The sequence below is a fragment of the Nonomuraea sp. NPDC049486 genome (genome assembly GCF_040676925.1).
In the GTDB taxonomy this organism is placed as follows: Bacteria; Actinomycetota; Actinomycetes; order Streptosporangiales; family Streptosporangiaceae; genus Nonomuraea; species Nonomuraea ferruginea.
The window spans coordinates 337,872-568,557 of sequence record NZ_JBFAPV010000001.1; the positions used below are offsets into that span (position 1 = coordinate 337,872).

Annotated in this window: 198 protein-coding genes, 1 tRNA gene, 1 other RNA gene and 3 pseudogenes (2 of these 203 only partly in view); 126 read left to right on the forward strand and 77 right to left on the reverse strand. The window is 71.5% G+C overall.

Annotated features, from left to right (window positions below):
* Positions 1-367, reverse strand: the beginning of a protein-coding gene (locus AB0K05_RS01655; protein ID WP_271276919.1) for an LCP family protein. The gene continues 1,076 nt to the left of window position 1, outside the view; only the first 367 of its 1,443 coding nucleotides appear in the window; it begins with the start codon at positions 365-367; its stop codon lies off the left edge, out of view.
* Positions 368-448: 81 nt separating this feature from the next.
* On the opposite strand from AB0K05_RS01655, the gene AB0K05_RS01660 reads away from it, so the two are divergent.
* Entirely contained in the window at positions 449-1,465 is a 1,017-nt protein-coding gene (locus AB0K05_RS01660; protein WP_364225627.1) for a glycosyltransferase family 2 protein, read from the forward strand.
* Positions 1,466-1,502: 37 nt separating this feature from the next.
* Here AB0K05_RS01660 and AB0K05_RS01665 read toward each other — a convergent pair whose 3' ends face one another.
* Entirely contained in the window at positions 1,503-2,750 is a 1,248-nt protein-coding gene (locus AB0K05_RS01665) for an SDR family oxidoreductase (RefSeq protein ID WP_364225630.1), read from the reverse strand.
* A gap of 95 nt (positions 2,751-2,845) precedes the next feature.
* On the opposite strand from AB0K05_RS01665, the gene AB0K05_RS01670 reads away from it, so the two are divergent.
* The 8 genes from AB0K05_RS01670 to AB0K05_RS01705 all read left to right on the forward strand — a co-directional run bounded on the left by AB0K05_RS01670 (position 2,846) and on the right by AB0K05_RS01705 (position 9,548).
* Positions 2,846-4,282, forward strand: coding sequence for a CDP-alcohol phosphatidyltransferase family protein (locus tag AB0K05_RS01670; RefSeq protein WP_271276916.1), 1,437 nt, complete (start codon positions 2,846-2,848; stop codon positions 4,280-4,282).
* Positions 4,279-4,902: a DUF5941 domain-containing protein gene (locus tag AB0K05_RS01675; protein WP_219543593.1), complete on the forward strand. Its 624-nt coding sequence runs from the start codon at positions 4,279-4,281 to the stop codon at positions 4,900-4,902. Before AB0K05_RS01670 ends, AB0K05_RS01675 begins: the two co-directional genes overlap by 4 nt.
* A gap of 77 nt (positions 4,903-4,979) precedes the next feature.
* Positions 4,980-5,714, forward strand: coding sequence for a phosphocholine cytidylyltransferase family protein (locus AB0K05_RS01680; RefSeq protein WP_219543592.1), 735 nt, complete (start codon positions 4,980-4,982; stop codon positions 5,712-5,714).
* A gap of 9 nt (positions 5,715-5,723) precedes the next feature.
* On the forward strand, positions 5,724-6,782 hold the full coding sequence (locus tag AB0K05_RS01685; protein ID WP_271276915.1) for an iron-containing alcohol dehydrogenase family protein: 1,059 nt from the start codon (positions 5,724-5,726) through the stop codon (positions 6,780-6,782).
* Positions 6,760-7,527 carry a CDP-alcohol phosphatidyltransferase family protein gene (locus AB0K05_RS01690; protein ID WP_364225636.1) on the forward strand — a complete coding sequence of 256 codons (768 nt, stop codon included), beginning with the start codon at positions 6,760-6,762 and terminating at the stop codon, positions 7,525-7,527. Before AB0K05_RS01685 ends, AB0K05_RS01690 begins: the two co-directional genes overlap by 23 nt.
* Positions 7,528-7,715: 188 nt before the next feature.
* Entirely contained in the window at positions 7,716-8,600 is an 885-nt protein-coding gene (locus AB0K05_RS01695) for a glycosyltransferase (RefSeq protein ID WP_219543591.1), read from the forward strand.
* Between the two features lie 98 nt (positions 8,601-8,698).
* A complete protein-coding gene (locus AB0K05_RS01700) occupies positions 8,699-9,079 on the forward strand; it encodes a DUF4260 family protein (protein ID WP_364225639.1) in 381 nt (126 codons plus the stop codon).
* Positions 9,051-9,548, forward strand: coding sequence for a TetR/AcrR family transcriptional regulator (locus AB0K05_RS01705; RefSeq protein WP_271276913.1), 498 nt, complete (start codon positions 9,051-9,053; stop codon positions 9,546-9,548). The genes AB0K05_RS01700 and AB0K05_RS01705 overlap by 29 nt, the downstream gene beginning before the upstream one ends.
* Here AB0K05_RS01705 and AB0K05_RS01710 read toward each other — a convergent pair.
* The 5 genes from AB0K05_RS01710 to AB0K05_RS01730 form a co-directional block, all read right to left on the reverse strand.
* The gene (locus AB0K05_RS01710) at positions 9,545-10,261 is read right to left on the reverse strand and encodes an acetoacetate decarboxylase family protein (protein ID WP_148037064.1); all 717 of its coding nucleotides are present in this window, start codon (positions 10,259-10,261) and stop codon (positions 9,545-9,547) included. The genes AB0K05_RS01705 and AB0K05_RS01710 overlap by 4 nt on opposite strands.
* Before the next feature lie 36 nt (positions 10,262-10,297).
* Positions 10,298-11,284 (reverse strand): glycosyltransferase, encoded by a 987-nt coding sequence (locus AB0K05_RS01715; RefSeq protein WP_364225644.1) that lies wholly within the window; start codon positions 11,282-11,284, stop codon positions 10,298-10,300.
* Between the two features lie 56 nt (positions 11,285-11,340).
* A complete protein-coding gene (locus AB0K05_RS01720; protein WP_364225647.1) occupies positions 11,341-12,507 on the reverse strand; it encodes an acyltransferase family protein in 1,167 nt (388 codons plus the stop codon).
* A 151-nt stretch (positions 12,508-12,658) separates the two neighbouring features.
* Positions 12,659-14,281, reverse strand: coding sequence for an LCP family protein (locus AB0K05_RS01725; RefSeq protein WP_364225650.1), 1,623 nt, complete (start codon positions 14,279-14,281; stop codon positions 12,659-12,661).
* A gap of 143 nt (positions 14,282-14,424) precedes the next feature.
* Complete coding sequence (locus tag AB0K05_RS01730; RefSeq protein ID WP_364225653.1) at positions 14,425-15,876, reverse strand: hypothetical protein; 1,452 nt, start codon at positions 15,874-15,876, stop codon at positions 14,425-14,427.
* A 510-nt stretch (positions 15,877-16,386) separates the two neighbouring features.
* Between AB0K05_RS01730 and AB0K05_RS01735 the strand changes: the two genes are divergently transcribed.
* The 3 genes from AB0K05_RS01735 (at position 16,387) to AB0K05_RS01745 (ending at position 20,464) form a co-directional block, all read left to right on the forward strand.
* On the forward strand, positions 16,387-18,417 hold the full coding sequence (locus AB0K05_RS01735; RefSeq protein ID WP_364225656.1) for a hypothetical protein: 2,031 nt from the start codon (positions 16,387-16,389) through the stop codon (positions 18,415-18,417).
* A gap of 89 nt (positions 18,418-18,506) precedes the next feature.
* Positions 18,507-19,403, forward strand: coding sequence for a glycosyltransferase family 2 protein (locus tag AB0K05_RS01740; protein ID WP_148037069.1), 897 nt, complete (start codon positions 18,507-18,509; stop codon positions 19,401-19,403).
* Between the two features lie 2 nt (positions 19,404-19,405).
* Positions 19,406-20,464 (forward strand): glycosyltransferase family 4 protein, encoded by a 1,059-nt coding sequence (locus AB0K05_RS01745; protein ID WP_364225659.1) that lies wholly within the window; start codon positions 19,406-19,408, stop codon positions 20,462-20,464.
* Here AB0K05_RS01745 and AB0K05_RS01750 read toward each other — a convergent pair.
* From AB0K05_RS01750 to AB0K05_RS01760, 3 genes are read right to left on the reverse strand one after another with little or no spacing between them, the layout of a single operon-like run.
* A complete protein-coding gene (locus AB0K05_RS01750) occupies positions 20,368-21,324 on the reverse strand; it encodes a lysylphosphatidylglycerol synthase transmembrane domain-containing protein (protein WP_148037071.1) in 957 nt (318 codons plus the stop codon). The genes AB0K05_RS01745 and AB0K05_RS01750 overlap by 97 nt on opposite strands.
* Before the next feature lie 37 nt (positions 21,325-21,361).
* Positions 21,362-22,423, reverse strand: coding sequence for a hypothetical protein (locus AB0K05_RS01755; RefSeq protein WP_271276906.1), 1,062 nt, complete (start codon positions 22,421-22,423; stop codon positions 21,362-21,364).
* Between the two features lie 50 nt (positions 22,424-22,473).
* On the reverse strand, positions 22,474-23,520 hold the full coding sequence (locus AB0K05_RS01760; RefSeq protein ID WP_271276905.1) for an SPFH domain-containing protein: 1,047 nt from the start codon (positions 23,518-23,520) through the stop codon (positions 22,474-22,476).
* A gap of 109 nt (positions 23,521-23,629) precedes the next feature.
* Here AB0K05_RS01760 and AB0K05_RS01765 point away from each other — a divergent pair, with 109 nt between their 5' ends.
* The 7 genes from AB0K05_RS01765 (at position 23,630) to AB0K05_RS01795 (ending at position 33,168) form a co-directional block, all read left to right on the forward strand.
* On the forward strand, positions 23,630-24,457 hold the full coding sequence (locus AB0K05_RS01765) for a class I SAM-dependent methyltransferase (RefSeq protein WP_219543579.1): 828 nt from the start codon (positions 23,630-23,632) through the stop codon (positions 24,455-24,457).
* Complete coding sequence (locus tag AB0K05_RS01770; RefSeq protein ID WP_364225666.1) at positions 24,454-25,395, forward strand: lysylphosphatidylglycerol synthase transmembrane domain-containing protein; 942 nt, start codon at positions 24,454-24,456, stop codon at positions 25,393-25,395. The genes AB0K05_RS01765 and AB0K05_RS01770 overlap by 4 nt, the downstream gene beginning before the upstream one ends.
* Positions 25,396-25,488: 93 nt before the next feature.
* Entirely contained in the window at positions 25,489-26,607 is a 1,119-nt protein-coding gene (locus AB0K05_RS01775) for a glycosyltransferase family 1 protein (protein WP_148037076.1), read from the forward strand.
* Positions 26,608-26,627: 20 nt separating this feature from the next.
* Positions 26,628-27,722 (forward strand): NDP-sugar synthase, encoded by a 1,095-nt coding sequence (locus AB0K05_RS01780; RefSeq protein ID WP_364225669.1) that lies wholly within the window; start codon positions 26,628-26,630, stop codon positions 27,720-27,722.
* Positions 27,723-27,822: 100 nt separating this feature from the next.
* Positions 27,823-28,719, forward strand: a complete 897-nt coding sequence (locus AB0K05_RS01785) for a DNA-3-methyladenine glycosylase 2 family protein (RefSeq protein ID WP_364225672.1) — start codon at positions 27,823-27,825, stop codon at positions 28,717-28,719.
* Positions 28,720-28,778: 59 nt separating this feature from the next.
* On the forward strand, positions 28,779-31,337 hold the full coding sequence (locus AB0K05_RS01790; protein ID WP_364225675.1) for a bifunctional FO biosynthesis protein CofGH: 2,559 nt from the start codon (positions 28,779-28,781) through the stop codon (positions 31,335-31,337).
* Positions 31,338-31,419: 82 nt separating this feature from the next.
* The gene (locus AB0K05_RS01795) at positions 31,420-33,168 is read left to right on the forward strand and encodes a substrate-binding and VWA domain-containing protein (protein WP_364225678.1); all 1,749 of its coding nucleotides are present in this window, start codon (positions 31,420-31,422) and stop codon (positions 33,166-33,168) included.
* Positions 33,169-33,213: 45 nt separating this feature from the next.
* Here AB0K05_RS01795 and AB0K05_RS01800 read toward each other — a convergent pair whose 3' ends face one another.
* The 3 genes from AB0K05_RS01800 to cofD all read right to left on the reverse strand — a co-directional run bounded on the left by AB0K05_RS01800 (position 33,214) and on the right by cofD (position 36,307).
* Positions 33,214-33,954, reverse strand: coding sequence for a lytic polysaccharide monooxygenase (locus tag AB0K05_RS01800; protein ID WP_364225681.1), 741 nt, complete (start codon positions 33,952-33,954; stop codon positions 33,214-33,216).
* Positions 33,955-34,079: 125 nt separating this feature from the next.
* Complete coding sequence (locus AB0K05_RS01805; protein WP_364225684.1) at positions 34,080-35,372, reverse strand: coenzyme F420-0:L-glutamate ligase; 1,293 nt, start codon at positions 35,370-35,372, stop codon at positions 34,080-34,082.
* A complete protein-coding gene (gene cofD / locus AB0K05_RS01810; RefSeq protein WP_271276897.1) occupies positions 35,369-36,307 on the reverse strand; it encodes a 2-phospho-L-lactate transferase in 939 nt (312 codons plus the stop codon). Before cofD ends, AB0K05_RS01805 begins: the two co-directional genes overlap by 4 nt.
* A gap of 159 nt (positions 36,308-36,466) precedes the next feature.
* Here cofD and AB0K05_RS01815 point away from each other — a divergent pair, with 159 nt between their 5' ends.
* The 4 genes from AB0K05_RS01815 (at position 36,467) to AB0K05_RS01830 (ending at position 44,219) form a co-directional block, all read left to right on the forward strand.
* Positions 36,467-38,626: a hypothetical protein gene (locus AB0K05_RS01815; protein ID WP_364225687.1), complete on the forward strand. Its 2,160-nt coding sequence runs from the start codon at positions 36,467-36,469 to the stop codon at positions 38,624-38,626.
* A gap of 318 nt (positions 38,627-38,944) precedes the next feature.
* Entirely contained in the window at positions 38,945-39,205 is a 261-nt protein-coding gene (locus AB0K05_RS01820; RefSeq protein ID WP_185088496.1) for a WhiB family transcriptional regulator, read from the forward strand.
* 114 nt (positions 39,206-39,319) lie between these two features.
* On the forward strand, positions 39,320-42,856 hold the full coding sequence (locus tag AB0K05_RS01825; protein WP_364225692.1) for a glycosyltransferase: 3,537 nt from the start codon (positions 39,320-39,322) through the stop codon (positions 42,854-42,856).
* Positions 42,857-42,914: 58 nt separating this feature from the next.
* Complete coding sequence (locus AB0K05_RS01830) at positions 42,915-44,219, forward strand: DUF5719 family protein (RefSeq protein ID WP_364225695.1); 1,305 nt, start codon at positions 42,915-42,917, stop codon at positions 44,217-44,219.
* Between the two features lie 13 nt (positions 44,220-44,232).
* Here AB0K05_RS01830 and AB0K05_RS01835 read toward each other — a convergent pair whose 3' ends face one another.
* A complete protein-coding gene (locus AB0K05_RS01835) occupies positions 44,233-44,673 on the reverse strand; it encodes a metallopeptidase family protein (RefSeq protein WP_261808834.1) in 441 nt (146 codons plus the stop codon).
* 149 nt (positions 44,674-44,822) lie between these two features.
* On the opposite strand from AB0K05_RS01835, the gene AB0K05_RS01840 reads away from it, so the two are divergent.
* From AB0K05_RS01840 to AB0K05_RS01860, 5 genes are read left to right on the forward strand one after another with little or no spacing between them, the layout of a single operon-like run.
* Positions 44,823-45,191 (forward strand): DUF3499 domain-containing protein, encoded by a 369-nt coding sequence (locus AB0K05_RS01840; protein ID WP_148034239.1) that lies wholly within the window; start codon positions 44,823-44,825, stop codon positions 45,189-45,191.
* Between the two features lie 41 nt (positions 45,192-45,232).
* Complete coding sequence (locus AB0K05_RS01845) at positions 45,233-46,582, forward strand: phosphomannomutase/phosphoglucomutase (protein WP_148034238.1); 1,350 nt, start codon at positions 45,233-45,235, stop codon at positions 46,580-46,582.
* Positions 46,579-46,746: a Trm112 family protein gene (locus AB0K05_RS01850; protein ID WP_219543568.1), complete on the forward strand. Its 168-nt coding sequence runs from the start codon at positions 46,579-46,581 to the stop codon at positions 46,744-46,746. The genes AB0K05_RS01845 and AB0K05_RS01850 overlap by 4 nt, the downstream gene beginning before the upstream one ends.
* Positions 46,743-47,849 carry an SIS domain-containing protein gene (locus tag AB0K05_RS01855; protein ID WP_364225701.1) on the forward strand — a complete coding sequence of 369 codons (1,107 nt, stop codon included), beginning with the start codon at positions 46,743-46,745 and terminating at the stop codon, positions 47,847-47,849. Before AB0K05_RS01850 ends, AB0K05_RS01855 begins: the two co-directional genes overlap by 4 nt.
* A gap of 46 nt (positions 47,850-47,895) precedes the next feature.
* A complete protein-coding gene (locus AB0K05_RS01860) occupies positions 47,896-48,822 on the forward strand; it encodes a cation diffusion facilitator family transporter (protein WP_364225704.1) in 927 nt (308 codons plus the stop codon).
* A gap of 4 nt (positions 48,823-48,826) precedes the next feature.
* Here AB0K05_RS01860 and AB0K05_RS01865 read toward each other — a convergent pair whose 3' ends face one another.
* Together AB0K05_RS01865 and AB0K05_RS01870 are read right to left on the reverse strand one after the other, a co-directional pair.
* Entirely contained in the window at positions 48,827-49,297 is a 471-nt protein-coding gene (locus AB0K05_RS01865; protein WP_271276689.1) for a GerMN domain-containing protein, read from the reverse strand.
* The gene (locus AB0K05_RS01870) at positions 49,294-49,653 is read right to left on the reverse strand and encodes a MerR family transcriptional regulator (protein ID WP_271276690.1); all 360 of its coding nucleotides are present in this window, start codon (positions 49,651-49,653) and stop codon (positions 49,294-49,296) included. The genes AB0K05_RS01865 and AB0K05_RS01870 overlap by 4 nt, the downstream gene beginning before the upstream one ends.
* 102 nt (positions 49,654-49,755) lie before the next feature.
* Here AB0K05_RS01870 and ahcY point away from each other — a divergent pair, with 102 nt between their 5' ends.
* Positions 49,756-51,183 (forward strand): adenosylhomocysteinase, encoded by a 1,428-nt coding sequence (gene ahcY / locus AB0K05_RS01875; RefSeq protein ID WP_364225709.1) that lies wholly within the window; start codon positions 49,756-49,758, stop codon positions 51,181-51,183.
* A gap of 67 nt (positions 51,184-51,250) precedes the next feature.
* A complete protein-coding gene (locus AB0K05_RS01880; protein WP_364225712.1) occupies positions 51,251-52,486 on the forward strand; it encodes an adenosylhomocysteinase in 1,236 nt (411 codons plus the stop codon).
* Positions 52,487-52,488: 2 nt separating this feature from the next.
* Here the strand turns inward: AB0K05_RS01880 and AB0K05_RS01885 are convergent, their stop codons facing one another.
* Complete coding sequence (locus AB0K05_RS01885; RefSeq protein WP_148034230.1) at positions 52,489-53,124, reverse strand: DUF305 domain-containing protein; 636 nt, start codon at positions 53,122-53,124, stop codon at positions 52,489-52,491.
* A 221-nt stretch (positions 53,125-53,345) separates the two neighbouring features.
* Here AB0K05_RS01885 and AB0K05_RS01890 point away from each other — a divergent pair, with 221 nt between their 5' ends.
* Both AB0K05_RS01890 and AB0K05_RS01895 read left to right on the forward strand, forming a co-directional pair.
* Positions 53,346-54,686 carry a hypothetical protein gene (locus AB0K05_RS01890; protein ID WP_364226709.1) on the forward strand — a complete coding sequence of 447 codons (1,341 nt, stop codon included), beginning with the start codon at positions 53,346-53,348 and terminating at the stop codon, positions 54,684-54,686.
* A gap of 79 nt (positions 54,687-54,765) precedes the next feature.
* Positions 54,766-56,154, forward strand: a complete 1,389-nt coding sequence (locus AB0K05_RS01895; RefSeq protein WP_148034228.1) for a hypothetical protein — start codon at positions 54,766-54,768, stop codon at positions 56,152-56,154.
* Positions 56,155-56,205: 51 nt separating this feature from the next.
* Here AB0K05_RS01895 and AB0K05_RS01900 read toward each other — a convergent pair whose 3' ends face one another.
* Complete coding sequence (locus AB0K05_RS01900; protein ID WP_271276691.1) at positions 56,206-57,111, reverse strand: RDD family protein; 906 nt, start codon at positions 57,109-57,111, stop codon at positions 56,206-56,208.
* 51 nt (positions 57,112-57,162) lie between these two features.
* Here AB0K05_RS01900 and AB0K05_RS01905 point away from each other — a divergent pair, with 51 nt between their 5' ends.
* Positions 57,163-58,155 (forward strand): stage II sporulation protein M, encoded by a 993-nt coding sequence (locus AB0K05_RS01905; protein ID WP_364225717.1) that lies wholly within the window; start codon positions 57,163-57,165, stop codon positions 58,153-58,155.
* On the opposite strand, the gene AB0K05_RS01910 is transcribed toward AB0K05_RS01905, so the two are convergent.
* The 5 genes from AB0K05_RS01910 to AB0K05_RS01930 all read right to left on the reverse strand — a co-directional run bounded on the left by AB0K05_RS01910 (position 58,152) and on the right by AB0K05_RS01930 (position 63,703).
* Complete coding sequence (locus AB0K05_RS01910) at positions 58,152-59,528, reverse strand: DUF58 domain-containing protein (protein ID WP_364225720.1); 1,377 nt, start codon at positions 59,526-59,528, stop codon at positions 58,152-58,154. The two genes, AB0K05_RS01905 and AB0K05_RS01910, sit on opposite strands and share 4 nt — an antisense overlap.
* Entirely contained in the window at positions 59,528-60,508 is a 981-nt protein-coding gene (locus AB0K05_RS01915) for a MoxR family ATPase (protein ID WP_148034225.1), read from the reverse strand. The genes AB0K05_RS01910 and AB0K05_RS01915 overlap by 1 nt, the downstream gene beginning before the upstream one ends.
* A complete protein-coding gene (locus AB0K05_RS01920; RefSeq protein WP_364225723.1) occupies positions 60,498-61,712 on the reverse strand; it encodes a DUF4350 domain-containing protein in 1,215 nt (404 codons plus the stop codon). The genes AB0K05_RS01915 and AB0K05_RS01920 overlap by 11 nt, the downstream gene beginning before the upstream one ends.
* A gap of 114 nt (positions 61,713-61,826) precedes the next feature.
* The gene (locus AB0K05_RS01925; protein ID WP_148034223.1) at positions 61,827-62,444 is read right to left on the reverse strand and encodes a DUF4129 domain-containing protein; all 618 of its coding nucleotides are present in this window, start codon (positions 62,442-62,444) and stop codon (positions 61,827-61,829) included.
* On the reverse strand, positions 62,441-63,703 hold the full coding sequence (locus AB0K05_RS01930) for a glycerophosphoryl diester phosphodiesterase membrane domain-containing protein (protein WP_364225727.1): 1,263 nt from the start codon (positions 63,701-63,703) through the stop codon (positions 62,441-62,443). The genes AB0K05_RS01925 and AB0K05_RS01930 overlap by 4 nt, the downstream gene beginning before the upstream one ends.
* Positions 63,704-63,970: 267 nt before the next feature.
* Between AB0K05_RS01930 and mtrA the strand changes: the two genes are divergently transcribed.
* From mtrA to AB0K05_RS01960, 6 genes are all read left to right on the forward strand, one after another.
* Positions 63,971-64,648 carry an MtrAB system response regulator MtrA gene (mtrA, locus tag AB0K05_RS01935; RefSeq protein ID WP_090763607.1) on the forward strand — a complete coding sequence of 226 codons (678 nt, stop codon included), beginning with the start codon at positions 63,971-63,973 and terminating at the stop codon, positions 64,646-64,648.
* Positions 64,649-64,667: 19 nt separating this feature from the next.
* Positions 64,668-66,404, forward strand: coding sequence for an MtrAB system histidine kinase MtrB (mtrB, locus tag AB0K05_RS01940; RefSeq protein ID WP_364225730.1), 1,737 nt, complete (start codon positions 64,668-64,670; stop codon positions 66,402-66,404).
* Positions 66,391-68,154: an LpqB family beta-propeller domain-containing protein gene (locus tag AB0K05_RS01945; protein WP_148034220.1), complete on the forward strand. Its 1,764-nt coding sequence runs from the start codon at positions 66,391-66,393 to the stop codon at positions 68,152-68,154. Before mtrB ends, AB0K05_RS01945 begins: the two co-directional genes overlap by 14 nt.
* An 897-nt stretch (positions 68,155-69,051) precedes the next feature.
* The gene (locus AB0K05_RS01950; protein ID WP_271276697.1) at positions 69,052-69,876 is read left to right on the forward strand and encodes a phosphoribosyltransferase family protein; all 825 of its coding nucleotides are present in this window, start codon (positions 69,052-69,054) and stop codon (positions 69,874-69,876) included.
* A 608-nt stretch (positions 69,877-70,484) separates the two neighbouring features.
* Positions 70,485-71,147 carry a ribosome-associated translation inhibitor RaiA gene (gene raiA / locus AB0K05_RS01955; RefSeq protein ID WP_148034219.1) on the forward strand — a complete coding sequence of 221 codons (663 nt, stop codon included), beginning with the start codon at positions 70,485-70,487 and terminating at the stop codon, positions 71,145-71,147.
* Between the two features lie 171 nt (positions 71,148-71,318).
* Positions 71,319-72,017, forward strand: a complete 699-nt coding sequence (locus AB0K05_RS01960) for a response regulator transcription factor (RefSeq protein WP_148034218.1) — start codon at positions 71,319-71,321, stop codon at positions 72,015-72,017.
* Positions 72,018-72,288: 271 nt separating this feature from the next.
* Here the strand turns inward: AB0K05_RS01960 and AB0K05_RS01965 are convergent, their stop codons facing one another.
* Together AB0K05_RS01965 and AB0K05_RS01970 are read right to left on the reverse strand one after the other, a co-directional pair.
* Entirely contained in the window at positions 72,289-73,503 is a 1,215-nt protein-coding gene (locus AB0K05_RS01965; RefSeq protein ID WP_364225736.1) for a crosslink repair DNA glycosylase YcaQ family protein, read from the reverse strand.
* Between the two features lie 173 nt (positions 73,504-73,676).
* Complete coding sequence (locus tag AB0K05_RS01970; protein WP_148034216.1) at positions 73,677-73,937, reverse strand: HGxxPAAW family protein; 261 nt, start codon at positions 73,935-73,937, stop codon at positions 73,677-73,679.
* Positions 73,938-74,161: 224 nt separating this feature from the next.
* On the opposite strand from AB0K05_RS01970, the gene secA reads away from it, so the two are divergent.
* The gene (secA, locus tag AB0K05_RS01975) at positions 74,162-76,957 is read left to right on the forward strand and encodes a preprotein translocase subunit SecA (protein WP_219543558.1); all 2,796 of its coding nucleotides are present in this window, start codon (positions 74,162-74,164) and stop codon (positions 76,955-76,957) included.
* Positions 76,958-77,284: 327 nt separating this feature from the next.
* Here the strand turns inward: secA and AB0K05_RS01980 are convergent, their stop codons facing one another.
* The 3 genes from AB0K05_RS01980 to AB0K05_RS01990 all read right to left on the reverse strand — a co-directional run bounded on the left by AB0K05_RS01980 (position 77,285) and on the right by AB0K05_RS01990 (position 79,937).
* Positions 77,285-77,662 (reverse strand): Rv3235 family protein, encoded by a 378-nt coding sequence (locus AB0K05_RS01980; RefSeq protein WP_364225741.1) that lies wholly within the window; start codon positions 77,660-77,662, stop codon positions 77,285-77,287.
* Positions 77,663-77,843: 181 nt separating this feature from the next.
* Positions 77,844-79,172, reverse strand: coding sequence for a PTS transporter subunit EIIC (locus AB0K05_RS01985; RefSeq protein ID WP_308248799.1), 1,329 nt, complete (start codon positions 79,170-79,172; stop codon positions 77,844-77,846).
* 24 nt (positions 79,173-79,196) lie between these two features.
* Positions 79,197-79,937, reverse strand: coding sequence for a GntR family transcriptional regulator (locus AB0K05_RS01990; RefSeq protein ID WP_364225744.1), 741 nt, complete (start codon positions 79,935-79,937; stop codon positions 79,197-79,199).
* Between the two features lie 115 nt (positions 79,938-80,052).
* On the opposite strand from AB0K05_RS01990, the gene AB0K05_RS01995 reads away from it, so the two are divergent.
* From AB0K05_RS01995 to AB0K05_RS02035, 9 genes are all read left to right on the forward strand, one after another.
* Entirely contained in the window at positions 80,053-81,096 is a 1,044-nt protein-coding gene (locus AB0K05_RS01995) for an SIS domain-containing protein (RefSeq protein ID WP_271276702.1), read from the forward strand.
* 50 nt (positions 81,097-81,146) lie between these two features.
* Complete coding sequence (locus tag AB0K05_RS02000; RefSeq protein WP_148034210.1) at positions 81,147-81,383, forward strand: PTS glucose/sucrose transporter subunit IIB; 237 nt, start codon at positions 81,147-81,149, stop codon at positions 81,381-81,383.
* Positions 81,384-81,394: 11 nt separating this feature from the next.
* Positions 81,395-81,841, forward strand: coding sequence for a PTS glucose transporter subunit IIA (locus AB0K05_RS02005; protein WP_148034209.1), 447 nt, complete (start codon positions 81,395-81,397; stop codon positions 81,839-81,841).
* Between the two features lie 47 nt (positions 81,842-81,888).
* Positions 81,889-82,149, forward strand: a complete 261-nt coding sequence (locus AB0K05_RS02010; protein WP_148034208.1) for an HPr family phosphocarrier protein — start codon at positions 81,889-81,891, stop codon at positions 82,147-82,149.
* 69 nt (positions 82,150-82,218) lie between these two features.
* Positions 82,219-83,541 carry a beta-N-acetylhexosaminidase gene (gene nagZ / locus AB0K05_RS02015; RefSeq protein ID WP_364225750.1) on the forward strand — a complete coding sequence of 441 codons (1,323 nt, stop codon included), beginning with the start codon at positions 82,219-82,221 and terminating at the stop codon, positions 83,539-83,541.
* Between the two features lie 54 nt (positions 83,542-83,595).
* Positions 83,596-84,243, forward strand: a complete 648-nt coding sequence (locus AB0K05_RS02020) for an HAD family phosphatase (RefSeq protein WP_271276704.1) — start codon at positions 83,596-83,598, stop codon at positions 84,241-84,243.
* Positions 84,244-84,274: 31 nt separating this feature from the next.
* On the forward strand, positions 84,275-84,799 hold the full coding sequence (locus tag AB0K05_RS02025; RefSeq protein ID WP_148034206.1) for a hypothetical protein: 525 nt from the start codon (positions 84,275-84,277) through the stop codon (positions 84,797-84,799).
* A gap of 1 nt (position 84,800) precedes the next feature.
* Positions 84,801-85,427 (forward strand): HAD hydrolase-like protein, encoded by a 627-nt coding sequence (locus AB0K05_RS02030; RefSeq protein ID WP_148034205.1) that lies wholly within the window; start codon positions 84,801-84,803, stop codon positions 85,425-85,427.
* 83 nt (positions 85,428-85,510) lie between these two features.
* Positions 85,511-86,218, forward strand: coding sequence for a haloacid dehalogenase-like hydrolase (locus tag AB0K05_RS02035; RefSeq protein ID WP_364226712.1), 708 nt, complete (start codon positions 85,511-85,513; stop codon positions 86,216-86,218).
* Between the two features lie 37 nt (positions 86,219-86,255).
* Here the strand turns inward: AB0K05_RS02035 and AB0K05_RS02040 are convergent, their stop codons facing one another.
* Entirely contained in the window at positions 86,256-87,842 is a 1,587-nt protein-coding gene (locus AB0K05_RS02040; RefSeq protein ID WP_271276705.1) for a penicillin-binding transpeptidase domain-containing protein, read from the reverse strand.
* A 107-nt stretch (positions 87,843-87,949) separates the two neighbouring features.
* On the opposite strand from AB0K05_RS02040, the gene AB0K05_RS02045 reads away from it, so the two are divergent.
* The 3 genes from AB0K05_RS02045 to AB0K05_RS02055 are packed head-to-tail and all read left to right on the forward strand — an operon-like array spanning position 87,950 to position 91,741.
* Entirely contained in the window at positions 87,950-88,867 is a 918-nt protein-coding gene (locus tag AB0K05_RS02045; RefSeq protein ID WP_219543552.1) for a LysR substrate-binding domain-containing protein, read from the forward strand.
* Positions 88,864-89,721 (forward strand): serine hydrolase, encoded by an 858-nt coding sequence (locus AB0K05_RS02050; protein WP_148034202.1) that lies wholly within the window; start codon positions 88,864-88,866, stop codon positions 89,719-89,721. The genes AB0K05_RS02045 and AB0K05_RS02050 overlap by 4 nt, the downstream gene beginning before the upstream one ends.
* Positions 89,722-89,779: 58 nt before the next feature.
* Positions 89,780-91,741: an acetoacetate--CoA ligase gene (locus AB0K05_RS02055; protein WP_364225757.1), complete on the forward strand. Its 1,962-nt coding sequence runs from the start codon at positions 89,780-89,782 to the stop codon at positions 91,739-91,741.
* Here the strand turns inward: AB0K05_RS02055 and AB0K05_RS02060 are convergent.
* The gene (locus AB0K05_RS02060) at positions 91,731-92,288 is read right to left on the reverse strand and encodes an NAD(P)H-dependent oxidoreductase (protein ID WP_364225760.1); all 558 of its coding nucleotides are present in this window, start codon (positions 92,286-92,288) and stop codon (positions 91,731-91,733) included. The two genes, AB0K05_RS02055 and AB0K05_RS02060, sit on opposite strands and share 11 nt — an antisense overlap.
* 10 nt (positions 92,289-92,298) lie before the next feature.
* Complete coding sequence (locus AB0K05_RS02065; RefSeq protein ID WP_364225763.1) at positions 92,299-93,195, reverse strand: NADP-dependent oxidoreductase; 897 nt, start codon at positions 93,193-93,195, stop codon at positions 92,299-92,301.
* A gap of 105 nt (positions 93,196-93,300) precedes the next feature.
* Here AB0K05_RS02065 and AB0K05_RS02070 point away from each other — a divergent pair, with 105 nt between their 5' ends.
* Entirely contained in the window at positions 93,301-94,248 is a 948-nt protein-coding gene (locus AB0K05_RS02070) for an AraC family transcriptional regulator (protein WP_148034199.1), read from the forward strand.
* Between the two features lie 108 nt (positions 94,249-94,356).
* A complete protein-coding gene (locus AB0K05_RS02075; protein WP_148034198.1) occupies positions 94,357-94,986 on the forward strand; it encodes a GNAT family protein in 630 nt (209 codons plus the stop codon).
* 3 nt (positions 94,987-94,989) lie between these two features.
* On the opposite strand, the gene AB0K05_RS02080 is transcribed toward AB0K05_RS02075, so the two are convergent.
* The 4 genes from AB0K05_RS02080 to AB0K05_RS02095 all read right to left on the reverse strand — a co-directional run bounded on the left by AB0K05_RS02080 (position 94,990) and on the right by AB0K05_RS02095 (position 99,425).
* Positions 94,990-96,471: an NADH-quinone oxidoreductase subunit NuoF family protein gene (locus AB0K05_RS02080; RefSeq protein ID WP_148034197.1), complete on the reverse strand. Its 1,482-nt coding sequence runs from the start codon at positions 96,469-96,471 to the stop codon at positions 94,990-94,992.
* A 28-nt stretch (positions 96,472-96,499) separates the two neighbouring features.
* A complete protein-coding gene (locus AB0K05_RS02085; RefSeq protein ID WP_148034196.1) occupies positions 96,500-97,279 on the reverse strand; it encodes a hypothetical protein in 780 nt (259 codons plus the stop codon).
* A gap of 77 nt (positions 97,280-97,356) precedes the next feature.
* Complete coding sequence (locus AB0K05_RS02090) at positions 97,357-98,796, reverse strand: DUF1996 domain-containing protein (RefSeq protein ID WP_364225769.1); 1,440 nt, start codon at positions 98,794-98,796, stop codon at positions 97,357-97,359.
* Entirely contained in the window at positions 98,793-99,425 is a 633-nt protein-coding gene (locus AB0K05_RS02095; protein ID WP_364225772.1) for a DUF4142 domain-containing protein, read from the reverse strand. The genes AB0K05_RS02090 and AB0K05_RS02095 overlap by 4 nt, the downstream gene beginning before the upstream one ends.
* Positions 99,426-99,545: 120 nt before the next feature.
* Between AB0K05_RS02095 and AB0K05_RS02100 the strand changes: the two genes are divergently transcribed.
* The 14 genes and pseudogenes from AB0K05_RS02100 to AB0K05_RS02165 all read left to right on the forward strand — a co-directional run bounded on the left by AB0K05_RS02100 (position 99,546) and on the right by AB0K05_RS02165 (position 111,300).
* Entirely contained in the window at positions 99,546-100,100 is a 555-nt protein-coding gene (locus tag AB0K05_RS02100) for a sigma-70 family RNA polymerase sigma factor (protein WP_246639336.1), read from the forward strand.
* Entirely contained in the window at positions 100,100-100,297 is a 198-nt protein-coding gene (locus AB0K05_RS02105) for a zf-HC2 domain-containing protein (protein WP_148034194.1), read from the forward strand. Before AB0K05_RS02100 ends, AB0K05_RS02105 begins: the two co-directional genes overlap by 1 nt.
* 83 nt (positions 100,298-100,380) lie before the next feature.
* Positions 100,381-100,644 (forward strand): hypothetical protein, encoded by a 264-nt coding sequence (locus AB0K05_RS02110; protein ID WP_364225777.1) that lies wholly within the window; start codon positions 100,381-100,383, stop codon positions 100,642-100,644.
* 24 nt (positions 100,645-100,668) lie between these two features.
* Positions 100,669-105,540: an NAD-glutamate dehydrogenase gene (locus AB0K05_RS02115; protein WP_364225780.1), complete on the forward strand. Its 4,872-nt coding sequence runs from the start codon at positions 100,669-100,671 to the stop codon at positions 105,538-105,540.
* A gap of 240 nt (positions 105,541-105,780) precedes the next feature.
* Positions 105,781-106,341: a hypothetical protein gene (locus tag AB0K05_RS02120; RefSeq protein WP_364225783.1), complete on the forward strand. Its 561-nt coding sequence runs from the start codon at positions 105,781-105,783 to the stop codon at positions 106,339-106,341.
* 56 nt (positions 106,342-106,397) lie between these two features.
* Positions 106,398-107,753: an SRPBCC family protein gene (locus tag AB0K05_RS02125; RefSeq protein ID WP_364225786.1), complete on the forward strand. Its 1,356-nt coding sequence runs from the start codon at positions 106,398-106,400 to the stop codon at positions 107,751-107,753.
* Between the two features lie 39 nt (positions 107,754-107,792).
* Positions 107,793-108,002 (forward strand): annotated as a pseudogene (gene gvpJ / locus AB0K05_RS02130) (gas vesicle protein GvpJ); the annotation flags it as partial.
* A gap of 175 nt (positions 108,003-108,177) precedes the next feature.
* The gene (locus tag AB0K05_RS02135) at positions 108,178-108,972 is read left to right on the forward strand and encodes a GvpL/GvpF family gas vesicle protein (protein WP_271279092.1); all 795 of its coding nucleotides are present in this window, start codon (positions 108,178-108,180) and stop codon (positions 108,970-108,972) included.
* Between the two features lie 34 nt (positions 108,973-109,006).
* Positions 109,007-109,231, forward strand: a complete 225-nt coding sequence (locus AB0K05_RS02140; RefSeq protein ID WP_148034189.1) for a gas vesicle protein GvpG — start codon at positions 109,007-109,009, stop codon at positions 109,229-109,231.
* Positions 109,232-109,267: 36 nt separating this feature from the next.
* Entirely contained in the window at positions 109,268-109,630 is a 363-nt protein-coding gene (locus AB0K05_RS02145) for a gas vesicle protein (protein WP_308248795.1), read from the forward strand.
* Positions 109,631-109,668: 38 nt separating this feature from the next.
* A complete protein-coding gene (gene gvpJ / locus AB0K05_RS02150) occupies positions 109,669-110,007 on the forward strand; it encodes a gas vesicle protein GvpJ (protein WP_271279105.1) in 339 nt (112 codons plus the stop codon).
* A complete protein-coding gene (locus AB0K05_RS02155) occupies positions 109,997-110,779 on the forward strand; it encodes a GvpL/GvpF family gas vesicle protein (protein ID WP_364225791.1) in 783 nt (260 codons plus the stop codon). Before gvpJ (AB0K05_RS02150) ends, AB0K05_RS02155 begins: the two co-directional genes overlap by 11 nt.
* Positions 110,766-111,005, forward strand: coding sequence for a gas vesicle protein GvpJ (gvpJ, locus tag AB0K05_RS02160; protein WP_148034187.1), 240 nt, complete (start codon positions 110,766-110,768; stop codon positions 111,003-111,005). The genes AB0K05_RS02155 and gvpJ (AB0K05_RS02160) overlap by 14 nt, the downstream gene beginning before the upstream one ends.
* On the forward strand, positions 110,989-111,300 hold the full coding sequence (locus AB0K05_RS02165) for a gas vesicle protein K (protein WP_271279095.1): 312 nt from the start codon (positions 110,989-110,991) through the stop codon (positions 111,298-111,300). Before gvpJ (AB0K05_RS02160) ends, AB0K05_RS02165 begins: the two co-directional genes overlap by 17 nt.
* Positions 111,301-111,306: 6 nt before the next feature.
* Here the strand turns inward: AB0K05_RS02165 and AB0K05_RS02170 are convergent, their stop codons facing one another.
* Complete coding sequence (locus AB0K05_RS02170) at positions 111,307-112,314, reverse strand: hypothetical protein (RefSeq protein ID WP_364225796.1); 1,008 nt, start codon at positions 112,312-112,314, stop codon at positions 111,307-111,309.
* A gap of 48 nt (positions 112,315-112,362) precedes the next feature.
* Here AB0K05_RS02170 and prfB point away from each other — a divergent pair, with 48 nt between their 5' ends.
* Positions 112,363-113,478 carry a peptide chain release factor 2 gene (gene prfB / locus AB0K05_RS02175; protein WP_271279097.1) on the forward strand — a complete coding sequence of 372 codons (1,116 nt, stop codon included), beginning with the start codon at positions 112,363-112,365 and terminating at the stop codon, positions 113,476-113,478.
* On the opposite strand, the gene AB0K05_RS02180 is transcribed toward prfB, so the two are convergent.
* Positions 113,464-113,655 (reverse strand): hypothetical protein, encoded by a 192-nt coding sequence (locus AB0K05_RS02180; RefSeq protein WP_219543539.1) that lies wholly within the window; start codon positions 113,653-113,655, stop codon positions 113,464-113,466. The two genes, prfB and AB0K05_RS02180, sit on opposite strands and share 15 nt — an antisense overlap.
* Positions 113,656-113,858: 203 nt before the next feature.
* Here AB0K05_RS02180 and ftsE point away from each other — a divergent pair, with 203 nt between their 5' ends.
* The 5 genes from ftsE (at position 113,859) to ssrA (ending at position 118,502) form a co-directional block, all read left to right on the forward strand.
* Positions 113,859-114,548 carry a cell division ATP-binding protein FtsE gene (gene ftsE, locus AB0K05_RS02185; protein WP_091079803.1) on the forward strand — a complete coding sequence of 230 codons (690 nt, stop codon included), beginning with the start codon at positions 113,859-113,861 and terminating at the stop codon, positions 114,546-114,548.
* A 21-nt stretch (positions 114,549-114,569) separates the two neighbouring features.
* Positions 114,570-115,478 carry a permease-like cell division protein FtsX gene (ftsX, locus tag AB0K05_RS02190; protein WP_148034182.1) on the forward strand — a complete coding sequence of 303 codons (909 nt, stop codon included), beginning with the start codon at positions 114,570-114,572 and terminating at the stop codon, positions 115,476-115,478.
* A 23-nt stretch (positions 115,479-115,501) separates the two neighbouring features.
* On the forward strand, positions 115,502-115,969 hold the full coding sequence (gene smpB, locus AB0K05_RS02195) for an SsrA-binding protein SmpB (protein ID WP_148034181.1): 468 nt from the start codon (positions 115,502-115,504) through the stop codon (positions 115,967-115,969).
* Entirely contained in the window at positions 115,966-117,822 is a 1,857-nt protein-coding gene (locus AB0K05_RS02200; RefSeq protein WP_364225802.1) for a penicillin-binding transpeptidase domain-containing protein, read from the forward strand. The genes smpB and AB0K05_RS02200 overlap by 4 nt, the downstream gene beginning before the upstream one ends.
* 296 nt (positions 117,823-118,118) lie before the next feature.
* Positions 118,119-118,502, forward strand: a transfer-messenger RNA (tmRNA) gene (gene ssrA / locus AB0K05_RS02205).
* 52 nt (positions 118,503-118,554) lie between these two features.
* Here ssrA and AB0K05_RS02210 read toward each other — a convergent pair.
* From AB0K05_RS02210 to AB0K05_RS02220, 3 genes are read right to left on the reverse strand one after another with little or no spacing between them, the layout of a single operon-like run.
* A complete protein-coding gene (locus AB0K05_RS02210) occupies positions 118,555-120,129 on the reverse strand; it encodes a long-chain-fatty-acid--CoA ligase (protein WP_271279098.1) in 1,575 nt (524 codons plus the stop codon).
* 53 nt (positions 120,130-120,182) lie between these two features.
* Positions 120,183-122,030 (reverse strand): RiPP maturation radical SAM C-methyltransferase, encoded by a 1,848-nt coding sequence (locus AB0K05_RS02215; RefSeq protein ID WP_364225805.1) that lies wholly within the window; start codon positions 122,028-122,030, stop codon positions 120,183-120,185.
* Positions 122,031-122,038: 8 nt separating this feature from the next.
* Positions 122,039-122,458 carry a S8 family serine peptidase gene (locus AB0K05_RS02220; protein WP_364225808.1) on the reverse strand — a complete coding sequence of 140 codons (420 nt, stop codon included), beginning with the start codon at positions 122,456-122,458 and terminating at the stop codon, positions 122,039-122,041.
* A 407-nt stretch (positions 122,459-122,865) separates the two neighbouring features.
* On the opposite strand from AB0K05_RS02220, the gene AB0K05_RS02225 reads away from it, so the two are divergent.
* The gene (locus AB0K05_RS02225) at positions 122,866-124,230 is read left to right on the forward strand and encodes a hypothetical protein (RefSeq protein ID WP_364225811.1); all 1,365 of its coding nucleotides are present in this window, start codon (positions 122,866-122,868) and stop codon (positions 124,228-124,230) included.
* Entirely contained in the window at positions 124,227-125,375 is a 1,149-nt protein-coding gene (locus AB0K05_RS02230; RefSeq protein ID WP_148034169.1) for a hypothetical protein, read from the forward strand. Before AB0K05_RS02225 ends, AB0K05_RS02230 begins: the two co-directional genes overlap by 4 nt.
* Here the strand turns inward: AB0K05_RS02230 and AB0K05_RS02235 are convergent.
* On the reverse strand, positions 125,332-125,742 hold the full coding sequence (locus AB0K05_RS02235; protein ID WP_148034168.1) for a hypothetical protein: 411 nt from the start codon (positions 125,740-125,742) through the stop codon (positions 125,332-125,334). The two genes, AB0K05_RS02230 and AB0K05_RS02235, sit on opposite strands and share 44 nt — an antisense overlap.
* 137 nt (positions 125,743-125,879) lie before the next feature.
* Here AB0K05_RS02235 and AB0K05_RS02240 point away from each other — a divergent pair, with 137 nt between their 5' ends.
* From AB0K05_RS02240 to AB0K05_RS02255, 4 genes are all read left to right on the forward strand, one after another.
* Entirely contained in the window at positions 125,880-128,240 is a 2,361-nt protein-coding gene (locus AB0K05_RS02240; protein WP_364225816.1) for a protein kinase, read from the forward strand.
* Between the two features lie 6 nt (positions 128,241-128,246).
* Entirely contained in the window at positions 128,247-131,180 is a 2,934-nt protein-coding gene (locus tag AB0K05_RS02245; RefSeq protein ID WP_364225819.1) for a BTAD domain-containing putative transcriptional regulator, read from the forward strand.
* Positions 131,181-131,259: 79 nt separating this feature from the next.
* On the forward strand, positions 131,260-131,853 hold the full coding sequence (locus tag AB0K05_RS02250; RefSeq protein ID WP_364225822.1) for a lipoprotein: 594 nt from the start codon (positions 131,260-131,262) through the stop codon (positions 131,851-131,853).
* Complete coding sequence (locus AB0K05_RS02255) at positions 131,837-132,373, forward strand: OmpA family protein (RefSeq protein ID WP_219543530.1); 537 nt, start codon at positions 131,837-131,839, stop codon at positions 132,371-132,373. The genes AB0K05_RS02250 and AB0K05_RS02255 overlap by 17 nt, the downstream gene beginning before the upstream one ends.
* A 17-nt stretch (positions 132,374-132,390) precedes the next feature.
* On the opposite strand, the gene AB0K05_RS02260 is transcribed toward AB0K05_RS02255, so the two are convergent.
* Entirely contained in the window at positions 132,391-133,467 is a 1,077-nt protein-coding gene (locus AB0K05_RS02260; RefSeq protein WP_364225826.1) for a trypsin-like peptidase domain-containing protein, read from the reverse strand.
* Positions 133,468-134,407: 940 nt separating this feature from the next.
* On the opposite strand from AB0K05_RS02260, the gene AB0K05_RS02265 reads away from it, so the two are divergent.
* Positions 134,408-135,166 carry a hypothetical protein gene (locus AB0K05_RS02265; RefSeq protein WP_364225829.1) on the forward strand — a complete coding sequence of 253 codons (759 nt, stop codon included), beginning with the start codon at positions 134,408-134,410 and terminating at the stop codon, positions 135,164-135,166.
* A gap of 60 nt (positions 135,167-135,226) precedes the next feature.
* Positions 135,227-137,404 (forward strand): acyl-CoA dehydrogenase, encoded by a 2,178-nt coding sequence (locus AB0K05_RS02270; RefSeq protein WP_271278234.1) that lies wholly within the window; start codon positions 135,227-135,229, stop codon positions 137,402-137,404.
* Between the two features lie 18 nt (positions 137,405-137,422).
* On the opposite strand, the gene AB0K05_RS02275 is transcribed toward AB0K05_RS02270, so the two are convergent.
* The gene (locus AB0K05_RS02275) at positions 137,423-139,279 is read right to left on the reverse strand and encodes a hypothetical protein (protein ID WP_364225833.1); all 1,857 of its coding nucleotides are present in this window, start codon (positions 139,277-139,279) and stop codon (positions 137,423-137,425) included.
* Positions 139,280-139,347: 68 nt separating this feature from the next.
* Between AB0K05_RS02275 and AB0K05_RS02280 the strand changes: the two genes are divergently transcribed.
* The 5 genes from AB0K05_RS02280 to AB0K05_RS02300 all read left to right on the forward strand — a co-directional run bounded on the left by AB0K05_RS02280 (position 139,348) and on the right by AB0K05_RS02300 (position 147,212).
* Positions 139,348-140,967 (forward strand): hypothetical protein, encoded by a 1,620-nt coding sequence (locus AB0K05_RS02280; RefSeq protein ID WP_271278236.1) that lies wholly within the window; start codon positions 139,348-139,350, stop codon positions 140,965-140,967.
* Between the two features lie 113 nt (positions 140,968-141,080).
* Positions 141,081-141,215, forward strand: a complete 135-nt coding sequence (locus tag AB0K05_RS02285) for a hypothetical protein (protein ID WP_261808826.1) — start codon at positions 141,081-141,083, stop codon at positions 141,213-141,215.
* 12 nt (positions 141,216-141,227) lie between these two features.
* Positions 141,228-142,022, forward strand: coding sequence for a glycosyltransferase (locus AB0K05_RS02290; protein WP_148034157.1), 795 nt, complete (start codon positions 141,228-141,230; stop codon positions 142,020-142,022).
* Positions 142,023-142,029: 7 nt separating this feature from the next.
* A complete protein-coding gene (locus AB0K05_RS02295; protein ID WP_271278237.1) occupies positions 142,030-143,151 on the forward strand; it encodes a glycosyltransferase family 4 protein in 1,122 nt (373 codons plus the stop codon).
* A complete protein-coding gene (locus AB0K05_RS02300; protein ID WP_364225839.1) occupies positions 143,148-147,212 on the forward strand; it encodes an alpha-(1->3)-arabinofuranosyltransferase family protein in 4,065 nt (1,354 codons plus the stop codon). The genes AB0K05_RS02295 and AB0K05_RS02300 overlap by 4 nt, the downstream gene beginning before the upstream one ends.
* Here the strand turns inward: AB0K05_RS02300 and AB0K05_RS02305 are convergent.
* Complete coding sequence (locus AB0K05_RS02305) at positions 147,133-148,323, reverse strand: acyltransferase (RefSeq protein ID WP_187281373.1); 1,191 nt, start codon at positions 148,321-148,323, stop codon at positions 147,133-147,135. The two genes, AB0K05_RS02300 and AB0K05_RS02305, sit on opposite strands and share 80 nt — an antisense overlap.
* Before the next feature lie 119 nt (positions 148,324-148,442).
* On the opposite strand from AB0K05_RS02305, the gene AB0K05_RS02310 reads away from it, so the two are divergent.
* On the forward strand, positions 148,443-149,357 hold the full coding sequence (locus AB0K05_RS02310) for a DUF3068 domain-containing protein (protein WP_148034153.1): 915 nt from the start codon (positions 148,443-148,445) through the stop codon (positions 149,355-149,357).
* A 168-nt stretch (positions 149,358-149,525) separates the two neighbouring features.
* On the forward strand, positions 149,526-150,632 hold the full coding sequence (locus AB0K05_RS02315) for a nitronate monooxygenase family protein (protein WP_219543520.1): 1,107 nt from the start codon (positions 149,526-149,528) through the stop codon (positions 150,630-150,632).
* Here AB0K05_RS02315 and AB0K05_RS02320 read toward each other — a convergent pair.
* A complete protein-coding gene (locus AB0K05_RS02320) occupies positions 150,629-151,438 on the reverse strand; it encodes a crotonase/enoyl-CoA hydratase family protein (RefSeq protein ID WP_364225844.1) in 810 nt (269 codons plus the stop codon). The genes AB0K05_RS02315 and AB0K05_RS02320 overlap by 4 nt on opposite strands.
* Before the next feature lie 124 nt (positions 151,439-151,562).
* On the opposite strand from AB0K05_RS02320, the gene AB0K05_RS02325 reads away from it, so the two are divergent.
* From AB0K05_RS02325 to AB0K05_RS02345, 5 genes are read left to right on the forward strand one after another with little or no spacing between them, the layout of a single operon-like run.
* Positions 151,563-153,107: an acyl-CoA synthetase gene (locus tag AB0K05_RS02325; protein WP_364225847.1), complete on the forward strand. Its 1,545-nt coding sequence runs from the start codon at positions 151,563-151,565 to the stop codon at positions 153,105-153,107.
* 16 nt (positions 153,108-153,123) lie between these two features.
* On the forward strand, positions 153,124-154,017 hold the full coding sequence (locus tag AB0K05_RS02330; RefSeq protein WP_364225850.1) for an OB-fold domain-containing protein: 894 nt from the start codon (positions 153,124-153,126) through the stop codon (positions 154,015-154,017).
* Positions 154,018-155,037, forward strand: a complete 1,020-nt coding sequence (locus tag AB0K05_RS02335) for a thiolase domain-containing protein (protein WP_271278242.1) — start codon at positions 154,018-154,020, stop codon at positions 155,035-155,037.
* A complete protein-coding gene (locus tag AB0K05_RS02340; RefSeq protein WP_364225853.1) occupies positions 155,037-156,185 on the forward strand; it encodes a thiolase domain-containing protein in 1,149 nt (382 codons plus the stop codon). The genes AB0K05_RS02335 and AB0K05_RS02340 overlap by 1 nt, the downstream gene beginning before the upstream one ends.
* On the forward strand, positions 156,185-157,771 hold the full coding sequence (locus tag AB0K05_RS02345) for an acyl-CoA synthetase (protein WP_148034146.1): 1,587 nt from the start codon (positions 156,185-156,187) through the stop codon (positions 157,769-157,771). The genes AB0K05_RS02340 and AB0K05_RS02345 overlap by 1 nt, the downstream gene beginning before the upstream one ends.
* Positions 157,772-157,814: 43 nt before the next feature.
* Here AB0K05_RS02345 and AB0K05_RS02350 read toward each other — a convergent pair whose 3' ends face one another.
* The 3 genes from AB0K05_RS02350 to AB0K05_RS02360 all read right to left on the reverse strand — a co-directional run bounded on the left by AB0K05_RS02350 (position 157,815) and on the right by AB0K05_RS02360 (position 166,561).
* Positions 157,815-164,273 carry a hypothetical protein gene (locus AB0K05_RS02350; protein ID WP_364225856.1) on the reverse strand — a complete coding sequence of 2,153 codons (6,459 nt, stop codon included), beginning with the start codon at positions 164,271-164,273 and terminating at the stop codon, positions 157,815-157,817.
* Between the two features lie 737 nt (positions 164,274-165,010).
* The gene (locus AB0K05_RS02355) at positions 165,011-165,637 is read right to left on the reverse strand and encodes a LysE family translocator (RefSeq protein ID WP_271279121.1); all 627 of its coding nucleotides are present in this window, start codon (positions 165,635-165,637) and stop codon (positions 165,011-165,013) included.
* Positions 165,638-165,667: 30 nt separating this feature from the next.
* A complete protein-coding gene (locus AB0K05_RS02360) occupies positions 165,668-166,561 on the reverse strand; it encodes a LysR family transcriptional regulator (protein ID WP_364225860.1) in 894 nt (297 codons plus the stop codon).
* Positions 166,562-166,664: 103 nt separating this feature from the next.
* Here AB0K05_RS02360 and AB0K05_RS02365 point away from each other — a divergent pair, with 103 nt between their 5' ends.
* Entirely contained in the window at positions 166,665-167,195 is a 531-nt protein-coding gene (locus tag AB0K05_RS02365) for a cysteine dioxygenase family protein (protein WP_364225863.1), read from the forward strand.
* On the opposite strand, the gene AB0K05_RS02370 is transcribed toward AB0K05_RS02365, so the two are convergent.
* Both AB0K05_RS02370 and AB0K05_RS02375 read right to left on the reverse strand, forming a co-directional pair.
* Positions 167,186-167,836, reverse strand: coding sequence for an alpha/beta hydrolase (locus AB0K05_RS02370; RefSeq protein WP_364226716.1), 651 nt, complete (start codon positions 167,834-167,836; stop codon positions 167,186-167,188). The two genes, AB0K05_RS02365 and AB0K05_RS02370, sit on opposite strands and share 10 nt — an antisense overlap.
* A complete protein-coding gene (locus AB0K05_RS02375; protein WP_364225866.1) occupies positions 167,836-168,321 on the reverse strand; it encodes a pyridoxamine 5'-phosphate oxidase family protein in 486 nt (161 codons plus the stop codon). The genes AB0K05_RS02370 and AB0K05_RS02375 overlap by 1 nt, the downstream gene beginning before the upstream one ends.
* A gap of 67 nt (positions 168,322-168,388) precedes the next feature.
* On the opposite strand from AB0K05_RS02375, the gene AB0K05_RS02380 reads away from it, so the two are divergent.
* Together AB0K05_RS02380 and AB0K05_RS02385 are read left to right on the forward strand one after the other, a co-directional pair.
* Complete coding sequence (locus AB0K05_RS02380) at positions 168,389-169,015, forward strand: helix-turn-helix domain-containing protein (RefSeq protein ID WP_364225869.1); 627 nt, start codon at positions 168,389-168,391, stop codon at positions 169,013-169,015.
* Positions 169,016-169,053: 38 nt separating this feature from the next.
* Complete coding sequence (locus AB0K05_RS02385; protein ID WP_364225872.1) at positions 169,054-169,554, forward strand: pyridoxamine 5'-phosphate oxidase family protein; 501 nt, start codon at positions 169,054-169,056, stop codon at positions 169,552-169,554.
* Here the strand turns inward: AB0K05_RS02385 and AB0K05_RS02390 are convergent, their stop codons facing one another.
* The gene (locus AB0K05_RS02390) at positions 169,555-170,895 is read right to left on the reverse strand and encodes a M20/M25/M40 family metallo-hydrolase (RefSeq protein ID WP_148034138.1); all 1,341 of its coding nucleotides are present in this window, start codon (positions 170,893-170,895) and stop codon (positions 169,555-169,557) included.
* Positions 170,896-171,128: 233 nt separating this feature from the next.
* On the opposite strand from AB0K05_RS02390, the gene AB0K05_RS02395 reads away from it, so the two are divergent.
* Positions 171,129-172,514: an aspartate aminotransferase family protein gene (locus tag AB0K05_RS02395; protein WP_271279115.1), complete on the forward strand. Its 1,386-nt coding sequence runs from the start codon at positions 171,129-171,131 to the stop codon at positions 172,512-172,514.
* A 65-nt stretch (positions 172,515-172,579) separates the two neighbouring features.
* Positions 172,580-173,695, forward strand: coding sequence for an alanine dehydrogenase (gene ald, locus AB0K05_RS02400; RefSeq protein ID WP_364225877.1), 1,116 nt, complete (start codon positions 172,580-172,582; stop codon positions 173,693-173,695).
* Here the strand turns inward: ald and AB0K05_RS02405 are convergent.
* Both AB0K05_RS02405 and AB0K05_RS02410 read right to left on the reverse strand, forming a co-directional pair.
* Complete coding sequence (locus AB0K05_RS02405) at positions 173,692-175,119, reverse strand: tetratricopeptide repeat protein (RefSeq protein ID WP_271279113.1); 1,428 nt, start codon at positions 175,117-175,119, stop codon at positions 173,692-173,694. The genes ald and AB0K05_RS02405 overlap by 4 nt on opposite strands.
* Before the next feature lie 53 nt (positions 175,120-175,172).
* Positions 175,173-176,039, reverse strand: coding sequence for a sulfite exporter TauE/SafE family protein (locus tag AB0K05_RS02410; RefSeq protein WP_271279112.1), 867 nt, complete (start codon positions 176,037-176,039; stop codon positions 175,173-175,175).
* Between the two features lie 135 nt (positions 176,040-176,174).
* On the opposite strand from AB0K05_RS02410, the gene AB0K05_RS02415 reads away from it, so the two are divergent.
* A complete protein-coding gene (locus AB0K05_RS02415; protein ID WP_271279111.1) occupies positions 176,175-176,798 on the forward strand; it encodes a methyltransferase domain-containing protein in 624 nt (207 codons plus the stop codon).
* Positions 176,799-176,802: 4 nt separating this feature from the next.
* On the opposite strand, the gene AB0K05_RS02420 is transcribed toward AB0K05_RS02415, so the two are convergent.
* From AB0K05_RS02420 to AB0K05_RS02440, 5 genes are all read right to left on the reverse strand, one after another.
* Positions 176,803-177,174 carry a VOC family protein gene (locus AB0K05_RS02420; protein ID WP_271279110.1) on the reverse strand — a complete coding sequence of 124 codons (372 nt, stop codon included), beginning with the start codon at positions 177,172-177,174 and terminating at the stop codon, positions 176,803-176,805.
* Positions 177,174-177,647 carry a Clp protease N-terminal domain-containing protein gene (locus tag AB0K05_RS02425; protein WP_271279109.1) on the reverse strand — a complete coding sequence of 158 codons (474 nt, stop codon included), beginning with the start codon at positions 177,645-177,647 and terminating at the stop codon, positions 177,174-177,176. Before AB0K05_RS02425 ends, AB0K05_RS02420 begins: the two co-directional genes overlap by 1 nt.
* A gap of 8 nt (positions 177,648-177,655) precedes the next feature.
* Positions 177,656-177,853: a helix-turn-helix domain-containing protein gene (locus AB0K05_RS02430; protein WP_271279122.1), complete on the reverse strand. Its 198-nt coding sequence runs from the start codon at positions 177,851-177,853 to the stop codon at positions 177,656-177,658.
* Between the two features lie 111 nt (positions 177,854-177,964).
* Positions 177,965-178,612, reverse strand: a complete 648-nt coding sequence (locus AB0K05_RS02435; RefSeq protein ID WP_148034132.1) for a response regulator transcription factor — start codon at positions 178,610-178,612, stop codon at positions 177,965-177,967.
* Entirely contained in the window at positions 178,609-179,721 is a 1,113-nt protein-coding gene (locus tag AB0K05_RS02440; RefSeq protein WP_364225884.1) for a histidine kinase, read from the reverse strand. Before AB0K05_RS02440 ends, AB0K05_RS02435 begins: the two co-directional genes overlap by 4 nt.
* 95 nt (positions 179,722-179,816) lie before the next feature.
* Between AB0K05_RS02440 and ggt the strand changes: the two genes are divergently transcribed.
* Positions 179,817-181,553: a gamma-glutamyltransferase gene (gene ggt, locus AB0K05_RS02445; RefSeq protein WP_364225887.1), complete on the forward strand. Its 1,737-nt coding sequence runs from the start codon at positions 179,817-179,819 to the stop codon at positions 181,551-181,553.
* Positions 181,554-181,626: 73 nt separating this feature from the next.
* Here the strand turns inward: ggt and AB0K05_RS02450 are convergent, their stop codons facing one another.
* Entirely contained in the window at positions 181,627-181,803 is a 177-nt protein-coding gene (locus tag AB0K05_RS02450) for a hypothetical protein (protein ID WP_187281371.1), read from the reverse strand.
* 104 nt (positions 181,804-181,907) lie between these two features.
* Here AB0K05_RS02450 and AB0K05_RS02455 point away from each other — a divergent pair, with 104 nt between their 5' ends.
* On the forward strand, positions 181,908-182,690 hold the full coding sequence (locus AB0K05_RS02455; RefSeq protein ID WP_364225891.1) for an SURF1 family protein: 783 nt from the start codon (positions 181,908-181,910) through the stop codon (positions 182,688-182,690).
* A gap of 2 nt (positions 182,691-182,692) precedes the next feature.
* Complete coding sequence (locus AB0K05_RS02460; RefSeq protein ID WP_187281369.1) at positions 182,693-182,995, forward strand: DUF3817 domain-containing protein; 303 nt, start codon at positions 182,693-182,695, stop codon at positions 182,993-182,995.
* Between the two features lie 19 nt (positions 182,996-183,014).
* Here the strand turns inward: AB0K05_RS02460 and AB0K05_RS02465 are convergent, their stop codons facing one another.
* The 3 genes from AB0K05_RS02465 to AB0K05_RS02475 form a co-directional block, all read right to left on the reverse strand.
* Positions 183,015-183,206, reverse strand: coding sequence for a hypothetical protein (locus AB0K05_RS02465; protein ID WP_148034129.1), 192 nt, complete (start codon positions 183,204-183,206; stop codon positions 183,015-183,017).
* Positions 183,207-183,300: 94 nt separating this feature from the next.
* Positions 183,301-184,380 carry a protein kinase gene (locus tag AB0K05_RS02470; protein WP_364225896.1) on the reverse strand — a complete coding sequence of 360 codons (1,080 nt, stop codon included), beginning with the start codon at positions 184,378-184,380 and terminating at the stop codon, positions 183,301-183,303.
* A gap of 46 nt (positions 184,381-184,426) precedes the next feature.
* On the reverse strand, positions 184,427-185,269 hold the full coding sequence (locus tag AB0K05_RS02475; protein WP_364225899.1) for an arylamine N-acetyltransferase: 843 nt from the start codon (positions 185,267-185,269) through the stop codon (positions 184,427-184,429).
* Between the two features lie 72 nt (positions 185,270-185,341).
* Between AB0K05_RS02475 and AB0K05_RS02480 the strand changes: the two genes are divergently transcribed.
* From AB0K05_RS02480 to AB0K05_RS02505, 6 genes are read left to right on the forward strand one after another with little or no spacing between them, the layout of a single operon-like run.
* Complete coding sequence (locus tag AB0K05_RS02480; RefSeq protein WP_271280024.1) at positions 185,342-186,025, forward strand: response regulator transcription factor; 684 nt, start codon at positions 185,342-185,344, stop codon at positions 186,023-186,025.
* A complete protein-coding gene (locus AB0K05_RS02485; protein ID WP_364225903.1) occupies positions 186,022-190,167 on the forward strand; it encodes a DUF4153 domain-containing protein in 4,146 nt (1,381 codons plus the stop codon). Before AB0K05_RS02480 ends, AB0K05_RS02485 begins: the two co-directional genes overlap by 4 nt.
* An 11-nt stretch (positions 190,168-190,178) precedes the next feature.
* A complete protein-coding gene (locus tag AB0K05_RS02490; RefSeq protein ID WP_364225906.1) occupies positions 190,179-191,714 on the forward strand; it encodes an amidohydrolase family protein in 1,536 nt (511 codons plus the stop codon).
* 36 nt (positions 191,715-191,750) lie between these two features.
* A complete protein-coding gene (locus tag AB0K05_RS02495) occupies positions 191,751-192,830 on the forward strand; it encodes an alanine racemase (protein ID WP_364226720.1) in 1,080 nt (359 codons plus the stop codon).
* Positions 192,827-193,207 carry a Rid family detoxifying hydrolase gene (locus AB0K05_RS02500; protein WP_148034124.1) on the forward strand — a complete coding sequence of 127 codons (381 nt, stop codon included), beginning with the start codon at positions 192,827-192,829 and terminating at the stop codon, positions 193,205-193,207. The genes AB0K05_RS02495 and AB0K05_RS02500 overlap by 4 nt, the downstream gene beginning before the upstream one ends.
* Before the next feature lie 12 nt (positions 193,208-193,219).
* The gene (locus tag AB0K05_RS02505) at positions 193,220-194,416 is read left to right on the forward strand and encodes a hypothetical protein (RefSeq protein ID WP_271280026.1); all 1,197 of its coding nucleotides are present in this window, start codon (positions 193,220-193,222) and stop codon (positions 194,414-194,416) included.
* Between the two features lie 35 nt (positions 194,417-194,451).
* Here the strand turns inward: AB0K05_RS02505 and AB0K05_RS02510 are convergent, their stop codons facing one another.
* Positions 194,452-194,994 (reverse strand): TetR/AcrR family transcriptional regulator, encoded by a 543-nt coding sequence (locus AB0K05_RS02510; RefSeq protein ID WP_148034122.1) that lies wholly within the window; start codon positions 194,992-194,994, stop codon positions 194,452-194,454.
* Positions 194,995-194,998: 4 nt separating this feature from the next.
* On the reverse strand, positions 194,999-195,616 hold the full coding sequence (locus AB0K05_RS02515; protein WP_148034121.1) for a LysE family translocator: 618 nt from the start codon (positions 195,614-195,616) through the stop codon (positions 194,999-195,001).
* Between the two features lie 100 nt (positions 195,617-195,716).
* On the opposite strand from AB0K05_RS02515, the gene AB0K05_RS02520 reads away from it, so the two are divergent.
* A complete protein-coding gene (locus tag AB0K05_RS02520; RefSeq protein WP_364225912.1) occupies positions 195,717-198,452 on the forward strand; it encodes an AAA family ATPase in 2,736 nt (911 codons plus the stop codon).
* Here the strand turns inward: AB0K05_RS02520 and AB0K05_RS02525 are convergent.
* Positions 198,442-198,819, reverse strand: coding sequence for a response regulator (locus tag AB0K05_RS02525; protein ID WP_364226723.1), 378 nt, complete (start codon positions 198,817-198,819; stop codon positions 198,442-198,444). The genes AB0K05_RS02520 and AB0K05_RS02525 overlap by 11 nt on opposite strands.
* A 115-nt stretch (positions 198,820-198,934) precedes the next feature.
* Here AB0K05_RS02525 and AB0K05_RS02530 point away from each other — a divergent pair.
* Positions 198,935-199,006: transfer RNA gene (locus AB0K05_RS02530), tRNA-Arg, on the forward strand.
* 337 nt (positions 199,007-199,343) lie between these two features.
* Here the strand turns inward: AB0K05_RS02530 and AB0K05_RS02535 are convergent.
* The 5 genes and pseudogenes from AB0K05_RS02535 to AB0K05_RS02555 form a co-directional block, all read right to left on the reverse strand.
* A pseudogene (locus AB0K05_RS02535) lies at positions 199,344-199,514 on the reverse strand (IS256 family transposase); the annotation flags it as partial.
* 373 nt (positions 199,515-199,887) lie between these two features.
* Complete coding sequence (locus AB0K05_RS02540; protein WP_364225915.1) at positions 199,888-201,741, reverse strand: CocE/NonD family hydrolase; 1,854 nt, start codon at positions 201,739-201,741, stop codon at positions 199,888-199,890.
* Positions 201,742-201,797: 56 nt separating this feature from the next.
* Positions 201,798-202,205 (reverse strand): hypothetical protein, encoded by a 408-nt coding sequence (locus AB0K05_RS02545; protein WP_364225918.1) that lies wholly within the window; start codon positions 202,203-202,205, stop codon positions 201,798-201,800.
* An 80-nt stretch (positions 202,206-202,285) separates the two neighbouring features.
* Positions 202,286-203,509 (reverse strand): serine hydrolase domain-containing protein, encoded by a 1,224-nt coding sequence (locus AB0K05_RS02550; RefSeq protein WP_364225921.1) that lies wholly within the window; start codon positions 203,507-203,509, stop codon positions 202,286-202,288.
* Between the two features lie 240 nt (positions 203,510-203,749).
* Positions 203,750-204,868, reverse strand: coding sequence for an FAD-dependent monooxygenase (locus AB0K05_RS02555; protein WP_364225924.1), 1,119 nt, complete (start codon positions 204,866-204,868; stop codon positions 203,750-203,752).
* A 128-nt stretch (positions 204,869-204,996) separates the two neighbouring features.
* Here AB0K05_RS02555 and AB0K05_RS02560 point away from each other — a divergent pair, with 128 nt between their 5' ends.
* Entirely contained in the window at positions 204,997-205,890 is an 894-nt protein-coding gene (locus AB0K05_RS02560) for a LysR family transcriptional regulator (protein WP_364225927.1), read from the forward strand.
* A 372-nt stretch (positions 205,891-206,262) separates the two neighbouring features.
* Here the strand turns inward: AB0K05_RS02560 and AB0K05_RS02565 are convergent, their stop codons facing one another.
* Positions 206,263-206,946, reverse strand: a complete 684-nt coding sequence (locus AB0K05_RS02565) for a hypothetical protein (RefSeq protein ID WP_364225930.1) — start codon at positions 206,944-206,946, stop codon at positions 206,263-206,265.
* Positions 206,947-207,311: 365 nt separating this feature from the next.
* Here AB0K05_RS02565 and AB0K05_RS02570 point away from each other — a divergent pair, with 365 nt between their 5' ends.
* From AB0K05_RS02570 to AB0K05_RS02615, 10 genes are all read left to right on the forward strand, one after another.
* Positions 207,312-207,971: a DUF433 domain-containing protein gene (locus tag AB0K05_RS02570; protein WP_364225933.1), complete on the forward strand. Its 660-nt coding sequence runs from the start codon at positions 207,312-207,314 to the stop codon at positions 207,969-207,971.
* The gene (locus AB0K05_RS02575; protein WP_364225936.1) at positions 207,952-208,305 is read left to right on the forward strand and encodes a hypothetical protein; all 354 of its coding nucleotides are present in this window, start codon (positions 207,952-207,954) and stop codon (positions 208,303-208,305) included. The genes AB0K05_RS02570 and AB0K05_RS02575 overlap by 20 nt, the downstream gene beginning before the upstream one ends.
* A 283-nt stretch (positions 208,306-208,588) precedes the next feature.
* Complete coding sequence (locus tag AB0K05_RS02580) at positions 208,589-209,203, forward strand: RNA polymerase sigma factor (RefSeq protein WP_364225939.1); 615 nt, start codon at positions 208,589-208,591, stop codon at positions 209,201-209,203.
* Positions 209,200-209,856 (forward strand): hypothetical protein, encoded by a 657-nt coding sequence (locus AB0K05_RS02585; protein ID WP_364225942.1) that lies wholly within the window; start codon positions 209,200-209,202, stop codon positions 209,854-209,856. The genes AB0K05_RS02580 and AB0K05_RS02585 overlap by 4 nt, the downstream gene beginning before the upstream one ends.
* 243 nt (positions 209,857-210,099) lie before the next feature.
* Positions 210,100-211,533, forward strand: a complete 1,434-nt coding sequence (locus AB0K05_RS02590; protein ID WP_364225945.1) for an aminotransferase class V-fold PLP-dependent enzyme — start codon at positions 210,100-210,102, stop codon at positions 211,531-211,533.
* Between the two features lie 135 nt (positions 211,534-211,668).
* Positions 211,669-212,232 carry a dihydrofolate reductase family protein gene (locus AB0K05_RS02595; protein ID WP_364225948.1) on the forward strand — a complete coding sequence of 188 codons (564 nt, stop codon included), beginning with the start codon at positions 211,669-211,671 and terminating at the stop codon, positions 212,230-212,232.
* Between the two features lie 166 nt (positions 212,233-212,398).
* A complete protein-coding gene (locus AB0K05_RS02600; RefSeq protein ID WP_364225951.1) occupies positions 212,399-214,369 on the forward strand; it encodes a hypothetical protein in 1,971 nt (656 codons plus the stop codon).
* 14 nt (positions 214,370-214,383) lie between these two features.
* Positions 214,384-214,926: a hypothetical protein gene (locus AB0K05_RS02605; RefSeq protein ID WP_364225954.1), complete on the forward strand. Its 543-nt coding sequence runs from the start codon at positions 214,384-214,386 to the stop codon at positions 214,924-214,926.
* Between the two features lie 4 nt (positions 214,927-214,930).
* Positions 214,931-215,233, forward strand: coding sequence for a hypothetical protein (locus AB0K05_RS02610; protein ID WP_364225957.1), 303 nt, complete (start codon positions 214,931-214,933; stop codon positions 215,231-215,233).
* Between the two features lie 150 nt (positions 215,234-215,383).
* A complete protein-coding gene (locus tag AB0K05_RS02615; protein WP_364225960.1) occupies positions 215,384-216,334 on the forward strand; it encodes an NAD(P)-dependent oxidoreductase in 951 nt (316 codons plus the stop codon).
* 279 nt (positions 216,335-216,613) lie between these two features.
* Here AB0K05_RS02615 and AB0K05_RS02620 read toward each other — a convergent pair whose 3' ends face one another.
* On the reverse strand, positions 216,614-217,852 hold the full coding sequence (locus AB0K05_RS02620; RefSeq protein WP_364225963.1) for a hypothetical protein: 1,239 nt from the start codon (positions 217,850-217,852) through the stop codon (positions 216,614-216,616).
* Positions 217,853-218,140: 288 nt separating this feature from the next.
* On the opposite strand from AB0K05_RS02620, the pseudogene AB0K05_RS02625 reads away from it, so the two are divergent.
* Positions 218,141-218,242, forward strand: a pseudogene (locus AB0K05_RS02625) (DUF397 domain-containing protein); the annotation flags it as partial.
* A gap of 156 nt (positions 218,243-218,398) precedes the next feature.
* On the opposite strand, the gene AB0K05_RS02630 reads toward AB0K05_RS02625, so the two are convergent.
* Positions 218,399-219,142: an MBL fold metallo-hydrolase gene (locus tag AB0K05_RS02630; protein WP_364225967.1), complete on the reverse strand. Its 744-nt coding sequence runs from the start codon at positions 219,140-219,142 to the stop codon at positions 218,399-218,401.
* Positions 219,143-219,466: 324 nt separating this feature from the next.
* On the opposite strand from AB0K05_RS02630, the gene AB0K05_RS02635 reads away from it, so the two are divergent.
* Genes AB0K05_RS02635 through AB0K05_RS02645 form a run of 3 tightly spaced genes read left to right on the forward strand, consistent with a single transcriptional unit; the run spans position 219,467 to position 222,623 of the window.
* Positions 219,467-220,591: an acyl-CoA dehydrogenase family protein gene (locus AB0K05_RS02635; protein ID WP_364225970.1), complete on the forward strand. Its 1,125-nt coding sequence runs from the start codon at positions 219,467-219,469 to the stop codon at positions 220,589-220,591.
* Positions 220,588-221,427, forward strand: coding sequence for a PhnD/SsuA/transferrin family substrate-binding protein (locus AB0K05_RS02640; protein WP_364225973.1), 840 nt, complete (start codon positions 220,588-220,590; stop codon positions 221,425-221,427). Before AB0K05_RS02635 ends, AB0K05_RS02640 begins: the two co-directional genes overlap by 4 nt.
* Positions 221,424-222,623: a ferritin-like domain-containing protein gene (locus AB0K05_RS02645; protein ID WP_364225976.1), complete on the forward strand. Its 1,200-nt coding sequence runs from the start codon at positions 221,424-221,426 to the stop codon at positions 222,621-222,623. Before AB0K05_RS02640 ends, AB0K05_RS02645 begins: the two co-directional genes overlap by 4 nt.
* A 110-nt stretch (positions 222,624-222,733) precedes the next feature.
* On the opposite strand, the gene AB0K05_RS02650 is transcribed toward AB0K05_RS02645, so the two are convergent.
* The 4 genes from AB0K05_RS02650 to drmA all read right to left on the reverse strand — a co-directional run.
* Positions 222,734-224,230, reverse strand: coding sequence for a protein kinase (locus AB0K05_RS02650; protein ID WP_364225979.1), 1,497 nt, complete (start codon positions 224,228-224,230; stop codon positions 222,734-222,736).
* Positions 224,231-224,349: 119 nt separating this feature from the next.
* The gene (drmC, locus tag AB0K05_RS02655; protein WP_364225982.1) at positions 224,350-225,117 is read right to left on the reverse strand and encodes a DISARM system phospholipase D-like protein DrmC; all 768 of its coding nucleotides are present in this window, start codon (positions 225,115-225,117) and stop codon (positions 224,350-224,352) included.
* Positions 225,114-227,027 carry a DUF1998 domain-containing protein gene (locus tag AB0K05_RS02660; RefSeq protein WP_364225985.1) on the reverse strand — a complete coding sequence of 638 codons (1,914 nt, stop codon included), beginning with the start codon at positions 227,025-227,027 and terminating at the stop codon, positions 225,114-225,116. Before AB0K05_RS02660 ends, drmC begins: the two co-directional genes overlap by 4 nt.
* Positions 227,027-230,686: the 3' portion of a DISARM system helicase DrmA gene (drmA, locus tag AB0K05_RS02665; protein ID WP_364225988.1), read on the reverse strand. The gene runs 120 nt beyond the window's last position; 3,660 of the gene's 3,780 nt are visible here — the last part of the coding sequence; the start codon falls outside the window, past its right edge; its stop codon occupies positions 227,027-227,029. Before drmA ends, AB0K05_RS02660 begins: the two co-directional genes overlap by 1 nt.

Sequence of the window (230,686 nt, forward strand, 5' to 3'; positions counted from 1 at the left end):
CCTCCGACAGGTGGATCACCATCATGGTGTCGGTGCGCTGGCCCGACTCGCGGCCGAGCTTGAGCTCGTTCTGCTTCTTGCGGGTGAGGTCGTCGCGCTTGTCGACGCCCACCAGCAGGATGTTCTCCGCCCCGCGCGGCGCGGTCTCCTCGACCCCCGCGTCGACCGTGCCGATCTGGCGCGGCGTCGCCCACACCACGCCGGTGCCGATCAGGACGCCCGTGGACAGCAGGCCCGCGAGGACCGCGTTGCGCCGCCGCACCCTGGCGCTCCTGCGCGGCCTGCGCCGCCCGCCGGCGAGCTTGACGCCGCCGTAGGCGTCGCCGCCCACGATCACCCCGGCGTCCTCCTCGCCTGGGTCGCGCATGACCGTCCCCCTCCGTGCCGCCGGAGGATTGCGCTCTCGATTGCCGTCCTCCCGTGGTCGTACAGTAGCGTGAGCCCCGCCATGAAGCAGTTCCCCGACTCGCCGCACGCGCCAGCGGAGACGCGTGGCTGGCCCCCCATCTCCGTCGTCATGCCGGTCCTCAACGAGGAACGCCATCTCCGCGAAGCCGTCGACCAGGTGCTCGCCCAGCACTACCCGGGTGAGATCGAGGTCGTCCTCGCCGTCGGTCCGTCACACGACCGCACGCAAGAGGTCGCCGACGCCATCGCCGCCGCCGACCGCCGGGTGACCGTCGTGCCCAACCCCACGGGCCGCACACCCAACGCGCTCAACGCCGCCATCGCCGCCTCCCGCAACGGCATCATCGCCAGGGTCGACGGCCACGCCATGCTCCCGCTCGACTACCTGCGGGTGGCGGTCGAGACCCTGTACGAGACAGGAGCCGACAACGTCGGCGGCGTGATGGCGGCCGAGGGCGTCAGCCCGTTCGAGCAGGCCGTCGCGTGCGCGATGACCTCCAAGATCGGCGTGGGCGCGGCGGCCTTCCACGTCGGCGGCACGGCCGGGCCCGCCGACACGGTCTACCTCGGCGTGTTCAGGCGCTCCGCGCTGGCCCGGGTGGGCGGCTACGACGAGCACTTCCAGCGCGCCCAGGACTGGGAGATGAACCACCGCATCCGCCAGACCGGCGGCCTGGTGTGGTTCCAGCCGCGGATGCGGGTCTCCTACCGGCCTCGGCCCAACGTCAAGGCGCTCGCCAAGCAGTACTTCCACTACGGCAGATGGCGCCGGGTGGTGGCGCGCACCCACGAGGGCACGATCAACCTGCGCTACCTCGCGCCGCCTGCCGCCGTGCTGGCCATCCTGCTCGGGCTGGTGGTCGCGCCGTTCTTCCCCCTGGGGTTGGTCGTCCCGGGCGGATACGCCGCGGCCATCGTGGCGGGTTCGGCGCTGACCGGAAGCGGGCTGCCCTGGTCGGCCAGGCTGCGGCTGCCGGTGGTGTACGCGACCATGCACATGTCATGGGGCTGGGGCTTCCTCACCAGCCCCCGCAAACTGGCCCGCCCATCCCGCTGACGCCACGCACCGTTCCGTACGGTGCGTGAGCGTGGGATCAGCCTTCCATGACCTGTCCGGTCAGGCCGGAGGCGAGCGCGTCCAGGCAGGTCCGCGCCGTCCGGTGGGGGTCGGTCGTGAGGACCGCGTTGACGCGGATGTCGTCGGCTGCCCATTCGGAGGCGAGGGCTCGGGCCAGCTCGGCGGTCGCCGCACGGGCCGGGGCGGCGACGCTGCCGTCGCCGCCGTCTGCCTGGAGGACGAGGGTGCCGCCGGTCTCGCGCAGGAGCGGGTACGCGGCCCTGGCGACGTTCGACGCCCCGAGGCAGGCCAGGGCCAGGGCTTCCGCGTCGGCCGCCGCGAGCGAACCGGGGCGCGGCCCCGCGAGGTGGATGACGTGGTGCACCGGGCCCGCCTCGGCCAGGGCCTTGGCCGCCTGCTCCTCCGTACGGGCCAGGTCCGCGGGGAAGCACCGCACCACCGCGCCGTATCCGGACGCCAGGACGGCGAGGACGGCGCCGTCGCCGAACACCGCGACCGTGCGGCCGGAGAGGACCCGCCGGTAGTCGGGCGGGGCGGGCGCGGGCGTGCCGGCGGCGGCCAGGCGCAGTAGCTGGTCGGCGATGGACAGGTCGATCGGGTGGGTGACCTTCATGTTGCGCTCGCTGCCCGGCACCAGGTAGATCGGCACCTCCGGCAGGTAACGCAGCACCACGCCGCAGTCGTCGGTCGCCTGCCGGGTGGCGAAGCCGGGATCGGCCATCGCCCGCCGGTACGCCTCGCGGATCACCGACAGCCGGAACGCCTGCGGCGTCTGCGCCCGCCGCAGCCGCGACCGGTCCAGCACCTCGCGCACGATGTCGTCCTCGGCCACCAGCACCGTGTCGGAGCTGGGGATCGCCACCTCGACGGCTTCGTACGTCTCCAGGGCGCGGACACAGTCGGTGATGATCCGGGGCTCCAGCAAGGGCCGCACGGCGTCGTGCAGGAGCACGTTGCACTCCCGCTCGCCCACCGCCTGAAGGGCCCGCCAGGTGCTCTCGGTCCGGCTCGCCCCGCCCTCGACGATCGCGGTCACCTTGCCGAAACCGCACCGCCGCACCAGCTCGCGCACCGGCTCCACGAACCCCGGCGTCATCAGCACGACCACCTCGTCGACGTCGGGAGAGGCGTCGAACAGCTCGATCGTGTGCTCCAGGATCGTCCGCCCGGCCAGCTTGATGAGCTGCTTCGGCTCACTGTGGCCGACACGCCGGCCTGTGCCGCCCGCGAGCACCACGCCGATGGAGGGCAGCCGAGAAATCATAGTTCGAGGGTAACGGTACTGGTCCGTGCTATCGCGTGGCCCGATCGCTACGCTGTGTGCCACGCGCTCCCTCATCAAACGGGAGGACCCGCGCCTTGACCGACTCGCTCACCGAGAGCGGCACGATCGTGCTGCTCGCCACGACACCGGCGGCCCGGCTCGGCTGCCGCGAGGGCACGCTCACCGACCGGCTCGCGGACCAGCTCGCGACCCTGCCCACCCGCGAGGTCCAGGTGCTGACGTCGGCCGGCGGGCTCGCCGCCGACCTGCGCGTGGTGGCCAAGCTGGCGCGCGTGGCGTCGGGGCCGGTCGCCCTGCTGCCCGGCGACCTGGTGGCCCACACGGAGGCGCTGGCCGTACTGCTGGAGCACCCGGCGCGCGACACGCGGGCGCTGGTCGACGGCGAGGCCGCGGCGGGGCCGACCCGGCCGCCGCTCCGCGTCGAGGGCGGGCGGATCACCGCGGCGGGCAGCTCGTTCCACACCGTGCCGGAGGCCAACACCGCGTTCGCCGGCGGGCTGCAGGCCGGCGAGGCCGACCTGGGCGTGCTCGCCGAGGTCGCGGAGGAGCTGGCGGAGCTGGCGGAGTCGGGCAGGCTCGGCCCCGTCACCCCTGTCGAGACCGTCGACCTGCTGCTGGTCGGGCTGGTCAGATCCGGGGTGCCGGTGCGCACGGCGGCGCTCGGGCCGCTCCACTGCGTGCGGCCCACCGGCCAGGCCTCCGCCGACGCCGCGATCGAGCGGCTCGCGGAGGTGGACGAGGACCAGGTCCGCCTCGACGGCGCGGTGAAGTCCGACGACGGCTTCTTCACCTCATACCTCGTCTCGCCCTTGACCCGCCATCTGATCAGGCCCGCGCACGCGCTCAAGCTCACCCCGAACGCCGTCACCGGCGTCTCGGTCGCCGTGGCCGTGCTGGCGGCGGTCTGGTTCTCCCAGGGCGGCAGGGTCGCGCTGGTGGCCGGGGCCCTGCTCTTCTACCTGTCGTTCGCGCTCGACTGCCTCGACGGCCAGCTCGCCCGCTACACGCGCGGGTACACGCCGCTCGGCGCGTGGGCCGACGGGATGGCCGACCGGTTCAAGGAGTACGCGGTCTACGTGGGGCTGGCCTACGGCTACGCGGCCACGCACGGCGGCGGCAACCCCGACGGCATCTGGTTCCTCGCCGTCGCCGCCATGATGCTGCAGGCCGTCCGCCACTCGCTCCAGTTCGCGTACGCCGGGTCCGTGTGGGACGCCGGCCAGACCGGCGCGCTGCCTGCCAGGCCATCGCGCTCGCTGCTGGAGCCGTCCGACGCCGGGCGCCGCCGCCCTCGGCAGGGGCTGCTCAGGATCGCCCAGCGGGTGCGTCACGGCTCCGCGGTCCACTGGCTGCGCAGGATGGTCGTGCTGCCCATCGGGGAGCGTACGGCGCTGATCGCGGTCACGGCCGCGGTGTCCGACGCCCGGGTCACGTTCGTGGCGCTGCTCGGCTGGGGCGCGGTGGCCGCCGCCTACCAGCTCGTCGGCCGGATGATGAGGTCTGCTGAATGAGCTCTGTCCACATGGTGCCGGTGCCCCGGGGCAAGGTCGTGGCCTACCGCGACGACGGGCCGCTCTCACGCGGCATGGGCATGCTCGTGGCCGGGCAGCTCCCGCCGCTGCCGCCGCTCGTCGCCGCCGCCTTCGTCATCGGGATCCTGCTGCTGATGGGGGTCGCGGGGGCCGGCGGGCTGGCGGTGTTCGCGCCGCTCGTCACGCTGCTGCTGGCCGGGCCGGGCAGCTCCCATCCGCACGACGGCCGGCTCGACTGGATGGCGCCGCCGATCCTGCGCGGGATCGAGTACGCCTTCATCGCCGCCTGCGGCTTCGCCCACGGTGTGCCCCCGGTGCTGATCTTCCTGCTGCTCGGGGCGGCCGCCTTCCACCATTACGACCTGGTCTACCGGCTGCGCCAGCAGGTCTACCCGCCGCCCTGGCTGGCCGCGCTCGGCCTCGGCTGGGAGGGGCGGATGCTGGTGCTCGGCCTGTTCGCCCTCGTGGGCTGGGTGACCGGTGGGTTCGTGCTGCTGGCGGTGTATCTGTGGGGCGCTTTCGGGTGGGAGAGCCTCACATGCTGGCTCGCCGCGCCCAGGACCGGGGTGCGCACGGCGGACACGGGAACGCAAGACTAACGGCGGATTACCCTCACGAGGCCGAAAGCCAACTAACCTTTGGGCCTACGTAGTCATGCTCGACTGAGGAGTGCACGTTGCTGGGAATGGTGCTGGCCGCTGGAGCCGGACGACGCCTGCGGCCGTACACCGACACGCTGCCTAAGGCGCTCGTGCCGGTCGACGGCGAGACCACGATCATGGACATCTCGCTGCGCAACCTGGCCGCCGTGGGCCTGCGCGAGGTCGTGGTCGTCGTCGGTTACGCGGCGCAGGCCGTACACGAGCGCAAGCGCGAGCTGGAGGAGCGTCACGGCGTCGAGCTCACCCTCGTGCACAACGACAAGGCCGAGGAGTGGAACAACGCCTACTCCCTGTGGTGCGCGCGTGACTACTTCGGCCGCGGCGCGCTGCTGGTCAACGGCGACACCGTGCACCCCGTCTCGGTCGAGAAGACGCTGCTCGCCGCGCCCGAGACCAGCGACATCCTGCTCGCCGTCGACGACGTGAAGAAGCTGGCCGACGAGGAGATGAAGGTCACGCTCTCCGAGGAGGGGGCGCTGCGCCGCATCACCAAGCTGATGGACCCGTCCGACGCGTACGGCGAGTACATCGGCGCCACGCTCATCCGGCCGGGCGCCGCCGAGCGGCTGGCCGACGCGCTCAAGGCCACCTTCGAGCGCGACCCGCAGCTCTACTACGAAGACGGCTACCAGGAGATGGTCGAGCGAGGCGAGGCCATCCACGTCGCCCCCATCGGCGAGGTCGACTGGGTCGAAGTGGACAACCACGACGACCTGGCCAAGGCCCGCACCATCGCCGTCCACTACTGAGGGGGCCGGATGCCGCTTCTTGCGAGGATGCTGCCCGCGCCGATCCAGATGGAGGTCAGGCGCGGTGCCGTCGCGGAGCTCGGCGCGCTGCTCGCCGACAGCAGGGTCGCCACCTCCGGCCGGGTCGCGGTGGCCGTCGGCCCCGGCCAGGGCGACCACATAGAGAGCCTGATCGCGCCGACGCTGGACGAGGCCCAGGTGTTCCGCGTCTCCGACGGGAGCGTGGAAGCCGCCGTCTCGCTCGGCGCCGACCTGCGGAAGGGCGCCTACGAGGTGGTGGTGGGCGTGGGCGGCGGCAAGACCATCGACACGACCAAGTACGCCGCCTCGCTGGCCGGCATCCCCATGGTCGCGGTGGCCACCAACCTGTCCCACGACGGCATCTGCTCGCCGACGGCCTCCCTGCTGTACGAGGGCGGCAAGGGCACGTTCGGTGTGCCGATGCCGCTGGCCGTCCTGGTCGACCTCGACTTCGTGCACAAGGCCCCGCAGTCGCTGGTCCGCTCGGGCGTCGGCGACGTGCTCGCCAACCTGTCGGCGTGCGAGGACTGGCAGCTCAGCCACGTCGAGCGCGGCGAGCCGATAGACGGGCTGGCCTGTTCGATGGCGCGCACGGCCGCCGAGGCGCTGCTCGGCAGGGCCGACTCCGTCGAGTCCGACGCGTTCCTGACCGTTCTGGCCGAGTCGCTGATCCTGTCGGGCATGTCGATGGTGGTCGCCGGCTCATCGCGGCCCGCGAGCGGTGGCGACCATGAGATCATGCATGCCGTGGACCAGCTCTTCCCCGGCACCTCCAACCACGGCGAGCTCGCCGGGGTCGGCACCGCCTTCTGCTACTTCCTGAGGGAGGACGAGGCCCGGCTCAAGCAGGTGGTCGGCTGCCTGCGGCAGCACCAGCTGCCGGTGACCCCCGGCGACATCGGGCTGAGCAGCGAGCAGTTCACCGCCGCGGTCTCGCTCGCGCCCGCCACCCGTCCCGGCCGTTACACGATCCTGGAGCACCTGCGCCTGCAGGACTCCGAGATCCGCGATCGGGTGGAGGACTATGTCCGGGCCTTCGGTCGCTGAGCTGCGCGGGGTCGCCCAGCCCGCCGGTCACCTGGAGCGCCGCAACGGCGAGCACTGGGCGGGCGTGCTCTACATGCGCAGGCTGTCGATCTACGTCACCTGGTTGATGACCAGGACGAGCGTCACGCCCAACCAGCTCACCTGGGTGATGACGGTGGCGGGGGTCGCGGCCGGGGTGGTGATCGCGCTGCCGGGGTTGTGGGCGGCCGTGGCCGCCGCCCTGCTGATCCAGGTCTACCTGCTGCTCGACTGCTCCGACGGCGAGCTGGCCCGGTGGACCGGCAAGACCTCGCTGACCGGCGTCTACCTCGACCGGGTCGGCGCCTACTTCGCCGAGGCGGCGCTGCTGGCCGGGCTGGGCTGGCGGGCGTCGGCCGTGCTGCCCGACTGGTACACCGTGCTGGGCTTCGCGGCGGCGCTCGGCGCGATCCTCATCAAGGCGGAGTCCGACCTGGTGGAGGTGGCGCGGGCCAAGGGCGGCCTGCCCGCCGCGACCGAGTCCGCCGCCGTGCAGTTCCGCTCAGGGCTGCTGGGGCTCGGCAGGCGGGTCCTGGCGGCGACCGGGTTCCACCGGATCGTGCAGCCGATCGAGCTGTCGCTGCTCGCGCTCGCGACGGCGGTGATCGACGTGGTGCGGGGCGATTTGGCGGCCACCCGGGTGCTCGTCGTGGCCTGTGTGTTCGCGGCAGGGCTACAGGTTGTCCTGCATTTGGTCAGCATTCTCGCGTCGAGGCGGCTGGCGTGATGCGATTCTCGGAACCGGCAGGGCTTCTCGTCCGTCGTATTGATCGGACATCCCCGGTTCGGTGGGGGTTCACTACCGGTTCCGATACGCTTAGCTCCACCAATATCAGGAAATAAGCCACCCAGCAGACTCGGTGATCATGAAAGATTGCTCCGCCCGTGCTCTCAACGCGTCAGGACGATGATTCGTTGAAGATCTCGTGCGTCATCCTCACCATGGGAAACCGGGTCGCGGAGCTGGACCGGGCGGTCGAGTCCGCGCTCAACCAGATCGACGGTGACGTCGAGGTGGTGATCGTGGGCAACGGCGCAGACGTGCCCGAGCTGTCCGCGACGCCCCCCGCTGGCTCGTCGGCGACCGTGAAGACGATCCGGCTCGACCACAATACGGGCATACCCGCGGGCCGCAACCGCGGGGTCGAGGAGTGCTCCGGTGACGTGGTGCTGTTCCTCGACGACGACGGCTGGTACGCCAACCAGAAAGTGGCCGCGCACGTCCGCGACCGCTTCGCCACCGAGCCCGACCTGGCCGTCATCTCCTTCCGGGTGATGGACCCCGACGGCGGCATCGGCCAGCGACGTCACGTCCCGCGCCTGCGCGCCGGCGACCCGGAGCGCAGCTCACCGGTCACCACGTTCCTGGGCGGCGCCTCCGCCGTCCGCCGCTCGGCCTTCCTCCAGGTGGGCGGGCTGCCGGAGCGGTTCTTCTACGCGCACGAGGAGACCGACCTGGCCTGGCGGCTGCTCGGCGAGGGCTACCGGATCGAGTACGACGCCGAGACCGTGATGTACCACCCCCAGGTGCCGCCGACCCGCCACGCCGAGTTCTACCGGCTCAACGCGCGCAACCGGGTGTGGCTGGCCCGCCGCAACCTGCCGTGGCCGCTGGCGGCGCTCTACTTGCTCGACTGGGTGGTGCTGACCCTGATCAGGGAGCGCGGCTCCAAAGACTCGCTGAAGGCATGGTTCACCGGGTTCTTCGAGGGCCTGCGCACACCCGCGGGCGAGCGCCGCCCGATGGCCTGGAAGACGGCCTGGCGCATGGTGAAGCTCGGCCGCCCGCCCATCGTCTGAAAGCCCTCGCCGTCACGGCGAGGGCTTTTCCCCGCTTGACGGCTAACGCTGTTAGCCTTAGCCTTTGGCTAACAGTGTTAGCCGACGTGGGAGCAGTCATGAGAAGAGCGGCGTGGGGTGGTCTGGCGATCTTCTGCCTGGCCTTCATCGTCTTCGAGGTGGCCAAGCACGGGGGGATGTCCTGGGTCACAGCGGTGGTCTTCGCGATCCTGCCGGACCTGGCCATGCTCGTGGGGGCGAGGAAGGCCGGCGGTGGACGGCTGTCACCGCGGGCGGTGCCGTTCTACAACGCGGCACACCGGGCGTGGGCGCCCCTCCTGCTGCTGGTTGGATACGTATTCTGGCCGATCGGCGGAGTGCCGACGTGGACCGCCGGGCTCGCCTGGCTGATGCACATCGCCGCCGATCGCGCGTTCGGTTACGGACTACGGGAACGGGATGGGAGCCGGCGTGTCCGAGCGGTCACGGCAGATCGTTGAGGCGGCCCTGCGCCTCGTCGAGGAGGGCGGCGCGGAGGCGCTCACCATGCGGGCGCTGGCCGGGCGGCTGGGCATCCGGGCCCCTTCGCTCTACAAGCACTTCCCCGACAAGAGCGCCGTCGAGGCCGAGGTGATCGCGATCGCCATGCAGGACCTGGCGCGGGCCCTGGAAGCGTCGCAGGGCGGCCTGGGAGTGCTGGCGCGGGCCTACCGCGCCTACGCGCTGGCCCACCCCCATCTCTACCGGCTGATGAGCACCGGGCCGCTGCCGCGCGGACTTCTGCCCGCCGGACTGGAGGACCGGACGGCTCTGCCCCTGGTCAAGGCCGTCGACGGTGACCCGCTGCTGGCGCGGGCCGTGTGGGCCTTCGCGCACGGCATGGTGATGCTGGAGCTCGACGGTCGTTTCCCGCCAGGTGCCGACCTCGACGGCGCCTGGCGGGCAGGGCTGGCCGCGTTCGCCCGCTAGCGGACGAGCTCGGCCTCTTCCAGGGCCATGGTGGCGTGCGCGACCGTGCCGGCCAGCAGGGGGCGCTTGGGCAGGCCCAGCTCGCTCAGCTCCTTGGCGATGGGATGGTTGCCCAGCCGGATCAGCGCGCCGCCGGGGCGCACGCGGAGGCCGCGGGTCTGGACGGTCCACGGGATGCGCCGGGTGAGCCCGTCGCGGTGCGTGTAGGCGTCCAGGGCGATCACCGGGCCCGGTCCGGGCAGCGGAGCGCCGGGCTTGACCAGCATGTCGAGCACGAGCCTGCCGTCCCTGCTCAGGACACACCGTTTGTACGGGGAGCCGAGCCGCAGGTCGATGTCGGCCAGCTCCTTCGGCACGCCCCACAGCGAGCGCCCCGCCTCCAGCGTGAAGCCCTGGTCGACCGGCATCCAGTGGACGAACGCGGCCGCGTTCCGCAGGTCGGCGAGCCCCACCGAGCCCGTCGCCCCCGGCCGACGGATCAGGAACGCCATGCCGAACTCGTGGTAGGAGTCGAGATCGCCGTCGCGGTAGTCGGCGAACACCAGCACGCAGACGGCCTTGCCGGGCAGCACCTCGGCCACGTCCAGCCCCGAATACGCGAGCACGGCCCGTGCGGCGTCGGCCCGGACCAGGTAGAGAGCGCCACACACCATGACGTCCCGTACCCGGACGGGCATGCTCACCGTCCGGCCCTGGATCAGATGCGATGCCATGGCGTCTAGTACATCAACCGCCGGACGCCGTGACCATCACCCCGCGGACCTGCTCTGTACCGCGAACGACGGGGCGCGGGCGGGAATCCCGGCCCAGCCTTCCATCCGGGCCACGAACGCCGGCGCGTGGTCCGGCCAGTGGTGGTGCGTGCGGGCGTGCGCGTGCCCGCGCGCGGCGAGCGACCGGCGCAGCTCGGGGCTCTCCTTCAGGTCGAGCACGGCGTCGAGCGCCGCGTCCACGTCCAGCGGGACCACGAAGCCGCAGCCCGCCCGCTCCACCACCCCGGCGCCCTGCGAGGTGGTCACGACGGGGAGGCCCCGGCCCAGGTAGTCGAGGATCTTGGTGGGCGGCCCGGTCACCGCTGGACCGGCCAGCGACAGGCCGGCCAGCGCGCCCTCGGCCATCCGCAGCGCGTGCCTGAGCGGCACGTGGCCGAACCAGTCCAGCAGGCCGACCCGCTGGGCGTCGCGCAGCAGCGGGCGCGCCGCCGGGTCGGCCTGGCCGATGAGGTCCATCCGGATGCCGTGCGGGGCCAGCCGCCGGGCCAGGCCGATGAGTTCGTTCACGCCCCTGGCGGCCGACAGCCGGCCGATGTGGACCACTCTCGTCTCCCCGGGAGGGGGCGGCTCCGGCGCCACGAGAGTGGCCTCGGGCACCACGTCCGGTGTGATCACGTGGCACCTGCGTGCGGCCCGCGCCAGCCTGGCCTCGGAGACGTCCTCGCGTACGTCCCAGACGACCGGAGGGCGGCGGTACGGCAGCGCGCGGAGGAGACGGGCGTCGTGCACGAGCAGGAGGTCGGCGCCCCGCACGCCGCGCCTGAGAGCCGACCGGGCCCGGCCCGGGCCCGCCTCGCGCGCCACGTCGACGGCGGTGAGCCGTGGGGTGGGCGTCACGTTGTGGTAGGTGAACGGCGCGACGTAGGTCACCTCGTGGCCGGCGTCGAGCAGCGCCCTGATCTGCCGATGCATGATCCGGGCGTCCTCGGGATGATGGACGACGGTGGCAACGCATACCCGCATGCGTCGATGCTCCGCGCCGACCGGGTCAAGGGCGTGAATGCGGGGGGAACTACCGCTTAACTTCTGGAAGGACGGCGATAGAGCCAGGTCAGGCGCGGCTCCAGCACCCACTTGAAGACCGTCCGGGTCTCCGGCAGGCACAGCACGATCGCCAGCGCGAAGCAGCTGAAGCTGATTGCCAGCGCCCCGAGCGGGCCGTGCAGCCACGGCAGGTTGAGCCAGCCCTGCTCCTTGGCGATGAGCACCGGGATGCCGTGGAGCAGGTAGCAATAGAGGGTGCGGGTGCCGAGATCGGAGTACCACGTCTCGCCCCGCGGCACCAGCGCCAGCACCGCGAAGCAGAGCGCCAGGGCGCAGACCAGCAGCCCGACGCGCACGCCCAGCCCCATGTACCAGGACAGGTCCATCTTCTCGTAGCTGTTCTTGAAGTAGAACGGCGCGAGCTTGGCCCTGGGCGCGATGAGGATGGCCACGGTGGCCGCGGCGACGATGGTGAACACCGAGACAATCTTGATCCACAGCCGGTTGAGCAGCTCGAAGTGCTCCGGCTGCATGACCAGCCCGATCACGAAGAACGGCAGCAGGCCGAAGAACCGGTCCATGCTGAAGTCACCGGAGATCTCGGAGAACCCGGCGAACAGGTAGATCGCGATCGCCACCGGGATCGGGAACTTCATCCGCTTCCACACCGGCGTCGACAGCCGCCAGAACAGCAGCGCCAGCAGATACCAGTTGAGCCACGCCGGGTCGATGATCGTCAGGCTCCACTTCTGCCCGAGGGAGAAGCGCAGCGCCGCGTAGCCGACCTCGACGATCACGTACGGCACGAGGAACGTGTCGACGAGCTTGTTGGTCTTGGCGTTGGAGTTCCAGAAGTTTCTGGACAGGTAGCCGCTGATCAGCACGAACAGCGGCATGTGGAAGGTGTAGATGAAGATGTAGAGCGCCCGGTTGGAGTCGGCGTCGAGCGTCGGCACCAGCGAGTGGCCCACCACGACGAGCGCGATGAGCACGAACTTGACGTTGTCGAGGTACGGGTCGCGCCTGCGCTTCGGCGGCCCGGCCTCGGGCTCGGGCTTCTGGGCGGGCTCGGCCTGCTCCTGGCCAGGGCGCTCGAAGAGGCCGCCGCCGCCGGGGAGCGGCCAGCGGGCCCCTGTGTTCGCCGGCCCCGCACTCTCTTCGCCGGGAACCTGGACCGGAGGGGAGTACTTGGTGTCAGACACAGGGAAGTCGCTCAGCTTCGCTCGGGGCCGGGGTACGCGACAGGCGGCGACGCCCGCGAGGGCGAGCCGCGTCGCCGACCCGAACCACCCTAGCGGGCGCCGGAGGTCCTGTCTCACGGCCTGAGGGTTACACAGACAACTTGCAGGAGCCTTACACGCAGACGTTCTTCTGCTGGGACGCGGTGATGGTGTTCTTCTCCACGGCCTCCGACAGCTTGGTGACCTTGACGGCCTTGAAGTCGGTGCCGATGACGAGCTGGAGCACCGGCCCCTTCGGCCCGTCGGCGGCCGGCGCGGTGGTGGGGGCCACCGTCGGCGTGTAGGGCTCGGTGTTGGTGGGCCTGACCTTGCCGGCCGTCGCGTCGGGCGCGGGGTTGAGCTTCTTGGTCAGCACGTCGGCGTGGTCGGCGCCGGTCTCGGCCGTCTTCGGGTAGCGGACCTCGGTGGCGGCGACCGGCTGGCCGCCGGCGTCGGCGTAGTTGCCCAGCCCGGTGACCTGGAAGCCCTCCTTGGCGAGCTGGTCGGCGACCTCGCGCGCCCTGCCCGGTTCGCCGGTGGCGTTGAGCACCTGGATCCGCACCTGGCCGGGCTTGACGGCGACCTTCGGCTTGTCGGCGGTCGCGCTCGGCGTGGGCTCGGGGAGCTCGGTGTCGTTGATGATGGAGTCGAACAGCTCGCCCGCCGCCGGCTGCTGCCAGACGACGCGGTTCTCGTCCTCGGGGTCGGGGATCCACGGGACCGTGGTGAGCTTGACGCCCTTGGCGGTGAGGTCCTTGGCGCTCATGCCGATGTCGATGAGCTTCTGCGGGTTGTTGGCCAGGTCGGGGTCCATGGTCACCGACTGGGCGGCCGACTTGATGAACCCGGTCAGCTTGATCGGGTCGGTGAGCAGGTCACTGCTGGTGGCCTTGGCGATGACCTTGCTGAGGAAGATCTGCTGGCGCTTGATGCGCTGGATGTCGCTGCCGTCGCCGTAGCTGCGCAGCCGCACGTAGCCCAGCGCCTTCTCGCCGTCGAGCAGGCTCTTGCCGGGCGGGAGGACCAGCTTGGCCTTCTTGTCGTTGACGCCGGACTTCAGGCAGATCTCGATGCCGCCGAGCGAGTCGACGATGTTCTTGAAGCCGCTGAAGTCGACCTCGACGAAGTGGTTGATGCGGATGCCCGTCAGCGTCTCCAGGGTGGACATCGTGCAGGCGACGCCGCCGTCGTTGTAGGCGGAGTTGATCATCGCGCGGCGGGGCGGCATCTCCTGTTTGGTCGTCTCGTTCTTGCACTTGGGGATGTCCACCATCGAGTCGCGCGGGAAGCTGACGAGCCTCGCCTGATCGCGGTTGGGGGAGATGTGCAGGACGATGATCGTGTCGGTGCGCTTGCCGCCCGCGTCGGCCAGCCGGGCCGTCTCCTGGCCGTACTGGGCGTTGCCGTCGCCCGCGCGGGTGTCGGAGCCGACCAGCAGCACGTTGAGCGCGCCGGTGTCGCGGGGGCGGGGGTTGATGATGTCGTCCTTGACGTTCTTCTGGTCGATCGCGCCGAACGCGTCGCGGTAGGCGACGTAGCCGGTCAGCGAGCCGGCGACCATGAGGGACGTGGCCGCGATGCTGACCCAGGCCAGCACGCGCATCTTGCCGCCGCCGCCGTCTCCGGCCCGCCGGCCGCGCTCGGGCTCCTTCGGCGGAGGCGGCGCCGAGGCGGCCATCCTGCGTGCCATCCTGCTGCCGGGCTGGGTCGGGGCGGACCTGCTGTCCTCTACGGACATGCCTCTGTAGTCACTCATGCGCCCCCTAGCCTCGTCGCTGCGCCTCACGCGCTGGCTCGGTCGTTCTGCGCCACGAGACTAGGTCACCGGCGGCGTCGCCGCAGCCATGACTGGAGGAATCGACCGTGACCCAGCGGTGATGATACCGGGGCAAAGCATACTCAGAGTTGGACATTTCGTGGAATAAGATCAGTAAATTCTCTACCGTTCCCGCAGGCCAGCGCCGCCGCCAGGCAGGCGAGCGGCACCGCCGGCAGCACGTACCGGTAGTCGAACTCGGCCACGGCCGCCGGAGTGATCAACAACACCACGGCCACCGACCAGGGCAGCAGCCACAGGGCACGAGGGGAACCCGGGCCTCGCCCGTACCGGAATGCCCGCCACGCCACGGCGGCGGGCGGCACGAGCAGGATCACCAGCAGGACCGTGCCGGGGATCCGCGCCACGTCCTGGTAGGCGCGCATCCACCCGGCGTACGGCTCCACGATCGAGGTGCCGATCGGGCCCTGCTCGTAGCGCTTGGCGAACTCGGTGCCGACCTGCGCCGGGTAGCGGCCCGGCGGCCCCGGCGGGGTCTCGGGGAACTGGTAGTAGCCGTAGATCTCCTGGTCGGGGTAGACCGGGCGGCCCCACACGAACGAGCGGCCCAGCTCCGCCAGCACCGAGCCGGCGTAGTCGAGCGGCTGCGTGCGGATCGCCAGCAGCGCGAAGCGCATGGCCAGGTCGTCGGTCTCCTTCGTGAACGTGATGCCGGGCAGGGCCACGATCGGCGCGTCCCTGGCCCAGATGTACTCCTGCGACGGCGGCCGCTGGTCGGCGGGGCGCGGGTCGCACAGCACCCGCAGGTCGGGCGGCGGGTCCATCTCGGCGCAGTCGGCGAACGACATCGTGCGGGCGTAGAGGAAGACGCCGTTCGCGCCGATGACGCCGACCCGCTGGTAGGTGGCGTAGAACCAGCCCCCGTACGCGAGGATCGGGACCACCGCGGCCACCAGCATGATCCAGGCCGGCCTGATCTGACGGCGCAGCAAGAACCAGGCCACCAGCACCACGATCAACGGCTGCCCGACGGTCCTGGTGAGCGAGGCGGCGGCCAGCAGCAGCCCGATCGTGACCGCCTTGGGCCGTCCGGCGAGCGCGAGCGCGACGGCGGCGACGACCAGGAACATGAACAGCGTGTCGGAGACGAGCAGGTGCTCCAGCTCGATCTGGTACGGCTCCACCAGCACGGGGGCGGCGGCCAGCGTCGCGATCCACCTCCGGGTGTGCCGCGCCGCGGCCCAGTAGACCAGCACCCCGGTGGCCAGCCCCAGCAGGTGCTGGGCGGCGGTGACCGCGCCGAAGGAGTGCAGCGGCTCCAGCAGCTTCATGAACATCGAGTAGCCCGCCGGGCGCACCAGATCGGGCCGGGGGCGCAGGACGGTGACCACGTAGGTGTAGGAGTCGGGGAACCACAGCGCCGGCCGGTAACCGAGCATCGTGACCACCCGCAGCGCGGCGCCGATCGCCAGGACCGCCAGAAACCACCCGTGCCGCCCGAACCCGGCCCGCTCATCCACCACGCCGCGCACGCGAGCGGCTGCTCGCCGCGCGCCCTCCCGATCTCCCCCCACGCCGCGTACGCTACCGGCCCCCGCCCGCGGTGCCGTCATCTCAAACCGGTTCCTTGTCTCCCGTCACGTCGCGGCGCTGGGTCTTCTTCCGTCCCGCCGCGTTCGCTACCGGCCCCCGCGCCCTCCCGATCTTCCCCCCCCCCGTCACGTACGTGACCGGCCCCGCCCGCCCTGCCGGTATCCCAAGCCGGCCACGTCGTGTGCTGCCGTGGTCACCTGCTCGGGCTGGGGTCTCCTTCTTCTGTTTTCCGCCGTAGGTGGGGTGGACACTCAAAAGCCTTTTGGGAAACCCCTCGGGCTGGGCGCCGATAGCAAGCCTTCGGCCTGCCCGACCCGCCGTAGGTGGGGTGGACCCGTGACTCGTCCCTTTGGTCTTGGCTTTCGTCATCGTGTGCTGGGGGCGGGGGTTTGGTGTGATCATGATTGGTGGGTTCTCGGCGCTGCCTGGCGTGCCGTCGGCTTGAGGTTGGATACGCTCGCTCACCGATGGGAATCGCCTGGTTGGACCCGATGCGGAGGCCGCCGGCGGGCCGGGTGCTCGCGGCGCTCTCGGTGCTGCCCGCGCTGGCCGTGGCCGGGTGGCTGCTGGCGGCGCTGCCGCTGCTCGCGTTCGGCGTCTACCGGCCGGTGGTGGCGATCCCGCTCGGGCTGGCCATGGCGGGGCTGCTGTGCTGGGCGGGCACGCGCGGGCTGGTCAGCGTGGCGGAGGACGCCGACGGACACGGGCCGGTCGACACCGTGCGGGCCACGGTGGGGCAGGTGGCCGCTGCTGTGGCGGTCGCGGCGGGGGCCGGGGTGTTCAACGGGGTCATGCACGGTGAGCAGCTCGCCGTCCGGCGTGACCCGTCCACCTACGCGCAGTACGCCATCTGGCTGGCGCGGGAGGGATCGCTGCCGATCCCCGCGCGGCCGGAGGCGTTCGGCGGGGCCGACCCGTCGCTGATCTTCGAGAGTGTCGGCTTCTACGCCGTCGGCGACTCCGTGGTGCCGCAGTTCATGCCGGGCGCGCCGATGCTGTTCGCGCTCGGGGAGTGGCTGGGCGGGCTGTTCCTGGCCCCGGTCGTGCTGGGGGCGCTGGCGGTGCTCGCCGTGGCCGGGCTGGCGGCCCGGCTGGCCGGCGGGCGCTGGGCCCCGGTGGCGGCGCTGGCGTTCGCCTGCTGCATGCCGATCATCTACACCTCGCGCGCCACCTTCAGCGAGATCCCGTCGATGCTCCTGCTGCTCGGCGGGCTGGCGCTGGTGCACGACGCCCTGTACGGGCACGGGCGGCGGATCGGGGCCGCGCTGGGCGGGCTGACGCTCGGGCTGGCCGTGCTGGTGCGGGTGGACGGCCTGCGTGACGTGCTGCCCGTGCTGGCGTTCGCCGGCCTGCTCGTCGCGATGGGCCGCCGGTCGCCCGGCCGCCACGGAGGGCTGGGGCCGCCGCTGCTGGCCGGGCTCGCCGCCGGGGCGGGCCTCGGCCTGGCCGCCGGTTACGGACTGTCGCGGCCCTACCTGACGTACCTGTCCAGCTCGATGCGGCCGCTGCTGCTGATCTGCGCCGCCGTCCTGGTGCTGACGCTCGCCGGTACGGTGGCCGCCCCGCTGCTGGCCAGGCTCAGACCGCCGGGCTGGCTGCCGGCGGCTGGGGCGACGCTGGTGGCCCTGACCATGGCCGGGCTGGCGGTGCGGCCCTGGCTGGTGACCGTGCGCCGGGTCCCCGACAACGTCGACGACCGGCTCACCGCCACCTTCATCGAGCAGATCCAGAAGGCCAACGGCCTGCCGATCGACGGCACCCGCCTGTACTTCGAGCACACCCTGCACTGGGTGGCGTGGTACGTGGGCGTCCCGGCGCTCGTGCTCGCCACGCTGGCCGCGGCCGTGCTGACGCACCGGCTGCTGCGCGGCCGCGGCCTGCCATGGCTGCTGCCGCTGGCGGTCATCGGCTGGGCCACGCTCACCACGCTGCTCCGCCCGGCGATCACCCCCGACCACCCGTGGGCCGCGCGCCGCCTGGTGCCGGTGGTGATCCCCGGCGTGATCCTGCTGGCCGTGTGGGGGGCGGAGCGGCTGCGCGAGCGGGCGGGAGAGGGCAGGTGGCGCGGCTGGGTCGTGCCGGTCTGCGCGCTGCTCCTGGTCGTGCCGCCGGCCGTGACCTCGATCGGCACCGCGTTCACGCCCGTCGGGCGGGGCGAGGCGGCCGCGGTCGCCGCCATGTGCGCGCGCATCCCGCCGGACGCCTCGGTGCTCATCGCCGAACGGGTCACCGCCGACCGGTACACGCAGGTCGTCCGCGGCGCCTGCGGCGTCCCGGCCGCGGAGGTGCGCCAGGTGGAGGGCGACACCGCGCCGGAGTCCGACGTGCGCCGCCTGGTCGAGCGGGTGCGGGCCGCCGGGCGCACCCCGGTCGTGCTGGCCGCCGAGGAGGGGCAGGTGGCCCCGTACGGTCCGGCCACGCAGCTGATCGGGCTGGTCACCCGGCAGGACGAGCGGTCGCTCACCGAGGCGCCCGACGGCACCTGGTCACTGCGGATCAACGTGTGGATGGCCCTGCCTTGACCTGTGATGTGCACTCGGCCACGGACCGGGCAGAGTACCCTCGTCCCACGTGAGAACGCTCAGAGCCCCCGCAGCAAGGTGGACCCGCCGTGGATGAGGAAACCCCGTACGTCACCATCGTCCTGCCCTGTTACAACGAGCAGGACCATGTCATCGACGAGGTCGACCGCATCACCAAGGCGATGGACTCGAGCGGCTACACCTACGAGCTGGTCGCCGTCGACGACTGCTCGACCGACGAGACGCTGGCCAGGCTCAAGGAGGCCGCGCCGCTCTACCCCCACCTGCGCATCCGGGCCTTCCACCGCAACGGCGGCTCCGGCACCGTGCGCAGGATCGGCACGCAGGAGGCCAGGGGCGAGATCGTCGTCTGGACCGACGCCGACATGACCTACCCCAACGAGCGCATCCCCGAGCTGGTGCAGATCCTCGACAAGGACCCGACGATCGACCAGGTCGTCGGGGCGCGCACCAGCGAGGAGGGGTCCCACAAGCTGCTGCGGGTGCCCGCCAAGTGGGTGATCCGCAAGGTCGCCGAGATGCTCGCCGGGCAGAAGATCCCCGACCTCAACTCGGGGCTGCGGGCCTTCCGCAAGTCGGTGGCCAAGCCCTACCTGCGCCTGCTGCCGCCCGGGTTCTCCTGCGTCACGACGATCACGCTGTCGTTCCTGTCCAACCAGCACGACGTCTACTACCTGCCGATCGGCTACGCCAAGCGGGCGGGGAAGTCGAAGTTCAGCTTCGTCTCCGACGCCTACCGCTACATCCTGCAGGTGCTGCGGATGATCATGTACTTCAACCCGCTCAAGGTGCTCATGCCGCCGGCGCTCTGGCTGGTCGGCATCGGGCTCGTGAAGGGCGCGTGGGACATGATCCAGCACCCGTTCTACTTCCCGGCAAACACCGTCATGATCTTCCTGTCCGGGATGCTGATCGGTTCGGTGGCGCTGCTGGCCGACCTGATCGTGCGGTCGCGGGGAGACTGAGCGTGCGCGTCGCGATCGTCGGCCCCACCTACCCGTACAAGGGCGGCGGGGCGCAGCACACCACCGAGCTGGCGCACCGGCTGGCCGCGCTCGGCCACGACGTGGTCATCGAGTCCTGGCGGGCGCAGTACCCGTCGTTCCTCTACCCGGGGCAGCAGACGATCGACGCGCCGGAAGGCGTCCCGTACCCGAAGGTGCTGCGCGAGCTCGACTGGCGCAGGCCCGATGGGTGGGTGGCCGCCGGGCGGCGGCTGCGCGCCGCCGACCTGGTGGTCCTGGCCGTGCTCAGCCCGGTGCAGGTGCCGCCCTACCTGGCGATCCTGGCCGGGCTGCGGGGCCGGGCCCGGACGGTCGCGCTCTGCCACAACGTGCTGCCGCACGAGCGCAAGCCGTACGACCGGCCGCTGATGAAGGCGTTGCTCAGGCGGGCGGGGGTGGTGCTCACCCACTCCGAGCAGCAGGCGGGGGTGGCCCGCGAGCTGACCACCAGGCCGGTGCGGGTGGCCGCGCTGCCGCCGCACCTGCCGTCCACCCACGGCGCCCGGTCCGACCGGGTGCACCGGCGGCTGCTGTTCTTCGGCATCGTGCGCCCGTACAAGGGGCTTGACCTGCTGCTGCGGGCGCTGCCCGCGGGGGTGTCGCTGACCGTGGCCGGGGAGTTCTGGGGCGGGCTCGACGAGACGAAGGCGCTGGTCGGCGAGCTGGGCCTGGCCGACCGGGTGGACCTGCGGCCCGGCTACGTCGCGGCCGAGGACGTGCCGGCGCTGTTCGCCGGGGCCGACGCGCTGGTGCTGCCCTACCGCAGCGCCACCGCCAGCCAGAACGTGTGGCTCGCGCACGAGCACGGCGTGCCGGTGATCGCCACCCGGGTGGGGGCGCTCGCCGACCATGTCACCGACGGCGTCGACGGGCTGCTCGTGGAGCCGGGCAGCGCCGGCGCGCTCCGTGACGCGATCGAGCGGTTCTACGCCTCGGGGGAGCCCGAGAGGTTGCGGTCGGGGGTCAAGGCCGTCGACCCCGACCCGTTCTGGGCCTCGTACACCGCCACCCTGCTCGGCTGACGGCCCAGCAGGAACGCCAGCCCGGCGGCCGTCACGTCGGCGAGCGTGAACACCAGCCGCGACACCACCGCCACCGCGAGCGCAGGGCCGGTGCCGAGGATCGGGTGGAGCACCAGCACGAGCGCGCCCTCCCGCACGCCCACCCCGGCCGGCACCAGGAACGCGAGCAGCCCGGTCGACCAGGCGAACGCGTAGGCGCCGGTCGCGATCACGTACAGGTCCCAGCGGCCCGCGAGCATCCACGTGTGGAGCCCGTACACGAGCCAGCCGAGCACCGTCCAGGCGGCCGCGACCAGGACTGTGCGGCCGGGCAGCACGGAGTCGAGCGTGTCGCGGCGGGCCAGCCGCAGCGCCAGGTTGAGCCCCCAGGTGAGGATCTTCGGATGCATGCAGACGGCGATCACCGGCAGCAGGAGCAGCAGGTACCACGCCTGCCGCACCACCTCCTGGGTGGCCAGCGTGGCGGCGGCGATCGCGATGCCGACGCCCAGGTTGATCACCAGCGCCAGCGAGATGCACGCGAACGTGCGGCGCGGCGGGCTGCCGTGGTCGCGGCCCAGGTCCATCATCGCCGCGTACGCCCAGATCGCGCCGGGGATGTACTTGCCCATCTGGCCCACGAACATGATGCGCCCCGCGGTCCGCACCGGCAGCGGCGAGCCCAGCCCGGCCAGCACCTGCCGCCAGGCGAGCAGCATGCAGAACTGGCCGAGCAGCACGGCGGCGAACGCGCCGGCGACCGCCCACAGCGGGATCTCGGCGACCGCCGCCGTGGTGTCGGCCCAGTTGGCCGCCAGGCCGTAGCCCAGGAACCCGAGCGCGACCAGCGCGAGGACGATGCGCAGCAGGCGGCGGAACATCACGCAAGGGTACGGTGTCCGCCCAGGTGAAAGCCAGTTACCGCATCACGAACAGCGAGACGACGAGCGCGACCAGCGCCACCGCCGCCAGCACCGCCAGGGTGATCTTCACGGCGCTGTACGGGCGATCGCCCTGCACCTCGCCGCCCACCCCGTTGACCAGCACCTGGTACGGCCTGCCTCCATACAGGTAGGAGCCGACCCAGACCGGCAGCAGCACCAGCTTGAACGTGACGTCCGCGTAGCGGGTGTCGACGCTGTGCAGGCGCTGCACGTCGCCGCCGATGTCGCGCTTGCAGTCGGCGGCGATCACCTCGGCCATCTTGCCCTTGGCGTTCTCCAGGCCCGCCTCGGGTCCGGCGTCGTAGCGCAGGCTGTGGTGGCCGGCGACGAAGCCGGGCTCGAACGCCACCGCGCGCTCCAGCGGCCACGGCTCCAGCGCGTCCAGCCGCTCCATGGGCACCCGGGCGGTGGCCGAGACCAGCACGTCGTCGAACGCCCTGGTCACCGAGCCGCTGGCCGGGTACCAGCGGGTCTTGCGCACCCGGCGGGTCTTGGTCTGGCCGTTGTCCGTATAGGTCTCGGTGACCCAGTAGTGGACGCCGCGCTGGCCGGAGTAGTGGGAGAAGGTGCTCGCGTCGAACGTCCAGTGGGGCAGGTAGGTGCTCTTCATCGACTCCGCCTCGGTGACCTTCTTGAGGCGGTTCGGGGCGAACCAGCGGGACCTGGTCCACGTGCGGAGCGCGTCGCGGGCGGCTCCCTTGTCGAGCGCGAACGGCAGCACGGCCTCCGGCGCGATCTCGTCGCCGGTGCTGCCCGCGACCAGCGCGGTGCCGCAGAACTGGCAGTCCTTGGAGATCGCGTCGCTCTCGGTGCGGGCGCCGCAGCCCGGGCAGGTGAACTGGTTCGGCGCGATGGCCTGGACGCGGGGCTTGGCCAGGAACGCGTCGTAGGAGTGCTCGCGTACGTGCCGGGTGGGGGCGGCGATCGGCTGCTCGTGGCCGCAGTACGGGCAGCGCAGCACGCTGGTGCCGGGCGCGTACTGGACGCTCGCGCCGCAGCCCCCGCAGGGGTGGGTGGTGGGGGTGAGCGAGGTCATCGCGGGTCTTTCCGTACGGGGCGCCGGGGCGGTGAGGACGAGGGAGCCGGTCAGGACGGCGGGAGCGGCGGCGGGGTGTTGTGCAGCAGGGCGGCCAGTTCGGGGACGTCGCGGGCGGGCGCCCACTGGGCCATGCCGGCCCGCCACACCAGCGCGTCGGGGGTGAGCCCGGCGGCGGCCAGTCCGGCCTCGTCGAACGGGCCGCGCCGCTCGCCGCCGACGCCGAGGAACCACTGGTGCCGCTGGGGGAGCGGCGGCGGCTGCTGGGCGGGCTGGCTCAGAGAGGCCGCCATCTGCTGGCCGGCCGCGATGCCCATGCCGAGGCCCATGCCCTCGCCGGCGCCGCCCGCGTTCTCCAGCGCGTTGGCCGCCTGGAACCTCGTGTACTGGCCCAGGTCGCCGGCCAGGCCCATCTGGGTGCGCTTGTCCAGCGCCTTCTCCACCTCGGGCGGGAACGAGATGTTCTCGAAGGAGAAGTTCGGGATCGACAGCCCCACGGTGGACAGGTCGGCGGAGAGGATGTCGGCCAGCTTCTGTCCCATGGCGTGCTGGTCGGCGGCCAGGTCCAGCACCGGCACCTGCGCCGCGCCGAGCGCGCCCGCCAGCCGGCCGACGATCGTCTGCCGCAGGTAGCCCTCGACCTCCTCGGTGCGGAAGCGCTGGTCGGTGCCTGCCAGTTCGCGCAGCAGGCTCATCGGCTCGGTGACCTGGACCGAGTAGGAGCCGAACGCCCGCAGCCGCACCGGGCCGAACTCCGGGTCGCGCAGCATGATCGGGTTCTGCGTGCCCCACTTGAAGTCGGTGAACCGCCGGGTGCTGACGAAGTACACCTCGGCCTTGAACGGCGAGTCGAAGCCGTACTTCCAGCCCTTGAGCGTGGACAGGACGGGCAGGTTGCGCGTCTGCAGCGTGAACGTGCCGGGCGGGAACGCGTCGGCGATGTGGCCCTCGTTGACGAACACCGCCACCTGGGACTCCCGGACCACCAGCTTGGCGCCCATCTTGATCTCGTTGTCGTGCCGGGGGAAGCGCCACACGATCGTGTCACGGCTGTCGTCGAGCCATTCGATGATGTCGATGAATTCGCCGCGGATCATGTCCAGAAAAGCCATAGAGCACCCGCTTAATGGTGGTTCGCACTGGCGGGCACCGTACCAAAGCCGGATCGACTGATGGTCGCGGCGGGCGCGGGTACTGTTGGGCGTCGTGGGGAAGCAACGGGTCGCGCAGCTGGCCTACTCCGAGTTCCAGGCGGCGATGCTCGACGAGGAGAAGCGCCGGCGCAAGGCCGCGAAGATCATCGCGGTGCTGGAGCACTTCCACGGGCCGCTCGGCGGGCTGACCGTGGGCGACGTCGGCTGCTCGGCCGGGTTCATCGCCGACGAGCTGGCCGCGGCGGGGGCCAAGCACACGCTCGGCGTCGACATCGACGTGCCCGGGCTGCGCAGGGCGGCCGACCGGTTCGGCGAGCGGGTGGCGTTCGTCTGCGGCGACGGCACGGCGCTGCCGTTCCCCGACGGGTCGATCGACGTGCTGGTGTTCAACCACATCTACGAGCACGTGGTCGACCCCGACGCGGTGGTGGCCGAGATGCGCCGGGTGCTCTCCGACGAGGGCGTGCTCTACCTCGGGCTGGGCAACCGGCTGGGCGTCATGGAGCCGCACTACAAGCTGCCGTTCCTGTCCTACCTGCCGCCCTCGCTCGCCGACCGCTACGTGCGCGCGTCCGGGCGGGCCGACCACTACTACGAGCGGTTCCGCACCCGGCGCGGGCTGCGCAGGATGCTACGCGCCTTCCACGTGTGGGACTACACGTTCCCCGTGCTCGCGACGCCGGAGCGGTTCGCGGGCGGCGAGCTGTTCTCCGGCGTCCCGGGCCGCGTGGCGCGCGCTCTCCTGGCCCGCACCCCCCGGGCGGCGCTCCGGCTGCTGCTTCCCCTCGTTCCCACGTACCTCTGGGTCGCGACCAAGACCCCACGCCCGCCCGCGGGCCCCGCGCTCCCGCAGCCCCCCGAACGGGTCCGGCCGCTGTGACGGACGTCCCCCGGTCCGAGGCGTCGCCGTCCATACCGTCCGGCGGAGAGCCGCGTGCCGTGCCCGCCAGGCGGCGGGGGTGGCGGACGGCCGTGCGGGGCGGGTTCCTCGTCGTGGCGCTCGGGTTCGGGGCCTGGGCGGTGGCGTCGCGGTGGGAGGAGGTCGCCGCCGGGTTCCGGCAGCTGACGCCGGGCATGGTCGGAGCCTCGCTGGCCGCCGTGGTGGCGGCGCTGCTGGGCGCGATGCTGACGTGGCGGACGCTGCTGGCCGACCTGGGGTCGCGGCTTCCCGTACGGAGTGCGGCCAAGGTGTTCTTCGTGGGCCAGCTCGGCAAGTACATCCCGGGGGCCGTCTGGCCGATGCTCGCGCAGATGGAGATGGGCCGCGACCTCGGGGTGCCGCGGGCCAGGAGCGCGGCGGCGTTCTTCCTGATGATGCCGGTCCAGCTCGCCAGCGGGCTGCTGGTGGCGTTCGCCACGCTGGGCTGGGACCGGTTCGGGTGGCTGCTGCTCCTGGTGCCGGCGCTGCTCGTGCTGCTGGAGCCCAAGGTGATCAACGCGGTGATCGGCTACGGGCTGCGCAGGCTGAAGCGGCCGCCGCTGGAGCGGCCACTCACCCGTAAGGGGATGCTCGCCGCGCTCGGCTGGGCGTTCGCGGGCTGGGCCTGTTACGGGATCCACCTCTACTTCGTCGCCCCGCAGGGCGGGGTGGTCTTCGCCGTCGGGGCGTTCGCGCTGTCGTGGTGCCTGGGCATCATGACGTTCGTGGTGCCCGCAGGGGCGGGAGTCAGGGAGGTGGCCATGGTGGCGGCGCTGGCGCCGGTGATGCCGGCCGGACCGGCCATCGCGGTCGCGCTCAGCTCCCGCGTGGTGATCGTGTTGGGTGACCTGATCTGCGCCGGTGTGGCCGGATTGTCAGCGCGGCGTTCCTCCGTGTGATTTGGCGCACGTTTTGGGGGACGCTGGTCATAAGGTGGAAGAAGAGGGGGGCCGCCGGGTCCCACGTTGATCTTGAGGGGAGAAGATCACGTAATGCCTCGAGTGCTCGTCGACGCGGCGGCGGTTCCCGCCGACCGCGGCGCACTGATCAGATATGTCGACGGCTTGGTGGCGGCGCTCGACCGGGCGGGCGCCGACCTGGCGGTGGTCTGCCAGCGGGCCGACGCCGCCCGTTACAGACGCCTCGCCCCGTCCGCGCGCGTCCTCCCCGGTCCCGTCTCGATCACGAATCGCGCGGCCAGGCTCACCTGGGAGCAGACCGGCCTGCCGCTGCTCGCCCGCCAGGCCGGGGCCGACGTGATCCACGCCCCCTACTACTCCATCCCGCTCCGCTCGGGCCTGCCGACCGTGGTGACGGTGCACGACGTCACCTGGTTCACCGAGCCCGAGCAGTACAGCCCGGCCAAGGCCTCGTTCTTCCGCTCCGCGACCCGCACCGCCGTGCGCCACGCCAACCGGGTGATCGTGCCGTCCAAGGCGACCAGGGACGAGCTCGTGCGCGTCCTCCACGCCGACCCGACCCGCATCGACGTCGCCTACCACGGGGTCGACCAGAGCCAGTTCCACCCGCCCTCCGAGGAGGAGACCCGGCGGGCGGCCAGCCGGTGCGGGCTGCACGGGCAGCCGTACGTCGCGTTCCTGGGCGCGCTGGAGCCGCGCAAGAACGTGCCCAACCTGATCCGCGGCTTCGCCACGGCGGTCAAGGACCTGGAGACGCCGCCGGCCCTGGTGCTCGGCGGCGGGGTGCACGAGGACGACGTCGACGCGGCCTGCCGCGAGGTGGAGGCCACGGTCAAGGTGGTGCGGCCGGGCTTCCTGGGCGCGCCGGACCTGGCGGGGTTCCTCGGCGGCGCGCTCGTGGTGGCGTTCCCGTCGCGGGGCGAGGGGTTCGGGCTCCCGGTGCTGGAGGCGATGGCCTGCGGGGCCCCGGTGCTCACCACCCACCGCACGTCACTGCCGGAGGTCGGCGGCGACGCCGTCGCCTACACCGAGCCCGACGCCGGCAGCATCGCCGCAGGGCTCGCCGACCTGCTGGCCTCGCCCGAGAGGAGGAGGCGGCTCAGCGAGGCGGGGCTGCGGAGGGCACGCGAGTTCACCTGGGAAGCTTCGGCCGAGGCACACCTGTGCGCCTTCCAACGCGCGACGGAATAGTTCGGTAACCTCCCACAACTATGGAGAGCAGCTCTTTGCCAGACCTCGAGGCGATACTCCTGGTCGGAGGCCGTGGCACGCGCCTGCACCCGTTGACTCTCGGCACGCCGAAGCCGCTGCTGCCGACGGCGGGGGTGCCGTTCCTGGCCCACCAGCTGGCGCGCGCCCGCGCGTTCGGGGTGCGCCGGATCGTCTTCGCGACGTCTTACAAGGCGGCGATGTTCGAGCCGGTCTTCGGCGACGGGTCGGCGCTGGGGCTCTCCCTGGAGTACATGACGGAGGAGACCCCGCTCGGCACCGGCGGCGCGATCCGCAACGCGGCCCAGGCGCTCGGCTCGGGGCCATCGGATCCGGTCCTGGTGCTCAACGGCGACATTCTGTCGGGTCACGACATCGGCGAGCAGGTGCGCCTCCACCTGGCGCGCCAGGCCGCTGTAACGCTCCATTTGACGGAGGTGGAAGATCCGGCCCGGTTCGGTTGCGTGCCCACCGACGACGAGGGGCGGGTGACGGCGTTCCTGGAGAAGACGCCTAACCCGGTGACGAACCGGATCAACGCCGGCTGTTACGTGTTCACCCGGTCGGTCATCGACGAGATCCCGCGCGACGAGGTGGTGTCGGTGGAGCGCGAGACGTTCCCCGCCCTGATCGAGTCGGGGCGGCCCGTGCTCGGTTACGCCACCCGCACCTACTGGCTGGACGTCGGCACGCCGGCCGCGTTCGTGCAGGGCTCGCGTGACCTGGTGCTCGGCCGGCTGGAGTCGCCCGCGATGCCGGGGGCCACGGGCGAGTTCCTGGCGCTGCCGGGCTCGTCGGTCTCGCCGGAGGCCAAGGTGCAGGGCGGCACGTCCGTCTGCGAAGGCGCGGTGGTCGGAGCGGGCGCCACGGTGACCGGCTCCGTGCTGTGCGAGGAGTCCGTGGTGGAGCCCGGCGCCGTCGTCACCGACTCGGTCCTGGGCCGGTGCGCGCGGGTCCGCGGCGGCGCGGTGGTGCGCGACGCGGTGATCGGCGACGGCGCCGTCGTGGGGCCGGGCAACGAGCTGCTGGCCGGGGTGCGCGTCTGGCCCGGGGTGGAGCTGCCGGAGCGCGCGATCCGCTACTCCAGCGACGAGTGACCGGCCGTGCGCCTTCGTACGGATGAGCTGGTGCGGGAGTGACGGGCCGTGCGCCTTCGTGATGGTGCGCTGAGCTGCGGGGGCACGGCAGACTGGACGGGTGAGGGAGCGTAGCTGGGTTCCGGACGGGCCGCTGGACGTGGGCCTGGCGCTGGCGCCGCACAAGCGGGGCGGCGGCGACCCGGCCTGGCGGCAGACGCCCGACGGCGCGATCTGGCGCACCTGCCGCACCCCCGGAGGGATCGCCACGCTGCGGGTGTCGGTGGCGGGCGGGCAGGTGCGCGGGCAGGCCTGGGGGCCGGGGGCCGAGTGGATGCTCGACGGGCTGCCGGCGCTGCTCGGCGCCGACGACGACGTCTCCGGGTTCGAGGCCAGGCACGAGATCCTGCGCGAGGCGGTGCGCAGGCACGCGGGGTTGCGGATCGGCAGGACGGGCCGGGTCATGGAGGCCCTGGTGCCCGCGGTGCTGGAGCAGAAGGTCGTCGGCCAGGAGGCCTGGCGGGCGTGGCGGTGGCTGCTGGGTCGCTACGGCGAGTCCGCGCCGGGGCCGGCCCCGGAGGGCATGCGGGTGGCGCCGGAGCCGTCGGTGTGGCGCGAGATCCCGGCCTGGCACTGGCACCGGTCGGGCGCGGAGACCGTGCGCGCGAAGACGATCGCGACCGCCGCCTGGCACGCCGCCAAGCTGGAGGCGGCGGCCACCAGCGAGGAGCTCGACCGGCTGCTGCGGGCGTTGCCGGGCATCGGGGTGTGGACGTCGGCGGAGGTGCGCCAGCGGGTCTTCGGCGACCCCGACGCGATCAGCGTCGGCGACTTCCACCTTGCCAAGATCGTGGGGTACGCGCTGACGGGGGAGAAGACCGACGACCCGGGCATGCTGCGCCTACTGGAGCCGTATCTCGGCCATCGCCACCGGGCCGGTCTGTTCATCACGCTGACCGGCCGCCGCCCGCCGGCCCGCGGCCCCCGGATGGCCGCCAGGGACTACCGGTCGTTCTGACCGCGGTTCTGCGGTACCGGGCGTCCGCTTTGCGAAGTTCCCCTGAGTAAGGTCTGCCTATGACCGTTGTCAGTGATTCGGCCCTTCGCCGCGCTCTCGCCCGCGCCCGTGACGGCAAGGCGCTCGACCTCACCGAGGCCGTCGTGCTGCTGCACGCGCGGGGTGAGCATCTCGACGCCCTGCTCGGGCACGCCTCCCGGGTACGGGACGCGGGCCTGGAGGCCGTCGGCCGTGCCGGGACCATCACCTACAGCCGTAAGGTGTTCATCCCCCTGACCAGGTTGTGCCGGGATCGCTGCGGCTACTGCACGTTCGCGACCGCCCCGCACAAGCTGCCGTCGCCGTTCCTGTCCCCCGACGAGGTGCTGGAGATCGCCCGGCAGGGTGCCGCGCTGGGTTGCAAGGAGGCGCTGTTCACGCTGGGCGACCGGCCGGAGGACCGCTGGCACCAGGCCCGCGAGTGGCTCGACGCGCACGGCTACGACGACACGCTCTCGTACGTGCGCGCGATGGCGATCAGGGTGCTGGAGGAGACCGGGCTGCTGCCGCACCTCAACCCGGGCGTGCTGAGCTGGCGTGACCTGCAGCGACTCAAGCCGGTGTCCCCGTCCATGGGCATGATGCTGGAGACCACGTCGCGGCGCCTGTTCGAGGAGAAGGGGCAGCCCCACTACGGGTCGCCGGACAAGGACCCGGCGGTGCGGCTGCGGGTGCTGGAGGACGCGGGGCGCAGCAACGTGCCGTTCACCACCGGCATCCTCATCGGCATCGGGGAGACGATCGAGGACCGGGCCGAGTCGATCTTCGCGATCCGCCGGGTGGCCCGCGAGTACGGCGGCGTCCAGGAGGTCATCGTGCAGAACTTCCGCGCCAAGCCGGACACGGCGATGCGCGGGCTGCCGGACGCCGACCTGGAGGAGCTGGCCGCCACCATCGCCGTCACCCGGCTCGTCCTCGGGCCGAAGGCACGCGTCCAGGCGCCGCCGAACCTGGTCGACGCCGAGTACGCGCTCATGATCCGGGCCGGGATCGACGACTGGGGCGGCGTGTCGCCGCTGACCCCGGACCACGTGAACCCGGAGCGGCCGTGGCCGCAGATCGACGAGCTGGCGACGCGTACCGCCGAGTCGGGGTTCCGGCTCAGGGAGAGGCTGACGATCTATCCCGAGTACGTCCGGGCGGGCGAGCCGTGGCTGGACCCGCGGCTGGCGGCGCACGTGGCCGCGCTGGCGGAGCCGGAGACCGGGCTGGCCAGGGAGGGCGCGATCCCGGAGGGACTGCCCTGGCAGGAGCCCGACGGCGGGTTCGCCCCAGGCGGGCGGGTGGACCTGCACGTCGAGGTCGACACCACGGGCCGCACCCACGACCGGCGGGACGACTTCGACCACGTGTACGGCGACTGGGAGGCCCTGCGCGACCGCCTCCCCGCCGCGACCGGCGGCGGCGGGACGCCCGCCGAGATCAGGAAGGCGCTGGGCAGGGCCGCGAGCGACCCCGCCGGGCTCACCGACGACGAGGCCGTGGCCCTGCTGTCGGCCGACGGCGAGGCGCTGGAGGAGCTGGCCGGGATCGCCGACGCGCTGCGCAGGGAGGCGGCCGGCGACGACGTGACCTACGTGGTCAACAGGAACATCAACTTCACCAACGTCTGCTACACCGGCTGCCGGTTCTGCGCCTTCGCCCAGCGCAGGACGGACGCCGACGCGTACACGCTCAGCCTGGAGCAGGTGGCAGACCGGGCGGAGGAGGGCTGGCAGGCGGGCGCCACCGAGGTGTGCATGCAGGGCGGCATCCACCCCGACCTGCCCGGCACCGCGTACTTCGACATCGCCAGGGCGGTCAAGGCGCGCACACCGGACATGCACGTGCACGCCTTCTCTCCGATGGAAGTGATCAACGGCGCCAGCCGGGCGAACCTGTCCGTCGAGGAGTGGCTGCACGGCGCCCGCGAGGCCGGGGTCGACTCGCTGCCCGGGACCGCCGCCGAGATCCTCGACGACGACGTGCGCTGGGTGCTCACCAAGGGCAAGCTGCCCGCCGCCGAGTGGATCGACGTCGTCACGACGGCCCACCGGGTCGGCATCCCGACCACCGCCACGATGATGTACGGGCACGTGGACAACCACCTGCACTGGGTGCGGCACATCAAGCTGATCAGGCGGCTGCAGGAGGAGACCGGCGGCTTCTCCGAGTTCGTGCTGCTGCCGTTCGTGCACACCAGCGCGCCCATCTATCTGGCGGGCGTGGCCAGGCCCGGCCCCACCGCGCAGGAGAACCGCGCCGTGCACGCGCTGGCCAGGATCCTGCTGCACGGCGCGATCCGCAACATCCAGTGCTCCTGGGTCAAGCTCAGGGACGACCTGTGCCGCCAGGTGCTCCAGGGCGGCGTGAACGACCTGGGCGGCACCCTCATGGAGGAGACCATCAGCCGGATGGCCGGGTCGGAGAACGGCTCGTACAAGACCATCAGCGAGCTGCGGGCCATGGTGGAGGTGACCGGGCGGCCGGTCCGCCAGCGCACCACCGAGTACGGCGTGCCCAGCGCGGAGCGGCTGGCCGCCGCCGCGGCCAGCGACGGCGTGTGCCAGAGCGTGCGCAGGGTGCTGCCCCTGGCGTAGATATAACCAGTTCTAGTTAGACTGGCGTCCGCTCTGGGAGGCACTGGGAGCATCGGCACCCCCTTCGGAGAGAGGTTTCACCGTGCGTTTGGGCCGACACCGCGCCGCGCTGTCCCCCCAGCAGAGGCGGAGCCGGGCGCTGTGGCGCGGCGTGCTGGCGGGCACGACCGTGGTGGCCGTGCTCGCGGCGGCGATCGTCCTGGTGTTCGGCGGCGGCGCGGCCGTGTGCGCCACGCGAGAGCCTGTTCTGGTCGACGTGGCGGCCGCGGTGGACGTGGCCCCCGCCGTCATGGAGGCGGCCGGGCGGTTCAACGAGACGAAGACCACGGCCGGCGGCCGGTGCGTGCTCGTCCAGGTGACCGAGCAGCCTCCGGCCACGGTCTTACGCACGCTCATCGGCGACAAGGTGGGCGTGCTGCGCGAGCGGCCGGACGGGTGGGTGGCCGACTCGTCCGCCTGGATCCGGCTCGCTCGCGACCAGGGGGCCGGCGCGCTGCCGGGCGGCGAGACCGTGGTGGCCACCTCGCCGCTGGTGTTCGCCACCCGCTCGTCGCTGGCCGAGCGGTTCGCCATCGGCAAGACGGAGATGAACTGGCGGATGGTGTTCCCGGCCACCGTCCGGGGCCGGCTCGCGCCCACGGAGAACGAGCCCGACGTCGTCCGCGTGCCCGACCCGTCGCTGGCGGGCGCCGGCATCGCCACCGTCGCCGCCGCCCGCGACGTGGTCGGTACGGGCCCGGAGGCGGACAAGGCGCTGACCGCGTTCGTCCGGTGGGCGCAGGCCGGGTCGGCGCCCGACTACCGGAGCATGCTGACCGCCGTGGACGACCGCACGTTCTGGCAGCGGCCGGTCGTCATCGTGCCCGAGCAGTCGGTGTGGCACCACAACCGCGCCCCGTCGGACGACCCGGTGGTCGCGCTGCACCCGCGCGAGGGCACGATCACGCTCGACTACCCGTACGTGGTGACCGCCACCGACCCGGTCGTGGCCGAGGCGTCCAAGGCGTTCGCCGGCTGGCTGGCGGACGCCGAGGCGCAGGAGATCGTGCGCCGGGCGGGTTTCCGGTCGGGGGACGGCGCGCACGGGCCGATCTCGCCGGGCCCGGAGATCCCGCAGGCGACCCCGAAGCTGCGCCCGTCGGTGTCGCCCGAGGACATCGACGAGGCGCTGCGGGCGTGGAGCAGGCTCGCCCCGCCGACGAACATCCTCGTGCTGACCGACACCTCCAGGCACATGGCGGAGAAGCTGAAGGGCACAACCAAGGCCGAGGTCGCGCTGGAGGCGGCCAGGATCGGGCTCCAGCTCTTCCCCGAGTCCACGCACATGGGGCTGTGGGAGTTCGCGCACCGGGCCGGCGGCCTGCACGGCTACCGCGAGCGGGTCGGCCTGGGGCCGATCAACGAGCCGGAGTCCGGCCAGCTCGTCCGGCGCGGCGAGCTGAACCGGCTGACCACCACGATGAAGGCCGACCCGGACCGCGACAGCTCGCTCTACGACGCGATACTCGGCGGCTTCCGCGAGGTCGGCGGCGAGTACCGCGAGGAGATGAACAACACGCTCCTGGTGATCACCGCCGGGAAGGACGACGGCCGCGGCGTCAAGCGGCAGGCCCTGCTGGACCGGCTGCGCGGGGAGTGGAAGCCGGACCGGCCGGTGCAGATCATCGTCATCGCCTTCGGCGACGACGTGGACCGCGACGGCCTGACGGCCATCACCGCCGCCACCAACGGCTCGCTGCACGTGGCCCAGCAGCCCGGCGAGATCATCGACGTCTTCCTCGCAGCCCTGGCCCGCCGCCTCTGCCACCCCACCTGCAAGCCGGGGGCGTGAAGAAGGGGGCGCCGTGCGGGGCGCCCCCTTCGGCTCACGGGATCGTCAGACGCGCTGCCAGAGGGCGGGCACGTTCGGCGGCTCCCAGCCGGTGAGGGCGGTGTGCGCCTGGATGCAGCGGTAGGTGGCGCCGCCGTAGGTCACGGTGGAGCCGACCGCGTACGCGGTGCCGGCCTTCCAGGTGCCGCCCGGGTTCGAGGTGGGCGTCGGGGTCGGGGTCGGAGTGGTGGGCGTGGGGGTGGGTGTCGGGGTCGGGGTGGGGTTCGGGTTGCCGCCGCCGCCGATCTGCAGGTCGATGCAGGCGTAGAAGGCCATGGGGGTGTCGGCGATGTTCCAGATGGCCAGGACCTTCTGCTTGCCGCTGTAGCCCGACAGGTTCACGGTGTGGCTGACCTGGGCGGCGGGCTGCCGGCCGCCGTCGTTGAACACGGCGACGCGGTTGGCGCCGATGTAGTACTCCCAGGTGCTGGTGGCGTGGCGGGCGGTCAGCGTCCAGTTGAAGTTGACCGTGGTGCCGACCGAGGTGACGGGCCAGTTCTTGCTCTCGTCGCTGAGCTGGGCGAACCGGGCGACGCCGCCGTGGCAGTTGCGCTGGCCCTTCTGGCCTTCCACGCTCTGCGGCTCGTAGATGATGTCGCCGCAGCCGGAGACCCGGCCCTGCGCGCAGTGGGCCTGCCGGCTGGGCGGCGCGTTCACGTACCCGTGGGCCAGGGCGGGGGCGGCGGAGACGACCGTGGTGGCGGAGGCGAGCGCCGCCACCGACAGTACTGTGAGCATCCTTCGCATCGAGTGGCTCCTTTACCTTGGGGGGTGCGCCCAATGTAAAGGAAAGTTTCCTAACAGTGAACCGATTCGTGACTATTCATGAGAAAGCCAGTCAGTGAGAGATACGTGACCCCTGCCGCGCCGGATCAACGCGTCACCGTGAAGTCCGCGGCGTCGCGCGGCGCCCGGTCGCGCGGGGGAGCGGCGGCGTGGCCCACCGCGACGCATCCCATCGGGTCCCACGCCTCCGGCAGGTCGAGCACCTCACGCACCACCGGGCGGCAGAACATGGTCGACGACACCCACGCCGAGCCCAGCCCCTCGACGGCGAGCTGGACCAGGAAGTTCTGCACCCCGGCGCCCGTCGCCACCACGAACATCTCCCGCTCCGCCGCGTTGCGCCGCTCGTCGCGGTACGTGTGCGAGCCCTCCATCACCAGGCACGGGACCACCAGGTAGGGCGCGTCGCGCAGCACGTCGCCGCGCCTGATCCGCTTGGCGATCGACTCCTCGGTGAACCCGTCGCCGCGCAGGTCGGCGATCCACGCCTCCCGCATGGCGTCGAGCAGCCGCACCCGGGTCTCCGCCGACTCCACCAGCACGAACCGCCACGGCGTCGTGTGGTGCGGCGCGGGGGCGGCGATGCCCGCCGCCACGGCCCGCCGCACCGCCTGCGGATCCACCGGCCGGTCGGCGAACGCCCTGATCGTCCGGCGGGCGAAGACCACGTCGCGTGACCCGTACCGGAACATGTCCTCGTCGGCGGGCCGCACCAGCGGCCGGACCCCTGGGCCGTCGTCCTCGGTCACCAGGTGCGACAGCCCGCGCACGATCGCCACGGGGACCCCGTCGAGCTTGCCCTTGACCAGCTCGGCCGCGGCGGCGATCTCGTCGGCCAGGGCCGTCACGGTGGCGCTGAGCGGGTTGCCGTGGGTGTCGGCGCCGCCGCGGAAGTCGGCCAGCGGGAGCATCCCTGCCACGCCGATGGCCACGTCGGTCAGTCCGTTCCGCCACGGCCGGCCGAACGTGTCGGAGACGATCACTCCGACGCGGCGGCCCAGACCGGACCTGATCCGGCGCGCCGAGGCGTCGGGATCCTCGGGGAGCAGCAGGACGGTGCCGGCGGCGGTGTTGGACGCGTCGACCCCGGCGGCGGCCATGACGAAGCCGTGGCGGGTCTGCGAGATCACCGTGTCGCCGCGCCTGGCGACCACCCGGACGGTCTCGTCCTCGATGGCCTTGGCCCGGTCGGGGGCCTCGCGGACGCGGCCCTCCGCCTTGCTCACGATCTTGGACGTGACGACGACGATGTCGCCGTCACGCACGTCCGCGTCCGCCAGCAGGGCGGCCAGGTCGTCTCCGGGGCGCACCTCGCCGAGGCCGGGCACGCCGAACACCTCCAGCCGCTCGGCCGCGGAGAGGGTGGGGTCAGCGGTCATCGGGAGAGCTCCTGCGCGAGGTCGAGGGCGGCGCGGGCGATGGCGGCCGCCGCGTCCTGGTCGGTCATGAGAAGGGGCCGGGCCGCCACCCGGACGCCTTCCAGCTCCACCCCGGAGTCCTCGGGCGCCACCAGCCAGCCGTCGACCAGCTCGGCGCCGTACAGCTCCAGCACCGCCTGGGCGCTGGTCTCCACCCCGATCGCCGTCAGGCAGGCGTCGGCCATGCCGCGCACCGGGGCGCCGCCGATGATGGGCGAGACGCCCACCACGGTCTTCGCCAGCAGCGCCTCGCGGATGCCCGGGACCTGGAGGATCGTCCCGATGCTGACCACCGGGTTGGACGGCGGCAGGATCACCAGGTCGGCCTCGGCGATGGCCTCCAGCACGCCCGGCGCGGGCTTGGCGGCGTCGACGCCGACCAGCGCGAACGACTCCGCCGGGACCGAGGCGCGCAGCCGGACCCACCACTCCTGGAAGTGGACGGCGCGCCTGCCCCGCTCGTCGGAGATGACCACGTGCGTCTCGCACCGGTCGTCGGTCATCGGCAGCAGCCGCACCCCCGGCTGCCAGCGGGTGCAGAGGGCCTGGGTGATCTGGGAAAGCGGGAAGCCGGCCTCCAGCATCTGGGAGCGCACGATGTGGGTGGCGAAGTCGCGGTCGCCCAGCCCGAACCACTGCGGTTCGACCCCGTACGCGGCCAGCTCCTCCTTGACCACGTGGGTCTCGTCCAGGCGGCCCCAGCCCTGTTCCTCGTTGATGCCGCCGCCCAGGGTGTACATGACGGTGTCGAGATCGGGGCAGACCCGCAGGCCGAACAGGGTGATGTCGTCACCGGTGTTGCCGATCACGGTGATCTGGTCGTCCGGGGCGGTGGCGCGCAGCCCGCGCAGGAAACGGGCGCCGCCGATGCCGCCGGCGAGGGACACGATGTGCATGCGGTCAGTCTTGCATCGTGCCCTTTTGTCCCTTCCCCTGAGCCGGGGCAAGCGGGAGGAAGGGCGCGCATTGAGACCAACGCGCGACCTGTGATCGAAGCGGTCTTTGCCACGATATGGCAAACTCCCTTCGGGCTAAAGGGTCTGATGGGGGTAGTTGTGAACAAGCTTGACGTCGCCCGGTTGAGAGAGCCGGCCGCCTGGATCATGCTGGCCGCCGGCGGTCTGGACATCCTGGTCACGCTCGGCCGGATCTTCATCGGCTCGTCCGACAGCTTCACGATCACCGAGCGCGCCGCCACGTACTTCGGGGGCCTGACCAGCCCCGTGGTGACCGCGCTGCTGCTCGGCGCGGTGCTGCTGCTCACCAAGGTCGGCCCGCCCTCGCCCAAGGCCAAGATCGCGGCGTACGGCGCCGCGGCGTTCCTGGGGCTGGCCACCCTGTTCGGCGCGCTGTCGCTGCTGCTGGGGCTGTTCGCGGACCGGGGCGCGCGCTCCACCGTGGAGTTCGTGCTCGGCGGCGCGCCCCAGCTCGCGCTGACCGTCATCGCGCTGGTCTACCTGCTGCCCCAGGTCCTGCCCGAGCGCAAGCCCACCGGCTACCCGCAGGGCTTCCCGCCGGGGTACGGCCCGCAGGGCTTCGGCCAGCAGGGGTACGGGCAGCAGCCCGACTTCGGCCAGCAGCAGGGGTACGGCCAGCAGCCTCCGTCCCAGGGCCAGCCGATGCCGGGCTACGGCCAGCAGCCGCCTTCGCAGGGCCAGCCGATGCCGGGGTTCGCCCAGCAGCCGCCGCCCCAGGAGTACGCCCCCCAGCCGCCGCCCCAGGAATACGCTCCCCAGCCTCCGTCGCAGGAGTACGCCCAGCAGCCTCCGTCCCAGGGCGTTCCCGGATTCGCGCAGCAGGGGCAGGAGGCCTACCAGCCGCAGCCCCCGTCCCAGCAGCCGAGGGCCGCGCTCCCGGCCGCCCCCGCGGACCGCGACCAGAACCACGAGCCGGCCTTCCCCCAACAGGCCCCGGCCCAGGACCAGTACGCCGCGCCCGTCCAGGACCAGTACGCTCCGCCCGCTCAGGACGCCTACGTCCCGCCCGTCCAGGACCAGTACGCTCCGCCCGCTCAGGACGCCTACGTCCCGCCCGTCCAGGACCAGTACGCTCCGCCCGCTCAGGACGCCTACGCCCCCTCCGCCCAGGACCAGTACGCCGCGCCCGCCCAGGGCGCGTACGCGACTCCGCCCGCGCAGGAGTTCGCGCCGCCCGCGCAGGACCAATACGCCCCGCCCCCTCAGGGCGCGTACGCGACTCCGCCCGTCCAGGACCAGTACGCGCCGCCCGCGCAGGCACCGGACCAGTTCGCGCCGCAGGCCCAGGACCCGTACGCGGCGCCGCCCGTGCGGTCGCAGGAGCAGTACGTGCCGCCCGGCCAGGGACAGGACCCGTACGCCACGCCCGCCCACGCCCAGGACCCCTACGCCCCCCAGGCCCAGCAGGCCGCGTACACCTCCGGTGAGACCTCGCCGGACGCCGGGTTCAAGCCCCAGGAGTACCAGCCCGCCCCGTACGTGCCCGCCGACAGCCTGCCCAACACGTACCCCCCGCCCAACCCGTACGCCCCGGCCGAGAGCCAGCCCGACGTCTACGCCCAGCCGAACCCGTACGCCCCCGCCGACAGCCAGCCCAACGCGTACGCCCCGTACACGCCGCAGGCGGACAGCCAGCCCCAGGCGGGCCAGTCCGGAGGGTTCGGCCAGCCCTACTCCTCGGGCGAGACCGCGCCGAGCGTCCCCTACCCCCAGGCCGACCAGGCCCAGCAGCCCTACTACGACCAGCCGCCGGCGTTCGACCAGCAGTCCCCGCAGCAGGGCGGCCAGCCGTTCACGGGGTACTCCGGCCACGAGTTCGGGTCCCCCCAGGAGCCCGACCCGCCCGTGGACCCGCGCTCGCAGCAGCTGCTCGACGCCTACCAGCAGGCGGAGACGTACCAGTCAGGCATCATCGGCACCCAGCCCGACCTGCGCGTGCCGGACTACACCAGCCAGCCGAACCCGTACGACGACCCGTTCGGCCACCCGCAGCAGCCGCCCCAGCAGCAGGCCCACCAGCCCCAGCCCCAGCACCAGGCGCCGCAGCAGGGCCAGCACCAGCCCGGCCAGCCGAACCCGTACGAGCCGCAGGCCTACCAGCCGACCCACCAGGCGCCCGCGGGCTGGAGCGGCGGCCAGCCGGCGGACTCGACGGTCAGGCTCGACCCGAACTCCTACCGCGGGGACGACCCGATCGACCCGACGGCGATATACACCCCCAACGAGCCCCGCAGGTAAGGGACCCGCAAAGGACTGCTAGAGAAGAGGTGGCTGAAGGGCGGAGCTCTATCCCGCCCTGATACGGTTCCGACCGCTGACAGCGTTGAACACGCCCGTCCACGCCGCATCAGAACGGCGCAATTCGGGCGCGAACCACACACGCGAGCTGGACCGGGGCGAGACCAGGTCTTTCCCCGGATACCGGCATGCCGCTTGACGTCACGTACAGCACACGCGTGTAATTACAACCATGTTGTTACGCCTTCCAGTGGGTGGGTAATAAGGAAGGCGTTCCATGGGGGGCTCCATTGCGGGCGGGCGGCAGGGAGGTGTGCAGTGACCGACTTGGTCATCGCACAAGATCAGCTTGACGCTGAAGAACTGGGCTGGCAGGAGCGCGCGCTCTGCGCGCAGACTGATCCGGAGGCGTTCTTCCCGGAAAAGGGCGGCTCCACCAGAGAAGCCAAGAAGGTGTGCCGATCGTGCGAGGTTCGTGCCGAGTGCTTGGAATACGCACTTGAGCACGACGAGCGCTTCGGCATCTGGGGTGGGTTGTCCGAGCGGGAGCGCAGAAGGATCAAGCGCGAGGCCGTTTAGCGATATGTGGACGGAGGGGTCACACGGGAGTTCCCGTGTGGCCCCTTTTTCATGTGGATGACCCGGTTCGGCCTGTAGGGTAAGCGCCGCCGATCATCCGCCCCTTGGAGCCTGATGTCCCGTCCCTACGTCACCGTGGTCGTCGTCTCCCACGACGGGGCCCGCTGGCTCGGGGAGACCCTGCGTGGCCTGCTGGGCCAGAGCCGGCGCCCGGACCGCGTGGTCGGTGTCGACAACGGCAGCCGCGACGGCTCGGCCGACCTGCTGACGGAGGCGCTCGGCCCCGGCAACGTGCGCAGGCTGCCCCGGTCCACGGGCTTCGGCGAGGCCGTGGCCGAGGCGCTGAGCGACCTGCCCGCCGTCGAGGACGAGTGGGTCTGGCTGCTGCACGACGACTGCGCCCCCGACTGGCGGGCTCTGGAGGCGCTGCTGTACGCCGCCGGCCAGGACCGCAAGGCCGCCGTGCTGGGTCCGAAGCTGCGCGACTGGCTGGACCGGCGGCGGCTGCTGGAGATCGGCGTGACCGTCGGGCTCACCGGCCGCAGGGACACCGGCCTGGAGCCGCACGAGTTCGACCAGGGGCAGCACGACGGCACCCGCGAGGCGCTGTCGGTGTCCACCGCCGGGATGCTGATCCGCCGCGACGTGTGGGAGGCGGCCGGCGGGCTCGACCCGTTCTTCCCGCTCTTCCGCGACGACCTCGACCTGTGCTGGCGGGTACGGAACGCGGGCCACCGCGTGCTGGCCGTCACCGACGCCGTCGCCTGGCACGCCGAGGCGGCGGCACGCAGGCGGCGGCGCATCACGGTCAGCGGCGACCACCCGCGCCGCCTGGACCGGCGCAACGCGATCTTCGTCGTCATGGCGAACCTGCCGTTCCGCACCATGCTGTGGGCGCTGGTCAGGAACGTGCTCGGCTCGTTCGTACGGACGTCGCTGTTCCTGGTGGGCAAGCAGCCCGCGAACGCGCTGGACGAGCTGGTCGCGCTCGGGTCCATCCTCATCCACCCGCTGCGGCTGCTGCGGGCGCGGCGGGCCAGGCGGGCGGGGCGCAAGAAGGGGTACGCGCGAGTCCGGTTGCTGCTCACGCCCAGAGGGTCGGGGCTGCGGCGGCTGGTCGACATGGTGCGCGGCTTCCTGAGCGGCGACCGGCCGGTCGAGTCCGCCGGCCGGCACCACCACGCCGCCGCCCCCGGCAAGCCGGAGGACCCCGACGAGCTCCCGCCGGAGGACCGCGGCGCGGTCAAGCGCTTCCTCGGCCGGCCGGGGGTGCTGCTCGTGCTGGCGCTCACCCTGGTCACGCTGGTGGCCTCGCGCTCCCTGCTGGGCGGAGACCGGCTCGGCGGCGGGGCGCTCGTCCCGGTGACCGGGAGCGCGGCCGACCTCTGGGCCTTCTACACCGGCGGCTCCGCCGGCTGGGCGCCGCCGTACGTGGCGGTGCTGGCGGCGCTGTCCCTGCCTGCCTTCGGGCAGACGGGTCCGGTGGTGTCGGCGCTGCTCCTCGGCGCGGTGCCCCTGGCGGGGGCGTCCGCGTACCTCGCCACCCGCCGCCTGACCACCCTCCCCGACCTCCCCCCATTCCTCCGCCGCCCGAACCACCCAACCGGCCGCCCCCCGTTCCTCCGCCGCTCAAAACACCCCCCGTCCGACCGCTCTCCGGCCGCGGACGGTCCTTCAGGTCGTGATCCCTTCTCGTCCTCGGGTCGCTCGGCGGTCGCGGATGCTTTCTCGGGTCGTGATCCCCTCTCGTCCTCGGGTCGGTCCCCGGTCGCGGACGGTTCTTCGGGTCGTGATCCCGTCTCGCCCTGGGGTCGTTCCCCGGTCGGGGACGGTTCTTCGGGTCCGGATTTCGCCTCGTCCTCGGGTCGCTCTCCGGCTGGGGACGGTTCTTCGGGTCCGGATTTCGCCTCGTCCTCGGGTCGCTCTCCGGCTGGGGACGGTTCTTCGGGTCCGGATTTCATCTCATCCTCTGGCCGCTCCCCGGCTGCGGAGGGTTCTTCGGGTTTTGATCTCGCCTCGCCTTCCGACCGGGCTCTGGCCGCGAGTGCTTCTTCGCGCCGGGGTCTCTCCTCGACCCTGGACGTCACTTCGGCCGCTGGCCGCCCTGCGGGTGCCGAGCCGGGCAGGCGGCGGCGGGGGCGGCGTGGAGCTGCCGTCGATACCGGGTCGGGGGCTCAGGATGAGGGTTCGGCTGCCGCTTCTCCGGCGGGGCGGCGTGCGGGCCGGGCCACCGCTACCGGGGCGGCCGGCCGGGCCGCCGATTCCGCGGCCGGGTGGGGAGAAGGGGCGGTCACTCGTACCGGGGTGGCGGTTCGGGTGTGGGTTGCGGCGACGTACGCGTTGCTGCCTGTCGTGACCGGTGCGGTCGCGGCCGGGCGGCTGGGGACGGCGGTGGTGCATGTGCTGTTGCCCGCTTACGCGGTGCTCGGCGGGCACCTGCTGTTCGGGGACCCGCGCCGGTCGCGCCGCGCCGCCTGGGGGCTCGGTCTGCTGCTGGCCGTCGGGACCGCGTTCGTGCCGCTCGTCTACGTGCTGGTCGCCGTGCTGGGCGGGGCGGCGGCCTGGCTGCTGCGCGGGGCGCGGCCCGGCGTCCTGACCTCGGCGGGCATCGCGCTGGCCGTGCCGGTCGCCCTGCTGCTGCCGTGGCTGGTGGACCAGGCGCTGGACCCGGGCCGGCTCCTGCTGGAGGCCGGGCTGCACGGCCCGGCGCTGAGCGACGCCCGGCTCGGGCCGGAGTCCCTGCTGGCGCTCAACCCGGGCGGGCCCGGCGTGCCGCCGTTCTGGGTGACCGCCGGGCTGGTCGCCGCGGGGCTCGCCGCCCTGCTCGCCCGCAGGCGGCGGCGGGCGGTGGCCGCCGGGTGGGCGGCCGCCCTGTTCGCGATGCTGGTGGCGGTCGTGATCGCCCGGATCACCGTGTCGGGCGCGACGGCCTGGCCCGGCGTGCCGCTGGCACTGGCCGCCGCCGCGCTGATCGTGCTCGCGGGCCTGAGCGCGCCGGGCCTCGCCGCGCTGGGTGCGGCAGGCGGGGTGCGCCGGATGGCGGCGGTGCTGGTGGCCGCCGTGGCGATCAGCGCGCCGCTGCTCGCCGCCGGTCACTGGGTCGTCCAGGGGGTACGCGGGCCGCTCCGATCGGACGTGCCCGACCCGACGCCCCCGCTGGCCGCGATCCACGCGCGGCCCGGAGAGCGGATCCTGCTCGTCAACGGTTCGGAGTTCACCTTGCTGCCCGGCCGGGCCCCGCTCCTCGGCGAGGCGGAACTGCCCGCCGACCCCGAGGCCCGCGCACGTGTCCGCACCGCCGCGGAAGGGCTCGTCGGCGGGCGCGGCGGCACGGACGCCGCCACGCTCGCCCAGCAGGGCGTGGCCATGGTCGCCATCGCCCCGCCGGTGCCGGCCGGACTGGCCGAGACGCTGGACTCGCAGCCGTCGCTGCAGCGGATGAGCCTGTCGGAAGCGGGCGGGCTGTGGCGGGTGGCCGAGACGGTCACCCCCGTCCAGCCTCCGCCCGCGCACTTCCTGCACACCCCGTGGCTGTGGCTCCAGGGCGCGATGGTCCTCGCCGTGCTGCTGCTGGCCGCACCCGGCCGCCGCGACCCCGCCACCGACCCCGAGCCCTCCCACCCGTCCCCGGCCTTGGCAGGCGCCCGATGAGAGCGCGCGTCGTGGGCCCCCGGTGGGTGGTCGGTCGGTCTCGGCTGGGGGGTGGGGTGTGAGGAGGTTCGCGGCCGGGCGGTTCGGGCTGATCTTGCTGGTGGTGGGGGTGCTCGCCGGTCTGTACGGGGTCGCGTACGTGACCAGGCCGGCGGCGGAGCGGCCGGTGGAGGCGCAGCCGAGGAAGGTGGCGGTGGAGGCGGCGACCGCGGCCTGTCCCGCCACACGAGGTGAGGACGTCAGCGTCTACCTGCCCGGGACGCTGTCACGGGAGCCGATGAGGGACGCGGAACCGTACACGGTGAGCGGGCCGGGCGGACTGGAGGCCGGCTACATCACGCGGACGACCAGCGGCACCGGGCGCGGGCTGGCCGGGGTGCGGTGCGCCGAGCCCGCCGCCGAGAGCTGGCTCGTCGGGCCGGGACCCGCCCGCGCCCGCGTCACGTTGCACCTGGTCAACGCCGACAAGGCGCCCGCCTTCGCCGACGTCGAGGTGTACGCGGCGGAGGGGCCCGTCTCCGGCGAAAGGGGCCTCGGGCTGGAGATCAAGCCCGGCGAGCACCGCCAGATCGACCTCCGCACGCTGGCCGACGCGGCCGACGTGATGGCGGTCAGCGTGAAGACGTTCACCGGGAGGCTGGCGGTCTCTGCCAGGGCGGTGCTGGAGACCGGCGGCGTCGACTGGCTGCCCCCGGCCGCGGCCCCGGCCACCGAGGTCGTGGTGCCCGCGGTCCCCGGCGGCGGCGGGCGTCGTGAGCTGCTGGTCGCCGCGCCCGGCGAGACCGACGCGACCGTGACGATCAAGGCCGTGACCGAGGGCGCCGCGTACGCGATGCGCGGCAGGGAGTCCGTCGACGTGCCGGCGGGCAGCGTGCTGCCGCTCGACGTGACCACCGGCATCGGCGGCGAGTCGGCCGCCCTGGTGCTCACCTCGACGGCGCCGGTGGTGGCGGGCGTGGTGATCACGGGTACGGGGCGGCAGCCGGACGTGGCGTTCACCGCCGGCACGCCCTCTCTCGACCTGGGCAGCGCGGTGGCCGCCAACGGCGCCGGCTCCCGGCTGGTGCTGACCGCGCCGGGCGCCGCGGGGGAGGTGCGGGTGCAGGTGGTGCCGGAGAGCGGCGAACCGCCCGCGCCGATCGACGTGGCGGTGCCGGCGGACCGGACCAGGAACGTGCGGCTGAAGGGCGAGGGCGCGTACGCGGTGGTGGTCACGCCGGTGTCGGGACGGGTGTACGGGGGGCGGGTGATGGAGGAGCGGCTCAGGAGCGGTCTCCTGATCACGGCTCAGCCCCTGGCCCCCGCCCGGCTCTGGACCGTGCTCCGGCCGCTCACCGACACTCCCCGTGCGGTCCTCCCCTGACCTGCCGCGGCTGTCAGCGGCGTTCGTCGTAGCCCGGGTCGACGGTCTCGGGGGACAGGCCGAGGAGGGAGGCGACCTGCTCCACCACGGTGTCGTGGACGAGGGCGCCCAGCGTGTCGCGGTCGCGGGCGCGGGCCTCCAGCGGGCGCCGGTAGAGGACGATGGACGCCGGGTCCTGCCCCCTGGCCGTGTCGGCGCGGCCGAGCGGGATCGGGTCGGCGCCGAAGCCGGGCCCGTCGCCCAGCTCGCTGAGCGGCGGCACCTCCTCCACCGCGAACTCCACCGACGACAGCTGCCTGCCCCACTTCGGCCTGAGCCGGTCGACCGCGTCGAGCACCAGGTCGTCGAAGCGCTCGCTGCGGGCACGGGCCATGGGAACGTAGGAAGGGGCGATCGGGCCGCGCAGGCCGCGGCCGTGCCTGTCGCGCCGTCGAGGACCGCGCTTGCTAGTCACACGGCAAGTGTAAGCCGCCCCCGGCGAAGAACACCGGCATCGGTGCATGTAGGTGGAAAGGCTGCGACAGCTGTCCGAATTGTGGCGACACGCCTTTTAAGAGCGCTCAGATAGTGGCGTCCCGCCCCCTTACCAGATACGGTCCCTCCGTGAGCCCCGTCCGCCGCTGTTCCCGCACCGCCTGCAGTCAGCCTGCCGTCTTCACGCTCACGTACGTATACGCCGATTCGACCGCAGTTCTCGGCCCTCTGGCGACGTACGCCGAGCCGCACTGTTATGACCTGTGCGCCGAACACGCCGAGCGGCTCACCGCACCCCGCGGCTGGGAGGTGGTGCGTCTGCCCACCGACGGCGCCACACCGAGCACCGACGATCTCGAAGCGCTGGCCAACGCGGTCAGGGAGGCGGCCAGGCCCAGCGGATCCGGCGTGGGGGAGCCCGTCGGCCAGGGAGTCGAGGTCGGGCGGCGCGGACACCTGCGTGTTCTGAGGTCGGCCCAGCAGCACCGCGACCGGTAGGCTCGGCTCTAGCCGGAGTGACGACCTAGGGGCGGAGCTGGATGGGCGATCTCGCCAGGATCTTCAAGGCGTATGACGTTCGTGGCCTGGTGCCCGACGAGTTCGACGAGCCGGTGGCCGAGGCCGTGGGGGCGGCGTTCGTCGAGGTGACCGGCGCCCGGTCGATGGTCCTCGCCCACGACATGCGCGAGTCGTCCCCGGTGCTGGCCGACGCGTTCGTCCGGGGCGCCCGTTCCCGCGGCGCCGACGTGGTGCACGCCGGGCTGGGCTCCACCGACCTGCTCTACTACGCCAGCGGCAGCCTGGGGTTGCCGGGCGTGATGTTCACGGCCAGCCACAATCCCGCGCAGTACAACGGGATGAAGATGTGCCGCGCGGGCGCGGTGCCGATCGGCGGCGACACCGGGCTCACCGAGATCCGCGACCGGGCGGCCGAGCTGGTCGGCGTCACGGCCACGCCCACCGGGTCGCTGATCGAGAAGGACCTGCTGCCGGGCTACGCCGACCACCTGCGCACGCTCGTCGACCTGTCGGGCATCAGGCGGCTCAAGGTCGTGGTCGACGCCGGCAACGGCATGGGCGGCCACACCGTCCCCGAGGTCCTCGCCGGGCTGCCGATCGACCTCACCCCGCTCTACTTCGAGCTCGACGGCTCCTTCCCCAACCACGACGCCAACCCGCTGGAGGCGGCCAACCTGGTCGATCTGCAGCGGGCCGTGGTGGCGGAAGGCGCCGACATCGGCCTGGCCTTCGACGGCGACGCCGACCGGTGCTGGGTGGTCGACGAGCGCGGCGAGTCCGTCTCGCCGTCCGCGATCACGGCCCTGGTGGCGGTGCGTGAGCTGGCCAAACACCCCGGCGCGACGGTCATCCACAACCTGATCACCTCGCGCGGCGTGCCGGAGATCGTCCGCGAGCACGGCGGCGACCCGGTCCGCACCCGCGTCGGCCACTCCTTCATCAAGGCCGAGATGGCCCGCACCGGTGCCGTCTTCGGCGGCGAACACTCCGCTCATTACTACTTCCGCGACTTCTGGTTCGCCGACTCCGGCATGCTGGCCGCGCTGCACGTGCTGGCGGCGCTCGGCGAGCAGCCCGACCCGTTGTCGCGGGTGGTGTCCGCCTACTCCCGCTACCACGCCTCGGGCGAGATCAACAGCACGGTCGCCGACCAGGACGCGGCCGTGCGCCGCGTGCGCTCGGCGTTCGGCGGCCGGGGCGAGGCCGACGAGCTCGACGGGCTCACCGTGAGCGGCGACGGCTGGTGGTTCAACCTGCGCGCGTCCAACACCGAGCCGCTGCTCAGGCTCAACGCCGAAGCGGCCGACGAGACCACGATGACGGCGGTCCGGGACGAGGTCCTCGACCTGCTGAGAGAGGTTCAACAGTGAAGATCGACGACTGGCTGCTGGAGATCCTGGCGTGCCCGGCGTGCAAGGCGCCGCTCCGCGCCGAAGGCGAGGCCGAGGAGCTGGCCTGCACCGGCTGCGGCCTGGTCTATCCCGTCCGTGACGACATCCCCGTCCTGCTCGTCGACGAGGCCAGGAAGCCGTGACCTGGGAGCCCGAGCGGCTCGACGACACGCATCACCTCACCGAGGGCGACCCCGGCGGCATGCTCCGCGCGGTCGCCGACTCCGCCGCCCAGGTCCGCACCGGCTATCGGTGCGCGGTCGAGTCCGGCGTCGACCGCCTCTCCGCGAACGTGCGGCCGAGAGCGGTCGTGGTCGCGGGCATGGGGGGCTCCGCCCTCGCGGGAGACATCCTGGCCGCGGTGTGCGGGCCCGGCGCTCCGATCCCCGTGGTCACGGTGCGCTCCTACCAGCTCCCCGGCTGGGTGGGCGCGACCGACCTGGTGATCGCCGTCTCCTGGTCGGGAGAGACCGGAGAGACGCTCGCCATGGCGGCCGAGGCGGTGCGGCGCGGCTGCACACTCCTCGCGGTCGGGCCCGCGGGGTCTGCCCTGGAGGCGGTGGCGGTCCAGTCGTCCTCGCTCCATGTGGCGATCCCCACCGGCCGCCGGCCCAGGGCCGACCTGTGGCTCGTGACGACCCCGCTGGTGGTGGCCGCCGCCTCGCTGAGGCTGGTGCGGGCCGAGCCGACGGTCTACGAGCGGGTGGCCAGGACGCTCGAAGACATCGCGCACCGCTGCCGGCCGTCCAGCGACTCGTTCATCAACCCCGGCAAGGCGCTGGCGATGGACCTGGCCGAATCCGTGCCGATGATCTGGGGCTCGTCCCCGCTGGCCACCGCGGCGGCCACCCGTTTCGCCCACCGGCTGAACGAGAACGCCAAATATCCCGCGATGGCCGGCGAGCTGCCCGAGGCCGGCCACAACCAGGTGGCGGTGCTCGACGGGCCGCTGGCCGAGCGCGACATCTTCGCCGACACCTCCTCACGGACGCTCCGGCTGGTGCTGCTGCGCGACATGGAGGAGCACCCCCGGGTGACCAGCACGAGGGAGGCGGTCCTACGGGTCGCGCAGGATCGCGACGTGCGGGTCACCGAGCTGGCGTCCGACGGCGACCATCCGCTGGAGCGGCTGGCCTCGCTGATCGGGCTGACGGATTTCGCCAGCACCTATCTCGCGCTGGGTTACGGCGTCGACCCGACCCCGGTGCGGCCGATCACGGAGTTGAGGGCTCGGATTTCCCACTAGGATCCATCCGTCCAGGACTTTGTGATCGTATGACTGGAGACGACCGGTGAGTGCGAGCGGCGGAACCAAAGCAATCATCGCGGCTCTGGCCGCGAACATGTCCATCGCGGTCGCGAAGTTCGTGGCGGCGGCCTTCACCGGGTCGTCGTCGATGCTGGCCGAGGGCATCCACTCCGTCGCCGACTCGGGCAACCAGGCGTTGCTGCTGCTGGGCGGCAAGCGGGCCAAGCGGGCCAGCACCCGCGAGCACCCGTTCGGCTACGGGCGCGAGCGCTACTTCTACGCGTTCGTGGTGGCCGTGGTGCTGTTCGCGATCGGCGCGCTGTTCTCGCTGTACGAGGGCTATCACAAGCTGACCCACGCGGAGCCGCTCACCTCGCCCGGCTGGGCGTTCGGCGTGCTGATCTTCGCGATCATCGCCGAGATCTTCTCGTTCCGCACGGCCATCATCGAGGCCAACGCGGTCCGCGGCGACCAGGGGTGGATGGCGTTCATCCGCCGGTCCAAGGCGCCCGAGCTGCCCGTCATCCTGCTGGAGGACCTCGGCGCGCTGCTCGGCCTGATCTTCGCGCTGTTCGGCGTGACGATGGCCGTGGTGACGGGCAACCCGATCTGGGACGCCGTCGGCACCCTCATGATCGGCGCCCTGCTCGCCGTCATCTCGGTGATCCTGGCCGTGGAGACCAAGTCGCTGCTGCTCGGCGAGAGCGCCGCCCCCGAGATGGAGGGCCGCATCCGCGCCGCGCTCGAAGCCTCCTCGCAGGTCGACCGCGTCATCCACATGAAGACGCTGCACATCGGCCCGGAGGAGCTGCTGGTGGCCGCCAAGATCGCGGTGACGCGGTCCGACACCGCGCCGGAGATCGCCCAGGGCATCGACGAGGCCGAGCGGCGCATCCGCGAGGCGGTGCCGATCGCCCGCGTCATCTACCTGGAGCCCGACCTCGACCGTGAGGTGTCGCCCACGGTCTGACCGGTCACTCGTGGCCGGTGACGCACGACCTGCCCGAGTCGGTCTGGTCGAACAGGCACCGGCCGTCTCTGGCCAGCGTCACGACCTTCTTGACGGTGGCGAACTGCTTGAGCGTCGCCTCGATCGTACGCAGCGCCCGGGCGTCGGAGCCGACTCCTGAGCCCCAGACCGTGCGGCAGAAGCGGAGCGTGGCGGTGCCCTTGCGGATCTTCAGCGTGAAGTCGGCGCCGCAGTCGGAGCGGCCGCGGAGCTTGCCGGTCAGCTCGGAGTGCAGGCCGCGGCGCCGCTCGGCGGCGGTGGGGCCCTTGAGGAGCTGTTCGACGGCGAACCTGGCGACGCCGGCGTGCGGGGAGGTCCTGGTGACCGGCACGACCTTGCCGGGCACCCCGTGCCCCTTGGAGAAGTAGACCTGGACGTCGGCGGCGGTCTGCGCGGGGGTGAGGGCCAGCACGGTGGCCAGCAGCAGCTCCTTCATGCCCTGTTCGACGTATCGCCGGCACCCGGGGTTCGCAGCAGGCGCAGCGCCTTCTCCTTCTCGAAGTCCAGCGCCCTGCGCGGCACCTGTATGCGGCCGATGCGCACGCCCAGCTCGCGCACGCTCGCGGCGACGGCCGGCTCGCTGAGCGCGCGCAGCGCGAACGCCAGCTCGGCCGGTGAGACGTCGAACCGCTTCTCCAGCTCCACCGCGTGGGCGACGGCGGCGAGCTCCTCAGGGCCGAAACGCCGGTGCGCGCCGCGACCGCGCACCGGTGGCAGCAGCCCGAGAGCTTCCCGGTAGCGGAGCATCCTGGGGGACATGCCGAGCCGCTTGGCCGCTTCCGTGATTCGCATTCTTACATTCTTACGTCAACTTCCGGGGTCTCGGGGTGCGACCTTGCCGGACTGCCGCCTAGACTCGTCCGCGACCACACGATGACGCGAGGGGTAACGCAGATGGACTTCAAGGTCGCCGACCTTTCACTGGCCGAGTTCGGCCGCAAGGAGATCCGGCTCGCCGAGCACGAGATGCCCGGCCTCATGGCGATCCGCCGTGAATACGCGGCCTCCCAGCCCCTCCGCGGCGCGAAGATCATGGGCTCCCTGCACATGACCATCCAGACCGCCGTCCTCATCGAGACGCTGGTCGCGCTCGGCGCCGAGGTGCGCTGGGTGAGCTGCAACATCTTCTCCACCCAGGACCACGCCGCCGCCGCGGTCGTCGTCGGCCCCGACGGCACCGCCGACGACCCCAAGGGCGTGCCCGTGTTCGCCTGGAAGGGCGAGACGCTCGAGGAATACTGGTGGTGCACCGAGCAGGCGCTCACCTGGCCCGGCGCCGACGGCCCCAACATGATCCTCGACGACGGCGGCGACGCCACGCTCCTGGTCCACAAGGGCGCCGAGTACGAGAAGGCCGGTTTCGTGCCGGACGCCACCGACGCGGACCCCGAGGAGTGGCACGTCATCATCGGCCTCCTCAAGCGCACCGTCACCGACGAGAAGCGCTGGACCCGGATCGCCGAGGGCATCAAGGGCGTCACCGAGGAGACCACCACCGGCGTGCACCGTCTCTACGAGATGCACAAGAACGGCCAGCTGCTGTTCCCGGCGATCAACGTCAACGACTCGGTCACCAAGTCCAAGTTCGACAACAAGTACGGCTGCCGCCACTCCGTCATCGACGGCCTCAACCGCGCCACCGACGTGCTCATCGGCGGCAAGGTGGCCGTGGTGTGCGGCTACGGCGACGTCGGCAAGGGCTGCGCCGACGCGCTGCGCGGCCAGGGCGCCCGGGTCATCGTCACCGAGATCGACCCGATCTGCGCGCTCCAGGCCGCCATGGACGGCTTCCAGGTCACCACGCTGGACGACGTCGTCGGCATCGCCGACATCTTCGTCACCACCACCGGCAACTTCAACATCATCACCGCCGACCACATGGCGCGGATGAAGCACCAGGCGATCGTGTCCAACATCGGCCACTTCGACAACGAGATCGACATGGCCGGCCTGGCCAAGACCCCCGGCATCGAGCGGCGCAACATCAAGCCGCAGGTCGACGAGTGGGTGTTCGCCGACGGTCACTCCATCCTCGTGCTCGCCGAGGGCCGGCTGATGAACCTCGGCTGCGCCACCGGCCACCCGTCGTTCGTCATGTCCAACTCGTTCACCAACCAGGTGATCGCGCAGATCGAGCTGTTCACCAAGACGGAGGACTACCCGATCGACGTCTACGTGCTGCCCAAGCACCTCGACGAGAAGGTCGCCAGGCTGCACCTCGACGCCCTCGGCGTCAAGCTCACCCAGCTGACCAAGGAGCAGGCGGCCTACATCGGCGTCCACGTCGAGGGCCCGTACAAGCCCGACCACTACCGCTACTGATCTCCGGCGTGTTCGATGCTCCGGAGGGGCGGGCGCCCCTCCGGAGCCTTGGTGTCTGAAGGCTTGCATGGATCTGTGGGAGAGCGGGGAGCGGCACATCTCGTGGGCCGCCCGTTCGATGCCGGTGCTGACCGCGCTCGGGGAGCGGTTCGCCGCCGCGCGGCCGCTCGACGGGCTGCGGGTGGCCGCGTGCCTGCACGTCACGGCCGAGACCGCGGTGCTGATGGGCACGCTCAAGGCGGGCGGCGCGGAGATCGCGCTGGCCGCCTCCAACCCGCTGTCGACGCAGGACGACGTGGCGGAGGCGCTGCGCGGCTACGGCGTGGCCGTGCACGCCAGGGCGGGCGTCGACCGGGCCACCTACTACCGCCACATCCACCAGGCCCTCGACGTGCGGCCCGACCTGGTGCTCGACGACGGCTGCGACCTGGTCAACATCCTCCACACCGAGCGCACCGACCTGCTCGACGGGGTGTCGGGCGGGTGCGAGGAGACCACCACCGGCGTCATCAGGCTCCGGCAGATGGCCGCCGAGGGGGCGCTGCGCTTCCCGATGGTGGCGGTCAACGACACCCGGACCAAGCGGATGTTCGACAACCGCTACGGCACCGGCCAGTCGACGCTCGACGGCATCATGCGGGCTACCAACACCATGCTGGCCGGGAGCACGGTCGTGGTCGCCGGGTTCGGCTACTGCGGGCGCGGCGTGGCCGAGCGGGCCAAGGGGCTGGGCGCGCGGGTGATCGTGACGGAGATCGACGCGGTTAAGGCACTCGACGCCACCCTCCAGGGGTACGAGGTGCGCCCGATGGAGCAGGCGGCCCCGGCGGGCGACCTGTTCATCACCGTCACCGGCAACCGCGACGTGATCACGGCCGCGCACGTGGCGGCCATGAAGGACGGGGCGATCCTGGCCAACGCCGGCCACTTCGACGTGGAGATCGACGTGCGGGCGCTGGACGAGCTGGCGAGCGAGGTGCACCGCGGGATCCGGCCCAACACCGACGAGTACGTCCTGCCCGACGGCCGCCGCCTGCTGCTGCTCGCCGAGGGCCGGGTGGTCAACCTCACCGCCGCCGAGGGCCATCCGGCCGCGGTGATGGACATGTCGTTCTCCGCGCAGGCGCTCGCCGTCGCCTGGCTCGCCCGCGAGCGGGCGGGGATGGCGCCCGGCGTGTACGACGTACCCCAGGAGATCGACCAGGAGGTGGCCAGGCTCAAGCTGGTGGCCGCCGGCATCGGCATCGACGTGCTCACCGGCGACCAGGAGTCCTACCTCCACTCCTGGCGCAGCGGCTCCTAGCGCTAACCGGCCGCCTGCATCTCGCGCATCCGCCGGATCTCCGAGAGCTGGGTGACGCCCACGTCGTTGGCCAGCTCCTCGATCCGCAGGTGCGAGCCGCCCTTGAGCACCTCGGTCGACATCTCGATCGCGCCCTCGTGGTGCTTGATCATCAGCTCCAGGAACAGCCGGTCGAACGCCTGGCCCGACGCCGCTTTCAGCTGCTCCATCTGCTCGGGCGTGGCCATGCCGGCCATGCCGTCGTGCGCGGCGTGGTGGTCGGGCACCCGCTGGCCCTGCTGCTGCAGCCAGGTGCGCATCCACTGGATCTCCGGGCCCTGGGAGTCCTTGATCCGCGAGGCGAGGCTCTTGAGCTTGGCCGACTCCGCCCTGTTCGGCGCCAGGATGGCCATGTCGAGCGCCTGCTGGTGATGGACGATCATGTCCTGGACGTACGCGACGTCGGCCGCGTTCGCGCTCGCCTGGGGCACGGCGGTGACCGCCTCACCCGGAGCGAGCGTCCTGGCCTCCTCGCCGGGCTTGCCGGGGGCGATGACCGGCGCCGTCGAGTCGGCGCGCGGGGCCTGAGTCTCTGAGGTGCAGCCGGAAACGGCGAATATCGTGAGGGCACCGGTGACGACGACGAGCGCAGCGCGCACTCAGCCTCCTGACGGTTTCGGTCGGAACGTCGCATTCTAAGAGGGAATGGTGATCATTAATAGAGGGCAACCTGCTCTAATGTTTGACATATTGCGTGCTGGTCGTGAGCGGAGTTGAAGGGTGAAAATTTCACCATTTATGCCCCCTTTATAGGAGGACACCTCCCGTGCCGTCCACCCGCAGGTTCCTCGTCCTCGCTGGGGCCGCCCTCACCTTGGTGATGGCCGGCCTTCCCGCGCAGGCTGCGGACATCCCGGCTCCCGGCGAGATCGTCAAGAGCCAGAACATCACGCACGTCACCAACGTGCCCAAGCCCGAGGCCCTGGCCGACATCAACACGGACATGGCCTTCCAGGGTGACTACGCCTACGTCGGCAACTACTACGGCTTCTCGATCTACGACATCAAGAACCCCAAGAAGACCAAGGTAGTCAGCTCCGTGGTCTGCCCCGGCGGCCAGATGGACATCAGCGTCTACGGTGACCTGGTGTTCGGGTCCGTCGACTCCTCCCGCAACGACGACTCCTGCAACAGCACCGGCCAGAGCGCGGCCGTGAAGGAGTCGTGGGAGGGCATCCGGATCTTCGACGTCCGCGACAAGAAGAACCCGCGGTACATCAAGTCCGTCGAGACCAACTGCGGCTCCCACACGCACACGCTCGTCCCCGACCGCCGCGGCAAGAACGTCTACCTCTACATCTCCTCGTACAGCCCGAACGCGGCCTTCCCCGACTGCCAGCCGCCGCACGACCTGATCTCCATCGTCAAGGTCCCGCTGCGGGACCCGGGCTCGGCCTCGGTCATCGCCACGCCGAACCTGTTCCCCGACGGCGGCTTCCCCGGCGTGCCCGGCTCGTACCCCAACGGCAAGTCGGCCACCACCGGCTGCCACGACATCACCGCCTACCCGGAGAAGGGCATCGCCGCCGGCGCCTGCATGGGCGAGGGCATCCTCATGGACATCCGTGACCCGGAGAACCCGAGGGTGACCGCGACCGTCCGCGACGAGACCAACTTCGCCTTCTGGCACTCCGCCACCTTCAACAACAGCGGCTCGCGGGTGATCTTCACCGACGAACTCGGCGGCGGCACCAGGGCGACCTGCAACGAGGCCATCGGGCCGGACCGCGGCGCCAACGCGTACTACGACATCGGCGCCGACGGCCAGATGACCTTCCGCGGCTACTTCAAGATCCCGCGGCACCAGGCCGACACCGAGAACTGCGTGGCGCACAACGGCTCGCTGATCCCGGTCAAGGGCAAGGACATCATGGTCCAGGCCTGGTACCAGGGCGGCATCTCGGTCGTCGACTTCACCGACCCGGCCAACGCCCAGGAGATCGCCTTCTTCGAGCGCGGGCCCGACGCGCCCAACCCGCTCAGCGGCGGCCACTGGTCGGCCTACTACTACAACGGCTACATCTACGGCTCGGACTTCAACCTGGGACTCGACGTCCTCAAGATCAACGACCCGCGGACCAACAAGGCCAACGGCGTGAAGTTCGACATCCTCAACGCCCAGACCCAGCAGTCCTATCGGGACCACGGGCACCACCACTGATCGTCCGTCGGCGGCGGGACCTCACCGGGGCCCCGCCGCCTTCGGCATGAGGAAACACGAGACCAAGGAGGCTCTCTGCATGTCCCGTATGTTCCGAACGCTGCTCGCGGCAGGCGCAGCCGTCGCCCTGAGCCTTACGGCGTTACCCGCCACCGCGGGTGACATCCCGCCCGCGGACACGATCGTCCACAGCCCGAACGTGAGCCACGTGCTCAACATCCCCAAGCCGGCGCCGCTCGCCGGCACCATCAACACCGACATCGCCTTCCAGGGCGACTACGCCTACGTCGGCAACTACGGCGGATTCTCGATCTACGACATCAAGAACCCGAAGCGGGCCAAGGTCGTCAGCTCGGTCGTCTGCCCCGGCGCCCAGATGGACCTCAGCGTCTACGGCGACCTGCTGTTCGCCGCCGTCGACAGCTCCCGCAGCGACGACTCGTGCAACAGCACCGGGCAGAGCGCCGCGATCAAGGAGTCGTGGGAGGGCGTCCGGATCTTCGACATCCGCGACAAGCGCAACCCGCGCTACATCAAGTCGGTCGAGACCGACTGCGGCTCCCACACCCTGACCCTGGTGCCCGGCAAGGGCCGGGACCGGAACAAGAACGTCTACGTCTACGTCTCGTCGTACCTGCCGGCGGCCAACCTGCCCGACTGCCAGCCCCCGCACGACAAGATCTCCATCATCAAGGTGCCGCTGCGCAACCCGACGCAGGCGCACGTGGCCGCCACGCCGGTCGTCTTCCCCGACGGCGGCAACGAGACCCAGCCGGGGCTGCTCGTGCCCACCACCGGCTGCCACGACATCACCGTCTACGCGGAGAAGGACATCGCGGCCGGCGCCTGCATGGGTGACGGCGTGCTGTTCGACATCCGCGACCGGCTCAACCCGCAGGTGACCGCCAGGACCACGGACGAGAACTTCGCCTTCTGGCACTCGGCGACCTTCACCAACGACGCCAGGACGGTGCTGTTCACCGACGAGCTCGGCGGCGGCGGCGCGGCCACCTGCAACGAGACCGTCGGGCCGAACCGTGGCGCGGACGCCATCTACCGCATCCACCGCGGCGAGCTCGTCTTCCAGGGCTACTTCAAGATCCCGCGGCACCAGGCCGACACCGAGAACTGCGTGGCGCACAACGGCTCGCTGATCCCGGTCAAGGGCAAGAACATCATGGTCCAGGCCTGGTACATGGGCGGCGTCTCGTTCATCGACTTCACCGACCCGGCCAACCCGCGCGAGTTCGGCTACTTCGAGCGCGGCCCGAAGGCCGACGGCAGCGGCGGCGGTGTCTGGTCGGCGTACTACTACAACGGGTACGTGTACGCGGCCGACTTCGACAACGGCCTCGACGTGCTGAAGATCGACGACCCGCTGGTCAAGGGAGCGTCGCACGTCCGCAGCGACATCCTCAACGTCCAGACCCAGGAGTCCTACCCCGGTGGAGGCTCGGGCCGCCACTAGGCCACGACCCGACCATCAGCGCCGGTCCCGGTTCACCGGGGCCGGCGCCCCTCACTGCGGCGGCGCGAACCCGCCGGTCCCCTCCGAAGCGGGCGGCGGTGGTCCGTACGGATTCGGCCCGCCTTGAGGACCGGCAGCGGGCCCGTACGGGGCCGGCTGGACGGGAGGGGGCCCGTACGGGCCGGTCTGCGGCGCGTACGGGGAAGGCGCGGCCTGGCGCATCAGGCGGGCCTGCTCGCGGCGGCGGCGCTCGGCGAGCACGGCGCTGAGGTAGGCGTGCGGCGGCACCCCCGGCGGCGCGGCCGGGGACACGAACGACGCCATCTGCGTGGCGATCCGCACCCCCATCTCGTACTGGATCCGCGGCGACAGGTCATGCCAGCGCAGGATGTAGTGACGGGCGGCCGTCGCCACCTCGTCCGGCACCTGTGACAGCTCCAGGGACGCCGCCCAGGACGCCAGCTGCGGCGGCATCACGATGGCGTCGGAGTTGTCGCGCGGCCCCCGCTCCGAGATCACCATCGTCCCGGCGAACAGGTCGCCCAGCCGCTTGCCCTTCTGCGAGACGAGCGAGGAGATCAGCGCCGGCGCCCCGAAGAAGGCCCAGAACTCCACGAGCCCGGCGAGCCCGCGGAACAGCGCCTGCCGGAACCGCTCGGGGCTGCCGTCGTCGCTCACCACCCGCAGCCCGAGCGCCAGCTTGCCGAGGCTGCGCCCGCGCGTGGCCGTCTCGAAGATCACCGGATAGCCGACCATGACCAGGAACAGGAACAGGGTCACCACGGCCGCGAACATCGCCGGATCGGTGAACGCCGCGAGGTACGGCAGCGTGCTCAGCCCTCCGATCAGGAGCAGGATCTGGATGGCGTAGTCGATGAAGAAGGCCAGGGCGCGCGAGGGGAACTGCGCTACCCGTACCTCCAGGACGACGGCGTCACCGGTCACAACCTCTGACATATGTGGAGCCTAACGGCAATGACCGCCCGCGTGAGCGGCCAGAATGGTCACGTGGACATCGACGCGTTCGTCTCGGCCCACCGCCCGACATGGGATCGGCTGGAGCACCTGGTCAAGCACCGCTCCTCCCTGACGGGGGCCGAGGTGGACGAGCTCGTCGACCTCTACCAGCGGGTGTCGACCCACCTGTCGATCGTCCGCTCCTCCTCGTCGGACGCGATGCTGGCCGGCCGGCTGTCGGCGCTGGTCGCCCGCGCCCGCTCGGCCGTCACCGGCTCCCGCAACCCGGCCTGGCGGGAGGTCGTCCGCTTCTTCACGGTCTCGTTTCCGGTGGTGGCCTACCGGACGCGCTGGTGGTGGCTCGCCACGTCGCTGGCGTTCGTGGCGGTGGCCTGGGCGCTCGGCGCGTGGGTGGCCGGCGACCCGAGGGTGCAGACCTCGATCGCCACCGAGGAGGCGATCACCCAGCTGGTCGAGCACGACTTCGCAGACTACTACTCGGAGAACCCCGCGGCGTCCTTCGCCAACCGCGTGTGGATCAACAACGCGCTGGTGTCGCTCCAGGTCATCGCCTACGCCGTCCTCCTGGGCCTGCCGATTCCGTACGTGCTCTGGCAGAACGCCGCCAACGTCGGCATCTCGGGCGGACTCATGGCCTCCAGGGACAAGCTCGACATCTTCTTCGGCCTCATCACCCCGCACGGCCTGCTGGAGCTCACGGCCGTGTTCCTCGCCGCCGCCGTCGGCATGCGGCTCGGCTGGACCGTCATCGCGCCAGGTCCGCGCAGACGCGTCGAGGTGCTGGCCGAGCACGGCAGAGCGGTGATGGCGGTCGCGCTCGGGCTGGTCGTGGTGCTGTTCGTGTCGGGCCTGATCGAGGCGTTCGTGACGCCGTCCGGGCTCCCCACCGCCGCCCGCGTCGGCATCGGGGTGCTCGCCGAGGTGGTCTTCCTCGGGTACGTGATCGCGTTCGGACGCCGCGCGGCCCGCGACGACCAGACCGGTGACCTGGAGGACGCCCCCGACGTGGCCCCGAGCGGCTAGAGCCGGCCCGCGGCCTTCAGCGCCAGGTAGTGGTCGGCCAGCGCGGGCGCGATGTCGTCGGGCGGCGCGTCGACCACCTCGACGCCGTGGCGGCGCAGCCTGGCCGTGATCCGCCGGCGTTCCAGCCGGGCGTGCTCGGCCGCCGCCGCGTCGTACACCTCCTCGGCCGTGCCCCGTCCGGAGGCCATCGCCGCCACCCGCGGATCCGACACGCCCGCCACCAGCACCAGGTGGCGCGAGGAGAGCTGGGGCAGCACGGGCATCAGACCCTCGTCCATCGCGGCCCCGTTCAGGTCGGTGAGCAGCACCACCAGGCAGCGGCGCTTGGCCCGGGACAGGATCGCGGCCACCATGCCCTGCGCGTCGGCCTCGACCAGCTCGGCCTCGATCGGCGCCATCACGTTGACCAGCGACGACAGCAGCTCGGTGCGGGAGGCGCCGCTCAGCCAGGCGCGCACCGACCGGTCGTAGGCCAGGAAGTCCACCCGGTCGCCGGCCCTGGCGGCGAGCGCGGCCAGCAGCAGGGCCGCGTCCATCGACCAGTCCAGCCGCGGCCACCCGGGCTCGGGACGCGGTGCGGGACGCACCAGCAGCCCGCCCTGGCCGTCCGCGACCGCCCCGGCCAGCGGGATCGGCGCCGCGCCGACCCGGCCCGCCGAGGTGCGGCCGGTGTCGAGCACGATCAGCACCCGCCGGTCGCGCTCCGGCCGCCAGGTGCGCACGACCACGTCGTGCCGCCGCGCGGTGGCCCGCCAGTCGATCGAGCGCACGTCGTCGCCGATCACGTACTCGCGCAGAGAGTCGAACTCGGTGCCCTGCCCGCGCACCAGCGCCGGATGCTGACCTTCCAGCTCGCGCAGTCTGGCCAGCCGGGACGGCAGGTGCTTGCGCGACAGGAACGGCGGCAGCACCCGCACGGACCAGGGGGAGTAGTGGTTGCCCTGGCGGGCGGCCAGCCCCAGCGGCCCGCGCGAGCGCACGGTCACCGCCACGGACTCGCGGTCGCCGCGCCTGGTCGGGGTGAGCGTCACCACCAGCTTGCGGCGCTCGCCGGCCGGCACGTCCAGCGCCAGCTCGCGCGGCGCCGCCCCGGCCGACGGCGGCCACGCGTCGCGCAGCACCCCGCGCACCCGCCTGCTCCCCGGGTTCTCGACCGTCAGCTCCACCGTCGCCCGCTGCCCGAGCCGCACCAGCCGCTCGCCCGACCGGTGGAAGCGCAGCGGCCGCACCGCGCCCGCGAACACCAGGTCCACGAGGATCCCGGCGGCCAGCAGCAGGCACACCCCGGCCAGCGCGGGGCCGGGCTGCGGGGCGAACAGCACCACCACGATCCCGAGCGCCGCGACCAGCCCGGCGCGTCCCGTCAGCGCCATCAGCGCGGGACCGGGACCGAGGCGAGGATGCCGTCGAGCAGGCCGTCGGCGGTCGCGCCCTCCAGCTCCGCCTCCGGCCGCAGCTGCACCCGGTGCCGGAGCGCGGGCCTGGCCAGCGCCTTGACGTCATCCGGAGTCACGTACGCGCGGCCCGACAGCCACGCCCACGCCCGTGAGGCCGCCAGCAGCGCGGTCGCCCCGCGCGGCGAGACGCCGAGCTGGAGCGACGGCGAGTTCCTGGTGGCGCGGGCGACGTCCACGATGTAGCCGAGCACCTCGGGGGCGACGTGCACCTGCGCCGCCGCCTGGCGGCCCGCCTCCAGGTCGGCGGCCGTCGCCACCGGCTTGATCTCCGACAGGTCGCGCGGGTCGAAGCCGAGCGCGTGCCGCTCCAGCACCGCGATCTCCTGGTCACGCGGCGGCAGCGGCACCGTCAGCTTCACCATGAACCGGTCCAGCTGGGCCTCGGGGAGCTGGTAGGTGCCCTCGTACTCGACGGGGTTCTGCGTCGCGCACACCACGAACGGGTCGGGCAGCGGGCGGGCCGCGCCCTCCACGCTCACCTGCCGCTCCTCCATCGCCTCCAGCAGCGCCGCCTGGGTCTTCGGCGGGGTGCGGTTGATCTCGTCGGCGAGCAGCAGGTTCGTGAACACCGGGCCCTCGCGGAACTCGAACTCCGCCGTCTTCGCGTCGTAGATGAGCGAGCCGGTCACGTCGCCCGGCATCAGGTCGGGGGTGAACTGCACCCGCTTGAAATCCAGCGACAGCGCCGCGGCGAGGGTGCGGACCATCAGCGTCTTGGCCACGCCCGGCACGCCCTCCAGCAGCACGTGTCCCCGGCACAGCAGGGCGATGACCAGCCCGGTCACCACCGCGTCCTGCCCGACCACGGCCTTGGACACCTCGGCCCGGAGCGCGCTCAGCGCCTCCCTGGCCGCGTCCGCGGGGGCCGCCGTCCGGGCGAAATGCTCAGAGCTCACTGACCTTCCTTTCGATGTGGTCCACGTATCCGGCCAGGGCGACCAGCTCGTCGTCCGTCTCCGGCGAAGGCCCGTACAGCGCGGCGCCGACCCGCTGCGCGTCCTCACCCGTCCGTACGGCGATCGCCGCCACCACTTCCCGGCTGTCCGCGCCCTGGCCCAGCCCGAGCCGGGGCGTCAGCCGGTCGATCGCGCCCGCCCGCAGCGCGTCGGCGGCCCTGGCCCTGGCCTTCCTGGCGCGGTAGAGCCTGCCGCGGCCCTCCACCGTCTCGGCGGCCCGCACCACCACCGGCAGCCGCTCCACCACGACAGGGCCGAGCCGCCTGCCCCGCCAGAACGCCACCAGCGCCACCGCCACGCACGCCATCACCAGCGACCAGCCGACGCCCGCGGGCATGAGGTCGTACATGGACCGGCCCTCGGTGCCCGCCAGGTCGCCGGCGGGCGGGGTGTCAGGGGACACCAGCCAGGTCACGGGCTTGCCGGTGTCGAGCAGGTTGAGCGCCAGCGCGGCGTTGCCGTCCTCGGCCAGGCGCAGGTTCGTCATGAACGAGGCGCTGCCGACGACCGTGGTCGTGCCGGACCCGTTCGGGAAGCTGACGAGCGTCGAGCCCTCATGCGACGGGTAGCAGCCGGTGCCGCCGTCGGGGACCTCGAACGCGACCCCGCCGATGTAGGCGCTCCCCGCGGCGGTCGCGGCGGGCAGCGCGCACTCGGGGTCGCGCGAGCGCTCCCGCACCGCCTCCGGCACCGGGTCGACGTTCGGGGCGAGCGTCGGCAGGTCGTAGAAGCCCACGATCAGCCGGTCGCCGGGGAGTGAGGCGAGGGCGGACGTGTCCACGTACGTCGTGTCGGCGGCGAGCAGCAGCCGGTCGCCGCCCAGGGCCCTGGCCGCCTCCGCCGAGTCCACCCGGTCCACCGTGACGCCTCTGGCCCGCAGCAGCTCGGCCAGCGCCTTGGAGCCCTGCAGCGAGGTGTCCTCCGGATCGAGGAAGCGCTGGGCGCCCCGGTCGGGGCCGAGCAGCACCACGGCCGTGGCGACCGCCACGACGATCAGGCCGAGCAGCGCGATCAGCCGGCCGCCCCGCCACACGGACCGCACGGTCGGCGACGTCGGCACCGACCCGCCCCCGGCCGCCGGCGCCAGGCCGCCCGACGCCGGAACGCTTTCCTCCGGCGTCACCCGCACGCCTTCACCGGCCATCAGAACCTCCGAACCGCACCCCACCCGGCCTCCCGGCCCGGCGTCCTTCCAGGGGGTGGTGTCCTGCTGGGGTGGTCTGGACGGGGCGGTCGTGCGGGGGCGATGGGGGAAGGGTCATGGGGTGGCTCCCAGGGCGGCCGGGCGGGCGGTCGCGAGGCGGGTGTCCAGCGTGCTCATGGACTCGTAGGCCGCGGGGGTGCCGCGGACGTCGCCGTAGGTGACGTCGTCGAAGGAGCGGGCCGCCGCCGCCAGGTCGGCGGCGAACGGCGGGAGCGCCCGGCCGGCCTCGGCGGCGAGCTCGGCGGCGGTGCGGCCCGGCATGCCGTCGACCAGGGCGCGCTCCTCCAGGTCGCGGGCGATGGCGCGCAGCCGCTCCTGGATCGCCTCCGTCCACCGGCCTTCTGCGGCGAGCCGCTCGGCGGCCTCACGGTGCTCGGCCGCCGTCAGCCGCCGAGTGTCGAACAGCTCGCCGGGAGCGGCGGCCCTGCGCCGGCCGGCGCGGCGGACCTGCCAGACGACCAGCGCCGCGACGCCCACGAGCAGCAGCAGGATGACGATCGCCGCCAGCACGCCGCCCGCGGTGCCGCCACCGGCCACCGTGTCGAGCAGGTCGTTGACGAACTGGAAGAACCAGCGCTGCAGCCGGTCGAACAGCGGCTCCCGAGCGTACTGAGGGTCGAGGAGCTCGCGCGCCGCACGCCCGGCCGCCTCGTCCCTGCCGATCGGGCTCACGACTTGGCGGAGTTGGACGGGTGCCACAGCTCGTCGGCCGTCGAATGCACCCAGCCCTGCCGTTGCTGCTCGATGGCCGCCGTCTGCAGGACGAGGTCGAAGGCCTCGCCCCGCATGCGGCGGTCCGCGTACAGGAGCCCGGCGACGCCCGCCTCGAACGGGTAGGTGATCATGGCGCCGAGCGTGCCGCCGACGGCGACCAGGATGGAACCGATCACGATCGTCGCCACCGACCCGCTGCCCACCAGCCCGATCACCATCCCGACGATCATGAACGGCACCTGGAGGATGCTGGCGATCAGCCCGACCACCAGCGTGGTCAGGAACAGGATGCCGAGGACGCGCCAGAAGTCGCCGGTCACCAGGTTCCACGAGCGGCGCATCGCGTCGACAGGCCCCCTGCCCTCCAGCACCACGGCCGCGGGCGCGAAGGCGAAGCGCGTGCGGAAGAAGAACACGTAGCCGATGTAGAGCACGATCATCAGCAGGAACAGCAGGAGCAGCCCGCCGGCCGCCTCGGGCGAGCCCCCGGCGACGGTGCCGAAGGCGACCACGAGCACCGCGGCCATGACGGCCACCGGGGCCAGCATGATGAGGGCCAGCAGCCCGACGACGCCGAACAGGGCGGGCAGCCGCCTCCTGGTCGTCTGCCACGCCTCCTGAGTGGTGATCTTGCCGCCGAACACGGCCCGGCCGAGGATGCGCGTCAGCACCCCGGTCAGCACCGTCACCGCGACGAAGCTGATCGCGTACGAGACGAAGGCGCTGACGTACTGGGCCCCGAGCATGCCGTAGGTGCCGGCCGGGTCCTCGGCCTGGAGGGCGGCGGGGTCGTTCATCAACGGGGCCACGGCGCCGAACACGAAGCCCTGGCCGACGGCCAGCGGGATGGCGGCGAGCAGCGCCGCGACCGCCGACAGCCCGAGCACGGCCTTCGGGTTGGAGCGGATGAGCTTGATGGTGCCGTCGTAGATGTCGCCCAGAGCGAGCGGGCGCAGGGGGATGATGCCGGGCCGCAGCGCGGGCGGGTGGGGACCGTACCCGTAGGGCTGGCCCTGCGGGTAGGGGCCGTGGGGCGGCCCGTAAGACTGCTGCCCGCTGGACTGAGGGCCGGCTTCGTAGGGAGGAGGACCGGAAGGCGGCGGCTGCTCGCTGCCGGGGGCGGTCCACGGCGACGCCGGAGGCGCGCCGTAGGGCGGGGGCTGCTCCGCTGCCCAGCCCGAAGGCCTCTCTGACGCGGAACCGTGACCGTCTGACATATCCCAATCCTGGCACGCTGGGCGGCTGGGTGGCGTCGCGCCGTCGAGAAGACCGCATCTTGGCTCGCATTCCACGCGTTTCGGCGCGGCGGATCTCGTCCAGGGTGGCCGAAAGACCTTCCGTTACCGCAGACTGAAGAAAGCGGTCGCGGCGCGAGCCTGATACGGACCTTTCGCGGGACTCATGTCACACTCATGGGCCGAGCGGGGGTAACCTTCACCGACCGTGCAGGTATGTCCCAGAATGCGTAGAACGAATGAGGGGCCATGAAAGGTCGCGTGCTGGTCGTCGATGACGATGCCGCTCTCGCCGAGATGCTCGGCATCGTGTTGCGCGGAGAGGGCTTCGAACCATCCTTTGTCAGTGACGGCGACAAGGCGCTGGACGCGTTCCGCGACACGCGCCCCGATCTCGTCCTGCTCGACCTGATGCTGCCCGGCGCCGACGGCATCGACGTCGCCCGCCGCATCAGGGCGGAGTCCGGCGTGCCGATCGTCATGCTCACGGCCAAGAGCGACACCATCGACGTGGTGCTGGGGCTGGAGTCGGGCGCCGACGACTACATCGTCAAGCCCTTCAAGCCGAAGGAGCTGGTGGCCCGGGTGCGGGCCAGGCTGCGCCGCACCGACGAGCCGACCCCCGAGATCCTGCAGATCGGCGACATCACCATCGACGTGGCCGGACACTCGGTCAAGCGCGGCGACGAGACCATCAACCTCACCCCGCTCGAGTTCGACCTGCTCGTCGCCCTGGCCCGCAAGCCGCGCCAGGTCTTCACCCGCGAGGTCCTGCTGGAGCAGGTCTGGGGCTACCGCCACGCGGCCGACACCCGCCTGGTCAACGTGCACGTGCAGCGCCTCCGCGCCAAGATCGAGAAGGACCCCGAGCACCCCGAGATCGTGGTGACGGTCCGCGGCGTGGGCTACAAGGCCGGTCCCGCTTAGGGACCCGGCTCTCCCCGCCATGCCCCCGGCCAAGACGAGACGCACACGCCGCCGGACCCTCCGCCAGATACTCGGCGGGATCCGGCGGCGGGCTCGTCGTGCGGCGGGCAGGGCGCGCCGGCTGTGGCGGCGCTCGCTCCAGCTCCAGGTCGTGACCAGCACCCTGGTCATCTCGCTGATCGTCGTGGTGGTGCTCGGCATCTTCCTGTCCGACCAGATCAACAACTCGGTCATCGAGCGGCGGCAGCAGTCCGCCGCCAGCGAGGCCGCCGCCGACCGGCTGCAGATCGCCGACGCCCTCACCCGGCGCGAGGACGACCAGGCCAAGTCCTCCGATCCCGGCAAGAGCGTGCCGCCCGACCCGCTCGACGAGGTGATGGACAACATCATCGGCACCGGCAGGGACGGCTGGAAGAAGCGCTACGAGGTGCTGATCCTCAACGTCGACGAGCCCGGCCGGTCCCGCGCGTCGGGCAACGTCAACCAGCAGAACATCCCCGAGGCGCTGCAGCAGATGCTGCGCCGCCAGGCCGAGAAGTTCATCGACAGGCCGCAGCGCTACACCGAGCCGATCAGGCTGCCCGGCGAGAGCCAGCACAGGCAGACCCTCGTCATCGGCGCCATCATCCACGTCAACGGCAGCTACGAGGTCTACCACTTCTTCCCGTTCGACGAGGAAGAGCAGATGCTGTCGAACGTCCGGCTGGCCATCGTCGTGGTCGGCTTCGGGCTGGTGCTGCTGCTCGCCGCCATCGCGTACCTCGTGGCCCGCCAGGTCGTCACGCCGGTCAGGCTCGCCCGCCAGGCCGCCGAGCGGCTGGCCGCCGGGAAGCTCGACGAGCGGCTCAAGGTGCGCGGCGAGGACGACCTGGCGAGGCTCGCGACCTCGTTCAACGAGATGGCCGCCAACCTGGCGCTCAAGATCCACCAGCTGGAGGAGCTGTCGCAGGTGCAGCGGCAGTTCGTCTCCGACGTCTCGCACGAGCTGCGCACCCCGCTCACCACCGTCCGCATGGCCGCCGACCTGCTGTACGACGCGCGCGAGGACTTCGAGCCGATGGCCTCGCGCTCGGCCGAGCTGATGCAGGCCCAGCTCGAACGGTTCGAGTCGATGCTGGCCGACCTGCTGGAGATCAGCCGGTACGACGCCGGCGCCGCCGACCTGGACCTCGACTCCGTCGACATCCGCGACGTGGTGCTGCGCGCCATCGCCGACTCCGAGGCGCTGGCCGAGCGCCACAGCACCCGCTTCGAGCTGCGGTTGCCCAACGAGCCGTGCATGGCCGAGGTCGACAACCGCCGGGTCGAGCGCATCCTGCGCAACCTGCTGTTCAACGCCATAGAGCACGGCGAGGGCCGCGACGTCGTGGTCACCGTCGGCGCCGACAGGGACGCGGTCGCGGTCGCGGTGCGCGACCACGGCATAGGGCTCAAACCCGGCGAGGACACGCTGGTGTTCGACCGGTTCTGGCGGGCCGACCCGTCGCGGGCCAGGACCATCGGCGGCACCGGGCTCGGCCTGGCGATCTCCCGCGAGGACGCCGGCCTGCACGGCGGCTGGCTGCAGGCGTGGGGCCAGCCGGGCGAGGGCTCGCAGTTCCGGCTCACCCTGCCCAGGAAGGCCGGCACCGACCTCAAGGGCTCCCCGCTGTCGCTGGTCCCGCCCGAGATCGAGATGCGCCGCACCTGGCGCGGCCAGATGACGCCGGTCCTGCTGCCGGCCACCGGAGACGGGGGCGGCCATGACGAGGATTAGGCGGCTGGGCGGCGCCGCCGCCTTCGCGTTCACCATGCTCCTGGCCGGCACCGGCTGCGCGGTCATCCCCGTGGGCGGGCCGTTCCCGGTGGACGACGCGGGCAGCGGCGACTCCGTCACCGTGCCGTTCCAGCGCATGCTCGCCGTCGCGCCGCAGCCCGACTGGGGGCCGCAGCAGGTCGTGGAGGGCCTGCTGGCCGCCATGGCCGCCTACGACGACGACCCCTCCGTGCTGCCCAAGTACCTGACCGAGGAGGCCAGGCGGGTCTGGAAGCCCGACGGCGCCATCACGGTGATCGACAACTCGTTCCGGTTCGGCGAGCTCGTCGAGAACAAGGAGAAGAACGAGACCGTCCTCTCCATCCAGGGCAACAAGATCGCGCAGATCAACGAGGACGACACGTACGTGCCGGTCGGCTCGTCGGACGACCCCAAGATCAACCGGCCGATCACCCTGGTCAAGGACGCCAACGGGGCCTTCAAGGTCAACGGGTTGCAGCAGGGCCTGCTGCTCACCGACGCCGACGTGCGGCGCGCGTACCGTCCCACCAACCTCTACTACCTCAACGGCAGCTCCGGCGCCGACCCGCAGCCCGACCGGCTGGTCGTCGACCGGCTGCGGCTGCGCGTCGACCCCGACAAGAGCTTCGCCCAGACCATCGTCGAGCGCCTCGCCGAAGGGCCGACCAGCGGGCTGCAGGGCGCGGTCGGCAACGAGTTCCCGGAGGGCGCCAGAGTGCGGTGGATCCGGTCCACCGAGGACCGGGTGGTGATCAACATGGGCGGCCCGTTCAACCCGCTCGACACCTACACACAGGGCCTGCAGGCCCAGCTCAGGGCCAGCCTGAGCAGCAACAACCTGGCCAACGGCCGCACCCTGGAGGTGCTGCTCGACGGCGAGCAGTTCTTCTCCTCCGGCCCGCTCACCGTGCCGGCCAACCTGCCGGAAAGCTGGCTGGGCAGCGAGGACAAGCAGGTGTTCTACAGCAGCGGCGGCGCGGTCTTCGTGCTGGGCAGCGACGGCGAGGGCCACCCCGTGACCGGCCCCGCCGGGCAGCCCAGCCAGGGCTACACCGGCTTCGCCGTCTCCAAGGACCGCGACCGGATCGCCGCCAGGTCCGCGGCGGGCGGCATCTGGGTGACCCGGCACTCGCCCGACGGCCGCTGGCAGGAGTCCATCCCCGGCGCCGACCTCACCGACCCGTCCTGGCACCGCGACGGCAGCCTGTGGACGTTCGACCGGCAGAACGGCGAGGTCATCCGCTCCCACCCGGTCGTCGGCCGGGGGCCCGAACGCGTCGCCGCGCCCGCCCTCCAGGGACTGAACGTCACCTCGCTGCGGATGGCGCGCAACGGGGTCCGCGTCGCGGTCGAGATCGGCGACAACCGGGTCCAGGTCGGCGCGCTCACGGGCGGCGGCGGGAACGCCATGCTGAGCAACTTCGAGACGCTGACCACGGTCTCGGGCGGCGACGAGATCGTGGACATCGCCTGGAGCGACGGCGGCCACCTCCTGGTCCTCGTCCAGACCAAGGCGGGCCAGGTCGTCAAGGAGATCAACGTCGGCGACGGGGAGACCACCCAGCTCCCGACCACCAGCAAGCGGCTGGAGCGCCTGGCCGCCCTGGGCGACGCGATCCTGGCGACCACCGAGGACAGCAACGAGATCCTCGAATACAGCCGCGACAAACAAACCTGGACCCCGAAGCCCGCCACCGCCGTCGACCAGCCGATCTTCGCCCTGGGCTGACTTCGGGGGATCGCTCCGGCGGCTCTCGATTGGTTTGGCCGCCTCAACCACGAGCCGGAAGGTGCTTGGGGCGCGAGCCGGAGGTTTCTTGGGGCGCGGGCGTGAAGTTTCCTGGAGCGTGAGCGGAAGTCCTTTGGTGCGGCGCGAAGCTTCTTGCGGCGCGAGCCGGGCGTCTCTTGCGGGCGCGGATGCGAAGCTTTGTGGGGCGCCAGCTGGACGTCTCTCGCGGGCGCGGGCGCGATGCTTTGTGGGGCGTTAGCGGGAAGTCTTTCGGGGGCGCGGGCGTGAAGCTTCCTGGGGCGCAGCTGGACGTCTCTCGCGGGCGCGGGTGCGAAGCCTTGTGGGGCGTGAGCCGGATGTCTTTTGGGGCGTGGGCGTGAAGCTTCTTGGGGCGTGCGCCGGGCGTCTCTTGCGGGCGCGGGTGCGAAGCTTCCTGGGGCGCGAGCCCGAATTTCTCGCGGCGCGAGCGCAGAGGCACGCGCCTCTCTTGATCTTTTCTGTGCGGGCCCGAGGGACGCACGCTCGGTCAGCGTCTTGGGTTCAAACGAAAGATCCAAAAGCGAAAATCCTTTTGGGAACCCCCTCGGGCTGGGCGCCGATAGGCGTGCCTGACGGCCCGCTCAGCTCGCCGTAGTTCCGTAGAGAGTCTCGTGACAGGTGGCGTCTCTGGGTGCTTGTTCGGCTACCGAAAGTGTCGGTGGGCGACGGCATGCTGGGGCCGTGTTCGCCGGTCTGCTTGATGTCGTGCTGCCGCAGCCCTGTCTTGGCTGTGGCGCTCCGGGGGTGCGTCTGTGCGAGGAGTGTCTGGCGGGTGTGGTGGTGCCCTCTCGCCGGATGCCCGCGCCGTGTCCCGATGGGCTTCCCGTGTGCTGGTCCGCTTCTCCGTACGGGGGCGTGGTGCGCAAGGCCGTCATCGCCTACAAGGAACGGGGTGAGGCGGCCCTGGCGGCGGCCCTCGCCGACCTTCTGGCCTTCGCCCTCGTGGCGGCCCTCCGGTCGCCGCAGGAGGGCGCTGAGGGCGCTGTGGAGAGGTTTCGTGGACGGGGGAGCGCTCGGTCGTCGGTGGGGCTTCGTGGGGTGGGGGAGTGCGGGCTTCTTCTGGGAGGGGAGGGGGTGATCGTGGTGCCGGTGCCCAGTGGGCGGGCGGCCGTCAAGGGGCGGGGTCACGACCACGTGGGCGCGCTGGCGGAGCGGGTGGTGCGCCGGCTGCGCGGACGGGGGATGGCCGTCACGCTCTGGCCCGCGCTGCGGCAGCGCCGGAAGGTGGCCGACCAGTCGGGCCTGAGCTCCGCCGACCGGGTGTCGAACCTGGCCGGGTCCTTCTCCGTATCTGAGAGCGCTGTCCGCGATCTCGAAGTCGCAGGGAGAGGAGGGGTCCACGATCTGTGGGCCGCAGGGAGAGGAGGTGCCCTCGATCTGTCGGTCGCAGGAGGAGGACGTGCCCACGATCTGTCGGTCGCAGAGAGAGGAGGTGTCCATGATCTGCGGGTCGCAGGGAGGGGTGGTGTCCGCGTACGTGGGAGTTCCGCAGGCTTCGTGCGGAGGGCCGGGGGTGTGTTCGATCGTGCCCGGGTGGTCGTCGTGGATGATGTCGTCACGACGGGAGCCACGCTCGCGGACGCCGCGAGGGCGCTGCGGGCGGTGGGGGCGACGGTGCCGCTGGCCGTCACCGTCGCCGCGACACGCCGGATCTCACGAAATGGTCACGGTGACAGTCAGTAAAGAAAGGCCCAGGTGTGTTGCCTTCCGGAGGGCCACATGTCCGTAGCGGGAAGCGCCAGGTGAGGCAGCTCAGAAGGCTTGCCGCCCTGTCCTGTAAGGGGTGCCGTGGGACCAAACGGGGCATTCAGCCGGCCCGTAACCCCGCGCGAAAATCACGGAAAGTGATCCTTTGGAGCTTCCTCCGGCTGACATTCGCCGCCGATCCGGATAGCGTTCTGAACATGGCACCCGTTCGGGTCCGTGGTTGCGCAGAGCCGGGGCTCCCGGCTCCGCTAGCCGATGCCAGCCGCAGGCGAAACGGCCCACGTAAGGCGACTTTTCGTCGTCCGATCACGGTGCGGCTTAGGGGTAAGTCCTGCCTCCCCGGGGGTCCAGATGTCCCCCGCCAGGAGAGAAGGGCGGTAGTGGCATCAGAGCTGCGAAACCCTCAGCAGGCGGATGTGGGGTCGAAGACCAGGTCGGCCGGACGGGTGCCACCCGCGTTCCCGGTGACGAGGCGTCGGAGGAGGGTAACCCTGAAGGACAGGCGGACAGCAGAAAACCCTGCCCGGCACCACGCGAGTCGTCGGGCGCTCTATCTCAGTCGTTAGACGAAGGGGGGCTGTTGCATGGACATCATCGTCAAGGGCCGGCACACGGGAGTGAGTGATCGGTTCCGAGACCAGGTGACAACCAAGCTGGCCAGGATCGAGCGTCTGGACAACAAACTCATCCGAGTCGATGTGGAGGTGTCGAAGGAGCGCAACGTGCGCGCGGCCGATCAGCGAGAGCGGGTCGAGCTGACCATTCACACCCGCGGCCCCGCCATCCGCGCGGAGGCCAGCGCCGACGATCGTTTCGCCGCTCTGGACATCGCGATGGACAAGCTGGAGGGCCGCCTCAGGCGGCTGGCCGACCGGCGCAAGATCCATCACGGCAACCACAAGCAGCCGTCCATGGCGGAGATCACCGCCACGATGCCCGACCTGGCCGCGCCCGCGCCGTCCAAGGTCGAGCCCGCCCGCGAGGAGGCCGAGCCCGAGGAGGATCGGCTGCCGGAAGACAAGCAGTACGACGACATCGTCCCCATCCAGATGGACGGCGAAGGCCCTCTGATCGTCCGGGAGAAGCACCACAAAGCAGAGCCCATGACCATCGACCAGGCCCTCCTCGAGATGGAGCTGGTCGGACACGACTTCTATCTGTTCCGTGACAAGGAGAGCGGCCTGCCATCCGTCGTCTACAACCGGCGTGGGTACAACTACGGTGTGCTGCGGCTCGTAGAGCCCTGACGGCCGCCGGAAAGATCTTCTCGACCACCCGAGAACCGCGGCACACGTGCGATCATGGCGGTTCGACGGCTCTGGCCCCCGACGAGGAGGAGACGTGAGCGAGCTCAGTCAGGCGAGGACGAGCGAGCGAACCGGAGACACGACGGTCGCGAGGCGCATCAAGGAGGCCTTGTGACGGAGTCCGGCGAGGCGCGCCCCTCCGGCGGCGAGCCGATCCGCGTGCTGATCGTGGACGATCACGAGCTGATCAGGCGCAGCCTGGCCCTGGCGCTGGCCGCGGAGCCTGACATCGAGGTGGTCGGGGAAGCGAGCGACGGTCAGGAGGCGGTCGAGCTGGCCGATCGCCTCATGCCCGACGTGGCGTTGATGGATGTGCGCATGCCGCGGCAGGACGGCATCGAGGCGACCAAGGGCATCAAGGCCTCGGTGCCGAGCACCCGCATCATCATGCTGACGGTGAGCGACGAGGAAGAAGACCTCTTCGAGGCCATCAAGGCCGGCGCGACCGGCTACCTCCTCAAGGACGTCCAGATCAACGACGTGCCCGCGGCGGTCCGCGGCGTCCACGAGGGGCAGTCGCTGATCAACCCGGCCATGGCGGCCAAGCTCATCAACGAGTTCGCCAGCATGAGCCGCAAGGAGACCGAACGCCCGCCGCAGGTGCCGGTCCCGCGGCTGACGGAGCGCGAGATGGAGGTCCTGCGGCTCGTCGCCAAGGGCATGAACAACCGGGAGATCGCCAAGCAGCTGTTCATCTCCGAGAACACGGTGAAGAACCACGTCCGCAACATCCTGGACAAGCTGCAACTGCACTCGCGCATGGAGGCCGTGGTGTACGCGGTCCGCGAGCGCATGCTGGAGATCACCTGATCCGCCCTAGCCCCGCCCGCCCCTTCCCCTGAGGGAGGGCGGGCCAAGGCGGGTTCGGGCCCGGCGGCTCGCCGGTCCGGGAAACTCAGCGGGCCAGGGTCCCGGGAGGGGCGGCTCGCCGGCCGGGGAACCTCAGTGGGCCAAGGTCCCGCGAAGGGCGGCTCGCCGACCTGGGCAAGTCAGCGGGCTAGGGTCCTGGGACGGACGGCTCGCCGGTCCGGGAACCTCAGCGGGCCACGGTCCCGCGAGGGGTGGCTCGCCGACCTGGGAATCAGCGGGCCAGGGTCGTGTTGAGTGCCTCGGCGAGCTCGGGTGGGTCGGCGCGTTCGACGCGTACGGTGTCGCAGCCGACCCAGGTGGCGGCCGATCGGAGCGCGTCGCCCATCGCCTCGACCCAGCGGGCGCTGGTCAGGCCCGGCTCCAGGCTGACCTTCCTGGCCACCAGCGTGGTGCCCTCGCGCGCCGGGTCCACCCTGCCGATCAGGCGGCCGCCGGCCAGCACCGGCATCGTGAAGTAGCCGTGGACCCGCTTGTGCTTCGGCACGTACAGCTCAAGCTGGTAGGCGAAGCCGAAGACGCGCTCGGTGCGGCCGCGGTGCCAGATCAGCGAGTCGAACGGCGAGACCAGGGTCGTGCGGTGGCGTCCGCGCGGCTCCGACTCCAGCGCGGCCGGGTCGGCCCAGGCGTTGGGCACGGCTCCGGGCGCCGAGCCGTTGCGGCCGGCCCTGACGGCGGGCCAGCCGGCGACGCGCACCGGCGTCAGCCCGGCGGCGCCGCTCGCGAGGGCCTCGTCGAGGATCGCGGCGGAACGCCCCTTGAGGCGGAGGAAGTCGATCAGGTCGGCCCGCGTGGCGACCCCGAGTGACCGGCCCGCGATGCCCGCGAGCCGCACGACGCACTCCTCGTCGGTGAGGTCCTCGGCCAGCAGGCCGGCGGGCACCACGCGCTCGGCCAGGTCGTAGACCCTGCGCCAGCCCACCCGGCGGGTGCAGACCACCTCGCCGATGTCGAGCAGCCACTCCAGGCCGATCTTGGAGTCGGACCAGTCCCACCACGGGCCGCCGTTCTTGGCCCCGCCGACGTCGGCGGTGGTGAGCGGGCCGTGGTCGCGCACCTGCTGGAGCAGCTTGTCGACGCTGTCGGGCACCTCGTGCCAGCGGAAGCGGCGCTCGCGGTAGGCGCGCCGCCGGAACGCGAAAAGGGGCCAGTTCTCGATCGGCAGGATGCAGGCGGCGTGGCACCAGTATTCGAAGCTGCGGGCAGGGGCGTCCCAGTAGGCCTGCTCGACGGCGGGCCTGCCCACGGCGCCGAGCCGGGCGTAGGCGACGAGCTCGTGGGAGCGGGCGAGCACCGAGATGGTGTCGAGCTGGACGGCGCCGAGCCTGCGGAGCATGCCCTGCACCCCGCCCTGACGGCCGTCGGAGCCGAGCAGCCCCTGGGCGCGCAGGATGAGCCGGCGCGCCTCGTCGGCGGTCAGTTCGGTCATGTTCGCGATTCCGTACGGGGGAGCATGGCCGGAATGCTAGCCGCGGCCACTGACAGAACGGGGCCCGGGAATTACCGTCAGCGGGCCCGCGTTCATCATGGGACGAACCCGTCGCCGTCGGGGGTGCTTCTCGGAGGGGCCGCCTCGACGGTGCCCGCTCCGAGGGGGAAACGTCAGCGGTGGTCTTCGGCGTTCAGCCCCACCCGGGGTGCGTCGATCACCACATCGGTGAAGATGTCGAACACGAGGGCGAGGATGCCGCCCACCACGAACAGGCCGACGCCGATCCAGACGACCATCCAGTTCTCCATGGTCAGGCCGAATCCGGCGACGACGCTGCCGAGCAGCATCACCGTCACGGCCAGCCATGAGGACGCGCGGCCGCCGTGGCTACCGAGATTCTCGGTCTGCTCCGACTTCTGTCCCTCAACCATGACAAATCCCTCCTTGCCCGGATATCCCGGTTATCGGGGCGAACCGGCCTTTGACCGGCGTACTATCAGCCCGCCTGACATTCTCCCAGACATGTCCTGCGCCCTTGTCGGCACGGTGGCTGTGTCTGGTTGGAGAACCGCCTACGATGGCAGCGGGGAAGTTTGTCTCGGCCTCTCCTCCTGGCGGCGCCGCCGGGGTAGACCTGCGAGGAGCTTTACATAAAGTGGCAGCCATTCTCGACAAGATCCTACGTGCCGGCGAGGGCAAGACTCTGCGTAAGCTCAAGCGGATCGCAGACCAGGTCAACTCCATCGAGGACGACTTCACGAGCCTGTCCGACGCGGAGTTGCGCGCCCTGACGGACGAGTTCAAGCAGCGCCATGCCGATGGCGAGTCGCTCGACGACCTGCTTCCCGAAGCGTTCGCCACCGTACGCGAGGCCGCGCGCCGCGTGCTCGGTCAGCGCCACTTCGACGTGCAGATCATGGGCGGCGCCAATCTCCACATGGGCAACATCTCGGAGATGAAGACCGGTGAGGGCAAGACCCTCACCTGCACCCTCCCCGCCTATCTCAACGCGCTGTCCGGCAAGGGCGTCCACGTCGTCACGGTCAACGACTACCTGGCCAAGCGCGACGCCGAGAACATGGGCCGCGTCCACCGCTTCCTCGGTCTCGAGGTCGGGGTGATCCTGTCCGGCCAGGCGCCCGACGAGCGCCGCAAGCAGTACTTCGCCGACATCACCTACGGCACCAACAACGAGTTCGGCTTCGACTACCTGCGCGACAACATGGCGTGGGGGCTCGACGAGTGCGTGCAGCGCGGCCACAACTACGCCGTCGTCGACGAGGTCGACTCGATCCTCATCGACGAGGCCAGGACCCCGCTGATCATCTCCGGCCCGGGCGAGCAGTCCGGGAAGTGGTACCAGGAGTTCGCCAAGATCGTCCCGCGCCTCCGCCGCGGCGTCGAGGCGAAGAACCCCGGCGAGGAGAGCACCGGCGACTACATCGTCGACGAGAAGAAGCGCACGGTCGGCATCCTCGAGTCCGGCGTCGAGAAGGTCGAGGACTGGCTCGGCATCGACAACCTCTACAAGGCCGAGCACACCCACCTGGTCGGCTTCCTGAACAACGCCCTGAAGGCCAAGGAGCTGTTCAAGAAGGACAAGGACTACATCGTCACCGACGGCGAGGTCCTCATCGTCGACGAGTTCACCGGCCGCGTCCTCCACGGTCGCCGCTACAACGAGGGCATGCACCAGGCCATCGAGGCCAAAGAAGGCGTGAAGATCAAGGACGAGAACCAGACTCTCGCCACGATCACCCTGCAGAACTACTTCCGCCTCTACACCAAGCTCGCCGGCATGACCGGCACGGCGACCACCGAGGCCAACGAGTTCCACCAGACCTACAAACTCGGCGTGGTCCCCATCCCGACCAACCGGCCGATGGTCCGCAAGGACCAGGCCGACGTCGTCTACAAGACCGAGGACGCCAAGTTCAACGCGGTGGTCGACGACATCAAGGAGCGCCACGAGCACGGCCAGCCCGTCCTCGTCGGCACCACCTCGGTCGAGAAGTCGGAGCGGCTGTCCAAGGCGCTCAGGCGCCGAGGCGTCACGCACGAGGTCCTCAACGCGAAGAACCACGCGCGTGAGGCGTCGATCATCGCCGAGGCGGGCCGCAAGGGCGCCGTCACCGTCGCCACCAACATGGCCGGTCGAGGCACCGACATCATGCTCGGCGGCAACCCCGAGTTCCGCGCCGACCAGGAGCTGCGCCAGCGCGGTCTCGACCCGGTCGAGACGCCCGAGGAATACGAGAAGGCCTACCCCGAGGCGCTGGAGAAGGCCAAGGCCGCGGTGAAGGCCGAGCACGACGAGGTCACCGAGCTGGGCGGCCTCTACGTGCTGGGCACCGAGCGCCACGAGTCGCGCCGCATCGACAACCAGCTCCGCGGTCGCTCCGGCCGCCAGGGCGACCCGGGCGAGTCCCGCTTCTACCTGTCGCTCGGCGACGACCTGATGCGCCTGTTCAACTCGGTCAGGGTCGAGGCGATCATGACGCGCCTCAACATCCCCGACGAGCAGCCGATCGAGTCCGGCATCGTCTCCAAGGCCATCGCCTCCGCCCAGCACCAGGTCGAGCAGCAGAACTTCGAGATCCGCAAGGAAGTTCTCAAGTACGACGAGGTGATGAACCGCCAGCGCAAGGTGATCTACGCCGAGCGCCGGCGCGTGCTGGAGGGCGCCGACCTGCACGAGCAGGTGCGCGGCTTCATCGGCAACGTCGTCGACGGCTACGTCGACGGCGCCACCTCCGACGGGTTCTCCGAGGAGTGGGACCTCGAGAAGCTGTGGAAGGCGTTCGCCGGCCTCTACCCGATCTCCGTCAAGCTTGAGGACCTCCTGGAGGAGGCCGGTGGTCAGGAGAACGTCACCGACGACCTGATCAGGGAGCGGGTCAAGGCCGACGCGCTGGAGGCGTACGCCAGGCGCGAGGAGGAGTGGGGCGCCGAGGCGACCCGCGACCTCGAGCGGCGCGTCATCCTGTCCGTCCTCGACCGCAAGTGGCGCGAGCACCTCTACGAGATGGACTACCTGCGCGAGGGCATCGGCATGCGGGCCTACGCGCAGAAGGATCCGCAGATCGAGTACCAGCGCGAGGGCTTCGAGATGTTCAACGCGATGCTCGAGGGCATCAAGGAGGACTCCGTAGGCTTCCTGTTCAACCTGGAGGTGGAGGTTCAGGAGAACCCCATCGTCGAGGAGCAGGAAGACCCGGTGCTGGCCGAGACGCGCTCCATCATCGCGCGCGGCCTCCGCGGTCCCGACCGCCCGGCGGAGCTGGAGTACACCGCTCCCGGCGAGCAGGGCGACGTGGAGCACACCCGCGTCCGCACCACCTCGGCCGAGCGCGCCGCCTACGGCAACGTCGAGCGCAACGCCCCCTGCCCGTGCGGCTCGGGCAAGAAGTACAAGCGCTGCCACGGCGACCCGAAGAACGCCGGCAACTGACGCGTGACACAAGGACCCCTCGCCCGGCGGACGGGCGGGGGGTCCTCGTGCGTCCGGCTCAGAGGTGGGTGGTGGCGGATTCCGAAACCCGCCGCACGATCAGGGTGGAGCAGCCGGTCTTCAGCGTGAGGAACGTCCGGTGGCTGTCGGAGGCGTCGGGCCGCCCATCCCCGGAACACCCTGCTCACCCTGAGGTCCGGCGGGACCCGTCGCACCCTGGGGCCCCGTCTTGTTCCAGGTGAGCTCCGTCTCGCGGGTCACGAACCGCGCATCCCCCGCGACACGATCTCCTGGGCGACTGGGATCTCGGTTGGAGCCGGCTTGCCGTCAGGCGGTCTCGAAGTCCGTGCAGAGCCACTGCACGCCCCTGCGTTCCAGGCGCAGGGCCAGGACGCGGTCGCGCTCGCCGCAGTGGACCAGGAGGCACATCTCCACCACGCCGTCGCTGGGCTCCTTGACGTGGGGGACGCCGACGAAGGGCGGGCGACGGGTGTCGAGCATGCGACCGGCCCGTACGAGCTCGCGGTAGGCCTGGTCGGTGAGGCGGTCGGCGACCGTCTCCGGGGGCCGGCGGCCGGAGAGGACCTCGGCGAGCGCCTGGCCGAGGTGGCGCAGCCGGCGCTCGTCCGGGAGCGCGCCGGGCGGGCCCCAGACGAGGGGTGTGTCGAGCGCGAGCGAGCCGTGGACCTGGGGAGAGGGCGACATCGGGAGCCTCCGGGGGGCGTTCCTGGTGAGAGACGGTACTAAGAGGTTCCGGCCGGGCCCCGGGATACACGGCACGCCAACTTCCCCGATCCATGCCCTGGTTCGCGGAGGATGGCGAAGAAGGTCAGTGCGAGTTGGGGTGGCCGCGTCCGGGTTGCGGACCCTCGGCCACGCCGCGATGTCACGACCGAATAGGGGTGGCCTCGCCCGAGTCCACGTCCGGTTCCGGCTCGCGGCCCGGGGTCATGATGTTCAGCCGTCTGATGAGGAAGCTGAACACCACGTAGTAGACCGCCCCGTACGCCACCCCGAGCAGGAGGATGCCCGGCAGGTTCTGGGTGTTGGACTTGCTGGCGTTGAGCAGCATGTCGAGCAGCCCGGCCGAGAAGCCGAAGCCGAGCTGCCCGCCGATCAGCGTGGTCAGCGCCATGGCCAGCCCGGTGAGCACGGCGTGCACGGCCAGCAGCAGCGGCGCGACGAAGATGAACGCGAACTCGATCGGCTCGGTGATGCCGGTGACGAACGAGGCCAGCGCCGCCGACAGCATGATGCCGCCCACCGTGGCCCGCCGGTGCGGGGGCGCGGCCCGCCACATGGCCAGCGCGGCGGCCGGCAGCGCGAACATCATGACGGGGAAGAACCCGGCCATGAACTGCCCCGACTCCGGGGCGCCGCCGAAGTAGCAGTTCCAGTCGCCGCCGAGCACCCGCCCGTCCACCTCGCAGGTGGGCACCACGTGCCAGACGATCGAGTTGACGAAGTGGTGCAGCCCGAGCGGGATGAGCAGCCGGTTGATCAGCCCGTACAGGCCGGTGCCGAGCGGCCCGAGGGTGGTCAGCGCCTCCCCGGCGTGGCCGATCCACTCGCCGAGAATCGGCCACACCCAGCCGATGAGCACGCCGAGCCCGAGCGCCACGAAGGCGGTGAGAATGGGCACGAACCGCCGCCCGCCGAAGAACGCCAGCCACGACGGCAGCTTGATCCGGTGGAAGCGCTGCCAGAGCAGCGCGGTGACCAGCCCTATCAGGATGCCGCCGAGCACCTTGGTGGGGTTCTGCATGCCGTGGTTGATGATCTCGATGACGCCCTGGTCCGCGGCCTGCCGCAGGGTCACGGTCTCGCGGATGGCCGAACCGGCGAACATCACCTTGCTCACCCGGTCGAACACCAGGTAGCCGACCACGGCGGCGAGCGCCGTCGTGCCGTCGGACTTGCGCGCGAAGCCGATGGCCACGCCCACCGCGAACAGCAGCGGGAGGTTCTCGAACAGCGCCTCGCCGGCCGCCGCCAGCACGGCCGCGACCTCGGTCATCCAGGCGAAGCCCGCCACGTCGGCGAGCCCGCCGGGCTCGGCGCCGTTGGCGCCCAGCATGTCGGGCTGGCCGAAGCGGAGCAGCAGGGCGGCCGCGGGGAGGGCGGCGATGGGCAGCATGAGCGAGCGGCCCAGCCTCTGCAGCACGTTCATCAGGCGTGAGAACGGCGAAGGCCGGGCGGCGGTGGTCTCGTTCACCGGGTGTTCCTCCGGGTCGGGCCCTCAACCCCGTCTTGCGGGCATTTCGAGTAGGGTGCGCAGCTGGTAGCGGTCCGCCCGGTAGGTGGACACGCCCAGCTCGGCGCAGACGCCTCCGGAGAACGACCTGCGCTGGAGCAGCAGCACGGCGCCGCCGCGGGGAAGTTTGAGCAGGTCGGCGTCGCTCGGATCGGCTATCCCCCCGTCTATGGTCAGTTCGCCCGCGTCCATGACCAGCCCGTAGCGGCTCTCCAGGAGCTCGTACAGCGATCTGCCGGTCAGGTCGTGGTCGGCCAGGTCGGGGGCGAGCTTGACCGGGATGTGCGCGCGCTCGATCGACAGCGGTTCGCTGTCGGCGGTGCGCAGCCGTTCGATGAAGTGGACCTCCTCGCCCGGCTGGATGCCCAGCTCCTTGGCCAGGTGGGCGCTGGCGCGCATGGTGCGCCGGTCGAGGTCGCGCGAGCCGGGCGCCATGCCCCTGGCACGCATGTCCTCGGTGAACGACGTGAGCTGCAGGGCCAGCTCGATCTTGGGCCGGGCGACGAACGTGCCCTTGCCCGGCACCCGGTGCAGGCGGCCCTCGGAGACCAGATGGTCGACCGCCTGCCGCACGGTCATCCGCGACAGGCCGAAGCGCTGGCAGAGCTCGCGCTCGGACGGGATCGCGGCGCCGATGCTCAGCTCGTCGCTGTCGATGAGGTCGAGCAGGATCTCGCGGAGCTGGAAGTACTTGGGCACCGGGCTGTCCGGGTCGATGTGGGCCACGGGATCCTCCCTTCGCTCGGGCCAGTCTGATGGGTTATGGTTCTCACTGGTCTAGTCCGGACTAGACCACATGTCTTGAAACAGGGTCAAGTCCGGAACGCTAACTCCCCGAGGAATGAGCCCCCAGATGACCAAGATGCGCAGCGAGATCGCCGAGCAGCCCGAGGCGCTGCGGGCCACGATCGACTCCCTGCTGCCCAGGATCGACGAGGTGCGGGCGCTGGGTGAGCGGACCCGGCAGTTGTTGTTCGTCGCACGTGGCACCTCCGACAACGCCGCAGTCTACGGCCGCTATCTGGTGGAATCCCACGCCGGGCGGCTGTCCGCGCTCGCCGCGCCGTCCATCGCCACCACCTACCGCCGCAAGCTCGACCTGGAGGGCGTGCTGGCCGTCGCGATCTCCCAGTCGGGCCGTACGGAAGAGATCGTGGAGACGCTGGCCTGGGCGAAGGACTGCGGGGCCGCCACCGTCGGGGTCACCAACGGCGGCCCGGACAGCCCGCTCGCCCAGGCCGCCGACCTGGCGCTGTGCACGGTCGCGGGGACGGAGGAGGCGGTTCCCGCCACCAAGACCTACACCACCCAGCTCGCCGCGCTGGCCGTGCTGGCGATCGGGCTCGGCGCCGACGTGGACCGGGCCGACCTGCTGCGGGTGCCCGAGGCCGTGGAGAAGCTGATCGCCGAGCCCGGTGACGTGGACGCCGTCGTGGACGGGCTCGCGGACAAGCACGGCGTGGTCGTCTCCGGCCGCGGCCTGGCCTTCTCCACCGCGCTGGAGACCGCGCTGAAGCTCAAGGAGGCGTGCTACCTGCACGCCATGGGCCTGTCGTACGCCGACCTGCTGCACGGCCCGATCGCCGTGGTCGACCACGCCACCCCGGCGCTGCTCGTCGCCGCCGAGAGCGGCCCCACGCTCCAGGGCACGGTGGCGCTGGCCGAGCGGGTCGTCTCTGCGGGCGCGGCGGCGTACACGATCGGCGGCGGCAGGGCGCTCGCCGCGGCCGGCACGGCCGCGATGAACGGCCCCGACCTGCCCGAATGGGTGGCCCCGATGGGCCTCATCGTGCCGGGGCAGCTGCTCACCGAGGCGCTCGCCCGGCGGCTGGGCATCGACCCTGACGCGCCGCGCGGCCTGAACAAGGTCACCCAGACCGACTGAACCCGGCGCCTGAGTAGCCTGGTCGCACAGCCACGGACGAGGAGGGCCTGATGGCGGCGGACGTGAACGCGCTCATCGCCGGCCTGGGCGGAGCCGGCAACATCATCGACATCGAACCCTGCATCACCCGCCTGCGCACGGAGGTGCACGACACGTCCAAGGTCGACCAGGCCGCGCTCAGGGCCGCGGGCGCCCACGGCGTGATGGCGGCGGGCAACGTGATCCAGGTCGTCGTCGGCCCGGAGGCGGACACGATCGCGAGCGACATCGAGGACATCATCGGCTAGAGGGCGGGGCCATGACGACTGTTCTCGCCCCGGTGGAGGGCGCGGCGGTGGGGCTGGCCGCCGTGCCCGACCCGGTGTTCTCGGCCGGCATGGTGGGGCCGGGGACGGCGATCGACCCCAGCAGGGGGCCGGGCGAGGCAGTCGCCCCCATCACTGGAAAAATCATGAAACTGCATCCGCACGCGTACGTCATCGTGGGCGATGACGGCAGGGGCGTGCTGGTGCATCTGGGCATCGACACGGTGCAGCTCAAGGGGAGGGGGTTCCGGTTGCTCGCGGCGGAAGGCGACCGGGTGAGCGCCGGCCAGCCCGTCGTGGCCTGGGATCCCACCGAGATCGAGGCGGGCGGGCGCTCGCCTGTCTGCCCCGTGGTGGCGCTGGACGCGCTCGACTCGGCGGTGACGGCTCTGGCCGAAGGCACGGTACGGGCCGGCGACGAGCTGTTCCAATGGACGTGACGCGACAGGGGTCCGGCTGGTCCGGACCGGAGAAGAAGGAGGAGCCCATGGGCGAACGGAAGGCGACCGTGGCCGCGGAGGTGGGGTTGCATGCCCGCCCGGCGGCCACGTTCGTGCAGATGGCGATGAAGGCACCGATGGACGTCACGGTGGCGCGGTCGTCGGGCGGCGATCCGATCAACGGCAAGAGCATCCTGCAGATCATGGCGCTCGACGTCCGCAAGGGCGAAGAGATCGTCATCAGGGCGGAGGGCGACGGGTCGGAGGAGATCCTCGACCGGCTCGCGGACATCGCCTCGACCCCCTGACCCCCGTCCCTGGCGGTCCAGTGGAAAAAGGGGACGGCGCATCCGCCGGTCATGGATAGCGTGGGATCCATGTTGCGACGGATCGGTACGGCGAGTCTCCTGGCGGTGGCACTCACGGCATGCGGCGGCGGGGCGGCGGACGTCGCCCCCGCCGCGAAGCCGCCCGCGTCCGAGGCGAGTCCCGCCACCGAAGCCACCGGCCGGCCCGCCGAGCCCACCGCCACCGAGCCCACCGCCACCGGGTCCAGAGCCGCCCCGGCCGCCGACCCCGTCAAGCGGGCGCTGGCCGGGATGAGCGTGCGGGAGAAGGTCGGCCAGCTGTTCATGCCGGTCGTCTACGGCACCGCCGCCGACACCGTCTCCGGCGAGAACCAGGCCCGCTACGGCGCCCAGACCCCGGAGAAGGTCGTCGCCAAATACCATCTGGGCGGCGTCATCCTGTTCCCGGCCAACGTCAAGAGCGTCGGCCAGGTGGTCGGGCTGACCAACGGGCTGCAGAAGTCCGCCGACCTCCCGCTGCTGATCGGCACCGACCAGGAGAACGGCCTGGTGTCGCGGATGTCCGCGGTGATGACCCGCTTCCCCGGCGCCGCCAGGATCGGCGCCACCGGCAAGCCCTCGGTGGCGCGGGAGGTGGCCCAGGCCACCGGCGAGGAGCTGCGGGCTCTCGGCGTCAACCTCGACTTCGCGCCGGTGGCCGACGTCAACATCGATCCGAAGAACCCGGTGATCGGCGAGCGCGCGTACGGGAACCGGCCCGGCGAGGTGGCCAAGATGGTCGGGGCCGCCGTCAAGGGCTTCGAGGCCGCCGGGGTGGCCGCCACCGCCAAGCACTTCCCCGGCCACGGCGACACCCGCATCGACAGCCACACCGGCCTGCCGGTGATCAAGCACACCAGGGCCCAGTGGGAGCGCCTGGACGCGCCGCCGTTCAAGGCCGCCATCGCCGCCGGGGTCGACGCGATCATGACCGCGCACATCGTGTTCCCCAAGCTGGACCCGTCGGGCGACCCGGCCACGCTGTCCAAGCCGATCCTGACCGGGCTGCTGAGGAAGGAGCTCGGCTTCAAGGGCGTCATCTCCACCGACGCGCTCAACATGGCCGGAGCCCGGGTGAAGTACGACGACGGCGAGGTCGCGGTCCGCGCCGTGCTGGCCGGCGCCGACCTGCTGCTGATGCCGAACGACCTGCCGAAGCAGTATCAGGCGGTGCTGAAGGCGGTCGAGTCGGGCCGCGTCTCCAAGGCCCGGCTGGACGAGTCGGTCACCAGGCTCCTCACGCTCAAGAAGGAGCGCGGCCTGCTCGGCGAGCCGCCCGTCGTCTCGGCGGAGAAGGCGGCCGAGGTGGTGCGCTCGGCCGAGCACCGCAGGCTGGCCGCCCGCGTGCGCTGACGGCGGCGCCGGACCCTTTACTCTTTAACCTGATTTCCGTGAGGAGGAGGCAGTGTGGTCACCGGGGTGCTGATCGACTGGGGTGGTGTGCTGACCACCAGCATGGCCGACTCCATCGCCAAGTGGATCGACGCCGACCGCATCGACGGTGAGCACTACCGTGCGGTCATGCGCGAGCTGGTCGAGGTCGCCTACAGCGGGGAGGACGAGGAGAACGCGATCCACGCCCTGGAGCGCGGTGAGCTCGACGGGGCCGCCTTCGAGCGCGACCTGGCGGCCCGCCTGCTGACGCTCGACGGCATGCCGCCCGTGGCCGAGGGCCTGCTGACGCGCATGTTCGCCGGGTTCGAACGGGCCGAGGCCATGTACGACATGCTGCGCGAGGTGCGCGGGCACGGCGTCAAGACGTGCCTGCTGTCCAACTCCTGGTCCAACACCTACGAGCGCGACGGCTGGGACGAGGTCTTCGACGCGGTCGTCATCTCCGGCGAGGTGGGCATGCGCAAGCCCGAGCCGCGCATCTTCCACCACGCGCTGGACCTGATCGGGCAGCCGGGCGAGTCGTGCGTGTTCATCGACGACATCGAGGCCAACATCGTGGCCGCCCGCGCGCTCGGCATCGCCGGCATCCACCACCGCGAACCGGACACCACCATCCTGGAACTCGAGTCTCTCCTCCGGCTCCCGCTGCGGCGGGCATGATGGTGCCCGTGCAAGCTGCGAAAGGTTCCTGATGCGCGTCTACCTGCCGTGCACCCTGCCGGCGCTGGCCAGGGCGGTCGAGACCGGTGAGCTCGGCCCCGCCCCGCTGACCGGCTACGCGGTGACGCCCGCGCTGGTCGAGTGGTACGCCTCGGGCGACACCGAGGAGCTCGAGTACGTCGCCCTCACCGAGGCCGCCCGCGCCTCGCTGCGCATGCTCGCCGCCGATCTGGCCGACGGCGTGCACGCCGCGCCCCGCCGCGTCGTGGTGGCCGCCGAGGTGGCCGACGGCGCCATCCAGGCGAACGCCGACGTGGAGGAGAAGGGCAGGGTACGGGTCGCCGAGCCGGTCCCGCTGGCCAAGGTGGCGGCCGTGCACGTCGACGACGAGTACGCGGTAGCCGACGTCAAGGCGGCCGTCGCCGCGCTCCCCGACGCCGACGGGGGCGACGACGACGCCCGGTTCGTCGTCGACGGCGCCGAGGCCCACGAGCTGATGTGGTACGCGACGCAGGAGATCCCCGACCTCCTGACCCTCGACCAGGCAGGCGGGTGACATGACGAAGCACATCGTGTGGGACTGGAACGGCACCCTCTTCCACGACATCGACGCCGTGGTCGGAGCCACCAACGAGGTCTTCAAGGCGTACGAGCTGCCCCCGCTCACCGCCGACGGGTTCCGCGCCGTCTACACCAGGCCCATCTGGGTCGCGTACGAGCGGATGCTGGGCAGGCCGCTGACCGAGGGGGAGTGGGAGCTGCTCGACGACGGCTTCCACGACGCCTACTACCGCCTGAGCGGCGTCTGCGGGCTGGCCGCCGACGCCGAGGTGACGCTGACCACGTGGACGGGCACGCAGTCGCTCTGCTCCATGGCGCCGCACTCCCATCTCGTGCCGAAGGTCGACTCGTTCGGCATCACCCGCCACTTCAACCGGGTCGACGGGCTGCTCGGCGTGACGGGCGGGGAGAAGGCGGCCCACATGGAGGCCCACATCGCCTCGGTCGGCGTGCGCCCGCGCGACGTGCTGGTGATCGGCGACAGCGTCGACGACGGGGTGGCGGCCCGCCATGTCGGCGCCCGCGCGGTGCTCTACACCGGGGGCATGTCGACCAGGGAGGAGCTGGAGTCGACCGGCTTCCCGGTCGTCGACACGCTCGCCGAGGCGCTCGACCATACCTGAAACCGGCGGAGGGCGGCCCCGGCGGCGGAGTTGGCCGTAACCTGGCAAGGGTTCGCTTTCAGGAGGCTGCCATCAACCGCTTGGTGCTGTGGAACGTCGACCTCACGCTGGTCGACGTGGCGATCGTGACCAGAGACGCCTACGTCGAGGCGTTCCGCGCCGTGACCGGGCGGCCGCTGGTCAAGCTGGTGCCGCCGATGGGCCGGCCCGACTCCGAGATCATCTTCGAGACGCTGGCCGTCAACGGCGTCGTCGCCGACGACGACCACCTGCCGCGCTTCCTCGACGCGCTGTCCGCGGCCTTCGCCGACCGGCGCAAGCGGCTGGCCAAGGAGGGCCGGATGATGGCCGGGGCCAAGGACGCGCTCAGGTCCGTGGCCCGGCTCGACGGCGCGATCCAGGCCGTGCTGACCGGCACGATCAAGAGCAACGCGGTGCTCAAGCTCAAGGCGTTCGGGCTCGACAAGTACGTCGACTTCGAGCTCGGCGGCTACGGCGAGGAGCCCTACCCGAAGGCGAGCCTGCTGCAGGTCGCCCAGGGCCGGGCCAAGGAACGCCTGGGCGTCCCGTTCACCTCGGCCAACACGGTGATGATCGGCGACTCGGCGCGTGACGTGCAGGCGGCCCGCATCGGCGGGGCCGGGATGGTCGCGGTGGCCTCGGGGCGCGCGACGGCGGCCGAGCTGCGCGAGGCGGGGGCCGACATCGTGCTGCCCGACCTGTCGAACGCCGCCGAGGTGGTGGCGGCGGTCGCCGCGCTGACCAGCCCGATGGACCGCAAGGCGGGCTGATCAGGGCGACCAGGCCGGTTCCGAAGGCGCGGGATGATCAGCTCAGCTCACGCAGGAAACGGGCCGCGACCGGGGCCGCCACCGCGGAGCCCGCGCCCCCGCCTTCCACCACGACGGCGAAGGCCAGGTCGCCCCGGTAGCCGATGAACCACGCGTGCGAGGGCGGCTCCTTGCCCGAGCCGTACTCGGCGGTGCCGGTCTTGCCCGCGGTGCCGGGCGGGAAGCGTACGGCGTGCGCGGTGCCGTCGGTGACGACGGCGGGCATGAGGTCGCGCAGCGCGGCCACCACGTCGTCCTCCAGCGGCCGCGGCCGCAGCGTGCGGTCGGGCACCGCCTCCTCGGCCACGAGCCGGGGCGGGCGCCAGGCGCCGTCGGCGATCGCGGCGGCCACCGACGCCATGTTGAGCGGGCTGGCCAGCACCCTGCCCTGCCCGATGGAGGCCGAGGCGAGGTCGGTGGCGTCCTTCGGGGCGGGGAAGTCGGCCTTGACCGCCGGCACCCCCGGGGTGATCTTCTCGCCGAAGCCGAAGCTCCGCGCCACCTCCGCCAGGCGCTCGGCGCCCAGGCCCGACACCGTCATGTCGCCGAACGTCGTGTTGCACGAGTGCGCGAACGCGTCACGGAACGACAGCGTGCCGAAGTCCTTGAACCCGGCGTTGTGGAAGGGGAAGCCGCCGATGTTCTGCTCGGCCGGGCAGGACACGTCCGCGTCCGGCTCGGCCCCGCCGGCGACCAGCGCGGCGGCGGTCACCACCTTGAACGTCGAGCCCGGCGGGTACTTGCCGAGCAGCGCCCGGTTGAACCCGCCGGGTTTGTTCACCGCGGCCAGGATCTCCCCGGTGGAGGGCCGCAGCGCCACGAGCGCGGCCGGCTTGTCCACGTCCTCCAGCGCCGCGGCGCCGGCCGCGTGCACCTTCAGGTCGACCGTGATGCGCACGGGCTCCTTCTCCCGCGTCCCCGACAGGGTCTTGACCGGTTTGCCGCCCTCGTACAGCCGCACGAGGTTGCTCTTGGTCTCGGCGAACCGGTCGGGGTAGGTCTCGCGCAGCCCCGCGACGAGTTGCTGCACCGAGCCGGGGGAGCCGGGGGCGTCGACCCGGGTGCCGTCGGCGGCGAGCACCGGGGTGGCCTCGTCCTCGACCCGGATGAGCCTGATCGACCGGTTCCCGGTCAGCTCCGGGTGGAGCGCGGCCGGGCTCCAGTCGATCTTCCAGGTGCGGTCCCGCTCGACGACCTTCAGCTCCCCGCCGTACCTCCAGTCGCCCGCGCCCTGCACGGCGGCGGTGAAGCTGACCGAGCCGGTGTCCTCGGCGCTCGCGGCGAAGACGCCGTTGGGCACGTGCCGCCGCAGCGTGATGTGCTCGGCCTTCAGGTCGGCGAGGAAGCGGCGGTGGCGGCGCTCGAAGTCGGCGGGCGGGTCGGCGACCAGCTCCCGCATCGCCGCGTAGTCGCCCCCGCTCCACGCCGTCAGGTAGGCGTCGGCCACCTCTTCCGGTGAGCCCGTGGTGCGCAGCGCCCATACGGTCCCCGCGGCGACCACCGGCACCATGATCGCGGCCCCGATCCACGGCCACCTGCGTCTCCTGCGCCGGGGAGCGGCCTCCGGCTGCAGATATGCGTACATTTCCCCCATTTGCGAAGCCATGCGACGAGGACAGCAGAGCCCGACACAGCCTGTCCAATACTGATATATGGCCCTCATCGATATATATCTAGATATAGTGGCTGGCCATGGACCTGGTCCGCCACCTCCGCTACTTCACCGTCGTCGCGGAGGAGCTCCACTTCGGCAACGCCGCGATCCGGCTCGGCATGGCCCAGCCGCCCCTCAGCCAGCGCATCAAGCGCCTGGAGGAGGAGCTGGGCGTGCGGCTGTTCGACCGGGGCGGCCGCCAGGTCCGGCTCACCGAGGCGGGCAGGCTGCTGCTCGGCGAGGCGAGGGAGATCGTGGCCAGGGTCGACAGGCTGCACGAGCTGGCCCGCCACGGCGAGGGCGCCGTGCTGAAGGTCGGCGTGCCGCCCGACCTGGCCGCCGCCGCGATCGCCGCCCTGGTCGAGGGCTTCCGCGAGACCAGTCCGGGCGTACGGCTCGCGCCGGCGGAGATCTGGACGGCCGACCAGGTGACGGCGCTGGCCGGCGGCACGATCGACGTGGGCCTGGTGCGCCACCCGGTGAACGCCCCCGGGCTCGGCTTCGGCCCGCTGCTGGTGCAGCCGCAGGGCGTGCTGCTGGCCGAGAGCGACCCGCTGGCCCGCGCGGGCGAGCTGCACCTGGCCGACCTCGGCGGGCGCGAGCTGCTGATGCCGCCCAGAGAGGGGGAGCCCGGCATGCACGCCGAGACGCTGGCCGAGTGCCGCCGTCACGGCTACGTGCCCGGCCAGGTCCACCAGGGCGCCGGGCTGGGCTTGGTGCTGGCCGGGATGGCGGTGGCGTTCGCGCCCAGGGCGGAGGTGCCGGGCCTGGCCTGGCGGCCGCTGCTAGGCTCCCCCATCGCCTATAAGGTCTCCACGGCCTGGCGGGCGGAGACGGAGGCGGTCAAGGGCTTCTCCGCGCTGGCCGTACGGATTCTTAAGGAGCGGGCCGGGATGACGGACGAGGCGGCGGCCCCCGTGCGGCGGGTCAGCCGGAGGCCGGGGATGCTGGCATGACCGGGCCGGCGTTCGCGGAGCTGTTCCGGGTGGCGGGCGTGACCGGCTGGCTGTTCGCCGCCGACCTCGACTCCGGGCGGGAGGTCGGCCACGACCCCGACGAGTGGCTGCCGATGGCCTCGATGTTCAAGGTGGCGCTGATGGTCGAGCTCTGCCGGCAGGCCGACGCCGGGCTGCTCGACCTGACCGGCCGGGTGACCGTCACCGCCGCCGACCGGGCCGCCGGCCCAACGGGGCTGTCGGCCATGCACGACGACGTCACCATGTCGCTGCGGGACCTGGCCTACCTGATGATCGCGGTGAGCGACAACACCGCCGCCGACGCGCTGCTGTCCAGGGTCGGCATGGACGCGGTCAACGCCATGCTGGAAGGGTTCGGGTTCGAGGCCACCCGCGTGCTGATGACCGCGGGGGAGACCAACGGGAGCATGGCGGTCGACACCGGGCACGGCTGGCCGTACCTCGACCCGGAGGACCTGGCCAGGATGCGGGCGCTCGACCCCGCCCGCACCAACCGCAGCACCCCGCGCGAGCTGGCCCGCCTGTTCGGGCTGATCTGGCACGACGAGGCCGCCTCGCCCGAGTCCTGCGCGTGGATGCGCACCGTGCTCAACCTCCAGGTCTGGCCGCACCGGCTGGCCGCCGGCTTCCCGTACGACGACGTGGCGGTCAGCGGGAAGACCGGCACGCTGCCGACGATGCGCGGCGAGGCGGGCGTGGTCGAGTATCCCGACGGCGGCCGCTACGCCGTGGCGGTCATCACCCGCGCCTTCAGCGCCGCACTCAACCATCCGCGCGCCGACGCGGTGATCGGCACGGCCGCGCGTATGGCGGTGGACCACCTGAGGCGCTAGCAAGTTATGTGGGAACGCGGGTATGAATCCCGCCCGGCCTGCCGACAGGATGGGGCACATGGTTGCTGAAGGTGCACTTCTCTGGGAACCGACCGACGAGATCGTGGCCCGCGCCGAGCTGACACGCTATCTGGCGTGGCTGGGCCGCCCCGGCGAGGCGTACGAGGACGTGTGGCAGTGGTCGGTCGACCACCCGGCGGAGTTCTGGTCGTCGATCTGGGACTACTTCCAGGTGGTCGGAGAGCGTGGCGACGGGCCCGTCATCTCTGGGACGATGCCCGGCACCGAATGGTTCACCGGGTCCGCCGTCAACTACGCGGAGAACGCCCTGCGGCGCACCGAGGGCACCGCGGTCGTGTTCGTCTCGGAAGACGGCGCCCGCCAGGAGATCTCGTACGCCGAGCTGCGTGACGAGGTCGCCCGGGTGCGGGCCGGCCTGGTGCGGCTCGGGGTCGGGCGCGGCGACCGGGTGGCCGGCTACCTGCCGAACATCCCGCAGGCGCTGATCGCGTTCCTGGCGACCGCGTCGCTCGGCGCGATCTGGTCGGCCGGCTCGCCCGACTTCGGGGTGCCGAGCGTGGTCGACCGGTTCACGCAGATCGAGCCCAAGGTGCTCATCGCGGTCGACGGCTACCGCTACAACGGCAAGAGCTTCGACCGCTCGGACGCGGTCAACGAGATCGCCGCCGCGCTGCCCAGCCTGCGCGCCACCGTGTGGATCCCGTACCTCGCCGCCGCCGAGGACGGGCGGCCGCCGCAGCACGCCGAGCCCGCGCGGCCGGACACCGCCGAGGTGCCGCACGGCGAGGTGATCGGCTGGGAGGGGCTGCGCGCGGTGGCGGGGCCGCTGGAGTTCGAGCGGGTGCCGTTCGGCCACCCGCTGTGGATCCTCTACTCCAGCGGCACGACCGGGCTGCCCAAGCCGATCGTGCACGGTCACGGCGGCGTGGTGCTGGAACACCTCAAGTCGCTCTCCTTCCACCAGGACCTGGGTGAGGGCGATGTGTTCTTCTGGTACACCACGACCGGCTGGATGATGTGGAACTACCTCATCGGCGCCCTGCTGGTGGGGGCCACCCCGGTGCTCTACGACGGCTCGGCCGCCCATCCGTCGCCCGCGGCGCTGTGGCGGATCGCCGCCTCCGAGAGGGTGACCTACTTCGGGGTGGGGGCGCCGTACCTCATGGCCTCGATGAAGGCCGGGGTCGTCCCCGAAGGGCTGGAGCGGCTGCGCGGGGTCGGCTCGACCGGGTCGCCGCTGCCGCCGGAGGGGTTCGCCTGGGTGAGCGAGCGGTTGCCTGGGGTGCCGATCGGGTCGTTCTCCGGCGGCACCGACGTCTGCACCGGGTTCGTCGGGGCCACCATGCTCCATCCGATCAGGGCCGGGGTCATCCCGTGCCGGTCGCTGGGGGCGAAGGTGGAGTCCTTCGACCCCAGCGGCAAGGCGGTCGTCGGCGAGGTCGGCGAGCTGGTCATCACGGCGCCGATGCCCTCGATGCCGGTCGGGTTCTGGAACGACCCCGACGGCGAGCGCTACCGGGAGAGCTACTTCGACGTCTACCCGGGCGTGTGGCGCCACGGCGACTGGATCAAGCTGAACGACGACGGCAGCTGCGTCATCTACGGCCGCTCCGACTCGACGCTGAACCGGGGCGGCGTCCGGATGGGCACCAGCGAGTTCTACCGGGTCGTGGAGCGGTTCGGCGAGGTGGCCGACAGCCTCGTCATCGACACCGGTCAGCTCGGGCAGGAAGGGCGGCTGCTGCTGTACGTGACGCTCGCCGACGGGGCCGACATGACCCCCGAGGTGGAGCGGGCGATCCGCACGGCGCTGCGCAAGGAGCTGTCGCCCCGCCACGTGCCCGACGAGATCCACGCGGTGCCCGGCATCCCGCGCACGCTGTCGGGCAAGAAGCTCGAGGTGCCGGTGCGCAAGATCCTGCTCGGCACGCCCGTCGAGCAGGCGGCCAACCCCGACGCCATGGCCAACCCCGAGGTGCTGCGCTACTTCACACCCTGAGCGGGCGCAGCGCCTTCGCCCACGAGCCGACCTGGTCGAGCATGACCGTGACCCGTTCCTCCTGGTGCGGACCGGGGGTCAGCACGCTCATGTTCTCGAAGTCGGTGTAGAGCGAGAGCGTGACCTGGGCCGGCACGTCGGCGATCTTGACCTGGCCGAGCACCTGCCGCAGGTGCTCGGCCGCCCGCGCCCCGCCGTCGACGCCGTAGCTGACCAGGCCCGCGGACTTGTCGCCCCACTCGTGGAAGAGGAAGTCGATGGCGTTCTTCAGCGCCCCCGTGTACGAGTGGTTGTACTCGGGGGTGACGAACACGAAGCCGTCGAGCCCGGAGATCCGCTCCGACCACGCCTTCGTGTGTTCACGCGCGTACTGGCCCATGGCGGCGGGCACCGCCTCGTCCAGGTGCGGCAGCGCGAAGTCCTGCAGGTCGACCAGCTCGTAGTCCGCGTCGCCGCGCTTGACCGCCAGGTCGTGCACCCAGCGGGCGACGGTCTCGGCCGCCCGTCCGGGCCTGGTGCTGCCGATGACGATGCCAATCCTGATCACGAAGTGCTCCTCAGAAAGTGATGATGATCTTGCCGCGGATCTCGCCGGCCTCGGCCCTGCGGTGCAGCTCGGCCGACGCGGTGAGCGGGTGGGTCTCGGCGATCTCGACGACGAGCTCGCCCTTGTCGATCAGCGCCGCCATCTCGGCGAGCTGGCCCGGGTCGGCGCGGCTGACGAAGTGGCGGGCGTTCGGGGCCTCGACCGGTGTGGCCACGGTGATGACCAGGTCGCCGAGCGAGGCCAGCGCCGCCGCGTCCGCGGGGGCCACGGCCGCCAGGTTGAGCACCACGTCCATGCCGCCGGGCAGCGGCTCCGCCGTGTAGTCGACGATCTCGTCAGGGCACAGCCGGGCCACCGCCTCCCGGCTGCGCGGGCTCGCCGTGGCGGTGACGGTCGCCCCCGCCCGCTTGGCGAGCTGCACGGCGAACAGGCCGATCCCGCCGCCCGCGCCGTTGACGAGCACCCGCTGCCCGGCCCGGATCCCCGCCTCCTCGTACACCGCCTGCCAGGCCGTCAGCCCGGCGACGGGGATCGCGGCGGCGTGGGCCAGCGGGATGCCCTCCGGCGCGGCCGCCAGCTCGGTCTCGGACGCGACCGCGTACTCGGCGGCGCTCCCGCTCACCAGGCCGAACACCCGGTCGCCCGGCGACCAGCGGGTGACGCCCCGGCCGGTCTCGGCGACGGTGCCCGCCAGGTCCCAGCCCAGCGTGAGCGGCAGCGTCAGGTCGAGTACGTCCTTCAGGTAGCCCGCCCGCAGCCCCACCTCCGAAGGGTTGAACGAGGTGGCCGCCATCCGGACGAGCACCTCGCCCGGCCCGGGAGACGGTCTCGGCACGGCCTCGTGACGGATCACGCCGGCGTCGCCGTACTCATGGATGCGCGCGGCGCGCATCAGGGTCCTGGTCACGGAATCCTCCTCTGCCGCAAGCAACGGTAGGGGGGATGGGTGCGCCTTCCAATGCGTGAATGTCTGTCGTTTATACGCGATCGTCTTCCGGGCTAGACTCACCCTGTGGACGTACTCAGCGATGTGATCGCCGGCATGCGGGTCGGGCTGCCCCACTCCGTGCGCGTCGCCTGGCACGCGCCGTGGGGTCAGCGGTTCCCCGCGATGCCCGGCTCCGCCGGTTTCCAGGTGATCCTGCAAGGGTCCTGCTGGCTGCTCCCCGACTCGGGCGAGCCGATCCAGCTCCACGTCGGCGACGTGCTCTTCTTCCCGCACGGCCATGGCTACGTGCTGGCCGACTCGCCGGCCACCGAGATCGCCGACAGCCACTGCGGTCCCGACGGGGAGATCGAGCTGTTCGCCTCCGCCTCGGCGGGCGGGTCCGGCGCGGTCACGGTGACGCTCTGCGGCGGCTACCGGCTCGACCAGACGCTCGGCCACCCGATCCTGCGCGATCTGCCCGACCTGATCCACCTGCCCGCGCGCCTGGGCGAGCAGCGGGAGCTCCGCGCGGCCGTCGACCTGCTCGCCGCCGAGATCGCCGACCCGCGGCTGGGCGCGGACACCATCGTGGCGTCCCTGCTCGACACCCTGCTCCTCTACATCATGCGCGCCTACCTGGACTTCGACGTCGAGCGCTGCACGGTCGGCCGCTGGGCCGCCGCCCTGGCCGACCCCGGCATCAGCGCCGCCCTGGAGGCCGTCCACGGCGACCCCGCCCGCCCGTGGACGGTCGCCTCGCTCGCCGAGCTGGCCGGGCTCTCCCGGGCCGCCTTCGCCCGCCGCTTCGCCACGCTGGTGGGGCAGCCGCCGCTGGGCTACCTGACCTGGTGGCGGCTCGCCACCGCCGCGCGGCTGCTGCGCTCGACCGACGCGCCGCTGAGCGAGGTCGCGCGCCGCGTGGGCTACGGCTCGGAGTTCGCGTTCGCCAACGCGTTCAAGCGCGCGCACGGGGTCGCTCCGGGCAGGTACCGGCGGGAGTCCTGCCCGCTGACACCGGCCCTTGCCGAGTGAAGTCCATCATGTACGGACGATGGGCCGCTTTTCAGCGTTTCGCGGGTTTTTGACAGTCGAGAGAAAAGCGTTCGCTGACGCGGCCTTTCGGTGGAAATATACGGAACTATGCGTAGTTGGCCGTTTTTTCGACTTTCCATCACGACGCCGCGTCTCGAACTCCGCTATCCCTCACTTGAGGACCTGGACGAGCTCGCGGAACGGGCGGCCGAAGGCGTGCACGAAGCCGGCGTGATGCCGTTCCTGTTCCCCTGGTCCGAGGCGGCCCCGGCCGAACGGGCCCACAGCACGATCCAGTACCACTTCCGGCAGTGGGGCGAGCTGTCGCCGGCCAAGTGGTCGCTGGACTTCGTGGTGGTCTTCGAGGGCCGGATCGTCGGCACGCAGGCGCTGGCCGGCCGCGACTTCACGCTCCTGCGCGAGGTGTCGTCGGGGTCCTGGCTGGGCCGCCGGTTCCAGGGCATGGGCATCGGCACCGAGATGCGCGGCGCGGTGCTCCACCTGGCCTTCGCCGGCCTGGGCGCCGAGTACGCGACCACCGAGGCGTTCGAGGACAACCACTCCTCGATCGCGGTGACCAGGAAGTTCGGCTACCACGATGACGGCATCACCCTGCACAGGCGGCAGGGCAGGCCGGTCGTCACCCGCAACTTCCGCCTGCCCCGCGCCGATTGGACCCCGGTGGAGGGGATCGAGATCCACCACCTGGGCCCGTGTCTCCCGCTGCTCGGCCTGTAGCGGTCAACCCGCCTCCGCCAGCCGCAGGGCGAGCGCCGGGCACATGTCCACGGCCCGGTTCGCCTCCTTCAGCATCCAGCCGGGCACCGTCTTGAACGACGGGAACCCGTAGTCGTCCAGCGTCACGAACTCCGGCAGCAGGTGCGCGCAGAGCCCGTGCCCCTGGCAGCGGGTCCAGTCGACGTCCAGGCGGTACTCCGGCTCGTCCTCGCGCTCCGGCAGCGGCAGCACGCCGCGCACCGGCCGCCCGCAGGAGCCGTGCTCCAGGTGGAGCGCGATGTCCTCCTCGAACGCGTCCAGCGACGACAGCACGAACCTGGCCGTGCCGTCCGGGTGGAAGCAGGCCCCCCGCCGCTCCACCGCGCGCACCGAGCGGCGCACCGCGTCGATCGAGCCCGTACCGTCCGCCAGCGCCGTCAGGCCCCTGGCCACGTCGGGCAGGCCCAGCCGGCACGGGCCGCACTGCCCCGACGACTGGGCGGCGAGGTACGCGGCCACCCGGGCCGCCTCGCCGACCGGGCAGGTCGACTCGCCGAGAGGCACCACGATGCCGGCGCCCAGGCTGCCGCCCGCCTGCTTCATGCCCTCACGCGAGACGATCGCCGACATCGCGGTGCGGGAGTCCAGCCAGGCGCCGTGGTAGCCGCCGATGAGCACGCCGTCGCCGATCTCCGACTCGCACACGTCGAGCACGTCGATCAGCCTGGTGCCCGTCGGGGCCTCCACCACCGCCGGGTTCGCGGCCCCGCCGCTCACCGTCAGCAGCACGGTCCCGGGCTCCCTGCTGGTGCCCACCTTCGCGTACTGCTCGGCGCCGAGCTCGGCCAGCACCGCGAGCTGCGCGTACGTCTCGGTGTTCGACAGCAGGGTGGGCAGTCCGTCCACGCCGCTCGTGCTGGCCCGCCGCTTCCGGCCGGGCGGCACCGGCTCCAGGCCGTTGACGGCGCGCACCAGCGCGCCGCCCTCGCCGGAGATGAACCGCTCCTGCAGGCCGACGACGCGGATCCCGATGCGGCTCTCGGCGGCGCCCGCCACGTTGGCGGCGCGCCGCTCGGCCACGGCGGCGGTGATGGACGACTCGGCCACCTCGCCCGCCACGGTGGCGACCACCACCTCACGGGCGTTGAGCGCCTCCGCGGCCAGCACGGCGCCGTCCAGCACCAGGTGCGGGTTGCGGACGAGCAGCATCGCGTCCTTGGAGCTGGCGGGCTCCCCCTCGGCCCCGTTCACCAGGACCACGCACTCGCCCGAGCCGGCGGCGTCGGAGACCGCCCGCAGCTTGCGCGCGAACGGGAACGCCGCGCCGCCGCGCCCGCGCATGTCCACCTCCTCCACCTGGGCGATGATGTCGTCCAGCGTGCGGGGCACCTGGTCGCCGTGGAGCGTTCGATGCGCCGGCAGGTCCAGCCGCCTGGTGTGGTCGAGTCCGGCGGTGAGCCGGGCCGGTCCCAGCCGCAGCACGCGCGGCACCGAATGGGGGATCACGGCTTCTCCTGGTCGATCATGGGCGGGGTCATCCCGCCTCCCGGTACTTCCGCCGGGCCTCGGCGAGGCTCACCGGCGCGTTGACCCCCGCGGGCACCTCGACGGGTGCGTCACTGGCCTCGGGCGCGTCGACCCACTCCGCGGTCTGCGGCGGCCGCAGCATCGTCGCGAGCAGGCGGACGAGCAGCGCCGAGGCGACGGCGGCCAGGCAGGCGATGTACGACCAGGAGACCCAGCTCGCCGCCCACCGGCCCGCGGTGAGTCCGTGCAGGATGGAGACCGGCCAGGCCACGTAGGCGGAGGCGTGCATCAGCCGCCACACCCACGGCCTGCCGGTCACCGCGAACCTTCCCCGTACGATCCCCGTGATCACGACCACGACCATCGCGTCGAAGGCGATCGTCCCGAACCCGACGTAGATCCCCTCGACGGGGATCACGGCGGCGGCCGGCGAGACGTGCTCCAGCGAGATCATGAGCGCGACGTGCGTGAGCAGGAACGCCGTCCCGGCGAACGCGGCGGCCCGGTGCGCGAGCTGCGCGCGGACCCGGTTCGCCGGGGACAGGAAAACGCGTTCGGTGGTGAGCAACCCCAGGGCCACCGTCGCTGTCAGGGACACCAGCGCCAGCACGCCCGCGTAGTACTCGAGGAAGCTCACCCCTCGGCCGAGCATCTCCATGCCGCGATCCGTCAGTGTCAGTGCGAAGACCGACAGAAGGACCGCGGCGATCGACGCGCTCGCCCCGAGCCGGATGTTCCTGGTATCCAGCTGAGTGGGGGCGTGCCGGGGGTGTCGTCTGTGGAGCATCCATTCCCTCCAAGGTCGGATGAGGGTGCGACTCGGGAGGGCCTACTCGGCCTCGTTGCTGTTCCCGGGGACGGAGGTCAGCAACGACGGCCTCGGTTGATGCAGTTCACGACGTTGGACATGAGCCGCTCCGGCATCACGTTCACGAAGTCACCGTGGTCGGTGACCGGGTTGTGCAACTGCTCGGGGAAGGCGTCGAGGGCGAACGAGGGGCCCCTCGGCACCGAGTAGGCCAGAGTCATCCGCAGCTGCGGGACCGGCTGCGTGCCCTGCGGGCAGGCGCCGCTCTGGTCCGGGAAGACGATGTGCGTGCGGTGGTTGGCGCTGTCGTTGTTCTGGCCGTCCCAGCAGCTCGGGAAGTCCATGATCCGGAGGACCTGGCTGCCGCGCGGGCACAGGGGGTACTTGTCGGAGCTGATCCGGTTGGTGAAGCCGCTGCAGGACCAGCCGGCGCGGGCGTTGGCCGGGCCGTTGGTGGCCGCCTTGGCGTCGCCGGTGATGATCCGCAGGAAGCGCGGCATCGCCACGACCCGGGCACGCGCGTTGCCGCGGAACTGCAGGGTCACCGACCGCGGACGGAGCACCTGGCCGACGTTGCGGTCGGGGTCGTCGACGTTCTCGTCGACCGTGCGGTCGCGCAGCACCGGCCAGAAGTACGTGGACTTGTCGCCCAGGCGGCACGTGGTGCCCGCGGCTTCCAGGCTCTCGTCGGTCGAGAAGGCGTCTGCCGACAGGTTGCCCACGTAGTCGTGCAGGTGGTGTGCCCCATTGCGCACTCCGGGAGCGACGATGAAGTTGTCGGGGTTGAAGTGGCCCTCACCGTTGGTGCCGCAGCGGGACACGAACGTGCCGCGCGAGCCGCCTCGGCCGATGCGGGCGTCCTGCCGGCTGCGCGGGATCTGCCTGATGTCCACGAAGTCGGTCACGAACGGGCCGATGTTCAGGCAGTCCGACTCCTGGCCTCCGGTGGGCGACGGTGAGGCGGTGCTGGACGGCTGCTGACTGGGCCTGGGCCTGTTCCGGCGGCGGTCGCGGTCCTGGTCCCGGTTCCGCTGCCCGAAGGTCTCGGCGGACGCCTCAGGGTCCGCCGGCGGGTCGACGAGGGCCCCGCCTCCGTTCTGGTCCTGCTGGGCCCCCTGGTCCTGGCCCTGCTGGTCGTTCTGGTTCTGGTTCTCCTGGTTCTGTTGCCCGTCGCCGTTCTGGTCCTGCTGGGCTCCCTGATCCTGGCCCTGCTGGTCGTCGTCCCGGCCCTGGTTCTCCTGATCCTGCTCCTGCGGAGCCTGGCTCTGCTGCGGCTGGTCCTGAGGCTGGTCCTGTGGCTGGTCCTGCTGCTGGTCTTCAGGCTGGTCCTGAGGTTGGTCCTGCGGTTGGTTCTGCTGCTGACCAGGAGGCCGCTGTTCGGTGATCTCACAGTCGGCGAAGGCCGGTTGAGCGCCGCCGACGACCACTGCGGACACCAGCCCGCCGGCCACCACCGCTAAGGCGGATATGGCCGCGGCCATGCGTCTGGATCTCATGGTTGTCTCCTCGGGTCGACCGCCGCTGGGGCGGGTGCTGCCTGTGAGGGCAACGGGGGCTCCGGAAGCTCGTCGTAATTGACCAGGCCGGTGGACTCCAGCAGCATCATGTGCCGCATGACCACGGTCACGGCCGTCCCGGCGAACTTCCTGATCTCGGCGTTGCGGGTGCCCGCCCTCACGTTCGCCACGACGGCGAACACCTTGCCATGTGCCGCACGCAGCAGGCGGGCGAAGTCCCTGTCGAATGCCGGACCGGTCTCGGACGCCAGCTGCGCCATCCACCGTTGCTGGTCAGGGCTCGGCCGATCGGGAAGCGGGACGTTGAGCTTCGCCGCCACCCGGCGTACCTGCGCGTCCAGCTTCGTGTGGTCCTCCACGAGATGTTGCCCGACGTCCTTGACCCGCGCGGAGTCAGCGCGCTTCTGGGCCCATTGGCCGACGGGGATCTCCCAGAGGCCGGCTTGCCGCACCTTGACGAGGAAGTCGCGGTCCGCGGGCCCGAGCGGGCCCGTGGACGTCTGCGTCACCTCTGTCAGCACGGCCGTGTTCGCCTGCGGCATGACCAGGAGGATCGTGACCGCTGCCGCGAGGGCGAAGCCGCCGAACATCACTACTTCGCCACGCAAAAGCCTGTGCATGGTGGGAGGTACGCGGCCTTATCACGGCCGGTTCACCCATCCTGAGGAATAGTTAGAAATAACTGGAGTTATCGGAGTGGCTACCGGACTGATAACGAAGGTGTAAAGATGTGCCCCGTGCTGAGTCACCTCGACGGCAGGTTCGAGAGTGCTGATGCCGAGGCGGAGCACCGCATCGCGGTGCTGTACCAGGAGTTCGGCGGCCCTCTACTGCGCCATGTACGTAAGTCGACCGGTAACGATCTGCAATGGGCTGAGGATGTGGTGCAGGAGACGCTCGTCCGGGCCTGGCGCAACTCGGCCAGACTGCAGTGGGAACCGGGCCTCCTCTGGGCGTGGCTGCTGACCGTGGCCCGCCGGATCGTCATTGACGGACGTCGGCGAAAGAGTGTTCGGCCTCATGAGGTCGAGCCCCCGGAAGTCGACATGATGGCGGTGCCCGACGGCTCCGAGAGAGCGCTGTCCGCGATCGTCGTGGCGGACGCTCTGCGCAGCCTGTCGGACGAACACCGCGAAGTTATTGAGCAGACCTACCTACGGGACCGTACGATAAGTGAAGCGGCGGCGATTCTGGGGATCCCGCCGGGCACGGTGAAGTCCCGGCTCTACTACGGCATCCGGGCTCTCCGTGAACTTCTGCGGGACAAGGGGGTAGCCGGCTGATGCATGACGGGGTGGCCGCCTACGTCCTCGGCGTGCTCGATGATTCGGAGCACGAGGCGTTCGAGCGCCACCTCGAGGTGTGCGAGCAGTGCCAGGCTGAGCTTGTCGAACTGGCCGAAGTGCCGGACCGGCTCGACGAGCTCAAGCAGGCGCCCTCCGCATCCGAAGACGACCCGCCGATGTCGATGTCACGTTGACGTCTTTGCCCTTTTCGGGTGGTATCGGTACGGCGAGGCGTGCGCCCGGTTTCGCTTCACCGGGGATGTGGGGGAGGTGTGCGGTGGGCATCGACGACGATGCGACCGTCCCTCGCGACAGGCAGTTCGGTGAGGAGGGCCGCCGGTTGTCCTACGGCGGCCGCCTCCGGCTGGTCGAGCAGGTCGAGGTCCTGGGAGACGATGACGCCCCCAGGACTTTCTTGCGTTCGGGGCCGATGTCCCGCCGGCCGGAAGTTTTCAGTCCATACGGGCATGTCCGTAGTGAAATGTACTATTTCCCGCTGTGGTGGGAACTCAAAGCCTGGCTCCAACCCCGCCATGGCTAACCCTCACAAAGGAGTGAGAGCGAAATGCCGCTCGACGAGGCCAAGGATGAGCTGCTCCAGCGAGCCGCGCAACGGTGCGCGGTGGGCAGCGACCATGTGAGCCCCGAGGAGGCACTGACCTTCCTGCGCGTCTACTACCGGCACGTGCCCCCCGACGATCTGCTCGACCGCAATCTGGTGGACGTGTACGGTCCGGCGATGTCGCAGCGGCAGCTGGCCGAGACCCGCCCGCAGGGCAGGCCGGTGGTCCGGGCCTACACCCCCACCCTGGACGAGAACGGCTGGGACCCCGGCCGCTCGGTGGTCGAGGTGGTCACCGACGACATGCCGTTCCTCGTCGACTCCGTCACGATGGAGCTCGACCGGCACGGCATCGGCGTCCACCTCGTGGTCCACCCGCAGATCCGGGTCCGCCGCGACCTGACCGGCAAGATCCTCGGCAGCGGCCAGGAGGACGTCACCGGGCAGATGCTGGTCGAGTCGTGGATCCACGTCGAGATCGACCGCCAGTCCGACCCCGCGCTGCTCAAGGCCCTGGAGACCGACCTGCAGCGGGTGCTCACCGACGTGCGCCACGCGGTCGAGGACTTCCGCAAGATGCGCGCGCTGGCCCTGCAGACCGCCGAGGACCTGGCGGTGAACCCGCCGCCGCTGCCGCCCGCCGAGGCCGAGGACAGCCTCGACCTGCTGCGCTGGCTCGCCGACGGGCACTTCACCTTCCTCGGCTACCGCGAGTACCGCCTGGAGAGCGGCGAGGAGGGCGAGACGCTGCGCGCCCTGCCGGGCGCCGCGCTCGGCATCCTGCGCGACGACAAGGTGCACTCCGACAGCTTCTCCTCGCTCCCCGCCGAGCTGCGCGCCAGGGCCCGCGAGAAGCAGCTGCTCATCATCACCAAGGCCAACTCCCGCGCCACCGTCCACCGCGACGCCTACCTCGACTACATCGGCGTCAAGCTCTTCTCGCCCGAGGGCGAGGTCGTCGGCGAGCGCCGCTTCCTCGGCCTCTTCACGCACGTCGCGTACAACGAGTCCATCTCCCGCATCCCGGTGCTGCGCCGCAAGCTGGCGGCCGTGATCGAGGCCGCAGGGCTGACCGCGGAGAGCCACGACGGCAAGGACCTCATCGAGATCCTGGAGACGTTCCCCCGCGACGAGCTGTTCCAGACCTCGACCGAGCAGCTGCTGCCGATCGCGCTGGGCGTGCTGCGGCTGCGCGAGCGCAAGCAGGTCAAGCTGTTCCTGCGGCGCGACGACTACGGCCGCTACATCTCGTGCCTGATCTACCTGCCGCGCGACCGCTACACCACCATGGTCCGCCTGCAGATGCAGGAGCTGCTGCTCAAGGCGCTGGGCGGCAAGGGTCTCGACTACCGGGCGTCGATAGGCGAGTCCGCGCTGGCCCGGCTGCACGTCGTCATCCGCGGCGAGCGGGGCAAGCAGCTCCCGGCGCCGGGCGTGGACGTCGAGGAGCTGGAGGCGCGGCTGGCCGCGATCACCCGCTCCTGGGAGGACGACCTCGGCGCGGCCATCAGGGAGATGACCTCCGAGGAGGAGGCCCCTGGGCTGGTCAAGCGCTACCACGTCGCCTTCCCCGAGGCGTACAAGGCCGACTTCCAGCCCCAGGTGGCCGTGGCCGACCTGCGCCGGCTGGAGCACCTCGACGGCGCGGGCGGCGACGAGATCGACCTCAACCTGTACGAGCCGTACGACGCTGCGGAGGGGGAGCGGCGGCTCAAGGTCTATCGGCTCGGGTCGTCCATCTCGCTGTCGAAGATGCTGCCGATGATCCAGCGCCTCGGGGTCGAGGTGGTGGACGAGCGCCCGTACGAGATCGACCGCGACAACGACCCGGCCACGAAGAACGCCTGGATCTACGACTTCGGGCTGCGCTACACCCCGTCACCCGAGATCGAGCGGGGCGACTTCAAGCGGCTCTTCCAGGACGGGCTGATGGCGCTCTGGCACGGGCGGGCGCCGGCCGACGACTTCAACGCGCTCATCCTGAAGGCCGGGCTGACCACGGAGCAGGTCGAGATCCTGCGCGTCTACGCCAAGTACCTGCACCAGGCCGGCAGCAACTTCTCCCAGCGTTACATCGAGCAGGTCCTGCTGGGCAACGTGCGGCTGTCCCGGCTGCTGGTGCGCCTGTTCGAGTCCCGCCTGGACCCGCGCCGCGACGGCGAGGTGCGCGAGGACCTGACGGGGGCGCTCAAGGAGGAGATCCTGGGAGCGCTGGACGAGGTGGCCTCGCTGGACGAGGACCGGATCCTGCGCGCGTACCTGGAGATGATCGAGGCGACCCTCCGCACGAACTACTTCCAGACCGTCGACGGGAAGCGGAAGCCGTACATCTCGCTCAAGTTCGACCCGCAGGCGATCAGCGTGCTGCCGCTGCCGCGGCCGAAGTACGAGATCTTCGTGTACTCGCCCCGGGTGGAGGGCGTCCACCTGCGCTACGGCAAGGTCGCCAGGGGCGGGCTGCGCTGGTCGGACCGGATGGAGGACTTCCGGACGGAGATCCTCGGCCTGGTCAAGGCCCAGATGGTGAAGAACACGGTCATCGTCCCCACCGGCTCCAAGGGTGGGTTCGTGGTGAAACGTCCGCCCGTGACCGGTTCCCGGGAGGACCTGCTCGCCGAAGGCGTCGAGTGCTACCGGATGTTCATCTCCGGCCTGCTCGACGTCACCGACAACCTGGTCGACGGCAAGGTCGTGCCGCCGCCCGACACCGTCAGGCACGACGGCGACGACACCTACCTGGTGGTCGCGGCCGACAAGGGCACCGCGACGTTCTCCGACATCGCCAACGGGGTCGCCAAGGAGTACGGGTTCTGGCTCGGCGACGCCTTCGCCTCCGGCGGATCCATCGGGTACGACCACAAGGCCATGGGCATCACCGCCCGCGGCGCCTGGGAGTCGGTCAAGTACCACTTCCGCACCATGGGCGTGGACGTGCAGACCACCGACTTCACCGTGGCCGGCATCGGCGACATGTCGGGCGACGTGTTCGGCAACGGCATGCTGCTGTCCCAGCACATCCGGCTGGTGGCCGCCTTCGACCACCGCCACATCTTCATCGACCCCAGCCCCGACGCGGCCCGCTCCTACGCCGAGCGGCGCCGTCTCTTCGAACTGCCGCGCAGTTCCTGGGCCGACTACGACGCCTCGCTCATCTCCAAGGGCGGCGGCGTGTTCCCCCGTACCGCCAAGTCCGTCCAGCTCACCCCGCAGATCCGCGACGCGCTGGGCCTGCCCGGCGACGTGACCTCACTGGCGCCCAACGACCTGATCAGCGCCATCCTGCGCGCCCCCGTTGACCTGCTGTGGAACGGCGGCATCGGCACCTACGTCAAGTCCAGCGCCGAGACCCACGCCGACGTCGGCGACAAGGGCAACGACTCGCTCCGGGTCGACGCCGCCGACCTGCGCTGCAAGGTCGTCGGCGAAGGCGGCAACCTCGGCTTCACCCAGCTCGCCCGCATAGAGTTCGCGCTCGACGGCGGTCTCATCAACACCGACTTCATCGACAACTCCGCCGGCGTCGACACCTCCGACCACGAGGTCAACATCAAGATCCTGCTGGACCAGGTGGTCCGCGACGGCGAGATGACCGACAAGCAGCGCAACCAGGTCTTCACCTCCATGACCGACGAGGTGGCCGAGCTGGTTCTGCGCGACAACTACGCGCAGAACGTCGTCCTGGCCGCCGCCCGCGCCCAGGCCGTCGAGATGCTCCACATCCACGCCCGCTACCTGCGCCGCCTCGAACGCGACGGCCGGGTCAACCGGGGTCTGGAGTTCCTGCCGTCGGACAAGGCGCTCGCCGAGCGCCGCCAGTCCAGGCTCGGGCTGACCGCGCCGGAGTTCTCCGTCCTGCTCGCCTACACCAAGCTCGTCGCCGACGCCGAACTGCTCGGCACCGAGCTTCCCGACGACCCGTACCTCGCGCCCCGGCTCGTCTCGTACTTCCCGTCGGCGCTGCGCGAGCGGTTCCGGGCGTACATGGACGCGCACCCGCTGCGGCGCGAGATCATCGTCACCGGCATTGTGAACGACCTGGTCAACTCCATGGGGACCACGTTCCTGTTCCGGGTCGGCGAGGAGACCGGCGCCTCGCTGCCCGACATCGTGCGGGCCTTCCTCGTCACGCGTGAGGTCTTCGACCTGGCCAGCTTCCACCGCAAGGTGGAGTCGCTGGACAACGAGATCGACACCGCCACCCAGCTCGCCATGCTGCTGGAGGCGCGCAAGCTGGGTGAGCGCGGCACCCGGTGGCTGCTCACGAACCGCCGCCCGCCGCTCGACCTGGCGGGCTCGGTCGGCTTCTTCGTCAAGGGCGTCAACGGCCTCCTCGGCCACCTGCCCAAGCTGCTCACCGGCCCCGACCTGGCCGCCTTCGAGGACCGCCGCGACTCCTTCGTGGCCCGCGGCGTCCCCGCCGACCTGGCCGAGCGGGTGGCCGCCATGGTGCCCGCGTACTCCACCTTCGACCTGGTGGAGATCGCCTCCATCAGCGGCCGCCCGGTCAACGAGGTCGCCGAGGTCTACTTCGACCTCGCCGACCGTCTCCAACTGGCCCGCCTCAGGGAGCGCATCATCGCGCTGCCCCGCGACAGCCGGTGGAACGCGATGGCCCGCGCCGCCCTCCGCGACGACCTCTACGCCGCCCACGCCTCGCTCACCCGCGACGTCCTGGCCCACAGCTCCTCCGGGCTGCCCCCCGAGGAGCGGCTGGCCAGGTGGGTGGAGGCGAACTCGGCGGCGGTCGGGCGCAGCAGGCAGACGCTCTCCGAGATCTGGGAGAGCGACAACTTCGACCTGGCCACGCTGTCGGTGGCGCTCCGCGCCATCCGCACCCTGGTCTCGTCGACCAGCCTCCCGCGCACGGAGGCCTGAGCCCGTCGTCCGGGGTGGCGCCTGATCGGCCGGTGGCGCCCCGGACGAGGTGGGTTTCACCAGTGGTCCGGATGGACGCGCCTCGCGTCAAGTCTGCGCCACTTTTCACCGAATAAGGTGCTTTGTCCGAATTGCGGGTAGGGCATGCCGCGGCGAACAGGCACCAGCACATTCGGGTCTGTCCGCCTGCACTGCACCAGTGTTCGTCGAGATGGTGAGCGAGCGGAAGGAGCGCTGATCATGTCGAACAAGTTGCAGGTGGCCTTCGCCGTACTCGCCGGCTATTGCCTCGGAAGGCGCCGGAAGCTGCGCACGGCGGCGGCTCTGGCGGCGGCGGGGCTGGCGGGGCGTGCGAGCTGTGGCAACGGGGGCCCGCTCGCGCAGGGCGTCAAGGCGCTCGGCTCGACCCCGGAGCTCCAGCAGATCACCGAACGCCTTCGTGGCGAGCTCGTGGAGGCCGGCAAGACGGCGGTCATGACCGCGGCGAGCAGGCAGATCGACTCTCTGAGCCAGAGGCTGCAGGAGCGTGCGGGGTCACTCGGCGGTGTCGGAGAAGCCGCGGACAAGGTCACCAAACAGGCGTCCCGCGACGAAGAAGGCGAAGAAGGCGAAGAAGAGGACTACGAGGAAGAGCCTGAAGAGGAGGCCGGCGAGGAGACCGGCGAGGAGGAGGGCGAAGAGGAAGAGGCCGAGGAGCCGGCGCGGGCCAAGCGGCCGGCGCGGACGCAGGAAAAGGCCGAAGGTGAGGGGGCACGTCGGCGCACGCGTCCCGTCCGGCGGGCCGGCCAGTCACGGGGGTGAGCGAAGTGGCTGATGCGGAGAGATTGAGGAAGGCGGCGACCGGTGCCGTCCGGGGAGTGGCAGGAAAGGCGGGGAGAACGGCCCGCCAGACCGGCGAAGCCGCGACGGAAACGGCCGGGGACCAGGTCAAGGACACCGCAGGGAAGGCGGCCGAAACCGGCCAGGGAGTCGCGGGGAAGGCGGCGGAGACCGGCCAGGGGGTCGCCGGGAAGGCGGCCGAGGCCGGCGAGGGAGTCGCCGGCGGCCTGCCGATGAGCCGGCTGGTGGAGTCGGCTCAGGGTCTCCTGCAGGCCGCGGGGACGCGAGTGCTGTCCTCCGCGGGGGACAAGATTGAAGGCCTGACAGGCCGGCTCACCGACTACGTGGAACACGGGGGCAAGAGTTTGATGAGCGCGGTGACGGGCTCGGACAAATCGGGCGGCTTCCTGGGCGGGGCTCTCAAGGGCGGGCTCAAGGGCGGGCTCAAGGGCGTGATGCAGAAGATCACCGGCGGTGGTGGCGGTGGCGGACGAGGCCACGAGAAGGTCACCAACATCGTGGAGTCGATCGACGTCGGCGCGCCCCGCCGTCTGGTGTACGACCAGTGGACCCAGTTCCAGGACTTCCCGACCTTCATGAAGAAGGTCGAGACCGTCAAGCAGGACTCCGACGAGGAGCTCACCTGGAAAGCCCAGGTCTTCATGTCGCACCGGAGCTGGAAGGCGACCATCATCGAGCAGATCCCGGACCAGCGGATCATCTGGCGCTCGGAGGGGGAGAAGGGTCGCGTCGACGGGGCGGTGACCTTCCACGAGATCACTCCCGACCTGACCCGGGTCCTGGTGGTGCTGGAGTACCACCCGCAGGGCCTGTTCGAGCGGACCGGCAACTTGTGGCGCGCGCAGGGACGACGGGTGCGACTGGAGCTCAAGCACTTCCGGCGGCACGTGATGGCACACCTCCTGCAGAACCCCGACGAGCTTGAGGGCTGGCGCGGCGAGATCCGCGACAGCGAGGTCGTCAAGGATCACGAGACCGCGGTCCAGGAGGAGCAGGCCGAGCAGGGCGAGCAGGGCGAGGAGGAAGAGGAGCCCGAGGAGCCTGAAGAGGGCGAGCGGGCGGAAGCCGAAGAGCCCGAAGGCGAGGAGGAAGAGGAACCCGAAGAGGAGGAGGAAGAAGAGGAACCCGAGGAGGAGCCTGAGGAGGAGCCTGAGGAGGAGGAAGAAGAGGAAGAGGAGCCCGAGGAAGAGGAGCCCGAGGAAGAGGAGCCCGAGGAAGAGGAGCCCGAGGAAGAGGAGCCCGAGGAAGAGGAGCCCGAGGAGGAGGAGCCGCCCAGACGGCCCGCCACCGCGCGGCGTCGTGGCACGACGTCCAGACGCCCGGCTCCCGAGCCCGAGCGGCCGGTGCGCCGCCGTCGGGCCAGATCCGAGTAACCCCGTCAGGGCCGGTCGGCCACTACCAGGGGGTATGACATGACCGTGCAACCTGCCGGTCGCGGCTCGCCTGCCGGCGGCGGCAGCTCGGGGACGAATCTCGCGGACGTCATCGACACCATTCTCGACAAGGGCCTGGTCATCGACGCCTTCGTCCGCGTCTCACTGGTCGGCATCGAGGTGCTGACCGTGGACGCCCGGATCGTCGTGGCCAGCGTCGACACCTACCTGCGCTTCGCTGAGGCGGTCAACCGCCTCGACCTGTCGACCACGCAGAAGGACCTGCCCGAGGTCGTCCAGGGCGTGACGCAGGCCAAGTCCGTCGACCAGGGCGAGGAGCCCGCGCTCGAAGCCGCCGCCGACGAGGTCGAGGACGTGCCCGAGGAACACCCCCGCGAGGCACGCCTCAGAGAGGATGACTGAGATGTCACCACGCGGAGAGGCCGCCCGGCCCGCGGACACCTCATCGGCGGACGTGAACGGCACCGCGTCCTACGTGTACGGGATCGTACCCGTGGATGTCGAAGTGGAGCCCGGGACTGAGGGTGTCGGAGAACCCGGCGGCCAGGTGGGACTGGTGACCTTCGGCGAGATCGCGGCCCTGGTGAGCGACGTCCGGGCCGACCGGCCGCTGGGCCGGCCGCGGGACCTGCGGGCGCACCAGACGCTGCTCGACCAGACGGCGGCGGAGGTGCCGGTGCTGCCGTTCCGGTTCGGGGCGGTGCTGACCGGCTCCGACGCCGTCCTGGAGGAGCTGCTGAAGCCGTACCACGACGCGTTCGTCGACGCCCTGCGTGAGGTGGAGGGCCGGACGCAGTACGTGGTCAACGCCCGGTACGACGAGCGGACGATCCTGAGGGAGGTGCTGGAGGAGAACGAGGAGGCCGCGACGCTCAGGGATCGGATCGCCGGCCTGCCCGAGGACGCGACGCGCAACGAGCGCATGCGCCTGGGAGAGATCATCGAGCACGCGATCGCCGGCAAACGGGAGACGGACACGGCGACGGTGCTGGAAGCCCTCTCCGATGTGTGCGAACAACTGGTCGTACGCGACGTCGGCCACGAGCGCGAGGCCGCGCACGTGGCCGCGCTGGTGGAGCGGGACAGACAGGCCGAGTTCGAACAGGCCGTGGACGAACTGGCCCGCCGGTGGTCGGGCCGCGTCGAGGTTCGCCTGCTCGGGCCGATGGCTCCGTACGACTTCGTGGGTACGGCCTGACCACGGACACGACGTCGTGGAGGAGTGAACATCGTTGGGACTGGGGACGCTGCTCTTTGGCTGGCCGCTGCTGCCGATCTACTCGGTCGTCAAGCTCGGCGAGCTCCTGAGAGACGAGGTCGAGCGGGAGCTGCGCGATCCGGCCGTGGTCCGGCGCCGCCTGGAAGAGGTGGAGCAGGCCAGGGCCGCCGGTCGGATCTCCGAGGAGGAGGAGGCCCGGGCGGTCGAGGAGATCCTGCAGGGGATGACCGGCTGGTGAGGCGGGGGCCGCACCAGCGGATACGGGGGTGATTTCGTGCCTGCCAGGCAGGGGACCGAGCGCAAGCACGCGTCAGGCGGAAAGGGAGCGGACGACGGCGGCGAGGAGCCGCCTCGCTCGCGTTCCGCGGACATCCCGGCCGCCGCGGCGGCCGACATGGGGCTGCGCATGATGAGCGAGCTGACCGGCAAGGACACCGAGAGCGTCACACGGGTCGAGCCGTCGGACGACGGGTGGCTGGTGGGCGTGGAGATCGTGGAGGACCGCCGGATCCCGTCGTCCGGCGACACCCTGGCTCTCTACGAGATCGACCTCGACATGGAGGGCGAACTGCTGTCCTACCGCCGGGTGCGCCGCTACAAGCGGGGCAGCGGCGACCCCGCCGAGAGCCCGCGGTGAGCGCCGTGAGGTCGGGCCCGTACGTTCCCGGGTCCTCGATGCAGCAGCAGGGTTACAGCGGCCGCGAGTCGGCCAACCTGGGGGACATCCTGGAACGGGTGCTCGACCGGGGCGTGGTGATCGCCGGCGACATCCAGGTGAACCTGCTCGACATCGAGCTGCTGACGATCAAGCTCCGCCTGCTCATCGCCTCGGTCGACACGGCCAGGGAGATGGGCATCGACTGGTGGGAGCACGACCCGTGGCTGACCGGCGACGCCCACGAGCTGGCCAAGCAGAACCGCAAGCTGCGCCGCCGCCTCGCGGCGCTGGAGGAGATCGTCGCCACGCGGGCGGAAGCCGCCCACGAGCCGGAGGCGGTCGAGCGTGGACGCTGAGCAGGGCGTCTACCTGTACGCGGTGACCCGTGACGAGGGCGGCGAGCCCGACGGCCCGGCAGGCGTCGCCGGTGCCCCCGTGCGCCGTCTGGCGCACCGGGGCCTGGCCGCCTTCATCAGCACGGTGTCGCTCCAGGAGTTCGGCGAGGAGTCGCTGCGGCGCTCGATGGAGGACCTCGCCTGGCTGGAGGAGATCGCGCGCGCCCATCACCGGGTCGTGGAGGCCGTCGCCCGCCGGGGCCCCACGGCCCCCGTGCGGCTGGTCACCGTCTACACGGGTGAGGCGCAGGTCCGGGAGCTCCTCGACGAGCGGCACGCCCAGTTCGAGGAGGTGCTGCGCCGGGTGTCGGGCCGGTGGGAGTGGGGCGTGAAGGCCTACGCCGTCGCGAGTCCCGCCGAGCCGGTGGCGGAAACCCCGGACGCGGCGCCGGGAGCCGCCTACCTGAACCGCCGCCGGGCGGCCCTGCGCGGACGTGAGGACGGCTGGCGCCGGGCCGCCGAGCACGCCCAGGCCGTGCACGAGGCGCTGATGGGCATCGCCGTGGCCGGCACCCGGCACCGGGCCCAGGACCCGCAGCTGTCAGGGCGGCGGGAGCAGATGGTGCTCAACGGCGCCTACCTGGTGGACGAGGCACGCGCCGCCGAGTTCGCCCGGGTGGTCGAGGACCCGGCCGAACGGGGCGTCACCCTGGAGCTCGTGGGCCCCTGGGCGCCCTACTCCTTCGCCGCGCTCGGCCACGACGGTGAGACGGCGTACGGTGACGCCTCCTGAGCCGAGAGGGGGCCGGCTCGCCGCCGAGGGACGCCTGCCCGAGCAGCGGGTGGCGCTCGTCGACCTGCTGGACCGCCTGCTGGCGGGCGGGGTGGTGGTGACGGGCGACGTGGTGCTGTCCATTTCCGGCATCGACCTCGTACGGATCTCCCTGCGGGCGTTGCTGGTGTCGGTACGGGAGGGCGACGCGGTAGACGGAGGGATGCGGCATGACAGAGCGGACTGACCGGCAGGCGGTGAAACCGGGGGAGTGGCGGCTGGAGACCGACGCCGACTCGGTGCATCGTGACCTGAGCCGCCTGGTGCTGACGCTGATCGAGCTGATCCGTCAGCTCGTGGAGCGTCAGTGTGTGCGGCGGATGGACCGCGGCGAGCTGTCCGGGGAGCAGCTGGAGGCGGTGGGGCTGACCCTGATGAGGCTGGAGGAGGCCATGACCGAGCTGTGCGAGCGGTTCGGCCTGACGCCTGCCGACCTCAACCTCGATCTCGGGCCGCTCGGCACCCTGCTCCCGGAGGACTGACCCCGTTCACTGCCCGGTCGCCTTCGTCAGCGCCCCTTCGTGGCCGACGACCTCCGCCGCGGCCGGGGCCGTCGCCGGGGGGACCGCGGTCACGTACGTGTGGATCTCGGTGAGCCGGAGGTTGCGCCGCACCACCGGCGCCGAGATCGACCAGCGCGCCGAGTCGGGCACCGGGATGTAGTCGTCCTCGGCCGTCTTGGTCGTGGTCGTGGTGGTGCGGGAGAGCGAGTATTGGATGATCGCGCCTCCGTCGCCGGTGCGCAGGGCGTACACGGGGTGGTCGCCGGCCTGGAAGATGGAGTCGTAGCTGAAGCCGGCCTTCTTGGCCTTCTGCCTGGCCTCGGTGATCTGGCTGGCGACGTCGGTGGTGTAGGGGCCGTCGGCGATGAGGCCGGCCGCGACGCCGTCGGTGCCCGTCTCGGCCACGGTGGCGTGCAGAGGGCCGATGAGCTGGGGGCGGATGGTGACGCTCCGGTCGTCGCCGGCGATCGCGGTGGCGTACCCCTGGTCGTCGAGGGCGACGTCGGGCCGGTGCGCGGGGTCGAGCAGCCGGGAGGCGGCGCTGAGCCGCCAGTCGCCGTTTCTGGCGAAGGTCAGCATGGTCGGCTCGCCGTCGCGGTCGGCCAGCACCGAGAACCACACCGCCTGGGCGCCCTCGGCGAAGCGCGGCACGTACAGGGTGGGGGAGCCCCACTCGTGACGGGGCGGCCGGCCGCCGCTGGACAGGTAGGCGACGGCGGTCAGCCGGGCCTCCGAGTCGCGTACGTACTCCATGGCGAGCCGCAGGTCGCCGGAGGCGCGCAGGACGCTGTCGGTGGCAACGAAGGTGGTGAACACCTCGCCCGCCTCGGCGAGCGTCACCTCGGGCTCGGCGGGCGTCGGGTCGGCGGACGGGCTCGGCGAGGCGGCCGTGGGGGTGCGCGAAGGATCCGCGGCGGAACCCGAGCAGCCGGACGCCCCCGCCAGCAGGACGGCGGCGAGCGTCAGCGCCTTACGCCGACCGTGTACACGCACCTGGCCATGTTATTCGGCACCCCCGCCGGTCGCGTACTCTAAGGAGGCGTGGCAGACATCGATCCGGCAGACGCAATCAACGAGCTCGCCGGCACGCTCCGCAGCATCCAGGACGTGCTCGACCTCGACTCCATGCGCAAGCAGATCGAGGAGCTGGAGACGCAGGTCGCCGCCCCCGATTTGTGGGACGAGCCGGACAAGGCGCAGAAGGTCACCAGCAAGCTCTCCCACCTCCAGGGCGAGCTCAACCGCGTCGACGGCCTGAGCCGCCGCCTCGACGACCTCTCGGTCCTGTACGAGCTCGCGGCCGAGGAGGCCGACGACGACACCCGCGCCGAGGCCGACAAGGAGCTGGTCTCGCTGCGCTCCGACATCGGCGCGCTGGAGGTCCGCACCCTCCTGTCGGGCGAGTACGACTCGCGCGAGGCCCTGATGACCATCAACTCCCAGGCGGGCGGCGTCGACGCGGCCGACTGGGCGGAGATGCTGCTGCGGATGTACCTCCGCTGGGCCGAGCGCAAGGGCTACCCCACGGAGGTCTACGAGACCTCGTACGCGGAAGAGGCGGGCATCAAGTCGGCCACCTTCGCGATCAAGGCGCCCTACGCCTACGGCACGCTCAGGGGCGAGCACGGCACCCACCGGCTGGTGCGCATCAGCCCGTTCGACAACCAGGGGCGCCGCCAGACCTCGTTCGCGGGCGTGGACGTGGTGCCGGTCGTCGAGCAGACCGACCACATCGACATCAACGAAGACGAGATCCGCGTCGACGTCTACCGCTCGTCGGGCCCCGGCGGCCAGGGCGTCAACACGACCGACTCGGCCGTGCGCATCACCCACCTGCCGTCCGGCATCGTCGTCTCCTGCCAGAACGAGCGCTCCCAGCTGCAGAACCGCGCGACCGCCATGAACGTCCTCCAGGCCAAGCTGCTCGAGCGCAAGCGGCAGGAGGAGGCGGAGAAGATGTCGGAGCTGCGCGGGGCGACGACCACGTCATGGGGCACGCAGATCCGCAACTACGTCCTTCACCCGTACCAGATCGTGAAGGACCTGCGGACGGCCACGGAGGCGGGCAACCCGAGCGCGGTGCTCGACGGCGATCTCGACCAGTTCATCGAGTCGGAGATCCGCTGGATGCGCCGCCAGGAGTCAGACGCCCAGTAGGTGTTCGAGCACCAGGGTCGCGAAGAGCGCCACGAGGAGGACGACCGCGATCAGGGCGGGTGACAGGCCGGCGAAGCCATGACCGTGCAGCCGCTCGCGGTTGGCTCGGCAGAGGGCGCAGCGGCCTTCGATGACGGGGTGCGCGCACTGCGCGCATACGAGGTGTTGGCAACTCATGTCAGCCCCAAGTCTAGCCGCACAATCGTTTTGTTTCCGTTATGGACGTTCCATGCCAGTCTTCCCTCTAGACTGTGCTCCAGCCAATCGGAACGTCGATCAATGGTAAAGCTGGGCGTCCCCGATCGGTGCGTGGCGGGAAGTGGGCATGTGCCACCCTCGCTTCCGTCCTGACCCCTAGACTGGCATGCCGTGATGCTCTCGTGATCCATTTCGATAATGTCACCAAGGTCTACGCGAACCAGAACAGGCCCGCCCTGGACCACGTCTCTGTCGACGTGGACAAGGGTGAGTTCGTGTTCCTCGTCGGTCCTTCGGGATCAGGCAAGTCCACCTTCCTCCGTCTGATTCTCAAGGAGGAGCGGCCCAACTCCGGCGCGATCCACGTCGCCGGCAAGGACCTGGCCCGCCTCTCCAACTTCAAGGTGCCTCACCTGCGCCGCCGCATCGGCTGCGTGTTCCAGGACTTCAGGCTGCTCCCGAACAAGAACGTCTACGAGAACGTGGCGTTCGCGCTCGAGGTCATCGGCAAGCCGCGGCGGTTCATCCGCAAGGTGGTGCCGGAGGTCATCGAGCTGGTCGGCCTGGAAGGCAAGGCCCACCGCATGCCCGACGAGCTGTCCGGCGGCGAGCAGCAGCGCGTCGCCATGGCCCGGGCGTTCGTCAACCGGCCCATGATCCTGCTGGCCGACGAGCCGACGGGCAACATCGACCCCGCGACGAGCATCGGCATCATGAAGGTGCTCGACCGGATCAACAGGACCGGCACCACGGTCGTCATGGCCACGCACGACGCGGCCATCGTCGACTCCATGCGCAAGCGTGTCGTGGAGCTGGAGGACGGCAAGATCGTCCGCGACCAGTCGCGTGGCGTGTACGGCCAGGCGTACTGACAGGGAGCAGTAGACACAATCATGCGGGCGAACTTCATCTTCTCCGAGGTCTGGATCGGCCTCCGTCGCAACCTGACCATGACGATCGCGGTCATCATCACCGTCGCGGTCGGCATGGCGATGCTGGGCGTCGGCTTGATGATCAACGCCCAGGTCGGCATGATGACGACCTACTGGTACGACAAGGTCGAAGTATCCGTCTTCCTCTGCACCAAGAACAGTGACATGCCCGCCTGCAAGGGCAAGGCCGTCACCCAGGCGCAGACCCAGGCGCTGCAGAAGCAGATCGAAGGGCTTCCCGGAGTCGAGCAGGTCTTCTACGAGGACCAGGCGACGGCCTTCAAGAACTTCCAGGAGGCCTTCAGCGCCAACCAGCCCATGCGCGACGCCACCAAGGTCGAGGACATGCCGACCTCGTTCCGGGTCAAGCTGGCCAACCCGGACAACTACCAGCCGGTGATCCAGGCGTTGCAGGGACAGCCGGGCGTCTCGCAGGTGGTCAACCAGAGAGACCTGATCAGCCAGTTCTTCACCATGCTCGACAAGGTGCGCTGGGCCGCCCTGATCGTGGCCGTCATCCTGGTGCTCGCCGCCGCGCTGCTGATCGGCAACACGGTGCGGTTGTCGGCGTTCAACCGCCGCCGGGAGACGGGCATCATGCGGCTGGTCGGGGCCTCCAACCTCTACATCCAGCTGCCCTTCGTCATGGAAGGCATGATCGCGGGCCTGATCGGCGGCGTGTTCGCCGCGGTCATGCTGATCGTGACCAAGGTCTTCATGTTCGACGAGGTCGCCCAGTATCTGTCGTCCGGCGGGGCGCAGATCGGCTGGGACGACGTGGCGTCGGTGATCACCCTGACTATGATCATCGGTGTGGTGATCTGTGTCCTGGCATCGTTCGTCACTCTCCGCCGATACCTCAGGGTCTGACGAAACGCCGGTAAGGTCGAAGCATGCCACGTGAGACCGGGCGAAAGGTCATCGCCCAGAACAAGCGTGCCCGGCACGACTACCACATCGAAGACACCTTCGAGGCGGGGCTGGTCCTGCAGGGCACGGAGGTGAAGTCGTTGCGGGAGGGCCGCGCCTCACTGGTCGACGGCTACGCCAGCGTCGAAGGCGGCGAAGCGTGGCTGTTCAACGTCCACATCCCCGAATACGCGCAGGGCACCTGGACCAACCACGCAGCCCGCCGCAAGCGCAAGCTCCTGCTCCACCGCAAGGAGATCGACAAGCTCGCCACCCGGGTCAAGGAGGGCGGGCTCACGATCGTGCCGCTCCAGCTCTACTTCAAGGACGGCAAGGCCAAGATCGAGATCGGCGTCGCGAGAGGCAAGAAGGACTGGGACAAGCGGCAGTCGCTGGCCGAGAAGCAGGCCAAGCGCGAGATGGCCCGGGCGCTGCGTCACCGCAACCGATGAACCGAGTCCGCCGCACGCTGGCCGCGACCGTCACGCTGGCGATCGCGAGCATGACCTTGACCGGCTGCTTCGAGGAGGCGTCGCCGCACGACGCGGTGCGCGACTTCCTCGTCGGCTGGCAGTCCAACGACTACGAGCTGGCCGCCTCCCGCGCCGACGGTGACCCCGCCGTCGTGCGCAAGGCGCTGTCGGACGCCAAGCTGCAGCTCGACGCGGCCTCGTTCCGGTTCCGCATCAAGAGCGTGCGGGTGACCGGCGACGAGTCGCAGGCCGAGTTCGGCGTCGAGGTCGACCTGGGCGACAACAACCCCTTGTGGACGTACGACAGCGTGCTCCCGCTCCGTCTCGACGACGGCATGTGGAAGGTGAAGTGGTCGCCGGCGGTGCTGCACCCCCAGCTCAAGGAGGGGCAGCGGTTCGCGGTCAAGGCCAAGCCGAAGCCGCGCCAGCCGGTCCTCGACCGCGGCGGCGACCCGCTGCAGCAGGACATGTTCCTGTACGTGGCCGGCGTGGTGCCCGCCCAGCTCGGCGACCGCGCCGAGGAGGTCGTCAAGCAGCTGTCCCAGATCACCGGATACGCGGAGGACCGGCTGCTCAGCCGGATCCGGTCCGCGCCGCCCAACGAGACCGTGCCGCTGATCACCTTCGGCCGCACCCGCTACCAGTCGGTGAGACAGAAGCTCGACGCCATCCCCGAGGTCAAGACCGTCACGGAGAAGCAGCCCGTCGACCCCGCGAGCCCCAAGCAGATCGTCGGCCGGGTCAGCGCGCTCACCCCGGAGACCGAGCAGAAGCTCGGCGGCCCCCAGCGGGCCGGCGACTCGATCGGCCAGAGCGGGCTCCAGCAGGCCTACCAGGGCTACCTGACAGGCTCCACCGAGACCCAGGTGATCATCCTCGACCTCAACACCGGCGAGGAGGTGGCGTCGCTGCAGCAGTGGCCCGGCCGTCAGAACAGGTCGGTGCAGACCACGATCGACAGCGGCGTGCAGGTCGCCGCCGAACGCGCCGTCTCCAGCACCCGCGCCAGCGCCCTGGTGGCGGTCGACAGCTCGACCGGCGAGATCAGGGCGGTCTCCACCCGCGGCCTGCACCAGCAGAACGACGCGCTGGCGGGCCGCTTCCCGGCCGGCACCGCGTTCTCCATCGTGGCGGCCGACGCCATACTCAAGGCCGGGGTGCAGACCAAGCAGAAGCTCCCGTGCCCGGCCGAGCGCACGGTCGGCGGTGCCCGGTTCGTCAGCGCGGCCCAGGTCACCGGCTCCTCGCCCACCTTCCAGCAGAACTTCGCCGCGGGCTGCGTCACCGCGCTGGCCTCGCTCGCCCGCCGGGTGACCGGCGACGACCTGGCCCGGAGCGCCGAGAACTTCGGCATCGGCCTGCCGTGGCAGCTGCCGCTCAAGTCGTTCAGCGGCTCGCGGCCGGCCTTCGACGGCGACGCGGCCAAGGCCAAGGCCATCGCGGGCCAGAACGTCGAGGTGAGCCCGCTCAGCATGGCCCTGGTCGCGGGGGCGGTGGCGTCCGGCACCTGGCGGCCGCCGGTGCTGGTCACCGCGCCCGACACCCCCGACGCCGCCGACGAGGTGACGCCCGCGCCGCAGCCCCCGCCCCGGCAGCTCGACCCGCAGGTCCGCGAGGCGTTGACGGCCATGATGAGGGCGGGCGCCCAGGGCACCCCCGCCCAGGCGGGCAGCGGTCGCGTCCACGGCGTGACGTCCGCCGCCACCGGCAAGGAGAACGACGCCTGGTTCGTCGGCTGGCAGGGCGACCTGGCCATCGCCGTGTTCACCAGGAACTACAACCCCGCCGCCGTGGCCGGCAGCTTCTTCGCGGCCCTCGGCGACGCTCCGTGATTTTTTCGTGACAAGAAGCAACCATCGGACAGGCCGGTTGCGTCTTAATGAGTGACCGGTCCCGCTCGGGGGGTTGCGGGACCAGTCGTCGTGATGAGATCAGGACTTCATCTCGGGGGAAGTCCTGCCGTCATTGACCGGCTCGACCCTGCCGGTCGCCCCCGGGAGCGTGATGCTGCTGTGCTGCGCTTCCGGGGGCTCCACGGCGTTCGCCGGGAATCAAGTTGGCATCTGGGGTGTTGTCAGAGGTATCGTCGTCATGCTCGATCCTCCGGGATCGTGTTGACAACTCCACAGGGGGTGACTGGCTTCGACTTTGACCTTGCAAGTCAGGAGAAGCGGGCCGAGGACTGCGGACATAACCTCGTTAATCCTGTGACCGCAAACAACAAGTGCCAATTCTAAGCGCACTGAGGTCAGCCAGGGTTCCCTGGCTCTCGCTGCCTAAGTAGCGAAACCTCTGTCAGCCCGAGAGTGCCTTCGGCTCGGGATCTGGCATCGTCAGAAGGCTCAACCGATCGACCCGGCCACGGGGGTGATCGGGAAACCAAACAGTGGCTGAGCCCGTCGGCGACTCGCCTGCGTGATCGCCGGGGCTGAGAAAAGCACAGCAGGCTGCGCCCGGAGAAGCCCTGTCTTGGGGTTGAAGGACGCGGGTTCGATTCCCGCCACCTCCACTTCGAAGACGCGGAAAGCCCGGCCGGATCATCCGGCCGGGCTTTCCGCGTTCCGTCAGGAGTCCTGCTTGACCATGTCGCGCAGGCGGTTCTTGAGGATCTTGCCCGAGGCGTTGCGCGGCAGTTCGCTCACCACGACGGCCTTGGTCGGCTTCTTGTACGAGGCGAGCCGGGTCAGGCAGAACTCGGACAGTTCCGCCACCGTGGGCGGGTCGGCCTCGTCGCGCGGGACCACGACGGCGACGGGCGTCTCGCCCCACTTCTCGTGCGGGCTGCCCACCAGGGCGATCTCGCGGACCTTGGGGTGGTCGGCGAGCACGGCCTCGACCTCGGCGCTGTAGATATTCTCTCCACCGGAGATGATCATGTCCTTGAGGCGGTCGACGACGTAGAAGAACCCTTCCTCGTCCACCCGGACCAGGTCTCCGGAGTGGAACCAGCCGCCCCGGAACGCCTCCTCGGTCGCCCCCGGGTTGTTCCAGTAGCCCGTCATGGTCTGCGGGCCCCGGTAGACGATCTCCCCGATCTCGCCCTGGGGCACGTCGTTCATGTCCTGGTCCACCACGCGCACCTCGACCAGGGGGACGGGCTTGCCGACCGAGCCGATCTTGCGGATGGCGTCCTCGCCGGGCAGGGACGTGGTGATGGGCGACATCTCCGTCTGCCCGAACACCGACACGTTGGGCACGCCGGGGAAGGCCGCCTCCATCGCCCGTAGGATCGCCGGGGTCGCGGGCGCGGCCCCCCACGAGATGGTGCGCAGCGGGATGTCGCGCTGCGGGAGCGTGGGGCTGGCGCAGACGGCCTGCCACTGGGTCGGCACGAGGAAGGCGTTGGTGACCCGCTCCGACTCGACCAGGTCGAGGAACGCCTCGGGGTCGAAGGCGCCGGTCGGCGTGATGACGGTGGTGTAGCCGAAGATGAGGTTCGGCACGATCACGCCGACCGCGGCGATGTGGAACATCGGTGAGGTGACGACGCAGATCTCGTCGGCGCCCGGACGCAACGTCTGCAGCAGGGTGATCGTCTGGCCGAGGAGGTTCTCGTACGTGAGCATGGCGCCCTTGGGCAGGCCCGTCGTCCCCGACGTGTACATGATCAGGGCGACCGCGCCGAGGTCGGCGGGGCCGCTCGCCCCGCTCGGCGTCGCGCCCGCGACGGCTTCCTCGTAGCGTTCCGCGCCCGCGCCGGCGGCGTCCGGGGCGTCGCCGACGACCAGGCAGGGCAGCTCGGCCTCCTTGCCCGCCCGCACCGCGGCGACCACCGGGGCCAGCGGCTGCTCCACCACGATCGCGCACGAGCCCGAGTCCTCGGCGAGGTACGAGACCTCGGCCGCGACCAGCCGGAAGTTGACCGGGACGGCGATGGCGCCGAGCCTGTTGATCGCCACCAGTGTCTCGACGAACTCGGGACGGTTGGTCAGGAGCACCAGGACCCGGTCGCCCTCGCCCACGCCGCGGGCTTCGAGCGCGGCGGACAGGCGGCGGCTGCGCTCGTCCAGCTCGGCCCAGGTCGTCGTCTCGCCCTTGAACCGTATGGCGGGCCGTCCTGGCTGTGCGCCGGCGTGTTTGGTCACCTGGTGGACCCAGGTGAGTCGCTGGTGGGGGTGGGCACTGTGGACCGTGCTCATGTTCTTCCTTCCCGTCCCTCGGCTGTAAGTGAGAACTTACAGCCGGGTGCCCGTCAAGGTCGAGAGTCGGCGGACGTCCTGGCCGGCACGCGGATCCCCAGCGCCAGCCACTGATCGCCGGTCCGGACCATGAGCCGTCGCCGCAGGCAGTCCGCGAGGAATGCGAGCACCTCCTCGGCCGTCGCCCCCGCGGCCGTGCCGGCGGCGACGGCCGCGCGCTCCGCCGTGACCCTGTCGCACCGGGCGTACACCGCCGCCCGCCAGCCGGTCAGCCGGAACGACACCGTCCGCTCGTCGCGGGTGTCGACCAGGACCAGCCCGCCGTCGGGGTGCGCCAGCAGCGCGAGCGTGCCGTTGCCGCCGCGCTCGATCCACCGCCGCACCCGCTTCATGACCGGCCCGGCGTGGTCCAGGGGGCGCATGCCGTCGGCGTAGTCGAAGTCGAAGTAGTACGCGATGCGCCGCAGGGCCTCGTCCGGGAAGGGGTAGAGGCACCGGTACACCGCCATGGGCCGCACGCCGGTCATCCCGAACCGCTCCGGATCCTGGTGGAAAGGGCTGAACCGGTCGAGCCTGATGGCGTCCATGCCGTCCGGCGGCTGGAGGAAGTCGCACGCGTCCAGCAGGGGCAGCATCGACGCGTAGTCCTCGGCGGTCTCCCCGGGGAAGCCGAAGAGCAGGTTCCAGCGCGCGGTGACGCCGAACTCCGCGCACCACTTGAGAAGCTGGATGTTGCGCAGGGCCGTGGTCCCCTTGCGCATCAGCGCCAGCACGTGGTCGCTGAGGCTCTCCAGGCCAGGCTGGATCTCGCGGACCCCGGCGTCGGCGAGCAGCTTCACCTGGGCGGCGCTGAGGTTGGCCTTGACCTCGTAGAACAGGTCGGCAGGCGCTCCGGCGGCGGCGAGCGCGGGCAGCAGCGTGGTGAAGTACCGCATGTCGAGGATGTTGTCGACGACGCCGGCCGTGGTGAGGCCGTGGCGCCGGGTCAGGTGCTCGATCTCGTCCAGCACGCGCTCGGGCGACTTGCTGCGGAAGGTCATCGCCTCGCCGTTCAGCCCGCAGAACGTGCAGTGGTGCCTGGCCCCCCACCAGCAGCCGCGCGAGGTCTCCAGCAGCAGGCGGGGGCGGACGGCGGCGCCCTCGGCGCTGTCGCGGAGGGCGTCGAAGTAGGCGTCGAAGCAGGGGACTGGCAGGGCGTCGAGGTCGGTGATCGGCGCGGCGGGCGGGGTGCGGACGCTCGCGCCGTCCCTGCGCACGATCAGGCCCGGCACCTCGTCCACCGCCGCGCCGGCGCGCATCCGCTGGACGAGGGCGGGGAACGACACGTCGGCCTCGCCGCCGCAGACGACGTCCACGAACGGGAAGCGCGCGTGCAGCTCGTGGCCCATGTCGCCTTCCCAGTTGGCGCCGCCGAAGACGGTGACGACGCCGGGATGGCGTTCCTTGACCCGCCGGGCGAGCGCGAGCGAGGCGAGGTTCTGCTCGAAGGTGGAGGTGAACCCGACGAGGTCGTAGTCCGTCCAGGCGATCGAGGCCAGGCAGCGGTCGAGGAAGCGGGCGCAGGAGCCGCGCAGCCTCCGCAGCCTGGCGATCGTCTCCTGGGGCTGCCGGTGGACGCCGCGCAGGACGGTCTCGTCGTACGCGGCGTCGGCCGCCGGTCGTTCGCCGTGGAGCGCGGCGGCGAACAGCCACTCGCCGGCGAAGGCGGTGTGCGGCAGCCCGCCCTGCACCCACTGGTAGTCCGGCAGGCCGATGAGATCGGCGAGGTCGAAGCCGAGATAGCGGACGTCGCAGGCCACGCCGTCGCGCCGGAGCGCGGCCTGGAGCAGGCTCAGCCCGAGCGAGGGGCGGTCGAGCCCGTGCCAGGGCATGCTGACCAGCAGGACGCGGTAGGTGGACACGGCCGGGCCTAGTCGCAGTTCAGCCCGCGGATGGAACATTCGATGTAGGTGGTCTGGGCCGAGCTCTGGGCCGCGTAGGCGTCGATGAGCCCGCTGCCGGTCGCGCGGTCCGGCCCGGCCGTCGCCTGGTGGTTCATGCCCGGGGCGTTGAAGCAACTGCCGGTCGTCACGTCCCTCGCCGTGGCCCTGAGGAGCTGCTTCATCCGGGTGGGCGAGATCCCCGGCCACGAGCCCTTCACGAGGGCGCACACGCCCGCCGCCTGGGCTGCCGCCGCCGAGGTGCCGCTGAAGACCGCCCAGCCGTCGTCGGACTTGGTGTCGTCCGCGCTGTCGGCGAAGGTCTCGTCGACGAACGAGCCCGGCTGGGTGGGCAGCATGATGTACGAGGCGTTCGGCTGCAGGCCGACGAGGCCCACGACGTCGGGCACCCGCCGGCCGGGGAAGATGTCGCTGGTGAAGCCGCTGGCGTAGTCGGACGCCCGCAGGTTGCCGCCGACGTCCAGATGGGCGCGCCGGCAACGACGAGCTCAACGGCAACAACGGGGGACCGGGCACCGACGACTGCAACGGCGGGCTCGGCACCGACACCGAGGCCGGCTGCGAGCCCTAGTGAGCGCCGGCTCACCTCCCGCCCCCGGGGAACCGGCGGGCGGGAGGCGGCCGGGCCGGCCGACGGCGGAATGCGGATATTTCGTCGCTCGTCCGGCTGCTGCGCGGTAAGGTCCGGGAGCAGCCGGTCGCGGGACTCAGGCGCGACTTCCGGAACCCGCCTATGAAGCGATGCTTCGCAGTTCGTGCCCCCATTCCCCGGCCGGCGCCGTCATCCCGGGGAGCCATGGAGACCTACGCCGACCTGATCGAGTGCGAGGACGTGCTGCTGTTCGCGAACGCGGCCATCACCTCGACCGGGCAGCGGGAGTTCCGCGCCACGGCGGGCGAGCAGCGGCTGTCGCTGGACTTCCTGCACCGCTACATCCACGGCAACTATCCCGATCTGTACGCGGCCACGCTGGCGCTGGACGTCAACGACCACAACGCCGCGATGATCATCCACAACGTGCTGAAGGCCCGCGGCGACGGCCCGCTCATCTCCTGGCGGCTGGCCAGGATGAGCCCGCCACGCGTCTACCGGCTGTTCGGTGAGCTGCGGCGGGACGGCGTGAACAACCGGCGCACCAGGGCGGTCATCCGCGACTGGCTGCTGGCCCGGCCCGACCTGGCCTTCGACGCGGTCAAGTACCGCTCCGCGATGAAGGCGGCGGTGCGTCACGCGCACCTGCGGCCACCGGGCGAGCTGGGCGACTTCCTGTTCGCGCCGCACCGGCGCGCCCGCTTCGACACCCCGGTGCTGGAGGCCTGGCGCCGTGCCCACCACGAGAAGCAGGCGCTGTACGAGCTGCCGTACACGGTGGCGGAGGGGTTCGCGGCCCGGCACGGCATCCCCAGGGCGGTCTTCCTGGAGCGGATCGCGCCCCGCCTGACCCGTTCGGAGCGGCTGCGGCTGGCCGGCGCCCATGAGCGTGCGGGGATCCGGGACAAGGCCGATCTGGCGGCCATGCCGCTGGTGCGCGCGGCCTCGTACGTGCTGTCGCTGCCGTACGGCGAGCGGCGTCAGCACGTGGCGGCGCTGCGCGCGGCGGCGGCGCGGGCGGCGGGGCCGCGGCGGGGGACGTGGGGGAGCGTCGCGGCGGTGCTGGACGACAGCTTCTCGTCGTTCGGCTCGCCGGTGAAGCGGCGCAGGCCGCTGGCGGTCGCGCTGGCCTGCCACTACCTGCTGGAGGCGCTGGCCGGGTCCTACCGAGGGCTGTGGGTGTCAGGGCTCGCCGACCCGGTGATGGCGCGGCCGGACGGGCCGACGCCGCTCGGGCGGCGGGTGCTCGACGCGCTCGACCCGCGGCCGGACCGGCTGGTCATCGTCTCCGACGGGTGGGACAACGCGCCTCCCGGGCTGGCCGCGGAGGTCCTGCGGGTGTGGCGGCGCCGGCTCGACCCGGCGGGCGGGGTACGCGTCGTGCACCTGAACCCGGTGTACGACGCGGAGCGGTTCGAGGTGCGCAGGCTGTCGCCGCTGGTTCCGACGGCCGGGATCCGCGACGCCGAGGACCTGCCGGCGCTGGTCGAGCTGGCCGGGTTCGCGCAGGGCCGCACCGGGCCGGCCGAGCTGCGCGCGTACCTGGAGGAGAGGGCGGCGGCGCGATGATCGACCTCGCCGGGCTGGAGACCCGGCCCGCCCAGACCTGGGGAGCGGTGCGGCTGGTGCCGCTGGTCCGGCCGGAGCCGATCCTCGACCTGCGGCTGCACGCCCGGGTGTACGGGGACGAGCTGAGTGTCGTCGGCCTGCCGGACAAGTCGGTGTACGTGGCGTACGTCCCGCACGCGTTCGTGGCGTCGTGGACCGGCGACGGGAGCCCAGCCGCAGCGTACGGCACCCAGCTCGGGGAGCCGCTCGACCGCATGGACGTCAGGTTCCGCCGGCGGATGGCCAGGCGCGTGGACAAGAACCGGCTGCGCTTCCTGCCCCTGCACCTCGCCCTGGAGGGCTACCTGGCGCTGCACTTCCGCGGGCCCGTGATCGCCTGGGCGGAGTGGTCACGCCAGGCGGTCGCGCGGGGGCTGTCGCCGCGCGCCGAGGACGCCCGCACCGGGGCGGAGGTGCGCGGGCTGGAGGACGCGCTGCGCGTCTTCGAGATCCACCCCGGCCAGTGCGGGCTGCTGCTGTACGCGGGTGACACGCTGGCGAGCGCGTTCGTGGTGCCGCATCCTGACGACTACCGGGCGCTGCACCCGACCCTGGTACGCGATCTGTACGGGGAGCTCATCCACGAGTACGCGACGTTCTACCCGGCCCGTGACTTCCCCGCGGTGATCGACGAGAGCCGGGTCTCCTCCCTGGCGGACCTGCGGGCCGAGGCGGCGCGGCAGGAGCGGGAGTGGGCCGGCTTCCACGACTCGGTCATGGCGGCGGGCCTGCTGGGCTCGCCGGACCGGGTGGAGGAGGTGTACCGGCTCGGCGGGTTCCGGCTGCGGCGTTTCCTGCCGGCCTTCGACCGCCGGGCGGAGAACCACATCGGGGAGACGATCACCGCCGAGGACGGGAGGCTCGCGTACCTGAAGACCTTCAGGCTGTCGCAGGCCCAGGTGCGGCGCGGCCACCTGCTGCGCGTGCTGCACGAGCACGACTGGCGTCTGGAGGACGCCGCCGCCGCTCTCGGCGGCACCGCGGCCCAGCTCGGGACGCGGCTGGAGCGGGCCGGGTTCGGCCACCTGCTGCGGCAGGACGTGCTGGACCGGTACCGCAGGGTCAACGGGCACAGCCGGCGAACTCGTCCAGCCGGCGGAGCATGACGGCCAGCATGGCGGGGAACATCGCCACGTGCGCCGCGATCATCACCCCGTGACCGTCGATGAGCCCCAGCCACAGCAGCGGGAAGAGCGGAACGGCCGGTGCGAACATGGCGGCGCACATCTCCAGCGTCGACCCCCAGCCGTGGCCGCGGAAGCGCATCCACACGGCCATGCCGATCGACATGTTGAGCGCCATGAGCAGGTACGCGGCCTCCGGGTGGGTCGCGTACGAGACGTGCACGCCGGCCATGGACCAGACGAGATCCAGGAGGAACATGCCGGCGAACATCGCAATGATCATTTCGATGTAGTGCAGGGCGAATCGGCCCCAGTTGCGGCCCGTGGCGCGTGCGGTCGTCTCTGACATGTCTTCGACGGTGACGCCGTACGGGGCAGACGGGGAGGGGAGGGCGGGCTGCTGGTCTGGAAACTTGGGATCCTCGTCTTTCGGACACGGATACGCGCTCCGAGCGGGACGATCCGGACCTGGCTAATGTGTCTGCGGTGAGCGATCGGGTCATCGGCGGGTACGCGCTGCGGCGCGTCCTCGGTCGCGGCGGCATGGGCGAGGTGCACCTGGCCGCCACCCCCACCGGCGGGCTGGCCGCCGTCAAGGTCATCCACCCTAGGCTGGCCCGCGACCCCGCCTTCCGCCGCAGGTTCGAGCGCGAGGTGGCGGCCGCGCGCCGGGTCGCCCGGTTCTGCACCGCGCCCGTCCTGGACGCCGGCATCGACGGCGACGTCGCCTACCTCGTCACCGAGTACGTCAAAGGCCCCGACCTGGCGAGGGCCGTGCGCGACCAGGGGCCGTTGTCCGGGGGCAACCTGGAGGCGCTGGCGGTCGGCATCGCCACCGCGCTGAGCGCCATCCACGGCGCCGGGGTGATCCACCGCGACCTCAAGCCGTCGAACGTGCTGCTGTCGCCGCTCGGGCCGCGCGTCATCGACTTCGGCATCGCCCAGCTCGTCGGGTCCGACACCAGCCAGGCGATCCTCGGCACACCCGCGTTCATGGCGCCGGAGCAGGCGCGCGGCGAGACCGTCGGGCCGTTCACCGACGTGTTCGCCTGGGGCGGGGTCATCGCGTTCGCCGGAACCGGCCGCTCCCCGTTCGGCGGCGGATCCCCTGGCGAGGTGCTCAACCGCGTCGTCAACGAGAGGCCCCACCTGGACGGCCTGGACGACGGCGTCCGCGGGCTGGTGGAGCAGGCCCTCGCCAAGGACCCCAGGGCCCGCCCACCGGTGTCCCGCCTCCTCGCCGACCTCCTCGGCGGCCCCCCGACCAGCCCCGCCTCGGCCACCGAAGCCGTCGAGCGCACCTGGACCACCCCCCTCACCCGCCCTCCGTCTCCTCCCCACCTCCCCCCAGCGCCCCCGTCCACCGGATCCCCCACGAGCCCACAGCCTGCCCCCACCTCCCGGGGTACGGTTCCGTACGGTCCGGAGGCGTCCCCCACCTCCCAGGGCGCGGTTCCATACGGGAGAGTCTCTAGGGCGGTGGGTGGCTCGCCCGCGCTGCGGGGCGACCCTGAGCGGACGGGTGCTGCCGCTGAGAGCGGCGATGCGGTTCCGCACGGCGGGTCTGCTGTGAGTCCGCAGGGTGCCCCCGCCTCCCAGGGTGGGGTGGTTTCCGGAGCGGCAGGCGGTACGCCCGCGCTGCGTGGAGATAGCGACCAGGACCCACGGCGGGCGGGTGCTGCCGCTCAGGGTGGGGGTGCGGTTCCGTACGGCGGATCTGTCGTGAGTCCGCAGGGTGCCCCCATCTCCCAGGGGGCGGTTCCGTACGGAGGAGCCTCTGGCGCGGGCGCGGTGCGTGGAGATGGAGGCCAGGCCGGAGCGGGTGGCCTTGGGCGGGCGGCTTCCGCTGCTCAGGGTGAGGGTGCGGTTCCGTACGGGGGAGTCTCTGGGGCGGCGGGCGGTTCGGGCACGCTGCGTGGAGAGGGTGACCCTCGGCGGTCGGGTGCTGCCGCTCAGGGTGGCGACGCGGTTCCGTACGGCAGGTCTGCTGTGAGTGCGCAGGGTGCCCCCGCCTCCCAGGGTGAAGGTGCGGTCCCGTACGACGGGTTTGTTGTGAGTGCGCAGGGTGCCCTCGCCTCCCAGGGTGAAGGTGCGGTTCCGTACGGTCCGGAGGCTTCCCCCTCCTCCCGGGGTGCGGTGTACGGGGGATCTGTTGTGAGTGCGCAGGGTGGTCCTGACTCCCAGGGGGCAGGCGGCGGTGCGCGTAAGAAGGGGAGAGGTGGGGCGCGGTGGCGTTGGTGGGTGGGCGGGTTGGTGGCGGTGGTTGTGGGTGGGGCCGTTGCGGGGGTCCTGTTGAGGGGGGAGGCGTGGCCGTACGAGAGTGGGTTCGCCGATGGGTGGGAGGTGGGGGCGTCGGAGGCCGGGACCGCTGAGAAAGACGGTTCCGGGTATGTGCTGGCCGTCGAGGACGGGTGGCGGTTGTGGAAGTCGGCGCCGCGGCGGGAGCCCGGTGGCGGGGTGGTCGTCAGCGCGAAGGCGGAGTTGCGGGAGGGCGCGGGCGAGTACGGGGTGTGGTGCCATGGCGGCTCGGGTGGCCGGTACGAGTTCGGGGTCAGCGGCGCGGGCCGGGTGGCGATCGTCAAGCGCCGCACGGGGCAGGAGGGCGTGGTTCTGTACGGACCGGAGAAGGCGGCGTCCGAGGGCACGAACCGGGTCGTCGCCGAGTGCGCCGGTGGCGACGGCGAGGTGACGCTGCGGATGTGGCTGAACGAGCGCCTGGTGGCCGAGGCCACCGACGCGGAGGCGCCGCTGGGTCCCGGCATGGCGGGGGTGCACGCCGCGCCGGAGGCCGGGAAGACGGTGCGGGTGCGGTTCGAGTCGTTCGCGCTGCGACCGGCGCGGGGCTGAGGGACGGTGGGCGTGTGGTTCGGGCTGCTGGGCCCGCTCCGGGTCGGGGACGGCGGGGAGCCGGGCCCGGCCAAGCACCGGACGCTGCTCGCGGCGCTGCTGCTGTCGGCGGGCACGGCGGTGCCGGTCGAGCGGCTGATCACCGTGCTGTGGGGCGACCGGCCGCCCGCGTCAGCCGAGTCGGTGCTGCGGGTGTACGTGAGCGCGCTGCGCAAGCTGGTCGAGGGGATCACCACCGTGCCGGGCGGTTACCTGCTGGCGGTGGACCGGGACGAGATCGACTGCCACCGGTTCGAGCGGCTCGTGGGGGAGGCCAGGCGGATCCGGGAGGCGGGCGGGCACGTGGAGGCGGCCGCCCGGTTCAGGGAGGCGCTGGCGCTGTGGCGGGGGGAGGCGCTGGCGGGCGTCGACAGTGCCGAACTGCGCCGTACGCATGGCGTACCTCTTGAGGAGTCGCGCCTGACCGCGCTGGAGGAGCGCGTGGACCTGGACCTGCGGCTGGGGCGCGGCGGTGAGGTGGTCGGCGAGCTGCGGGCGCTGGTGAACTCCCACCCGTTGCGTGAGCGGGGGTGGGCGCACCTGATGGCGGCCCTGCACCAGGCGGGGCGGCGGTCGGAGGCGCTGGCGGCCTACCAGGAGGCGCGGCGGGTGCTGGTCGACGAGCTGGGGCTGGAGCCGGGGCCCGAGCTGCGGGAGGCGCACGACCGGGTGCTGGCGGGCGAGGTGGTGGCCCCGGCCCGCATCTCCGCGACCCCGCTCGACGAGCTGCCGCCGGATATTTCGGATTTCACCGGTAGGCAGGACGTCCTCTCCTGGGTCACCCGGTGGGCCCGCGACACCACGACAGGGAACACGGACGGCACTGGCGGTCCCGCGGCGGGTTTCTCAGGCGGTGGTTTCGCCACGGGCTTCGGTGGCGGTGGCGGTGGTCCGGCCTCGGGCTCTGGCGGTGCCGGTTCCGGAGGCGGTGGCGGTGGTCTCGCCTCGGGCGGCGGGGTGGCGCGGGCGCCGGTTTGTCTGGTGGTGCACGGGCCCGCAGGGTGCGGCAAGTCGGCCGTGGCCGTGCGGGCGGCGAACCTGCTGGAGCCCGGCGACGGGAGGCTGTACGCGGTGCTCGGCGAGCGGACGCCGGGGGCCGTGCTGGAGGACCTGCTGCGGTCGCTCGGCCGCCCCGACGGCGCGGTGCCGCCGGCGCTGGACGAGCGGGTCCGGCTCTACCGCCGGCTCACCTCGGCCCGGCGGCTGGTCGTGGTGCTCGACGACGCGGCCGGCGAGACGCAGGTGCGTCCCCTGCTGCCGACCGGCCCCGGCAGTGTGACGATCGTGACCAGCCGCTCGCCGCTGGCCGGGCTGGAGGCGGCCAGGCCGTACGAGCTGGGCGTGCTGGATCCGGACGAGGCGTTCGAGATGCTCGCCGGGGTGGCCGGCCGCGACCGGGTGGCGGCCGAGCCGGAGGCGGCGCGCGAGATCGTCCGGCTGTGCGGCGGACTGCCGCTGGCGCTGCGGATCGCCGGGTCGCGGCTGGCCAGACGGTCCGGCTGGACGGTCGCCCACCTGGCCGGGCGGCTGGGCGACGAGCGGCGCAGGCTGGACGAGCTGAGCGCGGGCGACCTGGCCGTGCGCGGCAGCCTGGCGCTCGGTTACCGCGGGCTGGCGGAGCCGGAGCGGCGGCTGCTGCGCGAGCTGGGCGCGTTCACGGCTCCCGACTTCGCCCCGTGGGTGCTGGGCGAGGACCTGGAGCCGCTGGCCGAGGCCGGGCTGCTGCAGTCGCGCGGGCTGGACGAGGCGGGCCAGGAGCGGTTCGGCCGGCACGACCTGACCAGGCTGTACGCGGCCGAGCGGCTGGCGGAGGAGGGCGGGCCCGGCCCGGTGCTGGTGGCCAGGGCGGCGGAGATCCTCGACCGGACCAGGCGGGCCAGGGTCACCCTGCTGCCCGCGGAGCCCGGCTCCGGCCGGACGCTCGTCCGTACAGCCGAGCAGATCCTGGAGACGGGCCGGCTGCGCCAGGAGGCGCGCTGGCTGAGCGCGGAGCGCCGCTTCCTGGTCGCGGCGGTCGGCGACTTCTTCCGTGCGGGCCTGTACGAGGCGGCGTGGCGGCTGGCGTTCTACCTGACGCCGCTGTTCGAGCTGGCCGGCCACCACGACGACTGGCATGCCACGACCGCGACCGGGCTGGACGCGGCCAGGACGGCGGGCCACCACCAGGGGGAGGCGCTGCTGCTGCGCGGCCTGGCCGACCTGCACCGGGCGGAGGGCAGGAACGACGCCGCGGCGGCCGCGCTCCGGGCCGCCCAGCCGCTGGTGGAAGGGCTGGAGCTGGCCCGCATCACGCTCCGGCTGGGGTTGGTGGAACCCCGCAGGGCCGAGGCGGAGCGGGTGCTGCGCCGGGCGCTGCACGTCTTCGGCCAGGCCGGTGACCAGCGCGGCAGGGCCGACGCGCTGCGGGCGCTGGGCGCGCTGCTGTCCGGCCGGGAGCCGCTGGAGGAGAGCCTGGCCGTCTACCGCGAGCTGGGCGACCCGCGCGGCGAGGCCGAGGCGCTGCTCGACCTGGCGAGACTGCACCTGGGGGCGGGCCGCCGCGCCGAGGCCCGCGCCTGCGCGGAGCGGCGGGTCGCGATCAACCGGCGGCTCGGCGACCGGCTGCCCGAGGCATCCGGGCTGCTGGTGCTCGCCCGCGTCGCCCGCGCCGAGGGGCTGCCGGACGCCGCCGCGGACTCGGCCGGGCAGGCGCTGGAGACCTTCACGGTGTACGGGGACCGGCGCGGCTCGGGTGCGGCCCTGCTCGTCCTGGCGGAGTCGTACGTGGACATGGAGAAGATCGATGAGGCGGTTGAGGCGCTGACGCGTGCTATGGGAGAGTTTGACCGGCTCGGTGACGAGCACGGCCGCGCGGCGGCCGAGCGGCTCGCGAGCGAGGCCCGGGGGAGGCGGGGTGTTTAGCCCGCTATGCGGATCCTGAAGGTCGCCTCGCTAACGTTCGGGCCCTGAGTTCGGAACCCCCGAAAGGTGATCAGTGACCATGCGCAAGACGTTCGTGCTGGCGGTCGCGGTCGTGGCGCTGACCGGCTGCGGCATGCTGCCCTCCACGACCGGCGGCGGCCAGGAGAAGCAGGGCGGGACCCAGGCCGCGCAGACGGAGAACGCGCCGCCCGAGACCACCGCGCCCCCCGCCGAGCAGCAGACCGCCCCGCCGCAGGGGGACAAGGTCATCGCCAGCCGCGAGACCAAGGCCGAGGGCACCGACGGTCCGACCAAGGTCAGGGTGGAGATCACCGGGCTGCTGCGCCAGGGCAAGACCGCGACGCTCAACTGGACCATCACCGGTCTGGAAGGCAGTTTCAACGTGCACAACGGCATGGGCGGCGGCGTCTTCGACTACTCCGTGTCCGGCGTGAGCCTGATCGACCCGGTCAACGCCAAGCGCTACCGCGTGGCACGCAACGGCACCGACGACAAGGCCGAGTGCGTCTGCTCGGGCACCCAGGGCGAGTTCCTGGAGAAGGACGAGAGCGCCAGCCTGTACGCGGTCTTCGCCGCGCCGCCGGCCGACGTCACCAAGGTCAACATCGAGATGCCGCAGATCGGCGTGTTCACCGATGTTCCGATCTCTTAGTCTCGCCCTCGCCCTGACACTGACCTCCCCGACCCCTCCGCCGGAGTCGGCGATCGGCGTGGTGGAGGACCTGGTGCTGCCCGTCGAGGACATCATCGGCGAGGTCGAGTCGCTCGACGGCAGCGAGAGCGAGTCCCAGCGGGGCGACCAGGTGACGGTGGCGCTCACCAGCGACGTGCTGTTCGCGCTCGACAAGTGGCGGCTCACCGCCAAGGCCAGGCAGCGGCTCAAGGAGGTCGCCGAGCAGATCAACACCGAGGGCGCGGGCGGCCAGGTCAGGGTCGAGGGCCACACCGACGACCAGGGCGCCGACGCCTACAACGACACCCTCTCCCAGCGCCGGGCGGACGCCGTCAAGCAGGTCATGGCGGGCCTGCTGACGCTCCCCGGCGTGACCCTCCAGGCCCAGGGCTTCGGCGAGACCCGCCCCAAGCTGCCCAACACGGCCGAGGGCAAGCCCCTGCCGAAGAACCGCGCCAAGAACCGCCGCGTCGACATCGTCTACACCATCAAGCAGTGAGCGCGGCGGCCTGCGGATCACCCGGCCTGGAGTTCGGTCAGGGTGACGGTGACCTTCTGACTGGTGCCGTCTCGTACGAACTCGATCTCGACCTTGTCGCCCGGTTTGTACTCCGTGAGGGTTTCGGTGAGGTCGGCGATGGTGGGGATCTGCTTGCCGGCGACCGAGACGATGATGTCGCCCTCGCGGATGCCCGCCTTGGCGGCGCCGCCGTTCGACTGGACCGAGCGGACGCCGACGCCGGCGGGCTGGCCGTCTTCGCCGATCACCGTCGAGCCCGTGATGCCCAGTGCCGCCCGGTGGCTGTTGACCACGCGGCCGTGCTCGACGATCTGGGCGGCGATGTCCGTGGCGGTGTTGCTGGGGATGGCGAAGCCGATGCCCGGGGCCGCGCCGCCGCCCAGCGACGGGTTGGTGGCGGCCAGGGTCGGGATGCCGATCACCTGTCCGGCCATGTCGACCAAGGCGCCGCCGCTGTTGCCGGGGTTGATCGCGGCCGAGGTCTGGACGGCGCTGGCGATCGTCGCGCCGGGCGAGCCTTCGCCCTGCGGCTCGCTGACCGTGCGTCCCGTCGCGGACACGATGCCGTTGGTGACGCTGCCCGACAGGCCCAGCGGGTTGCCCATGGCGAGCACGAGCTGGCCGACCCTGAGCTTGGACGAGTCGGCGAACGTGGCCGGGCGCAGGCCCCGCGCGTCGTCCACCTTGATCACCGCGAGGTCGCCGGCGGGGAAGGACTCGACCAGCTTCGCGCTGCGGGAGCCGCCGCCGGTGGCGAGCGTGACCTCCATGGTGGTGGCCTCGCCGACGACGTGCGCGTTGGTGACGATGTGGCCCTTGTCGTCGTACACGACTCCGGAGCCGAGGCCGGCCTTCGTGTTGATCTGCACGATCGACGGCAGGACCTGGGCGATCACGCGCTCGTACGTCTGCTCCAGCGGCAGCGCTTCGGCGGTGGGGCTGGGCGAGGGGGTGGTCGCCGTGGCGGTGGCGGTGGGTGAGGCGGTCGGCGAGGCCGTGCCGCGGACTCCGGGCGCGCCGGCGCAACCGGTGACCAGGACGGCGGCGGCCAGCCCTCCAGCGATCTTGCGCATGCCCGGTACTCTGCCCAGCTCGGACGGAAAGATACGCAGGTCAGGGGTGTGGGTTGCGCGACGTCTCCTGATGGATACGGTACGTGACTTCGTTCTGGTGCGGGCATAGCGGAAATGTCGCCCGTCCAGGTGACGTAGCCTTCAAGCCATGGCGGACGTCGGCGATCAGAACAACGGCAACGATGCTCCCACCGCTCCCTTTCGCAAGATCGTCCCGCCTGCGGAGGAAACCATCGCCTTCCGCCGGGACCGTCCCTCAGGAGCCTCACCTAGCCCGGGCCAAGGGGAGGTGACCCCCGAGCCTCCCAAGCCGGCGGCATCGGGCGGCCCCTCCCGGCCTTCCGGTGCGAAGTCGGGCGGTGCTTCCAAGCCTGGGAGTTCCGGCGGTTCCGCGCCGTCCGGGCCGAATCCGATCGAGGCGTCCGGCCCTCAGGCCGGGAGAGCACCCGGTAAAGGGGCTCCGCAGTCCGCGGGCCCCCAGAGGCCGGGAGGTGAGCGTCCCGCCGGTCGTCCAGGTCAGCCGGGCCCCGCCGGACCTGCGGCCGGTCCCGCCAGACCCGCAAGCGGCTCGGCTGCGCCGTCCGGGCAGGCCGGATCTGCGGCTGGAAAGGCTGGTCCTCCGGCTCGGAAGGCCAGGTCTCTGGCCGAGTTGGTCGGGCAGCCCGGGTCGGCAGGGAAGGCTGGCTCTCCGGCTGGTTCGGCTGGTCAGTCTGGTGCTTCTGTTGGTTCGGTCGGGCAGGCTGGGGTGGCCGGGCCGGCCGGTGGCTCGGCTGGGCAGGCCGGATCTTCGGCTGGGCCGGCTGGGTCTTCGGCTGGGCAGGGTGTGGGGCCGCGGCGGGCTGGGGTGGGGCCCGTGCGGGTGGGGGCGGGGCCGGTGGGGCCTGGGGGTGCGTCGTTCGGGCAGGCTGAGCCGTTGCCGGCGACGGCTGCGCCGCCTCCGTTGAAGGGTGGGCTGGTCAGCCGGATCGGGGACATCCCGATCAAGGTCGTCTATCTGCTCGGCGCCATCGTCGCCACGGTGGCCGCCGTCCTCCTGGTGTTCGTGATCTTCTCCGGCGACGTGCCGACCCAGCCGGAGAACGAGGACGTCGTCCAGGTTGCCCCGGTGCCCTCGACGTCGGCCGAGGCCTCGGTGACCCCGACCCCCACCGAGACGCCGCTGCCGGCGGTGCCCGCGAAGATGGCGTTCGCCGACCTGCCGGGCAGGGCCACCGCCGCCACCGGCACCGTGACCGACAGCAGGACCGGCATCAGCTACCCCAAGCTGGGCAAGCCCTGGCAGGCCAGGTCGTTCTCGCCGTTCGCGCACGCGCAGCGGGTGGGCAAGGCCGGGGTACCGCAGACGGTGATCGCGTCGGCGATGCTGCCCGGCGACAACCCGGAGGCCAAGCCCAGGTCGGACGCCGACTACCGGGCCATCGCGGCAAGGGCGGCCCGCTGGACGCTGAATTCCCAGTATCCGGAGGGCGCCACCCTCGCCTGGACCGGCTCGCTGAAGGTGTCCGGGGGCAAGGGCTGGACGCTGGCCTTCCGGGTGACCTACACCGACGGCGGCAAGCAGCGCACCGGCCATGCCCTGGTGTCCGTCGTGGAGGTGGGCCAGACCAAGCCCGCCATGCTCATGGCCTCGATCCCGGAGAGCGGCAGGGCGTACTGGAGAGATCTGAACACCCTCGCGGAGAAAGTTCGCCCCCTCTAGGCCAGAAGCGTGCTCTAGAATATGATTCTGGCATCTACGGAACCGCCTGGAGGATGAGCTATGGCGATCGGGTTGAGCGAGGAGCACGAGGCGCTCCACGAGTCGGTGAGCGGCTGGGCGGAGCGCAGCATCCCCACCGACACGCTCCGCTCTGCCGGCGACGAGCGGCCCGCCTTCTGGCCGGGCCTGGCAGAGCAGGGCCTTCTCGGCCTCCACCTGCCCGAGGAGTCGGGCGGCTCCGGCTACGGGCTGCTCGAGGCCGCTGTCGCCGTCGAGGCGCTGGCCGAGCGGATGGCGCCCGGCCCCTACGTGCCGACCGTGCTGGCCAGCGCGGTGATCCACGCCTCGAAGCACCACGAGCTGCTGCCCGGCCTGGCCGACGGCACCCGCACCGGCGCACTGGCCCTCACCGGGTCGCTGACCGGCACGCGGGCGGGCGACGGCTCCCTGACCGTGTCCGGCGCCGCGGAGCCGGTGCTCGGCGGTGCGATGGCCGACGTGCTGGTGCTTCCCGTGGTCACCGGCGACGGCGAGCTGTGGGTGGCGGTCGACGCCACCGCCGCCACCGTCACCTCGCTCAAGTCGCTCGACCTCACCAGGTCCGTGGCGAAGGTCGAGCTGGACGGCGTCACCGTGCCCGCCGACCGGGTGCTCGACGGGGTGGAGAGCGCCGACGTGCGCAACATCGCCGCCGTCCTGCTCGGCGCCGAGGCCGCCGGCGTCGCGTCCTGGTGCGTCACCGCCGCCGCCGAGTACGCGAAGGTACGCGTGCAGTTCGGCCGCCCGATCGGCCAGTTCCAGGGCATCAAGCACAAGCTGTCGCGCATGCTGGTCGCGCTGGAGCAGGCCCGCGCCACCGTCTGGGACGCCACCCGCGCCGCGGGCCAGGAGCTCGACTACGCGGCCGCGATCGCCGGCGTCATGGCCCCCGACGCGGCCGTGCAGTGCGCCAAGGACGCCATCCAGACCTTCGGCGGCATCGGCTACACCTTCGAGCACGACGCCCACCTCTACTACCGGCGCGCGCTCACCCTGCGCGCGCTGCTCGGCGGCTCCGCCGGCTGGGCCGCCCGCGTCACCGAGCTGGCCCTGCGCGGCGTCACCCGCGAGATGGAGCTCGACCTGCCGGAGGACGCCGAGCCGCTGCGCGAGGCCCTGCGCGCCGAGATCGCGGAGATCGCCCGGCTGGAGGGCAAGGAGCAGAAGCGGGCGCTGGCCGAGCGCGGCTTCGTCATGCCGCACCTGCCCGCGCCGTGGGGGCGCGGCGCGAGCCCGCTGGAGCAGGTGCTCATCGCCCAGGAGCTGAAGGCGGCCAAGGTCAGGCTCCCCGCGCTGATCATCGGCGCCTGGGTGGTGCCGTCCGTCGCCGTCTACGGCACGCCCGAGCAGCAGGAGCGGTTCCTGCCCAAGACGCTCAGCGGCGAGATGATGTGGTGCCAGCTCTTCTCCGAGCCCGGCGCCGGCTCCGACCTGGCCTCGCTGCAGATGAAGGCGGAGAAGGTCGAAGGCGGCTGGCGGCTCAACGGCCAGAAGATCTGGACATCCGTCGCGCACGTCGCCGAGTGGGGCATCTGCATCGCCCGTAACTCCAGCGAGGGCTCCAAGCACGAGGGCATCACGTACTTCCTCGTCGACATGAAGTCGCCCGGCGTCACCGTGCGCCCGCTCACCGAGATGACCGGCGAGAACCTGTTCAACGAGGTCTTCCTGGACGATGTGTTCGTCTCCGACGACCTGGTGGTCGGCGAGGTCGGCGACGGCTGGAAGGTGGCCAGGAACACGCTCTCGAACGAGCGCGTCTCGCTCTCCTCCGGCTCCGGCGGCACCGGCGCGTCCGTGCCCGACCTGCTCGGGCTCGTCAAGCGGCTCGGCCGGGACCTCACGCCGGTCGAGGCGGACGCTCTCGCGCACGTCATCTGCGAGGGCCACTCGATCAACGCGCTGTCGCTGCGGGTGACGCTCAAGCAGCTCGCCGGCAACGAGCCGGGCGCCGACGCCTCGGTGCGCAAGCTGCTGTCGACCTCGCACGCCCAGCACGTCTCCGAGACCGCGGTGAGCCTGATCGGCGCGCAGGCCACGGCGGCGGCCGACATGAAGCTCGGCGACCCCGGCTACTGGAACCGCGCCGTGCTCGCGACCCGGGCGATGACCATCTACGGCGGCACCACCGAGGTGCAGCTCAACATCATCGGCGAGCGCATGCTCGGCCTGCCCAGGGACCCCGAACCGGGCAAGTGACCCGCGCCCCCGATCCCCTCACGGCAGCACCGGCCGTGCGGGGATCGGCGTGCCGTGCTCGGCCGGCACCGGCTGCCCCGCCTTGATCTCGCCGACGCACGCGGGCGCGCCGACCGTCCTGAGGGCCAGCTCGCCGCCCTCGCCGTGCACGGTCGCGTACGTCGCGCCGAGGTCGCGCCCCGCCCTGACCTCGGCCTGCCCGCCGCCCAGCCGCACGACGAGCGTGGTCTCGGCCGAGTTCAGGTACGTGACCAGCACGGTCCACTCGCCGCCCGGCAGCCTCTCGGGCAGCGGGAAGACGACCTCCTCGGAGCCCACGGGCGTGCAGGAGGCGCCGCCCGGCACGGTGACCCCCTTGACGTCCACCGGGTTGAGCCGTCCCCGCGGGTCGAAGACGAGCGGGGCGCGCACCGGCCCCGACAGCCGTTCCGTCCAGTTCACCCGGCCGGGCGCGAGCGGGCCGAGGACCTTGGAGACGCGGGCGTACTGGAAGAAGAAGGCGGGGTCGGCAACCTTGAGCGGCACGAAGGTGTCCAGCACGACCGAGTCCTGGGGGACGCGGGCCAGCGCGAGCTCGGCCGTCACCACGTAGCTCTCGACGTTGCGGCCGAGTGGCAGCGCGGTGAAGGCCGTCACCGACCAGACCGAGCCCGCCGCGCACACCGCGGCCAGCGGCGCCCACGCCCACCGCCACCGCGGCGGCGGGCGCAGCCACGGGCGCTCCTCGCCCGCCACGGGGATGAAGGCCAGGCCGATCACGATGGCGGCCACCATCGACGTGGACGCGATGTACCGCAGCTCGAACCCGGCCAGGTCGGCCCCCAGCGCCTCCACCCGCCCCAGCATGACCGGGACGACGTCGGCCAGCAGGAAGTAACCGAGCAGCATCAGCCAGGCCAGCCAGGCCCGCCGCCGGTAGCGCAGGGACACGGCCACCACGACAGCGCCCACCGCGAGCGAGGCCCAGATCAGCGGCGCCGGGGTGGCGGCGAGCGCGTAGTCCTCGCCGATCGGCCACCACCGCCACGGGCCGCCCAGCGAGGTGGGCACGAGCGAGCCCGAGAACATCCGCCACGTGGCCTCCACGGCCAGCCCCGCGTCCGGCAGGGAAGGCCGCACCGTGTCGTTCGTGAGCTGCACGGAGGTGAACATCTGGTGGAAGAAGACCACCGAGTACGCCGCGAGCACCCCGCCGTAGAACAGCCACACGCGCGTCATCCGGTCCCGCGCCAGCCAGCCCAGGGTCAGCACGAAGGCCATCACCAGGATGAACGGCGACTTGACGTAGAACGCCATCGCGAACAGCGTCCAGCCCACGGCGGCCACCGCGTGCCGCCGGCGCCGCGTGCGGGTGTAGAGGACGTGTGACGCGAGCGCCATGGGCACCGCCACCTGGAAGGGCAGCGCCCCCAGAACCACGGACCACCATGACAGCGAGGGGATCGTCATCGGGGTCAGCAGGAAGAACCCCAGCGGCACCAGGATCGCCGGCCGCGACCCGAACAGCACCGTCAGCAGCCGCAGCAGCGCCAGCCCCGCCGCGGCCAGCAGGCACATCGTGACGCCGTGGGCCAGCGCGTCGTTGTAGCCGCCGAGCCGTCCCATCAGCCACTGGATCGCGAACGGGCCGGGAGCCATGTGCCCGTAGTCCACCCGCATCAGGTAGTCCCAGGTCAGGCTCTGTTCCAGGCCCCTGGCGATGAACATGAAGTCGTCCTGGCGGAAGTACGTGCGGCGGACCAGCTCGAACTTCCACACCAGCTGGGCGGCCACCATCAGCAAGCCCGCGGCGAGCACCACATCGCCGCGCACCGCCTGGCCGGCCCTCGCCACCCCGTCGTCCTTCCTGCCCGCGATCCCCCCACGCGACAGCATGCCGGAAACGTCCCTCAACTGGCGACATGCTGGGAAAAGCAGTCATAGAGGTGTGATGTCATAGCTGGATGCCACACCAGGCCAGAGCCGCCCTGGCCGGCGCCGCCCTCGGCCTCACCCTCGGAGCCCTCGCCCTCGGTCCCGCTCTGGGCTGGGGGTTCGTGCTGCTGCAGGACATGGTGTTCGTCCCCGACCCGGCGTTCTCCCTCTTCACCTTCGGCCTGGCGGGCGGCGCGCCCCGGGTGGTGCCCAGCGACGCGGTGGTCACCTTCCTGTCCCAGCTCCTGCCGGGGGAGCTGGTGCAGAAGCTCGTCCTGCTGTCGATCTTCGTGCTGGGCGCCTCGGGCGTCGCCGTCCTCGTCCCTTCCCCCGGACTGGCCCCCCGCCTCGCGGCGGCGGCCTTCTACGTCTGGAACCCGTTCGTGGCAGAGCGTCTCCTGATCGGGCAGTGGGCGCTCCTCCTGGGGTACGCGGGGCTGCCCTGGGTGGTCCACGCGCTCGACCGCGGTCGCCGCCTGGCCGTCTCCGTCCTGCCGGCGGCGACGGGCGGCTTCGCGGCGATGCTGGTCACCGTCGTCACCGCCCTCCCCGTGGCCGCCTCGTCCGGCCGCCGGTGGGGGAGGGTGCTCCAGGTGGGGCTGGTGCTGGGCGCCTTCTGCCTGCCGTGGCTGGTGCCGGCGGTGCTGCGGCCCGACGGTCTCGAAGGGGACCCGGTGGGGGTGGAGGCGTTCGCCTCGCGGGCCGACACGCCGTTCGGGACGGTGGGGAGCCTGCTGTCCCTCGGCGGGATCTGGAACGCGAACGCCGTGCCCGCCGGGTACGACGGGATCGTCGGGGCGGTGGCGCGGCTGGTGCTCGTGGTCGCGGGGATCGCCGGGTTCTGGTGGCTGGGCCGCCGGTTGCCGTACCGGAACGGGCTCGTGGTGGCCGCCGTCGTCGGGTTCGCCATCGCGTCCGCGGGGGTAACCGAGGCCGGGCGGTCCGTGCTGAAGTGGCTGGTCGGGGTGTGGGGCGGGTTCGCGGTGTTCCGGGACGCGCAGCAGTACGTGGCGCCGGTCGCGTTGCTGGCGGCCGTGGGGCTCGGGCTGCTGGCGGCGGCCGTCGTACGGGAGAGCCCGGCCGGGGCGAGCGGGTCCGCGGCGCCGGGCGGACAGTCGGCGACGGCGGGTGGGCGGCCTGGACGGTGGCTGGTCGGCGTGCTGGTCGTGGTGCCCGTGGCCGTGCTGCCGACGATGGCGTGGGGGGCTCTGGGGGCGCTGGACGCCGTCTCGTATCCGCGGTCGTGGTACGAGGCGAGGGACACGCTGCGTGACGACCCGGCTCCCGGTGACGTGCTGGTGCTGCCGTTCGAGTCGTACCGGAGATTCGACTGGAACGGGCACAGGGCGGTGCTGGATCCGGCGCAGCGGTTCTTCGCGGTGCCGGGGCGGCGGGTGGTGACCAACGACGTGGTGCGGGTGGGCGAGCTGGTCGTCGGAAGCGAGGACCCCCGGGCCGCGGAGGTAGAACGCGTACTAGAAGGCGGTTCACCTGACCTCGCCCGACTGGGGTTCCGGTACGTGATTGTTGATGCGGGGACGGTTGAGGAGAAGAACCGGTTCGCCGGCTGGCTCGGTGACGCCGAGGTGCCGGTCAACTCTGCGGAGCTGCGTCTGTACAGGTTGGAGCCGCCGCTTACGACCCGATAAGGTACCTCATCAGGGGTTTTGTAAAATTTGGGTCTAGCTACTAGCGAGTAGCAGTAATTGGTTCTAGGTTTGTCCACATACCCCGGACCCCTGCCGCACCAGGAGGAACCCCCGTGATCAAGATCCTGTTAGCAGCGATCATCGGCGTAGCCGTGGCCGCACTAGTGACGACGATCACCACGGTCTCCCTGACCGGTTCCACCGCCACGCCTGTCAACCAGCCGCTCTACAACTACGGCACGCGGTAACAGAGCGCCGCCATGCCGCCCTCCTCCTCAGGGAACTCGGGGGCGAGCCGGCGACCACTGCTTGAGATCGTCGTTCCCGCGCACAACGAGGAACGACGGCTTCCCGGGGGGCTCCTGCAGCTGTGCGCGAAGCTTGCCCGCATGCCGTTCCCGACCGCGGTCATCGTCGTCGACAACAACAGCACGGACGGCACCGCCGAGATCGTCCGCACCTGGCCCGAGGGCGAGGTCCCGGTCCGGCTGGTGAGCTGCCCGGTGCCCGGCAAGGGAGCCGCGGTCCGTGCGGGGCTGATCGAGACCCGTGCCCCCTTCGTGGGCTTCTGCGATGCCGACATGGCCACCGACCTGGCCGCCGTCGACGTCGCCTTCGGCCTGCTCCTGTCCGGGGAGCGGGTGGTGATCGGCTCGCGGGCGCACGCGTACTCGAGTGTCGAGAACCGGCACAGCCGGATCCGCGAGATCGGCGCCGTCGGCTTCCGCGCGCTGGCCAGGGCGCTGGTGCACGGGGTGAGCGACACCCAGTGCGGGTTCAAGTTCTTCGACGGCCCGCTCGCCCGCGAGGTGGCCGCCGAGCTGCGCACGCCCGGGTTCGCGTTCGACGTGGAGCTGCTGGCGCGCTGCGCCGGCCGCGGCTCGCGGGTGCTGGAGATCCCGGTCCGCTGGCACGACATGCCAGGCTCCAGGTTCTCCCCGGCCCGGCACAGCTTCGGCATCATGCTGGAGCTGGGCAGGATCTGGCTGAGGCTGCGCGCCACACCGCCCGCGCCCGTCTGGGAACCCCCGCTCGACCCCGTCGGATATCCGTGAACGACCCATGAACGTCGCCGTCGTCAACTGGCGCGACCCTTGGCACCCCGCCTCCGGCGGCGCCGAGACCTACGCCTGGGAGCTGGCGTGCCGGATGGCCCGCGCGGGCCACGCGGTCTCGTTCGTCACCGCGCGGGCGCCCGGCCAGTCGCGGGCGGAGACCCGCGACGGCGTACGGGTGCGCCGGATGGGCGGGGTGTTCACCGTCTACCCGCTGGTGCTGCTCTGGCTGCTGGTCCGGCGCACCAGGTTCGACGCGGTGCTCGACTGCCAGAACGGCATCCCGTTCTTCACGCCGTGGGTGCTGCCGCGCCGTACCCGGATCCTGTGCGTCGTGCACCACGTGCACGACCGGCAGTTCGGCCTGCACCTGCCGTGGTGGCTGGCCGCGGTGGGGCGGTTCCTGGAGGGGCCGGTGTCGCGCTGGACCTACCGGCGGCACACCGGCGTGGCCGTGTCGCCGTCCACCGTGCGCGCCATGCGGGAGCGGCTGCGCTGGATCGGCCCGATCCACCTGGTGCACAACGGGGTGAGCACGGGCCCGCCCGAGAACGACGTCCCCAAGAGCCCGGTGCCGCGCGTCGTCTGCGTCGGCAGGCTCGTCGCGCACAAGCGCGTCGGCCTGCTGCTGGACGCGGTGGCGGAGCTGCGGGAGCAGCGGCCTGACCTGGTCGTCGACGTCGTCGGCCGCGGCCCGGAGGAGGCCGCGCTGCGCGCGCGGCTCCCCGGGGGCGTCACGCTCCACGGCTACCTGCCGGAGGAGGAGAAGGCGCGCCTGATCGCCGCCGCCTGGGTGCACGTCACCGCCTCGCAGGGCGAGGGCTGGGGGCTGTGCGTGGTGGAGGCCGCCGCGCTCGGCGTGCCGACCGTCGCCTTCGACGTGGAAGGGCTCCGGGACGCGGTACGGGACGGCGAGACGGGCTGGCTGGTGCCCGAGGGCGGCACACCGGCCGCTGACCTGGCCAAAGGCCTCGGCGCGGCGCTGGACGAGGTCGCGGGCGAGCTGACTGACCGGGGTCCGGACACCTATAACATGAAATGTCGGAAATGGGCTGGACGGTTCTCCTGGGACGCCAGCGCCGACCGCCTCATGGCGTTGATCACCGGTGCGGACGTGGAGGAGCGGTGACCGAGAAGGCCCGGCACCGCTTCTGGCTGGTGTTGTGCTGTGCCGGCTTCGCGATCCTGGCGTTCACCACCAAGCCCGGCCACCTCATCCCCGACACCAAGCTCGACCTGGCGCTGAACCCGCTCGGCTGGCTGGAGCGCGCCACCCACCTGTGGGATCTGCAACACTTCGGCCAGCTCCAGAACCAGGCGGCCGGCTACCTGTTCCCGATGGGCCCCTTCTTCGCCCTCGGCGAGCTGGCCGGCGTCGAGCCGTGGATCACCCAGCGGCTCTGGCTGACGCTGCTGTTCTGCGTCGCGTTCCTGGGCGCCGAGCGGCTGGCCGCCAAGCTCGGCGTCGGCACGCCGGGCACCAGGATCGCGGGCGCGCTGGCGTACGCGCTGGCCCCGCGCGCGCTGTCGATCGTCGGCGAGATCTCGATCGAGTGGCTGCCCGCCGCGATGCTGCCGTGGATCCTGATCCCGCTGCTCACCGCCGCCGAGACGGGGCAGCGGGCCAGGGCGGCGGTCCGGTCGGGACTGGCCGTGGCGCTGTGCGGCGGGGTGAACGCCGTCGCCGTGCTGGCCGTGCTGGTCGCCCCCGTCGTCTACATCCTCACCCGGCCGCGCCCGGTGCCGCGCTGGCGGATGCTCGGCTGGTGGACGGCCGCCGTCGCGGTGGCCACCCTCTTCTGGTCGCTGCCGCTGCTGCTGGTGGGCCGGTACGCGTTCTCGTTCCTGCCCTACACCGAGACCTCGGCGGCGACCACGCAGGTCACGTCGCTGACGAACGTGCTGCGCGGCGCCTCCGACTGGGTGCGCTTCCTGCCGCTCAGCGGCGTGTTCGAGCAGCCGCCCGGGTACGCGATCGCGACCTCAGGCGCGATGGTGGCGGTCACCGGCGTCATCGCCGCGCTCGGCCTGGCCGGGCTGGCCCGCCGCGACCTGCCCGCCAGGGGCTTCCTCATCGCGCTCTTCCTGGTGGGGACGGCGGCGGTGACGGCCGGGCACATCAGCGCGCTGGAGCCCGCCGTGGCCGAGCCGATCCGGTGGCTGCTGGACGGCCCGCTCGCGCCGCTGCGCAACCTGCGCAAGTTCGACCCGCTCATCCGGCTCGCGCTCGCGTTCGGGCTGGCCCACCTGCTGGCGAGCGTGCTCGGCCGGGCCAGGCTGCCGCTGCGGGCGGTGGCGGCGGGCGCGTTCGCCGCGCTGGTCCTGCCGGTCTTCAACCAGGGCCTGGCGTACCCCGGGGTCTTCCAGCAGGTGCCGGACCACTGGCGGCAGGCCGCCGCCTGGCTCGACGAGAACGCCGGTGACGAGGGCGTGCTGGTCGTGCCCGGCGCCTCGTTCGGCGAGTACGTGTGGGGCCGGCCGATGGACGAGCCGCTCCAGCCCCTGTCCAGCGTCCGGTGGACGGCACGTCAGATCACCCCGCCGGGCTCGGTGGGGCTGAGCAGGCTGCTGGACGCCGTCGACCAGCGGCTGACGTCCGGCCACGGCTCGGCCGGGCTGACCGAGGTGCTGCGCCGCATGGGCGTCCGCTACGTGCTCGCCAGGAACGACCTGCTCAGGGAGCAGCTCGCGGGCGCCTGGCCGGCCAGGATCCACGAGGCGATGAGCGAGTCGCCCGGCGTCACCAAGGTGCGCTCGTTCGGCGAGCCGGTCGGCGACGTGTTCGGCGACGACGCCGTCGACTCGCTCGACGCCGCCTTCCCCGCGCTCGACCTGTACGAGGTGTCGGAGCCGTCGGACCTGGTCACCGTGCGGCCGGCGGCGGACGCGCTGCGGGTGCGCGGCGGCCCCGACTCGCTGCTCAGCATGGGCGACCTCGGCCTGCTCGGCGACGGGCCGGTCCTGGTGAACGACGACGCGGCCGGGGTCGAGGCGCCGGCCGTGGTGAGCGACGCGCTGCGGCTGCGCGAGCGGCACTTCGGCGAGCTGCGCTCCAACATCAGCCCGACACTCACCGAGGACCGGCGGGCGGACTTCAGCGGCGTGCTGGCCCTGGACCTGATGGAGAAGGGCTGGCTGGAGAACACCGCCACCGCCGAGTACGACGGCATCGCCGGCGTCTCGGCCTCCTCCTCGGCCGCCGACGCCGGCGCGCCCGCCGGGACCAGCGACCCCTCGCGCGGCCCCTGGTCGGCGATGGACGGCGACGTGCGCACCGGCTGGGAGACCGACGGCGCGCGCACGCCCGAGGGCGAGTGGCTCCAGGTCGACCTGCCCGCGCGCCGGGAGGTCTCCCGCGTCCGTGCGATGTTCGCCGCCGAGCTCCTGCTCGGCCAGACGGTGGACCGGGTGGCGGTCGAGACCGAGGCGGGCCGCCGGGAGCAGGACGTCGAGCAGACCACGGACCCGCAGTGGCTGACCCTGCCCGAGGGGCCGACCTCGTGGATCCGGGTCACGATCCTGTCCGTCCGGCCCGGTGACTGGACCTACGGGCAGCGCGCCGGGATCGTCGAGCTCAGCGTGCCCGGGGTGACCCCCGGCAGGACGATCCGGCTGCCCGGCTCCGGCGGCGACGTGTTCGTCATGGACCGCGGCCTGGACGCCCGGCCCGGGTGCGTGCGCAGTTTGAACCGGTGGGTGTGCAATCCCGCGCGGCTCGCGCGTACCGGGGAGGAGAGCACCGGCCTGGACCGCACGTTCACCGCGGACGCGGAGCGGGCCGTCACCGTGCGCGGGTCGGCCGTGCTGCGCGACAGCGCGCTCGTCGACCGGTTCACCCGGGTCAGCGGCGGCGTGACGCGGGTGTCGGGAACCTCGCAGCTCAGCGAGGACGCGGTGGTCTCGCCCCGGTCGGCGTTCGACGGCGACCTGACCACCACCTGGGTCCCGGCCGACGGCGACCGCGAGCCCGCGCTGACCGTCGCCTGGAAGGGCAAGAAGAAGATCTCCCGCATCCAGGTCGGCAGGCCGGGCAGCGACACCCAGTCGCTCGACGTGGTGGTCACCGGCGACGGCGGCGTCTCCCGTGGCGGCCGGGTGGACGAGCGGGGCCACGTCAGCTTCGACCCGATCACCACCACCCAGCTCAAGATCCGCTTCTACCCGCTCACGCAGCGGGTGCAGGTCACCGAGCTGGCCATCCCGGGGGTGGCCAAGGCGAGCACCCCCGGCGACATCCCGCTCCGGCTCGACTGCGGCACCGGCCCGCGGATCGAGGTGAACGGCCAGGTCGTCGAGACCCGCGTCGCAGGCAGCCACCGCGACCTGCTGGAGCAGCGGCCGGTGCGGATCACCGGGTGCGAGAAGGCGGAGCTGCTGGCGGGCGACAACCGGGTCAAGGTGGCCGGTTGGGAGCCGTTCCAGGTGGAGAACCTGGTCGTGGGCGCCCTGCCGGAGACGCCGCGCCAGGTGGAGGCCGCCGCGGTGCCGGGCACCTGGACGCAGTCCGCGCGCGAGGTGCACGTGAGCGCGCCCGACGACGCCTTCCTGGTGGTCGGCGAGAACTTCAACGCCGGCTGGCGGGCCAAGATCGGCGACCGGACGCTCCGGCCGGTCCGGATCGACGGCTGGAAGCAGGCCTGGGAGCTGCCCGCCGGCACGTCGGGCGTCGTGCGGATGGAGTACACGCCGGACCGGCCCTACTGGTTCGCGCTCGCCGCCGGGCTGGGCGGGATCGCGCTGCTGGCGCTGCTCTCCCTGATACCGCTCGGGCCGCGCCCCGAGCACGTGCGCGCGACCGCGCCGGCCGCCCTCTCGCGGCTGTCGAGCTGGCGGGCGCCGTACGCGGCGGTGGCGGGGCTGGCGTTCGGCTACTGGATCGCGGGCACGCCCGGCATGCTCGCCCTGGTCGCCGCCGGGGCGCCGGCGCTGTGGCTGGACGGCCGCACGCGGGGCGCGTACTGGCTGCCGGCCGGACTGTTCTGCGCGGCGGCGGGCGCCCAGGCCGTCGCGCTCACGCTGCGCTCGTACGGGATCGAGGCCGGGATGCTGATGGACCACGTGCCGCAGCTCGTCGCGTGCGCGGCCATGGGCGCGCTGTTCGGGCGGCTCGTCACGCGGCGGGAGCCACCGGCTGCGGAGCCGGAGCTTCCGGTGGCCGAGCAGGTGCTGACCGGCGCCGGCCGAGCGTGAGGGCGACATGTTCGATCAGGTGATAGCTCGCGATGCTGAGCAGCAGCGACACGATGAACGACACCACGGCCAGGCTGGTGAAGTCGCCGGTGAACGGCGGGTCGCCGGTGATCTGCCGGTGCAGCGTGATGACCGGCGCGTGCCACAGGAAGAAGCTGTAGGAGATGCGGCCCAGGTAGGCGGCGACCGGGTTGCCGAGCAGCCGGTGGCGCAGCGAGCCGGGGTCGGGCGCGAGCGCGAACGGCGCCACCAGCAGAACGGCCACGGCCGCCTCCAGGGTCATCCTGACCATGGACTCCCCGAGGGTCGGCAGGGTGAGCGTGCGCGGCCCGGCCAGCGGCGTCGACAGCACCGCGTACAGCAGGAAGGCGAGCACCAGCAGCTGGGGGGCGAGCGAGCCGATCACCCGGCTGCCGCCGAGCCAGACCGACAGCACCGCCATCGCCATGCCGCAGGCGAAGAACACCAGGTGGTACGGGAGCCAGAGCGCGAGATCCGGCACCTCCAGGACCCGTGCGGCCACCACGGTGGCCACCGAGACCACCGGCAGCACCGCGATGCCCCAGAGCAGCCGCGCCGGCACGTTGCCGCCCCGGGCCGCCCACCGGTGCAGCGCCCAGCCGAGCAGCGGCAGCACCAGGTAGAAGGCCATCTCGATGGGCAGCGTCCACATCTGGTAGAGGCCCTCGGCGCTGTGCAGGCCGGGGACGTAGTTCTGCAGCAGGAGCAGCCAGACCACCCAGCCGGTCCAGTCGAGCGGCGTCCAAGCCCACAGCGCCAGCGAGGCGACCAGCCAGTAGACCGGCAGCACACGCAGCGCCCGCCGCCACAGGTAGAGCCCGGCGGCGGGGCGCGGTGCGCCCTCGATGGCGGCCTTGGCCCACGGCCGGTAGAGCAGCAGGCCCGACAGCAGGAAGAACACCGGCACGGCCATCCCGAGGCGGGACAGCAGCCAGGCGTACATGCCCTCGCCGTACATCACGCCGGTGTTGCTGGCCACGTGCAGCAGCCACACGCCGAGTGCGGCCAGGGCGCGGATGCCGTCGAGAGCGGCGTCTCTCTTCAGTGCTCTCACCCCCGGGGTCTCGTCGGCGAAACCACGATAGAACATGTTTCTATCGATTTGGTTGCGGCTCGTGGTCGGCGGGTGACGCCGATCACGCACTGTCATACTTTGATCCAGGTCATACAATCCCGACGACAACACGTTCTAATTTTGCGGAGGTCTCGATGGGTCGTATTTCAACGCTCGTCCTCATCGGGCTCGGCGCGTTTTTCATCGCGCTCGCCCCGCTCCTGAAATTCTGGGCGGCGGACCAGCTGATCTCCGCGCCGGCGAACCAGTTCGGCATCTCCACCCTGGAGGCGAAGGGCGCCCAGTACTTCTCCCGCCAGGATCTCAAGGTGCTGAACGCCGACCTCGAGATCATCGTCACCACCCGTGGTGACGTGAAGGACGCCACCGGCGACCGGGTCGTCTGGGACGAGGCCACGGTGGTCAACGACGTGACCAACAACCGCAGGTCAGTGGACATCTCCGACCGGCGCAGCGCCTTCAACAAGTACACCGGCGAGGCCGTGAACTGCTGCGGCGTGAACATCGCCAAGGCCCCGGTCACGCTGGAGGGCCAGATCTACAAGTGGCCGTTCGACGTGGAGAAGAAGACGTACAAGGTCTTCAACTCCACCGCCAAGCAGGCCTTCGACGCGACGTTCGTGCGCGAGGAGAAGGTCAACGGCCTCGACACGTACGTGTTCGAGCAGCTGGTGCCGGCCACCAAGACCTCCACGCAGACGATCCCCGCCAACATCGTCGGCATCACCGACGTGACCGGTGACGTGCAGATCGACCGCTGGTACGACGGCAAGACCACCTACTGGATCGAGCCCGTCACCGGCTCCCCGGTCAAGCAGGAGGTCCAGCGGCACGAGGTGCTGAAGACGCAGGACGGCGTGGAGCGCGCCGCGGCCTTCGTCGCCACCGCCCAGATGACCGAGGAGACGGTGAACGGCCTGGTGAGCAACGCCCAGGACGGCAAGAGCCAGATCAACCTGCTGCGCAACACCATCCCCCTCGTCCTGCTCGTCGTGGGCGTCGCGCTGATCCTCGCCGGCGTGGTGCTCGGCCGCCGCCGCACCGCCTGATCCTTTTCCGACCCCGGGGCCCGCCGCGTGCGGGCCCTTTTACTTTTTCCGGGACCGTTACAACGGAAATTGAAACGTGTTCCAATAAAAAGTTACTCGCCGGTACGAGCGAAACATCTAGCAGTAGAACGTGTTGCAGTTCGGTCTTCCCGGTCGTATCGTCGGGACATGCGGACCCGTGTGACGGACATGTTCGGAATCGACCTCCCGATCTTCGCGTTCAGCCACTGCCGCGACGTGGTGGCCGCCGTCAGCAAGGCAGGCGGAATGGGCGTGCTCGGCGCCCTCTACTTCACCCCCGAAGAGCTCGAACGGGAGCTCGCCTGGATCGACGACCACGTGGACGGCAAGCCGTACGGGGTGGACGTCGTCATGCCGGCCTCCTACGAGGGCGCCGAGTTCCCGGCGGAGGAGCTCGTCGGCCGCCTGCAGGGGATGATCCCCGAGGGGCACCGGCAGTTCGTCGAGAACCTGCTGTCCAGCCACGGCGTGCCGCCGCTGTCGCAGGACGCCGACGCCGGCCGGGTGCTGCTCGGCTGGACGGACGCCACCGCCCGGCCGCAGGTGGAGGTCGCGCTCAGGCACCCGATCGCGCTGCTGGCCAACGCCCTCGGCCCGCCGCCCGCCGACGTGGTGGAGCAGGCGCACGCCCACGGCGTCAAGGTCGCCGCCCTCGCCTCCACCCCGCGCCACGCGCTCAAGCAGGTCGAGGTGGGCGTGGACGTGGTCGTGGCGCAGGGCACCGAGGCGGGCGGCCACACCGGCGAGATCTCCACGATGGTGCTCATCCCGCAGGTCGTGGACGCCGTGGACGTGCCGGTGCTGGCGGCGGGCGGCATCGGCAACGGCCGCCAGATGGCCGCGGGCATGGCGCTGGGCGCGGAGGGCGTCTGGACCGGCTCGCTCTGGCTGACCGTCGAGGAGGCCGACACCCCCGAGATGGCCAGGCAGCGCATCCTCGCCGCCACCTCCCGCGACACGGTCCGCTCCCGCAGCTGGACGGGCAAGCCCGCCCGGCTGCTCAAGAACGAGTGGACCGACGCCTGGGAGGCGCAGGAGTCGCCGGGCACGCTGCCGATGCCGCTGCAGTTCATGCTGGTCTCGGACGCGCTGCGGCGCATCGGCCGCTCCGACGCCGCCGAGCTGGCGACCTTCCCCGCGGGCCAGATCATCGGCATCACCAACCAGGTCCGCTCGACCAAGGACGTGGTCTACTCCCTGGTCGAGGAGTTCGCCGAAGCCCTCGAACGCCTCGGCCGCATCACCCGCGACTAACGGCCCCGGTAGGTCGGGGGGCGCTTCTCGCGGAAGGCGCGGGTGCCCTCCTTGGCGTCCTCCGACCCGATCACCGGCCAGCCCAGCTCGTCCGACACCTTGAGCGCCTCCGCCTCCGCGAGGCCCTGGGTGTCGCGGTAGGTGCGCAGGATCGCCTGGACGGCCAGCGGCCCGGCCGCCGCCACGCTCGCGGCCAGCTCGCGGGCGGCGTCCAGCGCCCCGCCGTCGGGGACGACCCGGTTGACCAGGCCCATCGCCAGCGCCTCGGCGGCGGTGACGGAACGGCCCGTGAGGAGGAGGTCCATCGCGTGGCAGTACGGGATCTGGCGAGGCAGGCGGACCGCGCTGCCGCCCATCGGGAAGAGCGCGCGCCTGGCCTCGAACAGGCCGAGGGTGGCCGACTCCGCCACCACCCGCAGGTCGGTGCCGACGAGCAGCTCGGTGCCGCCCGCCACCGCGTAGCCCTCGACGGCGCTGATGACCGGCTTGGCGGGCAGGTCCTCGCGGAGCAGGCCCTTCCAGTGGTAGTTGGCGATCTTCTCGCCACGCGCCACGACCTCGGGGTCCGACGGGGGAGCGGACATCGCCTTGAGGTCGGCGCCGGAACAGAACGTGCCCTCCGCGCCCGTCAGGATCGCCACCCTGACGTCCGGCTCGGCTGACACGTAGGCCCAGGCGCTCGCCATGCCGATGAGCATGTCGGAGGAGAGCGCGTTGCGGGCCTCGGGGCGGTTCATGGTGACGATCACCAAGTGGTGGTCACGTTCCACGCGGCAGTGGGGGGTGCTGATCGGCAGAAGCTCCACTCACTCCTCCTGAAATCAAGCGCTTGCTCACACCATAGCCGCGGGTTACGCTGCCCGAAAGAAATGAGAACCTGTTCTTATTTCGCCGGTTCGGGGGCCTCGTACGACCTGGTGAGGAGTACCGATGGGCACGCTCGGTTTCTGGCGGCTGGCGCAGGCGGACCCCGGCTGGATCGCGGCCGTGGACCCCGACGGCACCGAGCACAGGGCCGGTGACCTCCTCGCCCGCGCGAACCGCCTCACCCACGGGCTGCGCGCGCTCGGCCTGCGGGCCGGCGACGGCCTCTGCGGGCTGGTGCCCAACGGCTCCGACGGGCTCGTGCTCTACCTGGCGGCCCTCCAGGCAGGCTGGTACTACACGCCGATCAACTGGCACCTGACCGGGCCGGAGATCGCGTACATCCTGACCGACAGCGAGGCCAAGGCGTTCGTCACCCACCCCCGGTACGCGGCAGAGGCGACGCGTGCGGCGGAGGCCGTCGCCCCCGAGCGGCGCTTCGCCGTGGCGGACCTGCCCGGGTTCCGGCCGCTGGACGAGCTGACCGAAGGGCAGCCGGACACCATGCCCGCCGACCGCACGGCCGGCGCCACCATGCACTACACCTCCGGCACCACCGGCAGGCCCAAGGGCGTGCGCCGCCCGCTGACCGGCCTCGACCCCGACGACGGGGCGGAGCTGATGACGTTCCTGCTCGGCCTGTTCGGCGTCACCCCCGGGCGGCCCAACGCCCACCTGGTCACCTCGCCCAGCTACCACACCGCCGTCAGCCAGTTCGGCGGCACCGCCCTGCACATGGGCCACACGCTCGTCTACATGGACCGGTGGGACGCCGAGGAGATGCTCAGGCTCTGCGAGCGCCACCGGGTCACCAGCTCCCACCTGGTGCCCACCCACTTCAAGCGCCTGCTCGCCCTCCCCGAAGAGGTGCGGGGGAAGTACGACCTGTCCTCGCTGAAGTGGATGATCCACGCCGCCGCCCCCTGTCCCGTACCGGTGAAGCAGGACATGCTCCGGTGGTGGGGCGACGTCGTGTACGAGTACTACGCGGCCACCGAGGGCGGCGGCACCCTGGCCACGCCCGGCGACTGGAAGGCGCACCCCGGCACGGTCGGCAACGCCTGGCCCATCACCGAGCTGCTCATCGCCGACGACTCGGGCGAGCCGGTGCCCGCCGGCACCCCCGGCACGATCTACATGAAGATGATGGGCGCCTCCTTCGAGTACAAGGGCGACCCGGCCAAGACCGAGGCGAACCGGCTCAAGGACTTCTTCACCGTCGGCGACATCGGCTACCTGGACGAGGACGGCTTCCTGTTCCTGTGCGACCGCAAGGCCGACATGATCATCTCCGGCGGCGCGAACATCTACCCGGCCGAGATCGAGAACGAGATCATGATCCACCCGAAGGTCGCCGACGTGGCGGTGTTCGGCATCCCCGACGAGGAGTGGGGCGAGCAGATCAAGGCCGTCGTCGAGCCCGCGCCCGGCGCGGCGCCCGGTCCGGAGCTGGCCGCGGAGATCCTCGCCTCGCTGGAGGGCCGCCTGGCCAGGATGAAGTGGCCGAGAACCGTCGACTTCATCGACGAGATGCCCCGAGAGCCCAACGGCAAGCTGCTCAAACGCAAGCTGCGCGCCCCGTACTGGGAGGGCCGCGACCGAGCCATCTGACCACCCGGGAGGGTGCATGTCCGATCCGCTGACCGCGGAGCACGTGCTGGAGTTCCCCGGCGGCTACACCCGCTCGACGGGACCGGTGATCGGCCGGTTCCTGACCGAGCTGCGCGCCGGACGGATCGTCGGGGTGCGCACCGCCGACGGACGGGTGCTCGTCCCCGCGCTGGAGTACGACCCCGCCACCGGCGACGCGGTGACCGGCGAGTACGTCGAGGTCGGCCCGGCCGGGACCGTCACCGCGTCCGCCTGGGTGGCCGAGCCGCGCCCCGGGCACCCGCTGGACCGGCCCTTCGCCTGGGCCATGATCAAGCTGGACGGCGCCGACACCGCGCTCGTGCACGCCGTCGACGCGGGCAACCCCAAGGCGGTCACGCCCGGCACCCGGGTGTGGCCGGTGTGGCGCGGCGAACGCTCGGGCCACATCACCGATCTCGCCTGCTTCGCCCCCGAGGTCACCAGGATCGTCTCGCCGGTCCGCGTCCCGTACACGCTCCAGGCCGGCGGGGCGCTCCGCGTCTTCCTGGAGGGGATCAGGCGCGGCGTCTTCGTCGGCGGGAGGTGCGCGAGCTGCGGGAAGGTGTACGTGCCCTACCGGCTGTCCTGCCCCGAGTGCGGGATCGCGATCGGCGAGCAGGTCGAGCTGCCCGACACCGGCACGGTCACCACGTTCGCGATCAACAACCTGCCCGACCCGCGCGCCCCCGAGGTGCCCTTCGTCTCCGCGTACGTGCTCCTCGACCGGTCCGACGTGCCCGTGATCGCGCTCGTCGGCGGCGTCCCCGCGCACGAGGTGCGGCAGGGCATGCGGGTCAAGGCCGAGTGGGTGCCCGAGAGCGAGCGGACCGCGTCCATGGCGAACATCCGGTGGTTCGCGCCCACCGGCGAACCCGATGTGGAGCTGTGAATGAGACAGGTCGCGATCGTCGCCTTCGCCCAGACCCGGCACACCGCCCACGACACCGGGCTGTCCGAGCCCGAGCTGATCCTGCCCGTGATCGAGGAGGTCAAGGCGCTGACCGGGCAGAAACGGTTCGGCTTCACCTGCTCGGGCAGCTGCGACTACCTGGCGGGGGCGCCGTTCTCGTTCGTCTCCGCGCTGGACGCGGTCGGCGCCTGGCCGCCGATCTCGGAGAGCCACGTGGAGATGGACGGCGCCTGGGCCCTGTACGAGGCGTGGGTGCGGCTCCAGCACGGCGACGTGGACACCGCCCTGGTGTACGGGTTCGGCAAGTCCAGCCAGGGCGACCTGCGGGCCATCATGACCTTGCAGCTCGACCCGTACTACCTGGCGCCGCTCGGCCTGGACCAGCTCTCGTACGCGGCGCTGCAGGCGTCGGCGCTCGGCGCCGGACGGGCCGAGCTGGACGCGATCGCGCGCCGCAGCCGCGCCGACGGCAGGCGCAACCCGTACGCGCTGGACCTGCCGGAAGAGCTGCCCGACGGGTACGCGGTCGAGCCGCTGAAGGCGTCGGACGTCGCGCCGATCACCGACGGCGCGGCGGCCGTGGTGCTCGCCGCCGGAGACCGGGCCCGCGAGCTGTGCGCCACCCCCGCCTGGATCACCGGCATCGCGCACCGCATCGAGCCGCACTACCTGGGCCTGCGCGACCTCAGCCGGTCGCCGTCGGCGGCCGACGCGGGCCGCGCGGCGGGCGTCGGCAAGGGACCGGTCGACGTGGCCGAGCTGCACGCCCAGTTCGCGCACGAGGAACCGATCCTGCGCCGGGCGCTCGACCTGCCCGACGACACCGTGATCAACCCGTCCGGCGGCCCGCTGGCCGCGAACCCCGTCATGGCCGCCGGGCTGATCCGCCTCGGCGAGGCGGCCCGCCGCATCCACGACGGATCCGCCCGCCGCACCGTCGGCCACGCGGCGAGCGGCCCCTGCCTGCAGCACAACCTCGTCACCGTACTGGAGGCCTGATGGCTGAGCGCTGCGCCGTGATCGGCGTCGGGCAGACGCGCTACACGACCAAGCGCAGGGACGTGTCGATCGCCGGGCTGGTGCGCGAGGCGGCGCTGCGGGCGCTGGAGGACGCCGGGCTGACGTTCAAGGACATCGACGCCGTCGTCATCGGCAAGGCGCCCGACCTGTTCGAAGGCGTCATGATGCCCGAGGCGTACCTCGCCGACGCGCTCGGCGCCGCGGGCAAGCCGATGCTGCGCGTGCACACCGCGGGCAGCGTCGGCGGCTCCACCGCGCTCGTCGGCGCGGGCCTGATCCAGTCCGGCGTGCACGAACGGGTGCTGGTCGTCGGCTTCGAGAAGCAGTCGGAGTCCAACGCCACCTGGGCGCTCTCCACCCACCTGCCGTTCAGCTCGTCGCTGGTGGTCGGCGCGGGCGGCTACTTCGCCCCGCACATCAGGGAGTACATGCGCAGGAGCGGCGCCCCCGGCCACGTCGGCGCGCTCGTGGCCGTCAAGGACCGGCTCAACGCGCTCAAGAACCCGTACGCGCACCTGCGCATCCCCGGCATCGACCGGGCGATGGTCGAGTCCACGCCCATGCTGTGGGAGCCGATCCGCTACCTGGAGTCGTGCCCGTCCAGCGACGGCGCCTGCGCGATCGTGCTCTCGTCCGAACAAGCCGCCACCGGCACCCCGGCCTGGGTGCACGGCGCCGCCATGCGCTCCGAGCCGCTCTCCAGGGCCGGCCGCGACACCGTGAGCCCGCAGGCCGGCAAGGACTGCGCCGCCGACGTCTACCGGCAGGCCGGCGTCACCGACCCGCGCCGCCAGATCGACGTGGCCGAGGTGTACGTGCCGTTCTCCTGGTACGAGCCGATGTGGCTGGAGAACCTCGGCTTCGCCGCCGAGGGCGAGGGCTGGAAGGTCACCGAGTCCGGCGCCACCGCGCTCGACGGGGACATCCCGTGGAACCCCTCCGGCGGCGTGCTGTCCAGCAACCCCATCGGGGCGTCCGGGCTGATCAGGTTCGCCGAGGCCGCGCTGCAGGTGCGCGGCATGGCCGGAGAGCACCAGGTCGACGGGGCACGCCTGGCACTCGGGCACGCGTACGGGGGAGGAGCGCAGTTCTTCGCCATGTGGATCGTCGGACGGGAGAAGCCGTGATGGAGTTCAACCACGCTGACTTGTTCGAAGGGGTGGCCGACGCGATCGGGGACCGCACGGCGGTGGTCTGCGGGCCGGACCGCCGCACCTACGCCGAGCTGGACGCCGAGGCCAACCGGCTCGCCCACCACCTCCAGGACCGCGGCATCGGGCCCGGCGACCACGTGGGGATCCACCTCTGCAACGACATCGAGTACGTGGCCGGCCTCCTGGCCACCCTGAAGCTCCGCGCCGTCCCGGTCAACGTCAACTACCGGTACGTCGAGGCCGAGCTGCTCTACCTCTACCGCGACTCCGACATCCGGGCCCTGCTGTACGACGTCGAGTTCGAGCCCCGCGTGGCCGCCGTCGCCGGCCAGGCGCCCCGGCTGGGCCATCTCATCGCGGTCAACGGCCCGCCCGGCATCCCCGGCGCGATCTCGTACGAGGAAGCCCTGCGGAGCGGCGACCCGGGGCGCGGCTTCGGGCCGCGGTCCGGGCAGGACGTCTACATCATCTACACCGGCGGCACCACCGGCATGCCCAAGGGCGCGATGTGGCACGTCGAGGACCTGTTCATGGCCTTCGGCGGCGGCAACCCGACCGGCGAGCCGCGCGCCACCCCGCAGGAGGTGGTCGACGAGGCCGTCAAGGCGAGCCCGATCGCGATGATGGCCGCCGCGCCGCTCATGCACGGCGCTGCCCAGATGGGCACCTTCATCGCCTTCTGGATGGGCGCGACCATGGTGTACGTGCGCACGTTCGACCCCGACGAGGTGTGGCGGGCCGTCGAGCGGGAGAAGGTGCTCACGATGAACATCACCGGCGACGCCATGGCCAGGCCGCTCGCCGAGGCGCTGGAGCGGGGCTCCTACGACGTGTCGTCGCTGTTCGTGCTCAGCTCGACCGGCGCGATCCTGAGCGGCACCGTACGCGACCGGCTCCAGGAGCTCCTGCCCAACGTGCTGATCCGCGACAACTTCGGCTCCACCGAGGCCGGCTACACCGCCGACGGGATCGACGGGGCCACCCCCGAGACGGGCCTGCGCTACCGGCCCAACCCGCACGCCAGGCTGGTCGTGCTCGACGACCGGCTGCACCCCGTCAGGCCCGGCTCCGGCGACCTGGGCACCGTCGCCAAGGCCGGCCGCATCGCGTTCGGCTACTACAACGACCCGGACAAGACCGCCCGCACCTTCGTCACCACCGAGGACGGCACCCGCTGGCTGCTCACCGGCGACCTGGCCACCGTCGAGGAGGACGGCACCATCACCGTGTACGGGCGCGGCTCGCAGTGCGTCAACACCGGCGGCGAGAAGGTGTTCCCCGAAGAGGTGGAGGCCGTGCTCAAGGGGCACCCGGCCGTCTTCGACGCGGTCGTCACCGGGGTGCCGGACGAGCGGTGGGGCAACCGGGTGGCCGCCGTGGTCGAGCCGCGTCCCGGCGCCGCCGTCACCGCCGAGGAGCTCGACGCCCACTGCCGGAAGCAGTTATCGGGCTACAAGGTGCCGCGCTCGTACGCGTTCGTGCCGCGCATGGAGCGCTCGCCGTCGGGCAAGGCCGACTACCGGTGGGCCAGGGACACGGTGCTGGCCGCGCAATCTTGACCAGCGCAGGGCCGGCGCGGGCCCTGTGCTGGTCAACCACCGGTCAACGGGGCCGGAACCACCGAAGGCTGATGAGGTCGTGCTCCACCAGCGCGACCTCCCCGGCCCGCCCGGCCCGCTCGTTCAACCCCAGCCGCGCCCGCAGCACGTCCCGATGCATCTCGACCAATTCCTCGTCGTACCCGCCGTCCCCGTACCTGTAGCCACCGTCGCGGTCGTCGTCGTCGCCGCCGTCGCCGCCGTCGCCGCCGTCACCGCCGTCACCGCCGTCGCCTTCGGCGTCGAGCAGCTCGCGCAGTCGCGCGTCCGCGGAGCGCAGTGCCGCGTCGGCGGCCTCGTCGCGCCCCAGCCGCAGTTCGCACAGGCCGAGCTGGTAGTAGGCGACCGCGCTCAGGTAGCCGTCCCGGATCACCCGCGTCCCCCGGTGCAGCACCGCGCTCGCCTCCGGCGCCCGGCCCGCCGCCAGCAGCGCGTCGCCCAGCATGAGCATCGCCCTGGCCAGATGGCCGCCCAGCACAGGGTTGCCCGGCGCGTACCGCTCCAGCGCCGTCACCGCCTCACGCAACGGCGCCACCTCGTCCTCGTACCGCTCCTGCGACGACAGCGCCGCCGCCAGCGACAGGTTGGCGCCCGCCCGCCCGGCGTGCACGCTCTCGGCGCCCACCCCCGCCGCGATCAGCCCGTCGTACAGCCTGATCGCCTCCCGAGCCCTGGCCTCCGCCCGCGGCCCGTCGTCCAGGTGCAGCATGGTGAGCAGCTCCGCGCTCTGCGCGAGCGAGTCCGCGAGCACCGCCCGGTACGTGAGATCGCCAGGAGCCCGCCTGGCGTCCACGATCAGCTCCTCCACCAGCGGAGCCGCCTCGCCCAGCGCGCCGCGCATCAGGTGGCAGCGGACCAGCCGCTGCTTGGCCAGCGCCTGCTTGAGCCTGGCGGCCGGGGATCCGGCGTACCCGTCGACGGCGAGCGCCGCGTACTCCACCGCCTCGCCGGCCCGCCCGTCCGCCAGCATGTCGTCCACGATCACCACCGCCACCTCGGCCTCCGCCAGCCGCCGGGCAGCGGTACGGGGCAGCCGCCGGTACTGGTTGACCGCCTCCACGAGATGGGCGAGCGACTCCCGCTTCCTGCCCATCCGGCGCAGCACCAGCCCGCGCACCTCGTCCGCCCTGGCCCGCGCCGCCGGGTGGCCCTCCGGCAGCCGCTCCTGCTCGGCCACCGACCAGGCGACCGCCTCCAGCGCGGCCTGCGGCCGGTCCAGCGCGGCCAGCGCCGCACCCAGACAGCAGTACGCCATGGCGGCGACGCCGGGCTCGTCCAGCTCGTCGCACAGGTCGGCGGCCCGCTCCAGATGGGCCAGCGCCTCCACCGGACGGCGCGCGCCCAGCAGCGTGTCACCGTAGAGCGTCAGCGTCCTGGCCAGCGCCGCCTTCTCCGGCGTACCGGCCAGCAGGTGGGCGGCCTGCTCCAGGGTGGCGAGCACCGGGCGGGCCAGCTCGTGCTCGATCCCGGCCAGCGCGGCGAGCGCGACCCCCAGCCGCGCCCGGTGGCGGGCATCGGCCGCCGCCAGCCCCTGGAACACCCGCACCGCCGCCTCGGCCGCCGCCGCCTCGCCGGTCAGCGCCGCGTACCGTGCCAGGCAGTCGCCGAGCGACTCGTGCAGCTCCGGGCGGGCGCGGACCGGCACCTCGCGCGTGAACGCCTCGGTGAACGCGGTCATCGGCCCCAGCAGATCCACCTCGCCCGCCCCGTCCAGATGGTCGGCGAGATCGTCCAGCAGAACCCGCAGCGCATCCGGGGGCGGCAACGGCCTGACCTCCAGCGCCCGCGCCAGGAACGGCGCCGGATCCTGCTGCAGCTCACCGAGCGCCAGCAGAGCGAGCAGGTGCGTGGCGGCCGGCTCCGGCGCGAGCGGCCCGTGGTCGTCCAGCAGCCCGGCGATCAGCGTGGTACCCCGCACCAGGTCCAGCCCCGCCCGCTCGTCGTCGTCCAACCGCACCCGGCACAGCCCCCGCAGCTGCAGGCACGTCCCGGCCAGCAACCGCCTGGGCACCGTCGCCTCCTCCGGCAACGCCTCGACCGCCCCGCCGGCGGCCTCCAGCGCCCCGCCGAAGTCCCCCCGCGCGAACCGCGCCCCGGCCAGCAGTCGCAACGCGACAGCGCGCCCCAGCGGCTCCCGCACCAGCTCCGCCGCCCGCCCGGCCGCCTCCTCCGCCTCCTCCCACCGCTCCAGCCCGGTCCACGCACAGGCGACCAGCAGCACCCGCTCCGCCGCCCCCTCGTCCGCGTCCACCGCCGCCACCAGGTGCGGCAATGCCTCCTCGAACCGCCCCGCCCCCAGCAACCCCCGCCCCAGAGCCGCCTCGACCTTCCCCCACAACCGCACGTCATCCCCGCGCCGCCGGCGATCCTCGTCCTCTCCTCGCGCGCGGAGGCCTTCCTCCCACAGCTGTCCCGGACGCGCGCGGTCACCCTGCGGCCGGGCGCCGTTCCCCCGGTGCCCGAGCAGCAACCCCGCAGCCCGCGAGGCGAGCACCACCGCGTCCCGCGCCCGCCCGGCTCCCGCCCACACCCACGCCAGATGCGCCTGAGCCTCGGCGAGCGCGCCGACGTCCGTCCCCCCTCCCGCCACGAGAACCGCCAACGCCTCCTCGGCCCGCTCCACACTCTCCCCACCCCGCACCGCCACCCCAACCAGCGACAACCCCTCCACGAAGCGCCTGTCATAGGCCCCGCGAAGTGCAAATCCAAAGCCCTCAGCGGGCGTCTCGTGAGGTGTTGGTTCGGAGTTATCGGCGGGTGTCTCGTGAGGTGTTGGTTTGGGGTTATGGGCGGGTGTCTCGTGAGGTGTTGGTCTGGGTTTATCGGCGGGTGTCTCGCGGGGTGTTGGTTTGAGGTTTTCGGCGGGTGTCCCGTGAGGTATTGGTTTGGGGTTTTCGGCGGGTGTTCCGCGAAGTGTCGGCCCGAAATCCTCTGCAGGTGTCGCGTGTCGTGCTTGTCGGAAGTCCTCCGCAGGTGGCCTGTTTCTCGCCCGTCCGTCCTCGGCTGCTCCGTACGGTGCCTGCGAGGAGTCCGCCGCCGATGCCTGCCCGTCGTCGGCGATCGCCCGGTGACGCGTCCGTACGGAGTCTGTGGGGAATTCCTCGTCCGGAAGCACAGATTCGGCGGGTGGCAGGGCACGGCCCAGGAGCGCGCGCGAGCGGCGGACCCATCCCGCCACATCCCGCCGCAGGCGATCCTCGTCGCCCAGTTCCCGCAGCAACCCGGCCGCCGACTCGAACTGCGCCAGCCCGTCGGCGGGCCGATCCAGCTCCACCAGGCACATCCCGAGCAGCCGCCGGCATCCGGCCAACAACCGGTCATGGCCGTCACCGAGCTCGTCGGCCACCCACACGGCCTCCCGCAGCGAGTCCAGCGCCTCCTGAGGCAACCGGCGGAGCAGCAGGTCCTCGCCCAGGTCCCGCAGCCGCTCGGCCAGCTCCCGCCCGTGCCGCCCCGGTTCCAGGACGGCCAGCGCCCGCAGGTTCTCCACCGCCTCCCCGGCACTCCGCACCGCTGCCTGGAGATCCCCCCGTTCCCCGTGCACCCGCGACACCAGCCCGGCCGCCCCGGCCAGCACCGCACGCAACCCCGGCTCCTCCGCCGCGATCCCGCGCAGCCGCACGACCGCCTCACCGGCGACCACCACGGCCGCCTCTCCCCGCCCTTGCCGGTCCAGCCGCGACCCCAGCCGGTCGAGCCGCCGGCACACCTCCAGATCGGTGACCGCCACCTCCCGCACGGCCTTGACGACCTCCACCGCCAGCCCGGCCCCCAGCCCGACCAGCCGCTCCTCGTCCAACTCATCCAGCGGCCCCAGAACCCCACCCCCCACCAACGCCCACCCCTCACGAGAGCCAGGCGCGGAACCCCCCAACGACCCGTCACCCCCCGGACGCACCCCTCCATACGGCGAGGAACCACCCGACAAGCCCTCCCCACCCACGGGCCGTGCATCATCCCCCACACCCAACGGCACACCAGCCCTTCGAGCACTCACGTACGGTGCGCCATCGTCCAGATACACCCCCGCAGCCCTCCCGTACGGCGGAGGGCCACTCGGTGAGGCACCCTCACGCACCCCAGGAGCTCTGTCGTATGGCGAGGGACCGGTCGATGGGACGCCTTGATGCACCCCCGCAGCTTCTCCGTACGACGGGGTTTCGTAGGAAAGGCCGGGAGAGACCCCGGCCGGGTCGGGCAGCACGGAGAGGACCGCTTCCATGTCCCCGGCCAGCAGCACATCCCCGCCCGCGGCCAGGAACGCCGACACCGCCTCCCGCAGCCGCCCCGTCCCCGCCAGCGCACACGCCAGGTTGTACTGGGCCCGCTCCGCGTGCGCCGCGTACCGCGGATCCTCCTCCACCAGGATCCTGAACCGCGCCGCAGCCTCCCGCGCGGGCCTGACCGCGAGCTCCGGCACCCCCGATAGCAGCAGGCACGCCGTCTGGTTGAACAGCGCCTCCGCCTGCCCCTCCGCCTGCTCGTACGGGGGAGCGGCCGCGAAGATCTCGGCCGCCTCACCCGCCGCGGCCACCGCCTCAGGCAGCCTCCCCGCCGCCGCCAGCCAGGCCGACGCCGTGGACAGCGCCGTGGCGACGTCGGCCCGCTTCCCGCCCCTGAGCCGCTCCACCAGCATCTCGGCCAGCGTCACCCTCAGCGCCCGCACCCCGGGATGCCCCGCCTGCCACGGCGGCAGCGCCGCCACCGCCCCGGCCACCTCCGGCTCATCCCGCAACAGTTGGAGCACCGCGTTGAGCCGGTCGCCGAGCTGCTCGCCCGGCCCCATGGCGGCCTCGCACAGCATCCTGTCCAGCCGGTGCACGACCAGCGACCCCAGCGCGACCCGTACCCGCCCGTGATCCGCGCAGACCCGCAGCACATCGAGCATCCGCGCCAGGTGCGCCGCCGTCCGCCCCGGATGATCGTGTACGGCGGTCACCAGCGACTCCAGCCCCGCCGTCTCCTCCAGCACCTGCCCGACCACCACGTCAGGCACATCGATCACCAGCCCGCCGGACAGCCCCTGCCCATCAGAGGCAAGCCGCCGGCTGGAGAACCACCCACCCCGCACGTCGGGGACCCGGCTGCCCTGCGCGTCAGGGGTCTGCTGCTGGGCGAGCCGCTCGCTCTGTACGGCGGGAACCTGCTGTTCGGAGCGCCGCTCGTTCTGTACGGCGGAGGCCTGTTGCTCGGGGGGCCACCCGCCCTGTACGGCGGGAACCCGCTGTTCGGAGGGCCGCCCACCCCGTAAGTCCGGCGGGAACAGCCCCGCGACCCACGCCGCGACCTCGGCCCTCCGGTCCTCCTCCAGGCCGGGTACGACGGACAGCAGGGCCCGCAGTTCCCTCGGTGACGGCGCGAACAGCAGGGCCACCGCCATCGCCGCGCCCGCCACGCCGTCGTCCGGCGCTCCCGGCGACGCCGACCACCGCTCGCGTTCGCGGTTCAGGAAGCGGTGGACCAGCTCGTTGCCGGGCCCCGCCTCATGGCCGCGTACCCGCATGAGGGCCGCCAGATGGACCCGCAGCGGAACCGCGTACAAGGGGTCGTCGAGCGGAAACGGGCGGATCCGGTCGAGTCCATCACCTGCCCCGGGGCGCGTGGCGAAGGCGCGGATGGCGGCGGCGGCGTGTCCGGCGCGCTCCGGAAGGGTGAGGGGGTGGTCCTCCAGGCGGACGGTCGCGCGGATCAGGCGCTTGAGACGGCCGCCGGCGGCGGTGTCCAGCCGACGCCACCAGGCGGCCGGAGGCGGGGCGGCGCCCACGGAGGTACGGGCCACCAGCAGGAGACGGATACGCGGGTTGTGCCGGTGGGCGGCCAGGCCGCGCACCAGCTCGGCCACCAGGGCGGCCGACGGCTCGGGGAAGTCGAGCACGAGCAGGGTGGGCCGCGACGCGTCGAGCCGGACGGCGGGATCCGACAGCGGTCCCACGAGTGCCGTCGCCGGCAGGAGCCCGGCGTCCCACCCGGCCGCCGACAGCTCCGCGCACAGCTCCACCGCCAGCCTGCTCTTCCCGGACCCGCCCGGCCCGGTGATCAGCGCGGCCGACAGCGGCTCGGGCCCGGCGGCCCAGTTCCGCAGCGCCGTCAGTTCCGCCTTCCTGCCGACGAACGGCACCACCGCGTGCCGCGCCACCGGCAACGACCAGTCCGGGCAGTTCTCCGGAGGCTCTCCCGTGGCCGGTTCCAGCAGGTCGGGGAGCAGGACGACCCGCTCGTCCCCGGACACGTCCTCCAGCAGCCCCGACGCGGGAAGGGCGTCACCTTCCACCCACGCGCGAAAGGTGTCGTCCAGGAGCAGCGCCTCCACCGGTACGACATCCGCGTGCCCGTCCTCGTACCAGGAGACGACCACCCCCACGAGCTGACCCGTCGGCTCCGCCAAGAGGGCCGCGCCCGAGAAACCGAGCCTGAAGGCACCCGGCGGCGAGCCGGAGAACTCGACCCCCAGAGAAGCGGGCACAGTCCCGGCACCGGCGGCCGCCACCACCGAAACCAGCGGCTCACCCCGCGAATCCGCTCGGGCGAAACCCCGGACGACGCACCGCACCCCATCCCCGGTCACCCGCCCCCACCGAACCGGCCCCAAGGACCCCTCCCAGGGCATCCCCGAAGCGTCCGACCCCGACGGGTCCGGCGAGCCGGGATCCCCTCCGCCCCCGCCCGCTCCCCGTGCTGGGGACGGCCGGGCCGCGTCACCACTCCCTCCAGGCGCCCCACCCACCGAAAGCCGGGACGAGCCGGGGTTCCGCCCGGACGGGGCCGTCCCGCCTGTCCGGAGCCGGGACGGGGCCGGTGAGGGTGCCGGTGAGGGTGCCGGTGGGACGGTGGGGACCTCAGGGATGTGGAGCAGGGCCGCGGCGAGGGGGCCGTGGCCGTGCCAGACAGGCTGGGCCCGGGTCCAGGGGCCGGTGCCGCGTACGTGGCAGGGGGCGGCGGGGTCGATCACCTGGGCGGAGGTCAGGATCAGGCCGGGGGCGACCACGTACCCGGAGCCGGTCACGCCCGTGAAATCGTCGTGGCCTGAGTGCACCTGGACGACCCGCTCTGAGGCGACGCGTGCGGATCTGGAGTCGCGTGGTGGCCTGTCCATGGCGCCGTGTCCTGGAATGCCCTGCCCGGCGTCGATGTCGCCCCGGCTCAGGGAGAATTCCGCCACCCGCTCACTATCGCACTACGGCACCGAAATTTCCGGGCTTGTCAGGCCTTCTCACCTGTGAGCCAGGCCGCCAGCCCCAAGTAGACCAGCCCGCTGCCGATGTCGATCCGCCGCCGGGCCCGCACCGAGCGCCGCACCCGGGTGGCCAGCGCCGACGACAGCAGCGCGTACGTGCCGTCGGAGGCCATGCCGAGCGCCATCCAGAGCAGGCCGAGCACCAGCATCTGCGGCGCGACCGCCCCAGCCGCGGGGTCGGCGAACTGCGGCAGGAACGCCATGAAGAAGATCGCGGTCTTCGGGTTGAGCACGTTGACCACGAACCCCTCCCAGAACATCCGCCGCTTGGACTGCTCCGGCAGCTCGACCGTCTCCTCAGCGGTTCCCCGGGCCAGCAGCTTGCGGAGCCCGAGCCAGACGAGGTAGGCGACGCCCGCGTACTTGACGATCGTGAAGGCGGTCGCCGACGCGGCGAGCAGGGCGCTGACGCCGAGGGCGGCGGCGACCACGTGGACCACCGACCCGGCGTGCACGCCGAGAACCGAGACCAGCCCCGCCGCCCGGCCCTGGGCGACGCTGCGCGTGACGATGAAGATCACCGCCGGGCCCGGCACGAGCAGAATCGCCAGGGTGGCCGCACAGAAGAGGGCGAGTGTGGAGAGATCCGGCATGTCGTCATCCTATGGAGCCCGTCAACGGGGTTAAAGGCTGTCGCGCAGGGCCGCGACCAGCACCTCGGTGGCCGACGGGTGCGGCGGGTGGCCGTAGACGGCGGCGAACACGTGCCGGGTGGAGCCCGGGACGCGGCGCGCGGTCACGTCCGGATGGCGGTGCGCGCGCAGCGCGAGCGCCGGCAGCACGGTGACGCCTATCCCGGCGGCCACCAGCGCCTGCACGGCCACGATGTCGTCGCTGGTGAACGAGATGCGCGGCTCGAACCCCGCCTTGTCGCACAGGTCGAACAGATGGCTCCGGCACCGGTCACACCCGGCGATCCACGCCGCGTCCGTGAAAGCCCCCAGATCGGCCTCATCGGACTCCGGCGAGCCGGCCTCCACGGACCCCGGCCCCGGGGTGATCAGGTAGCTCGGCTCGTCCCACAGGTGGATCAGCTGAAGCCCGGGAGCCTCCGGCGCCGTGTCGTCGTACCGGAACATGACCGCGACGTCCACCCGCCCGGCCCGCAGCAGCCGCAGCGCCTCGGGCGGCTCGGTCTCGGTGAGTTCGAGCCGCAGCCCCGGGTGCGACTTCCGCAGCAGGGCGGCCGCCTCGGGGATGAACGTGCCGAGCGCCGAGGGGAACGCCGCCAGCCGCACCCGCCCCGTCTGCAGCCCGACGTGCGCGGCCAGCTCCTCGGCGGCGGCGTCGAGCCGCCCGACGATGTCGCTCGCCCGCTCGGCCAGCAGCCTGCCGGCCTCGGTCAGCCGGATGCCGCGCCCGGCCCGCTGGATCAGCTTGGCGCCGGTCTCGGCCTCCAGCCGGGCGAGGTGGTGGCTGACGGACGGCTGCGCGTAGTGCAGCTCCCGGGCGGCCGCGGTGAGCGAGCCGGTACGGGCGACCGCGAGCAGGACGCGGAGCCGGGTGACATCCAGCATTCATCAATCGTATCTATAGGTCGGCTCGAATACTTCTGTTGGACCTATCGATAGTCGGCGCGAGACCGTAGGAAGAGGAAGCCGCACGACCTCGGGAGGATGCATGGACACCGTCACGACCGTACGGCCCGGCCTGGCCGAGCTGGTGGCGGGCGTCGGCGCGCTGACCGCGCGCCGCCTTCCCGCCCGCGACACCGCACTCGCCGTCGCGGACCTGATGCGCGACCGGCTGCCGAGCCTGGACATCCTGACCGCACAGGAGCGGCTGGGCTCGCCCGAGACGTACGTGTCATGGCCCCTGCACGCGCAGGACGACTTCTCGATCGTGGCCGTGGTCTGGCGCCCCGGCCAGAAGACCGCCATCCACGACCACATCTCGTGGTGCGCGTTCGCCGTGCTCAGCGGCAACGAGCACGAGACCCTCTACCGGGACGAGGGCGACCATCTGGTGGAGATCGGCCGCGCCGACAACCGGCCGGGCGACGTCAGCGGCTTCGCCCCGCCCGGCGACATCCACCTGGTGCGCAACACCAGCTCCGAGACGGGGGTGTCGATCCACGTGTACGGGGCCGACATCGGCAGGCTGGGCAGCAGCGTCCGCCGCGTGTACGAGCTGCCGGTCGTTCAGAGGTAGCCGGCGAGCCGGTCGGCCAGTTCCTCCGGCCGCGACAGCATGACGCTGTGGCTGCCGCCGATCTCGTCCGGTTCGATGCCCAGCCGCTCGCGCACCATCGGCCGGACGAACTCGGGCGGGAACCACCGGTCGTCGCGGCAGAGCAGGTAGCGGGTCGGCACGTCCGGCCACTTGTCCAGCGGCCACGGCTCCACGAGCGCCTTCTCGGCGTGCCCCCGCCCGTGCCGCAGCGCCTCGGCCGCGAGGTCGGCGGGCACGTCGTGCATGAACAGCGCGACCGGGTCGTCGATGTCCTTGTCGCCGAAACCGCTGTTCGCCCACCAGTCGGCGGGCGGCTCACCGGGCGCCGGCACCATGCCCGCCAGCAGCACCAGCAGGTCGGCCTTCGCCCGGTCGCAGACGATCGGGGCGACGAACCCGCCCCATGAGTGCGCCACGACGACGAGGCCGTCCAGGTGCCCGACGGCCTTCCGCACCTCGGCGATCACATGGTCGGCGTGGTCGGTGAGCCCGGCGTCCGGATCGTCCAGCGGCAGGTCCACGGCCACCGTGCGGTGCCCCCGCCCGCGCAGGCAGGTCTCCAGCGGGCGCCACGGCCAGGAGGTGCCGCCGCCCCCGTGGATCAGCGCGAACGTCGCCATCACGCCCCCGAGGGCATCTGGCCGGGCAGGCGGGTCTGGAAGTCCAGCACCCCGGCCCACGCAGGCCGGACGGCGATGCGGGCCATGCGGACTCCCGGCCGGTCGGCCTCGGCCACGTTCCTGGCCCCCTGCTCGGGGCCCGCGTAGCGGTGGTGGGCGAGCGCGTACTCCGGCACGATGCCGTCGACGTCGGTCACCTCGGCCCGGCCGCGGATGAGCAGCACCTCCGGCGGGGTGGCCGAGGTGTCGATGGTGATGGCGACCTCGGGCCTGGCCCGCAGCGCCTTGATCTTGACCGCGCCGGCGAACGTGGCCATGACGACTTCCTCGCCGTTCCAGTGGAACAGCGTCGGGTAGACGCGTGGTGTCCCGTCGGCGGCGACGTAAGCCACCCGGGCGAGTTCCTTCGAGACGAGCAGCCTGCGTGCGGTCGGATGCTCCAATAGCCGGACATCTCCCTGTGGAAGGGTGTCCAGAGCGTTCATGTCATGGCTCCAATCACGTGTTGGTCCTAAACTAGGACTAACACGTACGAATTCGCAAGGATTTTCGATGCGAACCTACGACGACCCCTGCGGCGTCGCCCGTGCCCTCGACCACGTCGGGGAGCGGTGGGCGCTGCTGATCGTGCGCGAGCTGCTGCTGGGCCCCAAACGCTTCACCGACCTGCGCGCCGGCCTGCCCGGCGCGAGCCAGAACGTGCTCTCCCAGCGGCTGCGCGAGCTGGAGGAGTCGGGCGTGCTGCGCCGCCGCAAGCTGCCGCCGCCCGCCGCGAGCCGGGTGTACGAGCTGACGGAACGGGGGAGCGAGCTGGAGCCGGTGGTGCTGGCCCTGGCCCAGTGGGGCAGCCGGATGCCGCTCACCTCGACCGGGCCGCTGAGCGTCGACGCGCTCCTGTACGCCCTGAAGTCGACGTTCGACCCCGGGGCGGCGGACGGCTTCGAGGGCAGCGTCGAGCTGCGGCTCGGCGAGGAGAGCATCCTGGCGACGGTCTCGGCGGGGCAGCTCACCTTCGCCAGGGACGGCGCGGGAGGAGACGCCGTGCTGCGCGCCGACGCCGAGACGATCAGGAGCGTGGTGTTCGCCGGCCGGAACCTGGAAGAGTCCGAGGTGGAGGGGGACCGGCAGGTGGCCGAGCGGTTCGTCACCCTCTTCCCGCGCCCGCCGATGAGTTCCTGACGTCCGCCGGGTCCACTCCTTGCGAAGGAGGAACCACCATGAGACCGATCACCGAGCTCGACCCCCGCTTCAGCGCCGGCGGCGCCGCCGCCACCACCTGGGAGGAGGCCGCCGAGCTGCTGGAACGCGCCGAGGTCTGGTGGCTGTCGACCGTACGCCGCGACGGCCGCCCGCACGTCACGCCCTTGCTGGCCGTCTGGCAGGACGGCGCGCTCCACTTCTGCACCGGCCCGGAGGAGCAGAAGGCCAGAAACCTGGAAGCCAACCGGCAGGTCGCGCTCACCACCGGCGCCAACACTCTAAGACAGGGCCTGGACCTGGTCGTGGAGGGCGTCGCCGAGCAGGTCACCGACGAGGGCGGGCTGAAGGCGCTGGCGGACGCCTGGGAGGCGAAGTACGGCCCCGACTGGCACTTCGACGTCCACGACGGGGCCTTCCACAACAGCGCAGGCGGGCGGGCCCTGGTGTTCGAGGTCGCCCCCGCGCGAGCCTTCGGCTTCCGCAAGGGCGACTACGCGCAGACCCGCTGGCGCTTCTGACTACGGCTGCGCCAGCTCCTGCAGGAAGAGCGCCTCGGTGGTCACCACCCGGCGCAGCTCCTCCAGGTCGACCCGCTCGTTCGGCGCGTGGCAGGCGGCGTCCTCGTCCTCGGCGCCGAACAGCAGGATCTCCGCCGCGGGGAACTGCTTGAGCAGCGTGTTGACCAGCGGGATCGAGCCGCCCGCCCCCACGTCGCGCGGCGGCCTGCCGAAGGCCCGCTCCATCGCCCTGTTGAGCGCGGCGCGCGCCGTGCCGCCCGAGTCGGCCTGGAAGCCCGAGCCGACCGTGAGGTCGCCGAACGACACCCGCACGCCCCACGGCGCCACCTGCTGCAGGAACTCCACCACCGCGTTGACCGTGGTCTTCGGGTCGCCCGCCGGCGGCACCCGCACCGTCACCCTGGCCCGCGCCACCGGCTGCACGGCGTTGACCGCACCCGAGACCGACGGCACGTCGAGCCCGGTCACGGTGATCGCGTACGAGGCCCACAGCCGGTCGGCCAGCGAGCCGGAGCCGACCAGGGACACGCCGTCGGCCACGCCCGCGGTCTTGCGGAACTCCTCCTCCGTCGGCCCCTGACCCAGGAAGCTGCCGCGGGGCAGGCCGGGCACCCGGACGTCGCCGTTCTCGTCGTGCAGCGCGGCGCACATGCGCATCAGCGCCGCCAGCGCGTCGGGCGCGGCGCCGCCGAACGAGCCGCTGTGGAGCGGCTCGCGGAGCGTGCGCACCTCCATGGTGAAGGCCGCCATGCCGCGCAGCGAGGTCGTCACCGCCGGGTCGCCGACGCGCGGGTTGCCGGTGTCGGCCACCACCACCGCGTCGGCCCTCAGCAGGTCGGGGTTGCGCTCGACGAACGCCTCCAGCCGCTCGCCGGCGTATTCCTCCTGGCCCTCGATGATGACCTTGACGCCGACCGGGAAGCGGCCCTGGAAGACGCGGAGCGCGGCGACGTGCGACATGACGCCGGACTTGTCGTCGGCCACGCCGCGACCGTACAGCTTGCCGTCGATCAGCGTGGGCTCGAACGGCGGCGTGCGCCAGGAGGCCGGGTCGCCCGCGGGCTGCACGTCGTAGTGGGCGTACAGCAGGACGGTCGGCGCGCCGGGCGGCGCGGGAGCCTCGGCGAACACGGCGGGGAAGCTGTTGTCGACCGGGACGCGCTGCACGCGCGGCAGGCCGGTGCTGCGCAGCAGCTCCTCCACCGCCGCCGCGGCGGCGTGCACGGGCTCCTCGGGGTGGCCGGGGAAGGCGACCGACGGGATGGCGGCCAGCCGCTTGAGCTCCTCGACGGTCTGCGGCATCGCAGCCGCAACGGCGCTCTCGATCTGCTCAGGAGTCACGGGACGGTCCCCCGGGGGTCTTCTCGATGGTCGGGCGTTCCATTGGATCACACCACCGCTCACAGCAGGTGAAAGGGTGTGACCACTGCGCCAGGGTACCTGCGGATTTCGTAGTTGTTACCGAAAAGTTCTGCGGATCTCGGTTCACGTCACTGGAGTAGCGACGCAATCCCTTGGCAAAGTGGCTGGTGAGGTTGCACACTGGTGTGCAGATCGAACGAGGGAAGATACACATGACGCAGCCGGAACACGACGTCCTGAAGGCCGCGCAGGACAACCTGTGGTTGCACTTCACCAGGCACAGCTCCTACCAGAAGTCCGAGGTGCCCACCATCGTCCGCGGTGAGGGCTCCTACATCTACGACATCCACGGCAAGCGCTACCTCGACGGTCTGGCGGGGCTCTTCGTCGTCCAGGTGGGCCACGGACGCGGCGAGCTGGCCGAGGCCGCCGCCAAGCAGGCGCAGGAGCTGGCGTTCTTCCCGCTCTGGTCGTACGCGCACCCCAAGGCCGCGGAGCTGGCCCAGCGCCTGGCGAGCCTGACGCCCGGCGACCTCAACCGCGTGTTCTTCACCACCAGCGGCAGCGAGGCCGTCGAGAGCGCGTGGAAGCTCGCCAAGCAGTACTACAAGCTCATCGGCAAGCCGCTCAAGCACAAGGTCATCAGCCGCCAGATCGCCTACCACGGCACCACGCAGGGCGCCCTGTCGATCACCGGCATCCCGGCGTTCAAGCAGATGTTCGAGCCGCTCGTGCCCGGTTCCGTGCGGGTGCCGAACACCAACCACTACCGCGCCGACGAGACCACCGGCGTCCCCGGCATGACGCCCGAGGAGTACGGCTACTGGGCGGCCGAGCGGGTGGCCCGCGCCATCGAGATGGAGGGCCCCGACACGGTGGCCGCCGTCTTCGCCGAGCCGGTGCAGAACGCCGGCGGCTGCTTCCCGCCGCCGCCCGGCTACTGGCAGCGGCTGCGCGAGATCTGCGACGAGTACGACGTGCTGCTCGTCTCCGACGAGGTCATCTGCGCCTTCGGCCGCCTCGGCACCATGTTCGGCGGCGAGAAGTTCGACTACGTCCCCGACATCATCACCTGCGCCAAGGGCATGACCAGCGGCTACTCGCCGATCGGCGCGATGATCGCGCACGACCGCCTGTTCGAGCCGTTCAAGAACGGCGACGAGATCTTCGCCCACGGCTACACCTTCGGCGGCCACCCCGTCTCGGCCGCCGTGGCGCTGGCCAACCTCGACATCTTCGAGCGCGAGGACCTGCTCGGCCACGTCACCAGGAACGAGCCGCTGTTCAGGGCTACGCTGGAGGGCCTGAAGGACGACCTGCCCATCGTCGGAGACGTGCGCGGCTCCGGCTACTTCTGGGGCATCGAGCTGGTCAAGGACCGTGACACCAAGGAGACGTTCAACGCCGAGGAGTCCGAGCGGCTGCTGCGCGGGTTCCTGTCGCAGGCGCTGTTCGACGCCGGCCTCTACTGCCGGGCCGACGACCGCGGCGACCCCGTCATCCAGCTCGCGCCGCCGTTGATCGCCGGGCCGCAGGAGTTCGAGGAGATCGGCGGAATTCTTCGAAGTGTGCTGAAGGAGGCGTGGGCGCGCCTCTGAACGACAAAATATCCGGTACGGGATCCCGTACCGGATATTTTTTTCTCCGAAAGGACAGACAGCCCATGAAGATCGGCGTACCTGCCGAGGTCAAGAACCACGAATACCGCGTCGCCGCCACCCCGGCCGGGGTGCACGAGCTGGTCGAGCGCGGCCATGACGTGACCGTCCAGCGCGGCGCGGGCGAGGGCTCGCACATCACCGACGAGGAGTATCTCGCCGCCGGAGCGAAGATCCGCGACAGCGCCGACCAGGTGTGGGCCGAGGCCGACCTGGTGCTCAAGGTCAAGGAGCCGATCGCCGAGGAGTACCACCGGCTGCGCGAGGGCCTGGTGATCTTCACCTACCTGCACCTCGCCGCCTCACGGCCGTGCACCGACGCGCTGCTGGCCGCCCGCACCACCGCCATCGCGTACGAGACCGTGCAGGTCAACGGGGCGCTGCCGCTGCTCGCGCCCATGTCGGAGGTGGCGGGCAGGCTGGCGCCGCAGGTGGGCGCGTACAACCTGATGCGGTTCAACGACGGCCGCGGCGTGCTGCCCGGCGGCGTGCCGGGCGTGGCCCCCGCGAAGATCGCCGTCATCGGCGGCGGCGTCTCCGGGCTGAACGCCGCGCAGATCGCCGTCGGCATGGGCGCGGACGTCACCGTGCTCGACACCAACGTCGACCGGCTGCGCTTCATCGATGCCGTCTACCAGGGCAGGCTCAAGACGCTGGTGTCGACCGCGTACGCGATCGAGCGGGAGGTCCTGGCCGCCGACCTGGTCATCGGCGCGGTGCTCATCCCCGGCGCGAAGGCCCCGACGCTGGTCACCAACGAACTGGTCGCCCGCATGAAGCCGGGCTCGGTGCTCGTCGACATCGCCATCGACCAGGGCGGCTGCTTCGCAGACTCGCGGCCGACCACGCACGCCGAGCCCACCTACCGGGTGCACGACTCGGTCTTCTACTGCGTGGCCAACATGCCGGGCTCGGTGCCCAACACCTCGACCTACGCGCTCACCAACGCCACGCTCCCGTACGCGCTCAAGCTGGCCGACCTGGGCTGGAAGGACGCGCTCAAGGAGGACGCGGGCCTCGCGGGCGGCCTCAACACCCACGACGGCGCCCTCACCAACGAGCCCGTCGCCCAGGCACTCCACCTGCCGCACACCAAAGTCGCCGACGTCCTGGCGGCCTAGAACCCGGGCATGCGGGCGTCGGCGCCGTCACGAGCGGCGCCGGACAGGCCGAGCCTGCCGCGCAGCTCGCGCGCCGTCGACAGCACGTGGGCGACCTCCACCGGGCTGGGCCACGGGGCGCTGCCCGGGCGCAGCAGCGTGCCGCGCACCGACGCGAGGTGCTCGACCGCGCTCGCGTGCAGCCCGCTCCGCGCCACCAGCCAGGCGATCACCTCGCCGTGGTCGAGCAGCGGCCTCGTCACCAGGTCCCAGGTGCCGAGGATCTCGTTCAGCTCCGCCACCTCAAGGGCCACGCCGCCACGGCGATCGGTCGCCAGCGCCGCCAGCTCGGCCCTGGCGGCCAGCTCCGGCTCGGCCGTCCGGTCCCAGACGGGCGGCGGCGGGTCGGTCAGCCACTCCTCGGCCTCGGCGCCCCGGCCCGCCGCCGACAGCAGCCCGGCCAGCTCCAGCGCCGCCTGGTGGTGGCCGGCCAGCGCCGCCTGCCGGAACCAGTGGCGGCCGCCCTTCAGGTCGCCGAACTCGGCGATCAGCAGCAGCCCGAAGTTGAACGCCGACTCCGGGTCTCCGGCCGCCGCGCCCCTGCCGAACCAGTGGCTGGCGCCCTTCGCGTCGCCCAGCTCCACGCAGACGAACCCGGCCATCCGCTGGCCCTCCAGCCGACCCGCGTACGCCGCCTGCTCGTACCAGCCCCTGGCGGTGCGCAGGTCGCGGCGCGACAGCGCGATGGCGCCGAGCTGGACCGCCGCGCCGGGATGCTCGCTCTTGGCGGCCAGCCGGTAGTAGGCCTCGGCGCCCTCCGGATCGCGCCCGGCCTGCAGGAGCAGGCCCAGGCAGTAGGCCGCGCCGGCATGACCGGCCCGGCAGGCGGTCTCCCACCAGCGCACGGTCTCGGCGTCCTCGCCCGCCGAGTAGGCCAGGAAACCCAGGTCGTGCGCCGACGCGGCGTCGCCGCCCGCCGCCGCCTGCCGGTGCCAGTCACGCGCCGCCACGAGCTCGCCGGTGTCTTCGCAGATCAGCGCCAGCCTGCGCGCCGCCGTCCGGCTGCCCGCCTGGGCCGCGCGCTCGAACCAGATCCTGGCCCTGCCGGGGTCGCCGCGCTGCTCCTGCAGCAGCGTCGCCAGGTTGACCGCCGCCTCGGCGTCACCCGCCGCCGCCGCGCGTTCGTACCAGCCGAGCGCCTCGTCGAGCGTGCCGTGCTTCTCGTGCCACAGGCCCAGGTTGTAGGCGCTGTCGACGTTCCCGGCCCCGGCCGCGGACTCCCACCAGTGGCGGGCCGCGCCGCGGTCGCCGCGCTGGGCGTAGAGCCTGCCGAGCCGGTGCGCGGCCTGGGCGTCGCCCCGCTGCGCGGCCATCAGCAGCTCCGCCTCGTCACCCACGCGCGGCGCCGGGACGGCCGGCCTCGTCGCATCACCTTGCCAGAGCATGCCAGAAGGGTGGCATGTGATCGCCCGATTGCGAACCGTAATCGCCGAGCGCCTCAGGAGAACTTGATTATCCCGGTGAACATGCCCATGCCGCAGGCGTAGCGGAGCGTGCCCGGCGGCTGTGGCGGCAGCCGCACGGTCGCGGGCAGCGCCAGGTCCCGCCCGGCGAACGCCACGGTCTCCGTGCAGCCCCGGTCGACCAGCTTGAACACCACCTCGACCGGCACCCCGGCGGGCGCCTCCACCGCCGCCGGACGGTAGCCGTCGCGCAGCGCCCAGATGGTCACGACAGGGCTCCGCGTGCCGGTCGTGGTCGCGGTGGCGGGCAGCCAGCCCCCGAGGTTGACGCCCGTGCCGACCGTCCACAGCCCCGCCGCGACGGCCAGCACCGCCGCCGCCCTCGCCAGTCTCGTACGGGTGACGCGCCGCAGCAGCCAGCCCAGCAGCGCCAGCGCGGGCGCGGTGCCGAGGACGAACCCGGCCATCACCGCGGCCCCCGACAGCGCCGAGCCGCTGGTGATCGCGACCAGCTCCATGCCGATCGTCACCCCGCACGGCACCAGGATCGTGGCGGCCCCGAGCAGCGGCGGGCCCAGCCCGCCGAACGCGCGGCGCGGCGGCTGGCAACCGGGGCGGCGGTAGAGCCTGACCGCGAACGCGATCACCATGAGGCCCGCCGCCACCAGCAGCACCGCCCGCGCCTGCGGCGGCGGCTTCACCGCCGAGCCCGCGAGCCCGAGCAGCGCGCCCGCCGCCGTGTAGGACAGCAGCCGGCCCGTCAGGAACCACCCCAGCACCACCCGGTCGCGCTCCCCGGTCAGCCCGACGAGCAGGCCCCCCTGCACGGCCGTGCACGACGCGGTCCCCGCCACCAGACCGGCGACGAGACCACTGCCGAACAGGGCCGCCGCCTGCATCATCGTCCCCTCCGCCGAAGGTCTCCTCCGAACGTAACGGCCCTGGCCCGGACGCGGCCAGTGACAGTTCTTTCACCCTCCGTGCCGTTTACCTCCTTTGCTTCCGTTCGCCGTCCCGTACGCCCGAGGATGTGCGTCATGGACTGGCAGACCTGGCACGACGCGTACGACCTCCCCGGTTCGTGGCTGGCGCGGCGGCTGCGGGCCGTCCAGGAGCGGGTCGGGGCGGCGCTGGACGCCTGCGCCCCCGGCCCGGTGAAGGCGATCAGCCTGTGCGCCGGCCAGGGCCGTGACGTCCTCGGCGTGCTGGCCGGTCATCCCCGCCGTGCCGACGTACGGGCGCGCCTGGTGGAGCTGGATCCGGGCAACGCCGCGATCGCCCGGCGGGCGGCCGCGGCGGCGGGCCTGGACCAGGTCGAGGTGGTGACGGCCGACGCCGCCCGCACCGACTGCTACGAGGGCATGGCGCCCGCCGATCTGGTGCTCGCCTGCGGGCTGTTCGGCAACCTCACCGACGAGGACGTCCGGCGCACCGTCGGCTACTGCGCGCGGCTCTGCGCCACCGGCGGCACCGTCATCTGGACCCGGCACCGCACCCCGCCCGACCTGGTGCCGCTGATCTGTGAGTGGTTCGGCGAGCGCGGCTTCGAGCTCTCGTGGCTGTCGGACCCGGAGGCGGGGTTCGGCGTGGGCGCGCACCGCTTCACAGGGCGCCCCGAGCCTCTGGTGCCGGGCGAGCGCATGTTCACCTTCGGGCCGTGAGGGTTCAGAAGACGCAGAACTCGTTGCCCTCGGGGTCGGCCAGCACCGTCCACTCCTCGCGCCGGTCCAGCACGGTCGCCCCGAGCCCGGCGAGCCTTTCGGCCTCGGCCTCCCGGTCCTCGGCCTGAAGGTCGAGATGGAGGCGGTTCTTGCCCGCCTTGCGCTCCGGGACCCGCTGGAACCACAGCCGCGGAGGCCCGCCCTCCACCAGGACCGTGGGGTCGTCCTCGGGGTCGTCGATCCCCTGGGCGCGCAGCCTGGCCAGCTCGGCGTCGTCGTACGGAGCCACCTCGTAGCCGTCGAGCGCGGCGGCCCAGAACCGGGCGAGCGAGGCGGGGTGCGCGCAGTCGACCACCACGTCACGCAGTCCGGCCATCAGGCGGCCCGCTCCAGCCGGGAGCGGACGGCGGCGCGGTCGACGCCGAGGTGGTCGATCAGCTCCGCCACCGGGTCCGGGTGGCGCTGGTCGAGGAGCGCGAGCAGGAGGGCGCTCGGCCCGGTGCGGTCCCTGGTCTTGCGGGACGTGGCCTTGACGGCCTGGTTGATGACGGCGCGGGCGCTCGACGTCAGCGCGGTGCCCGGCAGCGACGGGTGCCTGCGCGGCCTGGCGTCCGCCACGGAACCGGGGTCGACGCCGATGGCCCGCAGCGCCGCCCGGTCCAGCTCGTCCAGCGCTGCCCTGGCCGCCTCCGCTCGGACCCCGAACGCGCCGGCCGGCGGCCCCGACGGGTCGCGCAGCACGCCGAGCAGCAGGTGCTCGGTGCCCATCCGCCGGTCGCCGCGCCGCCTGGCCTCTTCCATGGCGGCCTTGACGGCCACCGCGAACGGGCTCTTCTCCATGCCGAACATGCCTGGCCTCACTTCCCGTACTTGGCGTGCACCGACTGGCGTGACATGCCGAGCGCGTCGCCGATCTGCTCCCACGTCCAGCCCTGCTCGCGGGCGAGCGCCACGGAGACGGCCTCGACCTGCTCGGCGAGGCGGTGCAGGGCGCCGACGGCCCTCAGCCCTACGGCGGGGTCGTTGGACCTGATGCGCTCAGAGAGTTCTCCCATGTCCACGCTGTCAGGCTAGGCTGACAATCAAGTGGCTGTCAACCTAGCCTGACGAAAACCCGTCCGACCTGGTGCCGCTGATCCGCGGCTGGTTCGAGGAGCGCGACCGGGTCACAGCCAGCCCGGTTTCACCAGGCCGGACTCGTACGCGATCACCACCAGCTGCGCCCGATCCCGGGCGTGCAGCTTCATCATCGCCCGGCTCACATGCGTCTTGGCCGTGGCCGGGGACATGAACAGCTTCGCCGCGATCTCGTCGTTGGTCATGCCGCCGCCGACCAGGGTGAGCACCTCGCGCTCGCGGTCGGTGAGCTGGTCCAGGTTCTCGGCGGCCAGCGGTTCCTTGGCGCGCGACGCGTACTCGGCGATCAGGCGGCGGGTCACGCTCGGCGACAGGAGCGCCTCGCCGGCCGCGACCACCCGCACCGCCTGGATGAGCTCGGCCGGCTCGGTGTCCTTGACCAGGAACCCGCTGGCCCCGCCGCGCAACGCCTCGAAGACGTACTCGTCCAGCTCGAACGTGGTCAGGATGATGATGTGCGGCCCCTCCGGCATCTGCCGGGTGGCGGTGAGCCCGTCCATGCCCGGCATGCGGATGTCCATGAGCACCACGTCGGGCCCGTGCTCGCGGGCCAGCCGGATGGCCTCCGCGCCGTCGGCGGCCTCGGCGACCACGCCCATGTCGGGCTGGGCGTCGAGCAGGGCCTTGAAGCCCGCCCGCACCAGCGCCTGGTCGTCGGCGAGCAACACCTTGATCATGCTTTCTCCTCGGGAAGGGGCAGGCGGGCCGCGACCCGGAAGCCGCGGCCTGATGGACCGGCCACCAGCGTCCCGCCCAGCGCGACGGCGCGCTCGCGCATGCCGGGGATGCCGTTGCCGCTGCCCTCTCCGGCCAGCACGGGGGGTGTGGTGGAGCCGCCGTCGGTGACTTCGATGACCAGCTCGCGGGCCCCGTACGCGAGCAGGACCGTCACCGCCGCGCCGGGGGCGTGCCTGGCGGCGTTGGTGAGCGACTCCTGGACGATCCGGTAGGCGGCCCGCTCGACCTGCGGCGGCAGCGCGCGCGAGCCGGCGCGTTCCAGCGTCACGTCCAGGCCGGAGCGCTCGAGCAGCTCGTCGAGGCGGTCCAGCCCGGCGGTGGGGGAGCGGGGGGCGCCGTCGCGCAGCACGTTCAGCACCGAGCGCATCTCGCCGAGCACCTCCTTGGAGGCGGTCTTGATCGTGGCCAGCGCGGTGCGTGCCTGCTGGGGGTTGTCGTCGATGAGGTGCAGCGCGGTCGAGGCCTGCACGTGGATGAGCGAGATGTTGTGCGCCAGCACGTCGTGCAGCTCCTGCGCCATGGTCAGCCGCTCCTCGCTGGCCTGCCGCCTGTTCTCCTCCTCGGCCGCCCGCTGCTGCTGGGCGCGCCGCTCCCTGACGATCCTGGTCAGCTCCGCCACCACCATGAGGAGCAGGACGAACGCGGTCACCGCCAGGTCGTGGAAGAGCCCCGTCGGCTCGCCCGACCGGATGTAGCCGTAGGTGATGAAGACCACGATGGTCACCCCGGCCATCACCCACGCCTTGACCCGCTGCCCCAGGGTGACGAGGGAGAACAGCAGGATGATCGGCGACAGGTAGACGGGCCCGTACGGGTATCCGGACCAGGTGTAGGCGTAGGTGGCCGCGAGCGCGACGACGGAGGTCCCGACCGGATAGCGCCGCCGGAGCAGCACGCCCACCGGCCCCACCAGCAGCAGCGCGACCGCCAGCCAGTCCAGCGGCTCGCGGAAGTCGCGCTGCCCCCAGTACGCGCCGTACGAGAGCACGAGCTGGGCGGCCGCCACCACCAGCGCGTTGTACGGGTCCAGCACTGACTTCTTGCGCACGGCCACCACGCTAGGCCCGGGTGCCGGCCGGCGCATCCCCCGGGTGTCGCAGGGGGCCCTACCGCCCGGGGCGTACCTAGGTCATCGTGGAGTCCATGCGCCACGTGATCGTTCCCGCAGCAGCAGTCCTCGTCACCCTGGCCCCCGCCGCGCCGGCGGTGGCCGGACCACATCACCAACCGCAGAAGGTCCCGGTCGCCGAGGGGTACGGAGGCGCGGTCGCGACCGTCGACCTCGACGCCTCCAAGGCGGCCGTCGACGTGCTCAAGAGAGGCGGCAACGCCGTCGACGCCGCCGTGGCCGCCGGCGCGGTGCTGGGCGTCACCGAGCCCTACTCCGCCGGTCTGGCCGGCGGCGGCTTCATCGTCTACTACGACGCCCAGCGCCGGAAGGTGCACACCATCGACGGCCGCGAGGCCGCGCCCCGGGCCATGACGGCCACCTCGCTGGAGGGCATCCCCTTCGAGGAGGCGGTCACCAGCGGCCTGTCGGCGGGCGTGCCGGGCGCGGTCGCGCAGTGGGACCTGGCCTTACGCCGGTTCGGCACGATGTCGCTGAAGCAGGCGCTCCAACCGGCCGTCACGGTCGCGTCCAGGGGATTCGTGGTCGACCAGACGTTCCACGACCAGACCGCGCAGAACGCCGCCCGCTTCAAGGACTTCACCTCCACGGCGAAGCTCTACCTGCCGAACGGCGCGCCGCCGCCCGTCGGCTCCGTCTTCAGGAACCCCGAGCTGGCCGCCACCTACCGCGAGCTGGGCCGGCGCGGCACCGGCTGGCTGTACGGGGGAGAGCTCGGCAAGGAGGTCGTGGCCACGGTCAAGCGCCCGCCGGTCGCCCCCGGAGCCACCAGGAACGTCAGGCCCGGCCTGATGGAACTGCGCGACCTGCGCGACTACCGCGCGCTGCTGCGCGAGCCGACCAGGTCCGGCTACAAGGGCCTGACGGTGTACGGCATGGCGCCGCCGTCGTCGGGCGGCTCGACCGTGGGGGAGGCGCTCAACATCCTCGACGCGCTGCCCGAAACCGGGGTGCACGAGTATCTGGAGGCGTCCAGGCTGGCCTTCGCCGACCGCAACGCCTACGTCGGCGACGTGCCTGGCGTGCCGCTGAAGGAGCTGCTGTCCGACGGCTTCGCCAAGGAACGCGCCTGCCTGGTCGGCGACCGCGCCATCGCGCACCCGGCCGCTCCCGGCAGCCCCGACGGCTCGTACGAGACCTGCCCGGCGCCGCAGGGCACCGCCGCGGAGACCACGGCCGAGGGCCCGGAGACCACGCACCTGGTGGTGGCCGACCGGTGGGGCAACGTGGTCGCGTACAACCTGACGATCGAGTCCACCGGAGGCAACGGCATCGTGGTGCCGGGCCGCGGCTTCCTGCTCAACAACGAGCTGACCGACTTCACCTTCGGCCCGGCGCCGGGCGACCCGAACCTGCCCGCCCCCGGCAAGCGGCCGCGCTCGTCGATGGCGCCGACGCTGGTGTTCGACCACGGCAGGCCGGTGATGGCGCTCGGCTCTCCGGGCGGTTCCACGATCATCACGACCGTGCTGCAGATCCTGGTCAACCGGTACGAGTTCGGCATGTCGCTGCCCGAGGCGCTGGCCGCGCCCAGGGCGACGCAGCGCAACACCGCGCAGACGCAGGCCGAGCAGGGCTTCCTCGACCGCTACGAGCAGGAGCTGGAGGCCAGGGGCCACGACCTGGTGCTGAACCCGGAGATCGGCGCGGCCACCGCGCTGGAGTTCCTCCGCGGGGACCGCGTCCAGGCGGTCGCCGAGCCGTCCAGGCGCGGCGGCGGCAGCGCTCTCGTGGTGCGTCAGCGCCGCTGATCAGAGGGCCCGGGGCATGACGAAAACCCGCCACGGTCCGTGGCGGGTGGCCCCCCGTGACGTGAAGGGAGGTCTACCGCAGCAGGAGGAACGCCGCCACACCGATGACGGCGACGACGACGACCACCGCGATGATCGGCAGAACCGGCGACTTCTTGGCAGCGGAGGCGGCAGACTCCTGCTCGGACCGCTGCGCGAACGCGCGGAACTGCTGGGTGTTGCCCGCGGGATCGATATGCTGGTCAGACATGGCCAGCAGCCTAGCGTGATCGCCTGCCGCATTTGCGCGTTTTATCGCCTTCCCTGCGGCGGGCTGATTACGAGACCGGTCACGTGGGCGGATACTTTTAATCCATGCTCAAGACCCTGCTCTCGCCGCGCCTGCTTGGGCTGCACCTGCTCACGATCGGGGTCGTGATCGCGTTCATCATGCTGGGCCGCTGGCAGCTCGGCGTGTTCGAGGACTCGGGGCGGCCGATGATGACCACCGACCCCGCCCCGGTCCCCGTCACGGAGCTGGCCCCCCTCGGCGCGCAGATGCAGGGCACCGCCGTCGCCCGCAAGGTCACCGTCGAAGGCGTCTACGAAGCCGGCCGCCAGCTCCTGGTCGCCGACCGGCGGCCCGACGTCGACGCGCCCGGCGGCAAGGTCTCGCGCGACCACGGCTACTGGGTGCTGACCCCGATCAGGCTCGACGACGGCACGCTGATGCCGGTGGTGCGCGGCTGGGTGGCCGACGCCGCCGACCCCGCGGCCACGGCCGTGCCGGCGGGCCGGATGAGCGTGCCGGGCCGGCTGCGCCCGCAGCAGGGCAGCGACACCGTCCAGCGCAGGCAGGAAGGGCTGCCCCCCGGCCAGGTGCAGACGGTGGCGACCGGCGAGCTGGTCAACCTGTGGCAGGGCGAGCGGGTGCGCAACGGCTACGTCGTGGCCGAGCCGCCCTCAGGCGCGCTCACCCAGGTCGCCTCGCCGCCGCCGATGGCCGGCGGCGAAGTCACCTGGCGCAACCTCGCCTACGCCGCCAACTGGTGGATCTTCGCGGGGTTCGCCGTGTTCATGTGGTTCCACTTCGTACGCGACGCCGTACGAGCGGATCGGGACCGTGAAGAGTCCCCCGAAATGGTTCTGGAAGGTTAACGGTGGAATCGGCTCTCAAGCCCTTCCGGGTGCTCGCCTACATCGTCGGCGTCATGCTGCTCGTGCTCTGCGGCGGCATGGTGCTGCGCTACGGCTTCGACATCCCCGGCCCGTCGAAGGTGATCTCGCCCATCCACGGCGGCCTCTACATGCTCTACCTGGTCGCGGTGATGAACCTGGGCATGAAGGCCCGCTGGGCGTGGCCCTACATGCTGGGCGTCATGCTCGGCGGCACCGTGCCGTTCCTGTCGTTCTACGTCGAGCGCCGCGTCACCCAGCGGGTGGCGACGGCGGCGGAGGCCTGAGGGCCCCCGCCGGATCGCCTCAGCGGCCGATGCCGCGCCGGCGGGCCCTCTTGAGCCGCTCGCGCTGCGACGGGTCGAGCATGAAATAGCCGACCACCGGGGCGGCGACCACGCCGAGGACGACGAGCAGGGTCAGCCAGCCCGGAAGGAAGATCCACGAGAACAGGACTGCCACGCCGGCGCCGATGGCGTACTTCTGGATTGGCGACATACTCAACATCCTCCGAACGCGGAGCGCACGCCCCGCCTCTCCCACATTCTGCGTCGTGCGGACAACGAGCGAGCCCACCGCCGGGGTTCCCCGATCACGATATATCGCAACGGGCCAGTACGTCGAGCAGCTGCCGCCGCAGCGCCTCCGGCGTGGGCCGCCCGGCCGGCGGCCCTGACAGCAATCCGACCAGATACGGCGCCAGCGGCCCCGCGCGCAGCAGCGACGCGCCGGGAGCGGGCGGCCTGCCCTCCACGGCCAGGAACAACGTGGCCCCGAGCGCCCACAGGTCGCGCGCCGGACCCGGCACCACCTCCGGCGGCAGGTAGGCGGGCGGCGGCGCCGGCACCGGCGGCGGGACCAGCGCGGCCCGGCCCTCGGCGTCGATCAGCACGGTGCCCGGCTGCACCCCGCCGTGGTGCTCGCCGCGCCCGTGCCACGCGGCGAGCCGGTCGAGCACCGCCAGCCCCACGCCCGCCACCCGCGCGGGCGGCAGCGGCCCGTCGGCCGCGACCACCTGCTCCAGGGAGCGGTCCGACGCGAGCCGCCCCAGCGTCCACTCCAGCGCGTCCACCGGCGGCACGGCCGGCGTGAGCATCGCCCTGATCAGCGCCCGGAGCGGGTCCGAGGCCTCGGCCGGCACCTGGCCGGGCGGCCTGCCCTCGACCGCGAAGTGCAGCGTGGCGGCCAGCGACCACAGATCGGCGCCCGGCCGCATCCCCATCGAGGGCAGCCCGAACCCGGTCAGCAACGCCCGCCCGGTCGGCGACAGCAGCACGTTGCCCGGCTGCACCCGCCCGTGCACGATCCCGGCCGCGTGCGCCGCCGTCAGCGCCGACAGCACGTACACGCCCACCCGGGCCGTCTGCCGCACCGGCAGCGGACCCCGCCCGCGCACCGTCTGCTCCAGCGACGAGCCCTCCGCGAACGCCGTCACCAGCCACGGCTCGCCGTCCTCCACCGGCACGTCGAGCAGCGGCGCGATCGCCGGATGCACGAACCCCACCGTCCGGCGCGCCTCCCGCACCGCCGTGTCCAGGCTCCCGGCGGGGGCGCGCAGCCGCCGCACCACCACGTCACGGTGCTCCACCTCGTCGAAGGCCAGCAACAGCTCGCCCCCGCCGAGGGGGTTCAGCAGCCGATAACGCCCCGCGAGCTTCCCGGTGTCTCCCATGGCCACGTGCACCAGCGATACGCCTCCCGACGAGCTGTGTACCCCGTCAGGCAAGCCACGCCTCATGCGCGGCGTGCAACCTGCCCCACAGCTTCTCCTTCTCCCTGCCGCTCACGTCCTCCAGCGGCAGGGAGAAGACGTCGGCCAGCGCGGCGAAGTAGTCGCGGGCGCTGTCCAGCGTCACCCTGTCGGCCCCCACGCCGAGCCGCGACAGCACCAGCCCGCGCAGGCTGTCGATTCCCCGCGCGTCCCGCCGCTGCACCACCGCGACCCGCACGAACCCCGACTCCGGCGACGTGGTCAGGTGCTCGTGCTTGGCCGCGAAGTCCGCCATCACGGCCGGTTCCATGCCGAAGTCCATGCGGATGAACGAGCCGCTCGGGTCGTGGTCCAGCCGCCACCCGCCGGGCGCCAGGTCCGACGGGCGCAGCCCGTACTCGTGCGGGCCCTGACGGTAGACGCCGGAGACCAGCGGGAGCGGCTCGTGCAGCCCGTCGCCCAGCCCGACGTCCGCCAGCCAAGCGCCACCAGGGTTGGTCTCGTCCGGCAGCCCCGACACGGTCAGCACCAGGTGGTTGCCGGCGATCCCCGGCTCCTCGCCCCGGCCCTGCGCCCCGCCCACATGACGCGTCACCGCGTAGCCGAGCTTCGCCAGCAGCTCGGAGAACGCCCCGTTCAGGTGGTAGCAGTAGCCGCCGCGGCCGCCGAGTATCCGGCCCGCCGACTCCAGCGGATCCACCGTCGTGGGCCTGCCCAGCCAGATCTCCAGCACCTCGTACGCGACCCGTTCCACGTGCGCGGTGTGCAGGGCGCGCAGGGCGGCGGCGGAGGGCGCGGCGTGCTCCAGTTCGGGCAGGCCGAGACGGCGCAAGTATCCAGGGATGTCCACTGCCCAAGTCTGCACCGGATGTGCACGAATTGGGGAGTGCCGTCTGCACACCCCGCTTCTAGGCTCTCGATTGTGACGCAGCGGCGACGCATTCTCGTGGTGGAAGACGACCAGACGATCGCGCTGGCCGTGCGCGACCGGCTGGCCGCCGAGGGGTTCCAGGTCAGGACGGCCGGCGACGGGCAGACCGGGCTCGCCGAGTTCGACCGGGCCGAGCCCGACCTGGTGATCCTGGACCGGCTGCTGCCGGGGCTCGACGGGCTGGAGGTGTGCCGCAGGATGCAGGCCGCCCGGCCGGTGCCCGTCCTCATGCTGACCGCGCTCGGCGAGGAGACCGACGTGCTGGTCGGGCTGGGCGTGGGCGCGGACGACTACCTGGCCAAGCCGTTCAGCATGCGCGAGCTGGTGGCCAGGATCCACGCGCTGCTGCGCCGGGTGGAACGGGCCGGACAGCTCGCCGCCGAGGACACCGTGATCAAGGTGGGGGAGGTGCGCATCGACACCGCCGCCCGCCGGGTCTTCGTCCGCGGCGCCGAGGCCCAGCTCACCCGCACCGAGTTCGACCTGCTGCGCCGCCTCGCCGAGCGGCCGGGCCAGGTGTTCGAGCGGGAACGGCTGCTGTCGGACGTGTGGGGGTTCTCCGAGGCGGCCGCCACCCGGACGGTCGACAGCCATGTGCGGGCGCTGCGCCGCAAGCTCGGCTCCGACGTGGTCCGCACCGTGCACGGCGTCGGCTACGCGCTGGTGCGGCCATGAGACCGCTCGACTTCCTGGGCCGGATCAAGGTCAAGCTCGGCATCGTCATCGTGCTGGCCGTCGCCACCGCGTTCGTGGTGAACGAGGTCGGCATCAACTCGGGGCTCTCGCGCGAGGTGCGCATCGGCGTGGCCGTGGCGCTCGCCCTCATCATGGTGCAACTGCTCGCCATGGGCATGACCAGGCCGCTGCGCGAGATGGCCAGGGCCGCCCAGACCATCGCCAAGGGCCGCTACTCGCTGCGCGTCCAGGCCACCTCGCGCGACGAGGTGGGCGAGCTGGCGCGGGCCTTCAACGCGATGGCCGCCGACCTCGGCGAGGTCGACCGGCAGCGCCGCGAGCTGGTCGCCAACGTGAGCCACGAGCTGCGCACGCCCATCACCGGCCTGCGCGCCGTCCTGGAGAACGTCGTGGACGGCGTGTCCGCGCCCGACCCCGTCACCATGCGCACCGCGCTCGCCCAGACGGAACGGCTCGGCCGGCTGGTCGCCCAGCTCCTCGACCTGTCCCGGCTCGACTCCGGCGCGCGGCTCATCGAACCGGAGGCGGTCGAGCTCCGGCCCCTGGTGGAGCAGGCCGTCCTGGAGGCGGCGCTGGCGCGCGAGGACGTCCGGCTCGCCACCTCGGTCCCCGCCGGGCTCGTGGTCCTCGCCGACCCCGACCTGCTGGCGCAGGTCCTGGCCAACCTGCTCGACAACGCGGTACGGCACAGCCCGCCGGACGGCACGGTCACCGTGACCGCCTCGTCTTCCGGGGCCGGTGTGTGTCTCTCCGTCGCCGACCGGGGGCCGGGCATCCCGGCGCCGGCCAGGGCGCGCGTCTTCGAACGCTTCTCCAGGCTCGACGCCGGGCGCACCGCCGACGGCGGGGGCGCCGGGCTGGGCCTGGCCATCGTCAAGGAGATCGTCGAACTGCACGGCGGTTCGATCCGCATCGACGACTGCGCGGGATGCCGCATGCTCGTCGACCTACCAGGGAGGACTGCGATGGCGCCCGAAGAGGCCCGCCCGCCACGTTCCCAAGATCCAGCGCCTTCCCCCATCACGGCATCCGCCCCCACCTCTCCGGCAGATGCAGCCGCCAACCCCGAACCGGCTGGCGCTGTGTCGGCTCGGGCCGTGCCTGCGAGTTCCGGCGGCATCGATGCCCTGCGCGTCGACTCCACGCTCACGACCGCTGGACGTGCCGACCCTTCGGATGCCGACCCCGCACCGCCCACGCAGGCCGGTTCGGAGCACGTCGGCTCGGGGCGGTCTGACGCGTCGCGTGCCGGGTCCGGTCTCGCGCACGCGTCCGGGTCGGTCGGCGCCATGGCGGCGAGTTCGGAGGGCGTTGATGCGCTCGCGGTGGAGGCCGGGCAGGAGGGCTCAGCGAGTTCCGGGCGGCCCGACCCTGCTGGGGCGGGTTCCGCGCTGGGTGACTCCGGATGGTCTGACGCGTCGCGTGCCGGGTCAGATCTCGCACACGCGCCCGGGTCGGTCGGCGCCATGGCGGCGAGTTCGGGGGGCGTTGATGCGCCTGCGGCGGACGCCGGTCAGGAGGACTCGGCGCTGCCGAGTTCCGGGGGGCCCGATTCCGCGCGGGCGGGTTCCGCGCTGGGTGACTCTGGACGGGTCAGCGTGTCGGGTGCCGGGTCTGGTCTCGCGCACGCGTTGTCCGGGCGGGCCGGCTCCGTGCCGGTGGGCGGCGATGCTTCACGGACCGGTTCCGCGCTCGCGGGTGCTGGGGGCGACCCTCTGGGTGTGGGCTCTGCGGCCGCCGCGCGGGTGGGGTCTGGGCGGGGTGACGTGGTGGGTGTGGGTTGGGATCCGGGGCTTTCTTCAGCGGGGCGGGGTGGCTCCGGGGTGGTGGGCGGCGTGCCTCCGGTGCCGGGGGATGACTCGCCGATCAAGGGGCTGGTCAAGATCGTGGCTGGGGGGATCGTCGGGCTGGCCGTGGGGTTCGTGGCCGGGTTGCTCGCCGCCGCTTTCGCGAGCGTGATCTTCGGGGACTCGGCCGCGGTGGTCACGCTCGTGTGCGTCACCGCGTTGTTCGGGGCCATCGGAGCGTCGCTGGGCGCCAGCGCGGCCCGCCGCGCCGCCGAGCACGCTCACCTGGTCGCGACGTACGGGCCGGTCGCACAGGCGTACGGATCGGCTGGTCCGGGCGGGGAGGCCGGGCCGGGCAGGCTTGCGCAAGCGGGTACGGGCGGGCAGACGTACGCGACAGCCGGTGCGGGTGTGCAGGGGTACGGCCCGGTCAGTTCAAGCGGACAGGTGCCACCAGGCGGGTCGGCGTCCGCTGGACAGCACGACACAGGTTCTGCAGGGCAGCACGGGGCGGGGTCCGCTGGGCAGCTCGGGTCGGGATCTGCAGGGCAGCACGGGTCGGGGTCCGCAGGACAGCACGACCCAGGAGCTGCAGGGCAGCACGGGTCGGGATCCACAGGGCAGCACGGGTCGAGGTCCGCTGGGCAGCACGGGTCGAGGTCCGCTGGGCAGCACGGGTCGGGATCCGCAGGACAGTACGGGTCGGGATCCGCAGGACAGCATGGGGCGAGGTCCGTAGGACAGTACGGGGCGGCGTCTGTAGGGCAGCACGGATCGGGATCGGCGGGTCAGTACGGGCTGGGATCGGGCGGTGCGTACGGGCCGCCGCCGGTTTATACGCCACCGCCGCTTTTCCCGCGGCCGGAGCTGCCCGAGACGCCTCGCTGGCTGCTGCCCACGGCCGGAGGGGCGGGGGTGTTCGCGGCGATCGCGCTGCCCGATGCCCAGATCGGGCTGGGGATCGTGCTGGTGTGCGTGGTGCTCGGGGCCGCCGCGCTCCCGGCCGTCGTACGGCGGATGACGCCGTGGACGATCGCGTTCGGACTCACCTCGTACTGGCTGATCGCGATGGCGGCCGTCAGGGACGCCGACTGGCTGGTGACGATCCTGCTCCTGGCGGGGGCGGGGCTGGCCGCGCTGGCCGTGTCGGGCGCGGGGCTCGGATGGCTGGGCGTCATCAGGGGAGGCGCCTCCATCCTGCTCGCGTTCGGCCCGCTGCCCTGGTTCCTGGCCGCGCCGCTGAAGGGCCTGGCGGCCAGGCGGCGGATCCTGCCGACGCTGACCGGGCTCGGCATCACGGCGGTGCTGCTGGTGGTGTTCGGGCTCCTGTTCTCCTCGGCCGACCCGGTGTTCGCCTCCTACGTGGAGCGGCTGACCACCACGCCCGACTGGGCCGAGTCGCTGCCGGCGCGGATCGTGCTGTTCGCCGTGTTCGCGGCGCTGCTGGCGGCGGTGGTGCTGGTGGCGCTCCGGCCGGTCGCCGACCCCGTGGGCCCCGACATCAAGATGCCCGTGAGCAGGTCCATCTGGCTGGTGCCGCTCACCGCGGTCAACCTGCTGTTCGCGGCGTTCGTCGCGGTGCAGATCACCGCGCTGTTCGGCGGCGACGCGTGGGTGCTGAAGACCGCGGGTCTCACCTACGCCGAGTACGCCAGGCAGGGCTTCTTCCAGCTCGTCGTGGTCAGCCTGGCCGTGCTGGGCATCGTCGCGGTGGCCGCCGGCGTGATCAAGACCGAGCGGCGGGAGCGGTGGGTGCTCGCCGGGCAGCTCGGCGTGCTCTGCGGGCTGACCATGGTGGTGCTGTTCTCCGCGCTGCACCGGATGGACCTCTACACCGACGCGTACGGGCTGTCCCGGCTGCGGCTGTCGGTGGAGGCGACGGTCTACTGGCTGGGCGCGCTGTTCGCGCTGGTGCTGCTCGCCGGGGCGGGGCGGCTCGCCGGCCGCGGCTCGGGATGGCTGCCGCGCACCATCGTCCTGGTGACCGGGCTGGCCCTGGGCGCCTTCGCGGTGGTGAACCCGGACCTGCGGGTGGCGGAGTCCCAGGTGGCGGTGCGCGGCGTGCAGAAGCTGGACTCGGACTACCTCGGCGACCTCGGGGCCGAGGCGGTCCCGGCGCTGGACCGGCTGCCGGAGCCGCTGCGCAGCTGCGTGCTGGCCGACGTCGTGGCGGCGAACGGGCTGGACCGGCCCGACTCGTGGAACGGCTGGAACCTGGACAGGACCGCGGCCCGCGCCCTCCTCGCCGAACGCCCGATCATCGGCAAGGATCTCTCGGACCCGACGCTGACGCGTTCTGACGGGTCGTGTTTCGTACAGGCTCCTGGTGGTTGAATCTTGGGGTGATGTTCGACGTAGTCATCAGCGGCGGGCGGGTGCTCGACGGCACCGGAGCTCCCCCGTACCGGGCGGACGTGGGGATCACCGGTGACCGGGTCACGGCGGTCGGCCGGCTCGACGGCGCCGGGGCGGCCACCGAGATCGACGCGGCCGGGCGGCTGGTGGCTCCCGGGTTCGTCGACTGCCACGTGCACGGCGACGCGGTGGTGTTCGACCGGTCGGTGCAGCTCGCGGCGCTCCGGCAGGGCGTGACCACGTTCGTGCTCGGCCAGGACGGGCTGTCGTTCGCGCCCGGCTCGGCCGAGACCGTCGCGTACGCGTCCCGCTACTTCGCGGCCGTGAACGGCCCGCTCGGCGAGGGCCCGCTGACCGTGGCCGAGCTGCTCGGCGGCTACGACCGCGCGGTCGCGCTGAACACCGCCTACCTGCTGCCGCACGGCACGATCCGCTACGACGTGATGGGCGCCTCGCCCGCCCACGCCTCCCGTGACGACCTGGCGCTCATGCTGGCGGCGGTCGAGCGCGGACTGTCCGAGGGCGCCGTGGGGCTGTCGAGCGGCCTGGAGTACCTGCCGGGACGTTACGCGGGCGCCGACGAGCTGGCCGAGCTCTGCCGCCCGCTCGGCGGTCTCCCGTACGTCACCCACATGCGCGCCTACGGCGCCAGGGCCGAGACCGGCATCAGTGAGGTGGTGGAGATCGCCACCCGGTCCGGCGCGGCCGTGCACGTCTCCCACCTGCACGGCCCGGCCGACCTGCTGCTGCCGCTGCTCGACCGGGCGCAGGCCGGGAGCGTCGACCTCACCTTCGACACCTACCCCTACCTGCGCAGCAGCACGATCCTGGCCATGGTGGCGCTGCCGCCCCAGGTCCCCGCCGCCGACACCGAGAGGGCCCTGGAGATGCTCCGTTCCGGCGAGCTCGACTCCTGGTGGCCGGAGCTGGAGCGGACCTGGCCGCGGCTGACCGTCTCGCACGCGCCCGGCCTGGAATGGTCCGAGGGCATGACCATGGTCGCCGCGGCGGAGCGCGCCGGGGTGGAGCCGGCCGAGTTCTGCCGCCGCCTGCTCGTCGAGACCCGCCTGGAGGCCGGCTGCGTGTCGGCCCGCCCCGACGAGGGCCCGGCGGGGGAGGAGTCGGTGCGCCGCGTGCTGCGCCACCCGTCGCACACCGGCGGCTCCGACGGCATCTACGTGGGCGGCCATCCGCACCCGCGCGGCTTCGGGGCGTTCGCCCGCTTCCTCGGCCGTCATGTCCGCGAGCTCGGCGACTGGACGTGGGAGCAGGCCGTGGTCCACCTGTCGTCCCACCCGGCGCGGCGGTTCGGGCTGGCGGACCGGGGGCTGCTGCGTCCCGGGTTCGCCGCCGACGTGGTGGTGCTGGACCCGCGCACCGTCGCCGACAGAGCCACGTACGAGGCGCCGCGCACGCTCGCCGCCGGGATCGGCGACGTGCTGGTGTCGGGGGAGCGGGTGCTGGCGGACGGCGAGCTGACCGGGGCCACTCCCGGCAGGGCCCTCCGGCCAAGATCCGCAGGATAAGGTCAGAACCGGGCAGAGGGGGAGTGCGTGCCGGAGATGCTGGGGCGTTCGGTGTTCGGCGGGGAGCTGGGCTTCCCGCTGATGGTCGTGCACCGCGACGCGCTGCACCACAACATCGCCACCATGGCCGCCTTCGCCCGCGACCACGGCATGGAGCTCGCCCCGCACGCCAAGACCCACATGTCACCCGAGATCTCCGCCCGCCAGCTCGACGCGGGGGCGTGGGGGCTGACCGTGGCCACGCCCGCGCAGGCACGGACGGTGCGCGGGTTCGGGGTCAGCCGGATCATGGTGGCCAACCAGGTCGTGGACCCGGCGGGGCTGCGCTGGGCGGCCGCCGAGCTCGACGCCGACCCCGATTTCACGCTGATGTCCTTCGTCGACTCCCCGGCGGGAGCCGACCTCCTGGCCGCCGCCGCCGGCTCGCGGCCGTTCCAGGTGCTGGCCGAGCTGGGCCACCCGGGCGGCAGGGCGGGGTGCCGTACGCTCGACGACCTGCTGACGCTGGCCGCGCACGTCCAGCGGACCGACGGGGTCGAGCTGGTGGGGGTCGCCGGGTACGAAGGATCGCTCGCCACGGCGCAAGAAGTCCGGAAATATCTGGATCTGTTGCAGGAAGCCGTCGAACACCTCCGCCTCCGCACCCCCATCCTCACCGTCGGCGGCAGCCAGTGGTTCGACGTGATCGGCCGCCACCTGGTCGCCACCCATGCCAGGGTCATCCTGCGCAGCGGCGCCTACGTCACCCACGACGACGGCTACTACCGCGAGCGCACCCCGTACAACCGGATCGACGGCGAGCTGCGCCCCGCACTGGAGGTGTGGGCGCACGTCCTGTCGACCCCCGAACCCGGCCTCGCGGTGGTGGGCATGGGCAAGCGCGACGCCCCGTACGACGAGGGGCTGCCCGTGCCCAGGCGAGGCGGCGTCACCGTCGTCAAGATGCAGGACCAGCACACGATCGTGCGCGCCGACGGGCTCAGGCCCGGCGACCTGCTCGCGTTCGGCATCTCCCACCCGTGCACCGCCTTCGACAAGTGGCGCGAGCTGCCCCTGGTCGACGGCGACTACCGGGTTGCCGGCACCATCACCACCCGTTTCCAGGAGCAGCCGTGAAGAAAGAGCTGAGAACGACCGAGGGCGCCGCCCCCATCGGCGCCTACTCGCAGGGGCTCGTCGTGGGCGACTTCGTCTACACCTCCGGCATGGGTCCGCTCGACCCGCAGACCGGCGAGCTCGCAGGCGACGACATCGTCACCCAGACCCACCAGGTGATGCGCAACCTCGGCGCCATCCTGGCCGCCCACGGCCTCGGCTTCGACGACGTCGTCAAGGCGACCGTCCACCTCCAGCACCTCAAGCGCGACTTCGCCGCCTACAACGAGGTCTACCAGTCCTACTTCACCCAGCCCTACCCCGTACGCACCACCGTCGGGTCGCAGCTGCTCGACATCCTGGTGGAGATCGACTTCGTCGCGCACAAGAGCGCCTGAGGGACGCCCGTCGTGGACAGTTCGGTGTTCGCCTTCGTCGAGGACCTGCGCGGCGAGGGCGTCGAGCGGGTGCTCGACAGGATCAGCGGGTACGGCGCGGCCGGCGTCACGGTCGGCGCCGTCCACCACGCCGCCCGCGACGTCACCCCGCACGGGCTGTCCCGGCTGACCGTGCGCCGCGACGGGGCCCACTTCCCCCCGCCCGGCGACCTGTTCTCCAGCCTGCGGCTGCGGCCGCCGGCCGGACACCAGGACGCCTTCGACGGGCTGCGCGAGGCGTGCGGCGAGCGCGGCCTGCGGCTGCACGGCTGGACCGTGTTCCTGCGCAACGCCACGCTCGGCGAGGCGCACCCCGACGTGACCGTGCGCGACTGCTTCGGCGACCGCGGCTCGCCCGCCGACCTGTGCCCCGCCCATCCTGACGCGCGCGCGTACGCCGTCGCCCTCGCCAGGGCGGTGGCCAGGCTCGGCGTCGACTCCGTGGTGGCCGAGTCGCTGCACTTCAGGCCGCTGCGGGCGGAGCGCTCGTTCGTGCCGCTCGGGCCGATGGACGCCTGCATGTTCGGGCTCTGCTTCTGCGACTACTGCATGCGCCGCGCCGCCGATCTGGGCGTGGACGCCGAGGTGGCGCGCGAGGAGTGCGCGAGGATCCTCGGCGGCGTGCTCGACGGCGACCCGCCCGCGCAGGGCGAGGTGACCAGGGCCGCGCTCACCGCGTACGCCGGGCCCGACGTCGTCGCCTACGCCCGCGCCCGCTCCGAGACCGTCACCACCCTCGTCTCCGAAGTGGCGTCGGCCGTCGGCGACGAGGGGTCGAGACTGGTGTTCGCCGACGCGACCGGCGGCGTCAAGGGCTACCGCGACGGGCTGCCCACCCCCGGGCTGGCCGCCCACGACGCCTGGCAGCTCGGCGTTGACCTGGTGGCTCTCGGCGACCTGGTGCCCGCCTTCGCCGTGCTCGCGTACGCGCGCGACGCCGCCAGGGTGGCCGACGACGTCGGCGCCTACCTGCGCTCGGTCGGCAAGGACCGCGAGGTGCGCGCGGTGCTGCGGCCCGGCTACCCCGACACCGACTCCGCCGACCGGCTGGTCGCCAAGGCCCGCGCGGCCAAGGCGGCGGGCGCGTCGGCGGTCGACTTCTACGCCTACGGCCTCATGCCGCACCCGGTGCTCGACCGCATCCCGGCCGCCCTCTCGGAGATCCGCTGACCTGACGTACGGCCCGCTCCCGCCGTACGCGGCCTTCAGCCGACCCCGTCCAGCACCGCCGCGACCGCGTCCCGCGCGAACCCGTCAGGCAGGGGCACCCCTCGGAACACCGACCTGACCCACACCGCCCCGGCCAGCAGGTCGACCACGAGCATCGGGTCGACCGACTCCTTCAGCTCGCCCCGCCGTACCGCACGCTCGAAGATCTCGCGTTCCCTGGCGAACCGGTCGGCGAAGAACCGCCGCGCGTCCAGCTCCGGATGCTCCACCGCCGCGCCCAGCGCGGCCACCGCGACATCCGCGGCCGGCGGCTCCGACAGGAGCCGCACGACGCCCTCCACCAGCGCGACCAGGTCGCCGCGCAGGCTCCCCGTGTCGGGCGCCGTGAACCCCAGCAGGTCGGCCTCGACCAGCGCCGCGCCCAGCAGCGCCGCCTTCGACGGCCACCACCGGTAGATCGTCGTCTTGTTCACCCCGGACCGCTCCGCCACGCCCTCGACGGTCAGCCCCGCGTAGCCCTTCTCGGCCACCAGACGCAGCGTCGCGTCGAAGATCTCCTGCTGCTTCCTCGGCGCCATGCGATCATTTTCTCCCGGCGAACGCGGTGGCCACGCCAAGACCGAGATAGACGACACCGCTCACGTACCTCAAGGTCCTGGCCCTGCGGGCGAGCCGGCCGCCCAGAGCGCCCGCCGCGACCGCGTACACGACGTCCGAGATCAGCCCGAGCAGCAGCAGCGTGAGGCCGAGCACCACCACCTGCAGCGCCGGCGACCCCGCCGACGGGTCCACGAACTGCGGCAGGAACGCCAGGAAGAACAGCGTCACCTTGGGGTTCAGCACGTTGACCAGCACGCCCTCCAGGAACACCTGCCGCAGCGGCTGCCGGGGCGGCTCCCGCGTCGTCTCGTCGTCCTTGGCGGTGAACGCCCTGATCGCCAGATAGACGAGGTAAGCGACGCCTGCCCACTTCACGATCGCGAACAGCGTCGCCGACTGCGAGATCACGTACGACAGCCCCAGCGCCGCCGCGGCGATGTGCACCAGCGTGCCCGCCTCCACCCCGAGCGCGCTCGCCAGCCCCGCCGACCGGCCCTGGGCCAGCCCTCTGGCGGTGATGTAGAGGTGGTTGGGCCCCGGGACCAGCACCAGGGCGAGCGAAGCGGTGGCGAACAGCAGGAACGTCGTGAGGGAGACCATGCGCTGACTGTACGAGCACGTTTGGTCCCCATATAAGAGCCAATCCGCCCCGCTTGAGGTGGGCCAATCGATTGTCGGCCCCGCATGGCATAGTGACGGCGTGAACGGTTCTCTCGTCGGGCGAGCGACCGAGCTTTCCCGGCTCGTCCGCGTGCTCGAAGCGGCCGCGGCCGGCACCGCCGGGGTCGCGCTCGTCGGCGGCGACGCCGGCATCGGCAAGACCCGCCTCACCACCGAGCTGGTGGCCGAGGCCCGCGAGCGCGGCTTCCGCGTGCTCGTCGGCCAGTGCGCCGAGCTCGGCGACACGCTGCCCTACCTTCCGCTGGCCGACGCCCTGCGCGGCGCCGAGCCCGCGGTGGCCGCGGCCGCCGCCGCCCACCCGCTGCTCGGCCAGCTCCTGCCGGGCACCGAGACCGCCCCGCAGGCCGGCCTCACCCAGCAGCGGCTGTTCGGCTCGCTGCTCGGCCTGCTCAACGAGGTCCAGCCGGTGCTGTTCGTGATCGAGGACCTCCACTGGGCCGACCGGTCCACCCGCGACCTGCTCGTGTTCCTCAGCCGCATGGTGCAGACCGAGCGGGTCTGCGTCGCCGGCACCTACCGCACCGACGACATCCACCGCCGCCACCCGCTCCGCTCGGTCCTGGCCGAGCTCAAGCGCCTGCCGACCGTCACCAGCGTCGAGCTGGGCCCGCTCGGCGCCGGCGAGATGTCCGACTACGTGTCCACGCTCGGCTCCGTCGCCGCCCGCGACCTCGGCCTGATCATCAGCCGTGCCGACGGCAACCCGTTCTACGCCGAGGAGCTGTTCGCCGCCCTGGCCGAGGGCGACGACCTGCCCGACGGCCTGGCAAGTTTGCTGATGTCCCGGGTCGAGGTGCTCTCCGAGCCCGGCCAGCGGGTGCTGCGCGCCGCCGCCGTCGCCGGCCGCCGCGTCGAGGACGAGCTGCTGCGCGAGGTCTCCGGGCTGCCGCTGCCGGAGTTCGAGGAGGCGGTGCGGGAGATCGTCTCGCGCGGGCTGCTCCGCGTCCACGGCCAGGGTTACGCCTTCCGCCACGCCCTGCTGCAGGAGGCGGTCTACAACGACCTGCTGCCCGGCGAGCGCACCCGGCTCCACGCCGCCTTCGCCCGCCTGCTCACCTCGCCCGCCGAACTGGCCCACCACCACCTCGCCGGGCACGACCTGGCCGGCGCGCTGGCCGCCTCCGCCGAAGCCGGCCGCCAGGCCGAGCGCCTCGGCGCCCCCGCCGAGGCCCACAACCACTACGACCGCGCGCTCGGCCTGTGGGACCGCGTCGACCGCGCCGAGGAGCTGGCCGGCGAGACCCGGGAGACGATCGCCCTCCGCAGCGCCGTCGCCGCCGCCGACAGCGGCGACAACCACCGCGCCGTCACCGCCCTGCGCGCCCTGCCGCAGACCTCCGAGGTGAGCGAACGGCTCGCCTACTACCTCGCCGAGATCGACCACCTCGACGCCGCCGTGGTGGCCGCCGAACACGCGGTCGCGACCGCGTCCGACCAGGTCTCGCTGGCCAGAGCCCTGGCCACGCACGCCCGCGCCCTCCTGTGGACCCCACGCCACGCCGAGGTCGAGGAGCTCGCCCACCGCGCCCTCGACACCGCCCGCCGCGCCGGCGCCAAGGACGCAGAGACGAGCGCCCAGATCATCCTCGCCATCTACACCGAGCTCCACCACGGCCTCACCAAGGCCCACGACCTGGTGCGGCTCGTCACCACCGAGCGCACCGGCGACCTGGCGATGGACCTGCGCGCCCGCTTCCACCACGCCCGCATCCACTACGACCAGGGCCTCATGGCCGAGGCGGCCGAGGTCGCCGACGCCGGCATCCGCCTCGCCTACGAGACCGGCCTCAACTGGAGCACCTACGGCACCGAGCTGCGCTTCCTCCGCTTCCTCATCCACTACGCCTCCGGCGACTGGGACCAGGCCGAGGCGGTCGCGTCCGGCTTCGCCGCCCGCGTCGGCACCATCCCGGAGGCCACGCTGTCGTCGTTCGCCCTGTTCATCGAGGTCGGCCGAGGCAGCCCCGCCGTGGAGAGCCGCCTGGAGTGGCTGAGCCCGTTCCGGCACGACCAGTTCATCGCCTACATGTTCCGCGGCCTGGCCGCCGAGCACGCCCTCTGGAAGGGCGACCCGGCCGCCGCCCTCGACCACGTACGCGCCGCGCTCGACGCCCTGGTCGCCGGCGACGCCGCCAGCATCCGCATCGCCGCCGTCGGCCTCTGGGCCCTCGCCGAGCTCGGCACCACCGACGGCGCCGATGACCTCCTGGGCACCGCCCGCCACGCCGCCGAGTCCGGCATCGTCGGCGAACGCGTCCAGATGGGCCCCGAGGGCCAGGCGTGGGCGCTGCGCGCCGAGGCCGAATGGCACCGCGTCCACGGCCGCCCCGACCCCGAGCTGTGGCGCCAGGTCGCCGACGCCTTCTCCTTCTTCCCCTACGAGGAAGCCCGCGCCCGCTGGCGCCTCGCCGAAGCCCTCCTCGCCTCAGGCGACCGCGACGCCGCCGAGGCCGAATGGTCCCGAGCCGACGCGACCGCCACCCGCCTGCGCGCCGAACCCCTGCGCCGCGCCCTCGCCGACCTCGCCCGCCGCGCCCGCTTCGGCGGCGGAGGCACGGACGGCCTGCTCACCGCCCGCGAGCAGGAGGTGCTCGGTCTCGTCGCCGAAGGGCTGACCAACAAGGAGATCGCCGCCCGTCTTTTCATCGCGCAGAAGACGGTCAGCGTCCACGTCTCCAACATCCTCGCCAAACTCGACGTCTCCACCCGCACCCAGGCCGCGGCCATCGCCCGCCGCGACGGCCTCATCCCGTGACGAGGTCCCGCACCACCTGGATCAGCTCGGCCGGATCGAACGGCTTCGTCAGATAGGCGTCGACCCCGATCTCCCTGCCCCGGCGCTTGTCGTCGTCCTGCGCCCTGGCCGTGATCAGCACCACCTTGATGTGCCGCGTCGCCTCATCGTCACGCAGCCGTGCCGCGGTCGTCCACCCGTCGAGCATCGGCATCATCACGTCGAGCGTGATCAGATCCGGCCGCACCTCCAGCACCCGATCCAGGCAATCCTGCCCATCGGTGGCCGTCTCCACCTCGAACCCCTCAAGGTTGAGATTGACGGCGATGAGCTGACGAATGACCTCGTCATCGTCTACGACCAGAACTTTGCCAAGAACGTCACCCACGGCGGTCAAGCTAGCGGTAGCGGGGCGGTCACGTGGGGTTTTCTGTGGATGTGTTGGCGGACGGTTATCTGGTGCGGAGTGGGTGCGGGATACTGGTAGCCTTGGTTCTCGTTGAGCCCCCTTAGCTCAGGGGATAGAGCACCGGCCTCCGGAGCCGGGTGCGTAGGTTCGAATCCTACAGGGGGCACTCTCCACCAGCCAGGCCGGACATCGTCTGACCTGGCTTTTTGCTTGTTTCCTTAGTCATGTGACCTTGCCATCCTGTGACAACTGTGCGGCATGTTGAGACGAGAAGCGCGAGTCATACGCGATTCCTTGATCATTGGTCGTCCTCTCGGGCGCGGTCCCATCCGCTCGATCCACACTTCGTCGTAGCCGGCCATGCAGCGGTGGTAGATCTGCGCTCCCCTCGTAGCGTAGAGACCGAACCCGAGATGAGATTGGGTTGTGGGAGGGAGCAAGAGTCAATACCTATGGATCAGGATCTTCTAGGCGGCCATCGAGGGACCGCCGTCTGCGCGCCCCTTGTCCTCGGCGTTCCGGATCTCCGCCAGCGCCTTCTTGGCGCTCGGGTGCGCCGACTTCGGCAGCGATCCCAGCACGTCAGCGATCTTGCGAAACCAGCAGCGCTGCTCCCTGGCCTGAGGAAACACCTCCCGCAGCGCCGGCCAGAAACCGAGCGCGCCACCCCCGACGGGTGGGGACGTCTTGTGAGACGTCCTGGACGTCCGGTGGGACGTTTCCGGCGGCCGATGCGCCGACTCCCGGCAGTCGCGGGCGGCCTGCAACAGGCGGATGTGGCGGCGTTGGGCGGCGCGGCGGTCGCTCCCCCGCAGCACGGCCGCCAGGACCTCCCAGGGTGACGCCGGCGTCGCGCGCGGCCGCGATCAGGTCCGGTTCGATCTCGGTCAGCCAGTCGCGCAGGTCGGAGAGCATGGTCAGGGTGGCCGGGGGCTGCGGGGTGGGCGAAGTGGCTGGTCGGTGCGGGCGCGGTCGACGATGGCGAACGCTGCGGGCGAGCCTGGTCGCGACCGCGCCGGCCGGATCCCTGGGTGAGGATCGGTCGGCCTATCGCCCGCTGGACGCGCCGACGACCAGCGGCAGCGAAACTGACGTGCCGGCCAGGTCGACGGTGACCTTGGTCCCGGTGCCGGGTTCGGCGTCGGTGATGTCGTCGTTGGTTCCGGTCAGGATCAGGCCCAGCCGGTGCCCGGCCTTGAACTCGTAGTCCTGCGGCAGCATCCTCCAAGTGATCTTGTAGTGCCTGCCCGGCGTCAGCAGTGTCCGAAGGCTCAGCGACCTGTGGTTCTGCGCGTCCAGGATGCCTCGGGTGACCACCTGGAAGCCTGAGGTCACCGTGTTGTCGGCGGCCCTGCGGTAACAGCCGTCATCATCGGCCGTGCCCTCGCCGATGCAGTCCTTGCCGTCCACGAGCATGAGGCCTTGCCCGCCGGCAGGGTCGACGCCGTGGATGCGGGTGTCGGTGCCGTAGTCGACGAGCAGGACGCCCAGGTTGGCGGTCGGCTTGTCCAGCTTGAGGCGCAGGCTCACCGACGGTGTTCCGGACAGGCGCGTCGCCTCTTTCAGCGGCGGGGTCAGGAAGGCCAGCCGGTCAGGGTTGGCGGTGCCGGGGTTGCCGGCCATCGCGGCCTCGGTCCGCAGGGTGTCGAGGTAGCTGCCGGTGCCGGTCGAAGGCCTGCGGCCCAGTGAGCCGTCCCGCTGCGGCCTGAGGGTCGTCGTCCGCGTCGGCGCCGGCCAGTCGGCCTGGGTGATCCAGCGGTCCGGGCCGAGCTGTACGGCGGCGCGCGGCTGCCGCATGATGTCGTTGGAGACGCCCATCAGTTCGTGGTCGAACCACTGGTGCAAGGTGTCGACCCACACGTCGCGGCGGGCCCAGAACGGGTCGAGATGCCCGTACTGGGTCACCCACACCTTGCGCTCCACCCGGCGGGGCAGCTTGGACCACCACTGGGAGAACTGGTCGGCCATCACGTTCCGGTCGTGCATCCCCACGACCGGGAAGACACTGGCGCGCACGTTGCGCGCGTTCGAGATCGGTCCCGTCCGGTAGTCGCGTTCGTGCCAGTAGGCGTTGTAGTTGCCGGTGTCGTCGTCCGAGCCCTCGTTCATGTGCTGGTGCACCGCCGCACATTTCTCGTCCGGGTCCTCGTCGACCATTTTGGCCAGCCATTCCTGGCCGCCCTTGAAGTCGGTGAGGGTGCCGTTGGCGCGCCACATGTCATACCAGCTGCTGGGCGCCGCGAGCGGCACGATGGTCTTCAGCCCGCGCACCCCGGTGCCGGCGACACCGATGGCGAGGGATCCTTCGTAGGAGTGGCCGATCATCCCGGTACGCCCGGTGGTCCAGGTGGCTTTGACCGGGTTGCCCTTGTCGTCGTAGGCGCTCGCCCGGCCGTTCAACCAGTCGATGACCGCCTTGCCGCCCAGCACGTCGGACGGACCGCCGGTGGTCGGGCAGCCGTCGGACAACCTGGTGCCGACCATGTCGACGGACACGAACGCGTACCCGCGCGGCACGAAGTAGTTGTCGTAAAACAGCGGGAATTTCGTCACGTTCCCGTCCGCGTCGTACTTCTTGTGATCCAGCTCGAAGCCGGCCCCCGGCTGGTCGTAGTACGGGCTTTCGTGCATGATGACCGGAACCTTGAGCCCGGAACCGGACTCCTTCGGGCGGATGATGTCCACCCGGATCAGGTCCTTGTTGCCATCGCCGTCACTGTCGGCCGGCGACTGCACGCGGACGTGCTCACGGATGGCGTCTTCGTAGGAGAAGACGGGTTGCGTGACCCCGCCGGAGATCACGATCGCCGGCGTCACCGCAGCCGATGCGGCGGGAACGCTCGCGACCACGGTCGCGAGTGCGGCGGTGATGAGGAGCGCGCGCCGTTGGGAGTTTGACATGTGCATTCCTGTTGAGCTGTGCGGAACTAGGTGTCGCTGCGTGAGCCGAGGTGTTCTCAAGCCGAATCAAGGGCTTCGGTGATCTTGCGGTTCATGTCGGCGACGGTGGGGCTGGGCCGGTCCCGGTGGGCGCGGGTGGCTGCTTCGACGGCGACGATGACGGCGCGGCGGAAGTTGTCGGCCTCCGCCGGGTCCTGCTGCTTGAGCAGGCTCATGGCCACGGTCAAGGAGGGCAGCACCTGGTCGGCGAGTGCCGCGACGGACTTGCCGTTCAGGTTGATGTCCCTGGTCTTTTCGGCGAGTATGTGCCCGACCAGGCCGGTCGCGGAGGCCAGGGCGATGGAACCCGCGGTGGCGGCCTTGTGCGGCTTGCCGGCGGCATCGGCGGCCGACATCAGCGAGACGGCACCGTAAGCGGCAGTACGCAGGGTGGTCTTGTCCTGCTCGGTAAGGGCGATGGACATGGTGACTCCTTCGAAGTTGTGGGTGGAATGCGAGGAAACGGCACGGAGTGACGGGCCGGTATCGCCCGTCCGGCCTGGTGCTAGTCGTCGATGGCCTGGTAGAGCGTGGTCCAGAAGTCGTTCATCAGGTGCGCCGGGTTCGGGACGGAGTAGCCGACCTGGGTGAGCAGGAGTCCGGTCAGTTGGTTGACCGGGTCGGCGTAGGCCGAGGTGCCGGCCCCGCCGTCCCAGCCGAACTGGCCGATGGGCGCGTAGTCGCCGCGATAGGTGCGCACCGCCATTCCGTAGCCCCAGCCGCCCTGCTGGCCCTGTCCGAAGGAGATGTGGACATTGTTGACGGCCAGGGTGGTACGGGCGGCGTTCTGCTCAGACGTGAGCCGGTTGGTGGTCATCAGCTCGACAGCGGGCCGGGACAGGATCCGCCTGCCCTGGTGGGTGCCGCCGTTGAGCAGCATCCGGAAGTAGGCGTGGTAGTCGTCGGCGGTGGAGACCAGCCCGCCGCCGCCGCCCTGGAACGCCGGAGCTTCGCTCCACCGTCCGCCCTTGGCCTGGTCCCAGACGAGGAACTCGCCGCTGGCCGGGTCGGGGGCGTACGCGTCCGGGAGCCGGTCGATCTGGTCGGCGGGCACGTGGAAGCCGGTGTCCCGCATGCCGAGGGGTTCGAAGATGCGCTCGCGCAGGAACTCCTCGAACGACTGACCGGTGACCCGGGAGACGAGCACCCCGACCAGGTCGCTGCTGATCTGGTACTGCCAGTGCTCGCCGGGCTGGTGCATCAGCGGCAGCTCGCCCAGGCGGCGCATCCATTCGTCCTGCTCGGGAACCTCCACCGGCAGGTTCGGCGTGAGCCCGCGCTCGAAGATCGCGTTGAGGATCGGCGTGCCCAGTGCCGTCATGTCCATGCCGAGGCCGAACGTGGAGGCGAGCACGTCCCGTACGGTGATCGGCCGCCGGGCCGGCACGGTGTCGTCCAGCGGGCTGTCGATGCGCTTGAGCACCTGGCGGTCGGCCAGCTCGGGCAGCCACGTGTCCACCGGGTCGTCCAGTCGCAGCCGGCACTCGTCCAGCAGCACCATCGCCGCCGCGATCGTGACCGGCTTGGACGTGGACGCCATCCGGAAGATCGTGTCGCGGCGCATCGGCGCGCCACCGTCATGGCGCATCGTGCCGATCGCTTCCACGTGCGTACGGCCGCCGCGGCTGACCAGAGCGACAACGCCGGGGATCTTCCCGGAATCGACATGCCGCGTCAGCACCTCGCGCAGCCGGCGCAGCCCTGTCGCGGTGAAGTCGCTGTGTCCCATGATGAGTCTCCTTTACGGAATAGTTCTGATCTTGCGAAGCCCGTTCGTGGCCTGAGGGCTCTCAGGCGCTGGGCCGTTCATGACATCCACGATCGCCGGTCGCCCTGATACCGGCCCGTTGCCGTCCTGACGCCACTGCTGACACGGCAGTGTCTGGTCAGCGAGGAGCGTGAAGGCTGTCGGCGCGGTGGATGAGCGCGTGCACGACGGTGGGGATCGAGCCTTCATGGTTGCCATCGGTCATGGCAGCCACCGCGCGAAGCTGGGCGCGTAGTCCTTCAGCCTGACGAGGTGCGCGCTGGCAGCCTTCCGTGTGCCGGCGGTCATTGTGTCCGGCGCTTCCTGGATGGGGATGCCCATGAAGAACCGGTCGGCCCCTTCGCGTCCCATCTGCTGATGTTCGGCGACGTAGCCGCGCATCTCCCGCTCGTAGGCGGCGAACGCCGCTGTGTGCTCGCCGCCGGCGACGGCTAGTTCGCCGGCCAGGACGTAGGCGCCGATCAGCGCCTGGGAGGCGCCCAGGCCGAAGGCCGGCGCCGCGCAGTAGCCGGCGTCCCCGAGCAGCACCGCCCGGCCCGAGGACCAGCGGTCCATCTCCACCTGCGCGTCGGCGTCGAAGAAGAAGTCCTCCGCCCTGCGCATCTCCTCCAGCAGGCGCGGGATCGGCCCGCCTTCGCCGGCGAACTGCCCGGCCACGATGCGCTTGTGCTGCGCGACGTCGTCACGGTCGTAGACCAGCGGTCCGGAGGCGAAGTGCAGCGCCGCATACGCCTCGGCGTTGTTGCGGATGCTGAGTATGTCGGCCGCCTTGCCCGGCATGCTGGGGAGCCGGCCGGAGCCGGGCAGGCCGAGGTGACAGGGCAGCCTGAAGGTCGCCGTATAGATGCCCAGATGCCGGACAAACCACTCGGACGGTCCGAAGACCAGCGAGCGGGTGCCCGAGTGCAGCCCGTCGGCGCCGGCCACCAGGGCGAAGCGGCGCGGTCGGCCGCGCTCGAAGGTGACCCGCACGCCGTCGGTGTCCTGCTCCACAGTGGCGATCGAGTCGCCGAGGACGTACTCCACCTCCTGGCGGGTGGCCTTGTACAGCAGGCCGATCAGCTCACCCCTGAGGATCTGCAGGTCGCCGCGACCGTCCGCCCTCGCCGCCCCGCCCATGAACGGGTTCAGCGCTTCGACCCGCTCCAGCAGAGCCATGCGGTCCATCACGTCCAGTGCCTCGCCGCGCAAGCCCGCCACGCCCCCGCCCGCCCGCACCCGCGGGGCCCGCTCGACCACGGTGGGGGTGAAACCGTGGTGGCGCAGCCAGTACGCCAAAGCGGGCCCGGCAACGCCGGCGCCGGAAATGAGGACGTCCATCAACCTGCTCCATCGAACGAACGGTTCGTATGATTCGTGCGATTCGAGGATCAAGTACGGTAAGCACTTAGAACAACGACGAATCCCGAAAGATCACCTTCAGTGGGAGTAAACGGAGCAGGCCAGGCGTGGAACTACGCGACATCGAGATCTTCCTGACCCTGGCCGAGGAACTCCATTTCGGCCGCACCGCCGCCCGGCTGTGCCTGTCACCCGCCCGCGTCACCCAGGCCATCCAGAAGCAGGAACGGCAGATCGGCGCCGCGCTGTTCGAACGCACCAACCGCAGCGTACGGCTGACGCCGGTCGGGCAACAGCTCCGCGACGACCTCCGGCCTCTCTACGCCGGACTGAAGCACAGCGTGGAACGCGCCCAGCTCGCCGGCCAGGGCATCACCGGCACCCTACGCGTCGGCATGCTCCCCGCCAACGCCCACGACCTGCGCCCTTACTGGGACGTCTTCCGCCTCCGGCACCCACAGTGGAAGCTGCGCATCCGAAGCACCCAGTTCAGCGACGCTTTCACCACGCTGCGCCGCGGCGACATCGACGTCCTGATCGCCTGGCTACCCATCGACGAGCCCGACCTCACCGTAGGCCCGGTCCTGTTCGCCGAACCCCGGGTGCTGGCCGTCGCCACCGGCCACGAACTCACCCGTCGCACGTCGGTCTCCCTGGAGATGACCGCCGACTTCCAGCACCCGCACTCCGACACCCCGCCCGACTACTGGTACGACGCCTTCATTCCACGCGAGACCCGCCGCGGCCGCACGATCGAGCGCGGCGCCGTGGTGCAGAACACCGAAGAGGCCATCACCCTCGCCGGCATGGCCGAGATCGTCGTGCTCTTCCCCACCCACATGACCCGCTACTGGGTACGGCCGGACATCACCTACCTGCCGGTCACCGACATGGGGCCCCTTCCGTACGCGCTGGTATGGCGCAGCGAGACGGACAACGAGCCCATCCGCGCCCTAGCCGAGGTCGTCCGCGACCTCGGCCCCCTCACGCCGGAGACCTGATCGCCGAACAACACGGTGAACCCGGAAACGCCTCGCCAGACCGGACGTCATCAGGGAGCGGCCGGCGACCTGGAACCGCAACCGCGCCGCCGTCACCTCCTGGCTCGGACGGGTAGTTCTTCATCACCACCAGGGACATCTCTTCCCCTGGACCTCAAGATCCAGTCTCCAAGGCGTCCACGTTCAAGGGGAAAGGCCCTACGTGTGCGTTCTGCTGATCGTACTGGCGCCCAAACCATGCCAGATGCGAGTCCAGCCAGCACGGCGTCGCGCTGCCCGGCCTTCGTGGGGCGGAGTTGCTGGAGGAGTCCACCTACCTGTCGGGAACCGTCCCGATGGGCAGCCGGCGGCAGTACGAGAGGTGATGGCGCGTCAGGCATCGCGTTCACCAGGCTCCGGCCGCCATCGGCCGATCCCGAGACCTCCGGCCATGGCATCGGAGCTCGGTGACTCCCGCGAGTGAAGCTGCCGTCGGCACTCGTCCGTCAGCCGGGGATACACGCGGGCGATGGCCTCGTAGATGCGCTGTCTGAGCAGGCGTGTTCCCGCCGCGTGGCCAACCCTGCCGAACAGCCCTTCCAGCTCACCGTTGTACGCAGTGAGCTCGTGGCGGAGGTAGTTGACCACCCATCTCTGCAGGGTCGGCTCGTCGACCTCCCCTTCCCGGGCGGGTGCCGGGATGTGATCAGGCCGGTCCCAGGCCCGCTCCGCATCGAGGCGGTTCCGGTGTGCGACCGCTTGGCGGGTCAGCACATCCCAGCTGACGACCGGTACCGTTATCGGCACGCGAGCGATGCGTCTGAGCGTTTCGCCACGCCTGCGATCCGCGGCGAGCAGCGCCGCCCGGGATCTTCGCTCGGCCCTGTCGCGCAGCCCGGCGAACGCCTCCGACTCTTCGGCGATGAGGACCCTCTCCGTCTCGTACAGTCGCATCGGCGCCGCGGACCGGAACATGGGATTGGACGCCAGCCTGTCGGGCGGACCTAGAAGCGCCCGGATCATGGCCGGACTCCAGCCGCGCTCCCGCAGCTCTGCCACGGTGTAGTGCTCAGTCATCGCTTCTCCTTCCTGCTGCGAAGACAGGATGGACGGCCTCAGGAGCGCGGCTCGGACACGAATCATGTTCTGTGGATAAGCTCCGTCGTGATCACGCCGCCTTTGGATGCGGCACGTCGTTCGCCATACCGAGCAGGTCGACCAGGGCGAGCATCGTACGAACGCGGCAAGCCGCGTGGCCGGCTGACCTGCGGCCCGGAGGTGGCGCCCTCACCACAGGTTGGCGGCGGGCTGTTGGTGACAAGCTGCGACAGGAAAGCTGCTCGATGTGCTGACGTCCGAGCGCTGTGAAGAGCATGAACGTCGAGGAGATCTTAGCGATGATGGCCGGGTGACGTTCCGCGTGCTCGAATGTGGAGGAGGTGATGCGGATGTCCTACAGTCCGAAGCTCGCCGCGGCGCTGTCGGGTGCCACCCTTCGCCAGCTCGCGCACTGGCGGAAGGCTGGTTCGGGCCGTGGAGCCGTGCTGGTTCCGGAGATTTCCGCCGTCCGCCCCGTCCTGTACTCATTCCGGGATGTGATGGCGTTGCGAACCTGCGTCAAGCTGCGTAACGATGCTTCGCTGCAGAAGATCAGAAGGGCGTTGGACACGCTCCGCGACGACCTGGGCGAATGCGATCATCTCTCGGCCTACCGGCTGGTGGCTGACGGCAGCAGCATTTACCTGGTTGCACCCGATCAGGCGGTCGACCTCGTCCGCAAGAAGGCCAACGTCGTCATCCACGAAATGGTGGACGTTTTGCGGCCGTTCTATCGTGACGGGCGCCATATCCCTGACCTCCTACGACCACGTGACCATGTGACGGTCGATCCGGCGGTCCGGGGTGGGATCCCGGTCATAGAGGGCACACGGGTGCCCTATGACGAGGTCGCCGCGCTTCTCCGGGACGGTGTTCCCGCTGATCGGATCCTTGATTACTACCCGAGTGTCACGGCGACGGCCGCGCTGGAGGCTGCGGACTTCGCCGACTATGTCGACAGCTACGAACCCCCCAGAGGACCGCGTGAGGCTGCTGCTGGATGAGAACGTCCCCAAGCCGCTTTACCGGGCTCTCAGCGCCTTCATCGTGAACCACGAGATTGTTCACTTGCTTGACCTGTCCGGCTGGTCCGGAACGCGTGACGAGAGCCTCTATCCGCTGGCGGCTGCCGAGGGATTCCACGCGGTCGTGACCAACGACGGGCGGCAGATGCAGCGCCCTCGTGAGGTTGCGGCAATCGCGGCCTCGGATCTGCACCGGATCGAGTATCCGCACAAGCACGGGGCCTGGCGGGGATGGGTCTTGTCATCGCTACGGTCGCCGCGGGGCGCCCCGGCGCCTTGGCGGTGCTGGAGGCAGCGGATGGCCAGAGATTGATCACGCTGCGGAGCATCGACCCCACATCGGCGGCTCGATTGCGTGTGATCGATCCGGTGGCGGATCCACCCAAGTTCTGGATCGCCTCTACTGACTGAATCGAGCGAGGGCTCGATGCCGGTCGGCCCTCGCCAGGGCGGCGCGAATAATCCGACATCCCCGTTGAAGATCTCATGGCGTACAAAGAGGGTGAGTGTGATGCGGCGGTCTGTCGCCGATGACCTCGCCGCTCCAGTACTGCACCCGGCGGGAATGAGGGTGGCCGGTCGGACAGTGCTTGTGTATGGACATGTCACTGCGCGCCCGGATACGTGACGGGGATGCCGAGGCGTTCGAGGTGCTCTTCGAGGAGATGGCCCGGCCGGTGTTCAGTCACGCCTTCCGATTGACCGGGAACTGGTCGGCCGCCGAGGACGTGCTCTCGCTGACCTTTCTTGAGGCGTGGCGGCTGCGGCATCGGATCGACGCCGACGGCGGGTCCCTGCGGCCGTGGGTGCTGGGGATCGCGACCAACGTGGCGCGGAATCTGCGCCGGGCGGCGAGGCGGTACGACGACGCGCTGGCCAGGATGCCCAGAGGCGACCCCATCCCGGACTTCGCCGACCAGATCATCGGCCGCATCGACGCTGCCGAGCAACTGGCCGCGATCCAGCAGGCCTACGGCTCGCTGCGCCGCCAGGAGCAGGAGGTGTTCGCGCTCTGCGTGTGGTCGGGGCTTGATCACGCCGAGGCGGCCCAGGCGCTGGGCGTCGCCGTGGGGACTGTCAGGTCCCGCCTGTCCAGGGCTCGCAAGAAGCTGGAGAAACTCGCCGCGGAACGGCAACAGGCCTCCGGGTCGCGACAGGTAAAGGGTGACCACGACAGCGTGGTCCGGTCCGTACGGGAGGAGAACCGATGAACAAGGCCGAGCGCGAGTCCCTGGCCGGGTTGCTGCCGTTCGAGGCGGAACCGCAACTCCCGAACGGCCGGCAGCGTCTACTCAAGGAGTTCGTCATGGTGGAAATCCGCAGGTCGGCGGAGCGCCCCCGGCGGCGCCGGGTCCGTCCCGCCCTCCTGGCCCCCGCACTGGCCCTGGGTGTCGCGGTGGCCGTGGGCGTCCCGGCTCTCCTCGGCGGTGGGACACCCGCGTACGCGGTGTCGAAGAACGCTGATGGGACGCTCACCATCACCATCAACCAGGCCAAGGACCCCAAACCACTGGAGGCCACCCTCCGAGGCATGGGAGTGAACGCGGTCGTCGACTACATCCCCGGAGGGAAGCGATGCTCGCCGCAGCCGCGTAGCACGAGTTTCCTGTCCCGGCAGGAAGCGCAGAACCCGGCCGACGGCAGGCCGTTCCACATCTGGCCGCCCAACATGGACGAACCGGGGTTCCGCATCGACCCGGCCGCGATCAAGCCCGGGCAGACGGCGGTGCTGGAGTTCAGCGTCTCCGCCGACGAGAAGACCGCCGGCATCTGGGCGAACATCTCCAACGGGCCCGTCGCCGCCTGCACGCTCGTGGACAGCGACGAGGCGCCGCTCGGCCCCCCGCCCGGCTGGGACGACTGACCGGGGGCACACACGATCAGCCAGGTCAGATGCCGTCTGACCTGGCTTTTTGCTTGTTTCCTCAGTCGTGCCTCGCCATCCTGAGACGCTGCCGGATCCTCGCGGCGATCAACGCCGTGCACACCACCACCCGGGACGTCCGCGAGACCAACTGGCGGGCAACAGTGCCGGTGGACAGGTCGCCCAGTACGGACACGGTCCGGCGGGCTCGGCCGGTACAAGCGCGATGTAAGGATACGGACCATGTCAGATGCCACGCAGTACCCCCTGGAACCGGGCCCGGAGCAGGTGCGCCTGATGGGCGAGGCCGTGCTGGCCTTCGTCGAGGACTTCCTGCGCGACCTGCCGGAGCTGCCCGCCTTCGACCCGGCTCGCTCCGCCGCCCTGGCGGGGGCGCTGCGGGAGCCCGCCCCTGAGCTGGGCAGCCCGCTGTCCGGCCTGCTGTCCACGCTGCACACGGCGGCCCGCGACGGCGCCGCCAGCGCCGGGCCCGGCTATCTCGCCTACGTGCCGGGCGGTGGCCTGTACGCCGCCGCGCTCGCCGACTTCCTGACCGCGGCCATGAACAAGTACGTCACCGTCTGGCAACTGGCCCCGGCCTGCGCGCAGATCGAGGCCACGGCCGTCCGCTGGCTCTGCGACCTGTTCGGCTACCCCGAGGAGGCGCGCGGCATCCTCACCTCAGGCGGCTCCCTGGCCAACTTCTCGGCCATCGTGACCGCCCGCGTCGCCCGGCTCGGCGAAAGCTTCCTCGACGGCACCGTCTACGTCACCGACCAGACCCACGCCTCCTGCGCCAAGGCGGCCCTGCTGGCGGGCCTCCCGCGCGCGCACGTACGGGCCGTGCCGGCGGGCACGGACCTGGGGATGGCCCCGGACGCGCTGGCCCGGATGATCGCGGACGACCGGCGGGCCGGCCTGCGGCCCTTCCTCGTGATCGGCAGCGCGGGAACGACGAACACCGGAGCGATCGACCCGCTCGCCGAGCTCGCCGCCGTCGCCAGAAAGGCCGGGGCGTGGTTCCACGTCGACGCCGCTTACGGTGGCCCGTTCCAGCTCACCGAGCGCGGACGCGCCCGGCTGCGCGGCATCGAACTGGCCGATTCGATCACCCTGGATCCGCACAAGGCCCTGTTCCTGCCGTACGGGACCGGCGCGCTGCTGGTGCGCGACGGCGCCCTGCTGCGCCAGGCCCACCACATGGACGCCGCCTACCTGCAGGATCTCGGCGACGAGGACGACATCCCCAACTTCACCGAATACTCCCCTGAGCTGACCCGCGACTTCCGCGGCCTGCGACTGTGGCTGCCGATCAAACTGCACGGCCTCGACGCCTTCCGCCAGGCTCTGGACGAGAAGCTCGACCTGGCCGAACTGGTGCACGACACGCTGCGCAAGAACGGCTTCGAGGTCCCGTGGCGACCGAGCCTGACCGCCGTCGCCTTCCGCTGGGTGCCCGGGGAAGGCGACGCCGACGCCTTCAACGCCGAACTGCTGCGCCGCGTGACGGCCCGGGGCCGTGCGCTGCTGTCCAGTACGCGGATCGACGGCCGGTACATGATCCGGGTGTGCGTCGTCAGCCACCGCACCCACCGCGACCGGGTCGAGGAGCTCCTGGACATCGTCAGCGAGGCCTGCGCCGCGCTACGGGCCGAACACCCGGCGGGTCCTCAGTGAGCTTGCCGACTGTCGGCTCCGGTCCTAGGTGTGGTTGTCGACGCGGGAACGATGCCCTCCGTATGGACCGATGAGGTTCCGCGGTGGAGGCGGTCTCCATACGTACGAGCCAAGCAGCCGGCAGAGGAGACAGCAGTGGACGACATCGAACAGCAGACCGCGAACGGCAAGGTGCTCTGGCACTTCACCATGTCCCTGGACGGGTTCGTGGCCGGGCCGAACCACGAGATGGACTGGATGATGACCGGCATCTCGCCCCAGCCCGGCGCGATCGAGGAGTACGTCGCGACCACCGGCGCGATCCTGGGCGGCCGGCGCGGCTGGGACGCCTTCCCGGATCCCGGCATGGTCTACGGCGGCGCCTGGACCGGACCCATCTTCGTGCTCACCCACCATCCGGAGGACGCCAAGCCCGCCGACGGCGTCACCTTCCTGGACTGTGACGTGGCCGAGGCGGTACGGATCGCGCTGGCGGCGGCCGGTGGGAAGAACGTCGAGGTGCATTCGCCGACGATCGGCGGCCAGCTTCTCGAACGCGGGCTGCTCGACGAGATCGACCTGCACATCGCGCCCGTGCTGCTCGGCGACGGCATCCGGCTGCTGGACCTCCCCGGTGGCCGGCCGCACTACCTCCACCGGGTCGGCGTCGATGACCCCACGGCCGAGCTGGGTGTACGGTACCGGCCGGTCAGGGCGTGACCGGCCCTGTATTCGATTCTCATACGCTTGAACTTTCAGAGCCTTCGCTCACGTACCATCGGCTGACGGATCCGCAGTAACGCCATATCGGTCGTGACCGGAGAATCCAACGAGCGGCCGACCCAGGAGTACGCTGGCCCTGCTGTCAGTGTGCATCCCGCCGTTCGTGCTGGAGGCCCGCATGAGCTCTCCGGATCCACGCCCTCATCTGGGCGGGGATTACTCCGGCATCGACCCCGGCTTGATGGACCTTTTCGAGCCGGCTCTCGGCCGTACGGGCGCGACCATCGAAAGCAGTGAACCGCAGATCAGGCGTACCCTTCAGCAGTTCGACCTGGATACCTCATATCTGACCGCGTTCAGAGAAGCCGCCAACTGGATCAGCGCGAAGCGTCCTGAATTACGTCGGCGCAAGGAGACCATCTCCGCCGAAAAGGCGGACTGGGGTGCTCCCGGCCAGGCTGTCAATGGGATGGTCGCGTTCGACGAGGCCCGCTACAGCAAGACGTTCAACGATCCCGATGTCTACGCCGCTGTCAGCCACCTTTCCGCCGACGGCAAGATCAGCGACTCCGCCCTCGCCGCGCTGGAGAAGCGAGCGCAGGATCCGGAGTTCGCCACGAAGCTCATGCATGCCCTCGGCCCGGAGACTTACCTGGCGCTCATGCGCAGGACGGTGTCTCAAAGGGATGAGAAGCGCCTTGAAGCCGCTCTGAGCAAGGCTCTCGGCGCGGCGAGTCCCCGCCTGGGCGCCGACTGGCGGAAAAGCTTGACGGCCGACCTCGATCGGGAGGAGTACTTCGCGCTCGCGCGGGCGCTCAAGCATGGGACGTTCGACCACGGCTTTCTGCTGTACGTGGCCAGGAAAGTGGATTCAGCGTCGCGGGCCGAAAAGGATCCGTGGTTCGCGGGCCGGCAGGTGAGAACGCCTTTGCCCGAGGCGATGTACCAGTCCGCGATGAAGGACGTTTTCGAGGCGCTGGGCCGGCATCCGAAAGCGGCCCAGGAATTCTTCGCCTACGACCGGTCGGCGCTGAGGTTCTACGTGATGGAGAAACCGCTGAAGGACGGTGGTGTGGCGCTGGGCCGGGCGCTGGAGGCGGCCACGATGACGTACCGCGACCATGCGGGCACCGCCCTGGACCCGTCGCGCGGCTACCTCTCGGCCGGACTCGCCTCCGACCTCGTGCATCTCCAATTTGAACGGATCAAGGCGGACGAGCGCCCTTCCTTGGTGGCTGCCGGGTCCATCGGGCGGATTCTGGCGGCGTACATATCTGACGTCAACCGGGTTGCCTTCGTCGGCCTCGAACAACCAGGCGTGTTCATGGAGGACTATCCGAACCTCCCAGGGCGGGAGGACTGGGGAGCACGGTTCAACAAAGGCGAACTCCGTGCCGTGATGCAGGAGGCGTTCAAGGAGGACGAGAAGGCATTCGGAGTGGTGACCTCGGCCCAAACGGCATGGAGCGACAGACTCCTCAACCATGGCGCCGGTCAGGTGGCCGCAGGTCAGGGCGCCGACAGCTTGAACACCGCAGGGTTGGAGATCGGTGCGGGATTCGGCCTGATCACCGACGCGGCCGGTCTCGCCCGTATCGAGAAAGGGCACGAGCTCGACGAGACCCAGAAACGGAACATGAAGATCCTCATGGCCGTGGTCAACACCGGTCTGGCTATCCCGCAAGCAGGGTCATGGCCCATCGGGGCGAGTGTGACGGGCGCGTGGACCGGCATGATCGAAGACGCTGTTCAGGGCAACGCGCGAAAGGAAGCCGTATTCGCCGCCAACAGCACCGTCGAACAGACTCGGTTCCTCGTCCATCAACTCACTGCTCAGGCCATGTTCGACCATGGTCTTTTCGGAGCGGCCGACCCACCCGCGAAGACTCACCCATGGGCGTCGCTCAGCGACGTCGAACCCGGTGACGATCCGCGCAGCGCACCGAACAACTTCCTCAAGCCAGACGGCAAGACGCTGATGTCGTTCGACGAGATGAGCGCCGGCGATGGTCGACGCTACGACGCCTACCACACCTGGCTCTATAAACGTCCTGAGGACAACCCGTGGAAAACACTCGGAGTTCAAACCGCTCTCGACGACGGTTACACCACCGGATTCGTGCGGTATCAGTGATCAAAGTCAGTCGGATGGCCATCCTGGGATGCGCCCTCATCAGTGCTTCCGCCTGCATGGGCGGAACCAGCAAGGTCGACGCCACCCCGCTGCCCACGGTTTATGCCCCACCCTACATATGCGATCATGTTCCCAAAGTGGCGGTCGAGCGGGTGACCGGAGTCGTCGATCCACTCGTTACCGGTTCTCTCCCTCTCCCGAGTGAGGACCGCCCCGTCGTGGGCGCTTGCTCTGCCTTCGAGCCGACCGGCGAGCGTCGGGCAGTACTCCGCATCATGCTTGACACCGGCGGAAGTCGTGGCCAGATAGAGAATCAGTTGCGCGACGGAGTCTCCGAGCAACTACCGGAAATCGTCCCCGACGGCTTCGGCTTCTACACAGTGGACCCGAATGAGGAAACCCGGGCGGGCGCGATGCTGGTGAAAGGCAAGGCGCGTTTGTCGATCGAACTCGTGAAGGGCGTCGAGGGCCGCGACAACGCCGCCGACGTCGTGGCCCTCATGAAGCTCATCGCCCCCAAACTCATCCCGGCCGCCGGCACCGACGAGAATGGCTGACCTGATGACGGACATGGTGCCCAACCCGCTCTACGAAGCATTACGCGAAGCAGAGCAGAAGATCACCCCGCTCATCGAGAACGCCACCCGGGCGATCGAGCAGTCCTACAAGGAGTTCCACTCCGGCCGAATCTGGGTGGGCCCGACAGCCAAGCTCTTCGACGCCCAGCTAGAACTCCACCGCTCCCGCGTGGCCCGCGCCGGTGCCGACATTCTGGAGGACATACGCGAGAAGATGGCCGGTCTACCACGCCAAGTGGACGAGAAGCAGGCGCTGGCCCTCACGCGGCAGTACGACCTACGGTAACGGCCGTGCTGACGAGTCCGCTTCGGGGCGGCTGTCGAGACGGTTTACCTGCGCTGACCTGGGAGAAGTTCCAGGTGAGCGCGGATGCCGAGGAAGTCCGCGCGATCGCCTCGGCGGACGGCCGGACCCACAGTCGCTCAAGGAGTTTCGATGACCGACTCGACGACGAACCGGTCCAGGCCGCGGGTCGGCTGGATCGGGACCGGTCGCATGGGAGTCGCCATGGCCGCGCGGCTCGCCGACGCCGGTGTGGACGTGACCGCCTGGAACCGCACCATCGCCAAGGCTGAGCCGCTCAAGGAGCACGGCGCGTCGGTCGCGGAGTCGCTCGCCGCGTTGCGCGACCGGGACGTGGTGTTCACCACGGTCTCCACGTCGTCCGTCCTCGAACAGGTGCTGTTCGGCGACGACGGGCTGCTCACGGGCGACGCGGCGCCGGGAGTAGTGGTCGACTCCTCGACCGTGTCCGTGGAGTCGTCGGCCGAGGTGCGCCGGGCCTGTGCGGCGAAGGGCGTCGCCTACCTGGCCGCGCCGGTCAGCGGCAACCCCAAGGTGGCGCGGGCCGGCGCGCTCAGCCTGGTGGTGTCCGGTCCCCGGGAGACCTATGACCAGGTCGCCCACCTGCTGCAGTCGCTCGGCAGGTCCGTCACCTACGTGGGGGAGGGCGACACCGCCCGGCTGGTGAAGATCGCGCACAACCTGATGCTGGGCGTGGTGACCCAGGCGCTGGCGGAGATCACCGTACTGGCGGAGAAGGGCGGCGTCCCGCGGCACGCCTTCCTCGCCTTCCTCAACGACAGCGTCATGGGCTCGGCGTTCACCCGCTACAAGTCCCCGGCGTTCGTGCACCTCGACTACACGCCGACGTTCACGCCACCCCTGCTGCGCAAGGACTTCGACCTGGGCCTGGCCGCCGCCCGCGCCCTGGACGTGCCGATGCCGGTCACCGCCCTCACCGCCCAGCTCGTCCAGGCCAGCGTCGGCACGGGCCGGGTGGCCGAGGACTTCGCCATCCTGCTCGACCTGCAGGCGGCAGCCTCGGGGCTGGCCCTCAAGCCGGAGGACGTCGCGGTGGACGACGGTCTCGGAGACCGTTCATGACCGCCGCGTGCTGCCTCACGGGCCTGATGGGCGCCGTTGCGTCAAGACCGGTGAGTTCGATGTGAACCCTTTGCGGTGAAGGCCGACGATCTTTCCGTACGGTTTCCGCCGCCCTGTCCGCGTCCCTGATCGCATCGATAGTCCGATTCGTTGGCCGGTGAAGGGACTGACCGGCCGGACGTAGGACGCATCTCCGTTCGGGCGCTGGTTCAGCGCGTTTCGCTAGACTCACTGGTCCAGTGCCATGGAGAGCCCAGGCGGTTGACGATAGGCGCCCACTCAGGCTTCCTTGTCGTCACCGCGCTGACGGAGCGCGCGCTCGGCGATCCCGCTGGAGAGCTTGCCCGTCACCGATCTGGCCCGGTCAAGGGTCTCGTTGCCGAGGCGCCTGGCGGCATCGACGCCGTCTGCTCCTGTCTCGAGCGCCTTGTCCTTCACCTCCTTGGCCGCGTCCGCCCATCGTCTCGCCTCCGATGACTTCCGAACGCGCTCGATCCCGAGCCGCCCGTGGAAGTCGATGACGGCGCGCGAGACATGGTTGCTCGACTGCACTACAGCCGGGGCCTTGGCCGGATGCATCAGCACCTTGGCGTTGGCCGTGCCGGCAGCCGCATCCATGCGGGCCATCAGGCGTTCGGTGCTCCGTGAGATGAGTTCCAGCCGGTCCTTCCGGGCAGCCCTCAATCCGAGACGATGCCCGTCCAGTTCCCCCGGAGACGCGTCCAGCACCCGGTCGAGTTCGAGCACAGCGATCGCGTCCTGCAACTGGAAGCAGCGAGCCAGCACAGCGAGCCACTCCTGTCCCTTGGACTCTGCTTCCTTGGCTGCCTTGGCGAGATCAACGATCTTGGTCTCGCCCTCCAGCTTTTCCGCGAGCGCGTCGAGTTGACGCAATGCATACGCCTGGGTTTCTGCGATCGTCGCCGGCGCGGTCTGTACCTTCGACCACGTGATTTCGTCGACCCGGCCCCTCGTCTCCCGGATGGTCATGGCCTCCTCGATGACGAAGCCCACTCCGATCATGCGGGCCAACACGGCGTCCTTCTGGGCGCGCAGCACATCGTCGACCTTCTCTTCGATGGTGACGAGATAGTCGGTGATCTCGTTCATGGTCACCTGCATCGCAACCTGTGCCATGATCACTGCAGCACCAGCCAGAAGCGTTGGGTTGGGCATCACAGATCCGGGCCCCTTCGTGATCTGGAGCCATGATTTGATCGAGCCTGGCTGCCCCACCATTGCGTGGCTGACGCCTGGGGTCTTGCTTTCCATCAGCCCGAATTTCTTGACAAGCTGCGCGGACTCCTTGGTCAGCTTCACCCAGCGACCTGAGTTGGCGGCAATCTCAGAACCTGCCCGCACGGCTCCGGCTCCGCTACTGAGAACAGATCCGAGCCGTTGCACTCCGAGGTCTTTCGACGGCAGTCCCTCGGAGTTCAGGAAGCGTTCGACAGCGGTCGGATTCCCGATGATCGCCAGGCCGTCGCCGTCACTGATCAGTTGAATACCGTTATCCATCACCGGCTCCTGAAAGATGGGCAGGGAAAGGGGCTTTTCGCAGTTGAGGGTGGAGTCGGGATGCGTGGGGCGATCGCGGGGGTGGTGTCGAGGTCTTCCAGGACCGGAGTTCCTACGCTCACCGTCCGACGGAGGACCACGACGTGCCCACGCTACCTTCGACGCCCCTGGCCTGTCCGCGTTCTGCCACCTCAGGGAGTTCGAATCGGAGGTCGTCGGGGCAGCACGTACGCGACAGGATAGATTCCGGACATCATTGTCCAGAAGGGTGAGCTCTCGAACACGAGCGACAGTAAGAACCCGGACGGCCCCAAGCTGACCTTCACCCCCGCCGAGTGGAAGGCGTTCCTCGGCGGCGTCAGAGCCGGCGAGTTCGACTCCCTGGGCTGAACCGCCAGCCGCGATTTCCATCACCTCATGGCAGTCACCGGTGCGAACGTCTCCATGCACGCCAGGTCACCACATGAGAACGCTTCTTGAGGTCGGTGCGGCGGCGTTTGACCTGGATGGCCTGGGCGGCAAATCGGCGTCACTGCTGTCGAAGCCTCAAGAAAGATCGATGGTGAGACCGGAGGTGGCGATGCCGATCTCACCGTCGTATTCGGCCCCAGCAGCGGCTCGCGCGGCTGTGGCGTCTGTGCCTGGCTGCAGGTGAGTCAGTAACAGGTGCCGGGCATCGGCTTCCTTGGCTTGCCGACCTGCCTGGCGGGCGCTCGACAGGTGGCGCCGAGAATCCTGCGGGACCCGGTCCACGAAGGTGGCCTCGGCCAGGAGCAGGTCAGCGCCGCGCGCCAGGTCCACCACATCAGAACTCGGGCCGGTGTCCCCGGTGTACGTGAGCACTCGCTCGCCCGCTGTCAGCCGTATGCCCGCATTGGGCACCGAGTGCGGCAGTAGACGGGTCTGCGCGCGGAACGGGCCGATGGCGAGCCGGTCGCCGGCGTTGAACTCGTGCAGGACATAAGCGTCGGTCAGCATCCCGGGGCGGTCCAGCGCGAGTACCGCATCCAGGGCGCTGGGCAGCGAGTACACCGGCAACGGGACCGCTGGGTCATCACGTAACGCACGCGCACGCAACAGCGGGTTCAGGTCGGCACAGTGATCGGGATGTCCGTGACTGATGAACACCGCGTCGACCTGATCGGCGGTGATCCGTTCCAGCAGCCGCGGCACCGTCGCATATCCAGGGTCGACGAGCAGCCTGAACCCGTCGTGCTCCACGAGGTAACCGCTGCAGGCCTGGCCCGCCCCCGGCCACGCGCCGCATCCGCCAAGGATTGTCAGCAGCATCCATGAACTCTAACGGCCGGCTCACCAACCATGGCGCGCCCGCATGAGCCGTGCGCGTTCGCAGAGGGATGGTCGGCGTGCCTGAGCGCCTGCGAATCGGCCAAGCCGTAACTTTGCGCTGGTCGTAAGTCATGGTCGAACCCGGACAAGATCCGGGAAGGCCGATGGAAGCGAATCGACAGCGTCCGGCACGCCGAGCGGGCCCCGGCGGCGCCCTCGTACAGGCCCGACAGGTCCAGCGGGCGCACCGCACGCTGAGGGCACGTGAACAGCTGACCCGCTGCTGCCTGGCGGAACACACCGAAAATCAGTGAAAGGGACCGTATGCACACCGTTGTCTCCGGAGTGATCGCGGACGTGGTCGCTCCCTCCGCGGCCCAGGCCGACCGGACCGGGGAGTTCCCCCGCGCCGCCGTCGAGGCCCTGGCCAAGGCCGGGCTGCTCGGCCTGACCAGCAGTGCGGAGGTGGGCGGTGGCGGAGAGGGGCTGAGGGCCGCCGCCGAGGTCATCACCGAGCTCGCCTCCGCCTGCGGATCCACCGCGATGATCACTCTCATGCACTACTCGGCCACCGCGGCGATCGAGGCGCACGGCCCGGCCGAGGTGCGCCGGGCCATCGCGGAGGGCCGCTACCTGGCCATGCTGGCGTTCTCCGAGGCCGGTTCGCGCAGCCACTTCTGGGCGCCGCTGAGCACCGCCGAGGCCGACGGGGACGAGATCCGGCTCGACGCGCGCAAGAGCTTCGTCACCGCGGCGGGCGAGGCGGACGGCTACGTCTGGTCGAGCCGGCCCCTGTCCGGTGACGGCCCCATGACGCTGTGGCTGGTGCCCCGCGACGCGGCCGGGCTGACGGTCAGCGGCTCCTACGACGGTCTCGGCCTGCGCGCCAACGCCTCCAGCCCGATGGCGGCCGAGGGGGTGCGCGTCCCCGCCGCCGCCATGCTGGGCGCGGACGGGGACGGGCTCGACATCGCGCTCGCCACCGTGCTGCCCACCTTCCTGGTGCTCAACGCCGCCTTCTCCCTGGGCGTCATCGAGGCGCTGGCGGCCAAGGCCCACGAGTACCTGGCCACGACCAACCTGGCCCACCTGGGGCAGCGGCTGGCGGACCAGCTCCCGGCGAGGTCCTCCTACGCCCGCGTCCGCACCAGGGCCGACCAGACCCGGGCGTTCCTGAACGACACCCTCGCCGCGCTCGAATCCGGGCGTGAGGACGCCATGCTGCGGGTCCTGCAGGTCAAGGCCGTCGCGGCGGAGGCGTCGGTCGAGATCGGCGACGAGGTCATGCGGCTCTGCGGCGGGTCGGCGCTGCGGCGGGACCTCGGCATCGAGCGGCACTTCCGCGACGCCCTCGCCGCCCGGGTCATGGCTCCCACCACGGAGGCGCTGCACGACTTCGTGGGCCGCGTCTCCTTCGGCCTGCCGCTGCTCGACGGGGGCGCGTCGTGACGCTCGTCATGGGAGCGGTGGCCTACGACGCGAAGGTGGTGCCGATCTGGACCGGGTTCCGCTCCTGGCTCCTGCGCAACGGGCTGCCGTTCGACTTCGTGCTCTACTCCAACTACGAGCGTCAGGTCGAGGATCTCGTCGCGGGACGCGTCCACGCCGCCTGGAACTCGCCGCTGGCCTGGGTCCGCGCCCGGCGGCTGGCCGCCGCCGCCGGCCGCTCGGTGCGTCCCCTGGTGATGCGCGACACCGACCGCGATCTGCGCTCCGTCGTGGTCGTACGCGCCGACTCCGGCATCACCTCCCTGGACGACCTCAAGGGGCAGGTCGTGGGCACCGGAGCCGTGGATTCGCCGCAGGCCACCCTTCTGCCGCTGCATCACCTGCGCGTCGCGGGGGCGCGGTTCGAGGTACGTCGCTTCGAGGTGGGGGTGGGCCTGCACGGCGACCTCATCGGCGGCGAGCGTGACGCCGCCCGGGCGCTGCTGTCGGGCGAGGTGGCCGCGGCCTGCATGGTCGACGCCAGCCACCTGCTCTTCAGCCGAGAGGGCACGCTCCCTCCCGGCGCCACCCGGATCCTCGTCGGTACGGCGGCCTACGACCACTGCAACATGACCGTCGTCGACTCCGCGCCGGAGGAGCCCGTCCGGCTGTTCGGCGAACTGCTCACCGGCATGTCCTACGCCGACCCGGAGGTGCGCCCGCTCCTCGACCTGGAGGGTCTCACCGCCTGGGTGGCGGGCCGTACGAGCGGATACGGCGAGCTGGAGGCCGCGGTGGACGCCGGCGGCTTCTACGACCTGGCCGGCCGGATCACCGCCGAGGGTTACCGGCCGTGACGGTACGGGCCCTCGACCTGCGGGACGTGGGGTTCGACCGGGGGGCGCACCTCCTGCTGCGCCGGGAGCTGGCGCTGCTGCCCGTCGGCGGCCGGCTCGCGGTCGCCGGTACGGACGAGGCGCTCGTCGTGCACCTGGCCGCGTGGTGCCGCCGGGAGGGCCACGAACTGCTCCCGGGGGACGAGCGCGACGGCCGGGTGCGCGCGTGGGTCGTCCGCGGCCGGGCGGGGCACGACCGGTGGGCCGGCGCGGAACGGGCCGGTGGATCGTCACCCGCCGGCCTGGTCGCCCGGCCCCCCTCGCACTGGGGGCTGGCGGCCCGTGGGGCCCTGGTGGAGTCGGGCGGCCCGGCGGTCCGCTTCGACTTCGACCGCAAGGAGACCGTGTGGTCCGAGCTGGCGCCGAAACTGTATCTGCAGGCGGTGGCCCGGCAGTGGGATCCGGTGGTGGCGGTCGCCTGGGACACCCCGTTCGAGCTGCCCGCCGAGATCGAGGCGGCGGTCGTCCAGGTGATGACCTACCTGGTGGAGAACGAACAGGCCGCCCTGGTCATCCCCGCACGGCTGCTGGCCCGGGTGCACCCGCACTTCCGGGAGGTGATGCAGTTGCTGGCCGTGCAGGCGGCGGACGAGGCCCGGCACGTCGAGGTGTTCACCCGCCGGGCGACGCTGAAGGGCGAAGAACTCGGGACCTCCTCCGCCGGCGGGCGCGCCTCCCTGATGACGCTGCTGGCCGAGCCCGACTTCTCCCTCGCCTCGTTCCTGCTGTCGGTGCTCGGCGAGGGCAGCTTCCTCAACCTGCTGTCCTTCCTGGACCGGTACGCGCCCGACCCGGTCACGCGGCGGATCGTGGCCCTGGCCCACCAGGACGAGGCCCGTCACGTGGCCTTCGGCATCGCTCACCTGGAGGAGCAGGCCCGCGCCGATCCCGCCTTCCGGGGCACGCTCAGAGGAGCGATCGAGCGGCGGCACGACGCGCTGGCCGACACCACCGGCATCAACGCGGACGTGCTCGACGCCCTGACCGTGCTGGCGGCCGGTGAGTGGAGTCCCGCCGCGATCGCCCGGGGGCACGCGGCGGTCCAGCTGCTCCAGACGGAGATGCTCGAAGGGCGCAGGAACCGGCTGGTCCGTCTCGGTTTCCCGGCTGACGAGGCCGCCGACCTGGCCGCCCTGCACACCCGCAACTTCATGTGAGAGCGGGTCGCGTACTGGCCCTGATCGGGGTAAGCAGCCGGTACCTGCGGCCCAGCCGGGTCTCGAAGGGCAGCACCAGGCCGCGGTCCACAAGCTTGGAGCCCCAGGCCTTACTTCGGATCGGACAATTCTCCGAGAATTTCCCGGACCTTGCCGACGTTCGGATGCCGGGAGCCATAGCGGCGCTCCAGATCGGGCAGCAGGTCGCGGAGGGTCCGGCTCGCCCGCGTCCGATCGCCGGAGCCCAGTTCCAGCAGCCCGATGCGGCGCCGCAGTTCCAGGAGGTGCTCCTCGTCGACGCCGAACCGCTCCTCGTCCTCAAGCAGCAGGCGGAGCTGGGTGAGCGCGAGAGCGGTGTCGCCCAGCGCGGCATGACAGTTGGCTTCCATCAAGCGCAACCGCAGGACGTGGTCGTCATCTGGTCCCTTACGCTGCATCAGATCTGCTACCAGCCGCTCGAATTCGGATGCGGCGCGCCGGTAATCGCCACCGAGAAACAGCACGTCGGCCAGCTCGACGCGCAATTGGAGCGCTTCCTCATGTTCTGGTCCCAGGGAGTGCACGGCAGCTTCCACCGCATCCGACAGGACCTCTGCGGCCTGTTTGAAGCGGGATTCAGCCTTGAGAGCGCCGATGTCCTTCCGGGCTCGGGCCATTTTTTCCTGTGGCCGACGCTGGGGCACGGATGACGACGCCGGCGCCGTCGCTGTTAGTTGCGTAACTTCCTCCAGCGGTGTCTTCTCGCGTGACGTCGCGATGCGTCCGACGACGGCCGCGTACATGAGCACGGGGTGTGAGGCATCGCCTTCCACGAAACCAGGCAGGGGAGGCAGGTCACGGCAGAACGGAAGCAACCGCTCGTAGGCCACGACGGCATTGGGCGGCCGCTGGGAAGGGTTCTTCGCCAGCAGCCAGAGGACGAGCCTTTCGAGCTCTTCGGGGACGTCTGCCCGCAGCGCCCTCAGCGGCCGTGGTGCGTCATCCACGTGTCTGCGCATGGAGGCCAGCGGTGTCTCACCGGCGAACTGGTTCGTCCCGGTGAGCAACTCGCGCAGGATGACGCCGAGGGAGTAAAGGTCGGTCTGCGGGCTCGCGGTGCCGCTCATCGCCTGTTCGGGAGCCATGTATTCGGCTGTGCCGACCACGATGCCGGTCGCGGTGAGTCGTGTAGCGGTGGGGGAGAGCGCGGCGGCGACCCCGAAGTCGAGCACTTTGACGGTGCCGTCCTGGCAGAGCATGAGGTTGGCGGGTTTGAGATCGCGGTGCACTAGAGACTCCGCATGGGCGACAGCCAGGACCGAGCACACTTGGGCGGCGATCGCCGCAGCCCAGCCGATCGGCACCTGCTCGACCTCGTCGAGCAGGTAGCTCACTGGGGAACCCTTGACGAGCTGCATGACCAAATACAGGTTGTCTCCCTCGGTGCCGCAGTCGTAGACCGCGGGCACTCCCGGGTGTTCCAGGCGGGCGGTCGTCCGGGACTCGCGGACGAAGCGTTTGGTCAGCTCGGAGTCGGGGGCGCCGCCTGACAGCCGGTCCACCCGGATGAATTTGATCGCCACGGGCCGGTCCAGCCGTTTGTCGTATCCGAACCAGACTTCCCCCATCCCGCCCTTCCTGCAGGAGAGCGGGTCGAGCTCGTAACGACCGGCGACGATCCTGCCTCTTGCCACAGCCCCTCGCTCTCCGCAGAAGTATCAAGGTCATTCATCGCTGCCGCCGTCGCTCAACTCAGGCGTCGCAGCACGCCGCGGGCGCGCAGCCGGGCGACATGCTCTGCCGCCCGCTGTGGCGCCGGGCCGCCCCGGACCAGCAGCCCGGCCTCGATGTTCCTGGAGACACCCGACTGGGTCAGGTTGGCGCTGGAAACCAGCAGCACCCGCTGGTCGGCGACCGCAAGCTTCGCGTGCATCTTCGCGCCCTGCTCCGCGCGCTCGTCCGCCGGCCAGTGCCATAACTCCAGACCTGGCAATCCGGTGAACGCGTGCGCAGGCTCGGCACCGTTCAGAGCCGACCCCGCACCTTGCAGGGTCTCGACGACCACCATCACCGACACTCCACGTTCGAGCGCTCGGGCCAGCGCGTCGAGCAGCGGCTGGTACGCCGTGGCCGAGTAGGTCATGAGGACCAGCTCGTGCGATGCCTCGCCCGCCACGTCGACGAGCACCTGCGCGGTGGATCGGACGGGTACGGCATGCGTGGCCGGCCCGGTCCACACCGACTCGACCGTGGTAGTGGCCCGATGCCGCTCGTAGCCGGAAGCCACCCCATGGAGGTAGATCGCCGTCTCGCCGTTCGGCATGCCGAGGGCCAGTTGCGCGGACAGGACGCGTCGCGCGACATCGGGGAAGTCCGGCAGCGGCACCGCGTTGGCGATCCCGGACGCCGGGCCGCCTTCGGCGATCCGGTCGGCCAGCGTCCGCAGGTGCACCGGGCCGAGGCGCTCCACCGCGTCCGCTGCGACCGCCTCGAAGCGGGAGTGGACGCTGCTCACGGCAGGTCGCGATAGAGGGCCAGGGCCGGATCGTCGATCGGCACGACGAATCTGCGATCCAGGAATCGGTTGCCACGCTCGCAGGTGGTCTCCGAGACGAACAGGCACACGTGGCAGGCCGCGCCGTGCAGGAAGTCCTCCGGCTTGCGGGGCAGCCGTTCGGCACACAGGGGATCGGAGGAGCAGCTCCTGGCCTCGGCGAGCGCGCGGCGGGTCAGCCGCACCAGTTCGTCGGGTTCGGCGAGAGACACCAGGCCGCCCAGGGTGCCCTCGGCGTCCGGCACGGCCGTGTAGATCAGGATCCCGCTGCGCGGGTCGTCCTCCGTGCCCGCGTAGATCCGCTCGGCCAGGCTGGCCGAGTTGTAACCGCATTCGAGCGCGATCGTACGGATCAACAGGTGTGACAGCGTGTGCAGTGCGTAGTAACGAGGTAGCGGCCAGTTGTTGTAGCGAGTCTCCTCGTTGAAGGGCTGGCCGGTGCGAGCCGAGTGGCGGTATTCGCGGAACCGGCCGTACGCCTCCTTGTGCAGCAGCAGGGCCTCCGAACGCTCTACCTGTTCCTCCCAGCGGGCGAGGAGGTCGTCGGGCAGGCGCAGGAAGATGCCTTCGCCTCGCACCTCGCTCGCCGGCACCCAGGTCGGCTTCGATCGGGCGAGCGGCACCCGCTTCACGAGCGTCGGGTCCTCCGGGTCGGGGGCGTCGAGCCGGGTGAAGCCGATCACCGCACGCACTTCCCGCAGCCGCTCGACCTGGAGGACGTCCGAGTAGAAGCCCTTGAGCAGCGGCGGCACCGGCTCGTCCGGGTCGCGATGGGCGGTGAAGTCGTCGCTCGGCGGGGGCAGGTGCGCGCTGGAGAAAATCTCCCACTCGGGTGTGAGCAGGTCGGGGTACTCGTCGACCTCATGATCCTGCCCGGTGGCCTCCTCCATGCGGTACCGCTCGATGGCCGCCCACAGCTCCTCGTCGCCCCACTTCTCAAACTCGAAGGACAGCGGCGGCATCGAGCGCATGAACGGCAGCATGTCGGGCCCCTTGACATGCTGGAGGTTGGCCCAGAACTTCGCCACCTGGGCATCGAGTTCGCTCCCCCCGACCTTCGGGACGGCGAGAGCCGAGAGAGTCTGCGCGAACCACTGGTTGGACGCGCCCACCACGAGCACATGCGGCTGCTCCGGACAGCCGGTGAACGTGCCGAGGTGCGGATGGCGTCCCCGGCAGCCGGGCAGCCGCTCCCGGCCGCGCCTGCCCATCGCCTCCCTGATGTTGCGCTCGGCCCTGCAGCGCTGGCAGACGATGCGCACGTTGGCGCCGATGTTGCCGCCCCGGTCCTCCATGAGCAGGTTCGGCTTGGCCGCGACGGAGCAGGGCGCGCCTTGGTGCACGAACTCCAGGTACGGGAAGTCGTCCAGGTGTCCGTCCGTGCAAGCGAGGACGAAACGGGCACCGACCACGAGGCGTTTCCGGTTTCCCTTGCCGCACTGGTGGAAGAACCGCGCCTCGTGCGGCTTGTTCGGCTTGTCGTTCTCGAACTCGAACGCCTTGGAGTCGATGCGGGCCAGCAGGTTGCAGGCGGTGCACCGCATCCAGCCCGGGAAGGGGACGACGGGCACACCGGTCCTCGCCGCCTCGCCGTTCGGATTGGTGTCGGTGCCGGGCAACCACGGCGCGGGTCGCAGCTCACGGACCGTCTTGCTCAACAGTTTCTGCACGGCCGCCAGCAACCGCGGCTCGGTGATGAGCGCGGAGTTCCGCTCGGGATCTTCGGACGCCTTGTACTGCCAGTCGTCGAGGCCCTTTACCAGCACGGAGAAGTTGGGCAGGTCGACGAGGGAGCCGACGCCGGAGGTGAACATCAGGTGGCTGGGCCGGACAGCCCCGACCCGGCGGCGGTAGAGGGAGAACTCCGCCATCACTTGCCCTTTCCGTCCAGGATGGACACGCCCATCTCGTCGCCCACCGGCTCGTCGGTTTCAGCCGGTCCGGCTGGGAAACCCCACTCCGGCGCGTTCACAGGCCCAAGGAAGATCTCCCCACCGCCTGGCAGCAGCAGGTTCACCTCGTTCTCCGTCTCCCGCATCGAGTTGCCGACCGTCAGGGCGTCCCACGGGCCGTTGCCCGCCCGGTGGATGAGGCCGTCCACGATCTCCTTGGCGTTGCCCTTCTTCCGCTCGTAGCCGAGCCGCGCCGGGCTCTCCTTGGCGTCGTGCCACTTGTCGATCAGCATCTTGAGCCGCTCGTCGAGCGCCTGCCTGCCGCGCGGACCGCCGGCCACCTCCGCCCGTCGCAGGAAACGGTCGATGATCCCGCCGACGGTGTCGCCGTCGAGTGCCACATCCTCCGCGTCGCGGTTGCGCGAGTGCGTCTCCACCAGGTTCCGTACGGCGGCGACGAACGCGGCGGTCGTGCCCCGGTCCAGGGCGCGGGCGGTGTACGGGGTGACCGACAGCGCCTCCACCTGCCGGTAGAAGGTGGCGTGGTAGTGCTCGAAGTCCTCGTAATGGGCGAGGTCACGTGGCCGGGACCAGTTGTAGAGCGTGACGACGAGACCGGGGCGCGACGCATCGCGGCCGACCCGGGAGGACGCCTGGATGTACTCGGCCGTGTTCTTCGGCTGGCCCGTCACCACCATCAGCCCGAACCTGGACACGTCGACGCCCACCTGGAGCATCGACGTGGCGAGCACGACGTCGACCGGCGGGCGGGCGTTACGCCGCAGGCTGCGCAGTGCGCGATACCGCTCGGCGAGCGGGTGCGCCCGGCGGCGCTTCGCCTCGTCCCTCTCCTTCATCACCTCGGCGATCTCCGCCCGGCACTCCCGCAGGCGGCGTGAGGTGTCCAGCTCCGGGTCGAATCCGATCTCGAGTTGCTTGAGCACGTCGCTGATGTCGCCGGAGGAGATGCGTGAGGTGAGCTCGACGATGTTCAGCAGGTCCGTACGGCTGAGCAGCCGCTCGGACAGGCCCTTGCTCCTGCCGTGCGTCCTGATCCTGGTGGTGACGTCGTCGTCCAGGTAGCGCCGCATGCCCGCGAGTTCGCGCGTCGCGTTGAAGTAGCCGACGAGCGTCATGTACGGATCGGCGGGGTCGCCGTACTGGTCAAAGAGCGTCTTCCCGGCCAGCAGCAGGATCTCGGCGAGCCGGATCTCGGCGGACTTCAGGCGCACGCCGTGCGCGCACACGCCGAGGTAGCGCCGTCCGGGGTTCTCCTTGGTGATGGGGACCTGCCGGGAGAAGAACGTGTCGGCCACGTCGATGACCTGCGGCGGGAACACGGCGAGCTCCCGGCCGAAGATGCCGAGCACCTGCCGGTCCGCCCGCTTGGTCGTCGCGGTGGAAGCGATGATCTTCGGGCCGGTCGGCCGGCCGGCGACGTTCCAGGTGCACAGCTCGTTCACCGCCGCCTCGAAGAGGCCGACCACGGTGCCGAGCGCGCCGGAGATGAGGTGCAGCTCGTCCTGGATGATCAGATCCGGCGGGCGGAGCCGGACGACGGGACGGCTCTCCACCTTCGGCAGACGGCCCTTGGCGTTGTGCCTGCGGGCACAGCCGATCAGGTCGTCCATGTCGTCGTGCCGGTAACCGTGCCGGGGGCAGCGCCGGCTCACCCGGCCGAACAGGTGACCGGCGAAGCCCCGCCAGGGGAGCTGGGCCAGCTTGTCGACGGTAGCGATGACGAGGCTCGGCACCAGCCGGTAGATCTCCTCGTCCACGGTGAGGATCGGCAGTCCTTCGCGCCGCGCGTACGCCTCGTCGTCAGTGGTCACGGCGGGCAGCGCGCGCAGCATGCGGTCCTCGCCGAGGCGCGAGAACGGGCACGGCTCGGCGTCGCCCTCGCTGCCGCGTCCGCAGTAGAGCAGCACGCGGCGGCGTTCCTCGTCGATATCCAGATGGACGCCCGCGATGAGCTTCTCCCCGCACCAGGGGCAGGACAGCGTCTGCAGGACGTTCGTCTTGCGGCTGTCGGGGGCCTCCTTGGCCTCCTGGATCTGGTCTTTCGCCTCACTGAACCAGTTCGGCGAGACCGCGTTGCCCACCCACAGTCCGATGCGGAACGGCTCCTCGCCCCACGTCTCCGGCGCCTCGCGGCGCAGCACCTCGCAGGCGCACACCAGCGCGGCGGCCCGCTGGAACTGCTGGGCGGTGAGCAGCCGGAGCGTGTAGCGCATCAGCACCGCCACGCCGTCCAGCCCGCTGCGTGCCTCCTCTCCCGAGCCGACGACCTTCTGCAGTCGCCGGATGGCGAAGGTGTAGGCGGTGAGCCCGAGGTACGCCTCCGTCTTGCCGCCACCGGTCGGAAAGAAGAGCAGGTCGACCATGGCCGTGTGGTCGGCGGCCCGCTCCGGGTGGGCGGGGTCGGTCAGCGAGGGCAGGTTGAGCAGCATGAACGCGAGCTGGAACGGCCGCCACGTCGCCGCATCCGCTCCTTTCGCCTCCACCTCCGCCATGGCCTGGTCGAAGGTGAGCCCTTGCTCGTCCCGGAGCTTGCCCACGGCCGTACGGCGCCGCTGCAGCGCCATGGCCTCGTTGGCGAACCTGAACGCCGCGAGCGCCTGCCCGTGCCGTTCCGACGTGCTGTCGGTGATCAGGCTGATGCCGGCCCGGATGCGCTCGGCGGCTTTCCGCGCCTTCCCCACCGCGACGACGGCCGCCTCGCGCAGCGGCTCGGGCAGCGTGGGTATCTCCCGCTCCTGGTCGTCCAGCCAGGCCGAGTAGCCATCCGCCAGCGGCGCCAGCCCGGTCGCGAGCGCCTCCGGCGAGGCCTGCGCCAGGGCGTCCATGGACAGTTCCACTCCGGCGAGTGCCGTACCTGCCCCGACCGGAGCGACGGTCGCCGGCACGTCGTGGAACGGCAGCCAGGTGGTGCGCAGCTTCCCGGCGCGGCGCTCGCCGGGAGCCACCTCGGCGTGCACCGCCACGTTGCGGCCGACCGCGTACCTGCGCTCGTCGCGGTAGAGCAGCCGCAGGTGCTTGTCCTCCAGGTCGGCCCCGTCACCCTCGCCGCTCTCCCGGGTGCCGTCCAGCGGGTCGTCGATGGGGAGGAAGACCTGCGCGGGTCCGCCGGGCGGGGCCGTCACCACGAGCTCGGCCTGGAACAGCCACGCGGTGTCCGGGATGCTGTCCGGCTCGACCTGCTGGTTGATCAGGGTCAGCTCGACGACCCGCCGGCCGTCGCCCTGGGGCCGCACGGTCACGGCCAGCAGGACGCCGGGGTCATCGGCACGTTCCATTGTGAGAGGGATCTTCTGAGCCGGCTGGTCGAGCCGGACAGACCTGGGGTGCTCGACCTGCTTCCGGGCCCAGACCCGGGTGGTTTGCTGACGCCCCTTGGCGTCCTCCACCTGGGTCTCCACCCTGGCGTACTCGCCCCAGCGGGCGGTGACCGCGAGTTCGTCGAGGTCGGCCGGGACGGCGAACGACATGCCCATCGAGGACGCCCACAGACGGCCGAGGTTCTGCGGGGTGAGCACCTGCGGCAGCTCGCTCTCGCCGCCGTCGCCCTCCGCGCCGATCTCGGTTTCCGGCAACTCACCGGCGTCCTCGGCGACCCGCTTCGGCGACGGCTTCGGACC

Bases quoted from the DNA above. Each gene is read 5' to 3' on its own strand.
- AB0K05_RS01660 (WP_364225627.1), top strand. From the start codon at position 449: ATGAAGCAGTTCCCCGACTCGCCGCACGCGCCAGCGGAGACGCGTGGC.
- AB0K05_RS01665 (WP_364225630.1), bottom strand. From the start codon at position 2,750: ATGATTTCTCGGCTGCCCTCCATCGGCGTGGTGCTCGCGGGCGGCACA.
- AB0K05_RS01675 (WP_219543593.1), top strand. From the start codon at position 4,279: ATGAGCTCTGTCCACATGGTGCCGGTGCCCCGGGGCAAGGTCGTGGCC.
- AB0K05_RS01685 (WP_271276915.1), top strand. From the start codon at position 5,724: ATGCCGCTTCTTGCGAGGATGCTGCCCGCGCCGATCCAGATGGAGGTC.
- AB0K05_RS01690 (WP_364225636.1), top strand. From the start codon at position 6,760: ATGTCCGGGCCTTCGGTCGCTGAGCTGCGCGGGGTCGCCCAGCCCGCC.
- AB0K05_RS01700 (WP_364225639.1), top strand. From the start codon at position 8,699: ATGAGAAGAGCGGCGTGGGGTGGTCTGGCGATCTTCTGCCTGGCCTTC.
- AB0K05_RS01710 (WP_148037064.1), bottom strand. From the start codon at position 10,261: ATGGCATCGCATCTGATCCAGGGCCGGACGGTGAGCATGCCCGTCCGG.
- AB0K05_RS01715 (WP_364225644.1), bottom strand. From the start codon at position 11,284: ATGCGGGTATGCGTTGCCACCGTCGTCCATCATCCCGAGGACGCCCGG.
- AB0K05_RS01725 (WP_364225650.1), bottom strand. From the start codon at position 14,281: ATGAGTGACTACAGAGGCATGTCCGTAGAGGACAGCAGGTCCGCCCCG.
- AB0K05_RS01735 (WP_364225656.1), top strand. From the start codon at position 16,387: ATGCGGAGGCCGCCGGCGGGCCGGGTGCTCGCGGCGCTCTCGGTGCTG.
- AB0K05_RS01750 (WP_148037071.1), bottom strand. From the start codon at position 21,324: ATGTTCCGCCGCCTGCTGCGCATCGTCCTCGCGCTGGTCGCGCTCGGG.
- AB0K05_RS01755 (WP_271276906.1), bottom strand. From the start codon at position 22,423: ATGACCTCGCTCACCCCCACCACCCACCCCTGCGGGGGCTGCGGCGCG.
- AB0K05_RS01760 (WP_271276905.1), bottom strand. From the start codon at position 23,520: ATGATCCGCGGCGAATTCATCGACATCATCGAATGGCTCGACGACAGC.
- AB0K05_RS01775 (WP_148037076.1), top strand. From the start codon at position 25,489: ATGCCTCGAGTGCTCGTCGACGCGGCGGCGGTTCCCGCCGACCGCGGC.
- AB0K05_RS01780 (WP_364225669.1), top strand. From the start codon at position 26,628: ATGGAGAGCAGCTCTTTGCCAGACCTCGAGGCGATACTCCTGGTCGGA.
- AB0K05_RS01790 (WP_364225675.1), top strand. From the start codon at position 28,779: ATGACCGTTGTCAGTGATTCGGCCCTTCGCCGCGCTCTCGCCCGCGCC.
- AB0K05_RS01800 (WP_364225681.1), bottom strand. From the start codon at position 33,954: ATGCGAAGGATGCTCACAGTACTGTCGGTGGCGGCGCTCGCCTCCGCC.
- AB0K05_RS01805 (WP_364225684.1), bottom strand. From the start codon at position 35,372: ATGACCGCTGACCCCACCCTCTCCGCGGCCGAGCGGCTGGAGGTGTTC.
- cofD (WP_271276897.1), bottom strand. From the start codon at position 36,307: ATGCACATCGTGTCCCTCGCCGGCGGCATCGGCGGCGCCCGTTTCCTG.
- AB0K05_RS01825 (WP_364225692.1), top strand. From the start codon at position 39,320: ATGTCCCGTCCCTACGTCACCGTGGTCGTCGTCTCCCACGACGGGGCC.
- AB0K05_RS01845 (WP_148034238.1), top strand. From the start codon at position 45,233: ATGGGCGATCTCGCCAGGATCTTCAAGGCGTATGACGTTCGTGGCCTG.
- AB0K05_RS01865 (WP_271276689.1), bottom strand. From the start codon at position 49,297: ATGAAGGAGCTGCTGCTGGCCACCGTGCTGGCCCTCACCCCCGCGCAG.
- AB0K05_RS01870 (WP_271276690.1), bottom strand. From the start codon at position 49,653: ATGCGAATCACGGAAGCGGCCAAGCGGCTCGGCATGTCCCCCAGGATG.
- ahcY (WP_364225709.1), top strand. From the start codon at position 49,756: ATGGACTTCAAGGTCGCCGACCTTTCACTGGCCGAGTTCGGCCGCAAG.
- AB0K05_RS01880 (WP_364225712.1), top strand. From the start codon at position 51,251: ATGGATCTGTGGGAGAGCGGGGAGCGGCACATCTCGTGGGCCGCCCGT.
- AB0K05_RS01890 (WP_364226709.1), top strand. From the start codon at position 53,346: ATGGCCGGCCTTCCCGCGCAGGCTGCGGACATCCCGGCTCCCGGCGAG.
- AB0K05_RS01895 (WP_148034228.1), top strand. From the start codon at position 54,766: ATGTCCCGTATGTTCCGAACGCTGCTCGCGGCAGGCGCAGCCGTCGCC.
- AB0K05_RS01900 (WP_271276691.1), bottom strand. From the start codon at position 57,111: ATGTCAGAGGTTGTGACCGGTGACGCCGTCGTCCTGGAGGTACGGGTA.
- AB0K05_RS01910 (WP_364225720.1), bottom strand. From the start codon at position 59,528: ATGGCGCTGACGGGACGCGCCGGGCTGGTCGCGGCGCTCGGGATCGTG.
- AB0K05_RS01920 (WP_364225723.1), bottom strand. From the start codon at position 61,712: ATGGCCGGTGAAGGCGTGCGGGTGACGCCGGAGGAAAGCGTTCCGGCG.
- AB0K05_RS01930 (WP_364225727.1), bottom strand. From the start codon at position 63,703: ATGTCAGACGGTCACGGTTCCGCGTCAGAGAGGCCTTCGGGCTGGGCA.
- mtrA (WP_090763607.1), top strand. From the start codon at position 63,971: ATGAAAGGTCGCGTGCTGGTCGTCGATGACGATGCCGCTCTCGCCGAG.
- mtrB (WP_364225730.1), top strand. From the start codon at position 64,668: ATGCCCCCGGCCAAGACGAGACGCACACGCCGCCGGACCCTCCGCCAG.
- AB0K05_RS01945 (WP_148034220.1), top strand. From the start codon at position 66,391: ATGACGAGGATTAGGCGGCTGGGCGGCGCCGCCGCCTTCGCGTTCACC.
- raiA (WP_148034219.1), top strand. From the start codon at position 70,485: ATGGACATCATCGTCAAGGGCCGGCACACGGGAGTGAGTGATCGGTTC.
- AB0K05_RS01965 (WP_364225736.1), bottom strand. From the start codon at position 73,503: ATGACCGAACTGACCGCCGACGAGGCGCGCCGGCTCATCCTGCGCGCC.
- AB0K05_RS01970 (WP_148034216.1), bottom strand. From the start codon at position 73,937: ATGGTTGAGGGACAGAAGTCGGAGCAGACCGAGAATCTCGGTAGCCAC.
- AB0K05_RS01980 (WP_364225741.1), bottom strand. From the start codon at position 77,662: ATGTCGCCCTCTCCCCAGGTCCACGGCTCGCTCGCGCTCGACACACCC.
- AB0K05_RS01995 (WP_271276702.1), top strand. From the start codon at position 80,053: ATGAGCCCCCAGATGACCAAGATGCGCAGCGAGATCGCCGAGCAGCCC.
- AB0K05_RS02000 (WP_148034210.1), top strand. From the start codon at position 81,147: ATGGCGGCGGACGTGAACGCGCTCATCGCCGGCCTGGGCGGAGCCGGC.
- AB0K05_RS02005 (WP_148034209.1), top strand. From the start codon at position 81,395: ATGACGACTGTTCTCGCCCCGGTGGAGGGCGCGGCGGTGGGGCTGGCC.
- AB0K05_RS02010 (WP_148034208.1), top strand. From the start codon at position 81,889: ATGGGCGAACGGAAGGCGACCGTGGCCGCGGAGGTGGGGTTGCATGCC.
- nagZ (WP_364225750.1), top strand. From the start codon at position 82,219: ATGTTGCGACGGATCGGTACGGCGAGTCTCCTGGCGGTGGCACTCACG.
- AB0K05_RS02025 (WP_148034206.1), top strand. From the start codon at position 84,275: ATGCGCGTCTACCTGCCGTGCACCCTGCCGGCGCTGGCCAGGGCGGTC.
- AB0K05_RS02030 (WP_148034205.1), top strand. From the start codon at position 84,801: ATGACGAAGCACATCGTGTGGGACTGGAACGGCACCCTCTTCCACGAC.
- AB0K05_RS02040 (WP_271276705.1), bottom strand. From the start codon at position 87,842: ATGTACGCATATCTGCAGCCGGAGGCCGCTCCCCGGCGCAGGAGACGC.
- AB0K05_RS02045 (WP_219543552.1), top strand. From the start codon at position 87,950: ATGGACCTGGTCCGCCACCTCCGCTACTTCACCGTCGTCGCGGAGGAG.
- AB0K05_RS02050 (WP_148034202.1), top strand. From the start codon at position 88,864: ATGACCGGGCCGGCGTTCGCGGAGCTGTTCCGGGTGGCGGGCGTGACC.
- AB0K05_RS02055 (WP_364225757.1), top strand. From the start codon at position 89,780: ATGGTTGCTGAAGGTGCACTTCTCTGGGAACCGACCGACGAGATCGTG.
- AB0K05_RS02075 (WP_148034198.1), top strand. From the start codon at position 94,357: ATGCGTAGTTGGCCGTTTTTTCGACTTTCCATCACGACGCCGCGTCTC.
- AB0K05_RS02085 (WP_148034196.1), bottom strand. From the start codon at position 97,279: ATGCTCCACAGACGACACCCCCGGCACGCCCCCACTCAGCTGGATACC.
- AB0K05_RS02090 (WP_364225769.1), bottom strand. From the start codon at position 98,796: ATGAGATCCAGACGCATGGCCGCGGCCATATCCGCCTTAGCGGTGGTG.
- AB0K05_RS02100 (WP_246639336.1), top strand. From the start codon at position 99,546: ATGTGCCCCGTGCTGAGTCACCTCGACGGCAGGTTCGAGAGTGCTGAT.
- AB0K05_RS02105 (WP_148034194.1), top strand. From the start codon at position 100,100: ATGCATGACGGGGTGGCCGCCTACGTCCTCGGCGTGCTCGATGATTCG.
- AB0K05_RS02115 (WP_364225780.1), top strand. From the start codon at position 100,669: ATGCCGCTCGACGAGGCCAAGGATGAGCTGCTCCAGCGAGCCGCGCAA.
- AB0K05_RS02120 (WP_364225783.1), top strand. From the start codon at position 105,781: ATGTCGAACAAGTTGCAGGTGGCCTTCGCCGTACTCGCCGGCTATTGC.
- AB0K05_RS02135 (WP_271279092.1), top strand. From the start codon at position 108,178: ATGTCACCACGCGGAGAGGCCGCCCGGCCCGCGGACACCTCATCGGCG.
- gvpJ (WP_271279105.1), top strand. From the start codon at position 109,669: ATGCAGCAGCAGGGTTACAGCGGCCGCGAGTCGGCCAACCTGGGGGAC.
- AB0K05_RS02165 (WP_271279095.1), top strand. From the start codon at position 110,989: ATGACAGAGCGGACTGACCGGCAGGCGGTGAAACCGGGGGAGTGGCGG.
- AB0K05_RS02180 (WP_219543539.1), bottom strand. From the start codon at position 113,655: ATGAGTTGCCAACACCTCGTATGCGCGCAGTGCGCGCACCCCGTCATC.
- ftsX (WP_148034182.1), top strand. From the start codon at position 114,570: ATGCGGGCGAACTTCATCTTCTCCGAGGTCTGGATCGGCCTCCGTCGC.
- smpB (WP_148034181.1), top strand. From the start codon at position 115,502: ATGCCACGTGAGACCGGGCGAAAGGTCATCGCCCAGAACAAGCGTGCC.
- AB0K05_RS02200 (WP_364225802.1), top strand. From the start codon at position 115,966: ATGAACCGAGTCCGCCGCACGCTGGCCGCGACCGTCACGCTGGCGATC.
- AB0K05_RS02210 (WP_271279098.1), bottom strand. From the start codon at position 120,129: ATGAGCACGGTCCACAGTGCCCACCCCCACCAGCGACTCACCTGGGTC.
- AB0K05_RS02225 (WP_364225811.1), top strand. From the start codon at position 122,866: ATGGAGACCTACGCCGACCTGATCGAGTGCGAGGACGTGCTGCTGTTC.
- AB0K05_RS02230 (WP_148034169.1), top strand. From the start codon at position 124,227: ATGATCGACCTCGCCGGGCTGGAGACCCGGCCCGCCCAGACCTGGGGA.
- AB0K05_RS02235 (WP_148034168.1), bottom strand. From the start codon at position 125,742: ATGTCAGAGACGACCGCACGCGCCACGGGCCGCAACTGGGGCCGATTC.
- AB0K05_RS02250 (WP_364225822.1), top strand. From the start codon at position 131,260: ATGCGCAAGACGTTCGTGCTGGCGGTCGCGGTCGTGGCGCTGACCGGC.
- AB0K05_RS02255 (WP_219543530.1), top strand. From the start codon at position 131,837: ATGTTCCGATCTCTTAGTCTCGCCCTCGCCCTGACACTGACCTCCCCG.
- AB0K05_RS02260 (WP_364225826.1), bottom strand. From the start codon at position 133,467: ATGCGCAAGATCGCTGGAGGGCTGGCCGCCGCCGTCCTGGTCACCGGT.
- AB0K05_RS02270 (WP_271278234.1), top strand. From the start codon at position 135,227: ATGGCGATCGGGTTGAGCGAGGAGCACGAGGCGCTCCACGAGTCGGTG.
- AB0K05_RS02275 (WP_364225833.1), bottom strand. From the start codon at position 139,279: ATGCTGTCGCGTGGGGGGATCGCGGGCAGGAAGGACGACGGGGTGGCG.
- AB0K05_RS02280 (WP_271278236.1), top strand. From the start codon at position 139,348: ATGCCACACCAGGCCAGAGCCGCCCTGGCCGGCGCCGCCCTCGGCCTC.
- AB0K05_RS02290 (WP_148034157.1), top strand. From the start codon at position 141,228: ATGCCGCCCTCCTCCTCAGGGAACTCGGGGGCGAGCCGGCGACCACTG.
- AB0K05_RS02295 (WP_271278237.1), top strand. From the start codon at position 142,030: ATGAACGTCGCCGTCGTCAACTGGCGCGACCCTTGGCACCCCGCCTCC.
- AB0K05_RS02305 (WP_187281373.1), bottom strand. From the start codon at position 148,323: ATGTTCTATCGTGGTTTCGCCGACGAGACCCCGGGGGTGAGAGCACTG.
- AB0K05_RS02310 (WP_148034153.1), top strand. From the start codon at position 148,443: ATGGGTCGTATTTCAACGCTCGTCCTCATCGGGCTCGGCGCGTTTTTC.
- AB0K05_RS02315 (WP_219543520.1), top strand. From the start codon at position 149,526: ATGCGGACCCGTGTGACGGACATGTTCGGAATCGACCTCCCGATCTTC.
- AB0K05_RS02325 (WP_364225847.1), top strand. From the start codon at position 151,563: ATGGGCACGCTCGGTTTCTGGCGGCTGGCGCAGGCGGACCCCGGCTGG.
- AB0K05_RS02330 (WP_364225850.1), top strand. From the start codon at position 153,124: ATGTCCGATCCGCTGACCGCGGAGCACGTGCTGGAGTTCCCCGGCGGC.
- AB0K05_RS02335 (WP_271278242.1), top strand. From the start codon at position 154,018: ATGAGACAGGTCGCGATCGTCGCCTTCGCCCAGACCCGGCACACCGCC.
- AB0K05_RS02340 (WP_364225853.1), top strand. From the start codon at position 155,037: ATGGCTGAGCGCTGCGCCGTGATCGGCGTCGGGCAGACGCGCTACACG.
- AB0K05_RS02345 (WP_148034146.1), top strand. From the start codon at position 156,185: ATGGAGTTCAACCACGCTGACTTGTTCGAAGGGGTGGCCGACGCGATC.
- AB0K05_RS02355 (WP_271279121.1), bottom strand. From the start codon at position 165,637: ATGCCGGATCTCTCCACACTCGCCCTCTTCTGTGCGGCCACCCTGGCG.
- AB0K05_RS02360 (WP_364225860.1), bottom strand. From the start codon at position 166,561: ATGCTGGATGTCACCCGGCTCCGCGTCCTGCTCGCGGTCGCCCGTACC.
- AB0K05_RS02365 (WP_364225863.1), top strand. From the start codon at position 166,665: ATGGACACCGTCACGACCGTACGGCCCGGCCTGGCCGAGCTGGTGGCG.
- AB0K05_RS02370 (WP_364226716.1), bottom strand. From the start codon at position 167,836: ATGGCGACGTTCGCGCTGATCCACGGGGGCGGCGGCACCTCCTGGCCG.
- AB0K05_RS02375 (WP_364225866.1), bottom strand. From the start codon at position 168,321: ATGAACGCTCTGGACACCCTTCCACAGGGAGATGTCCGGCTATTGGAG.
- AB0K05_RS02380 (WP_364225869.1), top strand. From the start codon at position 168,389: ATGCGAACCTACGACGACCCCTGCGGCGTCGCCCGTGCCCTCGACCAC.
- AB0K05_RS02385 (WP_364225872.1), top strand. From the start codon at position 169,054: ATGAGACCGATCACCGAGCTCGACCCCCGCTTCAGCGCCGGCGGCGCC.
- AB0K05_RS02395 (WP_271279115.1), top strand. From the start codon at position 171,129: ATGACGCAGCCGGAACACGACGTCCTGAAGGCCGCGCAGGACAACCTG.
- ald (WP_364225877.1), top strand. From the start codon at position 172,580: ATGAAGATCGGCGTACCTGCCGAGGTCAAGAACCACGAATACCGCGTC.
- AB0K05_RS02405 (WP_271279113.1), bottom strand. From the start codon at position 175,119: ATGCTCTGGCAAGGTGATGCGACGAGGCCGGCCGTCCCGGCGCCGCGC.
- AB0K05_RS02410 (WP_271279112.1), bottom strand. From the start codon at position 176,039: ATGATGCAGGCGGCGGCCCTGTTCGGCAGTGGTCTCGTCGCCGGTCTG.
- AB0K05_RS02415 (WP_271279111.1), top strand. From the start codon at position 176,175: ATGGACTGGCAGACCTGGCACGACGCGTACGACCTCCCCGGTTCGTGG.
- AB0K05_RS02420 (WP_271279110.1), bottom strand. From the start codon at position 177,174: ATGGCCGGACTGCGTGACGTGGTGGTCGACTGCGCGCACCCCGCCTCG.
- AB0K05_RS02425 (WP_271279109.1), bottom strand. From the start codon at position 177,647: ATGTTCGGCATGGAGAAGAGCCCGTTCGCGGTGGCCGTCAAGGCCGCC.
- AB0K05_RS02430 (WP_271279122.1), bottom strand. From the start codon at position 177,853: ATGGGAGAACTCTCTGAGCGCATCAGGTCCAACGACCCCGCCGTAGGG.
- AB0K05_RS02435 (WP_148034132.1), bottom strand. From the start codon at position 178,612: ATGATCAAGGTGTTGCTCGCCGACGACCAGGCGCTGGTGCGGGCGGGC.
- ggt (WP_364225887.1), top strand. From the start codon at position 179,817: ATGCGCCACGTGATCGTTCCCGCAGCAGCAGTCCTCGTCACCCTGGCC.
- AB0K05_RS02450 (WP_187281371.1), bottom strand. From the start codon at position 181,803: ATGTCTGACCAGCATATCGATCCCGCGGGCAACACCCAGCAGTTCCGC.
- AB0K05_RS02455 (WP_364225891.1), top strand. From the start codon at position 181,908: ATGCTCAAGACCCTGCTCTCGCCGCGCCTGCTTGGGCTGCACCTGCTC.
- AB0K05_RS02465 (WP_148034129.1), bottom strand. From the start codon at position 183,206: ATGTCGCCAATCCAGAAGTACGCCATCGGCGCCGGCGTGGCAGTCCTG.
- AB0K05_RS02470 (WP_364225896.1), bottom strand. From the start codon at position 184,380: ATGGGAGACACCGGGAAGCTCGCGGGGCGTTATCGGCTGCTGAACCCC.
- AB0K05_RS02485 (WP_364225903.1), top strand. From the start codon at position 186,022: ATGAGACCGCTCGACTTCCTGGGCCGGATCAAGGTCAAGCTCGGCATC.
- AB0K05_RS02490 (WP_364225906.1), top strand. From the start codon at position 190,179: ATGTTCGACGTAGTCATCAGCGGCGGGCGGGTGCTCGACGGCACCGGA.
- AB0K05_RS02495 (WP_364226720.1), top strand. From the start codon at position 191,751: ATGCTGGGGCGTTCGGTGTTCGGCGGGGAGCTGGGCTTCCCGCTGATG.
- AB0K05_RS02510 (WP_148034122.1), bottom strand. From the start codon at position 194,994: ATGGCGCCGAGGAAGCAGCAGGAGATCTTCGACGCGACGCTGCGTCTG.
- AB0K05_RS02515 (WP_148034121.1), bottom strand. From the start codon at position 195,616: ATGGTCTCCCTCACGACGTTCCTGCTGTTCGCCACCGCTTCGCTCGCC.
- AB0K05_RS02540 (WP_364225915.1), bottom strand. From the start codon at position 201,741: ATGTCAAACTCCCAACGGCGCGCGCTCCTCATCACCGCCGCACTCGCG.
- AB0K05_RS02545 (WP_364225918.1), bottom strand. From the start codon at position 202,205: ATGTCCATCGCCCTTACCGAGCAGGACAAGACCACCCTGCGTACTGCC.
- AB0K05_RS02550 (WP_364225921.1), bottom strand. From the start codon at position 203,509: ATGGGACACAGCGACTTCACCGCGACAGGGCTGCGCCGGCTGCGCGAG.
- AB0K05_RS02555 (WP_364225924.1), bottom strand. From the start codon at position 204,868: ATGGACGTCCTCATTTCCGGCGCCGGCGTTGCCGGGCCCGCTTTGGCG.
- AB0K05_RS02565 (WP_364225930.1), bottom strand. From the start codon at position 206,946: ATGACTGAGCACTACACCGTGGCAGAGCTGCGGGAGCGCGGCTGGAGT.
- AB0K05_RS02570 (WP_364225933.1), top strand. From the start codon at position 207,312: ATGCGGATGTCCTACAGTCCGAAGCTCGCCGCGGCGCTGTCGGGTGCC.
- AB0K05_RS02580 (WP_364225939.1), top strand. From the start codon at position 208,589: ATGGACATGTCACTGCGCGCCCGGATACGTGACGGGGATGCCGAGGCG.
- AB0K05_RS02585 (WP_364225942.1), top strand. From the start codon at position 209,200: ATGAACAAGGCCGAGCGCGAGTCCCTGGCCGGGTTGCTGCCGTTCGAG.
- AB0K05_RS02590 (WP_364225945.1), top strand. From the start codon at position 210,100: ATGTCAGATGCCACGCAGTACCCCCTGGAACCGGGCCCGGAGCAGGTG.
- AB0K05_RS02605 (WP_364225954.1), top strand. From the start codon at position 214,384: ATGGCCATCCTGGGATGCGCCCTCATCAGTGCTTCCGCCTGCATGGGC.
- AB0K05_RS02610 (WP_364225957.1), top strand. From the start codon at position 214,931: ATGACGGACATGGTGCCCAACCCGCTCTACGAAGCATTACGCGAAGCA.
- AB0K05_RS02615 (WP_364225960.1), top strand. From the start codon at position 215,384: ATGACCGACTCGACGACGAACCGGTCCAGGCCGCGGGTCGGCTGGATC.
- AB0K05_RS02620 (WP_364225963.1), bottom strand. From the start codon at position 217,852: ATGGATAACGGTATTCAACTGATCAGTGACGGCGACGGCCTGGCGATC.
- AB0K05_RS02630 (WP_364225967.1), bottom strand. From the start codon at position 219,142: ATGCTGCTGACAATCCTTGGCGGATGCGGCGCGTGGCCGGGGGCGGGC.
- AB0K05_RS02635 (WP_364225970.1), top strand. From the start codon at position 219,467: ATGCACACCGTTGTCTCCGGAGTGATCGCGGACGTGGTCGCTCCCTCC.
- AB0K05_RS02650 (WP_364225979.1), bottom strand. From the start codon at position 224,230: ATGGGGGAAGTCTGGTTCGGATACGACAAACGGCTGGACCGGCCCGTG.
- AB0K05_RS02660 (WP_364225985.1), bottom strand. From the start codon at position 227,027: ATGGCGGAGTTCTCCCTCTACCGCCGCCGGGTCGGGGCTGTCCGGCCC.